General features: G+C 38.5%; 242 protein-coding genes, 6 tRNA genes and 11 pseudogenes (2 of these 259 only partly in view). 86 read left to right on the top strand and 173 right to left on the bottom strand.

The annotated features are described in order from the left end of the window. The 5 genes from fliR to rpsB form a co-directional block, all read right to left on the bottom strand. Positions 1 to 350: the 5' end (the start) of a flagellar biosynthetic protein FliR gene (fliR, locus tag MLC44_RS02320; protein ID WP_151901068.1), read on the bottom strand. The gene continues 415 nt to the left of window position 1, outside the view; the window shows 350 of its 765 coding nt (coding positions 1–350); it begins with the start codon at positions 348 to 350; its stop codon lies off the left edge, out of view. A 10-nt stretch (positions 351 to 360) separates the two neighbouring features. Next, the gene (locus MLC44_RS02315; protein WP_346389303.1) at positions 361 to 1,005 is read right to left on the bottom strand and encodes an ABC transporter ATP-binding protein; all 645 of its coding nucleotides are present in this window, start codon (positions 1,003 to 1,005) and stop codon (positions 361 to 363) included. Positions 1,006 to 1,034: 29 nt separating this feature from the next. Continuing rightward, positions 1,035 to 2,240, bottom strand: a complete 1,206-nt coding sequence (locus MLC44_RS02310; protein WP_151901070.1) for an NAD(P)/FAD-dependent oxidoreductase — start codon at positions 2,238 to 2,240, stop codon at positions 1,035 to 1,037. A gap of 85 nt (positions 2,241 to 2,325) precedes the next feature. Then, the gene (gene tsf, locus MLC44_RS02305; protein WP_151901071.1) at positions 2,326 to 3,378 is read right to left on the bottom strand and encodes a translation elongation factor Ts; all 1,053 of its coding nucleotides are present in this window, start codon (positions 3,376 to 3,378) and stop codon (positions 2,326 to 2,328) included. 2 nt (positions 3,379 to 3,380) lie between these two features. Continuing rightward, a complete protein-coding gene (rpsB, locus tag MLC44_RS02300) occupies positions 3,381 to 4,160 on the bottom strand; it encodes a 30S ribosomal protein S2 (RefSeq protein ID WP_151901072.1) in 780 nt (259 codons plus the stop codon). 263 nt (positions 4,161 to 4,423) lie between these two features. Here rpsB and MLC44_RS02295 point away from each other — a divergent pair. Further along, positions 4,424 to 6,036 (top strand): annotated as a pseudogene (locus MLC44_RS02295) (DUF3373 family protein). Here MLC44_RS02295 and MLC44_RS02290 read toward each other — a convergent pair. From MLC44_RS02290 to MLC44_RS02210, 17 genes and pseudogenes are all read right to left on the bottom strand, one after another. Then, positions 6,020 to 7,969 (bottom strand): EAL domain-containing protein, encoded by a 1,950-nt coding sequence (locus tag MLC44_RS02290; protein ID WP_434658304.1) that lies wholly within the window; start codon positions 7,967 to 7,969, stop codon positions 6,020 to 6,022. The pseudogene MLC44_RS02295 and the gene MLC44_RS02290 sit on opposite strands and share 17 nt — an antisense overlap. Before the next feature lie 44 nt (positions 7,970 to 8,013). Next, on the bottom strand, positions 8,014 to 8,559 hold the full coding sequence (locus tag MLC44_RS02285) for a hypothetical protein (protein ID WP_151901075.1): 546 nt from the start codon (positions 8,557 to 8,559) through the stop codon (positions 8,014 to 8,016). Continuing rightward, the gene (locus MLC44_RS02280) at positions 8,560 to 10,605 is read right to left on the bottom strand and encodes a TonB-dependent receptor (RefSeq protein WP_434658302.1); all 2,046 of its coding nucleotides are present in this window, start codon (positions 10,603 to 10,605) and stop codon (positions 8,560 to 8,562) included. Next, the gene (locus tag MLC44_RS02275) at positions 10,602 to 11,093 is read right to left on the bottom strand and encodes a GNAT family N-acyltransferase (protein ID WP_434658904.1); all 492 of its coding nucleotides are present in this window, start codon (positions 11,091 to 11,093) and stop codon (positions 10,602 to 10,604) included. Before MLC44_RS02275 ends, MLC44_RS02280 begins: the two co-directional genes overlap by 4 nt. A 107-nt stretch (positions 11,094 to 11,200) precedes the next feature. Beyond that, complete coding sequence (bcp, locus tag MLC44_RS02270; RefSeq protein ID WP_151901077.1) at positions 11,201 to 11,671, bottom strand: thioredoxin-dependent thiol peroxidase; 471 nt, start codon at positions 11,669 to 11,671, stop codon at positions 11,201 to 11,203. A gap of 330 nt (positions 11,672 to 12,001) precedes the next feature. Beyond that, positions 12,002 to 12,241: a hypothetical protein gene (locus tag MLC44_RS02265; protein ID WP_434658903.1), complete on the bottom strand. Its 240-nt coding sequence runs from the start codon at positions 12,239 to 12,241 to the stop codon at positions 12,002 to 12,004. A gap of 289 nt (positions 12,242 to 12,530) precedes the next feature. Next, a complete protein-coding gene (locus MLC44_RS02260) occupies positions 12,531 to 12,920 on the bottom strand; it encodes a DedA family protein (RefSeq protein WP_434658300.1) in 390 nt (129 codons plus the stop codon). A 64-nt stretch (positions 12,921 to 12,984) separates the two neighbouring features. Continuing rightward, complete coding sequence (locus MLC44_RS02255) at positions 12,985 to 13,398, bottom strand: glycosyltransferase (RefSeq protein ID WP_434658902.1); 414 nt, start codon at positions 13,396 to 13,398, stop codon at positions 12,985 to 12,987. Further along, on the bottom strand, positions 13,293 to 14,006 hold the full coding sequence (locus MLC44_RS02250) for a glycosyltransferase (protein ID WP_434658298.1): 714 nt from the start codon (positions 14,004 to 14,006) through the stop codon (positions 13,293 to 13,295). Before MLC44_RS02250 ends, MLC44_RS02255 begins: the two co-directional genes overlap by 106 nt. 12 nt (positions 14,007 to 14,018) lie before the next feature. Further along, a complete protein-coding gene (locus MLC44_RS02245; RefSeq protein ID WP_151901081.1) occupies positions 14,019 to 15,185 on the bottom strand; it encodes an FtsW/RodA/SpoVE family cell cycle protein in 1,167 nt (388 codons plus the stop codon). Between the two features lie 7 nt (positions 15,186 to 15,192). Next, positions 15,193 to 15,717 carry a hypothetical protein gene (locus MLC44_RS02240; RefSeq protein ID WP_151901082.1) on the bottom strand — a complete coding sequence of 175 codons (525 nt, stop codon included), beginning with the start codon at positions 15,715 to 15,717 and terminating at the stop codon, positions 15,193 to 15,195. After that, on the bottom strand, positions 15,714 to 16,238 hold the full coding sequence (locus MLC44_RS02235; protein ID WP_151901083.1) for a hypothetical protein: 525 nt from the start codon (positions 16,236 to 16,238) through the stop codon (positions 15,714 to 15,716). The genes MLC44_RS02240 and MLC44_RS02235 overlap by 4 nt, the downstream gene beginning before the upstream one ends. After that, positions 16,235 to 17,090 (bottom strand): annotated as a pseudogene (gene mqnP, locus MLC44_RS02230) (menaquinone biosynthesis prenyltransferase MqnP). Before mqnP ends, MLC44_RS02235 begins: the two are co-directional and overlap by 4 nt. Positions 17,091 to 17,143: 53 nt before the next feature. After that, positions 17,144 to 17,818 carry a response regulator gene (locus MLC44_RS02225; protein ID WP_434658295.1) on the bottom strand — a complete coding sequence of 225 codons (675 nt, stop codon included), beginning with the start codon at positions 17,816 to 17,818 and terminating at the stop codon, positions 17,144 to 17,146. A 5-nt stretch (positions 17,819 to 17,823) separates the two neighbouring features. Beyond that, positions 17,824 to 19,167: a PAS domain-containing sensor histidine kinase gene (locus tag MLC44_RS02220; protein WP_434658293.1), complete on the bottom strand. Its 1,344-nt coding sequence runs from the start codon at positions 19,165 to 19,167 to the stop codon at positions 17,824 to 17,826. Between the two features lie 47 nt (positions 19,168 to 19,214). Then, positions 19,215 to 19,748, bottom strand: a complete 534-nt coding sequence (locus tag MLC44_RS02215) for an FIST C-terminal domain-containing protein (protein ID WP_434658290.1) — start codon at positions 19,746 to 19,748, stop codon at positions 19,215 to 19,217. Beyond that, the gene (locus tag MLC44_RS02210; protein ID WP_434658288.1) at positions 19,646 to 20,254 is read right to left on the bottom strand and encodes an FIST N-terminal domain-containing protein; all 609 of its coding nucleotides are present in this window, start codon (positions 20,252 to 20,254) and stop codon (positions 19,646 to 19,648) included. Before MLC44_RS02210 ends, MLC44_RS02215 begins: the two co-directional genes overlap by 103 nt. A gap of 102 nt (positions 20,255 to 20,356) precedes the next feature. Between MLC44_RS02210 and MLC44_RS02205 the strand changes: the two genes are divergently transcribed. Then, on the top strand, positions 20,357 to 21,028 hold the full coding sequence (locus tag MLC44_RS02205; protein ID WP_434658286.1) for a hypothetical protein: 672 nt from the start codon (positions 20,357 to 20,359) through the stop codon (positions 21,026 to 21,028). After that, positions 21,025 to 21,921 (top strand): tRNA (adenosine(37)-N6)-dimethylallyltransferase MiaA, encoded by an 897-nt coding sequence (gene miaA / locus MLC44_RS02200; protein ID WP_434658284.1) that lies wholly within the window; start codon positions 21,025 to 21,027, stop codon positions 21,919 to 21,921. Before MLC44_RS02205 ends, miaA begins: the two co-directional genes overlap by 4 nt. Here miaA and aguB read toward each other — a convergent pair. Both aguB and MLC44_RS02190 read right to left on the bottom strand, forming a co-directional pair. Then, positions 21,902 to 22,759: an N-carbamoylputrescine amidase gene (gene aguB / locus MLC44_RS02195; RefSeq protein WP_434658282.1), complete on the bottom strand. Its 858-nt coding sequence runs from the start codon at positions 22,757 to 22,759 to the stop codon at positions 21,902 to 21,904. The two genes, miaA and aguB, sit on opposite strands and share 20 nt — an antisense overlap. A gap of 3 nt (positions 22,760 to 22,762) precedes the next feature. After that, positions 22,763 to 23,041, bottom strand: a complete 279-nt coding sequence (locus MLC44_RS02190) for a peptidylprolyl isomerase (protein WP_434658279.1) — start codon at positions 23,039 to 23,041, stop codon at positions 22,763 to 22,765. Positions 23,042 to 23,289: 248 nt separating this feature from the next. Here MLC44_RS02190 and MLC44_RS02185 point away from each other — a divergent pair, with 248 nt between their 5' ends. Further along, positions 23,290 to 23,859 (top strand): hypothetical protein, encoded by a 570-nt coding sequence (locus tag MLC44_RS02185; protein ID WP_151901090.1) that lies wholly within the window; start codon positions 23,290 to 23,292, stop codon positions 23,857 to 23,859. On the opposite strand, the gene MLC44_RS02180 is transcribed toward MLC44_RS02185, so the two are convergent. The 12 genes and pseudogenes from MLC44_RS02180 to MLC44_RS02125 form a co-directional block, all read right to left on the bottom strand. Further along, positions 23,849 to 24,601, bottom strand: a complete 753-nt coding sequence (locus tag MLC44_RS02180; protein WP_434658276.1) for a TIGR01458 family HAD-type hydrolase — start codon at positions 24,599 to 24,601, stop codon at positions 23,849 to 23,851. The genes MLC44_RS02185 and MLC44_RS02180 overlap by 11 nt on opposite strands. 11 nt (positions 24,602 to 24,612) lie before the next feature. Then, a pseudogene (locus MLC44_RS02175) lies at positions 24,613 to 25,535 on the bottom strand (glutaminase). Between the two features lie 135 nt (positions 25,536 to 25,670). Next, complete coding sequence (locus tag MLC44_RS02170) at positions 25,671 to 25,940, bottom strand: ATP-binding domain-containing protein (protein WP_434658274.1); 270 nt, start codon at positions 25,938 to 25,940, stop codon at positions 25,671 to 25,673. Next, the gene (locus MLC44_RS02165; protein WP_434658271.1) at positions 25,940 to 27,904 is read right to left on the bottom strand and encodes an AAA family ATPase; all 1,965 of its coding nucleotides are present in this window, start codon (positions 27,902 to 27,904) and stop codon (positions 25,940 to 25,942) included. Before MLC44_RS02165 ends, MLC44_RS02170 begins: the two co-directional genes overlap by 1 nt. A 4-nt stretch (positions 27,905 to 27,908) precedes the next feature. Then, positions 27,909 to 29,147, bottom strand: a complete 1,239-nt coding sequence (locus MLC44_RS02160) for a M16 family metallopeptidase (protein WP_434581617.1) — start codon at positions 29,145 to 29,147, stop codon at positions 27,909 to 27,911. 41 nt (positions 29,148 to 29,188) lie between these two features. Then, a complete protein-coding gene (locus tag MLC44_RS02155) occupies positions 29,189 to 30,238 on the bottom strand; it encodes a dehypoxanthine futalosine cyclase (RefSeq protein WP_434658269.1) in 1,050 nt (349 codons plus the stop codon). Continuing rightward, on the bottom strand, positions 30,235 to 30,669 hold the full coding sequence (locus MLC44_RS02150; RefSeq protein WP_151901094.1) for a DUF302 domain-containing protein: 435 nt from the start codon (positions 30,667 to 30,669) through the stop codon (positions 30,235 to 30,237). The genes MLC44_RS02155 and MLC44_RS02150 overlap by 4 nt, the downstream gene beginning before the upstream one ends. Continuing rightward, positions 30,669 to 33,098, bottom strand: coding sequence for a multiheme c-type cytochrome (locus tag MLC44_RS02145; protein ID WP_434658266.1), 2,430 nt, complete (start codon positions 33,096 to 33,098; stop codon positions 30,669 to 30,671). The genes MLC44_RS02150 and MLC44_RS02145 overlap by 1 nt, the downstream gene beginning before the upstream one ends. Positions 33,099 to 33,104: 6 nt before the next feature. Further along, the gene (gene nusB / locus MLC44_RS02140) at positions 33,105 to 33,509 is read right to left on the bottom strand and encodes a transcription antitermination factor NusB (RefSeq protein ID WP_418640994.1); all 405 of its coding nucleotides are present in this window, start codon (positions 33,507 to 33,509) and stop codon (positions 33,105 to 33,107) included. After that, positions 33,509 to 33,973: a 6,7-dimethyl-8-ribityllumazine synthase gene (gene ribH / locus MLC44_RS02135; RefSeq protein ID WP_434658264.1), complete on the bottom strand. Its 465-nt coding sequence runs from the start codon at positions 33,971 to 33,973 to the stop codon at positions 33,509 to 33,511. The genes nusB and ribH overlap by 1 nt, the downstream gene beginning before the upstream one ends. Before the next feature lie 20 nt (positions 33,974 to 33,993). Beyond that, positions 33,994 to 34,788 carry a 3-deoxy-8-phosphooctulonate synthase gene (kdsA, locus tag MLC44_RS02130; protein WP_151901098.1) on the bottom strand — a complete coding sequence of 265 codons (795 nt, stop codon included), beginning with the start codon at positions 34,786 to 34,788 and terminating at the stop codon, positions 33,994 to 33,996. A gap of 53 nt (positions 34,789 to 34,841) precedes the next feature. Further along, positions 34,842 to 35,747 (bottom strand): DMT family transporter, encoded by a 906-nt coding sequence (locus MLC44_RS02125; RefSeq protein ID WP_151901099.1) that lies wholly within the window; start codon positions 35,745 to 35,747, stop codon positions 34,842 to 34,844. Positions 35,748 to 35,790: 43 nt separating this feature from the next. Here MLC44_RS02125 and MLC44_RS02120 point away from each other — a divergent pair, with 43 nt between their 5' ends. After that, complete coding sequence (locus MLC44_RS02120) at positions 35,791 to 36,546, top strand: TerB family tellurite resistance protein (RefSeq protein WP_151901100.1); 756 nt, start codon at positions 35,791 to 35,793, stop codon at positions 36,544 to 36,546. A 3-nt stretch (positions 36,547 to 36,549) separates the two neighbouring features. After that, the gene (locus MLC44_RS02115; RefSeq protein WP_230973267.1) at positions 36,550 to 36,906 is read left to right on the top strand and encodes a c-type cytochrome; all 357 of its coding nucleotides are present in this window, start codon (positions 36,550 to 36,552) and stop codon (positions 36,904 to 36,906) included. 175 nt (positions 36,907 to 37,081) lie between these two features. Here MLC44_RS02115 and MLC44_RS02110 read toward each other — a convergent pair whose 3' ends face one another. Further along, a complete protein-coding gene (locus tag MLC44_RS02110; RefSeq protein WP_434658262.1) occupies positions 37,082 to 37,474 on the bottom strand; it encodes a phosphoribosyltransferase in 393 nt (130 codons plus the stop codon). A 72-nt stretch (positions 37,475 to 37,546) separates the two neighbouring features. On the opposite strand from MLC44_RS02110, the gene MLC44_RS02105 reads away from it, so the two are divergent. Together MLC44_RS02105 and der are read left to right on the top strand one after the other, a co-directional pair. Then, on the top strand, positions 37,547 to 38,149 hold the full coding sequence (locus tag MLC44_RS02105; RefSeq protein ID WP_434658259.1) for an LPP20 family lipoprotein: 603 nt from the start codon (positions 37,547 to 37,549) through the stop codon (positions 38,147 to 38,149). 118 nt (positions 38,150 to 38,267) lie between these two features. Next, on the top strand, positions 38,268 to 39,746 hold the full coding sequence (gene der / locus MLC44_RS02100) for a ribosome biogenesis GTPase Der (protein WP_151901103.1): 1,479 nt from the start codon (positions 38,268 to 38,270) through the stop codon (positions 39,744 to 39,746). Positions 39,747 to 39,877: 131 nt separating this feature from the next. Here der and MLC44_RS02095 read toward each other — a convergent pair whose 3' ends face one another. From MLC44_RS02095 to hpf, 3 genes are read right to left on the bottom strand one after another with little or no spacing between them, the layout of a single operon-like run. After that, positions 39,878 to 40,300, bottom strand: a complete 423-nt coding sequence (locus tag MLC44_RS02095) for a CopD family protein (RefSeq protein WP_151901104.1) — start codon at positions 40,298 to 40,300, stop codon at positions 39,878 to 39,880. Between the two features lie 9 nt (positions 40,301 to 40,309). Then, positions 40,310 to 40,909, bottom strand: coding sequence for a hypothetical protein (locus MLC44_RS02090; RefSeq protein WP_151901105.1), 600 nt, complete (start codon positions 40,907 to 40,909; stop codon positions 40,310 to 40,312). 9 nt (positions 40,910 to 40,918) lie between these two features. Then, positions 40,919 to 41,248, bottom strand: a complete 330-nt coding sequence (gene hpf / locus MLC44_RS02085) for a ribosome hibernation-promoting factor, HPF/YfiA family (protein WP_151901106.1) — start codon at positions 41,246 to 41,248, stop codon at positions 40,919 to 40,921. A gap of 108 nt (positions 41,249 to 41,356) precedes the next feature. Here hpf and trpS point away from each other — a divergent pair, with 108 nt between their 5' ends. Beyond that, positions 41,357 to 42,322, top strand: a complete 966-nt coding sequence (trpS, locus tag MLC44_RS02080) for a tryptophan--tRNA ligase (RefSeq protein ID WP_151901107.1) — start codon at positions 41,357 to 41,359, stop codon at positions 42,320 to 42,322. A gap of 12 nt (positions 42,323 to 42,334) precedes the next feature. Here the strand turns inward: trpS and MLC44_RS02075 are convergent, their stop codons facing one another. The 5 genes from MLC44_RS02075 to hemB are packed head-to-tail and all read right to left on the bottom strand — an operon-like array spanning position 42,335 to position 47,164. Beyond that, entirely contained in the window at positions 42,335 to 43,522 is a 1,188-nt protein-coding gene (locus MLC44_RS02075; RefSeq protein ID WP_434658256.1) for a multiheme c-type cytochrome, read from the bottom strand. A 20-nt stretch (positions 43,523 to 43,542) separates the two neighbouring features. Further along, positions 43,543 to 44,058, bottom strand: coding sequence for a 5-(carboxyamino)imidazole ribonucleotide mutase (gene purE, locus MLC44_RS02070; RefSeq protein ID WP_434637541.1), 516 nt, complete (start codon positions 44,056 to 44,058; stop codon positions 43,543 to 43,545). Further along, a complete protein-coding gene (locus tag MLC44_RS02065; protein WP_151901110.1) occupies positions 44,055 to 45,206 on the bottom strand; it encodes a 5-(carboxyamino)imidazole ribonucleotide synthase in 1,152 nt (383 codons plus the stop codon). The genes purE and MLC44_RS02065 overlap by 4 nt, the downstream gene beginning before the upstream one ends. A gap of 10 nt (positions 45,207 to 45,216) precedes the next feature. Then, on the bottom strand, positions 45,217 to 46,137 hold the full coding sequence (argF, locus tag MLC44_RS02060) for an ornithine carbamoyltransferase (RefSeq protein WP_151901111.1): 921 nt from the start codon (positions 46,135 to 46,137) through the stop codon (positions 45,217 to 45,219). 52 nt (positions 46,138 to 46,189) lie between these two features. Continuing rightward, on the bottom strand, positions 46,190 to 47,164 hold the full coding sequence (gene hemB / locus MLC44_RS02055) for a porphobilinogen synthase (protein WP_434637539.1): 975 nt from the start codon (positions 47,162 to 47,164) through the stop codon (positions 46,190 to 46,192). A 121-nt stretch (positions 47,165 to 47,285) separates the two neighbouring features. Here hemB and ribA point away from each other — a divergent pair, with 121 nt between their 5' ends. The 5 genes from ribA to MLC44_RS02030 all read left to right on the top strand — a co-directional run bounded on the left by ribA (position 47,286) and on the right by MLC44_RS02030 (position 51,607). Beyond that, a complete protein-coding gene (ribA, locus tag MLC44_RS02050; RefSeq protein ID WP_193151133.1) occupies positions 47,286 to 47,849 on the top strand; it encodes a GTP cyclohydrolase II in 564 nt (187 codons plus the stop codon). Positions 47,850 to 48,024: 175 nt separating this feature from the next. Further along, on the top strand, positions 48,025 to 49,173 hold the full coding sequence (locus MLC44_RS02045) for a tyrosine-type recombinase/integrase (RefSeq protein WP_434658253.1): 1,149 nt from the start codon (positions 48,025 to 48,027) through the stop codon (positions 49,171 to 49,173). A 374-nt stretch (positions 49,174 to 49,547) separates the two neighbouring features. Further along, positions 49,548 to 50,369, top strand: coding sequence for a DUF932 domain-containing protein (locus MLC44_RS02040; RefSeq protein ID WP_434658251.1), 822 nt, complete (start codon positions 49,548 to 49,550; stop codon positions 50,367 to 50,369). A gap of 11 nt (positions 50,370 to 50,380) precedes the next feature. Continuing rightward, positions 50,381 to 50,968 (top strand): hypothetical protein, encoded by a 588-nt coding sequence (locus tag MLC44_RS02035; RefSeq protein ID WP_434658248.1) that lies wholly within the window; start codon positions 50,381 to 50,383, stop codon positions 50,966 to 50,968. Between the two features lie 9 nt (positions 50,969 to 50,977). Further along, entirely contained in the window at positions 50,978 to 51,607 is a 630-nt protein-coding gene (locus MLC44_RS02030) for a hypothetical protein (protein ID WP_434658245.1), read from the top strand. 78 nt (positions 51,608 to 51,685) lie between these two features. Here MLC44_RS02030 and MLC44_RS02025 read toward each other — a convergent pair whose 3' ends face one another. Genes MLC44_RS02025 through MLC44_RS02005 form a run of 5 tightly spaced genes read right to left on the bottom strand, consistent with a single transcriptional unit; the run spans position 51,686 to position 60,012 of the window. Beyond that, positions 51,686 to 52,858 (bottom strand): GIY-YIG nuclease family protein, encoded by a 1,173-nt coding sequence (locus MLC44_RS02025; protein WP_434658242.1) that lies wholly within the window; start codon positions 52,856 to 52,858, stop codon positions 51,686 to 51,688. Next, positions 52,848 to 54,770, bottom strand: coding sequence for a DEAD/DEAH box helicase (locus tag MLC44_RS02020; protein ID WP_434658239.1), 1,923 nt, complete (start codon positions 54,768 to 54,770; stop codon positions 52,848 to 52,850). The genes MLC44_RS02025 and MLC44_RS02020 overlap by 11 nt, the downstream gene beginning before the upstream one ends. After that, complete coding sequence (locus MLC44_RS02015) at positions 54,763 to 55,725, bottom strand: Fic family protein (RefSeq protein ID WP_434658237.1); 963 nt, start codon at positions 55,723 to 55,725, stop codon at positions 54,763 to 54,765. Before MLC44_RS02015 ends, MLC44_RS02020 begins: the two co-directional genes overlap by 8 nt. Before the next feature lie 2 nt (positions 55,726 to 55,727). Further along, on the bottom strand, positions 55,728 to 57,323 hold the full coding sequence (locus tag MLC44_RS02010; RefSeq protein ID WP_434658234.1) for a hypothetical protein: 1,596 nt from the start codon (positions 57,321 to 57,323) through the stop codon (positions 55,728 to 55,730). Then, the gene (locus tag MLC44_RS02005; RefSeq protein ID WP_434658232.1) at positions 57,316 to 60,012 is read right to left on the bottom strand and encodes a class I SAM-dependent DNA methyltransferase; all 2,697 of its coding nucleotides are present in this window, start codon (positions 60,010 to 60,012) and stop codon (positions 57,316 to 57,318) included. Before MLC44_RS02005 ends, MLC44_RS02010 begins: the two co-directional genes overlap by 8 nt. A 66-nt stretch (positions 60,013 to 60,078) precedes the next feature. Here MLC44_RS02005 and MLC44_RS02000 point away from each other — a divergent pair, with 66 nt between their 5' ends. The 4 genes from MLC44_RS02000 (at position 60,079) to MLC44_RS01985 (ending at position 63,413) form a co-directional block, all read left to right on the top strand. Further along, complete coding sequence (locus MLC44_RS02000; RefSeq protein ID WP_434658231.1) at positions 60,079 to 60,978, top strand: hypothetical protein; 900 nt, start codon at positions 60,079 to 60,081, stop codon at positions 60,976 to 60,978. A 130-nt stretch (positions 60,979 to 61,108) separates the two neighbouring features. Further along, positions 61,109 to 61,336 (top strand): hypothetical protein, encoded by a 228-nt coding sequence (locus tag MLC44_RS01995; RefSeq protein WP_434658228.1) that lies wholly within the window; start codon positions 61,109 to 61,111, stop codon positions 61,334 to 61,336. A 377-nt stretch (positions 61,337 to 61,713) separates the two neighbouring features. Further along, positions 61,714 to 62,985 (top strand): hypothetical protein, encoded by a 1,272-nt coding sequence (locus MLC44_RS01990; protein ID WP_434658226.1) that lies wholly within the window; start codon positions 61,714 to 61,716, stop codon positions 62,983 to 62,985. After that, a complete protein-coding gene (locus MLC44_RS01985; RefSeq protein WP_434658224.1) occupies positions 62,985 to 63,413 on the top strand; it encodes a hypothetical protein in 429 nt (142 codons plus the stop codon). Before MLC44_RS01990 ends, MLC44_RS01985 begins: the two co-directional genes overlap by 1 nt. Positions 63,414 to 63,526: 113 nt before the next feature. Here the strand turns inward: MLC44_RS01985 and MLC44_RS01980 are convergent, their stop codons facing one another. Then, positions 63,527 to 63,970 carry a CZB domain-containing protein gene (locus tag MLC44_RS01980; RefSeq protein ID WP_151901114.1) on the bottom strand — a complete coding sequence of 148 codons (444 nt, stop codon included), beginning with the start codon at positions 63,968 to 63,970 and terminating at the stop codon, positions 63,527 to 63,529. Positions 63,971 to 64,081: 111 nt separating this feature from the next. On the opposite strand from MLC44_RS01980, the gene MLC44_RS01975 reads away from it, so the two are divergent. From MLC44_RS01975 to MLC44_RS01960, 4 genes are all read left to right on the top strand, one after another. Further along, a complete protein-coding gene (locus MLC44_RS01975; RefSeq protein ID WP_346389273.1) occupies positions 64,082 to 64,645 on the top strand; it encodes a PAS domain-containing protein in 564 nt (187 codons plus the stop codon). A gap of 75 nt (positions 64,646 to 64,720) precedes the next feature. After that, positions 64,721 to 65,308 carry a 16S rRNA (guanine(527)-N(7))-methyltransferase RsmG gene (gene rsmG, locus MLC44_RS01970; protein ID WP_151901116.1) on the top strand — a complete coding sequence of 196 codons (588 nt, stop codon included), beginning with the start codon at positions 64,721 to 64,723 and terminating at the stop codon, positions 65,306 to 65,308. Further along, positions 65,305 to 65,541 (top strand): PP0621 family protein, encoded by a 237-nt coding sequence (locus MLC44_RS01965; protein ID WP_434581014.1) that lies wholly within the window; start codon positions 65,305 to 65,307, stop codon positions 65,539 to 65,541. The genes rsmG and MLC44_RS01965 overlap by 4 nt, the downstream gene beginning before the upstream one ends. Beyond that, positions 65,541 to 65,930 (top strand): hypothetical protein, encoded by a 390-nt coding sequence (locus MLC44_RS01960; RefSeq protein ID WP_346389271.1) that lies wholly within the window; start codon positions 65,541 to 65,543, stop codon positions 65,928 to 65,930. Before MLC44_RS01965 ends, MLC44_RS01960 begins: the two co-directional genes overlap by 1 nt. Positions 65,931 to 65,938: 8 nt before the next feature. Here the strand turns inward: MLC44_RS01960 and MLC44_RS01955 are convergent, their stop codons facing one another. Beyond that, positions 65,939 to 66,967, bottom strand: coding sequence for an alanine racemase (locus MLC44_RS01955; protein ID WP_346389270.1), 1,029 nt, complete (start codon positions 66,965 to 66,967; stop codon positions 65,939 to 65,941). Positions 66,968 to 66,983: 16 nt separating this feature from the next. Here MLC44_RS01955 and MLC44_RS01950 point away from each other — a divergent pair, with 16 nt between their 5' ends. The 8 genes from MLC44_RS01950 to MLC44_RS01915 all read left to right on the top strand — a co-directional run bounded on the left by MLC44_RS01950 (position 66,984) and on the right by MLC44_RS01915 (position 76,348). Further along, positions 66,984 to 68,039 carry an agmatine deiminase family protein gene (locus MLC44_RS01950; protein WP_434658220.1) on the top strand — a complete coding sequence of 352 codons (1,056 nt, stop codon included), beginning with the start codon at positions 66,984 to 66,986 and terminating at the stop codon, positions 68,037 to 68,039. 276 nt (positions 68,040 to 68,315) lie between these two features. Next, a complete protein-coding gene (locus tag MLC44_RS01945; protein WP_434658219.1) occupies positions 68,316 to 70,316 on the top strand; it encodes a TonB-dependent receptor domain-containing protein in 2,001 nt (666 codons plus the stop codon). A gap of 82 nt (positions 70,317 to 70,398) precedes the next feature. After that, positions 70,399 to 71,727: a DUF2202 domain-containing protein gene (locus MLC44_RS01940; protein ID WP_434658217.1), complete on the top strand. Its 1,329-nt coding sequence runs from the start codon at positions 70,399 to 70,401 to the stop codon at positions 71,725 to 71,727. Between the two features lie 47 nt (positions 71,728 to 71,774). Next, positions 71,775 to 72,833: a flavodoxin-dependent (E)-4-hydroxy-3-methylbut-2-enyl-diphosphate synthase gene (gene ispG / locus MLC44_RS01935; RefSeq protein ID WP_346389266.1), complete on the top strand. Its 1,059-nt coding sequence runs from the start codon at positions 71,775 to 71,777 to the stop codon at positions 72,831 to 72,833. Positions 72,834 to 72,887: 54 nt separating this feature from the next. Next, complete coding sequence (locus MLC44_RS01930) at positions 72,888 to 73,175, top strand: nucleotidyltransferase family protein (protein WP_346389265.1); 288 nt, start codon at positions 72,888 to 72,890, stop codon at positions 73,173 to 73,175. After that, a complete protein-coding gene (locus tag MLC44_RS01925) occupies positions 73,168 to 73,629 on the top strand; it encodes a HepT-like ribonuclease domain-containing protein (protein ID WP_151901125.1) in 462 nt (153 codons plus the stop codon). Before MLC44_RS01930 ends, MLC44_RS01925 begins: the two co-directional genes overlap by 8 nt. Continuing rightward, positions 73,619 to 75,064 carry a replicative DNA helicase gene (locus tag MLC44_RS01920; RefSeq protein WP_346389264.1) on the top strand — a complete coding sequence of 482 codons (1,446 nt, stop codon included), beginning with the start codon at positions 73,619 to 73,621 and terminating at the stop codon, positions 75,062 to 75,064. Before MLC44_RS01925 ends, MLC44_RS01920 begins: the two co-directional genes overlap by 11 nt. Beyond that, on the top strand, positions 75,065 to 76,348 hold the full coding sequence (locus MLC44_RS01915) for a ComEC/Rec2 family competence protein (RefSeq protein WP_346389263.1): 1,284 nt from the start codon (positions 75,065 to 75,067) through the stop codon (positions 76,346 to 76,348). Here MLC44_RS01915 and MLC44_RS01910 read toward each other — a convergent pair. The 3 genes and pseudogenes from MLC44_RS01910 to MLC44_RS01900 all read right to left on the bottom strand — a co-directional run bounded on the left by MLC44_RS01910 (position 76,295) and on the right by MLC44_RS01900 (position 79,311). Continuing rightward, a complete protein-coding gene (locus tag MLC44_RS01910) occupies positions 76,295 to 77,119 on the bottom strand; it encodes a YihY family inner membrane protein (protein ID WP_346389262.1) in 825 nt (274 codons plus the stop codon). The genes MLC44_RS01915 and MLC44_RS01910 overlap by 54 nt on opposite strands. A gap of 6 nt (positions 77,120 to 77,125) precedes the next feature. Further along, positions 77,126 to 78,512, bottom strand: a pseudogene (locus MLC44_RS01905) (FAD-linked oxidase C-terminal domain-containing protein). Continuing rightward, on the bottom strand, positions 78,502 to 79,311 hold the full coding sequence (locus tag MLC44_RS01900) for a plasminogen-binding N-terminal domain-containing protein (protein WP_434658215.1): 810 nt from the start codon (positions 79,309 to 79,311) through the stop codon (positions 78,502 to 78,504). Before MLC44_RS01900 ends, MLC44_RS01905 begins: the two are co-directional and overlap by 11 nt. A 100-nt stretch (positions 79,312 to 79,411) precedes the next feature. Here MLC44_RS01900 and MLC44_RS01895 point away from each other — a divergent pair, with 100 nt between their 5' ends. After that, a complete protein-coding gene (locus tag MLC44_RS01895; protein ID WP_346389259.1) occupies positions 79,412 to 80,602 on the top strand; it encodes a peptidoglycan DD-metalloendopeptidase family protein in 1,191 nt (396 codons plus the stop codon). Beyond that, the gene (locus tag MLC44_RS01890) at positions 80,595 to 81,185 is read left to right on the top strand and encodes an NUDIX domain-containing protein (RefSeq protein ID WP_434658212.1); all 591 of its coding nucleotides are present in this window, start codon (positions 80,595 to 80,597) and stop codon (positions 81,183 to 81,185) included. The genes MLC44_RS01895 and MLC44_RS01890 overlap by 8 nt, the downstream gene beginning before the upstream one ends. A 294-nt stretch (positions 81,186 to 81,479) precedes the next feature. Here the strand turns inward: MLC44_RS01890 and MLC44_RS01885 are convergent, their stop codons facing one another. From MLC44_RS01885 to MLC44_RS01870, 4 genes are all read right to left on the bottom strand, one after another. Next, a complete protein-coding gene (locus MLC44_RS01885) occupies positions 81,480 to 83,390 on the bottom strand; it encodes a primosomal protein N' (RefSeq protein WP_434658901.1) in 1,911 nt (636 codons plus the stop codon). Between the two features lie 370 nt (positions 83,391 to 83,760). Then, positions 83,761 to 84,246, bottom strand: coding sequence for a type II secretion system protein (locus MLC44_RS01880; protein WP_434637510.1), 486 nt, complete (start codon positions 84,244 to 84,246; stop codon positions 83,761 to 83,763). 17 nt (positions 84,247 to 84,263) lie between these two features. Next, positions 84,264 to 84,728, bottom strand: coding sequence for a type II secretion system protein (locus tag MLC44_RS01875; protein ID WP_346389255.1), 465 nt, complete (start codon positions 84,726 to 84,728; stop codon positions 84,264 to 84,266). A 143-nt stretch (positions 84,729 to 84,871) separates the two neighbouring features. After that, the gene (locus MLC44_RS01870; protein ID WP_346389254.1) at positions 84,872 to 85,312 is read right to left on the bottom strand and encodes a type II secretion system protein; all 441 of its coding nucleotides are present in this window, start codon (positions 85,310 to 85,312) and stop codon (positions 84,872 to 84,874) included. 241 nt (positions 85,313 to 85,553) lie between these two features. Between MLC44_RS01870 and flgB the strand changes: the two genes are divergently transcribed. From flgB to MLC44_RS01850, 4 genes and pseudogenes are all read left to right on the top strand, one after another. Continuing rightward, positions 85,554 to 85,985 carry a flagellar basal body rod protein FlgB gene (flgB, locus tag MLC44_RS01865; RefSeq protein WP_346389570.1) on the top strand — a complete coding sequence of 144 codons (432 nt, stop codon included), beginning with the start codon at positions 85,554 to 85,556 and terminating at the stop codon, positions 85,983 to 85,985. 12 nt (positions 85,986 to 85,997) lie between these two features. Further along, complete coding sequence (flgC, locus tag MLC44_RS01860) at positions 85,998 to 86,492, top strand: flagellar basal body rod protein FlgC (protein WP_193151109.1); 495 nt, start codon at positions 85,998 to 86,000, stop codon at positions 86,490 to 86,492. An 18-nt stretch (positions 86,493 to 86,510) separates the two neighbouring features. After that, positions 86,511 to 86,810, top strand: coding sequence for a flagellar hook-basal body complex protein FliE (gene fliE, locus MLC44_RS01855; RefSeq protein ID WP_151901138.1), 300 nt, complete (start codon positions 86,511 to 86,513; stop codon positions 86,808 to 86,810). 24 nt (positions 86,811 to 86,834) lie between these two features. After that, positions 86,835 to 88,594: pseudogene (locus tag MLC44_RS01850) on the top strand (peptidoglycan D,D-transpeptidase FtsI family protein). Here the strand turns inward: MLC44_RS01850 and panC are convergent. After that, entirely contained in the window at positions 88,571 to 89,392 is an 822-nt protein-coding gene (gene panC / locus MLC44_RS01845; protein WP_151901140.1) for a pantoate--beta-alanine ligase, read from the bottom strand. The pseudogene MLC44_RS01850 and the gene panC overlap by 24 nt on opposite strands. Positions 89,393 to 89,454: 62 nt before the next feature. Between panC and prfB the strand changes: the two genes are divergently transcribed. Then, a complete protein-coding gene (gene prfB, locus MLC44_RS01840) occupies positions 89,455 to 90,552 on the top strand; it encodes a peptide chain release factor 2 (RefSeq protein ID WP_434658209.1) in 1,098 nt (365 codons plus the stop codon). On the opposite strand, the gene MLC44_RS01835 is transcribed toward prfB, so the two are convergent. Continuing rightward, complete coding sequence (locus MLC44_RS01835) at positions 90,549 to 90,818, bottom strand: hypothetical protein (RefSeq protein WP_434658206.1); 270 nt, start codon at positions 90,816 to 90,818, stop codon at positions 90,549 to 90,551. The genes prfB and MLC44_RS01835 overlap by 4 nt on opposite strands. Before the next feature lie 107 nt (positions 90,819 to 90,925). On the opposite strand from MLC44_RS01835, the gene MLC44_RS01830 reads away from it, so the two are divergent. After that, positions 90,926 to 91,639: an arginyltransferase gene (locus MLC44_RS01830; RefSeq protein ID WP_434658204.1), complete on the top strand. Its 714-nt coding sequence runs from the start codon at positions 90,926 to 90,928 to the stop codon at positions 91,637 to 91,639. Here MLC44_RS01830 and MLC44_RS01825 read toward each other — a convergent pair. The 20 genes from MLC44_RS01825 to MLC44_RS01730 all read right to left on the bottom strand — a co-directional run bounded on the left by MLC44_RS01825 (position 91,626) and on the right by MLC44_RS01730 (position 110,990). Continuing rightward, positions 91,626 to 92,294 (bottom strand): hypothetical protein, encoded by a 669-nt coding sequence (locus tag MLC44_RS01825; RefSeq protein ID WP_151901144.1) that lies wholly within the window; start codon positions 92,292 to 92,294, stop codon positions 91,626 to 91,628. The genes MLC44_RS01830 and MLC44_RS01825 overlap by 14 nt on opposite strands. A gap of 109 nt (positions 92,295 to 92,403) precedes the next feature. Next, a complete protein-coding gene (fusA, locus tag MLC44_RS01820; RefSeq protein WP_346389248.1) occupies positions 92,404 to 94,494 on the bottom strand; it encodes an elongation factor G in 2,091 nt (696 codons plus the stop codon). An 11-nt stretch (positions 94,495 to 94,505) separates the two neighbouring features. Continuing rightward, positions 94,506 to 94,973, bottom strand: a complete 468-nt coding sequence (gene rpsG, locus MLC44_RS01815) for a 30S ribosomal protein S7 (protein ID WP_226067598.1) — start codon at positions 94,971 to 94,973, stop codon at positions 94,506 to 94,508. A gap of 108 nt (positions 94,974 to 95,081) precedes the next feature. After that, a complete protein-coding gene (gene rpsL, locus MLC44_RS01810) occupies positions 95,082 to 95,456 on the bottom strand; it encodes a 30S ribosomal protein S12 (protein ID WP_151901147.1) in 375 nt (124 codons plus the stop codon). A gap of 254 nt (positions 95,457 to 95,710) precedes the next feature. After that, positions 95,711 to 100,231, bottom strand: a complete 4,521-nt coding sequence (gene rpoC / locus MLC44_RS01805) for a DNA-directed RNA polymerase subunit beta' (protein ID WP_151901148.1) — start codon at positions 100,229 to 100,231, stop codon at positions 95,711 to 95,713. Continuing rightward, entirely contained in the window at positions 100,224 to 104,369 is a 4,146-nt protein-coding gene (rpoB, locus tag MLC44_RS01800; RefSeq protein WP_346389247.1) for a DNA-directed RNA polymerase subunit beta, read from the bottom strand. Before rpoB ends, rpoC begins: the two co-directional genes overlap by 8 nt. Positions 104,370 to 104,581: 212 nt before the next feature. Then, positions 104,582 to 104,953, bottom strand: coding sequence for a 50S ribosomal protein L7/L12 (gene rplL / locus MLC44_RS01795; protein WP_151901150.1), 372 nt, complete (start codon positions 104,951 to 104,953; stop codon positions 104,582 to 104,584). Positions 104,954 to 105,133: 180 nt separating this feature from the next. Next, positions 105,134 to 105,619, bottom strand: a complete 486-nt coding sequence (gene rplJ / locus MLC44_RS01790) for a 50S ribosomal protein L10 (RefSeq protein ID WP_151901151.1) — start codon at positions 105,617 to 105,619, stop codon at positions 105,134 to 105,136. A gap of 218 nt (positions 105,620 to 105,837) precedes the next feature. Beyond that, positions 105,838 to 106,530 (bottom strand): 50S ribosomal protein L1, encoded by a 693-nt coding sequence (rplA, locus tag MLC44_RS01785; protein WP_418640973.1) that lies wholly within the window; start codon positions 106,528 to 106,530, stop codon positions 105,838 to 105,840. Positions 106,531 to 106,594: 64 nt separating this feature from the next. After that, a complete protein-coding gene (rplK, locus tag MLC44_RS01780; protein WP_151901153.1) occupies positions 106,595 to 107,020 on the bottom strand; it encodes a 50S ribosomal protein L11 in 426 nt (141 codons plus the stop codon). A 112-nt stretch (positions 107,021 to 107,132) separates the two neighbouring features. Next, positions 107,133 to 107,660 (bottom strand): transcription termination/antitermination protein NusG, encoded by a 528-nt coding sequence (gene nusG, locus MLC44_RS01775; protein ID WP_418640972.1) that lies wholly within the window; start codon positions 107,658 to 107,660, stop codon positions 107,133 to 107,135. 10 nt (positions 107,661 to 107,670) lie between these two features. Further along, positions 107,671 to 107,850, bottom strand: coding sequence for a preprotein translocase subunit SecE (gene secE / locus MLC44_RS01770; RefSeq protein ID WP_226067579.1), 180 nt, complete (start codon positions 107,848 to 107,850; stop codon positions 107,671 to 107,673). Positions 107,851 to 107,921: 71 nt separating this feature from the next. Next, a tRNA-Trp gene (locus tag MLC44_RS01765) sits at positions 107,922 to 107,997 on the bottom strand. A gap of 143 nt (positions 107,998 to 108,140) precedes the next feature. Continuing rightward, entirely contained in the window at positions 108,141 to 108,293 is a 153-nt protein-coding gene (gene rpmG, locus MLC44_RS01760; RefSeq protein ID WP_151901156.1) for a 50S ribosomal protein L33, read from the bottom strand. Positions 108,294 to 108,338: 45 nt separating this feature from the next. Next, positions 108,339 to 109,538: an elongation factor Tu gene (tuf, locus tag MLC44_RS01755; protein WP_151901157.1), complete on the bottom strand. Its 1,200-nt coding sequence runs from the start codon at positions 109,536 to 109,538 to the stop codon at positions 108,339 to 108,341. 90 nt (positions 109,539 to 109,628) lie between these two features. Then, positions 109,629 to 109,703, bottom strand: a tRNA-Thr gene (locus MLC44_RS01750). Positions 109,704 to 109,856: 153 nt separating this feature from the next. Further along, positions 109,857 to 109,932: transfer RNA gene (locus tag MLC44_RS01745), tRNA-Gly, on the bottom strand. A 7-nt stretch (positions 109,933 to 109,939) separates the two neighbouring features. Next, positions 109,940 to 110,024, bottom strand: a tRNA-Tyr gene (locus MLC44_RS01740). A 60-nt stretch (positions 110,025 to 110,084) separates the two neighbouring features. Further along, positions 110,085 to 110,161 (bottom strand) — tRNA-Thr (locus MLC44_RS01735). A 55-nt stretch (positions 110,162 to 110,216) separates the two neighbouring features. Beyond that, positions 110,217 to 110,990 carry an MBL fold metallo-hydrolase gene (locus MLC44_RS01730; protein ID WP_434658200.1) on the bottom strand — a complete coding sequence of 258 codons (774 nt, stop codon included), beginning with the start codon at positions 110,988 to 110,990 and terminating at the stop codon, positions 110,217 to 110,219. Positions 110,991 to 111,076: 86 nt separating this feature from the next. Between MLC44_RS01730 and MLC44_RS01725 the strand changes: the two genes are divergently transcribed. Together MLC44_RS01725 and MLC44_RS01720 are read left to right on the top strand one after the other, a co-directional pair. Further along, positions 111,077 to 111,805 (top strand): YaaA family protein, encoded by a 729-nt coding sequence (locus MLC44_RS01725; RefSeq protein WP_434658198.1) that lies wholly within the window; start codon positions 111,077 to 111,079, stop codon positions 111,803 to 111,805. A 12-nt stretch (positions 111,806 to 111,817) separates the two neighbouring features. Then, positions 111,818 to 112,566 (top strand): annotated as a pseudogene (locus MLC44_RS01720) (TrmH family RNA methyltransferase). Here MLC44_RS01720 and MLC44_RS01715 read toward each other — a convergent pair. The 13 genes and pseudogenes from MLC44_RS01715 to MLC44_RS01655 all read right to left on the bottom strand — a co-directional run. Beyond that, positions 112,556 to 113,350: pseudogene (locus MLC44_RS01715) on the bottom strand (methyl-accepting chemotaxis protein); the annotation flags it as partial. The pseudogenes MLC44_RS01720 and MLC44_RS01715 sit on opposite strands and share 11 nt — an antisense overlap. 637 nt (positions 113,351 to 113,987) lie before the next feature. Beyond that, positions 113,988 to 114,497 (bottom strand): PAS domain-containing protein, encoded by a 510-nt coding sequence (locus tag MLC44_RS01710; protein ID WP_434658195.1) that lies wholly within the window; start codon positions 114,495 to 114,497, stop codon positions 113,988 to 113,990. A 91-nt stretch (positions 114,498 to 114,588) separates the two neighbouring features. Next, on the bottom strand, positions 114,589 to 114,909 hold the full coding sequence (locus tag MLC44_RS01705; RefSeq protein ID WP_151901163.1) for a thioredoxin family protein: 321 nt from the start codon (positions 114,907 to 114,909) through the stop codon (positions 114,589 to 114,591). A gap of 4 nt (positions 114,910 to 114,913) precedes the next feature. Then, the gene (locus tag MLC44_RS01700) at positions 114,914 to 116,107 is read right to left on the bottom strand and encodes an O-antigen ligase family protein (RefSeq protein ID WP_151901164.1); all 1,194 of its coding nucleotides are present in this window, start codon (positions 116,105 to 116,107) and stop codon (positions 114,914 to 114,916) included. Next, positions 116,104 to 117,396: an exopolysaccharide biosynthesis polyprenyl glycosylphosphotransferase gene (locus tag MLC44_RS01695; protein WP_346389242.1), complete on the bottom strand. Its 1,293-nt coding sequence runs from the start codon at positions 117,394 to 117,396 to the stop codon at positions 116,104 to 116,106. The genes MLC44_RS01700 and MLC44_RS01695 overlap by 4 nt, the downstream gene beginning before the upstream one ends. Further along, positions 117,393 to 118,484 (bottom strand): glycosyltransferase, encoded by a 1,092-nt coding sequence (locus tag MLC44_RS01690; protein WP_346389241.1) that lies wholly within the window; start codon positions 118,482 to 118,484, stop codon positions 117,393 to 117,395. The genes MLC44_RS01695 and MLC44_RS01690 overlap by 4 nt, the downstream gene beginning before the upstream one ends. A gap of 153 nt (positions 118,485 to 118,637) precedes the next feature. Continuing rightward, positions 118,638 to 119,516, bottom strand: coding sequence for an NAD-dependent epimerase/dehydratase family protein (locus MLC44_RS01685; protein ID WP_346389240.1), 879 nt, complete (start codon positions 119,514 to 119,516; stop codon positions 118,638 to 118,640). A gap of 3 nt (positions 119,517 to 119,519) precedes the next feature. Continuing rightward, on the bottom strand, positions 119,520 to 120,557 hold the full coding sequence (gene gmd / locus MLC44_RS01680) for a GDP-mannose 4,6-dehydratase (RefSeq protein WP_434658189.1): 1,038 nt from the start codon (positions 120,555 to 120,557) through the stop codon (positions 119,520 to 119,522). A 2-nt stretch (positions 120,558 to 120,559) separates the two neighbouring features. After that, on the bottom strand, positions 120,560 to 121,849 hold the full coding sequence (locus tag MLC44_RS01675) for a TolC family protein (protein WP_151901169.1): 1,290 nt from the start codon (positions 121,847 to 121,849) through the stop codon (positions 120,560 to 120,562). Further along, positions 121,839 to 123,134 carry an HlyD family type I secretion periplasmic adaptor subunit gene (locus MLC44_RS01670; RefSeq protein ID WP_346389239.1) on the bottom strand — a complete coding sequence of 432 codons (1,296 nt, stop codon included), beginning with the start codon at positions 123,132 to 123,134 and terminating at the stop codon, positions 121,839 to 121,841. Before MLC44_RS01670 ends, MLC44_RS01675 begins: the two co-directional genes overlap by 11 nt. 14 nt (positions 123,135 to 123,148) lie before the next feature. Further along, positions 123,149 to 124,948, bottom strand: coding sequence for a type I secretion system permease/ATPase (locus tag MLC44_RS01665; protein ID WP_151901171.1), 1,800 nt, complete (start codon positions 124,946 to 124,948; stop codon positions 123,149 to 123,151). A gap of 17 nt (positions 124,949 to 124,965) precedes the next feature. After that, positions 124,966 to 126,357, bottom strand: a complete 1,392-nt coding sequence (locus MLC44_RS01660; RefSeq protein ID WP_346389238.1) for a SapC family protein — start codon at positions 126,355 to 126,357, stop codon at positions 124,966 to 124,968. Positions 126,358 to 126,466: 109 nt separating this feature from the next. After that, on the bottom strand, positions 126,467 to 126,922 hold the full coding sequence (locus tag MLC44_RS01655) for a hypothetical protein (RefSeq protein ID WP_346389237.1): 456 nt from the start codon (positions 126,920 to 126,922) through the stop codon (positions 126,467 to 126,469). Between the two features lie 79 nt (positions 126,923 to 127,001). Between MLC44_RS01655 and MLC44_RS01650 the strand changes: the two genes are divergently transcribed. Further along, a tRNA-Thr gene (locus MLC44_RS01650) sits at positions 127,002 to 127,078 on the top strand. A 2-nt stretch (positions 127,079 to 127,080) separates the two neighbouring features. Here the strand turns inward: MLC44_RS01650 and MLC44_RS01645 are convergent. The 3 genes from MLC44_RS01645 to MLC44_RS01635 are packed head-to-tail and all read right to left on the bottom strand — an operon-like array spanning position 127,081 to position 131,238. Further along, a complete protein-coding gene (locus MLC44_RS01645) occupies positions 127,081 to 128,511 on the bottom strand; it encodes a DUF4214 domain-containing protein (protein ID WP_346389236.1) in 1,431 nt (476 codons plus the stop codon). Between the two features lie 27 nt (positions 128,512 to 128,538). After that, positions 128,539 to 130,059, bottom strand: coding sequence for a FecR family protein (locus tag MLC44_RS01640; protein ID WP_434658184.1), 1,521 nt, complete (start codon positions 130,057 to 130,059; stop codon positions 128,539 to 128,541). Between the two features lie 12 nt (positions 130,060 to 130,071). Beyond that, complete coding sequence (locus MLC44_RS01635) at positions 130,072 to 131,238, bottom strand: tetratricopeptide repeat protein (RefSeq protein ID WP_151901176.1); 1,167 nt, start codon at positions 131,236 to 131,238, stop codon at positions 130,072 to 130,074. A 71-nt stretch (positions 131,239 to 131,309) separates the two neighbouring features. Here MLC44_RS01635 and MLC44_RS01630 point away from each other — a divergent pair, with 71 nt between their 5' ends. Together MLC44_RS01630 and MLC44_RS01625 are read left to right on the top strand one after the other, a co-directional pair. Next, positions 131,310 to 133,472 carry a CHASE2 domain-containing protein gene (locus MLC44_RS01630; protein WP_346389233.1) on the top strand — a complete coding sequence of 721 codons (2,163 nt, stop codon included), beginning with the start codon at positions 131,310 to 131,312 and terminating at the stop codon, positions 133,470 to 133,472. 15 nt (positions 133,473 to 133,487) lie between these two features. Next, positions 133,488 to 135,839, top strand: a complete 2,352-nt coding sequence (locus tag MLC44_RS01625) for an HD domain-containing phosphohydrolase (protein ID WP_151901178.1) — start codon at positions 133,488 to 133,490, stop codon at positions 135,837 to 135,839. On the opposite strand, the gene MLC44_RS01620 is transcribed toward MLC44_RS01625, so the two are convergent. Beyond that, positions 135,834 to 137,084 carry a DUF4214 domain-containing protein gene (locus tag MLC44_RS01620; protein WP_434658181.1) on the bottom strand — a complete coding sequence of 417 codons (1,251 nt, stop codon included), beginning with the start codon at positions 137,082 to 137,084 and terminating at the stop codon, positions 135,834 to 135,836. The two genes, MLC44_RS01625 and MLC44_RS01620, sit on opposite strands and share 6 nt — an antisense overlap. Before the next feature lie 248 nt (positions 137,085 to 137,332). On the opposite strand from MLC44_RS01620, the gene mntA reads away from it, so the two are divergent. After that, positions 137,333 to 137,695, top strand: a complete 363-nt coding sequence (gene mntA, locus MLC44_RS01615; protein ID WP_346389231.1) for a type VII toxin-antitoxin system MntA family adenylyltransferase antitoxin — start codon at positions 137,333 to 137,335, stop codon at positions 137,693 to 137,695. After that, on the top strand, positions 137,685 to 138,089 hold the full coding sequence (hepT, locus tag MLC44_RS01610) for a type VII toxin-antitoxin system HepT family RNase toxin (protein ID WP_151901180.1): 405 nt from the start codon (positions 137,685 to 137,687) through the stop codon (positions 138,087 to 138,089). The genes mntA and hepT (MLC44_RS01610) overlap by 11 nt, the downstream gene beginning before the upstream one ends. 58 nt (positions 138,090 to 138,147) lie before the next feature. Here the strand turns inward: hepT (MLC44_RS01610) and MLC44_RS01605 are convergent, their stop codons facing one another. After that, positions 138,148 to 138,408 (bottom strand): Txe/YoeB family addiction module toxin, encoded by a 261-nt coding sequence (locus MLC44_RS01605; protein ID WP_151901181.1) that lies wholly within the window; start codon positions 138,406 to 138,408, stop codon positions 138,148 to 138,150. Between the two features lie 2 nt (positions 138,409 to 138,410). Beyond that, positions 138,411 to 138,656 carry a type II toxin-antitoxin system Phd/YefM family antitoxin gene (locus MLC44_RS01600; protein WP_151901182.1) on the bottom strand — a complete coding sequence of 82 codons (246 nt, stop codon included), beginning with the start codon at positions 138,654 to 138,656 and terminating at the stop codon, positions 138,411 to 138,413. Between the two features lie 51 nt (positions 138,657 to 138,707). On the opposite strand from MLC44_RS01600, the gene MLC44_RS01595 reads away from it, so the two are divergent. After that, positions 138,708 to 138,977 carry a hypothetical protein gene (locus MLC44_RS01595; protein WP_434658177.1) on the top strand — a complete coding sequence of 90 codons (270 nt, stop codon included), beginning with the start codon at positions 138,708 to 138,710 and terminating at the stop codon, positions 138,975 to 138,977. Next, positions 138,967 to 139,371 (top strand): type VII toxin-antitoxin system HepT family RNase toxin, encoded by a 405-nt coding sequence (gene hepT / locus MLC44_RS01590; RefSeq protein WP_151901180.1) that lies wholly within the window; start codon positions 138,967 to 138,969, stop codon positions 139,369 to 139,371. The genes MLC44_RS01595 and hepT (MLC44_RS01590) overlap by 11 nt, the downstream gene beginning before the upstream one ends. A 45-nt stretch (positions 139,372 to 139,416) precedes the next feature. On the opposite strand, the gene MLC44_RS01585 is transcribed toward hepT (MLC44_RS01590), so the two are convergent. Together MLC44_RS01585 and MLC44_RS01580 are read right to left on the bottom strand one after the other, a co-directional pair. Next, entirely contained in the window at positions 139,417 to 139,677 is a 261-nt protein-coding gene (locus MLC44_RS01585; RefSeq protein ID WP_151901181.1) for a Txe/YoeB family addiction module toxin, read from the bottom strand. Positions 139,678 to 139,679: 2 nt separating this feature from the next. Next, entirely contained in the window at positions 139,680 to 139,925 is a 246-nt protein-coding gene (locus tag MLC44_RS01580) for a type II toxin-antitoxin system Phd/YefM family antitoxin (RefSeq protein ID WP_434658174.1), read from the bottom strand. A gap of 51 nt (positions 139,926 to 139,976) precedes the next feature. On the opposite strand from MLC44_RS01580, the gene MLC44_RS01575 reads away from it, so the two are divergent. After that, positions 139,977 to 140,105: a hypothetical protein gene (locus MLC44_RS01575; protein ID WP_434658171.1), complete on the top strand. Its 129-nt coding sequence runs from the start codon at positions 139,977 to 139,979 to the stop codon at positions 140,103 to 140,105. A gap of 126 nt (positions 140,106 to 140,231) precedes the next feature. Next, complete coding sequence (gene hepT, locus MLC44_RS01570) at positions 140,232 to 140,636, top strand: type VII toxin-antitoxin system HepT family RNase toxin (protein WP_151901180.1); 405 nt, start codon at positions 140,232 to 140,234, stop codon at positions 140,634 to 140,636. A gap of 236 nt (positions 140,637 to 140,872) precedes the next feature. On the opposite strand, the gene MLC44_RS01565 is transcribed toward hepT (MLC44_RS01570), so the two are convergent. Then, positions 140,873 to 146,038, bottom strand: a complete 5,166-nt coding sequence (locus tag MLC44_RS01565) for a DUF4214 domain-containing protein (protein ID WP_434658168.1) — start codon at positions 146,036 to 146,038, stop codon at positions 140,873 to 140,875. A 259-nt stretch (positions 146,039 to 146,297) separates the two neighbouring features. Between MLC44_RS01565 and MLC44_RS01560 the strand changes: the two genes are divergently transcribed. Both MLC44_RS01560 and MLC44_RS01555 read left to right on the top strand, forming a co-directional pair. Continuing rightward, on the top strand, positions 146,298 to 146,426 hold the full coding sequence (locus MLC44_RS01560; protein WP_434658167.1) for a hypothetical protein: 129 nt from the start codon (positions 146,298 to 146,300) through the stop codon (positions 146,424 to 146,426). Between the two features lie 189 nt (positions 146,427 to 146,615). Beyond that, complete coding sequence (locus tag MLC44_RS01555) at positions 146,616 to 146,870, top strand: hypothetical protein (protein ID WP_434658165.1); 255 nt, start codon at positions 146,616 to 146,618, stop codon at positions 146,868 to 146,870. 34 nt (positions 146,871 to 146,904) lie between these two features. Here MLC44_RS01555 and MLC44_RS01550 read toward each other — a convergent pair whose 3' ends face one another. From MLC44_RS01550 to MLC44_RS01525, 6 genes are all read right to left on the bottom strand, one after another. After that, complete coding sequence (locus MLC44_RS01550; RefSeq protein ID WP_434658163.1) at positions 146,905 to 147,648, bottom strand: transposase; 744 nt, start codon at positions 147,646 to 147,648, stop codon at positions 146,905 to 146,907. A 332-nt stretch (positions 147,649 to 147,980) separates the two neighbouring features. Further along, on the bottom strand, positions 147,981 to 148,232 hold the full coding sequence (locus MLC44_RS01545) for a hypothetical protein (protein ID WP_151901194.1): 252 nt from the start codon (positions 148,230 to 148,232) through the stop codon (positions 147,981 to 147,983). 246 nt (positions 148,233 to 148,478) lie between these two features. Next, positions 148,479 to 148,679: a hypothetical protein gene (locus MLC44_RS01540; RefSeq protein ID WP_434658161.1), complete on the bottom strand. Its 201-nt coding sequence runs from the start codon at positions 148,677 to 148,679 to the stop codon at positions 148,479 to 148,481. 226 nt (positions 148,680 to 148,905) lie between these two features. Beyond that, entirely contained in the window at positions 148,906 to 149,136 is a 231-nt protein-coding gene (locus MLC44_RS01535) for a hypothetical protein (RefSeq protein WP_346389223.1), read from the bottom strand. 606 nt (positions 149,137 to 149,742) lie between these two features. Further along, positions 149,743 to 152,901 (bottom strand): DUF4214 domain-containing protein, encoded by a 3,159-nt coding sequence (locus MLC44_RS01530; RefSeq protein WP_434658158.1) that lies wholly within the window; start codon positions 152,899 to 152,901, stop codon positions 149,743 to 149,745. A 166-nt stretch (positions 152,902 to 153,067) separates the two neighbouring features. Next, positions 153,068 to 154,828, bottom strand: a complete 1,761-nt coding sequence (locus tag MLC44_RS01525) for a nidogen-like domain-containing protein (protein WP_434658156.1) — start codon at positions 154,826 to 154,828, stop codon at positions 153,068 to 153,070. An 81-nt stretch (positions 154,829 to 154,909) separates the two neighbouring features. Between MLC44_RS01525 and MLC44_RS01520 the strand changes: the two genes are divergently transcribed. The 3 genes from MLC44_RS01520 to MLC44_RS01510 all read left to right on the top strand — a co-directional run bounded on the left by MLC44_RS01520 (position 154,910) and on the right by MLC44_RS01510 (position 157,264). Continuing rightward, on the top strand, positions 154,910 to 156,148 hold the full coding sequence (locus MLC44_RS01520) for an MBOAT family O-acyltransferase (protein WP_434658154.1): 1,239 nt from the start codon (positions 154,910 to 154,912) through the stop codon (positions 156,146 to 156,148). Beyond that, a complete protein-coding gene (locus MLC44_RS01515) occupies positions 156,132 to 156,281 on the top strand; it encodes a hypothetical protein (protein ID WP_434658152.1) in 150 nt (49 codons plus the stop codon). Before MLC44_RS01520 ends, MLC44_RS01515 begins: the two co-directional genes overlap by 17 nt. 101 nt (positions 156,282 to 156,382) lie before the next feature. After that, a complete protein-coding gene (locus tag MLC44_RS01510; RefSeq protein ID WP_346389219.1) occupies positions 156,383 to 157,264 on the top strand; it encodes a hypothetical protein in 882 nt (293 codons plus the stop codon). Here MLC44_RS01510 and MLC44_RS01505 read toward each other — a convergent pair. From MLC44_RS01505 to MLC44_RS01465, 9 genes are all read right to left on the bottom strand, one after another. Beyond that, positions 157,232 to 158,233, bottom strand: a complete 1,002-nt coding sequence (locus tag MLC44_RS01505) for a hypothetical protein (protein WP_434658149.1) — start codon at positions 158,231 to 158,233, stop codon at positions 157,232 to 157,234. The genes MLC44_RS01510 and MLC44_RS01505 overlap by 33 nt on opposite strands. Then, on the bottom strand, positions 158,128 to 160,827 hold the full coding sequence (locus tag MLC44_RS01500) for a glycosyltransferase (RefSeq protein ID WP_434658147.1): 2,700 nt from the start codon (positions 160,825 to 160,827) through the stop codon (positions 158,128 to 158,130). Before MLC44_RS01500 ends, MLC44_RS01505 begins: the two co-directional genes overlap by 106 nt. After that, a complete protein-coding gene (locus MLC44_RS01495) occupies positions 160,827 to 162,053 on the bottom strand; it encodes a class I SAM-dependent methyltransferase (protein ID WP_434658144.1) in 1,227 nt (408 codons plus the stop codon). Before MLC44_RS01495 ends, MLC44_RS01500 begins: the two co-directional genes overlap by 1 nt. After that, entirely contained in the window at positions 162,043 to 162,927 is an 885-nt protein-coding gene (locus MLC44_RS01490) for an ABC transporter ATP-binding protein (protein ID WP_434658142.1), read from the bottom strand. The genes MLC44_RS01495 and MLC44_RS01490 overlap by 11 nt, the downstream gene beginning before the upstream one ends. Next, positions 162,882 to 163,268: an ATP-binding cassette domain-containing protein gene (locus MLC44_RS01485; RefSeq protein WP_434658140.1), complete on the bottom strand. Its 387-nt coding sequence runs from the start codon at positions 163,266 to 163,268 to the stop codon at positions 162,882 to 162,884. Before MLC44_RS01485 ends, MLC44_RS01490 begins: the two co-directional genes overlap by 46 nt. After that, positions 163,265 to 163,822, bottom strand: coding sequence for an ABC transporter permease (locus tag MLC44_RS01480; protein ID WP_434658137.1), 558 nt, complete (start codon positions 163,820 to 163,822; stop codon positions 163,265 to 163,267). The genes MLC44_RS01485 and MLC44_RS01480 overlap by 4 nt, the downstream gene beginning before the upstream one ends. Beyond that, entirely contained in the window at positions 163,756 to 164,058 is a 303-nt protein-coding gene (locus MLC44_RS01475; RefSeq protein WP_434658134.1) for an ABC transporter permease, read from the bottom strand. Before MLC44_RS01475 ends, MLC44_RS01480 begins: the two co-directional genes overlap by 67 nt. Next, positions 164,059 to 165,435, bottom strand: a complete 1,377-nt coding sequence (locus MLC44_RS01470; protein ID WP_346389214.1) for a mannose-1-phosphate guanylyltransferase/mannose-6-phosphate isomerase — start codon at positions 165,433 to 165,435, stop codon at positions 164,059 to 164,061. It lies immediately after the preceding gene. A 74-nt stretch (positions 165,436 to 165,509) separates the two neighbouring features. Next, entirely contained in the window at positions 165,510 to 166,673 is a 1,164-nt protein-coding gene (locus tag MLC44_RS01465) for a glycosyltransferase family 4 protein (RefSeq protein WP_346389213.1), read from the bottom strand. Positions 166,674 to 166,715: 42 nt separating this feature from the next. On the opposite strand from MLC44_RS01465, the gene MLC44_RS01460 reads away from it, so the two are divergent. From MLC44_RS01460 to MLC44_RS01425, 8 genes and pseudogenes are all read left to right on the top strand, one after another. Then, positions 166,716 to 167,453, top strand: coding sequence for an AEC family transporter (locus tag MLC44_RS01460; protein ID WP_434658130.1), 738 nt, complete (start codon positions 166,716 to 166,718; stop codon positions 167,451 to 167,453). Continuing rightward, positions 167,381 to 167,668: a hypothetical protein gene (locus MLC44_RS01455; RefSeq protein ID WP_434658128.1), complete on the top strand. Its 288-nt coding sequence runs from the start codon at positions 167,381 to 167,383 to the stop codon at positions 167,666 to 167,668. The genes MLC44_RS01460 and MLC44_RS01455 overlap by 73 nt, the downstream gene beginning before the upstream one ends. A gap of 48 nt (positions 167,669 to 167,716) precedes the next feature. After that, positions 167,717 to 169,264, top strand: coding sequence for a SagB family peptide dehydrogenase (locus MLC44_RS01450; protein WP_434658125.1), 1,548 nt, complete (start codon positions 167,717 to 167,719; stop codon positions 169,262 to 169,264). Between the two features lie 97 nt (positions 169,265 to 169,361). Then, on the top strand, positions 169,362 to 171,257 hold the full coding sequence (locus MLC44_RS01445; protein WP_434658122.1) for a TonB-dependent receptor plug domain-containing protein: 1,896 nt from the start codon (positions 169,362 to 169,364) through the stop codon (positions 171,255 to 171,257). Between the two features lies 1 nt (position 171,258). Then, positions 171,259 to 171,681 carry a hypothetical protein gene (locus tag MLC44_RS01440; RefSeq protein ID WP_434658119.1) on the top strand — a complete coding sequence of 141 codons (423 nt, stop codon included), beginning with the start codon at positions 171,259 to 171,261 and terminating at the stop codon, positions 171,679 to 171,681. Then, a pseudogene (locus MLC44_RS01435) lies at positions 171,681 to 173,572 on the top strand (putative bifunctional diguanylate cyclase/phosphodiesterase). Before MLC44_RS01440 ends, MLC44_RS01435 begins: the two are co-directional and overlap by 1 nt. A 72-nt stretch (positions 173,573 to 173,644) precedes the next feature. Next, positions 173,645 to 173,803 carry a hypothetical protein gene (locus MLC44_RS01430; RefSeq protein WP_434658118.1) on the top strand — a complete coding sequence of 53 codons (159 nt, stop codon included), beginning with the start codon at positions 173,645 to 173,647 and terminating at the stop codon, positions 173,801 to 173,803. Between the two features lie 340 nt (positions 173,804 to 174,143). After that, positions 174,144 to 174,647: pseudogene (locus MLC44_RS01425) on the top strand (GGDEF domain-containing protein); the annotation flags it as partial. A gap of 107 nt (positions 174,648 to 174,754) precedes the next feature. On the opposite strand, the pseudogene tkt reads toward MLC44_RS01425, so the two are convergent. The 16 genes and pseudogenes from tkt to rpmJ form a co-directional block, all read right to left on the bottom strand. Beyond that, positions 174,755 to 176,676: pseudogene (gene tkt / locus MLC44_RS01420) on the bottom strand (transketolase). Between the two features lie 2 nt (positions 176,677 to 176,678). Beyond that, a complete protein-coding gene (locus tag MLC44_RS01415) occupies positions 176,679 to 177,527 on the bottom strand; it encodes a polyprenyl synthetase family protein (RefSeq protein ID WP_346389205.1) in 849 nt (282 codons plus the stop codon). Between the two features lie 19 nt (positions 177,528 to 177,546). Continuing rightward, positions 177,547 to 178,527 carry a DUF7488 domain-containing protein gene (locus tag MLC44_RS01410; RefSeq protein ID WP_434658115.1) on the bottom strand — a complete coding sequence of 327 codons (981 nt, stop codon included), beginning with the start codon at positions 178,525 to 178,527 and terminating at the stop codon, positions 177,547 to 177,549. Beyond that, on the bottom strand, positions 178,528 to 178,821 hold the full coding sequence (locus MLC44_RS01405; RefSeq protein WP_346389203.1) for a YbaB/EbfC family nucleoid-associated protein: 294 nt from the start codon (positions 178,819 to 178,821) through the stop codon (positions 178,528 to 178,530). A 21-nt stretch (positions 178,822 to 178,842) separates the two neighbouring features. Continuing rightward, the gene (gene panD / locus MLC44_RS01400; RefSeq protein ID WP_151901213.1) at positions 178,843 to 179,208 is read right to left on the bottom strand and encodes an aspartate 1-decarboxylase; all 366 of its coding nucleotides are present in this window, start codon (positions 179,206 to 179,208) and stop codon (positions 178,843 to 178,845) included. Between the two features lie 10 nt (positions 179,209 to 179,218). Then, a complete protein-coding gene (locus tag MLC44_RS01395; RefSeq protein ID WP_151901214.1) occupies positions 179,219 to 179,593 on the bottom strand; it encodes a (2Fe-2S) ferredoxin domain-containing protein in 375 nt (124 codons plus the stop codon). Between the two features lie 100 nt (positions 179,594 to 179,693). Next, a complete protein-coding gene (locus tag MLC44_RS01390) occupies positions 179,694 to 180,989 on the bottom strand; it encodes a UDP-N-acetylmuramoyl-L-alanyl-D-glutamate--2,6-diaminopimelate ligase (RefSeq protein WP_346389202.1) in 1,296 nt (431 codons plus the stop codon). Continuing rightward, positions 180,979 to 181,572 (bottom strand): hypothetical protein, encoded by a 594-nt coding sequence (locus MLC44_RS01385; protein ID WP_151901216.1) that lies wholly within the window; start codon positions 181,570 to 181,572, stop codon positions 180,979 to 180,981. The genes MLC44_RS01390 and MLC44_RS01385 overlap by 11 nt, the downstream gene beginning before the upstream one ends. Positions 181,573 to 181,581: 9 nt before the next feature. After that, entirely contained in the window at positions 181,582 to 181,857 is a 276-nt protein-coding gene (locus MLC44_RS01380) for a NifU family protein (protein ID WP_151901217.1), read from the bottom strand. Positions 181,858 to 181,912: 55 nt separating this feature from the next. Continuing rightward, on the bottom strand, positions 181,913 to 183,157 hold the full coding sequence (locus tag MLC44_RS01375) for an aldo/keto reductase (protein ID WP_346389201.1): 1,245 nt from the start codon (positions 183,155 to 183,157) through the stop codon (positions 181,913 to 181,915). Positions 183,158 to 183,273: 116 nt separating this feature from the next. Continuing rightward, on the bottom strand, positions 183,274 to 183,624 hold the full coding sequence (gene rplQ / locus MLC44_RS01370; RefSeq protein ID WP_151901219.1) for a 50S ribosomal protein L17: 351 nt from the start codon (positions 183,622 to 183,624) through the stop codon (positions 183,274 to 183,276). Positions 183,625 to 183,635: 11 nt separating this feature from the next. Beyond that, entirely contained in the window at positions 183,636 to 184,640 is a 1,005-nt protein-coding gene (locus MLC44_RS01365; protein WP_346389200.1) for a DNA-directed RNA polymerase subunit alpha, read from the bottom strand. A 27-nt stretch (positions 184,641 to 184,667) separates the two neighbouring features. Then, positions 184,668 to 185,294 carry a 30S ribosomal protein S4 gene (gene rpsD / locus MLC44_RS01360; RefSeq protein WP_151901221.1) on the bottom strand — a complete coding sequence of 209 codons (627 nt, stop codon included), beginning with the start codon at positions 185,292 to 185,294 and terminating at the stop codon, positions 184,668 to 184,670. 11 nt (positions 185,295 to 185,305) lie between these two features. Continuing rightward, positions 185,306 to 185,698, bottom strand: a complete 393-nt coding sequence (gene rpsK / locus MLC44_RS01355; protein WP_151901222.1) for a 30S ribosomal protein S11 — start codon at positions 185,696 to 185,698, stop codon at positions 185,306 to 185,308. A gap of 11 nt (positions 185,699 to 185,709) precedes the next feature. Then, entirely contained in the window at positions 185,710 to 186,072 is a 363-nt protein-coding gene (gene rpsM / locus MLC44_RS01350; RefSeq protein WP_151901223.1) for a 30S ribosomal protein S13, read from the bottom strand. A 2-nt stretch (positions 186,073 to 186,074) separates the two neighbouring features. After that, on the bottom strand, positions 186,075 to 186,188 hold the full coding sequence (gene rpmJ / locus MLC44_RS01345) for a 50S ribosomal protein L36 (protein ID WP_041675103.1): 114 nt from the start codon (positions 186,186 to 186,188) through the stop codon (positions 186,075 to 186,077). A gap of 275 nt (positions 186,189 to 186,463) precedes the next feature. On the opposite strand from rpmJ, the gene MLC44_RS01340 reads away from it, so the two are divergent. The 4 genes from MLC44_RS01340 to MLC44_RS01325 all read left to right on the top strand — a co-directional run bounded on the left by MLC44_RS01340 (position 186,464) and on the right by MLC44_RS01325 (position 189,648). Continuing rightward, complete coding sequence (locus MLC44_RS01340; RefSeq protein ID WP_151901224.1) at positions 186,464 to 188,572, top strand: ribonucleoside triphosphate reductase; 2,109 nt, start codon at positions 186,464 to 186,466, stop codon at positions 188,570 to 188,572. Further along, a complete protein-coding gene (gene nrdD / locus MLC44_RS01335) occupies positions 188,572 to 188,721 on the top strand; it encodes an anaerobic ribonucleoside-triphosphate reductase (RefSeq protein ID WP_151901559.1) in 150 nt (49 codons plus the stop codon). The genes MLC44_RS01340 and nrdD overlap by 1 nt, the downstream gene beginning before the upstream one ends. Beyond that, complete coding sequence (locus MLC44_RS01330; RefSeq protein WP_346389199.1) at positions 188,687 to 189,388, top strand: anaerobic ribonucleoside-triphosphate reductase activating protein; 702 nt, start codon at positions 188,687 to 188,689, stop codon at positions 189,386 to 189,388. The genes nrdD and MLC44_RS01330 overlap by 35 nt, the downstream gene beginning before the upstream one ends. 131 nt (positions 189,389 to 189,519) lie before the next feature. Next, complete coding sequence (locus tag MLC44_RS01325; RefSeq protein WP_255613235.1) at positions 189,520 to 189,648, top strand: hypothetical protein; 129 nt, start codon at positions 189,520 to 189,522, stop codon at positions 189,646 to 189,648. Between the two features lie 7 nt (positions 189,649 to 189,655). Here the strand turns inward: MLC44_RS01325 and MLC44_RS01320 are convergent, their stop codons facing one another. Genes MLC44_RS01320 through MLC44_RS01310 form a run of 3 tightly spaced genes read right to left on the bottom strand, consistent with a single transcriptional unit; the run spans position 189,656 to position 191,933 of the window. Then, the gene (locus MLC44_RS01320; protein WP_346389198.1) at positions 189,656 to 190,339 is read right to left on the bottom strand and encodes a response regulator transcription factor; all 684 of its coding nucleotides are present in this window, start codon (positions 190,337 to 190,339) and stop codon (positions 189,656 to 189,658) included. Next, a complete protein-coding gene (locus MLC44_RS01315) occupies positions 190,339 to 191,553 on the bottom strand; it encodes a PAS domain-containing sensor histidine kinase (protein ID WP_434658109.1) in 1,215 nt (404 codons plus the stop codon). The genes MLC44_RS01320 and MLC44_RS01315 overlap by 1 nt, the downstream gene beginning before the upstream one ends. A 32-nt stretch (positions 191,554 to 191,585) precedes the next feature. Next, positions 191,586 to 191,933 (bottom strand): hypothetical protein, encoded by a 348-nt coding sequence (locus tag MLC44_RS01310; protein WP_434658106.1) that lies wholly within the window; start codon positions 191,931 to 191,933, stop codon positions 191,586 to 191,588. Positions 191,934 to 192,023: 90 nt separating this feature from the next. Here MLC44_RS01310 and MLC44_RS01305 point away from each other — a divergent pair, with 90 nt between their 5' ends. Beyond that, the gene (locus MLC44_RS01305) at positions 192,024 to 192,653 is read left to right on the top strand and encodes an NAD(P)H-dependent oxidoreductase (protein ID WP_434658104.1); all 630 of its coding nucleotides are present in this window, start codon (positions 192,024 to 192,026) and stop codon (positions 192,651 to 192,653) included. Here MLC44_RS01305 and MLC44_RS01300 read toward each other — a convergent pair. Further along, on the bottom strand, positions 192,643 to 193,086 hold the full coding sequence (locus MLC44_RS01300) for an HAD family hydrolase (protein WP_434658102.1): 444 nt from the start codon (positions 193,084 to 193,086) through the stop codon (positions 192,643 to 192,645). The genes MLC44_RS01305 and MLC44_RS01300 overlap by 11 nt on opposite strands. 422 nt (positions 193,087 to 193,508) lie before the next feature. On the opposite strand from MLC44_RS01300, the gene selD reads away from it, so the two are divergent. Genes selD through MLC44_RS01260 form a run of 8 tightly spaced genes read left to right on the top strand, consistent with a single transcriptional unit; the run spans position 193,509 to position 200,298 of the window. Beyond that, a complete protein-coding gene (gene selD / locus MLC44_RS01295; RefSeq protein ID WP_434658900.1) occupies positions 193,509 to 194,543 on the top strand; it encodes a selenide, water dikinase SelD in 1,035 nt (344 codons plus the stop codon). A 2-nt stretch (positions 194,544 to 194,545) separates the two neighbouring features. Continuing rightward, on the top strand, positions 194,546 to 195,646 hold the full coding sequence (gene mnmH, locus MLC44_RS01290) for a tRNA 2-selenouridine(34) synthase MnmH (RefSeq protein WP_434658099.1): 1,101 nt from the start codon (positions 194,546 to 194,548) through the stop codon (positions 195,644 to 195,646). Positions 195,647 to 195,666: 20 nt separating this feature from the next. Continuing rightward, on the top strand, positions 195,667 to 196,350 hold the full coding sequence (locus tag MLC44_RS01285) for a Crp/Fnr family transcriptional regulator (RefSeq protein ID WP_151901232.1): 684 nt from the start codon (positions 195,667 to 195,669) through the stop codon (positions 196,348 to 196,350). Between the two features lie 58 nt (positions 196,351 to 196,408). Beyond that, complete coding sequence (locus MLC44_RS01280; RefSeq protein WP_434580883.1) at positions 196,409 to 196,852, top strand: Hsp20/alpha crystallin family protein; 444 nt, start codon at positions 196,409 to 196,411, stop codon at positions 196,850 to 196,852. A gap of 11 nt (positions 196,853 to 196,863) precedes the next feature. Continuing rightward, a complete protein-coding gene (locus MLC44_RS01275) occupies positions 196,864 to 197,289 on the top strand; it encodes an Hsp20/alpha crystallin family protein (RefSeq protein WP_151901234.1) in 426 nt (141 codons plus the stop codon). A gap of 28 nt (positions 197,290 to 197,317) precedes the next feature. Next, positions 197,318 to 197,812, top strand: a complete 495-nt coding sequence (locus MLC44_RS01270; RefSeq protein ID WP_434637454.1) for an Hsp20/alpha crystallin family protein — start codon at positions 197,318 to 197,320, stop codon at positions 197,810 to 197,812. A 26-nt stretch (positions 197,813 to 197,838) separates the two neighbouring features. Then, positions 197,839 to 199,119, top strand: coding sequence for a radical SAM protein (locus MLC44_RS01265; protein ID WP_434637452.1), 1,281 nt, complete (start codon positions 197,839 to 197,841; stop codon positions 199,117 to 199,119). Positions 199,120 to 199,131: 12 nt separating this feature from the next. Next, positions 199,132 to 200,298, top strand: coding sequence for an NnrS family protein (locus MLC44_RS01260; protein ID WP_434637450.1), 1,167 nt, complete (start codon positions 199,132 to 199,134; stop codon positions 200,296 to 200,298). A gap of 205 nt (positions 200,299 to 200,503) precedes the next feature. Here the strand turns inward: MLC44_RS01260 and MLC44_RS01255 are convergent, their stop codons facing one another. Next, a complete protein-coding gene (locus tag MLC44_RS01255) occupies positions 200,504 to 200,701 on the bottom strand; it encodes a hypothetical protein (protein WP_151901267.1) in 198 nt (65 codons plus the stop codon). Between the two features lie 543 nt (positions 200,702 to 201,244). On the opposite strand from MLC44_RS01255, the gene MLC44_RS01250 reads away from it, so the two are divergent. From MLC44_RS01250 to MLC44_RS01240, 3 genes are all read left to right on the top strand, one after another. Further along, complete coding sequence (locus MLC44_RS01250; protein ID WP_434658097.1) at positions 201,245 to 202,102, top strand: CvfB family protein; 858 nt, start codon at positions 201,245 to 201,247, stop codon at positions 202,100 to 202,102. Further along, positions 202,102 to 202,305 carry a hypothetical protein gene (locus MLC44_RS01245; protein ID WP_434658094.1) on the top strand — a complete coding sequence of 68 codons (204 nt, stop codon included), beginning with the start codon at positions 202,102 to 202,104 and terminating at the stop codon, positions 202,303 to 202,305. Before MLC44_RS01250 ends, MLC44_RS01245 begins: the two co-directional genes overlap by 1 nt. 126 nt (positions 202,306 to 202,431) lie before the next feature. Beyond that, a complete protein-coding gene (locus MLC44_RS01240) occupies positions 202,432 to 202,725 on the top strand; it encodes a chorismate mutase (protein WP_151901264.1) in 294 nt (97 codons plus the stop codon). Between the two features lie 29 nt (positions 202,726 to 202,754). Here MLC44_RS01240 and infA read toward each other — a convergent pair whose 3' ends face one another. The 23 genes from infA to rpsJ form a co-directional block, all read right to left on the bottom strand. Further along, entirely contained in the window at positions 202,755 to 202,973 is a 219-nt protein-coding gene (gene infA, locus MLC44_RS01235) for a translation initiation factor IF-1 (RefSeq protein WP_151901263.1), read from the bottom strand. A 36-nt stretch (positions 202,974 to 203,009) separates the two neighbouring features. After that, positions 203,010 to 203,768 carry a type I methionyl aminopeptidase gene (map, locus tag MLC44_RS01230; RefSeq protein ID WP_151901262.1) on the bottom strand — a complete coding sequence of 253 codons (759 nt, stop codon included), beginning with the start codon at positions 203,766 to 203,768 and terminating at the stop codon, positions 203,010 to 203,012. 2 nt (positions 203,769 to 203,770) lie between these two features. Beyond that, a complete protein-coding gene (gene secY / locus MLC44_RS01225) occupies positions 203,771 to 205,033 on the bottom strand; it encodes a preprotein translocase subunit SecY (protein WP_418640939.1) in 1,263 nt (420 codons plus the stop codon). Between the two features lie 2 nt (positions 205,034 to 205,035). Next, complete coding sequence (rplO, locus tag MLC44_RS01220; RefSeq protein WP_151901260.1) at positions 205,036 to 205,434, bottom strand: 50S ribosomal protein L15; 399 nt, start codon at positions 205,432 to 205,434, stop codon at positions 205,036 to 205,038. Between the two features lie 4 nt (positions 205,435 to 205,438). After that, complete coding sequence (rpsE, locus tag MLC44_RS01215) at positions 205,439 to 205,879, bottom strand: 30S ribosomal protein S5 (RefSeq protein ID WP_151901259.1); 441 nt, start codon at positions 205,877 to 205,879, stop codon at positions 205,439 to 205,441. 8 nt (positions 205,880 to 205,887) lie between these two features. Beyond that, positions 205,888 to 206,244, bottom strand: a complete 357-nt coding sequence (gene rplR, locus MLC44_RS01210; protein WP_151901258.1) for a 50S ribosomal protein L18 — start codon at positions 206,242 to 206,244, stop codon at positions 205,888 to 205,890. Between the two features lie 13 nt (positions 206,245 to 206,257). After that, a complete protein-coding gene (rplF, locus tag MLC44_RS01205) occupies positions 206,258 to 206,794 on the bottom strand; it encodes a 50S ribosomal protein L6 (RefSeq protein ID WP_346389189.1) in 537 nt (178 codons plus the stop codon). Between the two features lie 9 nt (positions 206,795 to 206,803). Next, positions 206,804 to 207,202, bottom strand: coding sequence for a 30S ribosomal protein S8 (gene rpsH / locus MLC44_RS01200; RefSeq protein ID WP_151901256.1), 399 nt, complete (start codon positions 207,200 to 207,202; stop codon positions 206,804 to 206,806). 72 nt (positions 207,203 to 207,274) lie between these two features. Next, on the bottom strand, positions 207,275 to 207,460 hold the full coding sequence (locus MLC44_RS01195) for a type Z 30S ribosomal protein S14 (protein WP_151901255.1): 186 nt from the start codon (positions 207,458 to 207,460) through the stop codon (positions 207,275 to 207,277). Further along, entirely contained in the window at positions 207,460 to 208,005 is a 546-nt protein-coding gene (rplE, locus tag MLC44_RS01190; RefSeq protein ID WP_151901254.1) for a 50S ribosomal protein L5, read from the bottom strand. The genes MLC44_RS01195 and rplE overlap by 1 nt, the downstream gene beginning before the upstream one ends. 3 nt (positions 208,006 to 208,008) lie before the next feature. Next, complete coding sequence (gene rplX / locus MLC44_RS01185; protein ID WP_151901253.1) at positions 208,009 to 208,239, bottom strand: 50S ribosomal protein L24; 231 nt, start codon at positions 208,237 to 208,239, stop codon at positions 208,009 to 208,011. Then, entirely contained in the window at positions 208,239 to 208,607 is a 369-nt protein-coding gene (gene rplN / locus MLC44_RS01180; protein ID WP_013326030.1) for a 50S ribosomal protein L14, read from the bottom strand. The genes rplX and rplN overlap by 1 nt, the downstream gene beginning before the upstream one ends. Before the next feature lie 4 nt (positions 208,608 to 208,611). Beyond that, entirely contained in the window at positions 208,612 to 208,857 is a 246-nt protein-coding gene (gene rpsQ, locus MLC44_RS01175; protein WP_151901252.1) for a 30S ribosomal protein S17, read from the bottom strand. A 9-nt stretch (positions 208,858 to 208,866) separates the two neighbouring features. Next, a complete protein-coding gene (gene rpmC / locus MLC44_RS01170; protein WP_151901251.1) occupies positions 208,867 to 209,055 on the bottom strand; it encodes a 50S ribosomal protein L29 in 189 nt (62 codons plus the stop codon). Then, positions 209,042 to 209,467: a 50S ribosomal protein L16 gene (gene rplP, locus MLC44_RS01165; protein ID WP_151901250.1), complete on the bottom strand. Its 426-nt coding sequence runs from the start codon at positions 209,465 to 209,467 to the stop codon at positions 209,042 to 209,044. The genes rpmC and rplP overlap by 14 nt, the downstream gene beginning before the upstream one ends. 2 nt (positions 209,468 to 209,469) lie before the next feature. Then, positions 209,470 to 210,186, bottom strand: a complete 717-nt coding sequence (rpsC, locus tag MLC44_RS01160) for a 30S ribosomal protein S3 (RefSeq protein ID WP_151901249.1) — start codon at positions 210,184 to 210,186, stop codon at positions 209,470 to 209,472. Between the two features lies 1 nt (position 210,187). Then, positions 210,188 to 210,505: a 50S ribosomal protein L22 gene (gene rplV / locus MLC44_RS01155; protein WP_013326025.1), complete on the bottom strand. Its 318-nt coding sequence runs from the start codon at positions 210,503 to 210,505 to the stop codon at positions 210,188 to 210,190. 2 nt (positions 210,506 to 210,507) lie between these two features. Next, complete coding sequence (rpsS, locus tag MLC44_RS01150) at positions 210,508 to 210,783, bottom strand: 30S ribosomal protein S19 (protein ID WP_151901248.1); 276 nt, start codon at positions 210,781 to 210,783, stop codon at positions 210,508 to 210,510. Between the two features lie 2 nt (positions 210,784 to 210,785). After that, positions 210,786 to 211,631, bottom strand: a complete 846-nt coding sequence (rplB, locus tag MLC44_RS01145) for a 50S ribosomal protein L2 (protein WP_151901247.1) — start codon at positions 211,629 to 211,631, stop codon at positions 210,786 to 210,788. Position 211,632: 1 nt separating this feature from the next. After that, entirely contained in the window at positions 211,633 to 211,914 is a 282-nt protein-coding gene (locus MLC44_RS01140) for a 50S ribosomal protein L23 (protein ID WP_151901246.1), read from the bottom strand. Beyond that, on the bottom strand, positions 211,914 to 212,528 hold the full coding sequence (gene rplD, locus MLC44_RS01135) for a 50S ribosomal protein L4 (protein ID WP_188109991.1): 615 nt from the start codon (positions 212,526 to 212,528) through the stop codon (positions 211,914 to 211,916). The genes MLC44_RS01140 and rplD overlap by 1 nt, the downstream gene beginning before the upstream one ends. Beyond that, a complete protein-coding gene (gene rplC / locus MLC44_RS01130; protein WP_151901244.1) occupies positions 212,528 to 213,103 on the bottom strand; it encodes a 50S ribosomal protein L3 in 576 nt (191 codons plus the stop codon). The genes rplD and rplC overlap by 1 nt, the downstream gene beginning before the upstream one ends. Positions 213,104 to 213,111: 8 nt before the next feature. Continuing rightward, entirely contained in the window at positions 213,112 to 213,423 is a 312-nt protein-coding gene (rpsJ, locus tag MLC44_RS01125) for a 30S ribosomal protein S10 (RefSeq protein WP_013326019.1), read from the bottom strand. Positions 213,424 to 213,600: 177 nt separating this feature from the next. Here rpsJ and MLC44_RS01120 point away from each other — a divergent pair, with 177 nt between their 5' ends. The 7 genes from MLC44_RS01120 (at position 213,601) to MLC44_RS01090 (ending at position 218,851) form a co-directional block, all read left to right on the top strand. Then, positions 213,601 to 214,665: an ATP-binding protein gene (locus tag MLC44_RS01120; protein ID WP_418640938.1), complete on the top strand. Its 1,065-nt coding sequence runs from the start codon at positions 213,601 to 213,603 to the stop codon at positions 214,663 to 214,665. Positions 214,666 to 214,933: 268 nt separating this feature from the next. After that, positions 214,934 to 215,413: a hypothetical protein gene (locus tag MLC44_RS01115; RefSeq protein ID WP_418640937.1), complete on the top strand. Its 480-nt coding sequence runs from the start codon at positions 214,934 to 214,936 to the stop codon at positions 215,411 to 215,413. After that, positions 215,413 to 215,967: a ribonuclease HII gene (locus MLC44_RS01110; RefSeq protein ID WP_434658091.1), complete on the top strand. Its 555-nt coding sequence runs from the start codon at positions 215,413 to 215,415 to the stop codon at positions 215,965 to 215,967. The genes MLC44_RS01115 and MLC44_RS01110 overlap by 1 nt, the downstream gene beginning before the upstream one ends. Before the next feature lie 320 nt (positions 215,968 to 216,287). Then, positions 216,288 to 216,419 carry a twin-arginine translocation signal domain-containing protein gene (locus tag MLC44_RS01105; RefSeq protein ID WP_434658088.1) on the top strand — a complete coding sequence of 44 codons (132 nt, stop codon included), beginning with the start codon at positions 216,288 to 216,290 and terminating at the stop codon, positions 216,417 to 216,419. 2 nt (positions 216,420 to 216,421) lie between these two features. Further along, positions 216,422 to 217,657: an FAD-dependent oxidoreductase gene (locus tag MLC44_RS01100; protein ID WP_434658085.1), complete on the top strand. Its 1,236-nt coding sequence runs from the start codon at positions 216,422 to 216,424 to the stop codon at positions 217,655 to 217,657. Positions 217,658 to 217,670: 13 nt separating this feature from the next. Then, positions 217,671 to 218,417, top strand: a complete 747-nt coding sequence (locus MLC44_RS01095; protein WP_434658083.1) for a Rieske 2Fe-2S domain-containing protein — start codon at positions 217,671 to 217,673, stop codon at positions 218,415 to 218,417. Between the two features lie 11 nt (positions 218,418 to 218,428). Continuing rightward, positions 218,429 to 218,851: a hypothetical protein gene (locus tag MLC44_RS01090; RefSeq protein ID WP_418640933.1), complete on the top strand. Its 423-nt coding sequence runs from the start codon at positions 218,429 to 218,431 to the stop codon at positions 218,849 to 218,851. Between the two features lie 122 nt (positions 218,852 to 218,973). Here MLC44_RS01090 and MLC44_RS01085 read toward each other — a convergent pair whose 3' ends face one another. The 4 genes from MLC44_RS01085 to MLC44_RS01070 are packed head-to-tail and all read right to left on the bottom strand — an operon-like array spanning position 218,974 to position 221,413. Next, on the bottom strand, positions 218,974 to 219,519 hold the full coding sequence (locus MLC44_RS01085) for a hypothetical protein (RefSeq protein ID WP_418640932.1): 546 nt from the start codon (positions 219,517 to 219,519) through the stop codon (positions 218,974 to 218,976). Continuing rightward, positions 219,519 to 220,745, bottom strand: coding sequence for a molybdopterin molybdotransferase MoeA (locus MLC44_RS01080; protein ID WP_151901269.1), 1,227 nt, complete (start codon positions 220,743 to 220,745; stop codon positions 219,519 to 219,521). Before MLC44_RS01080 ends, MLC44_RS01085 begins: the two co-directional genes overlap by 1 nt. Further along, a complete protein-coding gene (locus tag MLC44_RS01075) occupies positions 220,742 to 221,188 on the bottom strand; it encodes a molybdopterin synthase catalytic subunit (RefSeq protein ID WP_434580862.1) in 447 nt (148 codons plus the stop codon). Before MLC44_RS01075 ends, MLC44_RS01080 begins: the two co-directional genes overlap by 4 nt. 3 nt (positions 221,189 to 221,191) lie before the next feature. Further along, positions 221,192 to 221,413 (bottom strand): MoaD/ThiS family protein, encoded by a 222-nt coding sequence (locus MLC44_RS01070; RefSeq protein ID WP_151901271.1) that lies wholly within the window; start codon positions 221,411 to 221,413, stop codon positions 221,192 to 221,194. Between the two features lie 66 nt (positions 221,414 to 221,479). Here MLC44_RS01070 and MLC44_RS01065 point away from each other — a divergent pair, with 66 nt between their 5' ends. Further along, entirely contained in the window at positions 221,480 to 222,121 is a 642-nt protein-coding gene (locus tag MLC44_RS01065) for an MqnA/MqnD/SBP family protein (RefSeq protein WP_418640931.1), read from the top strand. Positions 222,122 to 222,158: 37 nt separating this feature from the next. On the opposite strand, the gene MLC44_RS01060 is transcribed toward MLC44_RS01065, so the two are convergent. The 7 genes and pseudogenes from MLC44_RS01060 to MLC44_RS01030 all read right to left on the bottom strand — a co-directional run. After that, on the bottom strand, positions 222,159 to 223,463 hold the full coding sequence (locus MLC44_RS01060; RefSeq protein ID WP_346389178.1) for a malic enzyme-like NAD(P)-binding protein: 1,305 nt from the start codon (positions 223,461 to 223,463) through the stop codon (positions 222,159 to 222,161). Positions 223,464 to 223,579: 116 nt separating this feature from the next. Further along, positions 223,580 to 224,815, bottom strand: coding sequence for a PP2C family protein-serine/threonine phosphatase (locus tag MLC44_RS01055; protein ID WP_151901274.1), 1,236 nt, complete (start codon positions 224,813 to 224,815; stop codon positions 223,580 to 223,582). A gap of 8 nt (positions 224,816 to 224,823) precedes the next feature. Beyond that, entirely contained in the window at positions 224,824 to 225,687 is an 864-nt protein-coding gene (locus MLC44_RS01050) for a methyl-accepting chemotaxis protein (protein ID WP_418641422.1), read from the bottom strand. A 261-nt stretch (positions 225,688 to 225,948) separates the two neighbouring features. Continuing rightward, a pseudogene (locus MLC44_RS01045) lies at positions 225,949 to 226,668 on the bottom strand (nitrate- and nitrite sensing domain-containing protein); the annotation flags it as partial. Between the two features lie 135 nt (positions 226,669 to 226,803). Beyond that, complete coding sequence (locus tag MLC44_RS01040) at positions 226,804 to 227,091, bottom strand: hypothetical protein (protein ID WP_434658079.1); 288 nt, start codon at positions 227,089 to 227,091, stop codon at positions 226,804 to 226,806. A 40-nt stretch (positions 227,092 to 227,131) separates the two neighbouring features. Next, on the bottom strand, positions 227,132 to 228,316 hold the full coding sequence (locus tag MLC44_RS01035; RefSeq protein WP_434658076.1) for a replication-associated recombination protein A: 1,185 nt from the start codon (positions 228,314 to 228,316) through the stop codon (positions 227,132 to 227,134). Between the two features lie 3 nt (positions 228,317 to 228,319). Next, positions 228,320 to 228,464 carry the final stretch of a pseudouridine synthase gene (locus MLC44_RS01030; protein ID WP_188109992.1) on the bottom strand. Its footprint extends 653 nt past the window's final position, so only the last 145 of its 798 coding nucleotides appear in the window; its start codon lies beyond the right edge, outside the window; its stop codon occupies positions 228,320 to 228,322.

The raw sequence follows: 228,464 nt of genomic DNA, 5'->3' as shown, positions 1-228,464 counted from the left end.
GACTGCGGATCAATAGCACTTGCCATCGAAAAGCCCATCATAAAAGATATTTGACCGCCTGCAAAAGTAATGACATTATAGGCAAGCTGCAATACAACGCCCACTGACAGACCCAGCAAAAGTTCACCCAGTATAGCAATGACAACAGTAGGCACATCAATACTTATATGCAGGGGAGGCATAGAAGAGTAAAAAACGACTGTAAAGAAAAAAGCCATGGTCGCTTTAATGTTCATTGGGATATTTTGATGATTGAAAATAGGCACAGCAATAAACAATCCGGCAAAACGAAAAAAAAGCAAAAGAAAGGCTACTACATTCGTTTCGTTAAGTATCTGTGTCCATCCCACTTTTCTAACCTTATTTAATTGGTTTCAATGCTTTGTCTTCAAGTTTATAGACTCGTTTACACATGTTGGCCAGACTATTGTCATGCGTTACAAGTATCATACCGGCATCATTCTCCTGACAATAATCAAAAAAAAGTTTCATTACTTCCGCAGCCGTTTTATTGTCAAGATTTCCTGTCGGCTCATCGGCAAATATTATTGAAGGTTTTTTTGTCAAAACCCTTGCAATAGAGACACGCTGTTGCTGTCCGCCTGAGAGTTCCGTGACTTTTTGGTGCATGCACTGCTCGATTTCCAAATCTTTGATTAAACTGTTGTCTATCTCTTTTTGTGAAAGAATTTGGGCAACTTCAAGATTTTCATAGGCGGTAAAGCCTTTAAAAAGATAATGGGATTGAAAAACTATACCGAGTTTGTTTCGTTTTATAAGCGTCAGCTCTTTTTTACTCATAGAGGCTGTCTCTTTTCCAAAAAGCGCAACAGTCCCCTTCTTTGGTTTCAAAAGAGTAGATAAAAGATGCAGCAACGTAGACTTTCCGCTCCCGCTCATACCGATAATAGCAATACTTTCATTACTTTCAAGAGAGAGGGAAACGTCAGAAAAAAGCTCATATTCAAATGAGTGTGATAAATTTTTGGCAGATAATAGATTCATAGGGCTATTATATTCTACTCTTGCTTATTTTAAGCATTAAAAATTTTATCACAGCCTTTTTTTGAACGTCTGTCCAGTTTTATAAAATAGACTTTTTCAATAAATTTTTTCATAACAAATGCCACAAATCCGCTGATGTATATATTGGAAATTTTTCCTGCTGCATACCTGCGTCCCAGGGCAATCAACATACCACGTGAACGGATATCATGCGCTTTGAGATTTTTGTTTGTGCCGATACGCATAATATTTTCACTGCACAACTCTGCCATCTGCTCAGCAACATCTGCCGTAGGTGCTATTAATTCACCTTTATTATACAAAGTGGCACAGTCACCTATGGCAAAAACCTCTTTTTTTGAACCTGCCTGCAGATACTCATTGATATTTAAAAAACCCCTTTCATTTTTCGGCAAGTCAAGTTTATAGATAAGTCCGTTTGGCTCAATCCCTCCGGCAAAAATCATAAAATCCATAGGTATGGTCTCTCCGTTGCTCAGTGTAACACTCTCTTGTGTTAAAGAGACCACTCTTGCCTCTGATTTTATAACGACTTCGAGATCCAGCAATCTTTTGTGAGACTTTTCGACTAAAAAATCATCCAAACCTTTGAGTATCTGCTTTGATGAACTGACAAGGACTATATTTAATTTTCTGCATAAAAAATTATTTTCACAATAAAACTCTTTTGCATATGATGCCATCTGTGCCGCTATTTCAACACCGCTCAGTCCTGCACCGGCAACCACAATACTCAAAGCCTTACATGTAACACCGCTCTCCTGTACTTTTTTAAAAAGTGACATTTCAAACTTTTGTTTAAAATACATCGCACGATGCAATGCCTTGACTCCATGAGCATACTCTTTGAGACCCTCAATACTGTTGACAAATTTTGTCCGTGCACCCACAGCTATAATAAGATAATCATAAGAAAACCGTTGTGTATCAGTAATAACTTTTTTATTTTCAAAGTCAATATTTTCGACTTCCTGTTTGTAAAAACTGACATTTCCCTCAAAACCGCTGCAGTAGGTAAAAAGATCGACACTCACTTTTGCAAAATCTTTTTCATTGGCAATAAGCTCATACACATCTGTCTGCATAAAATGATAGGCATTTTTATCAAAAAGTGTAATTTGATTGTTTTTGTCTTTGGCAAGATTTTCTACAGCCCTGAGACCGCCGTAACCGCCGCCGATAACAATAATTTTATTATAATTATTTATACTCATGCAAAAAGTATAGCATAAAATTCAGGAAAACGGAGTTTTTAAAAAAGGGAGGGGTTTGTAGTAAGAAATGAGTCAAGCCAAAGGCTTAGCTCATTTGTGCTGCAACTTCTGCTGCGAAGTCGTCTTCTTTTTTCTCGATTCCTTCACCTACTTCAAGGCGAATAAATTCAGTAATCTCGGCAGTACCGCCACATGCTTTTGCTGCTTTTTCAACTGCCTGAGCTACAGTTAATTTGTCATCTAAAACATATTGCTGGTCTAAAAGTGCCTGTTCCTGATCAAGAAGTGTGTTGTCTAAAATAAAACGGGCAATTTTCCCCGGAATAATTTTGTCTAAAATTTTCTCAGGTTTTCCCTCTGCAAGCAATTCTGCTTTGATGTCAGCTTCAGCCTGCTTCATCACTTCATCAGTGAGTTGCATCATAGAGATGTATTTAGGTACATTTTTCAAAGGTTTTCCGAGTCTTTGCAACTCTTCATTCTCTTTTTTCAGTGCCTCAATACGACCCTGTGTTTCACTTGCAACATACTCAGGATCAAAATCTTTATAGCTGAGTGTTGTCGGTTTCATAGCCGATGCATGCATAGCAATCTGTTTCAATGTATCTTTCATGCACTCCGCAGTCTTTTCACTGTCACATTTTGCTTTTACAATAACGGCTATACGGCTGTTTGAGTGGATATATCCGTTTAATGCCTCATCCGGAGCAGCTGTAAGCGTACCAAAACGGCGTACTTCGATTTTTTCACCGATTTTCGTTACAGTTTCTGTAAACTTGGCACCGAATTCACTTGCCATAAGCGCATCAACATCAGCAGGCTGATTGTTGTATACCTCTTCTGCCGTATCTTTTACAAGATTTTGGAAGCCTTCGTTTTGTGCAACGAAATCTGTTTCAGAATTTACTTCAACCACAGAAGCTTTCGAGTTGTCATCAGCCATTTTCAGTCCAACAAGACCTTCAGCCGCAACACGGTCAGCTTTTTTGGCTGCTTTGGCGATGCCGCGCTCTTTTAAAAGCTCTTTCGCTTTTTCCATATCTCCGTCAGCTTCAACTAAAACTTTTTTACAATCCATCATCGGTGCATCAGTTGCCTGACGCAACTCTTTTACCATTGCTGCTGTAACTGCTGCCATAATTATGCTTCCTCTGTAGTTTTTTCTTCAGTTGCAGGAGCTTCTGTAGCTGCTGTTTCTTCACTTACAGCTTCTTCTGTTTGCTCTTGCTCTGCCGGTGCATCGCGAAGTGCTTTTCCTTCATTGATAGCTGCTGTCATTTCACGACAAAAAAGCTGAATAGAACGGATAGCATCGTCATTACCAGGAATAGGATATGTGATAAGATCCGGATCACAGTTTGTGTCAAGCGGTGCTACAATTGGAATATCTAAACATCTTGCTTCCAAAACTGCAATATGCTCTTTTACCGCATCAACAACAAAAAGCATATCAGGAAGTTTTTTCATATCTTTGATACCACCGAAATACTGCTCAAGTTTGTCTTTTTTGCGAGAAAGCATTAATGCTTCTTTTTTCGTCAAAAGATCTATCTGTCCGTTTTCCTGCATTTGTGTAATCACATCAAGTTTACGAATAGACTTTTGAATAGTCGGGAAGTTTGTAAGCATTCCACCCAACCATCTGTTGTCTACATACGGCATACCACAAGCGATAGCTGCTTCTCTTACAGAATTACGTGCCTGCTTTTTTGTACCGACGAAAAGAATAGTCTTGCCCTCAGCTGCCGCATCCATAACAATAGTATATGTGTTACGGAAATAACGCAAAGTTTTTTGTAAATCTATAATATAGATATTTTTACGAACACCAAAAATGTATTTTTTCATTTTCGGGTTCCAACGACGTGTCTGGTGTCCGAAGTGTACACCGCATTCTAAAAGGTCTTTCATAGTTACCATAGGGTATCCTTAAAGGTTTTGTTTCAAACCAGAAATTTGTCAGTTGGCTTTGGTAATGTCGAACAATTATCCGTTAAAAAACGGGTTGCACTGACTTTTGACACATACCTGTTAATATTTTCTCTTACATGTAAAAGAAAAATCCGCGAATTATACTAAAACTTTATTTAAAGCCAGCTTTTTTAAAAATATGCAATTTTGCATTTGCATAACAAATATTTATATATATCTGCACTTGTTTAAAAGTAAATTTATCTTAAACAATGTATAGTATCACAGAAACAACACAAAAAAGGGATGAAATGAAGAAACCTCTACTGCTTTCTTTAGCAACTATTGCTATTTTAGGAACAACAAATGTAAATGCCGAATCAATGTATGACAGATTTCAAGCGATGGAACTTGAAATGAAAAAGATGAAAAAAGAGCTGGATGCCCTTAAAGCAAAAGAACAGGCATCTATGATGCAAGAAGAAGATGCTGATGAGGAAGAATCGGCTGATGATACCGAGGCAACAGCTTCATCAGATGAAGAAGATGACGAAGATGATGATGAAATGACGGTAGAGGAGCAGCTCGCAGAGATTCAGGATTCCATTTCTAATCTCAACAGAAACACCAACGGAAATCACATAAAATTCAATGTTGACTACAGATTTGCCGTTGATAATCTTCAGTACAAAATGGCAGACGGCAGCACACAAAAGAACAATGCTTTTATGACAAACAGACTCTGGTTAAATATGAACTGGGCGGCTACAAAACACCTGAGTTTTACAGGACAACTTGCATACAACAAAGCATTCGGTGCCAGAAGCGGTGCTTCCAATCCTGCAAATGCCTCTTTTGAAACATTTGACTGGATAGCTAATGAAAATGCCTATAACGATACCTTAAGAGTACGTTCTGCATACTTTTTCTACAAAAACGACACCTTTATGGGCAGTGATATTCCCTGGACATTCAGTGTAGGACGCCGTCCTTCAACAAACGGACATCTTGTCAACCTGAGAGATGATGACCATGCAGCTTCTCCGATGGGGCATACAATCAATGTTGAATTTGACGGATTGAGTTCTAAATTTAATTTAGAAAACGTAACCGGTATTGACGGGATGTATGTCAAATTCTGTGCCGGCCGCGGCATGAGCAATGCAGCCCAAGATTTAATACAGCCCCTTATGCAGATACAACTTCAAATGCATCTATAGACCTGGTTGGACTGATCTTTACTCCTTGGAGCGACGGACAGTATTCTGTGAATTCCCAGTACTATTATGCAGGAAACCTGATTGATGTTGTCAATCCCGCAAACCAGACACAAGGTTTTCAGACTGTCGGCAACATACACTCATTTACAGCCAACTTTGTGGCAAACGGTATAGGAGACGGAATCAATGACTTTTTAGACGATACACTCTTTTTTGTCAGTGGCGCTGTAAGTATTACAGACCCGGACAAAGGACAGAGCATGCTTGGCAGCGCGGTTGATGAAAGTGTGAAAGGGTATTCTTACTGGATTGGACTGCAGGTACCTTCACTTGTGACAGAAGAGGGAAGATGGGGAATGGAATTTAATCACGGTTCAAAATACTGGAGAAGTATTACCTACGGTGAAGATACGAACATCGGTTCAAAACTCGCAGCTCGCGGTAATGCATACGAGGCATATTTTACAGAACCTTTGATAGAAGATATTTTATCTTTTCAGATTCGCTATACATATATAGACTATAAATATGCCGGAAGCAACGGCTTTTTCGGAAGTACTTCAGGAAATGCAATGAGCATTGACCAGGCAATTGCAGCCGGTTTAGGTTCCCAGGTCATAGATACAGCCCAGGATATCCGTTTCTATCTCAGATACAGATACTAGTTTTGGGTATCTCTTTATCTGGCTCAGCCAGATAAAAGCCCTGTACCCGTTCAATATCAAGCGATTTTACTATTTCAAACACCGCTTGATTATGAACGAACTCCGCTACAATCACCAGGTTTAATTTCTTGGCAAAATCTACAATTGTTTCAACTACTATGCGTGCATTGTTATCTGTTTCAAGATTTTTAATAAGACTGCCGTCAATTTTAATGTAATCAACATCAAGCTTGAGCATATGCTCAAAATTGGAATACCCCGCACCAAAATCATCTATAGAAATTTTACAGCCCAATGTTTTCATCTTGCGTATAAAAACTGAAACCTCTTCATAATTTTCAATCCCTTCCGTCTCAAGAATCTCAAAAACTATTTTTTTGCTGACACCGTATTTTTTAACGGTTTTTTGAATATACTGCACCATCTCTGCATCAAGTATATCATCAATAGAAAGGTTGACCGAAAACGATGTGTCTCTGTGCTCAAAATACTGACAGCTTTTACTCAGCATAATCTTTGTTAACTGCGGATAGAGTTTACTTTTTTGGGCAATATCTAAAAACCTGTAAGGACTGACAACTGAGCCGTCTGTCTCTATCAGGCGAATAAGGCATTCATAACTCACCGCTTTTTTCGTTCGGGTATCAAAAATAGGCTGGAAAAAAGGCACTATTCTCTCTTCTTTTATGGCAGCTTTCAGTTTTTTCACCCACTCCATATTTTCTTGATATTTTCTCTCTATTTCAAGTTTTTCATCATACAGCAGAAAATACTTTTTCTGCTCTTTGGCAACTTTAAGGGCAATATCTGCTTTTTCCAACATCTCATTGGGCTGCAATGTTCCACCCATTGTCACACGGATATAAATCTCGTTTTCTTCATAATGAAATACCATCTGTTCAATCTCTTTTGACAGACTGTTGACAATTCGCATAAAAGTCCTGTGAGAAGGCCTTGCTCTAAAGCACAAGGCAAATTCATCTCCTGAAAGTCGTGTGACACTGATGTTTTGCTCCTCTTCAACAAAAGCCTGCAGTTTTTTTGCAAATTCTCTGAGGACATAATCCCCTGCAATCTGTCCGTAGAAATCATTTATCTCTTTAAAATCATCTATATTTAAAATCAGCAATGCCCCGTCATTATTCAAATTTTCTATATTGTAAAAAAGTTTTTTTCTGTTGGGCAACTGTGTCAGATCATCTATAAAAAGCTGTCTTTTCAACTCTACTGTTTTCTTCTCGACTTCTCTTGCCAGATAGGCGTTGATATCTTTTTGTTTTCTTGCATAATCAAATACTTTCTCCTGCATCTCATTTAATGCAGAGACTATAAGCGCGATCTCATTATTCTCTTGTATCGGTTCTATCTTTAATTTTTTCTCCGGTGTAAAACCTTTTAGTATATTGGCAATTTTTCGCAAAGGCTTGAGCAAATTATCTATATAGGCACCAAGAAATATAAATATCAGGAAAAGAATCACAAGCATTTTGAGAAGCAAATGTGTATACTGTTGTATAAGCTGTTCATAATTGTGATTTGAGTAGCTTAAAACAATTGTTCCTATTTTCTTCCTGGAATTTGGCTGAAGAATATCCCATTTGATGGTAAAAAGACTCTGATAACTGTTTTTAGATCTTGTTTCATAAATCAACCTGTCCTTTTCAAAAACCTTCACAGAGAGAATTTCTTTATTTTGCATTAACTGCTTCAGTTTTACATCGATTTGGTTTTTTAGTCCCAGATACATATCTACCGCTATCAAAGGTTCTATTGTTTTTAAGATGAGGGTTGCTTTTTGAAATTCCATATTGTAAAAGGCGTGTTTGTTTATTTTTTCAAATGCAAAAAAAATTCCCCCAATTGTAATAAATGAGGTGATTACGATGGAGCTCATAATCCTGAATGAGAGCGATTTGAATTTTTTTTCTTTCATGCAGCAAGCCTGTTTTTTGCATATATTTTAGCATAAATGTTATGTCAAAAACTATCTTTGTCCAAAAACTTTACCATTTGATATAAAAAAGAGACAAAATCAACATCATCTCTCAGGTTCTCTTTATTAAGATAAATCATGGTTGATTTTTCTATCAGCAAGGAGAGCAGCAGTCCCTCTTTTAGATTTTCTATATCATAAGAAAAGGTGATGATTCCTTTTTCTCTGGCAATTTTTGCAACCCTGGCAATATTCTCCTTGGAAGATTTCAGAACATAAAATGCTGACGCAGGTGTTTTCATATCAAGATGTGCGAAATCAACTATCTTCACTTCATAAGGGTATTTATCAAAATGCCCTTTAAATTTATTTTCTATATACTGCTTTACATGTAGGGCTGTATCATAATCACTTTCATCACACACAATGGTATATACAAGTCTGTTTTTTATAAGTTTTTTTTCTATTTTTTTATCAAGTAACATGATTTTTGGAAAAATTGATGCCTGTGCTTTGAGTAACAACTCATCATAACTGTATCCAAAAAGCAGAGGAACAAACAAGAAATGTAAAAGTAGTAAACGCATCATCTAAAACCTCTTTTTAAAGGTAAGTAAAAATGTTCTGCGTTCCTGCGCATAATCATTTACATAGGTATTTGGTGAAGAGGGGTATCGCACATCTGTATCAAAAAGGTTTTTCACACTGACATTCAACGTATAACCATACTGAATATTTTTATAATTCACTGCAGTATCGAGTGTCATATAGGCTTTTAGCTTTGGACGCAGATCTGTTTCTACCCTCTCTTTTGAACTGACATACTTTGCTGTTGCACTCAAAGCCAAAGCAGGATTTATATTATAAATATAAAATCCTTTTACCAGATGATGGGATACATTCGGCAGGTTATTACTGTCGCTGCTGCCATCCATCCTGTAGCTGCCATCTGTGTAGGTATAATTTGCATATACTTTGTCATTAGGCAGGATATGCCCCCTGAACTCAAGTTCTATTCCGTAAATATCTGTCTTGGCACTGTTTTTATACACAGGATCCGTAACAGAATTGTATATCTGATCTTTGTTGGCAAGATAAAAAAGATTCGCCTGCAAATAGGCATCATTGGAAAAATTTCTGATGTATGCCAGTTCATACGATGTTACTTTCTCCGGCTTTAAATCTGTACTGCCTACTCTTGCACTGTTGTTTTTTGTAAACATCTCCTGCCAAGAGGGATTTCTATGGGAGTTACTGTATATGGCTTTAAATATGTTTTTGAAATCTTTATGATAAACAAAAGAAACTCTTGGTTCAAACCCTGCATCTTCATAAGAAGTCTGTTCATAATTTATACCGTATAAGATGCTTAGTTTAGCATTAACATTGTATTCATCCCCCAAAAAGAACGTATAAACATCCCGTGAAGCATCTTTATCAAAAAACGGCCGTGTCAGCGTATAATCTACCAAAGTTGCATCACCCGTAGCAAGATTGGAGAGTTTCGAACTCATCTGGATCGTTCTCTCCTGTCTTGCTTTGTAGCCTATTGTAATGGTATGTTTTGCAACTCCGCTGTATTTCACATACGTCGACTGATACAAAACTCTCTGCTTGGCATAATGCTCTCCGTAAATACCATCAGGAAATACTACACTGCCTAAAACCAAGTTATCAGGTGCCAGTTTTGCTTTTGAATCAAAAGCATCGTATTTTACTCCTGCTTTTATGTCCAGTTTAAAAGAGTGTATCTTTTTCATATATCCCAGTTCAGCATAGTAACTCGGCAGTTTCATTCTGTCACTCTTTTGAGGCAGGGCAAGGTTGATCCCGTAGGCGCTTCCCTGTTTATGTTGCAGCATACGGGCTTTGAGTCTAAAGTCTTTGTACCTTACATCCAGTCCGAGAGAATATTCATCAAGCCACAGGGGAGCTTCACCGGACTGAGACAAAGCTATGTTTGCCGGACCTAACGCACCTTGAGAGAGTCCGTCCGGACCGGAAGATATGTTTTTATTGTCTTTTTGGTAATAAAAATCTATATGTGTCTTAAACTCTTTGCTTTTAAAGTTTTTTACAAAACCGCCCATTGTGTAATCATACGACCCGTATTTAAATACAACTTTGTCATTTGATTCAAATTCTTCAAAATCTTCTGCATAAGTAACAACATTAATAGATCCGGCATAGGCATTAATCCCGTCTACTTTACTCCCTGGTCCTCTGATAACCTCTATGCGTTTTATCATCTCTATCGGCATGGAAAGATACTCGGAATAAGAATCAAAGAAAAGATTGTTTACTAAAACACCGTCTATAAGCAGTTTGGACTGTCCATAGGCAAAAGGGTTGGAACCTCTGAAAATCGGTGTCTGGTTATTGAAATTATCAGTAGCCATATCTACACCCGGAACAAGCAACAATGCCTCTTTAAGTGTCGACACACCCAACTTTTCCAACTCTTTTGCTTCAAAGACAGAGATAATATAGGGTTGGTAATGTTCATTTTGTTTTGTTTGTGTAGCAATTTCATTAAACTGCTTCATATCTGTCATAATGGAAGAGAGCAAATCTTCTGCCTGCAGTTGCAGTACTGCCAGACAGACAAGTAAAAAAAGTCGTATGCTGCGCTTCACTCCATTGTCCCCCATAATTTTACTAATTCGGGATTTGCACACCCAAGTTCTTTCGTATATAAAACACAAGGATAACGCCATCCAAAATCTTGATGCTGCTGAAGCTTTCCTACCTGTTTATATGGCATTTTGTATATTTTCAACAGCCGTAAAAAGTTTTTTTCAAGATTTCCATATGTATATTCTATTCCCTCTTCTAGCATTTTACCATACATATAATGTTTTACCGCTTCTATAATAACTTTTGTCGTCTTCATACTTCTGTATTTTTTATCAACAAAGATTCGTGACATCTCGCCAAGTTTGTTTTTTTCAAACATACTGTTGTCAAACCTTGCACTGTTTTGTGTCGGATATCCAATGGGAGAATTATAAATCAGGCGTACTGTTGCACAGACATTCTCTTCTTCATCCAATGCCGCAAAATGTACCGAATATGCGTCATATTTGTCATACTCTTTTTCATCTTTAAGAGCACTTTTTTCCAGATATTCCGGATATATTTCCCTCAGTATTTTATACCTAAAAGCAAAAACTTTGTCCAGGTTTTTTTATCGCTTACCTCTAAAAATGTAAAATTCATCATCTTCCGGTTTTATGACTGCTGCAGTTCTTTGAGTTTTTCTTTGACAGCTTCTACATGTCCTTTGACACGCACTTTTTCCCATTTCGCACGCACAATGCCCTCAGGGTCTATAATGAATGTGGAACGGACAATGCCCATATACTCTTTGCCATAGTTTTTCTTCAACTGCCACACACCGTACTTCTGCATCATCTCGGTACTTTCATCACTCAAAAGCGTAATGCCTAAATTGTGTTTTTCTATGAAGTTCCTGTGCTTTTTCGTACTGTCTGCACTCACCCCAAGAATCACCGCATCCAATGATGAAAAATCCGGAGCAGCCTCCGTAAACTCACAGGCTTCTGTTGTACATCCCGGGGTATTGTCTCTCGGGTAAAAATACAACACTATCCATTTTCCTTTTAAATCCCGCAGACACATCTCAACATCATCCTGATTCGGCAGGCAAAAATCCGGTGCCTTCTCTCCAACTTCTATCATTTTCTTTCCTCCTAAAAATAAATTTAACATGCAAACTTCAAAGCCGCCCTCAGCCCGCACTAAAGTACGGGTTCCAGTAAACCGCCTTCGAAGCCACTCTCAAGTCCGCACTGACGTACTAATTCCGAAAAAATATCAATATGTACTTCGGAACCGGTACTTTTAACGCTAAAGCGTAACTTAGAAAAAAACTAAATTTTTTTCTGCAGTGCCGGCTAATTGCTTTAAAAGCGCTATTGCTAGTAAACAAACAACAGCAAATATACCCAAATACCGCTAAATGAAGTAAAAACTATACCCAAAAAAGTTTTCAAAGCCAATAATTTATGCTCATTGGACTTTAACCCAGGAAGCACTCCTTTTAGCCTGATAATTTGCTTTTGCTATTGTACGACTCCAGTATACCAATGTAAGTACGGCTATGATTACATGTAAGCCCAGTACAAGAGAAGCGTAAGTATGTGAAACACCGCTTCCTTCCATAAAAGCATCAAATCCTCCGCCCATACGGACACCGTATTCAAAGTATCCGACAACAATGACCGATACTGCAAAAATGGTATTTTGAATAATTCCGTGCGCCTGTAAAGCTTTTTTCTTGCCAAAGATATTGCTCCATATACCAATAATGGCAAAACTGCTACAATAAGTGTCACAACATCCATAAACAAAGGGGCTCTTGTTCCCAAAAACCCCTGCGTAAACATATAATCCATATCTTATGCCTTTCTTTTTTGATAAGTGTAGTATATCCAGACTAATATTACCAACAAAACAAAAACTATTATAGTTATCTCTTTTAAGTATTCTTGTATAAGCGTCTCATTTTCTCCTATAAAATAGCCCAAAAGTGTCAAAATCAGCGCCCAGATTCCGGCTCCCAGCGTGGTAAAAAAGAAAACTCAACGATATTCATGCGGGCAAGTCCTGCCGGAATCGAAATAAGCTGTCGAATTCCCGGAATAAGCCTGCCTGTAAAAGTAGAGATATGCCCGTGGCTTTGAAAATAATTTTCCATTTTATCAAGTGTCTCTGGAAAAATAAAAAAATATTTCCCGAATTTCAAAAGAAATTTCCGTCCCAGTGTCAGTGCCAGATAGTAATTCACAAAAGCTCCAACCAAAGAACCGCCCAAAGCACTTCCCATAATGTAAGCTATGCTCATATCTCCTTTTGCTGCCAGATATCCGGCAGGAACCAAAACAATTTCACTCGGAAAAGGAATAAAAGAAGATTCAATCGCCATCATAATAAAAATACCGGATATCCCCAGTCAAATATCAAATCTACCAAATCCTGCGCCAGTTCCTGTATCATTTCATCTTCTTTTGTACATCTTGAATCATCTGCTGTGCGACATTCCCGTTTGTGTAGTGCAGAAGCTTTTCACTCTTTTTTTTGAGTTGCGGATTTTTAAGTACCTTGATTAGTTTTGGTTTCAAATTTTTCCCTTCACGTTCGCACCATGCCACATTGTCTTTGACAAGAAACTGCGCATTATAATACTGATGATCACCTGCAGCATGCGGATAGGGAACAAAAAACGCAGGACACCCGTTTGCTGTGAGTTCCCAAAGTGTTGAAGCGCCTGCACGCGAAACAGCCAAATCGGCACGTGTAATCAACTCCGGCAGTTTTTTTGTAAATCCATAAAGCTCAACTGAAACACCAAGTCTGTCATACTCCTGCCTGACCCTTTCATAATCAGCCTCTCCGGCCTGGTGTATGATGGCAATATCCATCTTTTGCAACTTATAGCTACATGTAAAGCCAAATCATTAATTGCCTTTGCCCCATGAGAACCGCCTAAAAATATAATGGTTTTCAGTTTGTCTCTGCACCTGGCATTTTTATAAAAAAACTCTTTGACAGGATACCCCTTTACAGGAGAATTTTTGTCATAAGCAGAAATGAAACTTTTGGCATATTTTTTTAAAAGCCTGTTGAGTCTGCCCTCAACCGAATTTTGCTCATGAATAAAAAGCGGTATAAAAAGGCTCAAAGAAGCAAAAGATGCCGGTGCCGCAGAAAATCCGCCAACACTGTAAACTGCTTGTATTTTATGTTTTTTCAGAATCTTTCTTGCCTCCAAGAAGGCTTGAAAAACCTTATAGAGTGCGTTTATCTTTGCAATACCCTTTTTGTTCACAACACCCGTTGTTTCTAAAAAATAGACATTTGAAAAATTACTGTATTTTTGAAAATATTTTCTGTCCTGTCCCGAGGTCGAACCGACAAAAATCACCTCATATCCATCAGCTACAGCAGCCTCTGACAAAGCTTCGGCAATCATCAAATGCCCGCCTGTTCCGCCGCCTGTAATACATAGTTTCATACCCGCTTTTCCTTAATTCATTTTTGCTTTTTTCGATGCCATCAACACCATACCAACACCAAAAGCAGCACCAAGCATTGCCGAACCGCCATAAGAGAGAAAAGGAACAGAAATCCCTTTAATAGGTGTTATACCGCTTATTCCATAGGCATTTACCAAGAAAGAAAAGGAGAGGATCAGTCCGATGCCGATACTAAAGAGATATATACTTGTATCTTTGGTTCTGTTGGCTATTTTAAATATACGCTGAATCATCCACAAAAAGATGAAAACAACACATAAAACACCAAAAAATCCAAACTCTTCCGCAAGTCCTGCCAAAACAAAGTCTGTATGTACCTCGCTTAAAAAACCGAGTTTAAATGTTCCGTTTGCAAGGCCTGTACCAAAAAGACCGCCATTGTGTATAGCATTGAGAGAGTGCCCTATCTGATATGGTTCAACTTCAACAGGCACCCGAAGTTTATCGGCAATCGCATCAGGCAAAAGATCAAGCACAGAGTTTTGTGCCAAAGCCCACCATGATTTGATCCTGAGTATTCTGTGCTGTGCCGTTACAATAAAGAGGATAACTGCTCCAAAAATCACACCCAGGATAGAAAAGAAAAACCGAAAACTGCTCCCTGCAAAAATCAGCATAAAAAGCAAAGTAGCTCCGAGAACAACAACCTGACCCAAATCTTTTTGCAAAAAGGCTATAATAAACATTGCCCCTAAGAAAATAACAGCATAGGGCATAAATCTTTTAAACTCGCCACTCAGTCCCATACCGTCATGATGCCCGAGTTTTCGAGAGAAGCTCCAGGCCAGAAAATAGATAAAGCCCACTTTGAAAAACTCAACAGGAGCAAGCGAAAAGCCGGCTATTTTAATCCATCGTTTTGCTCCGCCGACTTCAGAAACAATACTTTCAGGCAAAAAAGGCATGGCTATCATTAAAATCAGAGAACCAAAAAAGAGAGTGAAACCTATGGGTTTGAGCCATCTGTCCGGATCAAGCTGTGAAAGCATAAAAATTATGATCAGACTCATGAGCCCAAAAACAGTCTGTCTTATGGCAAAATGAAATTCATTCACGCCAAACAAGAGTGTAGTATACGGCGTCAGCGTATACGAAAGTACTATACTGATACCAATCAAAAGTGACACGAGGGTAAAAAGCTTTCTGTCTGCGTTCACGCTTGCTCTACTTTATCTTGTTTATTTTTAAAACAAATTCCACTTCGGGTTTGGAGAGATGCAGTTCTTTGGAAATCGTTTCTATGGGAACACCCTGTTTAAACAGCGATATGATTTTTTCATCATCATTCCCGTGAATAGATGCAGGAATAGAGATCTGCTTGACACCGCTTTCAAGCTGCAGTATTTTGTTTTGTATTTCATGCTCAATGATATTGATATTGTTTTGCAGCTGCTTTATCGCCAAAGAGAGCGGATGCACCATATCATATACACTGCGTTCTATTTCCTGATAAATCTCCTCATCAGTCATTCTTTGTGAATTGTCTTTTATACTGCTTTGTGTCTGGTCAAGTTTTTTTTTCAGATAATAAAACTCTCTGTTTAAATCTTCAACCACAGAAGCAACTGAGCGAATGTTTTTTGAATACTCGGCATCTTTTGTATAGACATAATAGAGCAGATAGAGAATAATCGCACCGAGTATGACAATAAGATATTCTATATTGAAACTGAATTGATCCAAATTCACTGTTTTTTCTCTTTGGATTCACGGATTAATATACGTTCACGTGCAGTCAGGTAAGCAGCCCACTCTTTTTCATCACGCTCATGCATTCTGACAATCTGTGCCAAATTTGGAGAAAGTGCCTTAAAAAACACACCGATATCACGTTTGGGATGTACCGGCATACTAATGCGTCCATAATACTCTTTGCCTTCTTGCAGCATAGGTTCTTCGAGTTCAAAATGTTCAAATCCGATAGCACGAATATGCGCTTCATTTGTCAAAGAGAGCCTTTTTGGTGTTTCATTTTTTAAAAACATCTCCAAAGCGTCTATTTTTCGGTGAAGTTCCACCATAAGGTTCAGCAAAACAGGATCGCTTTCTGCTGTTTCACCTCGGGCTTTTGCAAGCTTGAGCCACTGTGAAATCGGATCATCATCACTTTCACTGAGTTGCTGATACTCTCTTTCATATGCGTCTTTGTTTAAATCGGCTTCTGAAAAAACTATAGCAATCGGTGCGGGAACTAAACGGGGTTTATTCATGAGAGTGTCCTGTCAATAATAATTAAAATTAAAAAGGCAATGCCCAGATAGCCGTTGACGGTAAAAAAAGCACGGTCTATTTTTGTAAAATCTTTTCGTACAAGCATTTGCTCATAATAAAGTACAAAACCACTGCCCAAAGCCGCTGCGTACGCAAACATGCCAAGATCTGCCGCCCATACAAAAAGCAGCCAGAACAAAACGGCCAAGGCATGAAAAAGAGCAGAATGAAGAGTGTGCATCTGCTCCGTAACGCGACGGTATAGAGTAGAGGTCATTGTCTTTGTCAAAATCTATATCCTGTAAAGAATAGAGCAGGTCAAATCCTGCCACCCAAAAAATGACACCCAAGAAAGCAGGACAGACCATAAAGGTATAGCCGCATTGACCGCAACCACTCCGGCAATCGGGGCCAGTCCGAGCGCTATACCCAAAACCACATGTGCCAAAGACGAAAAACGCTTAAAATAAGAGTATGCAGCCAGAACAAATAAAATAGGAAAACTCAAAGCAAAGGCAAGAGAATTTATCATATAGGCTACGGCAATAAAAATAAGCGCATTTACAATGACAAATATAAGTATGCTTCCCTGTCAAGCTGCCGTCTACATTCGGACGGCTGCTTGTTCTTGGGTTTTTTGCATCAATATCACGATCGGCATAACGGTTTACACCCATTGCAAAGTTTCTCGCACTGAGTGCCGCCAAAACACCAAGAACCAAAAGCCATAAACCGAACCAACCATCCGCTGCCACTATCATCGCTATAAAAATGAATGGCAGGGAAAAGACGGAATGTTCAAACATCACAAGTTCATTAAAATCTTTTGCTTTTTGTAGTATCCGCTGCAAATCAAACCTCATCTTCACTCTTTTTTATATTCTATCTAAATGTGATTTAAATTTTAATGATATTGTGCAACTCCTGTTTCAAATGCTTCAATATATTCATAAAGCACTTCTGTTTTGTTTTTGTGTTGCAAAGCATTTTCTTCCAAGGCACTCTTTTCTGTCTCTTGCATGAGGGTGTAGAGTTCCTCAAGAAAAAGTGCCCCTGCCGCACCTTTTATTTTGTGTGCCGTCTCATATATTTTTTTGTTGTCTTCTCGAACAAAGGCATCTTCAAGAAGAGGCACAAGCTCATGCAGACTCTCTAAAAACAACCTCAAAAGTTTTAATCCGACCTCTTTGCTGACACCTACTTTTTTATTTACCTGCAGTAAGATTTTTTCTATATCTATCTGTATGACATCTCTGTGTTGTCTTGAGTATTTTGACAAAATCGTTTCCAGTTCCTCACTGTCTATCGGCTTGCTCAGATACTCATTCATACCGCAGGCAAGAAATTTTTCCCGGTCTCCTTTGATGGCATTTGCCGTCAGTGCCACAATGGCAACATCAGACTGCAGTTCTTTGCGTATAAGTTTTGTCGCTTCAAGACCATTCATCACCGGCATATTTATATCCATAAAAACCAGATCATACTCGTTTTGTGCCACTTTATCCACGGCCTCTTTCCCGTTATGTGCAAATTCGAGGGTTATATTTGTATACTTCCTGAAAATTGACTCTATCAGCATTCTGTTTATTTCATAATCTTCTGCGACAAGTACATGTAAAGAGAGCTTGTCACATACCCCCTCTTGCTGACACTCTCCATATATATTGTCTTCTGGAGCGTTTCTTCATCCGCATCACACAGATCAAAATCCAGATAAAAGAAAAATTCACTGCCTTTGTCTTCAACAGACTCTACCCGCAGTTCACTGCCAAATACATGAAGCAGATCGGCACTGATGCTCAAACCGAGTCCTGTTCCTCCGAATCTTCTCGTTATCGATGTCTCCGCCTGGGCAAAAGGCTTGAATATCTCTTCGAGTTTGTCCTGTGCAATGCCAATGCCACTGTCTTTGATACTAAAATGGAGTCTTTGCTGTGTCGCAGTTTCCCTGACCAAAGATATACTCAACTTCACAGTACCGCATTCGGGAGTAAATTTAATGGCATTTGAGAGTAGATTTATCATGACCTGTCGCAGGCGGGTAGCATCACTGTACAAACATGCAGAGATAGCATTGTCAATTTCAAGTGTATAGTGCAGGCCTTTTTCGTCTGCTACGGATTTGAGCAGTTCATAGGTTGTTGCAAATTCCACAAAAGGATTCAACGGCACCTTTTCAAGTGAGATTTTATTGTTGGTTATTTTTGAAGAGTCTAAAATATCATTGACAATATTGAGCAGCGTTTTTGTCGAAGAGCTGATAACATTGAGATATTTTTCCTGTGTCGCATCCAGCCGTGTTTTACTCAGCAACTCCGTAAAACCCAAAATTCCGTTCATCGGAGTTCTGATTTCATGACTCATATTTGCCAAAAACATTGCCTGTGCTGTTTCGGCTGCTTCAGCCTTTTTTCTGCTCTCCACCAAAGAGGTTACATCTTCACGAATTGCCATATATTCTATAATCTCATTATTTTCATCATGAATGGGAATAATAGAGCTTTTGACATAGTAACTGCTGCCGTCTTTTGCTCTGTTGGCAAACTCTCCCTGCCAGATATTTCCTTTTTTTATTTCTCTCCACATCTCGGCAAAGACCTCGTCAGGCACATCCGGATCACGGACAATACTGTGCGACTGACCGATAAGTTCTTCTTTTTTATACCCGCTCACCTCTTCAAAACGTTCATTCACATAGGTAATGTTTCCCAGAGTATCTGTTCTTGAAATAATAACAACACTGTCAAGTGCTTTTAAAAACTCGTCAAGTTTAAACTTTGACGCTTTAAAGTGCTTCTCTTTTTCCTTCAACTCGGTTGTCACATAGTCAATCAGATTAAAAAGGGCACTGTCTGTTTTGGAACTGTTTTTCAGTTTTCTTTTTTCATTGAGCGTATGCTTGCGTGTTTGGGTCCCTTTTTCACGCAAAAATAAAATTGTTGTCGTGATATTGAGCAGTCTTGCTTTTTTTTCATTTAAGAAAAACTCTCCAAAGGTAAAAAAACCGCTGGTTGGTGCAATATTTCAAGCAATCGAAATATTTTTTCCAGCTCTTTGTCCAAAAACTGTTTTCTTGCAATACAGGAGTATATAAAGCAGGCCTGCAAAGAGTCTGTATCCGTTATGCCTTCTTTGAGAGTATACTGGTTCACAAGAGTTCTGCTGCCTATGCCAAAACGCACCTCTTCTCCCTCCGCCAAATTACCGCCGTACAATAAACTTCCGTCATCAAACACACTGAGCATGGATCTTGCAACAGGCATATCTTTTTCCTGGCAGATAAGCGGAAATTCTATCGTTGAAGCCGGCATATTGTCCACGGCGAAATCACCAAGCACTTCGGCATACACATCTTTGATTGGGCGGTGATCGATTTCATATACTCTTGCACCTTCGGATTTTGTAATCATAAAAGTCGGGCCGACAGCTCTCCAACCCAGGTTATAATCCTGAAACACTTCCAGTGCCTCCCCTTGCAGGGTAACACATACAGCACCGCCGTCAAACACTTTGTCTTCAAAACTGTGTAGGTCTGTTGAAAATGAAGCATATCTGCAGCCATCCCTCCGGCAATGACCGCATGATTGAAATTACAGGAGGCAAGCCCTTCAAGATACTCCTCTCCGTTATGCTGCAGACCGTCCAAAAAGGTAATGACACATTTTGTATCTTTGCCAAAAATCTTTTTTGACAAAGTGTGCCCGAGTCTATAAGAGTCCTCTCCTCTTTCATAATATGCATGCAGCGTTGTTTTTTCAAAAAGTGTTATGCTGACAACCGTACTGCTGTCGAGCATCTCTCCGTTTGCAATTTCTCCTGCCGCAGAAGCACCGATGAGCAGGGCATCTGTAAAAGTCGCATATATCTCTGCAGCGGTTTTTTGCAGTGCCTCTTTTGATTCCAAAGAGCTGAACAGTTGAATTAAAATATTTTTTTGATTTACATCAATGGCTGCCTCTTGCAAAAAGCTGTGAAAAGCATCCAAATCTGTATATATATGATTGTACTGTTTCATAATAAATCTTTTTGTTTGAGTTTACACCATAAGGCTTTACAAAGTTATTAAGTTTGGTATAATTACTCTTCAAATCAACAAAACAATAAGGTTTATTCAATTATGAAATTTACTATTTTTCTTTTTCTGCTCCTCTTTTTCAGTGCCTGCAATCTTACTGAATCCAAAGAAGAGCTTGCAGCAAAACAGCTTGCACAAAAAAAAGCTTTTGAAGAAAAAGTTGCCGACACAAAAGAGATACAACTCAAACAAATTGATGCACAAAAAGAGCAGGAGCTGGCAAAGATAAATGCACAGACTACTCTGGCGAAAATGGAAAAAGCACAACTGCTGGAAAAAATAAAACTTGAAGCAGCAGCACAGAAAGAAAAAATGCTTTTGGCCCAGGCAAAAGAGAAAGAGGCTTTTGAAGCAAAACTGCGTGATTTGGAGCGTCAGGATGCTATGGAGTTAAAGCGTTACCTCCTGTTGATACTCTTTTTTGTACTGGTTATTACTACGTATTTTATCTACCTCTATTTCAAGCGCAGACACGATGATAAACTCAGAGCCTACCAGGACAACCTGGACAAATATTTTCATCAGCAGGAAAACATGACAAAAATGCGTATAGCCGAAAAAATTATCGACACTGTCGCCAGCGGCAAGCTGGGAAAAGAACAGGAGAGTGAGCTTATAAAAGCACTCAGCGGCAATATTTCACCTGCAGATGAACCTAAACTGCTCAGTGATGAAACAACGCAAGACGCGCAAATAATCGATCAAGACAAATGAGTTTCAAACAGATTGCCATTATAGGACCAACGGCCTCGGGAAAAAGTGACTTGGCCATCAGCGTTGCACAACAGACAAATGCCTGCATTCTCTCCATAGATTCACTGAGCATCTATAAAGAAATTGACATCGTCTCGGCAAAGCCTTCTTCTGAAGAACTCACACAAATCAAACATTACGGTATCAATGAACTTTTTGTCAATGAACATTTCAGTGTTGATATTTTTATAGATTTGTATAAAAAAGTACGCCTTACATGTAAAGAAGAAAACAAAAATCTCGTCATCGTCGGCGGCACCTCTTTTTACCTCAAATCTTTGCTTGAAGGGCTCTCGACACTTCCCGATATTACACAGGAACACAGTTTACATGTAACGAAGAAACTGCAAAATCTGGATGCCTGTTATGCATTTTTGGTACAAACAGATCCAGAATATATGCAAAAAATCGCCTCCAGTGACAGATACCGTATAGAAAAAGCGCTCCTGATTTATGAAGCATCGGGTATCTCTGCGAGTGAATGGTTCCGACAAAATCCGCCAAAGCCCATTATCGAGGACATAGATATTTACAATATTGACGTCCAAAGAGATCTTTTACGCCAACGCATCCAAAAAAGAACACAGAAAATGTATGAACAAGGACTGATTGACGAGGTTTGTTTTTTGGAACAAAAATATACAAGAACACCCCATGCCATGGGCGCCATCGGCATAATGGAAGTGCTTGATTTTTTAGACGGCAAAATAAAACAAGAGGAAATGCTCTCTCTTATCTCTACACACACCGCACAGCTTGCAAAAAGACAACAGACTTTTAACCGCACGCAGTTTAGGAATGTCACAAATGCAAAGCTTGAAGATTTGGAAGAACTTATTTTGAGCAGATTTTAGCATACATCTCAGGACGTCTGTCTCTTAGCAGTCCCCAGTATTCTCTTTGTTTGGCATTCTCAGCCAGGTCAAATTCAGCGTAAATAACCTCTTCTCTCCAACGGGAAGCCTCTGCAATTTTTGCCCCTGTATAGTCTGTAATAAAAGAAGAACCGTAAAAAGTAAGCCTGCAGCTCTCCCCTTTTTCTTCTCCTGTACGGTTTGCAACAACCACCGGTACCGTATTTGTCGCGGCATGCCCCATCTGGACTCTTTGCCAGTGCTCTTTTGAATCCAAATGAATCTCCGGTTCACTGCCGATAGCCGTCGGATAAAAAATAATCTCCGCACCCATTAAGGTAAGTGCCCGTGCCGTTTCGCAAAACCATTGATCCCAGCAGATGCCTACCCCGATTTTTCCGTACGCTGTTTCATAGACCTTAAAGCCCGTATTTCCCGGTTTGAAGTAAAATTTCTCTTCATACCCCGGACCGTCAGGAATGTGCGTTTTACGATAGTTGTCCAGCACCGCTCCGTCCGCATTGACAACGACAAGTGAATTAAAGTACCCTTCATCCGCTTTTTCAAAATAACTCACTAAGACAACTACATGCAACTCTTTTGCCAAAGCCGCAAAATGTTGTATCAGTGCGTTATTTTTCAAAGGCTGTGCCCATGCAAAGTATTTTTCGTCCATATCTTTGCAAAAATAGAGCCCTTCAAAAAGTTCCGGTAAAAGTATGATATTTGCTCCGTTTACAGCAGCTTCACGGACAAACTGCCCAGCTTTTAAAACATTGGCGTTTTTGTTTTCGCTCATACTCATCTGAATTGCAGCTGCTTTTACCGGTTTATTCATAACCTATCCTCTGCCTGTTACTTCTAAAAGATGGTAGCCAAACTGTGTCTGAATCGGTCCATACACAACACCGACATCTCCGCTAAATACAGCCTCATCAAATTCAGGCACCATTTGTCCCGGTCCGAATTTCCCCAAATCTCCGCCGTTTGCCGAAGAAGGACATGTGGAATTTGCTTTTGCCACTTCACCGAAATCCGCTCCATTTTCGATCTCTGTTTTTAATTCATTACACTTTTCTTCACTCTCTACAAGTATATGTCTTGCTGTTGCCCATGCCATCTTTTAATTCCTTAATTTTGTTTTACAAAATGAAGGAAACCGTCTATTGATTTTATCACGAGTATGAAAGTAATTTCATTCTCTACGTTAACACTAGGTTTCCTTCGGCAGGAAGCCCGTCGCACCAGTACGACTTTATTCCACATTTTGTTTATAAAATTTTACTCTATTTTTACTTATAGTTACACTTTAGGACTTTTGTATTAACTACTTTTACCTATAATACTGAAAAAATACGGAGAAGATATATGAAAAATATAATTATTGGACTTTTGGCAACTTTTTTGCTGCTGGGCTGCAGCTCAAAAAGTGATGAGAACAAAAATGTAGAACCAAAACTCGTTGTCTCAAAAAGTCTGGCAGATCTAAAACTAAAAGACCAGTTTGAAAAGCCGCATACACTCAATGCAGACACATACAAAGTGATTTTTGCTTTTGACAAAGAGCCTGCACATACATGTAACGACTTTTTTAACACACAAAAACCGAACTACCTGCAAGAGCATCATGTGCAGTTTGTAGCCGATGTGAGTGCGGCACCTTCCATTATCAGAAGCCTTTTTATTCTTCCTGGACTCAAAGATTTCAAACATGTTGTTCTGCTTTTGGATGACAAAAAAGTTGCCGCCCCGTACAGAAAAGGGATTGATACAACAAAAATAGTTGTTGTGACACTCTTAAACAAAAAAATTACCGACATCAAAACAATCTCTACAACCGAGCAGTTGAAAAAAGCGGTTGAAGATAAGTCTGCTATGTCTTACATCGCCCCTGTTATCAACAAAGTTATGGACAGTGTAGACAACGCTACAAAATAGAAGCAACTGAATCAAAAAGATAATCAGGCTTGATACCCAAAGACAAATCTTTTTTTGAAAACTTGCCTGTTTTGACAAGAGCCGCTTTTATACCGGCGTCTTGTGCTCCTTTTATATCACTCTCTATATCATCGCCTATCATGACGCACTTCTCTGGCTTTACATGTAAACTCGCACAGGCCAAATGGTAAAACTCTTTGCTCGGTTTGCCTATAAGCGAAGCACTCTGTCCGCTGGCATACTCCAAGGCACTCACAAAACAGCCGGCATCCATACTCAGTTCGTTGTCCGCATCTTTAAAGTACCTGTTTTTTGCAATGGCAAGCAGCGAAGCCCCCTCCATCAGCTTTCTGAATGCACGGTTGAGATTTTTGTAATTGAAATTTTCTTGGGCATCTCCGACAACGACATACTTTTTGTCATAATATTTCAGCTCGTTAAAAAAAGAAAGCGCATCATCCGTCAGTAAAAACTCCGCAGAACTTTTCTCTTTTGCTAAAAACATTTTTGTCACGTCAAGCGCCGTAATAATTTCCTCACTCTCAATGTCAAAGCCCATTTTTTGCAGTTTTTTGACAACCTGTGCAGAGGTTTTTTGGGTGGTATTTGTCAAAAAACGTATGGGGTAGTGCTTTTTTATCTCTCTTATTGCCGCAACCGCGCCTTTTATAGGCTCCTCGCCTACATACAACACACCACCGATGTCACACAACACCGCCTTTACAGATTCATCAAACATCATTCTCTCCTCCTTTAAAAAATCGAAAGCCCCGTTTTTGTCGTCAAAAGCTCCAGTGCCTTTGTACCTATGAGTGAGTTTCCCTGTTCATTCAGTGCAGGTGACCAGACACAGATTCCCATTTTTTGAGGAATGACGGCTACAATTCCCCCACCAACGCCGCTTTTTCCCGGAACGCCTACCTTAAAAGCAAAATCCCCGACGCATCATAATGTCCACAGGTCAGCATCACGGCATTTATCCGCTTTGCCTGCGCTTTGGTTACATAGATTTTTTTGTTTATGGGGTCTATACCGTGGTTGGCAAGGTAGAGCATAGAGCGTGAAAGCATTTTTGTATTCATCTCCAGGGCACAGTGATTAAAATAGGTCTGCACCAGTGTTATCGCTTCATTGTCGATATTGCCAAAACTTTTCATCAGGTTTGTCAGTGCCAGATTCCTGTAGGCATGCTGCATTTCTGAACTTGCTACGACTGAATCCATACTTATACTTGTATCATCGGCAATAGAGCGTATAAAATCCACTATGGCATCAAAGGCGAGCGTATCTTTTTTATAATGGCTTATAAGCGTGTCTGTTATAACAATGGCACCCGCATTGATAAAAGGATTTCTTGGAATCCCGTTTTCATATTCGAGTTGCACAAGAGAATTAAAAGGGTTTCCCGAAGGTTCACGTCCTACGCGCCTGTAAAGCTCTGCACCGAAATATTTTAACGCCATCGTAAAGGTAAAAACTTTGGAGATACTCTGTATGGAAAAAAGTGTCTCTGAAGCACCCACATGGTAAGAACTTCCGTCAAAAAAGGTAATACTCATCGCAAACTGTTTTGCATCAGCCTCTGCAAGTGCGGGAATATAATCCGCTACTTTTCCTTTTCCAAAAAGCGGCTGTATTTCAATCTCAATATCTTGCAGAATTTGTTGGTAGTCCATCGGTTTATCCTTTTAAACCACAAAGCCCGCACTGCAGAAAAAAATTTAGTTTTTTTCTAAGTTACGCTTTAGCGTTAAAAGTACGGGTTCCGAAAAAGTCACTCTAAGATATTTTAACACAATTCAGCAGAAAAGTTATTGTAATTCCAGCAGTACCGTATCTCTTCTTGTCACATCAACCCGTCTGCAGGCATTTTCAAAGGCTCCGCCCTCGCCTATGACTATACATTTGTGTTTGGCACGCGTAATGGCGGTATATATCAGCTTGGTATTGTGCATAATATAGTGTGTAAAACTCATAGGAATCACCACAATATCATACTCCATGCCCTGTACTTTGTGAATGGTAAGGGCATAAGAGAGCATCAAATGTGATTTCAGCTCTTCATACTCATAACGAACCACTACATCTTCATTGGGGTAAAAAACAAAACCTGCTCTTCTTCTTCATCAATTTTAAAAAGGAGTCCGCTCATGCCGTTAAAAATTCTCCGCTCATTCGCTTCCTCCCCCTCTTTAAAGCCCTCGCCACTCCAAGAAACCATATTTTCATTTTTTGTATGCACGACCTTGTCCATCAGACGAAATTCAAGTTCTCCCCGCTTGACACACTTTTTCGGATTGGGATTAAAATACTCCTGCAAAACTTTGTTGAGATTATTCGAGCCTAATATTCCGCCTTTCATAGGCGTAATAACCTGAAAATAGTTCAGATACTCTTTAATCTGTTTGTTGCTCAGCCGGTATCTTGCTTTTTCTATAGACTCGACAACCCGGTGAATAATCTCCGCAATAATCTGTTGTGAGTTGTCCTCTCTGAGGTTTTTCAGCTCCTCCTGTGAGAGTTGGTTCTTCAAGGCATAGTAGTTTTGGATACTGACATCGACAAACTCGAAATCTTCATATTTTTGCCGATACTCGGGAATCTCTGCCTGACGAATTTGGTTGGCGATGAGGGTAATCGCCTGTTCTTCACTCTGTCTGTAAATCTGCGTCAGTTTCACAGTAGGCGCGAGTGCGAGTGTCAGCACATCACTCAAAACATTTCCCGCTCCGATAGGAGGCAACTGCGCATCATCTCCGACAATAATGACAATGGCCTTTTTAGAAATTTTGTGCATCACCCGTGCAAATAAAGAGGAGTTTATCATCGAAGCTTCATCAATCAATACGACAGAATAGGGAAATTTGTCACTTCCCTCATGTTTGACCAGCAGTGACTGTATGGTGGCGGACTCAAAACCTGTCGTGTCGCTGATACGCTGGGAAGCTATGCCGCTCAAAGCACAGGTAATTATCTCTTTTTTATCATATCGGGTGTTGAGCAGTTCTAAAATTGTTTTGCTTGTCGTACTCTTTCCTGTTCCGGCATAGCCGACTAAAAAAAGTAAAGAAGCGCCCTTATTTATCATCTCCACGGCAGTTTTTTGCTGTTCGCCGAGCTTGAGAGAACTCTCAGACAAAAAAGCATCAAGGTCTTTGACAAATCCGCCGCTGTCAAGTTTTGCTCGCGTTGTAAAATCATCATACAAAAACTTCTCTGCATCATACAGACGTGCAGGAGAAACCCGATCGTTTTTCATAATCACTATGCTTTGTTCAGCCACCCGCTCCACCAAAGCCGCCTCATACAGATTTTCTTTGTTGACAAACCCGAGCAGTTCGTCCAGACCGCCAAAAAGCACCTCTTTTGCTATGCAGCTGTTTCCCTGTGCCTCACAGTAGTTTAAGAGCACATAATCCATCGCCGAACTGATACGCTGTTCATTCTCAGGAGTCACGCCCATTTTCAGTGCCAGTTCATCTGCACGTTTGAAACCTATGGAGTTGATATTTGTCAGAATGTAGGGATTTTCTTTGATTTTTGTGCACGGCTCGTCCACATCTTTCATCGCGGTGGCAATCGTTGTCAACAGTGCCGGTGTTACATCATAAGGGCTTAAAAACTCCCCCAGCCGACGCATAGAACGAAACTGTTTCCAGGAAGCCTGGATTTTTTTGAGCCGTTTTTCTTTAATGCCTTTGAACTCCAGGAGTTTTTCTATGTCATTGTCCAAAATTTCTACAAGTTCTTCCGTGCCGAAATGTTCTATCAGATCCGCAGAGAGTTTTTTTGTAAAGCCTTTAATGATTTTATTTAAAAAGAAAAAGAGTTCATTCTGGTTGACTTTGAGTGTCTCAAATTTAAAAGTCCTGCCATACTTTTTATGCTCAACCCACTCTCCCTCAAGCGTAATAGCAGACCCTTTAATACTCTCGACATCACTTTCAAAATAGGTCCCGCTGATTTTTTCACCGCTTTTTAAAACAGCAATGAAAAAGCCCTCGGATTCAAAAAGAATTCTGTCGATTTGCCCTATGAGTGTCACGAAACTACTTCGTTACTATCGCAAAGCTCTGCTCTAGGATCTCTGTATGCTTTTTGATAAAATCATTCAAATCTTTGAGCTTTAATTTTTTAATTTTTTTGAGTTCTGTTTCTGAATGATTCAGAGGAAAACCTTTGTAGTAGTCCATAAAGGTGCGTTGCAGTCTTTGGCTCATGGTTTCTACCCGTAACGGTTCACTGCCGAGAAGAAATTTCTTTGTCTGTTCAAGCTCTTCTTTGCTTACACCTTTGTGAACAAATTCCGAAATCACATTTATGACTGTTTTTTTCGCCTCATCCATTGAGTCAAGTTTTGTCTGCAGATATCCGTCCATATACGAAACAGATTTGTTTACATGTACCCGAGCATAGGCGGAGTAGGCAAGTCCGCGTTTGACACGAATCTCTTCCATCAGACGACTGCCAAAACCGCCTGTTCCGAGTATAAAGGTTGCCACTCTGGCTTTGTAATACTCTTCATCATTTACAGCCATATTATACGGTGAGCCGAAATAGATGTATGCCTGTTCTGTTTCTCTTTTTAAAATACTCTCTTTTGGCTTGTCACTCGCTTGAAAATGCGGCAGAGGTTCGCTTTTGCCTTTTGGCAGTGTATTTAAAATTTTGGCCATATTCTCTTTGACTTCTTTTATATCAAGATCACCTCCGATGACAATGATAGCTCTAGCCACAACCAAATGCTGCTTCACAAACTCTTTTACATCCTTTAGTTCTATGCTTTTTACGCTCTCTACAGTGCCCGATGCAGGCTGTGCCAGCGGTGTGTTTGGGAAAAGAAGCTTTTTGAGTTCGTTTGATGCAACATAATCGTAGTCATTCTCTTTGCGGCTAAGTGAACCAAGCGTCATTGTCTTGACTTTGGAAAGCGCTGCTTCACTGTAGTTTGGATCTTTCAGCAAAGTATTTAAAAACTTTGTGGCATTTTCAAACTCATCTTTAAGCGAACTCATTTCAATTACAAAGGTCTCACTGCCTGTATTTGCAGATATGTGAATCGCCCGAGACTCAAGTTCTTCAGAAAAGCCGTTTGAACCCAGTTTTTTTGTTCCCTCATTGAGAAGTTTTGAAGAAAATTTTGCCAATCCCGGTATTTTTGTATCTGTTATCGTTCCGCTGTTTGTAAACACAATCTGTGTGTTGACAAGGGGAAGTCTTTTATCCTGCTCAAAAATAAGCGGGACTTTGATTCCCTTTACTTCTATATAGTCTATTTGTGCTGCCATGATTATCTGTCCTATTGCTAATATTATAAAAAAAAGTTTCATTATTGAAATATCTCTAAAGTCTCATATGCCGTATTTCTTACAGCCGGGATTTCACCCAGGTCTTTGATGAGATGTACCATCTCCTCTTTTGCCATGTGGTAGGCCGCACCGGCTGAACTGACGACATTTTCTTCCATCATCGTGCTTCCCAAATCATTTGCACCGAATTTGAGTGCCATCTGACCGATATAGGGACCCTGCGTAACCCAGGAACTTTGAATATTTGGCACATTGTCAAGATACAGACGGGCAACAGCCAACAAACGCAAGTATCTGTTAGAAGAGGGTTTTTCCATGTCAGGAATCAGACGCAGCAGTTCCGTGTTTTTGCCCTGAAAACTCCACATAATGAAAGCACGGAATCCTCCCGTTTCATCCTGCAGATTTCGCACCATATCCAAATGCGCTATGATATCTTCATCACTCTCAACTGTTCCGTACATCATTGTCGCCGTACTCATTATACCGAGTTTATGCGACTGTCTGTGAACATCCACCCAGACTTCAGCGTCTATCTTTTTGGGTGCAATAATGTCACGCACTTTGTCTGAAAGTATCTCAGCCCCCGCACCCGGAATAGAAGCCAGTCCTTTTGCTTTTAAACGTGCCAAAACTTCCTGAATACTGATACGCGAAACTTTGGCGATGAAGTCCAACTCGATGGAACTGAATCCGTGAATCGTAATCGTCGGGTATTTTTGATGAATGTGTTCCACCAAATCTTCATACCACTCTATTTTGAGTTTTGGATGCACACCGCCTTGAAAAAGTATCTGTGTCCCGCCGATTTCCAAGAGTTCGTCTATTTTTGCATCTATCTCGTCAAAGCTCAGCACATAGGCATCCGCATCTTTTTCATGTCTGTAAAAGGCACAGAACTTGCAGTCTACCCAACAGATGTTTGTATAGTTAATGTTTCTGTCAATGACAAAGGTCGTGATTCCTTTTGGATGCAACTCTTTTTTTCTGTTCGTCGCCATCTTTCCTAACTCTTTTAAATCCGCATTGCGGATTAAATCCAGTGCTTCTTCTTTTGTCAGTCTACTCATTGTATCGCTTTGTTTGTAATTTTATCAAGTGCATTATCTATTTTTTGCACCAGTTTATCTGAGAGCAACGGGTGTTCTTCTTTGAGCCAACTTCCGTTTCTGTAGGCAACTTTCACCTTTTTGTCTCTGTCTTGGTAGACAAGAATTTTCATAGGCAAATCAACACCTGTTACAATATCCTGCTGCATCAGTTGTGTGCCTGTTTCAGGATTGCCAAAAATTATCAGTTTACTGCTTCGCATTTGCATCCCGATGTGTTTTGCATTTGCCTGATGGTCAACTACAGTAAAAACACGCAAACCCTTTTTTGTCACAATGTCTTTTATCTTTTGTATTGTTGTATCAACACTCTTTGTACTCTCTTTTATAATGATATCATTTGCAAAAAGAGTAACATTTAAAAGTGTTACCAACAGTAAAAAATATTTCATTATTTCCATCCTCTGTTTCGTGAACTGATAGACTTCTTTTTAATAAAAAGCCTGTAAAAAATGTACATTGCAAGCATACCAATAAATACACCCAGAATTACCTGAAGCCATGCAGCTAAATTTAAAACTTTATGTAAAATATCGGCATGTTCTTTGTTGTCTATATTTATATTTGCCATCTCTGCAATATGTGCCATTGCGGAAACTGCCAGATTTCCTTCCGGTATACTTTGGTGACAGGCCACACAGGCTCCTGCTCTGTCTGTTTTATCAATCTGTGCCTGACTCAGAGGCTGTGAAAGTTTCCAGTGATGCCCGACAGTCTGCAGTTGCGTTCCGTTTTCATCTAAAAATTTTGAGTAGTCAAAATGAAGATTCGGTATGGCAGGAATTTGTTCATCTACAATCGTCGGCATTATTTTTCCATCAGCACTCATGATATCGACTATAGTATCCACAGAAGGATCAAATGTTGTTTGCGAACCTGTTATACCATACCCGAGTGCTTTTTTCATTGCATGACAGCTTTCACAGCTTCTTGGTTCTTTTTGAATGGTATGAGGCTGAATCGGTGCCATATCAATGGCATTTTGACCTTCAGCTCCTGCACCTTCGACATTTGGTATTTTAAAAATGTGATTTTGCAAAAGCGCCTTACCGTCTTTCCCGATAACGGTAATCGTTGTCTGGCATCCCGGAACAGTCGGGCTTATACGTCCTTCTCCGTTTTGGGACAGAGCCGGATCTTCCCAGCGTAAAAAACTTCTTGTTTCGGTAACCTGTCCGTCAACCAGATATTTTTTCAATGATTTTCGCATAATACCTGTTTGTCCGTGTATATCATGATCATGAGAAGACTGCAGATAATCAGGGTTTTGTTTTCCGCCGCTGTAGTCAATTTTCACATGACAACCGTAGCACTGCGGTGCCCAGGTTGCATGACAGGTGTAACACTCAAGTCTGTCATTGTGTGCTGTAATCTTGTCCATTGCCAGCAGTCCGGCTTTTGAGAGTTTTTCCTCTTTTTTAAGCAGTTTGAGCGGTTTGAGCACCACATCTTTTCCGCTTGCCAAATGCATTATAACTTCATTGCCTTTTTTGGTTGCATGTATCAAAGGATTTCCCCGTGCCGAAAGCAGATAACCCTCATCCGGTTTATTGACACTTCCCTGTTTTAGATACTCTGCCATCGTCTTTGTAACGCCTCTGGCTTCTCCTGTCTGTGGAGATGTCTTAAACTCATCACTGTAACCCAATGGCAGTTCCCAGGGATATTTTTTTGTTGTTCCGTGGCAGTCCTGACACTCTATCTCTACAGCACCGGCATTGGCTCCGCTTAAAAAACCGTCTCCGTGCATATCATTGGATGTGTGGCAATCCTGACACAGCATTCCTTTTTTGAAATGCACATCTCCCTGCATATGAATGTATCGTTTGGTATGAAGTTTGGGCTGGGGGTTTCCGTCTTTGTCAAAAGTTGCCTTGTAAGCAGTTTCCATCAGTCCCTGATATGAAACCCCGATACGCTTTCCGCGATTATGGCATGTTGAACATGTCTCTGTCGGAATGCCCGAATAACTCTGTTTATGCACCGTAACTTTTGTTTCGCGTGATGACTGTATCTGATGCACAAGCAAATGGCCCCGTTCTTTATGCGATATACTTTTGTCGCCACCCTCATAATAGCCTTCGTTTGAATAGGGGATATGACAGGCTGCACAGCCTATACCTCGGTAATCACCTCTTTTTTGACGCCCTTTGCTTCCTGTATGGCAACGCAGACACTCTTGGCGCAAATAGGTATACACAGCCAAAGAAGGGTCTTTTTCAATCTCTTGTGCTGTTGGAGCGGGAGGCAACTGGGTCATCTCTTTAGGAAATGCCTGCGGTTCCATTTTTGAGAGTTTTTGCATATACTCCTGATACTTTTTTGTACCGAGTCTGGCATGAATGTCTGTCGGATTTTTTGTTTGATATGTGCCTACTGTATGGTTATATCCCTCTTTGCCGCCAAAACTCCAAAGTGCTCCCTGGATTTTTCCCTGTTCTGTCATCATCAGAGAATTCATTTGTGCTGCGACTTCTTCTTTGTGACACATTCCACAGGTATTTTTGTTGACCCAGGTACTTCCCGGTGCCGGATAAAACTCTTTGGGGCCTTCATGCGACAAAAAGTATTTCAGACTTCCTTTATGGGCTTTGCTTTTATGTTTTGTTGCCGGATTGCCTCCGTGACAGACAATACAGCTGTTTTTCGGATACCCTGCTTTGGCTGCTTTTTTTGCAATCGCTTTTGCCATGCCGGATTCAGGCGCCCGTATATGCTCAATCTCTCCGTGACATTTCAAACAGTTGTTTGTTTGTTTGTAATTGACTGCTGCAGATAAAAATGTTGCAAATAAAACACCGAACCAGAGTATCTTTCTCATCTCTGTTTATGCCTTTTTGTCTTTGGCTATTGCATCTAAAACACCATTGATAAACTTTGGAGACTGTTCTGTTCCAAACGATTTTGTAATTTCAACTGCTTCATTGATAACTACGGCAGAATCAAGCCCGCTAAAAAGAATTTCATACGTAGCCAGTCGCAATGTTGCACGTTCAATGGCACCTAGACGTTCAAAATCCCACTCTTTGAGATGTTCTACAATAGCTTTGTCAATTGCCTCAATATACTCCATTACACCTTCATAGAGTCCAAGAGCAAAATCTTTTTGCTTGTTTCTGATTTTTTTCTCTTCAAGAATTTCATTAGAGTGTTCGGAAGTATTGCCATTTCCAAGATCGTATGCGTACAAAAGACTGACTACAGCCATACGCGCCTGTTGACGAGTAGCCATTACAGCACCTCATACAAATCTAGCATTTCAATCACAACCGTCATTGCTTCAAAACCTTTGTTTCCGGCTTTTGTTCCGGCTCGCTCTATCGCCTGTTCAATCGTGTCAGTTGTCAAAAGACCGAATGAAACCGGTTTTTGGTATTTTAGACTCATGCTTGCAATTCCTTTTGTCGCTTCAGCCGCAACATAGTCAAAATGCGGTGTTGAACCGCGTATTACGGCTCCCAATGCACAAATTGCATCATATTTTCCACTTGCAAGGAGTTGATCGACGATCATCGGCAACTCAAACGCACCCGGAATCAATACATGTGTCAAATCTTCTTCATTCCCGCCGTGACGGTAAAAGGCATCTTTTGCTCCCTCTACGAGTCTGTCCACTATAAAGTGGTTCCATCGTGTGCTTACTATGGCAATTTTTTTGCCGTTTACTACTTTTAATTTACCTTCAATTAACTGCATACTTCTTCCTTGTGAGTTATTTATATTACTGCTTGTATTTTTTTGATTTTCTCTATCAGTTTTTCCAATTCGTCTAATTTTAGCATATTTGGACCGTCACTCAAAGCACAACTTGGATCAAAATGTGTTTCAAAGAAAAATCCGTCCACGCCGATGGCTGCTGCTGCTTTTGCAAGATGCGGCACCATAGAGCTGTCACCGCCTGTTTTTCCGCCTAAAGCACCCGGCATCTGTACAGAGTGTGTGGCATCGAAAATCACCGGTGCGAATTCTTTCATAATCACCAAAGAACGCATATCCACAACAATGTTGCCATATCCGAAAGAACTGCCTCTCTCTGTCAGATAGACCCCGTGCTTTTGGGAATTTTCATAACTCACTTCATCACATCCGCGGGTTTTAAGCACTTTCATAACAGAGTATTTCATATCAGGCGGGTTAATAAACTGTCCCTTTTTGATATTTACCTCTTTGTCTGTTTTTGCACAGGCGACGAGCAAATCTGTCTGCCGACATAAAAATGCAGGAATCTGCAACATATCTACCACATTTGCAACAGGCTCAACCTGAATCGTTTCATGCACATCCGTCACTATTTTATAGCCAAAATCATCTTTGACTTTTTGGAGTATGCGAAGACCTTCACCCATACCCAAACCACGAAAACTCTCCAAAGATGTTCGGTTGGCTTTGTCAAAACTCGCTTTAAAATAAAAATCTATTGTCTCGTCATTATGATATTTTTCCAATGCTTTTGCTATTGTAAAAATATTTTCTTCACTCTCAATAACACAGGGGCCCGCTAAAAGTTTCATAATATATCTGCCTTTCAAAAATATAGCTTATTATAGCTAAACGATTTTAATCCCTACTTATCGCGTGCAACCATAATACCCGCAACCACTATCAGTACAATTCCAAAACTCGTTACCAGTGACGGAAAAGCATCTCCCAAAAACAGACCGACCAGTATCGAAAAAAGTATATTTGTATAACTTACAGCACCGACAATTCCCGCTTTTGTCTCTCCGTAGGCTTTTGTCATCAGCAATTGTGCAATTGTAGCAAAAATTCCCATCGCAAAGAGATAGAACCAGACAATACCATGCGGCATTACAAATTTTGCAAGCATAAAATCAAGTTCAGGAAAGTTCAGATAAGGAGAAACAACAAACAAAATGACCGGACCGAGTGTTCCTGTAATCATAAAAGAAAGCACAATGGCACGGGTGTCATAGTAGGCTTTTAATTCCCGTACAGAGGTATAGGCAAGTGCTGCACCCACCCCGCTGAAAATTCCGAGCAGATCATATTTTGAAAATCCGATTCCGCTCGGCTGTGTTATAAAAAGTATACCGATAAAGCCTGTAAAAACGGCAATCCATCCCCTGTAAGAGAGTTTTTCATTTAAAAAAAGCCAGGCAAATATTGCCGTAAAAATCGGAGATGTTTTTGAGTAGGTCATTGCATCGCCCAGAGGAATATGTGCGATATTGTAAAAAAATGCCAGCAGAGCGACAAAGCCCATGAAACCCCGAAAAAAGAGCAACAGAGGCTTTCCTCCCTTGTGCTGCATAGGCTTTTTCAATACTGCGATACCGACTAACAGTACCCCTGCAATATTTCTAAAAAAAACAACTTCAAGTGAACTCATGTTTTGACTGGCAAGTTTGGCAAAAGCACCCATAACAGCAAATGCCAGGCTGGCAATAAGCATATACTGTACGCCTTTGTTTAAATTTTTGATTCTATTCATAAATGCAATTATATCCATTTACTTCAGCATTGTATAATCTCATAAAAATATAGGAAAAAATATGGGTAATTTATTTTTATTTCTGCTTTTAGGGGCAGTCTTTTATTATATATTTAAAAGTTACGGCAGATACACAGCCGAGTATTCGCAAGAAGCATTTAAAAATTTTTCTGTTTCGTATGAATCACTCAAAAACAGTGAGCTGGGACTTTTTGTCGCCCTTGTTGCCAAAGTTGCCAAGGCAGACGGTCATGTCGATGCCCTTGAAGCACAGCTTGTAGGTATCATGTTTGATGACATTTCCAAGGTCTTTCCGGAACCTGCAAAAACAAAAGATATTTTAAAACAAATCTTCAACGAAGAAAAAGAACGCCGTGACAATACAGAGCAGATTGCCCATGCTTTAGCAGAGGCACTCAGACGTAATAAAGCCCAACAAGAACAGTTTATGGGATTTCTCATTCAGCTCGCTTTTGCAGACGGTGAAGTGACCCAAAGTGAAGAAGAAGTACTCACCACAATTGCCGAGGCTTTTGCATTTGATCCGCAAAAATATCACGCTCTGTTTGACCAGTTTGAAGCGATGATGAAAAACATCCATCCGCAGGCTACGCTGGATGATGCCTACAAAATTTTGGGTGTCAGCAAAAATGATGATATGAGCAGCATCAAAAAAGCCTACAGAAAGCTTGTGCGTCAGTATCATCCTGATATCATCAAGTCTCAGGGAAAAAGCGAAGAGTATATCAAAGAAGCAACTGCCAAAACGCAGGAGATAAATCAGGCCTATGAGATGATAAAAAAAGCCAGAGGATAGCGTGTGAAATCTCTTTTTATACTGCTTTGCTTCCTTGGCACTCTTTTGCAGGCATCACAAAACAGTGCCCTGCTTTTTCACGGCAACTGCACAACCTGTCATTTTGAAACGAAATCTGTCTCGGCCCCGGCAATGATGGAAGTGCGTACAAGATATTTGAATGCATTTCCCAATAAAAAAGATTTTGTCAGACAGATGGCAGAGTGGGTACAAAAACCGAGCGAAACAACTTCAATTATGCAAGATGCCATTGACAAATACGAACTCATGCCCAATCTTGCCTTTGAAAAAGATGTTTTACAAGATATAGCTGCATATATTTACGAAACAGATTTTACCAGGCAACACAGTCCGCACTGAAGTACGGATTCCGGGAATATGTCACAACCCATCCTTTAAGGAAGTGAGAGTGGCAAAAAAGTCACACCAGTCGGTACTTTAGTGCCGACTCTCAGGATTGAAAAGCATAAAACCGTTTAACCCGCTGGGCTGAAATCTTTCTCCCAAAAAAATTCTATCCATGCATCTGCTTCATTTATCCAAAAATCCGGTTCGTATATTGATGTTTTTTTATAAAAAAGTGTCGAAGATTTAAATGCCGCTTCAGGAAAGTTTTTTTGCAAATGCTGCATGACATACGCAAGTGTTCACCGCTGTCGGCTATATCATCCACAACAAGCACTCTTTTCACATCTGCCAAACTGCATATTCCAAAAAGAGACAGCGCTTCGCGTTTACATGTAGCATCATACAGCTCTGTTCTTATACTCTGCACATCTCGAATATCAAGCCCTTCTGCCAGACAATGCGCCAGGACAAGCCCGCCTCTTGCAACAGCAACTATTGTTTCAGGTTTAAATGTTTTCACATTATCTCTAAGTTTACATGTATCATTTCTGAAATTTTCATAAGAATAGTACTGTTTCAATATGTTTTCCTTAGTTATGGTAAAGATTTATGGTAGTATACTACATGTAATGTTAATAAAAAGGTACTGTTAATGAATAAAATAATGAAAAATATAATTGCAACAACACTGATTGCAGCAGCGATTACAGGCTGTAGCAGCAAAAAAGCCGAACCAAAAAAGCAGGAAGTCTACACACCCACCTTTACATGTAAACAAGAGGGAGTAGCCGCTCCCAGATGGACCTGTATACCGGAAGTACCCGGTTACTATGCAGGTGTGGGTGTTGCAGAGAAAAGTGCAGCAGGTATTGCCCATATGCGTCGTGTTGCCCTCATGAACGGCCGTTCTGATTTGGCACAACAGATTGAGAGCAAAATCAAAGACAAGATGGAAGGTTTTACGAGAGCCACAGGAAACGGTTCTGCCGAAACAGTGGACAAAGTCACAACGGCTGTCACAAAACAGGTGGCAAAAGTGGATTTAAAAGGCTCCAAAGCTATAGATATGTGGACGGCGCCATCCGGTGCAATTTATATGCTTGTAACTGTTCCCGAGTCAAGCGTTAACCAAGAGGTCAAAAAAGCCTACAAAAAAACTGTTGCTTCAAGTTTTCAAAATGACAATGCCCTTTGGCAGCAGTTTCAGTCAAAACAGGCACTGGAAAATTTAGACAAAGAATTTCCGACTGAATAACAGCACTCCCTACTGCCTGTAAAACAGGCAGTTTTTGCTTCTCTCCCCATTTAAACCATAATTTAGATATAATTTCAAAAATATTTTATAATTCTTCGCAAGTTTACAAGGTTCACTCATGAAAAAAATCGCAATTATAGGCCGTCCAAATGTTGGAAAAAGCTCACTTTTTAATCGTTTGGTAAAAAAACGTGATGCCATAACATCTGATTTGGCAGGAACAACACGGGATGTCAAACGAAAAACAGCCGTAATTATTGACAAAGAAGCAGAACTGTTAGATACGGGTGGACTTGATAAAGGGTGCGAACTTTTCGACAAAATAAAAGAAATGTCATTAAAAGCTGCCTACAAAGCAGATATTATTTTGTATATGGTCGACGGCAAAGGTTTGCCTGAGGATGAAGACAAAAAACTTTTTTATGAACTCCAAAATATGGGTAAAGAGATTGCTCTTGTTGTCAACAAAATAGACAATGACAAAATGAAAGAGAAGCTCTGGGAGTTTTATGAGTTTGGCACAGATGCCATCTTCGGTATCTCTGTAGCACACAACAGAAATACTGTTGAACTGCTTGATTGGATCTATGACAAACTGCCACAAAGTGATATTCTCAAAGAAGACGAAACAGAAGAAGTACAAATCATCACAGAGGAGAAAGAAGAACTCAGTGATGAAGAATTTTTTTCACAATATGCCCAGGATGAAGAAGATGACAGTTTCATCTACTGGGACGAGGAAGAGGTAGAAGATGACTCAATATTTGCTCAGAATGATCGTATCAAAGAGTTTGATGAAAATGACATAAACCATATAAAAATAGCTATTATCGGACGTACCAATGTCGGAAAAAGTTCACTGCTTAATGCTCTTTTGGGCGAAGAACGTTCTGTTGTGAGTTCTGTTGCCGGTACAACAATCGACCCGATTGATGAGACCATAGTCTATAAAGACAAACAGCTTACCTTTGTTGACACAGCAGGGCTTCGCCGTCGTGGAAAAATTGTCGGTATTGAAAAATATGCTTTAATGCGCACAAAAGAGATGCTGGAAAATGCAAATATGGCACTTGTTGTTTTGGATGCGAGTGAGCCGTTCTTGGATTTGGATGAAAAAATTGCGGGACTTGTTGATCAAAACAGGCTTGCCTGTATTATCATTCTTAACAAATGGGATATTGCCAAAAGAGAAGAGCATGACAAAATCATCAAAGAGGTGCGTGACAGATTTAAGTTTTTAGCCTATGCCCCTATTTTAACCCTTTCGGCAAAAAGCCATCAAAGAGTAGACAAACTTCATGATATGATTTTAGAAATAAACGAAAACTATTCACAAAGAATTCCGACATCCCGGCTCAATGAAGTTTTGGAGCGGGCACTGCGCCGTCACACCCTGCCAAGTATGCACGGACAGGTGATTCGAATCTATTATGCAACACAGTATGAAACACGACCGCCAAAAATTGCCATTGTTATGAATAAGCCCAAAGGTCTGCATTTTACCTACAGACGCTATCTTACTAACAAACTGCGCGAAGCCTTTAATTTCAGTGGAACCCCGCTTCTTTTTAAAGCAAAAAAGAGAGGAGACAAATAAGCATGAGTTATGCACTTGCATTTACATTTTTATTTGGCGGAATCGGGCTGACAGCCTTGAGTGTTTATTTTTACAAAAAGATGAAAGAGGAAGAAAGAAAAAACAGTCGGCACTAAAGTACCGATTCCGATTTAAAAGGGTTTGAGTACAACCATCGCTACAATAACAAGCATCAAAAGTGTCGGTACTTCATTATACATTCTGAAAAACTTTCCGCTTTTTGTGCATCTGTCTTCTAAAAGCTGTTTTCTGTACACATTCATTGAGTAAAAGTCTATAATTAAAAAAAGTACAAACAGAAGCTTTACATGTAACCACGGAGCACTCATCCATCCGCCAAGATAAATAAGTGCCGCACCGCTAAGGAGTGTAGCCCACATAGCAGGCACACCTATATATTTAAAAAGCTTCATTTCCTGAATTTTAACTACCTCTACAAAACCTTTGTTATTACTGTTTTCAACATGATAGACAAAAAGCCTAGGCAGATAAAACAATACTGCAAACCAGGAGATAAAAGAGATGACATGAAACCATAAAAGCCAGTTATACATATAAGACACCTAAAAGTTTTTTTCTATATACACAGATTCATAGTTTGAACCACCGTGTCTTACATTGTTAATCAAACCAAAAATCCCTGACCGGTGTTTTAACAAAACACCAATATATGTTTCATCTAATGGCTTATACTTCACAAGTTTTCCCAAATCAAAATCCAGGCTTATATCCAAATAATTTAAAAAGTGTGAATTGTTGTCATTATGATTTTGAGCATCTATGCGTTCTATCTCCAAAACACGGCTTACATAAGAAGCCCCCTCTCCAAAACCAAAACGCACTCTGTTATTCCAAAAATCAATATTGTAATATGCTTTTATATAAATATCAGCACCATATACATCTTTTTGTGCCGTTTCATCATAAAATGTCAATCCGCCTTTAAGATACAAATCTAATGGTAAAGTAAATAAATCTTTTGCTAAAAGATACCCTCCATCTAAATTATACGCTTTTAAATCATCTCTGTAAGCTCCAAACTTTCCAAGCGCTATATCAGCTGCCGAATAGAATGTAGGTTTTCCAACCGCCACTCTAAGAGAATAGTTACTTTGTGATGCCCAAAGATTTACTGTGAAAATCAAAAATAATAATAATTTCATATAGCTGCTTTATACATCTGTAAGTTCTAATTCTTTAATAGAAGGCCCTTTATGATCAGTTACTTTGTCATGTAAGCGGCGTAAAGCTTTATTTGCACGGTCAACAGCCACATCAATGGCAGCATCCAGGTCTTTGTGGTGTTCACTGATGACAATAGGAGCAGAGTGTGCTACATGTATTTCAAACTCTACCAAGACACCTGCTCTTTCAGCAGAAACTATACAGTTTACTCTTGTAATATCTAAAGAAAACTTTTTAAATTTTTCAATGCCCTGTTCTATATGTGCTTTCTTTTCGTCTGTTAAAGTTATATCTTTTGCACGAATTTGTACTATCATCATAAATCCTTTAATTTTAAGCCATAGGGCTTAATTATATTTAACTATATAATAGCAAAATAAAGCTGAGATGGGTATAATACGCCTTAAAAAATCAGGAATTGTATAATGAGAGTTTTAACCGGTATTCAACCCTCAGGTGATTTGCATATAGGAAACTACTTTGGTTCTATCAAACAGATGGTCGATGCACAAAAAGAGAATGACACTTTTGCATTTATAGCAAACTACCATGCACAGACAAGCGTAAAAGACGGCAAAAGACTGGCAGAGCTGACTATGCAGTCGGCAACAGATTTTTTGGCACTCGGCATAGACCCGCAAAAATCAACTTTTTGGGTACAGTCTGATGTAAAAGAAGTCTTGGAACTCTACTGGGTGCTCTCTTCTTTTACACCTATGGGGCTGCTCGAACGTGCTCACAGCTATAAAGACAAAACTGCCAAAGGCATAGCCGCCAACCATTCGCTCTTTTCCTATCCTGTTTTAATGGCTGCCGATATTTTACTCTATCAGCCTGATATTATACCGGTGGGAAAAGATCAGATCCAGCATGTTGAGATTGCACGCGACATTGCCATAAAATTCAACAACGAATATGGTGATATATTTAAACTTCCGGAATATAAAATAGAAGCGAATGTTGCCACAGTTCCAGGAACTGACGGACAGAAAATGTCTAAAAGCTATAACAATACTGTCAATATATTTGGTGAAGAGAAAAAACAGCTCAAAACAATCAAAAAAATTGTTACCGAAGCAGTACCGATGGAAGAACCAAAAGAGTATGAAAACTGTAATGTGTACAATATGGCAAAACTCTTTTTAAATGAAAATGAATGCAAAGAACTCCAGGAACGTTACAAAAAAGGCGGGGAAGGACACGGGCATTTTAAACTCTATCTACATGATGTGATTTGGGAATATTTCAGACCCTACAGAGAAAAAAGAGAATATTTTGCAGCGCATCAAGACGAAGTGAGAGAAATACTCCTCCAGGGTGCGCACAAAGCAAAAGAGATTGTAGCGCCGACTATAGACAAAGTCAGAACAGTAACAGGGATAAAATACTAAAAAAGTATTTTATCAAAGTCGCAAAGAACTTTTTACTATAAAGTTCTTTTTCGACCAGATCGGCTCTTTCAGATCCAGCAAATTGCGAACCTCATCGTTTACCAGACGATAATACAATGTCACTTCAACACTGTCCGCCCCAACTGCCAACGGTACACTTAATGTTTTTTCGCCATGTGCCTTTATGCTTGTATCTTTACTTTGCTTCAGCGCAAGATGCGCAATACCGACTTTTTTATGTCTTCTTATATAATGGCGTGAAAGAGAAACAGTTTTTTCACTGATGACTGCAGTCCCTTTCTTATAGACAATTTCAACAAGAAGTTCTCTTGAACCAAAACCGCTTGGTATATTGTGCGGTTGCGGATTTTTAACTTTTATGAGCAGTCTGTTTTTTTGTTTTTTCAGTTGCAAACGCAAAGCGCCTTTCCATAAACCGGGTGTATGTGCACCAATAAATCCGTGTTTTCTCACCATTCGCATTTTTGCTTTACCATTGTACATTTTATATGTTGCGGCAACACCCTTTTGTTTGGGACCCATATGACACGAGACACAGGTCTGCTTACCGACATACTCACTCTCCATATCTGTAAAAACCACGCCTTTTACACTTCTGTCATTTGCATGGCATACAAAACAGAGTTTATTTGGATTTGAACGCATAAACTCATGTGAGACTACCTTGTGATAAGGCGATTTGGCATCTTTGAAAGGTCCCGTCATAACACCCGACGGAGTCCACTCCACTCTGTTGATTCCTCGTTTTGATTTGTCATATTCATCATGTATTTTATCTATATTGTGACATACAACACAATTAATTCCTTCACTGATAACCTTTGAATTTACTGCTTTGTTCACAGGATCATCTTCATCTGCCAATCCCATAACAGCAGCAATTTCATAATCTTCATCTGTTTTTGTTACACTGATTCGAGGGTTATGACAGGTAGCACACTGAATTTTTACAGCATTTAAACTTTTTCTTGTTTTACGGCTGACATATTTAAGACTTTTCTTAAAATATTCATCTTTTTCAAAATGACTTTTTGCATGCCATGAAGCACTCCACTCTTCTACGATACGCCTGTGACAGACTTTACAGTTTTCGGAACTTTCAAACCGTTTGCCGACTTCGACTGCTTTTGCTCCAAAAAGAGAAGTAAAAAAAATGAGTAAAAAAAGAAAAAATTTCATCTCAATCAAATCCTTGTCTGTTATTGGTTCAAGTACTTTTTGTACTTCATTTTTGCAAGTTTTTCTGACTTTTTGTCTACCTCATCCTTCATTGCAGTTTTATACTCGGCAATCTTTTTCTGCAGGGCTTCATCCCCTGTCCCAATAATTTGCGCTGCAAGAATTCCTGCATTTTTGGCACCGTTAATAGCTACTGTTGCCACAGGAACACCTCCCGGCATTTGCACGATAGAGAGCAGAGAATCCATTCCGTCAAGTGCAGAACTTCTCACCGGCACTCCAATAACAGGCAAGACACTCAGCGCAGCAATCATACCCGGCAGATGTGCAGCTCCGCCGGCTCCTGCGATGATGACGCGCAAGCCTCTTGCTTGTGCTGTTTGTGCATACTCTACAAGTTTTTGCGGTGTACGGTGTGCGGAGACAATATCTACTTCACAGGCAACACCAAACTCTTCACATATCTCAATAGCCCCACTCATAACCGGTAAATCCGAGTCACTCCCCATAATAATTCCAACCAACGCTTTACTCATATCTTTTTGCTTCCTTTAATTTTTAGAATATCTTTTGCTTTCATTGCCTTTTTTAATGCCTCGTCAATATCATCATCAAGGATTGTTACATGCCCCATTTTTCTAAATGGTTTCGTAAAGGTTTTTCCGTAAAAATGAAAAGACAGCTCCGGAATCTCCAATGCATCATGAATTCCTTCTATAAAAGGTTCTCCCTCATATCCTTCTTCTCCGAGCAAATTAATCATAACTGCAGGAGAAATAAGCTTGGTAGATCCCAAAGGCAGATTTGTTACCGCCCGGATAATCTGTTCAAACTGTGATGTTGCACAGGCTTCAACTGTATAATGTCCAGAATTATGAGGACGCGGTGCTATTTCATTAACCAAAATCTTGCCTTTTTTTGTTAAAAACAATTCAACAGCAAAAATTCCAACACCGTCCAAGGCTTTGATGGCTTCAATTGAAATTTCTCTTGATTTGTCCGCAATTTCTTTTGAAATTTTTGCAGGAGCCATTACAATGTCACAAATATTCACTCTCTCATCAAAAAGCATTTCAACCACAGGGTAGCATTTGATCTGGCCTTCAATATTCCTCGCAACGATTACGGCCAGTTCCTTGTCTATATCCACAAGCTCTTCGATAAATGATTCGGTCTGGAGTGCATTTTTTACATCTGCTTCGGATTTTAGCATTTGCACGCCTTTTCCGTCATAACCACCCATCTTTGCTTTTTGAATAACAGGAAATCCGAAGGCAGCCAAATCTTCCTCTTTCTTCACATCTTTATAGGCAGGAACAGGAACACCTTTTTTGTCAAGAAGTTTTTTTTGCTCATATTTATTTTGAATGAGTTCGATAATATAAGGAGAGGGATGAATGATATGCCCATGATCAAACAGCTCTTTGAGTATGGAAGTGTCTACATGTTCCAATTCAAAAGTTGTCACATCTGTCTCTTGCACTAACTGTTCAAGCTTCTCTTTATCATAAAACCCGCCAAGGATATGCTTGTCTGAAACCTGTGCGGCAGGACAGTTAAATGTGGGGTCAAGTATTGTTACATGAAATCCCATCTTTTTTGCTTTGTGTGACATAATTCTGCCGAGTTGCCCGCCTCCGATAATGCCGAGTTTCAAATTTGAATAGTTGAAATTTTTATCCATTTGTCAACAGTTACCTTTGTCTGTCAAGCCAGACCATAAGCCCTTTTTGTGCATGCAGTCTGTTCTCAGCCTCTGCAAACACTATATCCGCATTGTCTTCAAGCAACTCTTCGCTTACTTCCTGTCCCCGATACGCAGGCAGACAATGTAAAAATTTTGCATTTTTTTGTGCAAGACACATCATCAGTCCGTCAACCATAAAGCCTTTGAAATCTTTGATTCTCTGCTCTTTTTCATCTTCTTGCCCCATTGAAGCCCATGTATCTGTTGTGACAATTGTAGCCCCGCGTACTGCCTCTTTGGGATCATTCATTACCCTGATAATCGCACCGCTCTCTTTTGCTGTATCCAAAGCATCTCGAAGAACCTTACTGTCAACTTCATATCCCTTTGGTGTTGCAATACGTAATTCAAAGCCCAGTTTTGCAGCAAGCATCAACCATGAATTTGTCATGTTGTTTCCGTCACCGACGTAGGCAACAATTGCATTTTTTGCAACTCCAAATTCAATCATCGTCATATAATCAGCCAAAAGCTGCACGGGATGATAGGTATCAGTGAGTCCGTTAATAACAGGTACCTGAGAATACGATGCAAACTCTTCTATCATGGAATGTTCATAGGTGCGTATCATTACCATATCACACATGCTCGAAATAACTCTTGCCGTATCTTTTACAGGTTCTCCCCGTCCCAAATGAATATCACGGCTAGAGAGAAAAAGCGCATGCCCCCCAAGCTGAAACATTCCTGTTTCAAAACTTACACGCGTTCTTGTTGAACTCTTTTCAAAGATCATAGCAAGTGTCTGCATCTCTAATTCTTTATTGTAAATGCCCGCTTTGAGCTCTTTTTTTATTTTCAGACCGATATCTATAATTTCTAAAATCTCTTCTTTGGTAAAATCTTTGAGTGTTAAAAAATGTCTCACAGTTTCTTCCTCTTTTTTGTTTATCAGCTATTTTAATATACTTTTCTTTAAATTAGCGATTTTTGAGCATTTGTGCTACTTCTTTTGCATGATATGAGATAATTATGTCAGCGCCTGCACGTTTAAATGCTATCATCGTCTCCATCACCACGCGTTCATAGTCTATCAAATTATTCAGACCGGCAAATTTCAGCATAGCATACTCACCGCTTACATTATAAACAGCCATCGGAAGCGAAGTGTTGTCTTTAATCTCACGCACAATGTCCAAATAAGCCAAAGCAGGCTTTACCATCAAAATATCAGCCCCCTGCTCTTCATCACTTTTACTCTCAGCAATCGCTTCACGGCGGTTTGCAGGATCCATCTGGTACGAGGAGCGGTCACCAAAACTAGGAGTTGATTCAGCCACATCACGAAACGGTCCGTAATATCCACTTGCAAATTTTGTAGAGTATGCCATAATCGGCAACTCTTTATACCCTGCTCTGTCCAGGTATGTTCGCAAAGTTTCTATAATACCGTCCATCATACCCGAAGGTGCTATCATATCTGCACCTGCTTTAGCATGTATAATTGCCTGCTGTCCGGAAATCTCCAAAGTGGCATCATTATCAACTGTCTCACGATCATCATCAATTATGCCGCAATGCCCGTGATCGGTATATTCACAAAAACACAAATCTGTGACGACAAACATATCAGGGTGTGCTTTTTTTATCTCCCGTACTGCTGAAGCGATAATCCCGTGTTCACACAAAGCATCACTGCCTATGGAATCTTTGACATCGGGAATTCCAAAAAGAATAATCGAATACAATCCTAATTTTTTAAGCACCGCACACTCTTTTACAGCCTCATCAATACTCATCTGATAAACACCCGGCATGGATGCCACTTCGGTTTTAATACCTCCACCGCTACGGATAAAAAGCGGATATATAAAATCATCTACAGTTACATGTGTTTCTCTTACAAGCGCACGGAGATGCTTGTTTAGTCTGGTTCTGCGAAATCTTTGAAACATTTTTGACCCTTTATATTTTAAAGAGGCTATTTTACCCTTTTAAAGATTAAATTTATTCATATAATATAATTCTAATCATAATCTAACTATAATGCCTGCAAAATTGTACAGGACAGCATATATGCAAATAAAAATATCTGATGTGGCAGATTTGCCCTCAAGATTCGGTGATTTCAATGTACAGGCTTTTAAACAAGGGCAAAAAGAGCATCTTGTTATTTGTGCAAAAGAGTTGGCTGAAGTGCCGATAGTACGTGTTCACTCGGAGTGTCTTACCGGAGATGCCATAGGCAGTTTAAAATGCGACTGCCGTGACCAGCTTGAGTATGGTTTGCAAATGGCTGATGAAACCGGCGGAATGGTAATCTATCTTCGGCAGGAGGGAAGAAACATAGGACTTTTAAACAAAATCAACGCCTATGCCCTGCAGGACAAAGGGCTCAATACCATAGAGGCCAACCATCAACTCGGTTTTGCTGCAGATGAGCGTACCTATGAAGTCGTCACTTTTATTTTGCATCATTACAATATCAAAAAAATAAAACTGCTGACCAACAATCCTGACAAAGTAAACTCGATCAGCGGTGTTGAAATTGTTGAGAGGATTCCCATTATTATGAAACCGAACAAGCATAATGAAGGATACCTTGATGTCAAGCGCGACGGAATGGGACATCTGCTATAAGCTACTTTCTATCACTCCCTAAACTAGGAACTAAACCCTTTAATATAGGGTTTCAACACATTTCAGACTTTCACTTATAACCAATCCTAACCACATAAATACTATCCTAAGTCTATACACTATACAATACATACTATATACACTTTATTATTAGTGTATACACTAGGAGTATATGATGGCTAGAAAAAACGATTTTAAGAAAACTAAGTATACGAATGTATTTTCTCTCGAAAAGCCTAATGGGAAAAAAGACTACTATGTAAACTTCATGCTCAATGGAATCACTTACCAAAAGAAAAATTTAACCAAGCTTTTCGATTCAACTACTGCTAAACAAGCAAGTGAAAAGTTAGAAGAAATCAAATCTGAACTTCGAAATGGAAAAGATCCTTTTGCATCTAGCCGTGGTGATACGGTAAAAGAAATTATTCTTGCAGATATTGCAAAGAAAAAACCAACAACCAAGAGCAAAGACAACAGTCACTATAAACGCAGTCTAGAACTATTCTACAATAACTATATTCATCCAGTTGTAGGACATCTTAGATTAGACAGAGTAACAAGAGCCCATGCTCTAAAAATTCTAGGAAGCATTGAAGACAATACAAAGAGCTTTAAGCTTACACTCAATGTCATTATGTTCAAGATATTTGAAAAAGAGTTTCGAGATGGCAATATCAAATCCAATCCTTTTTATGAATTAGATTATGGTTCTCACAAACAAAAAGCGAGCTTTGACATCCGCTTTAACGAGCCTATGGAAAGTGTCGCTCGTAAACTTTACTCTACAGCTTTACATTATAGAGCTTCTCACAGACTCCTTCTACTCATGAATATTATGACTGTTAGAAGAATTGGAGAACTGCACCAATTGAAATTTTCACATATTAACTGCTATGCTGATGGAAGCTGGTATATCATTGCTACTGAAGACATAACTAAAACAGGTATTGAAGAGAAGTATCCATTACCCTTCGAAGTTGTAGAACTATTACCTGAACATGTATTAGACCCAGAGTTTGAAGATGAACAGCTTTTTAGCTTTGCCTACAGTGGTATGTTTAAACATGCTGCAAATTTAGTATCCCAAGCAGAAGTGCAACTCAATACAGGACATAAATTCACTCCTCATGATAATAGGTATCTTTTTTTATCCATACTTGCATCACTAGGGGTTGATACTGATTTAGCAGATAGATGCTTATCTCATAACCACAAAAAAGAGATAAAACAAATATATTTAGATATTCCATACTCAAAGAGAAAAATTATATTTGAAAAATGGTGGGACTTTCTTAGAAGTGACAATGAGACTTCTAAATAGTAAAACTTCGCAAAAATAGGGTATATATAGATAGGGAAGATATAGCTTCAAGTTCTCGTTAAATACCACCTCCATGTTTACACCTCGATATTACCATCTCTTCTGTCGTGTGAATATTTTAGGATTTCTCATGTTCTACTTCAATCTTCTTCAATCACCACAACCATACAGTTTTTATCATCTGATATTTAGCCCTGTCAATAACATTGACTACTATCCAAAAGGAATAGCATAATGCCACCAATCCCTCAACTTATTGCAATAGCCATTACAGTTCTTACTGTAGTTGCTGAAATACTTTCATCTAAGAAGTAGTCCCTCTGTTCTAATCAACACTCAATCTCAATACAACTCATATTTCAAAGGATACACTCATGTCAAAATTACCTCTAACAAATGAACAACTCAGAACACTTGCGCCCAGCATATTTACAACCGAGCCTTATCATGCTGTAAGTGATCGCTACACATATATCTCTACAGAAAAGATTCTCAATATTATGCGTGAGCATGGCTGGCTACCTGTAGATGCATTTGAAAACAAAGTCCGTTTAGAAGATAAACAAAACTACCAAAAGCATCTTATTGTGCTGCAAAATTTCAGCTCATTTTTGATGGAAGAAGAGAATATTCCTCAGCTCATATTGTCATCATCGCATGATACTTCAGCATGCATGGAACTTAGATTGGGCATATTTAGACTAATCTGTAAAAATGGAATTATTTTAGCAGATTCATTGATGCAAGCCCACAAAATTAAGCACATTGGTTTTTGTGAAACTGATGTATTTACTGCAATAAAAGAGACTGTAAGCTATCTTCCTCTACTAGATGAGCGTATCAATACATACAAAAATATTCAGCTTTCATCTGTTGAAGAATTAGCCTTTGCTAAAGTAGCCGCATCCGTACGGTTTGATGTTGACACCTTAGATATTGACCATAACTCTATGCTCGAAGTTCGTAGAGATGGTGATATTGGAAACGATTTATGGCGAGTTTTTAATCGTATAGAGGAATCTTGCCAAAGAGGTGGTATCAAAGGAAAAAACCGCATTACTAATCGTAACTTCACAAGCAAAGCTATACAGAGTATTGACTCCAACTTACACATAGGGGAAAAGCTTTTTTCTCTTGCAGACAAGATAGCTAACATTAAAGCTCAAACTCAACAGCCATTAATGATGGCAGCATAAAAGGAATTAACATGCAATTGCAAACAACATCATCCACTCTTGAACAGTCTATAGTTGGCTTACACACAGATAGCCCCGCATCCAAAGAATGGTTTTACGATAGTGTTATTGCCATACTTACTAACGACAAATTATCATTCTACAAAAAGAGTGATATTATTGCTGAAATTTTTCTTGAAATTAATTCAAGAGTAGCATATATAAAAGAACAGCAACAGCATCTTGCTTCAATGAAAAAGCAGTTGGAATCTGCTAAAACTATAGGGAAATTCCAAGTTGCAAAAGCACTTCAAAGTCTAGGTGTTGAAAAGCTTGAGGGTCTATCTGTAAGTAGCATAAGTGTCACAAAAGAATCAACAAGCACAACAGCAACCTTAAAGGTACTAGATGAACAAGCATTAATTCATGCTGGTTTTTTTACTGTTGTGCTAGACAAAGAAGCAGTTCAGCAAGCTCTCATTTCAGCAGACCAACGACACGAAGTACAAGATTTCTGCGACATGAAAATCACCACAAAAACTAAACCAATCACACTTCGTATCAACAAACGAAAGTCGCTCACTTCTGATGACTCAATTCAACATATTCAAGCTGCATAGGAGGATATTATGCAAAATCAACAACACCCATTACAACTAGCCGTACAAGAGTTGCAAAAAATGCCAACCATAGACATCAAAGGAAAATCATACACTCAAGTTTCAATTAGACTTGCGGTATTTAGAAAATTCTTCCCAGATGCGTCTATTTCAACCGTTATAATACATGATGATGAACAGCGTGTAGTCATACAAGCCAAAATCAAAATTGGCGACCAAATAATATCTACAGGGTTTGCTGAAGAGTACCGAGGGGATGGCTGGATAAATGCCACATCTGCACTTGAAAATGCAGAAACAAGTTCTATTGGTCGTGCCTTGGCGGGACTCTCACTTAGTGGAAACGAGTATGCATCTTCCTTTGAAGTGTCAAATGCTATCGCACAACAAAATCACACTCAAGCTCCATCCAACCAGCAATCTCAGAACACAAACACTCCACCCTCTCAGCAAGGAAATCTTGAGCAATCCATTTATGCTCTTGGTCTTGGGATTGAACAACTTCCAGATGGGACACTTAGTATTACGGGGAATAGCTATCCACATTCATCAAAACTCAAACAGCTAAAGTGCAAATGGCGACCACAATTAAGGAGCTGGATTCTTCCTTATCAGCAAATGCAAGAAAAGGCAGCGTAATGAAAAAGCTAATCATGACCCATCAAACCAAAATTAGTATTGCCTTCTATATTTGCATCGGCTTACTCGTAGCCTAAACTATTTCTCTACTATCTTCTCTAATTCCGCATCATATTTATAGTTAACAATATCTCCAGATATAATAAGCTCAATAGCACTTTCAATCACATCAATCGGAGCTATAAACCACTCTCTTGGTCTATGAACTTGTCCATCATTCCCCTGTATATCAATATTCAAACATGAGTTCCCAAAAAACTTATGTAGTAGTTGTTCTAACTTGTGGGGATTCATATTGTAAGTCTCATAAGCACTTACAAGTGACACAGGAGCCATTAGATATGTTGGTTCATTCTCTGCATTTTTGATTCTCTCTTGTATTGCAGTAGATGAAAAACCTATCTTGTAGAGGTTTGCTTTGGACTTGATTTTGTCATTCTCACTTTTAGACTTCAGTACATAAATATATCCAGTAGATTCATCATCTACTGATATTTGGTTTAGACTTGCAAGCTCTTCTCCATCTTTAGATGTAACCATCTTTCCATTATCTTTGAGCCTTTTTCCCAGAGATCGTAGCAACATTCTCGATTGTGTTCCATTCTCAAACACAAGAAGAGTTCTTCTATTTAGCTTGTTACTATTTCCTCTTTGTGCATGTTTGATCTCTGCAATGTAAAGGAGAACTCCATCTAGAATACAAAAAGTTCCTACATGTAGCTGTCTCTCTATAGAAGGAACTAATCTTCGTCTCTCTTCTCTTAGATCTGCTTGACACTTAACAAATAACTGTTCATACTTCTCAAACTCTTCACACTTCTCTCGTGTAGCTACAAAATCAGGTGCTGCTTTGTTTGCATCATATTTTTCTACATGAGTAAGTGTAAAAATATCTTCCTCATCTTCCAACAATCCAAAATCATCCCCACTAAAAATATCATCAATAGAGTTAATTTCTATCTCTTCTTCTCGTTCAAAAAGATTATGTCTGTCATGGGTTTTCAGCTCTTGTATCTTATCTTCTTGTTCTCTTAACCCTTTGAGTCTTGAGAACAGCTTTGCTTCATGCATATCTGACATATTTCTAAGAGGTTCTTTACCATGCTCGTCTATAAACACATTTATCTCTTCAAATGTGGAAACCAATCTTTGGTCTTCGTTTTGAGCTGGTGCCACTTTTGCTTTAGTATCTAGTATACCCTCTATATCACTCGCAAAAATTTCATCGAGTATACTCTCTTTATCCATCATTTCGTTTTCTCTTCTCTTCTTTTAGATACACTATACACTCAGCCATTCGTAACTCTTGCGGATCATTAGAACTTAGACTTGGCTCTTTGCCATGCTCTTTCTTGAACTTTAAGATTTTTGGCCACAGTATCTTTGCTTCCTCAAAATCCATCGTTATTCTAGTTGCAGCAATTGACTCTTGAATCAGGTGCAGAACCTTTGTCGTAACAGACTTAGACAGAATTTCAAAGGCTCTTTGAAATGGGTTTATGCTATCTATTAGGTCAATATTCAACTCATCAATATTGACAAACTTCCCAGCCATAGATATAAACTGCTTCCCACCACTCTTTTTAATCTCCCCATTTTTAACAACAGAGTCAACGACAACATGCTGTCTTATTTCTTCAACTTCTTCATCACTCAAATCAGGATACTTCACTTGAATAATCTTTGGAATAAGTACCTTATTCATAACTTCAGGGTCAATGTTCCCTGGCATTGCTTTGAGCATTTTATCGTCTTGCAGGATAGCTGCTTTAAGGTCATTCAAATCAGACTCTATTATCTGCTCCACTCTCTTTGTACTTGGCTTTTTAAAGCCTCGTATCTTCATCTCCCCAGGCTTAGCTTTCTCATTATCATTATCAAACCGTGGTTTGAACTTGAAATTTGGAGCTAGGACTTGTTCCATTAGAAGTGATGCAGTTATAGCTTTTAGCATATTATTAACTGATGTCTTCACTTCACTATCATATGCATCAGGCTGAGCTATAAGGTTTGTAAACTGAGCATGTGTTTTGTTCTCGCTATCACGAGTTGCACGACCAATTATCTGTATAATTTCAGTCAGTGAACTTCTATATCCAACAGTAAGTGCATGTTCGCAGTACGGCCAGTCAAAGCCCTCTTTAGCCATTCCCAAAGCAATAATCAAATCCATATCATCTTCACTATCAATATTTCTTAGATAGGCAACTATTTTCTCTCTGTCATTTGGATCATCATTCACTAAGTCTGCCACTTTAATTATTTTACCATCACTATGTCGCTTCACATAGATAACTTTATTTTCGTCCTCTTTGACAACTTCACCAGTACTATCAATGATAAAATCAACTTCCTTATGCTTGTCTTTTGTAGATTCACCAGAGTTCACATTTGGGATATGCAGTATAGTTTTTTTATCAGTATCGAGTATCTCTCCTATAGCTGAAGTATAACGACCTTGGTAGAAGTGATAACCAATGCCAAGAGACTTGAGGTATTCGTATCCATTGAGTTGTTCATAGTAGTTGTAAGTAACTTTGGAAAACTTAGCTTCATCTTCTGGAAGAAGAATAGGCACACTATCTCCCCTAAAGAAAGAACCCGTCATTGCAACAATATTTACAGATGACTTTTGCATTACAAGTCGTATTAACTCGCCTAAACGATTCTCTCCATCAGCAGATACATGGTGAAACTCATCTATTGCTAGCAGTGTGTTGTCAAACTTCTTCTCATCTAACTTCTCAAATGCAAAACGAAGTGTAGCATGAGTACAGATAAGTATCTTCTCATCACTCTCTAAGAAGTTAATAAATGCCTGAACTTTACTCTTATCTGCACCTGGAGTACAAAGATTATATCTATCATCTACTTCCCAATCAGCATAAAAACCAAACTCACTAAGCTTAGTAGTAGCAAATGAACCACCAATCGAGCGTTCAGGAACAGCAACTATGACTTTTTTGAGACCTTGATTTATGAGTTTATCTAAAGCTATAAACATCAAAGCTCTTGATTTACCAGAAGCAGGAGGTGCTTTTAGTAGTAAGTATTGAGAGTTACGAGCCTCATAGGCTTTTGCTTGCATATCTCTCATTCCATATTCATTAATAGACTTGCTATCTCCTGTTTGTGCATAAGCTACTTCTACTATATTAGTCATTTTTTTCCTTCACTTCCCAATGTCCACGAGTACCACCTACTCGTTCTATTATGCCTAACTTTTTTAGTTTAGCCACATTCTCTTCTATCTTTCTCACCGAAATCCCCACTTCCTCTGCAAGTAGTTTTGCACTTACTTTTGAGTTGACTTTCATCATTTCAACTATCATCATTTGATTTTCTGTAAGATTACCGACCTTATTACCGACTTCTTTACCGACCTTTACTATTGCCTCTAGTATCATCTTTAGCATAAACTCTATAAAAGGTGTGCTTTCTCCCAGTTCAGTTGCATCTTCTAGGGCTTTGTAATACTCTTGTTGATGATCTCTTACAATACTTTCCGTAGGTAGACTTGAAAAAAGTGGATTATAGTTATGCAACATCACACTCTGCCAGAGTCTTCCCATACGACCATTACCATCTGAAAAAGGGTGTATAAATTCAAACTCATAGTGAAAGATACAAGATTTAAGTAGCATATGTTCATCGCTCTCATTGAGCCAATCAAAAAGCTGTGTCATCAGTTCTGGAACGAAGTGAGCTTGCGGTGCAATATGTTCACCTACTCTTACATTTGAACTTCTAAAGGATCCAGCAGTTGTTAATATCTCACTCATCAGTATTTTATGAGCATTAAGTAAATCGTTAATATCATCATAACTATAGTTCTCTAACTCTTGGTATGCCCGTATGGCTCCCTCAACTTCTGCTATCTCAGGTATGGTTCCAAGAACTCTTTTACCATCCAGTAGGGCTGTAATTTTCTCTTCGCCTAAGAAGTTACCTTCAATCTCCAGAGTTCCTGCTAGTGTTTTTATACGGTTCTTTTTTCTTAACATAAGAGTAAGGTTTTGGTTAGAGCTGTGTTTGAGTTCTGACATACTCTCTGCAATTTTACTTGTGAGGTCTAGTATCTTTGATGTTATTGTGTAAGGTGGTTTATAATTAGACATCATTATCTCCTTGTATGCCGTTTAACAGCAACTATTGTTTGCCATATCAAAATGGAATACCAAATATAAAATAATAAGCTAATAAATTCCATTCCCTCAGTTAACATCTTCTTAAAAGGCATTATAGATAGAGCAAACATATTGGCATATTTACTTACAACAGTGGCTATTTCTGATACCTCTGGATCTATACTGTAGATCCATCTAAGTTCATATCCAAGATACAGCACGAAATATACCACTGCACTATACAAAAATATTCGTAATGGTCTCCAGTAATCCTGTCCAAAATCAGAGATTATCTCATTAAACCAAAATAATATTTTCTCTTGCTTTCGGCTATTTGGAGCCTCTAATTCTTGCTTATACTTTTTCATCTCAAGGGCAAAGTATTTATTTGCATCTAAGTAGTTTCCTATACTATCAAAAGAGTGTTTTATGCTTCTAAATGTTTCTCTGCTTGTATAGGTACTATCTATCTCTGCATTTAGAAACTTCGGCTCTTTTGTGAAGTTAGCATGCTGTATGTCCAATCCATCATAAAACTTAGTATTTCTGAAGTTAACTTCACTCTTAAATGTAACATACTCAAAATCTGTCCGTAGGCTCTTGTCTGCAAGCACATCTTTTTTACCAAATTGACACCCTTCAAAGACACAAAAATCTTCGTAGATACCTTTAACTGTCTTGAAATTCTCAAAGCTAGATCTATAATAGTCAGCAATATCCACATAGTTACAGTTATCGCTTATAAACTCTTTTGTACAGTTCTCTCGAAATTCAAACTTACTCTTAAAGACAGAACTTTGAAAACTTACAGTCTCTATACAATACTGATTAATTGCAAATCTTTCATCTACAACACAGTGATACACCTTTAAAAAATCTGCTTGTCCATGAAAATTATCTCCATTGTTAAACAGTGGTGCTTTTACATCTACATACTCTAAGACAAGCTCTTTCCCAAAATGACAATCTGAGAATTGACTGTTTGTTAAGGATAGTCTTTCTTCTTGTACTTCTCTTCCAGCTGCACTTGCACCCTTATGAAATATGCACATCTGATAGATAACACTACTCTGGTTTGGTAGTAAAGCATAGTCATGTATATACCAACTAGCAAAAAATTCACAATCCTGAAAGAAACATTGAGTCTCTTTTAAGTCTAACCATGACAAATAGAACTTACAGTAGTTGAAATGTATTCGTCCAAGTTTGTTTAGAATAGGCTCGTAGTCTTCAGTATCTCCATCTTTACAAGTAGGAAAAGCAATATGGTTAAAGACTATCGTACTCTCTTTGAGCTTCTTTTCAACAAGCTTAGTTTTAGAAGAGTCAGCTTTTCTTATACTTGAACTAACACCAAAGTATCTGTATATATCCTCATGCTCTAGTTCATCTTGTCTGCTTTTAACTACAATATTGGCTATGTACTCAATAAGCTTTCTCTTAAATGCATCCAAGTCATCGCTTGCCATATGGTAGTCTTTTGCAGCTTCCTCTTTTGAGCAATGTAAAATGCACTCATCATACTCTTTATGTTTAGGCAACTTACAACCTTTATATCCAGTAATTGAGCAAATATTACTATCAGGCATTAGCCACCATCTCTTCATACAGTCCAAACAGATACTCAAGTCGTTCTTCATCGCTGGTGAAGGGTTTCTTTCTGTAGCATTGTTCTATGGCTAGGTCTAGTTGGTGGTGGGCTTCTCGTAATCCATCTGGCATTTTGTCTGGATCGTAGAGTTGGGCTAGAGTTTTTTGTGAGTGCTTTTCTCTCTCATCTAAGATATTGAAGACATGCTCACTTAGTTGTTCTTGTTGTTTTTCACTTATGTTTGGAAAAGGGAAAGTGTTATATGCAAGATTAACAGAATATCGTATTCTTGATTCTAGTTTACCGGTAACGGCATGCACCCAAGACAAATGCATTTTAGAAGAAAGAACACCCATAATATAAGGATTATTACCATATATCACTAAAATTCCATTACTTGTTATAACTTCTTCACCTACAAAGCCTACAGGTAAATATTCTCTATTCTCTGACGATGTCATTGGTAAAATTACAGATGGTAACTTCTTGTATTTTCTATAAAAAAACCTATATGGAACTGATGCTCCTTTTTTTGCATCTCTTCCTGCATTAATTCTATAGTTATAACATTGGTCAATCCTATCTTTGATTTCAGGTATATTACTTGCAATAGCAATTTGTTCATCATCTATCCATACACAGTATCTTTTTATGTCGTTAAGAAAATCATTACCTCCTATGTACTGCTTTAGAAATTTGTGTGTGTGTATGTTTTTACTAAACTCTTCATATTCTTTTGCATTTAGTATTAAGTGCCCCCCATCAATAGGGCTACTTCCTAATATCATTTCAGGTAAACGAGATATAGACTTCTTTGTTTGAGCAATTATTAATGAAGAACCTTCAACAAGATAAGGACTAATACTTTTTACATTTTTAGATATATTATCTATATACAAGTGTTTATGTGATTTATCCATATTTTGAATACCAATTATGACAACAGTAACTCCAGCATTACTTCTTGCATTATTTTTCCATTTAAAGGATTGATGTGCAAATCTGATCTCCTGATTACTTGAAAAAATATATGGCCACAATAGACTAACTTGTTCTCCTTGAGATATGGAATTAGTTGATACAAAGGCATACTTTGCAGCAATACCATTTATATAGTCTGATGCCAGTTTAAACCAACAACCTATGTAATCTAAGCGTTTTACATTACCTACACCATCAAATACAAAATCCATATCAGATTTTTGTTCTTTATTCCGTTCACTATAACCTAGGTAAGGAGGATTCCCAAGTATATATATCTCATCTCCATCCTCTTTAGGACAAACTTCTTCCCAGTCTAATCTAGTAGCATTTCCATGAACTATATGCCCACCTTCAGGAAGTGGAAGTGGTGGAGCAGTTTGACCAAACTCTTTGAAAAAAGCTACATTCATCTGATGCTCCGTAAGCCAGAGTGAGAGTATGGCTACCTCATGTGCGAAGTCATCTAGCTCTATGCCATAAAACTGTGTAAGCTCAATGTTAGAAGAGAGTGACATGAAACTCATCTGCTCTTTCTTTCTCTTGTTATCAAACAAAGCGCCTTGTTTCATACTTGAGACTTTGTCTATCTGCTTGAGTATCTTTATCTCTAAGGCTCGAAGCTCTTTGTAGGCGATGATAAGAAAGTTTCCACTCCCACAAGCCGGATCAAATATTTTGAGGTTTGCTAGTCTCTCTTGAAGTTTTTGAAGTTTTGACTTACTCATCTTAGCTGTCTCAAACTCCTCATAGAGCGAGTCAAGAAAAAGTGGCTCTATCACTTTCATGATGTTAGGAACAGAGGTGTAGTGCATCCCCATTCCCCCACGATGCTCATCGGTGATGACAGCTTGTATCATCGAGCCAAAGATGTCAGGGTTGATGTCAGACCAGTCTAGTGTCCCGACTTCTATCATGATACGGCGAGATTTACTGGTAAACTTTGGCACCTTACAGCGAGTTCTAAAAAGTCCACCGTTAACATAAGGAAAGGCTTTGAGGTGTTCATTCAAGTCACTTGGTCGTTTTTCAGTATCTAGTAGCTCAAAAAGACGGATGATGTAGGTATCTAAGTCTGAGCCATCATCTTGTGTATGTTGCTCTATGGCATTTGTAAATTGGTTGTCAGCAAAGATGTTGCTATCTTCTGCGAAATAACAAAAGAGCAGGCGAATGAGAAAGACATTGAGAGAGTGGACTTCTTCTTCACTCTTAATTTCATTTTCCTTAGTTATCTCATCATAGAGTTTCGCCATCTTCTCGGCGGCTTTTACATCCGCTGGATTTTCATTGACTATCACGGCTTTTTCCATTCCTGCGAGAGGCAAGAAAAACTCATAATGCTTGGTAAGGTCACTTATTTTTACATCCAAAGTATCATCTGTTTTTGTGTCAACTGCAAGAAGTGTAGTGTAGTCAGTAACAATAGCAAAACGAGGAGGTTTCTTTTCAGCTTTATACTTAGAAACAAGTTCATCTATCACAGCATGCAAATCAGAGCTAGCTGAAACTTTGAAAAATAGCTTGAGTGTAGCAGCATCCAACTCGCCAATACTCTCAAGCTTGTTTCTATCTCCAGTTCGTAATCTTTTTATACGAGAATCAGCAACATCATAAGCAGATAGAAGATCAAAGATAAACTCATCAGGGGAGAACTTGTCAATAACCTTCTTAACATTTTTTTCTATCTGCGATGATGTTGGCATATATGAATCCTTGAAATTATATGGTTAATTATATCTTATAAAAGTTATATGAAAGTAATGTATAATATGAAAGACAAAAATTCTATAGAGGGTACCGGACAAATGGGTAAAGAAGCTAAACTAGCAGCTGCAAATTTTATTATGAGAAATAGTGGTATTAGCAAGTACAAAGGCTTTCATTTGCTCATTGATGATGTTGATACTCAAGAGTTAGAAAGAGATGCTGCCTTTAACCCAAACCATATGGCACTATATAATAGTGCCATAGACTTTAACACTCCATTAAAATATGATTCTCCCTTCTACTTCTTAGAACTTATTCCGGATAAGAAAGCAAACGGAACTACATCTTTAACTGCTACAATTTATTTATTAGGGTTTTTGAACTGGGCTGTCTATTACTACAAAAAGTTAACTGAAGAGTACAGCCAGAAAAAGCGTCGTAAGACCGATGATGATGTCAAATCTTCTTATGAAACAGCTAAATCTATGGCAATACTAATTGAGAGTGTGACTGGGAAGGAGTATAGACTTAAGGACATACAAGATGCTGCAACAGCTAGAGACTCAAAGAAAGACTTTGAGCTTCCTCCCAAAACATTTATTATCCTCTGTCAACTCTTTGCTCGGGGATGGTATGATCAACACTTTTTTGCAGATAAACATAAGAAAGGTACTATTGAGTTTGCCCATTATGTAAGCGCTTGCATTGAGCGAAACATGTCTATATACAATGATATTAACTCAAATATAGATTCTAATCTTAAAGCACTATTTGCCAAGGATGAAAACAAAATATTAGACTACAGGCTTTATGGTTTCCATATCCTCGTAAAGCAAGAAGAATACAACTCAAAGACAGAGAAGTATTCATACTCTATAAGTATTAGCCAATCTGGATGTAAACATACATTTTACCGCTATTCACAACTTCATAATGAAAGACACACAAAAGCTATTTACTAGAAAAATCACTCTCATATTCTTCATAATATAACAATTTTCATTTTTTACCCCACTATAGACATACTCCCTAAACAATGGTCTAATCTCGTATTGAATACAATTACTTTGTAACAAATACGAAGGAGCAATTGTGACAAATTCACAAGAGTTAGAATCAGAGAAATCTGAATATATTGATGTTCAAGATACAACTAAAGAGTATAGATTTAAGTCTGGTTTACAGTCAAAGTTTAGAGCCGATGGTATTCTTGAATATTATGTAATTCCTGGTACTAAGAAAATTTTATATAAACGAAAAGATATAGAAGCATTTTTGGAATCAGGTAGAGTCGCATCAAAAGGTGCAGAAGTTATTTAATTTATCATTTCTTCGGAAGTGAAACGGAAGTTAAGAGATAGAGCGATGAGGCTCCATCATTAAAGTGTTGGACTGTAATGATACCTCATTTCTCTCTTTTATTCAAGACTAACAGTAGAACAAAAGGCTACCCCGCTGTAATAGCATGATGCAAAAATGCATGTATGTCCGTTCTTGTAGATAGAGGAGAATTTAGAAATATATCTTGTAACTTAACAAAAGCTGAAAGTCTGAAAATTGACTGATAGGGGAACTCTACTCAAAATTCTGGACACTATCTTAGTGTTCACGAGATAAGGGGTGGAGGTCGGACAGCTAGTCTGAATAGTTAGGACTAGGATAGGTACAGGTGGCAACTCCACAAAAGGATAAGTATCATGGGCAAAACAAAACGACAGCCACCGCAGTGGTGGTCAGAATATAAAAAACAAATCTTGACTGAGAGTCGTCAGGCTAGTTTAGAGAAGCAACAAAAGTATGAGCAAAAATCTGCTGAGCTTCAGAAACCTAGAGATAGCTGGGATAGTTATCAAAAGAAACAAATGAACATAGAGCTTGCTCGCTTATTCCAGAACACTCGTTCTGCATCTCAGCTTATGCGTCGCAACCAAGATAGAACAGAGATGATTCTAACTTTCACAATTTCTCAACCATTCAGGGTTGCAGATACAGACAAGAGTTTCGATACCGTTATGCAAAGAATAATGACTCAAGCCAACTCACTGATTTATCATATGCGAACACTTAGTAAATCTACTGTCCTTACAAGTGATGAGTTGAAAGAGTGTGCATACAAAAAACGCTTTCATTACCACTGGGCGATGGAGCTACAAACGAGTGGAGATGTTCATATGCATACTGTTGTTTCTATCTATGATGATATTGAAGAGTTAGCAAGACTAATTGAGCTTGTTCATAAAACGAGAAATACTTACTTGGATGTACATTTTTCCAAACGAGATTGCAAGCATGGAGTTGAGATACTTCCTCTCGGTAGAACACATTTTGCATTGAGTGCTCACTTGAAAGATGGATTGATGAAACACTACCGAGCGAAAGGTATTTATGTTCAGGTTATGCAAGATAAGGAAAACTCTAAGCGACTGAACTACTTCCTTCCATCACTTTCTCCACAAATTGATGTTTATTCTGGTAAGGCGACACTACTTGAGTTTAACGATAACAAGACAATGGCAAAGAAGTATGATAGCATCAGAAAGTACATCCTAAGTATGACTCGTGCCAAGTTTAAACTTCGTACAGCTCAAACTGCTATTTCTAATGCCCAAAGAGTACATAATCTTAAAGGGAAGTTTGAAGGAGACGAAACAAAAGCAGCAGAAGATATAGCAGTATTTGAGTACCTTGGCATAAAACTTCACTCTTCTTCGCAAATGTTGTTCTCAAAAGACTTTTACCAAAAGATTCGTAAGCAGCTCATGGAGTACAAGAGTCGGTACAAGAGCTTAGCTGAAGTTACTATTGACTGGTGCAAGGGTGATCTTGTTGTCGAAGGAAAGTCTCCTAACCGTATTGTTTATTCAAGAGGTGAAGCTATAGCTATTGAACCAAAAGAAAAGAAAGTAGCTTTTGATAATAGTTGTATGGAAGAACGAAATGAGTATGCAGTTGCAAAAGGAGGAATGTAATGCATAGTAATATAGTAAAGTCAGAGTTAGTTGATAGTAAAGTTGTAGAACAATTAGAACCTATTGTAGTTCAGGCATGTATTCAAATAGTTGTGCCTACAGAGAAAGAATTGTTTTGTATTATCATCGAGAAGATACAGCAACTAGATAAGAGTATAGTTGGGACAAAAGAGGATATGGTCAAGCTAACGGCTTCCCTCCTAAACATCAAAGAGCAATTACCAAGTGAAAATATTCTAGATAAAAAACTAATCAGTGTCAAGGAGTTTGAAGCCACCTATTCAATAGCAGAAGAGTCTCAAAGAAAATTAAGAGGTCGTCTAAAAGATCCTCTGCCATTTGTACAACTACAAGAAAGAGGGAATATATTGTATAATGTCAAAACAATTGATAGCTGGATGGAAAATTATATACAAAAGCGTGCATAATTGAAACACACATCTATACACTTTTATATACACTTTTTATTTCAGGCTCTCAAAAGCCCTTATTTAAGGTGTTTATAAAAAGACTAAATTAGATGGGACATCTTTTATAAAGATCAGGAAAACTTTGATGCGCTCAGGGCCTGCACTCTTCTTTTGCTTGTCTCAAGAAGTCTCAGCAGATCTTTTGTAATCTCTTCAAGATCTTTATAATATACTTTTGCCTTTTCGAGTTCCAAATCATCTACCTTATGTGTTTTAAACAGTTTGGAAAAAAAACCCTCCTCTTTTGCACCCGTAAAAATAGCATGGATTTTGGCATACTGTATATGCCACTCTTCATGTATCCTGTCTAGACTCTCATAAAACTGAACACCTAAAACACTTTTTATTTCTTGGGTATCATCATAAAACCACTTCCCAAATTCACACTTCATTTTCGACACAGGTGTTAAATTGTCAATATTTTTGCCTTCAATCAAAAACTTTATTTTTGTCATCTGCTCTATATGTGCCTCACGGGCATGTTCCATCGCATCTATTGTTTTTTCTTTCGTCATATTGTTTCACCTTATAAAGTACCTGTATTATTACATAAAATTTCTAAATTTATTCATCTATTTAAGAAAAATCATTATATAATTTGTCAAAACTTAAGAAAGGAATGTAACTTGAAACACCCAGAACCAATTAATAACCAAATCAAATTAAATCCAAAAAAATATATAGTTTCCAAAACAGATCCAAAAGGAATCATCGAATACGGCAATGATTATTTTGTAGAAATCTCCGGATACAGTGAATCAGAACTTATCGGAAAACCTCACAGTATCATACGACATCCTGATATGCCAAAAGTTGTATTTAAAATGATGTGGGACAGAATCAATGAGGCAAAAAACATCATCGCTGTTGTGAAAAATCTTGCCAAAGACGGAAGTTACTACTGGGTTGTCACAGAATTTGAGCCAAAAATAGATCCTATTACAAACAAAATCATCTCTCATACGGCATACAGAAAAGCCGCTCCGCAAAAAGCAGTTGATACAATGGAACCGATTTATGCAAAACTGCTTGAGATCGAGCAGGAAGGCGGGATGGAAGCAAGTGAAAAATACTTAAGAGGATTTTTTGAAGAAAAACAAATCACTTATGACGAGTTTATCAATGACCTTGTTGGAAACAAAGGTCTGTTCAAAATTTTCTTTACAGCTATGAAAAAAATATTTTCATAATAAATTCTGAATTCCTGCAATTTACATTCTATTAAATAATATTCAGATAAAATATCCTTTTTAAAGGATATTCTATTGGATTTAAAAACAACACTGGCTCATGACAAAATAGAGTTACCAAATAATTTTTTTCAAAACATACAAAAATACAAAGAGCATCTCTTTAAATGGAATAAAATTCATAATCTTACAGGTGCAAAAAGTGAACGGACTATCAATGAGTTCATTTATGATGCGGTTTTTCCTGTCAGTTTTTTACCAAAAGTAGACTCCCTCCTCGACATAGGCACCGGTGCCGGATTTCCGGGAATGATTTTGGCATTTGCACTGCCGCACACAGAGGTAACACTTGTAGAGCCTTTAACAAAACGGGCAAGTTTTTTGCAGTTTGTCAAGGCTGATTTGGGACTTGACAATGTAAAAGTCGTAAAAAAACGGGTTGAAGAGATGCAGCCGAAAGTATTTGATCTTATCACATCACGTGCCGTCACAGACACAAAAATGCTTTTATCTCTCAGTAAAAATTTTCGGGATGCTCATTCAAAGCTGCTTTTTTACAAAGGTGAAAAAGTTTTTGATGAAATTGAAGCTGATATTGATATAAAACATAAAATAATTGAAACAAAAAACAGACACTATTTACTTCTAGGAGAAGAATTATGATACTGAAAATACTTATAATCGGAGCAGTTATTGCTGCGGTTTACTTTCTGTTTTTCAAGACAAAACCAGAAGCAAAAGTTACAAAAAAGAACACGAAAAAAGACTCCGCAAAGCCTGATGCCGATGAAATGGTGGAGTGTGCAAGCTGTGGTGTTTATGCGGAAATACAAGAGTGTATTCTCAGTAACGGAAAATACTACTGCTCTCGCGAATGTTTACAAAAGGGGAAATAATGCTTTTATTTGGTCATAGATTTATAAAGAGTGAAAAATTTTATCATGTGTCTGATATAGACGCAATTGTTCAGACACCACCTGCGTCAATAATTTACCTCGAATTTGAAGAGAAAAATCTTGATATTATTGAATACCTCAATCAAAATTCTATAAAATTCGCACTCAAAGTTCAAGATGTCACAGAGCTCATTTATGCTTCTGCCCTGGGTGCAAGCTATATCCATGTAGAGCAAAAACTGGCAAAAACTGCCCAGAAAATTGCTGAAAACTATTTGTTTGATGCAAAAATATTAGTACATATAGAGAAGGAAGAAGAGATAGAAGAGATGGCACTGTTGGGAATAGACGGTGCTGTATTTACAGAGGCGATTGTCAAGATAGCTTAAGGATACCTCTAAATTGTTCTTCGCAGGTGTGCTTTTAAAGAGGTAAGAATTTCATAGCTTATTGTGCCCGCATACTTGGCAACTTCGCGTGCATCGTTAAAAATCAGGAGTTCTTCTTTGTCTGTCAAAAAAGAACTGTTGTCCATAGAAATTCTACCCGCTATTTTAATGCCCTCAGGCGTTATAAAATTGTGCGAACAGCTTCTTAAAAAACCATCACCATACCCAAAATCATAATTTGTCACGCTACAAGAGGCCTTTGCCTCAAAAGCTGCTCCATAACCGACACAGTCTCCTTTTTGAAGCTTTCTTGAAGAGATCTTTTTTGCATATACAGACAAAACAGGTGCCAATTCGTTTACATGTAAGCCTTTTACATGTAAAGCATTCGGCAATTCCAGACAACCATAGGCTGCGATGCCTACACGCGCCATATCTTCATCAAAATCATTTGTGCGAAAGAGTGCGGCAGAATTACACGAATGAAACTCTAAAGGAGCAAAATCATACTTTTTTGCCAACACCTTTGCTTCTTTTTTCACCTGTTGAAAATTTTTGTTTTGCAAATCAAAATATTCATTCTCTTCATCAGCGCAAGAGTGGTGTGTAAAGACAGCTTCAAGTCTGAGTCCTTGTTTTGCACATAACACAAAGGCTTCTTCGAGTTCATCCATCAAAATACCGTTACGACACATTCCCGTATCTACTTTAAGTTGTACTTTTGTGTTTTTTGCAAATTTGTGAATTGCCTGCAAATCATTAATCGTATATCTTATTTTTTCATTTGACTCCTGTGCAAAATCTGCCAAAACCAAAATATACTCAAAAAAGCTCTCAATCTGTTTTGCTTCTTCAAAGGTGCGTACCACTGCTTTTGTTATGCCGTACTCTTTTGCCATCCGTGCGATTTGCAAAAGTCCGTGCCCGTAGGCATTATCTTTCAAAACCAGCGCTGTTTTATCTTTTGTTTTAGTTAGTTTGGTAATAATATCAAGATTGTTAAAAAAATGATTTTTATCTAATGCGATGTAAGCCATAGGAGAATTATACACAATGAAAGAGAAAAAAAGGCTAATTGCCGAATTTGAAGAACAAAGTTTTACCCAAATTATATTTCCCCATGCAGATACAGACTGGACAGACTACCTTGAAGATGCACAAAACACCTTTGTCAGCATCATCAATGCCATCAGAAAATATCAAAAATGCCTTGTTGTCGCCTATGACACAGATGCGGTAAAAAAATATTTTTCAGATACAGACAATCTTGAATTTGTACACTGTGTTACAGATGACACCTGGGCAAGAGACTGTTCTGCTTTATCTGTTAAAACAGCCAATAAAACCGCTTTGCTTGATTTTTCTTTTAACGGCTGGGGCAACAAATTTGATGCCAAAAAGGACAATCTGATGACGCAAAAAATTGCGCACAAATACCTGCCATGCAAGGTTGAAAAAATTGATTTTGTTCTTGAAGGCGGTGCAGTTGAGAGCAATGGTGCAGGTATCCTTTTAACAACCGCTGCATGTATGCTTAACAAAAACCGCAATCCTCATCTTAATGCCGCACAAATTACACAAAAATTAAAAGAGTTCTTTGATGCAGAACATATTTTATACCTAAACTCCGGCTATTTGGCGGGGGATGATACCGATTCCCACATAGATACCCTTGCAAGATTTACAGATGAAAACACCATTATGTATGTTACATGTAAAGATACAAACGATGAACATTACAAGGTACTCAAACGGATGGAAGAAGAGTTGCAGATAATAGCCAAAGAGCATAATTTCCGACTTATTGCCCTGCCGATGTGTGATGCTGTTTATTTTGAGGGCGAACGACTCCCTGCCACCTATGCCAATTTTCTTTTTGTCAACGGTGCCGTTTTAGTACCGGTTTACGGTGTTTCACAAGATAAGGAAGCACTTGCAATTTTTAAAAAAACGTTTCCAGACAGAGACGTTGTAGCCATAGACTGCTCTGTTCTAATCCGTCAGCACGGCTCACTGCACTGCGTAACAATGAACTTTTGCGTATCAGTTCAGCTTTTTAAAAACCCAAACACTTTAGTCGGCACTGAAGTACCGATTCCGATTAAATAGCGTTACGGAACCCGTACTTTGCAGTGCGGGCTGTGTGTCATACAAGCCATCTCTGCAAGACAAAGCCTTTACTGCAGCATCGCCATCCCGCTCATAATCAAATAGGTCGCCAGACCAAACCCCGCTGCTATTAAAATCGTCCGTTTTATTTTTTCTTTTGTACTCATAGTGCAATTTTAGCAAAAAATTAACACTTTTGTAACACTTCTTTTTGTATCATAAATTAAATAATTTCTTAAAATTATTCTTTAAATATATATTTAAAAAGGGTACACCATGAAAAGAACAATTACACTCTCTTTATTAGTCTTCTCCTCTTTGTATGCATCAGAAATTGAACTTGCACCAATCAGCGTAGAATCCACAACACTCACAGACGTCGCACAAAATGCGCAGGTTTCTGCTGATGTCGCACAAGCGCTCGCTGATTCAGTTCCAAGTATAGACATGAGTCGCAGAAGCGGTATTGCCAATGACATCTTCATCCGCGGTCAAAAACGCGACAATATTTCCGTAGAAGTTGACGGTACAAAAATCTATGGAGCCTGCCCAAACAGAATGGATCCGCCGGTTTCACACATTGTAGCCAACCAGATTGATTCTATCGAAATAATCACAGGACCATATGATGTAACAACATACGGCAATTTAAGCGGTGGCGTGAAGATAAAAACAAAACAACCTACAAAAGATTTCAAAGCATCTGTTAATCTTGGTTTTGGTTCATGGAACTATAAAAAATTTGGTGCAAGTGCAAGCGGTGGCAATGATTTTATCCGTATGACTGCAACAGTTTCAACTGAATCCTCTGATCAGTATCATGACGGAAACGGTGACTCTTTAGCACAGCAGATTGACAAATACCAAGCAGCAAATTCTGCAACACTGGTTGGGTCCAAAGACCCAAGACTCCAACCTGCTTATTATGATATGCCTGCATACACAAAAAAAAGTGCCATGGCCAAAGCCTTTATCACAACTGCAAAAGATCAAGAACTTCGTTTAAGTGTCACAGCAAACAGAAGTGAGAATGTATTGTATGCAAACTCCAAAATGGATGCACTCTATGATGACTCAAATATATACTCAGTGGAATATAATATTGACAATGTAGCCAAAGGGTACAAAAATATCAATTTGCAATATTACCACTCTGATGTTGACCATCCAATGGGAACAAATTACAGAAACTCTTCTCTTGCAACAGGAAATATTAAAAACTGGCTGACAACAAATCTTGACGGTATCAAACTAAAAAACAGTTTTGACATCAACTCCTACAAACTTCTTATCGGTCTTGATGCTAGTAACAGAAAATGGAATGGACATTATGAGAAAAATGATTCAGCAGCACTCATAGGGTACAAGAAAAGTATCGACAATGCAGTAACAAAAAACACAGCACTCTTTGCAAAACTTGACAAAAATTTTGGTGCATTCAACCTTTCTCTTGGAACCAGAGTTGATGACACTATCATAACAAACGACAGCTATCAAGACAACGATTATCACTCGGTAGGTGCAAATATTCTTGGAACATATAATCTCAATCAAGAGAATAAAATCTTCTTTGGTATCGGACAGGCTTATCGTGTACCAGATGCCAGAGAACTTTACTTCTTCAGTTCTATGGGTAATCTTGTCGGAACCCCTGACCTTAAAAATGTCAGAAATCAAGAAGTTGATTTAGGATACGAAATCAATAATGACAGTTTCGAGTTTAAAATCAAAACTTTTTACTCAAAACTTAAAGATTATATCTACATCCAAAAAGGTGTAGCCGTAAATGCATTTCAAAATATTGACGCATATATTTATGGCGGAGAAGCCAGCGCATCTGTTTATCTGAGTGATGACATCTCCTTAGATATGAGTGCAGCCTATAAACGCGGGAAAAAAGATGCTCCCCTTGCAGGACAAACAAACACAAACCTGGCGGATATAGCACCGCTTGAGGGGGAAATTGCTCTTAACTATGAATATGCAAACCGTTCTATGGCAACAATTGACACTATGATGCGTAAACGCTGGACACAGATAGATGATGAAAACGGTGAACAGGTTCTAGCCGGCTGGGCAATACTCAATGCAAAAATAAAACATGCTGTCAGTAAAAAATTCGACTTCACTGTAGGGATGAATAATATACTCAACAAAACCTATGCAAGAAGCAATACATATGCAGACTTGGTACTTATTTCAGGTGGTACAACTGATGTTATGCTTATGAATGAACCGGGGCGTTACTTCTACACAAATTTGGATTTTAAATTTTAGGTACCTCATCCTGAGGTACTAACACTGCGCTAACACTTTTGTATTATACTTTTGAAAACTAAGGACAAAAGGATTCTACTCTATGCAAACAAAATATTTAAAAACACTTCTTAGCATATCTACTGTTGCAGCGACACTTCTTTTAAGTGGCTGCGGTTCATCATCTGACAGTACTGCTACAGCCACATCTCTCACTACAAGCGGGCAGCTTGTTGACAGTTTTGTCGCTGATGTCAACTATACATGTAGTGACGGTACAACAGGTGTGACCGATGAAAACGGCTCATTTACATGTACTGCACTTCCAGTAACGTTCAGTGTTGAAACACTTGAACTTGGAACAATTTACACACTTCCACAGGATGCTATGGTTTTTCCGCAAGATTTGACAGATGTAAACAGAACAGATCTCAATAACAGTGAAGTCATCGCAATTGCAGAATTTTTGCAGTCATGCGACGACAACAACAACACAAATGATGGTATTCGTATTCAGGCACAGGTACGCGAACAGCTTCGTCAAAGAGCACATGAAAAACTAACAGCAGAAAATCTTGATGCAATTGCTGCAGATTTAAACCTTACACTTGTCGACCAAGAAACAGCAATCCAACACCTTACCCAAACAACAGATTATGTCCAAAGTGTCATTTCGGCTCATGGATATTCAAGAAACTCAGCCGCACATCAGGGTAATGGAATTTCAGATACCGCTACTATGCAGACACAAACAACATCAGCAGTAACACAGGCACTGCTTTCACCTGCTTCTACTCTTACGCAAGAGGCAAAAGATACTCTGGCATATATGGGAAATGAAGAGCGTTTGGCACATGATATCTATATGACACTCTATAATTACCACCTTGAGAGCGGAATCGAAATTAAAACACTCTACAATATCGCAACAAATTCTGAGACAGTCCATACAACAGATATGCAACTTTTGATTAAAAAATATATCACTTCTTTAGATGAGTTTACCAATGTAGATGCAGCTCAAAATCTTCCGGATGCGAATTTAAGCTATTTAGATATGAGTGTAAGTGAATTACCGGCAGGACAATACAACATTCAGGCTATCCAAAATCTTTATGACACACTCGTAGCAAAAGGAAAACAGTCTCAACAAGATGCACTTGAAGTCGGATGTATGGTAGAGGTGACAGATATCAACGATCTTGATGAGGATATCGCCATTGCACAGGATTCAAATGCAAGCGATGTTGTCACCGTATTTAACTTTTTAAGAGACGGTAGTTATACACATTACTGGGCATTTGATACGGCACTCAAAAATATAGGTGTAACACAGGGATGTGCAGTCATTGGTGAAGAATACAATCATCCGGAGTACCCACAAGACACAGCATCTGCAACAGGAAACGGTCATCAATACGGACGACAGTAAAAAACTTCCTAAGCCCTTTTTTACCTAAAAAGGGCTAAAATCCAACCATGATAAAAAGATACCCAACTAAAAAAATATTTGTCGGTGATGTACCCGTCGGTGGTGATGCTCCTGTCTCCGTGCAGTCTATGACCTACTCGGACACACACAATGTTGCAGCAACGGTTGAGCAGATAAACCGCCTGCACTTTGCAGGAGCGGACATTGTCCGCGTTGCCGTTCCTGATATGGAAGACGCCCTTGCACTCAAAGCCATCAAAGCACAGATTTCACTCCCGCTTGTTGCAGATATTCACTTCAATTACAAACTTGCACTCATTGCAGCCGAATCTGTTGACTGCATCCGTTTCAACCCCGGAAATATCAGCGATAAAAGCAAAATAAGAGAGATAGTAAAAGCCTGTCAGGAACGAAATCTTCCTATTCGCATCGGTGTCAATGCCGGCAGCTTGGAAAAAGAGTTTGATGACAAATACGGTCCGACGGCAGAAGCAATGGTCGCTTCGGCAGAGTACAACATAAAGTACCTTGAAGACTTGGGTTTTGATGACATTAAAATATCGCTCAAAGCAAGCGATGTGCAAAGAACGGTTGAAGCCTACAGAATGCTGCGTCCAAAGAACCACTATCCGTTTCATTTGGGTGTAACAGAGGCGGGAACTATTTTTCATGCAACCGTTAAAAGTGCCATAGGCTTGGGAACACTTTTGCTTGAAGGTATCGGTGACACTATGCGCATAAGCATTACCGGCGAACTCGAAGAAGAGATCAAAGTCGGCCGTGCCATATTAAAAGACAGCGGCGTTGCAAAAGAGGGCTTAAATATCATCTCCTGCCCGACCTGCGGACGCATTGAAGCCGATTTGGTCTCAGCAGTAGCCGAAATAGAAAAAAGAACAGCCCACATAAAAGCACCGCTGGATGTAAGTGTCATGGGCTGTGTCGTCAATGCCATAGGCGAAGCAAAACATGCCGATGTTGCCATAGCCTACGGAAAAGGCAAAGGACTTGTCATGGTAAAAGGCGAAGTGGTTGCCAATTTGGATGAAAAAGAACTTGTCGACAGGTTTGTCAGCGAAGTGGAAGATATGGCTAAAAAATCATAAACCTTTGATATAAATTATGCTAAAATATGTCTAATACACAAAGGATGTTGCGTTATGACAAAAGAGTATATTTTAAACTTTTTAAAGAACAATAAACAACTTTTAAAAGAGAAATATAATGTCACTAAAATCGGACTGTTTGGAAGCTATGCACGTGATGAGGCAGAAGAAGAAAGTGACATCGACTTAGCTATTGAAACATCTAAAAAAGATTTTTTTATCAAATCTGATTTACAATATTTTTTAGAAGATACTTTCGGCACAAAAATAGATATAGGCTATTTAGACAGTATGAGAGAGTTTTATAGACGCCGTGTTGAAAAAGAGATACTTTATGTCTAAAAAAAGAGATGTTGAACTCTTTGTACTCGATATATTTATTGCTATATTTAAAATAAAAGCATATTCTTCCAACTTTTCATCAGCACAAGAATTATTACATGATTCTCTGCATTGGGATGCTACTATAAGACAATTAGAAATTATTGGTGAAGCCATTAAAAACCTACTTCAAACAAAACAGTTCCATCAATCTTCACCAAAATATTTTAGACAAATCATAGATTTTAGGAATATAGTTGCTCATGGTTATTTTGGTATTGATGAAGAAGAAGTTTGGAACGTTTTACAAGACAAAATTACTCCACTTCATGATGACCTAAAACAAATAACTATAAATATTTATAATTTAGGTGAAGCTTTCGACACTACTATTAACTATGATCTGAAAAATAGAGATGAAAAACTAAAAACATATTTAAAAAATTTACAAAAAGAATTAAACAATGCAAGATAACCTCTACAACCTCGCTTTTGAACGTTCCGTCTTAAGTTCCATAGTCTTTGAGCCGAGTCAGTTTGATGAACTGAGTGTCATACTGAAAAAAGATGATTTTTACCTGCCTGCTCATCAGGATATTTTTGCTGCAATGCTTACACTTTTGCAAAAAGACCAGCCAATCGATGAAGAGTTTATAAAAAAAGAGCTCATGAAGGCAAAAAAATTTGATGAACAGGTTTTGCTTGAAATTCTCTCTGCCAACCCTATTTCAAATACCAAAGCCTATGTTGATGAGATCAAAGACAAATCACTCAAACGCCATCTGCTGACACTCACGACCGAGATAAAAAGAGTGACTGTAGAAGAAGAACTGCCATCGGCCGAAGTGGTTGACATCGTAGAGAAAAAACTCTATGAAATCACCCAGGACAACCAGACAAGCGATTTTAAAGACTCTCCAAAAATGACCTTTGATACTATGGAATACATCAAAGAGATGAAAGCACGAGGAAACTCCGTACTCGTCGGTGTCGATACAGGCTTTAAAGAACTGAACAAAATGACAACAGGATTTGGCAAGGGAGACCTGGTTATCATCGCCGCTAGGCCGGCGATGGGCAAAACTTCTTTTATACTCAACACCGTTAACTCTCTTATACTCCAGGGTAAAGGTGTTGCCTTTTTCTCGCTTGAAATGCCGGCTGAACAGTTGATGCTGCGTCTGCTTTCTATTCAGACCTCCATTCCTTTGCAGAAGCTTCGTGTAGGGGACATGAATGATGACCAGTGGTCCAATCTTAACGGTGCCATAGACAGAATGAATGACGCAAAACTCTTTGTCGATGACCAGGGAAGTTTAAATATCAACCAGCTCCGCTCAAAACTCAGAAAACTCAAAAATCAGCATCCCGAAATTGAGATAGCCGTGATTGACTACCTGCAGATTATGCAGGGAATAGGCTCGCAGGACAGACACCTGCAGGTCTCAGAAATTTCGCGTGGACTCAAAATGCTCGCGCGTGAGCTTGAAATGCCGATAGTTGCACTCTCTCAGCTCAACCGTGGGCTTGAGAGCCGTAACGACAAGCGTCCGATGCTCAGCGATATTCGTGAATCTGGTTCAATAGAGCAGGATGCCGACATTATTTTATTTGTTTATCGTGATGATGTCTATCTCTACAAAGAAGAAAAAGAGCGTGAAAAAGCCGCAAAGGCCGAGGGCAAAGAGTTTACCTCAACCTATGTGGAAAAAGAGGAAGAGGATGCCGAAATCATCATCGGCAAACAAAGAAACGGTCCGACAGGGCATGTCAAACTCATCTTTCAAAAAAAGCTTACCCGTTTTGTGGACGCACCGGGTTATGCACAGGGGGTTGAGACCGTCTATGAAAATGTAGATACAAAATCGGCCAATATCGAGATGCCACAGGTAGAGATGCCCTCTATCTAAATGCAAATAATTGAGAAAGTAACACTTTTTAGTGCAAAAAGAGATTACTTTCTCTTTGTGGGACTTATGCTCACGCTTCTTAGTTTTTCCTTCTCTTATGAGTACTACAAATACAAACAGCTCACAAAATTTGATTCCCAACTTTCTGACGTCACAGTTGTAAAAGCCTACAATAAAACAAAGTTGACAAAAAATGGAAAGATAAAAAGCTATAAAATTTTAAAACTCAGGAGTGATGACGGATTTGTTTTTTATACAACCGCAAAGAAAAATCTTCACAACCTTCAAAACAAACGCTTACATGTAGAACTGTGGGCGGGGAACATCAGCTTCAAAGAGTATCTCAAAGGTTTTTTTGCCTTTAGCAAAATACTCAAAATTTATAAAAAGCCTACTTTCAAACAAAAAACGGCCTCGTTTATAGATGCACAGCACGCAAGCAGTGAAATTGCCAAACTCTACAAGGCACTGTTTTTGGCGCTTCCCCTCCCAACATCTATACAGACACAGTTTTCCAACCTCGGTATTTCACACCTCATCGCCATCAGCGGTTTTCATTTGGGTGTTTTAGCTACTCTTTTGTTTTTTCTGTTTAAGTACCCTTATAAATTTTTGCAAAACAGATACTTTCCCTACAGAAGCTACAAAAGAGACAGTTTTTTCTTTATCAGCCTGGTTTTGCTTGGCTATTTGCTCTTTTTGGATTCGCCGCCCTCACTGCTGAGAGCCTATGTAATGCTTGTCGTCGGTTTTGTATTGTATGACAGAGGCATGCAAATCATCTCGATGCAGACACTCCTGCTTACCGTGCTTTTGATTCTTGCACTTTTTCCAAAACTTCTGCTCAGTATAGGTTTTTGGCTTTCGGTAAGTGGCGTTTTTTACATCTTTTTATTTCTGCTGCATTGTAAGGAGTGCAGTAAGCTTACACAGTTTCTGCTCCTGCCGTTTTGGGTTTACTTGATGATGCTTCCTTTTTCTATGGCAATATTTGGCAACTTCAGCCTGTATCATCCCCTTTCAATTCTCTGGACAACACTTTTTACGCTCTTTTACCCCTTGGCAATTGCATTACATATAATGGGCCTGGGAAATCTTTTAGATGCACCTCTAAGTTATCTCTTACATGTAAACGCACATGCCCTGCAACACACACTTGCAAAAGTTTATCTTATTGCAGAAATTGTGCTTTCACTCGCAGCCGTATTTAGCAAAAAAGCACTCTATGCCTTACTCGGCTATACGCTGCTTCTTTTTGTATATTTCATCTATAATGTGGCATAGTTTCAAACCATACAAAAAGATAATCCACGAAACATAAATCCACAAAAACAAAAACATCAAAATAGCAAAGGAACCGTACATTGTTGTGTAGGATTTGTTTAAAAAGACATAGTAGATAAAAGCATTTTTACTGACACTGAAAATTACAGAGACAATAAAAGAACTGATAAGTGAAGCTTTTGGATTTATTTTTGCATTGGCGGCAATTTGAAATATCAAAAAGAAAAGTCCCCAAATGATGATGTAGGGAACCAGAGGCAAAATATTAAGCCCTGAAGTCAAAGAATTTGAAGCCATAAGGGTGGCAATGTAGCCTGTAATATAAAAAGAGATGCCAAGTGCAACAGGCGTGAGTGTCAGCAGTGTCCAGTAGGTCGTAATGCTCTCCCACAAAGTTCTTGGTTTTGCATGAAAAATTCTGTTGGCAATGTATTCAAAATTTTTAAAAAACAAAAGAGAAGAGACTAAGATTGCCACAAATCCTATGGCTCCCATTTTAGAAGCGTTTTGTAAAAATCCGTTTATCTGAAACATAACCGTGTCCGAATTCACAGGCATCAAATTGGAAAATATAAAGCCCTGAATTTTTTCATAATAATCGGCAAAAGAGGGCAAGGCAGTCAAAATAGCCATCACAATCAACAAAAGAGGAATAATGGTAAAGATCGTATAAAAGCTCAAACTTGCCGCAAAAAGTGTGAGCTCTTTATCAATAAAAGAGCTGACAAACAGTTGAACAGGCTTAAAGTATTTTGTCAGCTTTTCATTCATGACCTATTAGTCAAGCCCCATTTTTGCAGGATTTAAAATATTGTTCGGATCAAATGCTTTTTTGATGGATTTAAAAAGTGCCATCTCCGCATCTGTAAACGCCATTTTCATGTACGGTGCTTTTGCAAGCCCTATTCCATGCTCACCAGAGAGTGTTCCGCCCAAATCAATTGTTGCCTGAAACACCTCTTCTATGGCTTTATAGGCAATTTTTACCTGCTCAGGGTCGCTGCCGTCAACCATGACATTTGTATGCACATTTCCGTCACCCGTATGTCCGAAACACGGGATTTTGACATTGTATTTGTCCGCTATTGCATAAAATCTCTCTAGCAGTTCCGGCAGTGCCGAACGGGGCACTGTTACATCTTCATTGAGTTTTTTACTGCCGTAAATGCTGAGTGACGGCGAAGCATTTCGACGGGCAAACCAGATGTCTGCCGCCTCTTTGTCATCTTTTGCCACTTTAAAGTCACTGCATCCGTTTTCACGGAATACTTTTTCAATCTGTGCAAGTTGAAAATCCAGATCATCTTCAAGATTGCCGTCAACATCCGTAACAAGCAAAGCGCCCGCATCAACCGGCAGACCTTTATGAAAGGTCTCCTCCACGGCTCGAATCGTCAAATTGTCCAAAAACTCCATGGCAACCGGAGTAATACCGCTTGCCATTGTTTTGTAAACTGCTTCCATTGCCTCATTGACAGTCGGAAAGATTCCCATTGCCGTTTTTCGTCATTTTCGGCTTTGGTATCAGCTTGAGCGTGATTTCTGTAAGCACTGCCAAGGTGCCTTCACTCGCGATCAATATCCCGCTTATGTTATATCCTGCCACATCTTTAATGGTTCTTTTTCCTGCTTTTATCACATCACCGTTTGGCAAAACAGCCCGTGTTGCCATGACATAGTCTTTTGTAATACCGTACTTTGCAGCACGCATCCCGCCGGCATTTTCACTCACATTTCCACCGATGGTAGAGTAATCCTGACTCGCAGGATCAGGCGGATAAAACAGCCCCACCTCTTCTACTCTCTTTTGCAGGTCCATATTGATCACACCGGGCTGAACAATGGCGACCATATTTTTCATATCTATTTCAAGAATTTTATTCATATGTTTTTCCATTGCCAGGACGATTCCGCCTTTGCTTGGAAGTGCTCCGCCCGTAAAACCGGAACCGGCACCGCGCGGTACTATAATAATCTGATGTTCATTACAGTATTTGAGTATTTCACTGACATCCTCTTCATTTCGCGGAAAAACAACCGCATCGGGTTCAAAATGTTCCCGTGTCGCATCATACGAATAGGCAAGCAGATGTGCCTTGTCACTGTAAATATTCTCTTCACCTACAATATTTGTAAAGTGTTGTAAATGTTTTTTATCTATCATCTTGTTTTCCTGTTTCAAATTCATCAAGTAAGTAATGCAAAGAAGCATCACCGTTTTTTATAATATTATAAAGCTCTTTGTTCGTTTTGTTGTTTGCAACCAACAGTTCATAATAGTGTGGCGCATAACTTTTGAGTCTCGAACTCCCCGCTCCCCACCATGCAGCATCAATGTTGTTGACACGCGTATAAAAAGGCAGATGTACTTTGTCCTGCTTGAGTTTTGCATCACTGATACTCAGGATTTTAAAACTTTTGATGTCGAGCGTATATACTTTTTGGTTGAGATATATAAAAAGCAATCCCACACTGCCGGCATCTGCCATCGCTTCAAAGTCCTCTTTTAAAGGTGTCGGATGTCCCCGGAAAGAAAGAACCGTTGCAAAAAGATCCGGATGAATCCATTGTGTCTGCACACTCTTGGCAATTCTATAATAAATCTCTTCATTGGGAGCGATAAGCAGTGAACGGGAGTAGCCAAATGCCAACTCGACCGTATCACCCACTTGCACTTGCCATTTTCCGTGAGGCAGTGCACTGTTTTGCAGAGCAGTAAATGCACTCATTTTGATTGTTGCCGTCTTTGTTTGTGCATTAAAACTCTGCACAACAGCATTTTTAACAATGGCACTGTGTTCAGGGCTAATGTGATGTACAACAAAACCGCTGACACCGACATCTATCTTGTCTGTTTTTATTGTTGCAGTTTCATTTTGATTATCAACTGAGACTACAGGTGATTTTATAACAGCGCCAAAAACTTCCAACGCAAGTATCGTGAATAAAAGTATATATTTCATGTTTCTTCTTTGATTTTTTGTTTATGATTATATCAAACAAACCTCAGACTAAGCCAAAATTTGATAATCTTTGCAAATTATTTATTCTAGGCTTATATTTATGATACGATTTTTCATATTTTTTTTACTGATTACCTCCTCTTTTGCTGCCCATGTGGACAGATACCGGTGGAGTAACGGAGAAACTTATCTGGATTTTTTACAAAATCACAATCTTCCGTTGCGACCGCTCTACTACAATCTTGACAAGGATGACCAAAGACTCACAGAGGAGATGCGTGCAGGCATTCATTATCAGATTTTAAAAGATAACAAAGAAGAGATAGAACAGATTTTACTGCCTTTGAATGATGAACTGCAAATCCATATATACAAAGATGACAAAAGCTACAAATTTGAAGCCATTCCCATTATAAGCACAACAAAAACAGAAGCTTTTTACACAACAATAACAAGTTCACCGATGTACAATATTTTAAAAGAAACAGGTTCAAAAAAACTGGCACAAATTTTTGTTGCCAGTTTCAAACACTCATTAAACTTTAAAAACGACATTCGCAAAGGTGATGAACTTGTCATGATTTATGAACAAAAATATCGTCTGGGAGAGCCTTTTTCCATGCCTGCTTTAAAAGTCGCCATGATAGAGATGCACCATAAAAAACACTTTATCTACCTCAACAGTGACGGACGTTATTATGATGAAAAAGCCCATGAGGTCGAAGGATTTTTACTGGCCCGTCCGGTAAGGGGAGCCAGAATATCTTCTTATTTTACAAAAAGGAGATGGCACCCTGTACTGCATAAATGGAAGGCACATTTGGGCGTTGACTATGCTGCAAGACGCGGAACACCGGTTATTGCAGCGGGCAGAGGTGTCATTGTATGGGCTTCAAGAATGGGAAGCTATGGAAATTTGATAAAAATACGCCATGCTGACGGCTATGAAACACGCTATGCCCACTTAAAATCATTCCGCAGGGGTATTCACAGGGGCAAACGTGTAAAAAAAGGGCAGACTATAGGCTATGTCGGCTCTACAGGCCGCTCTACCGGACCACATCTGCATTTTGAACTCAGGAAAAGAGGACGTGCAATCAACCCGCTCAGAGTTGTACAGGTAACGACCAAAAAGCTCAAAGGCAAAGCAAAAAAAGCATTTTTACGATTAAAGAAAAACTATGATGAAAGTGTCAATCTTCACCTCAACAACAAAACAGCCTATAAAAAACGCCCGCCTTTTGAAAACATGTCCTATATTCATCTTTTAAAGGAAAAAAGCAATGGGTAAAATAACTTCCATAAAAGAGCTCAAAGAACCAAATTTTGTCAAACCGGTGGAGATAAACTACACACAAAACGGCAAAGAAAAAAGATGGGAAGCCGTACTTTCGCATGACAGTGTTGCCATACTCCTCTACCATAGACAAAAAGATGCCTTTGTGCTTGTCAAACAGCTTCGCGCTACCGTGCTTAACAAAAATCAAAACAACGGTTACATGTATGAACTCTGTGCCGGCATTGTTGACAAAGAGTGTTCCATAGAGCAAATAGCCAAAGAGGAAATTTTGGAAGAGTGCGGATATGATCTGCCTGTGCAAAATCTGGAAAAAATCAGTGCTTTTTACACCAGTGTCGGCATATCGGGGACCTATCAGACACTCTACTATGCCGAAATTGACGAACATATGAAAATAAATGAAGGCGGTGGTCTTGAAGAGGAAGAAATCGAGGTCATTTACATCCCCGTATCTGAAGCAAAAAAGTTTATGTTTGATGAACGCTATCAAAAAACAACCGGTGTTTCTTTGGCTTTTTACTGGTTTTTTGATACAAAAAAAGTCGGCACTAAAGTATGTCTTAGAAAAAACTAAATTTTTTTCTGCAGTGCGGGCTTTGCGGCATGAAAGTTCAAAAGATGAAGCAAAGACATCAGTCGGCACTGAAGTACCGATTCCTGGATCATCCCCCCTCTCGGCATCCAGACTTTAGTCTCAATGCCATTAAGTTAAGCGGCTTTTTCGGAACCCGTACTTCAGTACGGGCTTTGTGTCTTTCAAGACTAAGGCCTAGGTTCCAAAAGAATATCGAACTTTTTTCTTAACTTAATGGTATTGAGACTTTAGTCTTGGCTTTGAGGCATTACAGCCAAAAATCCCTCATATGAACTACCCAAACTCTATGGGGTCCATATCTATTTCTGCCAAAGCCACTTTAGCTTTTTTTACTGCTTTTATGATATCGGTGCTTTTATCAGCCCGCAAAAGTATCTCAAATCTGTACTTGTTCGCCACTTTTTCTATGGCACATTTTTTTGCACCGACAATTTCCACACCTTTACATGTAAGCAGATTTTCATGCATTTTTCGCATCTGTTCTTGTGCTTTTGCTCCGTTTTTATGGGCAAACAAAATACGACACAGTTTTTTATAAGGCGGGTAAAGTTCTTTTCTGAAAACCTTTTCTTCTTCCAAAAAGTCTTCATATTTTTCTATATATGCTTTGAAAAAATCTTCATTGAAAGTCTGCACAATGACCTTTGCATCTTTTGCCCGTCCGCTTCGTCCGGCTACCTGAATCAAAGAAGCAAGCGCTTTTTCCCGCGCACGGTAATCACCCATGTTCAGCATGTTGTCCATACCCAAAACCACAGCCAAAGTGACTCCGTGATAATCATGCCCTTTTGAGAGCATTTGAGTGCCGACAAGAATATCACTCTCTTTGTCATTAAAACGCTTTAATGCTTTTTTGAGTTTATTCGCGGTTGTGATGACATCTCTGTCAAACTGTTCTATTTTTGTTTCTGGAAAAATTTCACTTAAAATTTTTGCCGCTTCTGCCGTTCCAAGTCTAGAACTGGACAAATTCTGACTGTGACACTCCGGACAGACTTGCGGTATAGCCTGCGTAAAATTACAATAGTGGCATTTAAGTGCGCGTGAATGCTGATGTACGCTCATACCGACACTGCAAAAGGCACATTTTATAGTATGCCCGCAGTCTTGACACTGCAAATATTTAAAATTGGCACGTGTGGGCAAAAAGACAATGGACTGCTCTTTTTTTTCAATAACTTCTTGCAAATTTTTCAGAATCAAAGGCGAAAGAGTTTCCGCACTTTTTTCATATATAAATTTTTTATCTGCACTGAAATGTCCCCCTTTGAGCCTGAAATGAGGAAATTTCACATATGAGTTCAGTGAGGGTGTCGCACTGCCAAGCACTACGGGAACAGCATATAATTTTCCCATATATATGGCCAGATCTCTTGCATTGTATCGCGGTCTTGAAGATGACTTATAACTCTCATCATGCTCCTCATCTACAACAATGAGTCCCAGATTTTTGACAGGCAAAAAAAGAGCTGAACGGGCACCTGCAATGATTTTTGCTTCACCTGCATATATTTTTTCCAGTGCTTTTTTCTTTGCCAATGGGGTGAGTTTTGAATGCCACATCACAAAATCTTCACCAAAATGTTCTTTGAGACGTTTGGACATCTGCGGTGTCAGAGAGATTTCAGGCATTAAAAAGATGGATGTTTTTTCTTCTTGAATCATCTGTTCAAAGTATTTCATATAGACTTCTGTTTTTCCGCTGCCTGTATCGCCGAAAAGAAGGGAGACTTTGTGTTGTTTTAAGAAGGTGAGTGCTTTTTCCTGTTTTGATGAAAGTATAATTTTTGAGGTACTTTTTATGTCCTTATGACGTGCAGCCCAGACTGAAGTCTGGGTTCCGAGGGCTGCGGCCTCAGTTTCATTTGCATCCGGAACCGGTACTTCAGTGCCGGCTGATTTATGCGGCAATATTAAAGCCAAAGCATCTCCGAGTGAGCAGATATAATAAGAGGCTATAAACTTTGCCAAAATGAGCTGTTTGTCTGAAAAACAAAATGCACTCACTTCTAAAATTTCATGTGTTTTAAAATCAGGCTGTTTACATGTAGCAATAACAACGCCGTTTACTACTCTGTTTCTTACATGTACAGTGACACGGGTGCCGATTTCTATCTCTTGTTCTGAGTGATAGGTAAACTCACCAAGTGGTGAACCTATGAGTGCTATATTGTAGTAATTTATACGCAAATTTAAAAAGATTTATTTACACTATATGATACAGTACTAACTATCAATTTCGATTATTTGTTTTGTTCCGTATATTATTGTAGCTGCAAAAAGAACTGCTACTGCTACAATTGCAATTGTTGCCAAATCCATTTTATAAATCCTTTAATCTTTTTATATTCGAATGAATACTCCGTGATATTATAATAAATAAAGTCAAAAGAGAATTGTTATATTATTGGAAACATACAACCTTGATACACCTGTACCCAGTGTTAATATAATAGCGACTAGAATATTCAAATAACTCTTCAGTGCGCCAATATGCTCTTTTATCTCATCTATTTTAGCCATACTTAATTATACTCGAATTTCGATTAATTATTTAGTCTACAAGTTTATCGCAAATTGTATCTTGACCGGTATTTAAATCAAATCTACCTGTTGTAGGGCTATAGGTAAAGGCACAGTTTTTACCGCCCACTTTATATACATAATGTAAATAAGGTGCAGTATTGTCTGTTGTGCTCCAATGTCCGTCAGTTGTTGCTGCAGTCACTCCATACATCAAAAGTTCTCTGCCTACTGTTCCGTTTCCGTCAAAAAGAGTTGTACTGTTTTGACTCAAACCCGATATATAATCCGGATCGCCTTGAATAATATGTGCCTGTCTGTCTGTAATTATAGCAGAGCGTATAGAGGCAATATCTGCACGTCCTTTGCTTATCTGGGCATCTGTTCTTGTTGCAGCAAACTTGGGAATGGCAATACTTGCCAAGATACCCAACACAACAATGACAAAGACAAGCTCTATCATTGTAAAAGCGTTTTGCAACGAGTGCCCTTGGGCTGCCTGTTTTGATTTTTTCATAAACATATAACCTTTTTTCAATAAGTAACAGATGTTCCGCGGAGTTTCATAGGGTATTGCGTGGCATCTATTGCACTTTGCAGTGCTGTACAGAGTGTATCACTGCCGGCATTACCAAAAGAGAGTGTTAAATTATCATCATTTGGACCTGTCTGTATCTGTATTGTAGCACAATCATTTACAGAACCCACTTTAAAAACTGCTTTCTTATCTGCTGTAGAAATAGCCGCTTCTCCTGTGTTTTCCAAGGAAGATATGGCATTGGACATTACAGACAAATTGTTTTCAGTTTTTGCTTTACTCATTGCATACGAAGCAATTTCAGATGCCCCTGTCATTATATTCATTGCTATTTTAGAAACTTGTGCATCGCCTCTTGTTGCAGAGAGTTTTGGAAGTGCTACAGCTGCCAAGATACCTAAAATAACAATGACAAATATGAGTTCTATCATTGTAAATGCTCTGTGAAAACCTGTATGCATAAAAACCCTTTATATTTTTTTAAATTTAATAGTATCGTTTTTATTATAAGAGTAACTTTAAGGTTTTAAAAAAGAATAGAAGACACGGAAGTTTTAAAAAGAAGTCATTTGTTGCATCTCATTTAAAGATGCAACAAAGTATTTTAGTAAGCTACGTTTGAGCCACCAAAGTTATATGTTTTTTGTAAATCTGCAGTCGCTTCTTTTACAGCTGTACAAACTGTTCCACTAGCATTATCTGCACTTACTGTTATGTTTCCATCATCAACATTGTTAAATTTAATTTCTAAACACGTATTATTATTATCATCGCCCAAAACAATTGTATCATTATTTTGAAGATCATTATCAGCTGTTTTAAGTGATATATTTGTAATATCTGCAGTATCTTTACCTTTAAAAGTACCTTGTGCTGTATAAAAAGTGCCTAACTCACTTACAAGTGTTGCTGCTTCTGTAGAAATTTTTGAAACTTGTGCATCCGTACGCGTCGCTGCAAGTTTTGGAATGGCAACTGCTGCCAAAATACCTAAAATAACGATAACGAAGATCAATTCGATCATTGTAAAACCAGCTCTTTTCATAAGAACTCCTTATATTTTTAAAAATTGGATTACACTGGTAATCTTAGAAAACATTATGGACCTATTTTCATTAAAGTTTGCTTAATCTGATTGTTTTCAATTTAAAAGACACATGGTCCGCACTAAAGTACGGATTCCGGGAGGGAATGATTTAGGAACCGGTATTGTAATGCCGGCTGATAAAATATTTGGAATAAAAGTTGCTTATTATCTGTTATTACATGTAAACAAGGAGTCATTGATGAGCATTGAAATTTCCAAAACCCATTCTCTTTTAACGAAAGCGATGGACTATCGTGTTGCACGTCAGGATATGATAGCATCAAATATTGCCAATGCGGACACGCCTTATTACAAACCGAGAGATATCAGCTTTGAAGATGCTTTGATTGCACAAAAAAATGCCCTTTATCAGGATAATACACATCAGTTGAAAATGGCTCGTACCAATGCCAATCATTTGGCGCCAAAAGAAGAGACAAGCGATCTCAAACCCACACTCTTTTTCAGAGACGGACATATGGCTCGCAATGACGGTAACTCTGTCGATATAGATGTCGAAACAACCGAAATGAGCAAGAACTCCATTATGTTTAATGCCATTGTCATGGCAGCCAAAAAAGATGCAGGCATTTTCAAAAGTGTCATAGATGCTTCTGCAAAAGTAAATTAAGGATAGACAACCATGAGTAACTTTCTCAACAGTTTTGATATCAGCGGATACGGACTCTCAGCCCAAAGAGTCCGTGTCAATGTCATTTCAAGCAATATAGCCAATGCCCAGACAACAAGAACAGAAGAAGGCGGACCCTATCGTCGCAAAGAGGTTGTTTTTAAAGCAGTAAACTTTAATGATGTATACAACAAAGCTCTGGGTGAGACTGCACAAAGTGCCAAATATCAAGACCCTTTGAATGAAGGACAATTTGGACAAAAGGTAAATCCTGCTATAATGAGTGTAGTAGTTGACAAAATTGTAAGAGACGACAGCAAACCTCTTATGAAATTTGAGCCAAACAACCCGGATGCAGATGCAAACGGATATGTGGCATATCCAAATATTAATCCTGTTGTGGAAATGTCCGATTTGGTAGAGGCAACACGCTCCTACCAGGCAAATGTTGCGGCATTTCAAAGTGCAAAGGATATGGCAAACGCTGCCATATCACTGTTACAGTAAAAAAGGAAGTGAAAGATTATGAACAACATTAATAATATTTCCGGTGCTTCAACAGCAGACCTTTTAAAACAAAAAGGCAGTACTGAAAAAACCGGTGGCGAAGCTTTTGCTCAGCAGTTAAAATCAGCCCTCAATGAGGTTAATGAGATTCAAAAAGAGAGCGAAGAAGCTATAGCCGATTTGGCAACAGGCCAGGTAAAAGATCTCCATCAGGCAGCTCTTGCAATCGGCAAAGCAGAAACAAGTATGAAACTTATGTTAGAGATTCGAAACAAAGCATTAAATGCCTACAAAGAGATTGGCAGAACACAATTATAATCTGCCTCTGCACATAATAACTTCATGCTAAACCGTAACAAAAGTAAAAAAATATTCCTTCTTTATGTCCTTATTTCTCTTGCTTTTGCGGTTTTTTTAAGCGTTATGCTTCTCACTGCCACAAAATCACGCCGTATGCCCTCTTTGTATGCAACAGAAAGCTCAAAAGCACAACGTGGCAGTATCATCAGTGCAGACGGTTTTCACATAGCTACAACAAAAAAACTCTATAAAGCAGTTGTCAATACCAGATACATCGACCCTGATAAAAAAGAGTTGTTTGTAAAGCTTTTCAGTATTTACTCAGGTATGACACCAAAGGCCATTGAAAAAAGACTCTCCAAACGCAAAGGTGTTGTCGTTTTGAGTTATAATGTGCCACAAATAAAAGCACATTATCTCAAAACACTCGCGAGAGAACTGCGACGCTTTAAAGTATTTTTAGAGTTAAAAAACCCGGCAACAGGACTTCGTTCTGTGCATGGGCTCAGCATACTTGAGAGCGGGGAAAGCCGGGAGTATCCTTATGGAACCCTGCTTACCCCTGTTATAGGCTATCCGCATAAAATAGAAGAAGACGGATATACCTCCATCAAAGGAGTCAAAGGACTTGAAAAAAGATTTGACAACGAACTCTCACCCAGACAGGACGGCTACAGCAGAGGCAAACGTGATGTAAACAGCTACATTATTTTAAATAAAGAGAGCTTTACCAAACCAAAAATAAACGGGCTTGACATTAAACTGACCATTCCGGTTTCTTTTCAAATACGCATAGAAAAGATGCTTGACAGTATGAAAAAAGAACTCCGTGCAAAAGAGGTTATGATTGCTATTATGGACTCCAAAACAGGTGATGTCTATGCTATAGCCAGTTCCAACAGATATTTGCCAAAAAAGATTAGACGCAGGGACTATCCCTCTCTCAACAGTTCTATGATAGAGTACAGTTTTGAGCCGGGAAGTGTTCTGAAACCTATCACTTTTGCCCTGCTCCTGGAACACAAACTTGTGAATCCCTATGATTTGGTAAACGGACATAACGGACGCTTTAAAATAGGGAGAAAGGTTATTACTGACGAGCACAGATTTGACTGGCTTTCGGCTGAGAATGTTATAGTCTACTCTTCAAATATCGGTATAGCCCAACTGGCACAAAGACTCTCCGGGTATGACTTTTATCAAGGGCTGAAAAAATTTGGCTTTGCAAGCAAATCCACACCTGATTTGATTTATGAAAGAAAAGGTTCTGTTCCAAGTGCCAAACGGCTTGAAAATGAAATATACAAAGCTACCTGTGCCTATGGTTACGGCATCCGTGCAAATCTTATGCAACTGCTCCGTGCCTACAGTGCTTTTAACAATAACGGGCGCATGGTAAAACCTAAACTTGTCAAAAGTTTTATAGATGAACACGGCACTGTAAAAGAACTCGGTTATGAGGAGAGTGTGCAGGTTATAAAAAGTGCAACTGCCAAAAGAATGAATAAAATTTTACTCAAAACCGTGAATGAAGGCACCGGAAAAAAGCCATCACAAAAGGATTGCAAATCGGTGGAAAAACAGGAACTGCGCACATTGTTGAAAAAGGACAGTATGTAAGGAAATACAACACCGCTTTTATGGGATTCGCCAATGACAAAAAGCACAAATACACTATAGGTGTCATTGTTATACAGCCTAAAAAAAGCCAGTTTGCAGCCCAAACTGCTGTTCCTGTCTTTAAAAAAGCGGTTGATATTATGATAGAAGAGGGTTATTTAGAGCCAAATATTGTCAAGTAGCCTTGTTTCACCTACAATCGCCTCCACAAGAATAACAGTATTGCCGATTTGTACTTTCTTTATTACTTCAAAGTCACGATTAAGTACTTCTACATATTTTACTTCCAAAGGAGACAAGATAGCGTGCATCTCCTCTTTAATTTTTACTGTATCCAAAATATTTTTACTGATTAGCTTTGAAGCTGCATATAATGACTTTGGAATTTTTAAGGCTTCTTCCCTTTGTGCTTTTGAAAGATATACATTTCTGCTGCTGAGTGCCAGTCCATCATTATCGCGAACGATATCTACAGGAACAATTTCAACATCCATGAAAAACTGTTTTACCATAAGACTGATGAGATTAAGTTGTTGTGCATCTTTTTTTCCAAAGTAGGCTCTTGTCGGGGAGACAATATTGAGCAGTTTCATAACAACTCTCAAAACACCGCTGAAATGCCCCGGTCTTGTTGCCCCTTCTAAAACATATCCACGTACATTAGGCGCACAGATTTTCACTTCATCCTTACTGTATATATCTGAAGCAGTTGGGAAAAAAAGGATATCTACGCCTGCCAATTCACATATTTTCTTATCGGCATCATCTTTTTTCGGATATTTGTCTAAATCTTCACCTGCCAAAAACTGTGCAGGATTGACAAAGACAGAAACTACCACTGTTTCATTCTCTTGTCTTGCGCGTTTTATCAAAGCAATATGCCCTTCATGCAAAGCACCCATGGTAGGCACAAAACCTACGGTTTTATTTTCATCTTTTAAGTATTGTTTTAATGCCAAAGGATTTGATATAATCTTCATTTTAAGCCCTGATATAATATAATCGCAATTATAACAAATTTAATGCCCCTAAGTGATGGAATATGGATAACTACGAATACACAGAACTTTTAAAAAATATTGATGCAAAAATGAAAAACATTACCGAGGTTGTCGAACCGGAAAAAATCCACAAGAGACTCAAAGAGATTGAGACTATGGAAAATGACCAGGATTTTTGGAACGATGCTGCTTATGCCGCCAAAATACAAAAAGAAAAAACTCAGCTTCAAAGAAAACTTGACAAATACAATACTGCCAAAAATGCTGTTGATGACGCAAAAGAACTTTATGAAATGGCTAAAGAAGAGAATGATACAGAATCACTCGAAGCACTTTACGAAGATGCGCCAAATTTGGAAAAACAGATTCGTGATATGGAAATTGAAGTCCTGCTAAGCGGTGAAACCGATGCCAATAATGCCATTCTTTCTATTCATCCCGGTGCAGGAGGAACAGAGTCCCAGGACTGGGCAGAGATGCTGCTTCGAATGTATAAACGCTGGGCAGAGCGGCGCGGCTTCAAAGTAGAGGTTTTGGATTACCAGGCAGGAGATGAAGCAGGCATCAAAGATGTTTCCATACTTATAAAGGGAGAGAATGCCTATGGGTATCTCAAGGTTGAAAACGGTATTCACAGACTTGTAAGAATTTCACCGTTTGATTCCAATGCCAAACGTCATACCTCTTTTGCCTCTGTTATGGTCTCTCCCGAAATTGATGATGATATAGACATTACCATAGAAGACAAAGACATACGCATTGACACCTACCGCTCAAGCGGTGCGGGCGGACAGCATGTTAACAAAACCGAATCTGCCATACGCCTAACCCATATCGCCACAGGTGTTGTCGTACAGTGCCAAAATGACAGAAGCCAGCACAAAAACAAAGCAACAGCGATGAAAATGCTCAAATCCCGCCTCTATGAATTAGAACTTGAAGAACAAAAAGCAAAAGAAGTAGGTATCGCCAAAAGTGAAATAGGCTGGGGGCATCAGATACGCTCCTATGTTATGCAGCCTTACCAGCAAATCAAAGACACAAGAAGCAATGAAGCCTACTCTAATGTCTCTGGTATCCTTGACGGAGATATTGATACAATGATTGAGGGTGTTTTAATAGCTATGAACCGTACTTAGTCTTGCTCTTTTTTTATAAAACTGTAGCCTAGAAACAATACTCCAAGCAGCATTGCAAAAATCGTAAGATACTTTTTTTGCTGTTGCTGTGCACTTACTAAAGACTCCCTGAAAGTGGCTATGTCCGGTTTAGCTTTTTTTACACCTGGCACATGCCCTGAAACACTGGCTTCAATTCTTGCAACATTGGCTGCCGCTACCTCATTTGCACTCATTGCGATTTTGGGTGTCGTCCAAAAATGTACTGCAAAACTGATAAGAAACATGAATATGCCAACTGACCTTAAAATAACAATCTTATGTTTTAAAAAAAATTCCATCTTCTCTCTTTTTCTTTTGCTGTTTCTAAAGCAAATTATGTCAAAATCCCGGTATGAATCTACTTAAAGAATTTTTACTTGATGATACGTGCTCCTATCTGAGCGGCAAAAAACAAACTACACACTATAAAGTGATCAACAACTGTGACTCCAAATCTTGTGAAGCCCTGATTGAACGAGGATACCGTCGTTTTGGAAAAATGTACTTTAGACCCATATGCACTGCATGTACAGAATGCCAGAGTATTAAAATTGATGTAGAAAACTATGCATTCAGCAAATCTGCAAAAAGAGTTATCAAAAAATCCAAAGATATTACTTCTTACATACAGATACCGAGTGTAACCCAGGAGCACCTTGAACTGTTTGAAAAGTACCATCTTTATATGCATGATAAAAAAGGGTGGGACTACTCTGCGACAACTGCACAGCACTACTATAACTCTTTTGTCACAGGCCATGCTGACTTTGGCTATGAAGTACTGTATTATGATCAGGAAAAGCTTATTGCAGTAGATTTGATAGATATTCTTGAAAACGGAATATCATCAATCTATTTTTATTATGATCCTGATTATGCCCAATACTCCTTAGGTAAACTCTCCCTGTATAATCAGATAAAATATGCTAAAAATACAAACAAAAAATGGATATATTTGGGGTACTATGTAGAAGGATGCCCTTCTCTTTCTTATAAAGCCCAGTATACTCCTTACCTCACGCTTCAAGGCAGACCGCACGAACACGAAAAATTTATATGGTCTTAGAGAGCTCTTTTTTTTGTTCTTCTCTAATTTGTAACTTTTTCTTTTGTACTTCTTTGTTAAGTTGCTCTTCCAGTTTTTGCTGTTCGAGTTTGTCTTTTTTTCTGATTCTTTGAATTTTTTCCAATTCTCGTTCTTTTTTTCGTTGCAGCAGGCTTTTTTTACGCTCTTTTTTTGCCTGTAGTTTTTTATCTTCATCCAAATATTTTTGTATTATTCCTGTTGTATTGACATCATCAGAATGTGCAAAATAGTAATCGAGTATCTTGCTTTTACTTCTTTTTTCATCAATCAGTCCGCTGTTTGCCAGTTTTGTAAAAAGTTTTGAATTTTCATTTTCGATTGCCAAATCCAAATTTCTTTTGACAGAGCGTACAAAAAAATCATTTGTTCGTGAAAGTTCTCTTAATCTGTTTAGATAGCGCATCTTGTCTTTAACCGCTCCCTCATCCAATGAAAAACCCTCTTTTTTCAACTTTTTGACAGCAGTAGCATACTCTTGTATTTTCTTTTCGTACGGTGCGTACTCATCTATATTTGCAAGCTTCTGAATTTTATCTACATTATTGTAAACAATATCACCAAGCGCAGAAAAAGCTTTTGGATTTTGTGCCGCAAGCAGTGTAACGAGTATAAGTAAAAGTAGTATTTTATGCATTCAAATCAGCCTGAAAAATTTTTACCATTATAACAGAATTTTATTTTTAAAAGAAGAAAGACTCCTCTCTCGTTAAAGAGAGAAGAAAGGAGAGTTTGTGACGAAAATACTATCCGTTACGTTTTTTCTGAATCTCTTCAGCTATATTTCTTGGAACTTCTTCATAATGATCAAATTCCATTGCATATGTTGCACGTCCCTGAGTTGCAGAACGAAGGTCGGTTGAGTAACCGAACATTTCGGCAAGTGGAACAAAAGCATCAATAATTTTGTTACCGGCACGGTCACTCATATTGTTTACCTGTCCGCGTCTACGGTTCAAGTCACCGATAACATCACCCATATACTCTTCAGGAACTTCAACTTCAACTTTCATCATCGGCTCAAGTATAGCAGCATCTGCTTTACGACAGGCTTCTTTAAATCCCATTGAAGCAGCGAGTTTAAACGCCATTTCATTTGAATCCACATCATGGTAAGAACCGTCATACAGTGTAACATCAATATCTTCCATAGGATAACCCGCAAGAACACCTGCCTGCATCGCTTCTTCACAACCTTTTTCAACAGCAGGAATATATTCTCTTGGAACAGTTCCCCCTTTGATTTCGTTGTGAAATACAAAACCAGAATCAGGCTCACCCGGCTTCACTTTCAAGAACACATGACCAAACTGACCACGACCGCCAGACTGTTTTGCATACTTGTATTCCTGGTTGACTTCTTTCTTGATTGTTTCACGGTAAGAAACCTGCGGAGCACCGACTTCTGCTTCAACTTTGAATTCACGTTTCATTCTGTCAACAAGAATTTCAAGGTGTAACTCACCCATTCCTGAAATAATAGTCTGACCTGTTTCATCATCAGTGTGTACTCTGAAAGACGGATCTTCAGCAGCAAGTTTACCAAGGGCTATACCCATTTTTTCCTGGTCAGCTTTTGTTTTTGGCTCAACCGCAACAGAGATAACCGGCTCAGGGAAGTCCATTCTTTCCAGTACAACTTTCTCAGCAGGATCACATAAAGTATCACCGGTAGTTGTTGATTTTAATCCGACAACGGCACCGATTTCACCGGCATATATCTCTTTGATCTCTTCACGCTTGATAGCATGCATTTTCAAGATACGGCCGATACGCTCTTTTTTGTCTTTTGTCGTGTTGTGTACGTACGAGCCTGATTCTAAAGAACCGCGGTATACACGGATAAATGTAAGAACACCCACAAACGGGTCAGTCATAATTTTGAAAGCAAGTGAAGCAAAAGGACCGTCATCAGTTGATTCAACAACAACTTCTTTCTCTTCATCATCCATCATAGTACCCATGATTGGCGGTGCTTCAACCGGTGAAGGAAGATAGTCAACAACAGCGTCAAGCAGAGTTTGAACACCTTTGTTTTTAAATGCAGTACCCGGAGTCATCGGAACAACAGCCATGCCGATTGTTGCAGATTTGATAGCCGCTTTGATTTCTTCTTCAGAAATTTCTTCGCCTTCGAGGAATTTTTCAGCAAAATCATCATTGCCTTCAACTTCAGCTAAAGTCTCAAGCATTTTTTCTCTGTATTCGTCTGCAATTTCCTGTAACTCAGGACGAATATCCTGTACATGGTAATTTGAACCCATCGCAGCATCTTCATCCCAGACAATCTCTTTCATTTTAACTAAATCAACAACACCTTCAAACTTGTCTTCAGCACCGATAGGTAACTGAAAAGGCATAGGATTCCCTTTAAGACGCTCACGAATCTGACGCTCAACTTCATAGAAATCTGCACCAGTTCTGTCCATTTTGTTAACAAAAACAATAGATGGAACTTTATAACGATTACGTTGTCTCCAAACTGTTTCTGATTGTGGTTGTACCCCACCAACAGCACAGAATACTGAAACAGCACCGTCAAGTACACGCATAGAACGCTCAACTTCAATAGTAAAGTCAACGTGGCCCGGAGTATCGATAATATTTATCTGTTTTCCGTTCCACTCACAGGTAGTCGCAGCAGAAGTAATCGTAATACCACGCTCCTGCTCTTGTTCCATCCAGTCCATAGTAGCAGCCCCGTCATGGACCTCACCGATTTTATGCTCAACACCAGTATAGAAAAGAATTCTTTCTGTTGTTGTCGTTTTACCCGCATCAATATGTGCAGCAATACCGATGTTTCTTACATCTTCTAATTTATGACTTCTTGGCATATGTTATCCTGTTACCATCTGTAATGAGCAAATGCTTTATTAGCTTCTGCCATTTTATATGTATCTTCTTTTTTCTTAAATGCTGAACCTTTGTCTGATGCAGCATCCATGAATTCATTTGCCAATCTCTCAGCCATTGTTCTTTCATTACGTTTACGAGCTGCATCAACCAACCATCTGATTGCAAGAGACTGCTGACGCACCGGGCGTACTTCTACTGGAACTTGATAAGTAGCACCACCGACACGGCGACTTTTAACCTCTATAATAGGTTTGATATTCTCAATAGCTTCATTAAATGTGTCTATTCCTGATTTTTCTCCACGAGAGCTAATGATGTCCATTGCACTGTAGATGATTTTTTCAGCTGTAGATTTTTTACCATCTAACATGATTTTGTTAATAAATTTCGTTAAAATTTTGCTTCCATAAACAGGATCTGGCATAATTTCACGAACGGGAGCTTTTCTTCTTCTCATTTGTAATTTTCCTTACTTCAATTTGTATTCTTCAAATTTACTCAAAATTAATCACTAAAGATTAATCCTGTAGCTATTGAATTTATATATTAAAAAAATAATCTCAGATTATTTTTTCGGTTTCTTAGTTCCGTATTTAGAACGGGCAACCATACGGTTAGCAACACCGGCAGTATCAAGTGCACCACGAACGATGTGATACTTCACACCAGGTAAATCTTTAATACGACCACCACGTACAAGTACGATAGAGTGTTCTTGAAGATTGTGACCTTCACCACCGATATATGAGATAACTTCAAAACCGGAAGTCAGTCTGACTTTCGCAACTTTTCTTAAAGCCGAGTTAGGTTTTTTAGGTGTAGTTGTGTAAACACGTGTACATACACCACGACGCTGTGGACATGAGTCAAGAGCAGGTGATTTTGATTTTTTAATCACACGTTTACGCTCTTTACGAATCAATTGATTGATTGTAGGCATACAATTCCTTTTTTCTTAAATTTTCCAGTAGAATAAAACTCACTAAAAATTTTAGAGAGTTATAGACACGAAATAATACAAAAATTGTAATTAAAGTTAGCTTATTTTAAGGAATTATTAAAGTGGATCTTAGATTAGTGTGCACATATTACTAATGTAAAAAACTCTGGCTCTCGTAAAGAGACTAGCTTTAGTGCCGAACGCAGTGATCAGAATATGGGCTTTGCTCATATTCTGAATATAAAAAGAAACCTCTACTCTTCTTCAATCTCAAATTCTATATTTTGATCTTTGTAGATACCGGTTCCAACAGGAATAGTACGGCCGATAATAACATTTTCTTTCAGGTTTTCAAGATTGTCAACTTTTGCCGAAACTGCCGCTTCTGTCAATACTTTCGTAGTATCCTGGAATGATGCCGCTGAAATAATAGAGTCAGCTGAAACTGCCGCACGAGTAATACCGACCAGGAACGGTTCAGCAATCGCAGGACGACCGCCAAGACGCATAATCTTTTCATTTTCCTGAGTAAATTTCACCTTGGAAACCAAATCACCTTCTATGAATTTTGTATCGCCAGATTTTACAATTTTTACCTGACGCAACATTTGGGTAAAGATGACTTCAATGTGTTTGTCGGCAATGTTAACCCCTTGAGAACGATATACCTGCTGTACTTCAGACACAAGATAGTTATACAGTGCTTTGACACCCATGATACGTAAAAGTTCATGAGAAGATAAAATACCCGTAGTCAATCGCTCACCGGCATGCACAAAGTCGCCAGGGTTTACAACCGGTTCATGTGATTTGTCAACAAAATACTCTTTTACAATTCCGTTGTCTGCATTGCTGACAATAATTCTTACTTTTCCGCGAAGCGGTTTTCCAAAGCTGACCACACCGTCAATTTCAGAAATCAGTGCGGTTGCTTTAGGACGACGACCTTCAAAAAGTTCAGATACACGTGGAAGACCCCCGGTAATATCTGATGATTTTTGCAATGCTTTTGGCGTTTTTGCCAATATGTCAGCCACTTTCACTTCAGCACCGTCAGCAACATACACAGATGATTTTGGCTCAATTGCATAACGCAAAAGTTCTCCGTCTTCTGTTGCCAGTACTATTGCAGGCTTATACTCTGAAGAGATGTGGTCATTAATCATCAAACGCGTTTTACCGGTCAACTCATCAAGCTGCTCACTCGCAGTTGTTCCGACAATGATATCTTCATATTTCACAACACCGTTAGCTTCTGAAATAATCGGGTTAGAGTACGGATCCCATTCGGCGATCACAACTGATTCATCAGAGGAAGGTTTCGCAATAACTGTATCTCTGTCTACACTTTCATTGTCATCTGTTACAATAACTGAACCGCGTGCAATATAATGACGAATCGCTTCACGGTTGTTTGTATCAATTACAGCGGCAAAAAGACCTTTTTCTACAACTTCATATCCTGACTTCAGTCCTTCAAATCTCTCAAGGTAGTCCCCTTTGAGCAAGAAGTACTTCACAGTACCCTCTTCTTTTGCAAGAATCTTTTTCGTAACAGGTGCACCGTCATCAACTAAAAGTTCTGATGCATACGGAATACGGCTAGGTACGTTCCATCCGTCTTTGATTGTTTCAACAATAGAATCCAGTGCCTCGACTTTTTCCCCGTTTTTATGAGGGAAATAGTATTTTCCTTCAATCTGTCCGCTTACTCCCGCAAGTTCATTCGGCTTCGCTATTTCAAGCTTACGCAGTGAATAACGAACAGTTTCATCTTCGGATTTTACACTGATAATGACTTCATCATGAATCGTCTGAATCTCAACAGTTCCCGCAAACGGTGCTTTGATTTTTGGTTCAACCAGTAAAACACCCGCATTACGGCGATTGGCAACAATATTTTTACCCTCTTTGTTTTTATACGTTTTAAGGTTGTAATAACGTATAAAACCTTCTTTTTCTGCAACAACCTGACGTTCCTGTGCAGTAGAAGATGCCGTTCCACCAACGTGGAATGTACGCAGTGTCAACTGTGTACCAGGCTCACCGATAGACTGTGCCGCAATAATACCTATCGCTTCACCAGGACGAACAATATATCCGGTTGCAAGGTTCACACCATAACACAGGGCACATACACCTTCTTCGCTTTTACATGTAGTCGGTGTTCTGATTACTGCTGTTTTGATACCTGACTCAGCAATAACTTTTGCAGAAACTTCATCTAAAAGTGTTCCCTCAGCATAAAGAATTTCATTGGAGATAGGGTCAATAACATCATCCGCAAGAACACGACCGTTGAGTCTGTCTTCCAATGATTCTATCAATGTATTTTGATCAGATATATCAGAAATCTCTATCCCTTCGTGCGTATGGCAGTCATGCTCAACAATTTTAACATTCTGTGCAACATCAACAAGTTTACGAGTCAAATACCCTGCATTGGCAGTTTTAAGTGCCGTATCTGCAAGACCTTTACGCGCACCGTGTGTTGAAATAAAGTATTCAATAACATTAAGACCCTCTTTAAAGTTAGAAATAATCGGTGTCTCGATGATCTCTCCAGAAGGCTTAGCCATCAGACCACGCATACCGGCAAGCTGGCGAATCTGCGCTGCAGAACCACGAGCACCGGAATCTGCCATCATATGAATAGAGTTAAAACCGTCTTTGTCCGTCTGTACAAGCTGCATCATTTCTGCTGCAAGTGTATTGTTTGTATCTGTCCAAACATCAATGATCTTATTGTAACGTTCCTGCTCAGTCAACAGTCCCGCTTCAAACTGTTTTTGAATCTCAATGACTCTTGCTTTAGACTCTGCAATTTTTGCAGGTTTCATATCAGGCACACGAATATCATCCGCTGAAATTGACACACCGGCTTCTGTCGCATGCTTGAAACCCAAATCTTTCAAACGGTCAAGGAAAGATGCAGTAATGCCGATTCCCCCGTGTTTTTGTACATAATCAACAATCTCATTAATAGCTTTTTTCTTCATTACTTTGTTCCAAAGCTCAGCCGGAACAAAATCAGGAAGAATTGCCTTAATCAAAAGACGACCTGCAGTTGTGTGAATAATACGTCCGTCAACACGTGTTCTAACCTTAGCGTGCAAGTCAAGTGCGTCATGTTCTAAAGCAATTCGGATCTCATCAACATTTGCAAAAAGTTTGTTAGAACCCTTCACACCGTTTTTCTCAAGTGAAAGATAGTAAATACCAAGTACCATATCCTGAGAAGGTGTAGCAATAGCCTTTCCGGATGCAGGAAGCAAAATGTTCATAGAAGCCAGCATCAACACTTTACATTCAGCTATGGCAGCAGAAGAAAGCGGTACGTGTACAGCCATCTGATCCCCGTCAAAGTCGGCATTAAATGCCGCACAAACCAATGGGTGAAGCTGAATTGCTTTTCCGTCTATCAGTTTAGGGTGAAACGCCTGAATAGAAAGTTTATGCAGTGTCGGTGCACGGTTGAGCATAATCGGATACCCGTCAACAATCTCTGCAAGACACTCCCAAACTTCATTTGTTTTTTCTTCTATCATTTTTTTGGCAGCTTTTACCGTTGTTGCGTAACCTTTGTCTTCAAGTTTTGCAATCAAATGCGGCTTAAAGAGTTCGAGTGCCATTTTTTTCGGCAGTCCGCACTCATCCATTCGCAAAGACGGTCCGACTACAATGACAGAACGTCCGGAAAAGTCAACACGCTTTCCAAGAAGATTCTGACGGAAACGCCCCTGCTTTCCTTTAATGATTTCACTTAAAGATTTCAAAGGACGTTTGTTTGCGCCTTTTACCGCATTTGCACGACGACCGTTGTCAAAAAGTGCATCTACAGACTCCTGTAACATACGCTTTTCGTTTCTGACAATAATTTCAGGTGCTTCAAGTTCTACAAGACGTTTTAAACGCTGGTTACGGTTAATAACACGACGATATAAATCATTTACATCAGATACGGCAAACTTACCGCCGTCAAGTGATACCAACGGACGTAAATCCGGTGGGAGAACCGGCAGCACAGTCAGCATCATCCAGGCAGGGTTGTTGCCTGAATTTAAAAATGACTCAATAACTTTCAGACGTTTGTTAATCGTTTTTTTCTTTGCCTCAGATTTTGTTTCGCCAATCGCTTCTTTTAAGTTAGTAAAAAGGTCAACCAAATCAATAGAATCCAATAAATCACGAATCACTTCACCACCCATACGGGCTTTGAAACCAAGCTCACCAAATCTCTGCACAAGTGTACGGTACTGCTCTTCATTTAAAACATCATATTTTAAAACCGGAGTTTTAGCCTCTGCATCATAATAGGACTCTCCGCCCTCTTCGACGATATACGCTTCATAATAGAGTACACGCTCTAAATCTTTCATTTTGATACCAAGCAGCGTACCGATACGAGAAGGCAGTGAACTTACATACCATATATGTGCAACCGGAGTCACCAATTCAATATGTCCCATACGTGTACGACGTACTTTTGTAGATGTTACTTCAACACCACATTTTTCACATACCACACCTTTATAGCGCATCTTTTTATACTTGCCGCAAAGACACTCATAGTCCCTTACAGGTCCAAAGATTTTTGCACAAAACAAACCGTCACGCTCAGGTTTTAAAGTACGATAATTAATAGTTTCTGGCTTTTTAACCTCTCCGTGACTCCATGACATTACCTTTTCAGGGGATGCCAAACGGAACTGGAGCTGTTTTATATCTTTTGGTCTGCTGTCTTCTGTTACTTCTACCGGTACTAATTTACTCATCGTCTTCTACCTCGTCCATAATATCTACATCAAGAGCCAATGCCTGCAGCTCTTTTGTTAATACAAATAGTGTTTCAGGAATACCAGATTCTGGTACCAATTCACCTTTTGTAAGTGCTTTGTAAGCACGTACACGACCATCAACATCATCTGATTTGATAGTCAACATCTCTTTTAGAACTGCTGAAGCACCATATGCTTCAAGTGCCCAGACTTCCATCTCACCGAATCTTTGACCACCAAAGAGTGCTTTACCACCAACCGGTTGTTGTGTAACAAGCGAGTATGGTCCGGTTGAACGGGCATGGATCTTTTCGTCTACCAGGTGATGCAGTTTTAAGATGTACATGTAACCGACATTGACACGCTCTTTCATCTTCTCACCGGTTTTTCCGTCATAAAGTACACGTTTGCCGTCAGCATCCATATTTGCCAGTTTGTAGAGTTTTTCAAACTCTTCAGCATTTGTCCCTTCAAAAATAGGTGCAGCAAATTTAACACCCTTGGCCCAGTCTCTTGCATGGATCAGAAACTCTTCATCACTCATATTTCCGATTACTTCAGAAGCTTTCATCATTCCTGCAACATCAGCTATTTCGATCATTTTTGCACGAAGATTTTGTATATAGTCTTTTTGTTTTGAGTCAAACTCTGCCTGTATCTGATCGCCGAGTTCACGACCTGCCATACCGAGGTGCATTTCCAAAATCTGACCGATATTCATACGAGAAGGTACACCAAGCGGATTCAAACAGACATCAACAGAACGTCCGTCTTCCATATACGGCATATCTACCTCAGGAACTATAATAGAAACAATACCTTTGTTTCCGTGACGTCCGGCCATCTTGTCACCGACTTTGAGATGACGTTTTGTTGCTATATAGATTTTTACATACTTCACAACACCGTTTGGTAAAATGTCGTCTTTTTCCAATATAGTGAGTTTCTCTTCATGTTCATCTCTGAAAACTCTTTTTTGCTTCTGGAAATGACTTTTCGTTTTGTTGTACTCATCCTGAATCTCTTGTGAAAAAGATTTGACGATTGCATTCATAGCAAAACGGTTTACTTCTTTTAAATCATCTCCGTTGATTTTTTCTCCGGCCTTATACTCGGTATCACCTATTTTGATGTCACTCTGTAACGGTTCACGGGTGAGAAGTTTTGTCACACGAAGCATCTCTTCTTTATCTATCATAATAAGTCTGTCATAATGCTCGCGTTCAAGGTAGTCTCTCTCCTCTTTTTCAAGTTCCAATGCACGGGGATCTTTGTCATAACCTTTTTTTGTAAATACTTTAATATCTACAACCACCCCTTCCATTGACGGCGGACAGTAGAGTGATTTATTGACGACATGACCGGCTTTTTCGCCAAAAATTGCGCGTAAAAGACGCTCTTCCGGTGTTGGTTTCACTTCCCCTTTTGGAGAAACTTTTCCGACAAGAATCATACCGCCTTTTACATTTGTACCGATTTTGACAATACCTGATTCATCGAGATGTGCCAGTTCATCATCACGAACATTCGGGATATCACGGGTAATCTCTTCGACACCGTGTTTCAATTCACGGGCTTCTACCTCTTTTTCATAAATATGCACTGAAGTAAAAGCGTCTTGACGGATTAAACGTTCTGAGATGACTATAGCATCCTCAAAGTTATACCCGTTCCACGGCATGAAAGCAACCATTGCATTGACACCAAGCGCCAGTTCCCCTTTGTCCATATTTGGACCATCGGCAATGATCTGGTTTTTCTTTACCATTTCACCGACTTTTACAATCGGTTTTTGTGTAAAAGAGGTGTTTTGGTTGGTTCGAAGATTTTTTTGTAACGGATAATAGTCAATAAAGATTTCGCCGTCTTCTTCACCCATCACATAAATGTGTTTACCGTCAACTTTTTCAATTTTACCGGCACGTTTTGCTTTGACACATTCCCATGCATCACGGGCAACCAGTTTTTCAACGCCCGTTCCGACCATTGGTGCATTTGCACGTAAAAGAGGCACTGCCTGACGTTGCATGTTTGATCCCATAAGTGCACGGTTGGCATCATCATGCTCCAAGAACGGAATCAGTGAAGCGGCTACACCGACAACCATCTGTGAAGAGAGATCTGCATATTCACACTCTTTGGGATCACGTAAAAGGATTTCCCCGTCCTGTCTTACAGCAATCAGGTCTTCAATAAACTGGCCGTTTTCATCCAGTTTGTTAGAAGCTGCGGCAATTTTTTTACCCTCTTCCTGTGTTGCCGTCAGATAAACTATTTCATGAGTAACTTTTCCGTCTTTCATTACTTTGTAAGGAGCTTCAATAAATCCATGCTCGTTTACTTTTGCATACATTGCAAGTGTATTGATAAGACCGATATTTTGTCCCTCCGGCGTTTCAACAGGACAGATTCTGCCATAATGTGTAGGATGGACATCACGCACTTCAAATCCGGCACGTTCTTTGACAAGACCGCCTTCACCAAGAGCCGAAAGACGACGTTTGTGTGTCACTTCAGAGAGTGGATTTGTCTGGTCCATAAACTGAGAAAGCTGACCGCCTGAAAAGAATTCCATGATTGTAGAGGTAATCATTTTTGAGTTAATCAAATCATGAGGCATAAGCTCATTCATCGGTCCGCTCATAGTAGAGAGCTTGTCACGAATTGCTTTTTGCATTTTCACAAGACCGTTGTGTAATTCATTTCCTAATAATTCACCGATGGAACGAATACGACGATTACCCAAGTGGTCTCTGTCATCCAGGTGACCCTGTCCGTTTTTTACTTTAATAACATATTTTACAGATTCTATAATATCTTCGTGTGTTAAAACAGTCACATACTCAGGAATATTCATTCCAAGTTTGTGATTCATTTTCATACGACCAACCTGAGTCAAATCATATCTCTCAGGATCAAAGAAAAGCTGGTTTACAAATATTTTTGCAGCCTCTTTGGTTACAGGCTCGCCCGGACGCATCACTTTGTAGATACGAATCGCAGCCAAATCATTCTCATCTTCAATATCTTCTGTCTGTTTTAAAAGCTTCAGAGAATCTGTATCGGCATTGAATGCGTTGATAATAGAACTGTCAACACCTTCGGCAATATCATTGGCAATTTTGAATTCTGTTACGCCAATTTCAGCCATTTTCTTTAATTTGGTCTCATCTATATGTGTCATTGTATCAAATAACACTTCCCCTGTTTCCGGGTCAATGATAGGCTCAGCCAAATATCTGTCCAAGAGTATTTCCAAAGGATACTGAACTTCTTTCACACCGTCATCTAAAAGTTTTTGTACTTTTTTGCTTGAAAGTCTTTTGCCTGCAGCAACAAGCACTTTACCGTTCATATCAACCAAATCATAAGAGATACGTGTTGCATAATCTTTAGGATTAAAATCCATAGAAAAAGTATTGTCATTGATTTTTATTGTCTGAATCGGGTAAAAGAGTTTTAAAATATCCTGTTTGGAATATCCCAAAGCACGGAACATGATTGTTACAGGTACTTTACGACGTTTATTGATTCTCATATAGAGAATATCTTTAGGATCATACTCAAAATAGAGCCATGAACCGCGGTCAGGAATAATCTGTCCGGTATAAATTAATTTGTTTCCTGCAGTAGTTGACTCTTCTTCTTTAAAGATAACACCAGGTGATCGGTGTAACTGGTTGACTACAACGCGTTCAACACCGTTGATAATAAAAGAAGTTCTATCGGTCATAAGCGGAATATCACGAACAAATATACTCTGCTCTTTTATATCTTTTACACCAAGTTTTTCTTTTGTGTTTTCATCTCTGTCCCACAAAATAAGGCGTGTTTTCATTCTAAGGCTTACTGCATAGGTAAGTCCTCTTTCCATACATTCACGAACGGTATATTTTGGGTTCGTGACTTCAGAACCGATATATTCAACAGTTAATCTGTTTTGTGCATCATGAATAGGAAAAACAGATTGAAAAACTTTTTCAATACCGCTTGTTGCTCTGTCTTTTGCATTTAACATTAAAAATGTATCATATGAGCTTTGTTGCAGTTGGAGTAAATTTGGTACTTCAATTTCTTGAGGAGTTTTAGAGAAGTCTATACGAAGACGGTTTCCGGAATATAAAGTGTTTAACATAGGCTACCTCGATAAGTTGTTAATTAGGGACTTGATAAGTTCAAGCATATCGTATCCAGTCGTCACCAGATAGATTGTTTTACTCTTAGGTATTAAGAGATTTTTTATAGTGCTTATAAACGACATAAGGGCACTTTAGCCAAGAGAGTCCGTTCTCTTCGCTAAAGCGCCCAAAAAAGAGGGACAAAACCCTCTTTGTTTTTAAGTTAAGACTACTTAACTTCTACTGTAGCACCAGCTTCTTCTAAAGCAGCTTTTGCCTCTTCAGCAGTTTCTTTATCTACACCCTCTTTGATTGTAGACGGTAAACTTTCACATGCTTCTTTTGCTTCTTTGAGTCCAAGACCAGTTAATGCACGAACCGCTTTAATAACACCGATTTTTTTCGCACCGACATCAGTTAAAACAACATTGAATTCAGTCTGCTCAGCAGCAGCAGCGCCAGCATCACCGGCAACACCGGCAACAGCAACAGGTTGTGCAGAAACACCAAATTTTTCTTCAAACTCTTTAACAAGTTCAGATAATTCTAAAACAGAAAGTCCAGAAATAAACTCTAATACATCTTCTTTAGTAACAGCCATATTAAGCTCCTTTATTTTTTTCAAAAATTAAGGAAACCTTTTACTTGTTAATGACGACAGGAGAAGTAATTCTCCTATCTGCGTTAACACTAGGTTTCCCTCAGCGGGAGGCTCATCGTGCCAGCACGATTTTCCCATTAACGATTTTAAATCGTAACCTCATTTCATAAAAGTGAAAGACTATGCTTCCTCTTCTTCTTTCTTTTTGCGTAAAGCATCGATTCCAATTGCCATATTTGTAATTGGAGCCATCCAGGTAGCAGCAAGCATACCGAGAAGTTCATCACGACCAGGAAGTTTGGCGAATGCTTCGATTTTAGCTACGTCTGCAGGTTCTTTATCTAAATAACCGGCTTTAATCACGAACTTGTCATGATCTTTGGCGAAATCAGCCGCGATTTTAGCAGCATTGATAACATCATCAGACCAAATAAAAATATTTGTATCTTTGATTTCAACACCACTCATCTCAGCATTATTCAGTGCAATTGTTGCTAAAGTATTTTTAACAACCTGAACACTTGTGTCTTTTGCACGAGCAGATTTACGCAACTCTTCAAGTTCACTTACAGTTAAACCTTTGTAGTCACATATAACAACTGCCGTAGTATTGGCAAATGAAGTAGTTAACTGCTCAATTACTTCAGCTTTTTTTGACTTAAGCATATATAGTTCTCCTTTCCAGACATAACTTCAAGCGGGGCGAAAGGGTACGATTAAGTTCACTGCCGACACGGCAGATACCCCCAACTATCTTTAGTCCAAGTAATTCAGATTTCCAAAATGAAAATCTTTATTGTAATATATATTTTATACTACAATAAAAACTTTTATTTCAGCATAGGAAAAAATTTGGTTTTTTCCTATGAGGGGCTTTAGCCCGTTTATTTGATATCTGCCAACTCTACAACATCAAGTTTAACTGCAGGACTCATAGTTAGACTCAATGCTGCATTTTTAATATAACGCCCTTTTGCAGAGGCAGGTTTTTGTTTATTGATTGCAGAAAGAAATGTTGTTAAATTCTCTGCTATTTGAGAAGCTTCAAAACTTGCTTTCCCTATACCGGCATGGATATTACCTTTTTTGTCAACTCTAAAGTTAACCTGGCCGCCTTTGACATTTTTCACAGCTGTTGCAACATCAGGTGTTACAGTTCCAGTTTTAGGATTTGGCATCAATCCTTTTGGCCCAAGAATACGACCAATTTGACCTACAAGACCCATACAGTCAGGTGCTGCAACAACAACATCAAAGTTAAATATACCTTCTTTGATTTGTGCAACCAAATCATCAGTTCCAACGATGTCTGCACCTGCAGCTTTTGCTTCATCAGCTTTGGCACCTTTGGCAAATACAGCAACACGAACTGTTTTACCGGTTCCATGAGGAAGAACGATAGCACCACGAACCATTTGGTCTGCGTGACGAGGATCTACATTCAAGTTCATTGCAATTTCAACTGTTTCGTCGAACTTTGCACTTTTTAAATCTTTTACTGTTGCAGAAGCTTCTTCTACACTGTATGATTTTGTTTTGTCAATTTTTTCTAATAATTGTTTATATCTTTTGCTCATTACAAATCTCCATATTAATTCTGCCACATAATTTTGAAATCACTGTGGTCGATGATTGTTTTTACTAGTCTTTGATTTCTATACCGATTGAACGGGCAGAACCAGCCAAAGTATTTGCAGCCATCTCTTTATCGTCAGTATTTAAATCTTCGATTTTAGCTTCTACAACTTCCATAAGCTGTGCACGAGTTAATGACCCTACTTTGTTTTTAAGAGGATTGTCACTTCCTTTTTTCAGTCCGGCTGCTTTCATTAAAAGTTCAGAAGCAGGTGGTTGTTTTGTAACAAAAGAAAAACTTCTGTCATTGTAAACTGTAATAATAACAGGAACTTTGAATCCCATTTTATCTTTTGTTTTTTCATTGAATGCCTTACAGAATTCCATGATATTAACACCACGTTGTCCTAATGCAGGTCCTACTGGTGGAGCCGGGTTAGCTTTACCAGCTTCTATTTGTAGCTTGATATAATCCATGACTTTTTTTGCCATTTTTTGTCCTTTTTCATTATTTAATTACGTAATCCAAACGAGGTCCAGTTTACTACGCTAAGGTTAAGTTTCAAAAAATTAAAACCTAGCCTTAGCGTAGCAGGGTTCTTGATTAGATTATTTTTTCTACCTGTGTGTAAGAAATATCTACAGGAGTAGCTCTGCCAAAGATTGAAACATTCAGCTTAAGAGTGCCGTGTTCAAGGTCATACTCATCAACTGTTCCCGTAAAGTTGGCAAAAGGTCCGTCAATAATACGTACCGTTTCACCATTATCAAAAAATACTTTTGGTTTTGGTGCGGCACGATTGTTCACACGATCCAAAATAACATTAATATCATGTTCGCTCAAAGGTGTAGGCGTGTTTCCCTCCCCGATAAAACCTGATACTTTCGGTATTGACTGAATCATATGCTGAATTTCTGTATTTAAATCTATGCGGGCGAACACATAACCGGAATACAAAGATCTCTCACTCACCTTCTTCTTTCCGTCTTTTACTTCAATAACATCTTCTGTAGGAACTATTACATCGGTAATATGGTCCTGCAGACCATGTTCTTCTATCATATTAAAGATTGCATCTCTCACTGTTCTGTCACTGCCATAGGTCTGTATAGAGTACCATTGATGTGCCATTTTTTACTCCTTAACCTAAAATTGCAGACATAATAGATGACATAAGCAAATCAACCAATGCAAGAAATGCTGCTATTGCAGAAACTACAATAACAACTGCTATATATGCCTGTTTTACCTGACTTTTGGTAGGAAAGATAACTTTGCTCAGTTCCAGTCTTGCGTTACTTATTACTTTACTTAAATTCATCTATCTTTTCCATATATTGAAATGTCATTTGTTATAAATAAAGCAGATCTGCTCTACTTATAATAAATGTGTGGCAGGCGTAGAGAGACTCGAACTCCCAACACCCGGATTTGGAATCCGGTGCTCTACCATTGGAGCTATACGCCTAAATTTTTACAAAATTTAGGCACCAATTATTTAATAGTGACGACATCGGAACAAGTCCCGATATCTACGCTAACGCTGAGTTTCCTTCGGCAGGAAGCCCGCGGCACTAGTGCCTTCATTTGTTACAAAAAAATGAACTGTTATTACAGTTTCATCTCTTTGTGTATTGTGTGCTCTTTACACCATTTACAGTATTTACGTACTGAAAATTTCTCAGTGTGAGTCTTTTTGTTTTTTGTTGTGTGATAATTACGTCTTGTACATTTCTCACAACCCAAGTGTATTGCTTCTCTCATATTAAGGAACCTTTTAAAGGATTTTGCATATTAGCCAAAGGCTAATTATGCAAGAATCTCTGCAACAACACCGGCACCAACTGTACGTCCACCCTCACGGATAGCGAACTTAGTACCTTTTTCCATTGCAATTGGGTGAATTAACTCAGCAGTAATACTTACGTTATCACCTGGCATAACCATCTCAGTACCTTCTGGTAAAGTGATTGCTCCGGTAACGTCTGTAGTACGTACATAGAACTGTGGACGGTAACCATTGAAGAATGGAGTATGACGACCACCTTCATCTTTACTCAGAACATAGATTTCTGCAGTAAATTTAGTGTGAGGTGTAATTGTACCCGGCTTACAAAGTACTTGACCACGCTCAACTTCATCTTTCGCAATACCACGAACAAGAATACCACAGTTGTCACCCGCTTCACCTTGCTCCATTTCTTTACGGAACATTTCAACACCGGTTACAGTAGTTTTTTGTGTATCACGGATACCAACGATTTCTACTTCTTCACCAACTTTAATAACACCACGCTCGATACGTCCAGTAACAACTGTACCACGACCAGAGATTGAGAAAACATCTTCAACAGGCATTAAGAAATCTTTATCAGTTTCACGTTCTGGTTCAGGAATATACTCATCAACAGTTTTCATAAGCTCAACAATCTTCTCAGACCATTCACCCAAAGTACCTGCTTTTGCTTCTTCAAGAGCTTTTAATGCTGAACCTGCAGTGATTGGAGTGTCATCACCCGGGAATTCATACATATCAAGCAGTTCACGAATTTCCATTTCAACCAACTCTAACAACTCTTCATCATCAACCATATCTTCTTTGTTCATGAAAACAACGATGTACGGAACACCAACTTGTTTTGAAAGAAGGATATGCTCACGAGTTTGTGGCATTGGGCCATCCGCTGCAGAAACAACAAGAATAGCACCGTCCATTTGTGCAGCACCTGTAATCATGTTTTTAACATAATCCGCGTGACCAGGACAGTCAACGTGCGCATAGTGACGGTTGTCTGTTTCATACTCTACGTGTGAAGTAGCGATAGTAATACCACGCTCTCTTTCTTCAGGTGCATTATCGATTGCATCATAATCCATAAATTTTGCATCATTTTTAACTGCAAGTACTGCAGTAATAGCTGCTGTTAATGTTGTTTTACCGTGGTCAACGTGACCAATTGTACCGATGTTAACATGGGGTTTGTTACGTTCAAACTTTTCTTTTGCCATAATGTTCTCCGACTTTAATTTTGAATTGAAATGGAATTATACCCAAAAATCATTCAATTATTGCTTAATTAAAACATAATTTTACTTAAATGGAGCTCACGAGCGGATTTGAACCGCCGACCTCTTCCTTACCAAGGAAGTGCTCTACCCCTGAGCCACGAGAGCAAACGAGATTATATTAAGCAATAATTGAATAATTCTTTTATTTTGATATTAGTTTTTTTGTGATTAGAATATTCTATATAAATATATATTTTACAAATATACAGATTGTATGAAGTAAGATAGAAATTATACTTCAGCTTCCAGAATCTCAGATGGAGCGGGTGAAGGGATTCGAACCCTCGACAGCCTGCTTGGAAGGCAGGAACTCTAGCCACTGAGTTACACCCGCATATGAGTGGTGGTGGGAAGAGGAGTCGAACCTCTGAACCCATAGGGAGCAGATTTACAGTCTGCCGTCGTTGGCCACTTGACTATCCCACCACGTGTACATTTATAAAATGTTTTTCTGGTCTAACACTGTTTCTAATATTCAAAATTCAATGGTGCCGACACGAGGATTTGAACCCCGGGCCTGCTGATTACAAATCAGCTGCTCTAGCCAACTGAGCTATGTCGGCATCGAATTTGAGCCAGAATTATAGTGCAAAACAAATTCAATGTCAAGGGTTTTTCTCAGAAATTTATAAAATCACCGTCTTTTAGTATAATTGGCCTAAAATTTCTCCCAAATTCTTCTATTTCTTCAGTAATCTCTTTTAAATATGACGGTTTGATATGGTTAATATAGAGTCTTATATCATCTCTTTGTAATTTCTGCAATGCTTTAAAAAGCAGTTTTGGTGTCAGGTGTTTGCTTACTCTTGCTAGTTTTTCCATACTTGAAGGAAAAGAGCATTCAATAACAAGCGACTTTATTTCTCTGTCATTGTTCAGTCTGTTTATAATATTTTCAAGAGAGAGTGTATCTGCCGTTATAAGTACACCTTTGTTGTTTACTTTATAAATATAGCCGCAACTCGGAACCGTATGGTCCGTTTCAATTGGCATAATAGTTGTTTTGTTATTGAGTGTATATCTCTCGTTACAATGTACATCTCTGTATCTGATGCTCATTTCTTCTGAGCCTTCCAAAGGAATTTTGGAAAAATCCGGCCATATTATGTCATTAAAAAAATGTTTTTTTAATGCCTGTATTGTTTGGGGCAAGCCTATGATATGCAAAGTTTTTCTTCTTTGTAAAAAATAGTTGTCTACAATATAAGCTATATGATCAAGGTGAGAATGTGTTAAATAAATATACTCTACATGTAAAGAGTTCTCGGCCAAAGCATTTAAAAGATTTCCGGCATCAATCACAGTTGCGGCATCCAACATAAAGGATGTTGTTCCAAAACCTTTGGCTTTAGTTCCATAGGCACCTAAAATTTTTATGCTGTTTTCATACATTTTATACACTTTTTGCTGTTTTGGAAATATTATAGCATTTATGTAGATATAATTGCATTAACAGTTTTTACAAAGGTATATAAATAATGTTAAAAATATTATTTTCTCCATCAGAAGGGAAAAAGAGCGGCGGAAACGAAAAAGCAAAAGACCTTTTTGGTGCATTAAATGCAAGGAAAGAAATTTTGGACGCTTATAATACTATAGTATTAAGTGCTAATGAAGAAAAAATAAAACAACTTTTTGGTTTTAAAAAATTCAGTGAATGCCGGCCTTACATAAACGACATATACAATTCTGCTTTGATGTGTGCGATAGAACGCTATCAGGGTGTAGCCTATGACTACCTGAAATATGATGAACTCAATGAAAGTGCGCAAGAGCATCTCAAAAACAATACTCTTATATTTTCAAATCTTTACGGTCCTGTACTCGGTGGTGATGTGATTGCAAACTATAAAGTCAAACAGGGAAACAGTATCGGTGATATTGCACCGGATAAATTTTACAAAGAACGTTTTTCCTACCAGCTTGATTTATATCTTGGAGGCAATGATATTTTAGATTTACGGGCAGGCTATTATAATAAATTTTACAAACTCACGCAACCGCATACAACACTGAAATTTTTAAAAAACGGAAAAACAGTTTCACACTGGGCAAAAGCCTATCGGGGAATTGTTTTGCGTGAAATTGCAAAAGCCGGTGTAAACTCTCTGAATGATTTTATGAAACTTGAGATAGAAAATTTACAGGTTCACGAGATTACAGAGCAAAAACTAAAAAAAGAAATTGTATACAATATAATAGAATAGGAGAAACACAATATGAAAGACTCTCAAGAGTATAAAGAAAAAAAAGCTTTTTTTGAAAAAATCATTACCTTGTACGGAAGAAATGTCGTTGTAGAAATACTCCAAGACAGTTCTATTGAAATTCACAAACTGCATCTGGCAGATTCAAACAAACCTGACGGAGCAATAAAAAAGATTCTTTTACTTGCAAAAGAGCGTAATATCGAAACAGTGAAACATAACAAAGCCGCTCTTTCACGCATAAGCAAAAATGCGAAACAGGATCAGGGAGTAGCCATTGATATAGTTTCTAAAACATATTTACATGTAAACAAAATAAAAGAACTGCAGCAATACAGACTCATTGCACTTGACGGTATACAAAATCCGCAAAATTTAGGAATGATTATACGTTCGTGTGCTGCAGGAAATATTGACGGTATCATTCTGCCAAAGAAGAACTCGGCAAAAATTTCTCCTCTTGTTGTCAAAGCAAGTGCCGGCACGCTTTTTAAACTGCCTGTCTACTTTTGTAATACACTTGAAGAGATATTGCCGCAACTTCAAGAAGCAAAAATCTATTCGCTCTCCTCCCATGCAAAAACTGTTCTCAACGATATCAGAGAAGATAAAAAAACCGTCTATGTTTTGGGAATGAAAACGAAGGCGTCAGTGATGCAGTGGAAAAACTCTGCAATAATTCTGTCTCTATTCCCATGAACAGAGGTGTAGAATCACTCAATGTTGCTGTTACGGCATCATTGATTGCCTTTAAAGCGTAACCTTGGGGTTACCTTCTCTTACCATTGCTCTAAAGAGATCAAACATCTTAAAACTCGCTTCTTCCATATCTTTAAATCCGCTTATAACATTATCCTGGTTTTCTTTCGTAATACAGGTATGTTCAGGGACACAGCGCATTACTTCAAATATTTTATCATGGACTCTCTTATGGACATTTCCCAGCTCTTTATAGGCTTTTGTATGTCCAAACTTCTGTTTTGCATCGGTATTGTACCATTGTCCCATTCTGCATTTATTGTGATCAACAAACTCTTTTGCCATTGCTTCATTTTCATCTAAAAGCGCCTTGTAGGCTTTGTGCTTGAGTATAATATGGTCTACTTTTGCCAGACTGGTATAGAGTGAGTCATACATAAATACAGCTTCATATGCTGATTCATTTGCTTTGTTTGCAAAGCTGTTGAGTGTATTGTTAAATTTTGAAACATCTTCTTGGGAACGCATTGCAAGATCAGTAATCTGCATAGAGTTGTTTTGGATATCATCTGCTTCCTGCTTGAGTGTATTGGTTGTAATAGAGATTTCCTGGGTTGCTTTTTGCGTTCTTTCTGCCAGTTTTCTTACCTCATCGGCTACTACAGCAAACCCTCGCCCGTGCTCTCCGGCACGCGCTGCTTCAATAGCAGCATTGAGTGCCAGCAGATTTGTCTGGTCTGCAATATCTTTAATCAAATCAACAATAGTATTGATTTCACCTGTCTGCTCATTCAAAGCACGAATGACTTCATCTGAATTTGTAATAAGTGTGATAAGTTCTTCCAGCCTGTTTGTAATATTATTCACCACAACTTTGGACTCTGTTGCTTCCGCTGCCGTCTCTTGTGTACTGTGTGCAATTCTTTGCAATATGTCCAGATTATCAGATATATCTTCTTGAATAATATTCAGTCCACGTGTCACACCCCCATTACTGTTGACATCAAAAACTTCTCCAAGATTTGTTTTTTGTGCAGCTTTGTGAGATACTCCTATAGACGTAATGGCATGGTTGAGCGCAGGAATGGATGCAAGAAATTCTCCTCTGTATCCGTTTTCATAGATTATTCTGTTGTTATATCCCGCATTTGCATTTTCAATCGAAGCAATCACATCACGGATATACTGTTCTGTCTGATCAAGCAAATCATTGATTCCCCATGCAACTCCCTGCATTATATGGGTATCGGGTATGTTTGTAATTCTATAAGAAAGCTCTCCTTTGCCAGCCTTGAGAAGCACATCTCTGATCTGTCGAACCAACTCATCCTGGAAGATTTTATCGCAGATATCACCTGATGCGAGTGATAAAAGCAATGTTGAGATAAGTCCGGCAAATACTGCTCCTGCAAATATATACTGTCCTGTAACCAATGTGTAAATCAATATGGCACCTAAAAGCATATAGAGAGAAAGTGTTTGCTTAGTGCTGTAAATGGAAGATAAAATCATCATACCCTGTCCTTTTTTCATGGAGTAGTGCGTCAAGCATTTGTTTTGAGCCAGCCATTCCTGACCTTTTTTCTTCCTGCAGCAACTGTGCATAAAGCTCCGGAATGACCGCCATTGCCCTGGCAGAGGGTTTACGCCTTACAGAATGGTAATCAATAACATCTCCGTTTTTTCCCATAGTGACTGTGACATTTGCCAATACCCAGTAATAGGAACCGTCTTTGGAGAGATTTTTCACATAGGCAAATATCTCTTTTTTCGCTTTGAGTCTCTCCCAAAGCAGTTTAAAGATAATCTTAGGCATATCAGGATGTCTCAGTATTGAGTGGGGCTGGCCAAGCAACTCTTTTTCTTCATAACCGGAAATCTTTATAAAAATTTTATTCCCGTAAAGAATTTTTCCTTTTGTATCAGTTTTAGAAACTATAAACTCATCTTCTGTGAGTGTTATTTCGTTATTTCTCGGAACAATTTTATTCACTGCTTATCCTTTCAAAAGATAATTATATGTTAAAAAGGTTACAAGAAGCTTACAAACATTGTATTATTTTATATAATATTACAAAAGGATATTAAGAGATCATAATTTCATAAGGACGGCGTATCTCCCGAATAACCTCATCCACACTCATATGACGGGATTTTCGCAAAAATTCCCTGCCGTCCAAAAAAACGAGTATCGTAGGAATTGCAAAAACACTAAAATGTGCCGCTATTTCCTGCTCAACTGAAATATCAACAGTTACAATGGTAAATTCTTTGAAATTTCTATCTATCGCTTCGAGCAGTTTTGGTTTGAGCGCATGGCATACGTTACATGCAGGCGCAGAGAAGTAGAGCATTACTGCCGGATTTTCTTGTATTGTTTTTTCTATGTTTTCTATTGTGTTCATAAATTTATCCTTTCTGATGATTTTCTATTCTTGATATTCCTAAAAAAAGACCGCTGAACAAAGCAAAAAAGACCATGGGATTCATTAGATGCAATGTGTTATGTGTCATTGAAAAAATGATAAAACTCAATACAAACATAGTATTGAGTATAAAGTATTGTTGTGTTGCAAATTTAAGTCTCAACAGGGCATACAGCATAAAAAGAACAAGCAACAGACCAATACTGCCAAGTTCTACTGCTTCATTGAGAAACATATTGTGATAATCAGCAAATTCGTTCATGTTTCTATGCTTAAAGCCGTGCTGGGAAGCCACCAAATTTGCCTCTTTCATTGCATTGCCTATTCCCGTTCCTGTTACTGGATGCTGCATAAACAGGTCTGCCCCGACTATCCACAAGGCAGCCCGCATACCTCCCTGGTCTGTATAGTCATCGTTATTAAATATTTTTGTCACTCCCTTTTTAAACTGATCTATCCGTACAGTAAAATTATCGGAGTATGTATAGGCAAGAAAAAAACTTGTAAATATAATAGAAAAAGCCAAAACAGCCGCTTTTATTTTATGCTTTATCAATAAAAAAGGCAACAGTGCCATCAAAGCCATAAAAGCAATCTGTCCTGTTCTTCCGCCGTTGATAAATAAATTTACAGTGACCGTAATAAAAAAGAGTATATTAAAAAATTTGTATTTATACTCTTTTGCTGTAAATACATTTGTAAGCAGAATTGTACCTGTGAACGCCAAAATCACACTGTAGGTAATATGGTGCATAAACGGTGTCGGGAACTGAGCTGTTGCCCCTTTATAGGTAAAAAGATGAAAAAAAATGCCATAGGACATCAGTTCACTCACAAACACACTGAGTACAAAAGCTGAAAAAACATAAGGAATGTATCTCTTTTGCAATGCAGTATATACCACAGGTATCAATAAAAAATGATGGTATTTTCCGATATATTGCAATGCGAATTCGGTATCTGACGCCCACATAACAGACAGCAGACTGTAAAGCAGAAACAGTCCCAACACTCTGATAAAGAGACTCGACTGTAAAAGTCTCAGTTTTTCTTTCCAGTTTCCCTCGTATATCCACAAAAGCAGTATGACTGCTTCTAAAATGTTCACAGCTGCTTTTGATACCGGAAAACTGAATGCATAAAGAATAATTAAATAATTGATATACCTGTTTGTCATTTAGCACCAACTTTTGCTAAAACAACTTTTACCGTTTTGACCAAAATTACAAGATCAGCCCACAGAGACCAGTTTTTGATATACCAGACTTCCAGTTCGCTTCTTTGTCTGAATGTCAAATTATTCCTGCCGCTTACCTGCCATAACCCGGTAATGCCGGGTTTTACTTTTAAAATAAGTTCTCGCAGTTTTCCAAGTTTTTCTGCTTCACTGAGCATATACGGTCTGGGTCCGACAAAGCTCATCTCCCCTTGCAACACATTCAAAACCTGAGGCAGTTCATCAAGAGAACTGCTTCGTAAAAATTTCCCTACTTTTGTTATACGCGGATCATTTTTATATTTATGATATTTTTCATAGTAGGCAATCTCTTCGGGATGTTCTGTAAGATACTGTTGCAACAGTGCATCAGAGTTTTCATACATTGTTCTGTACTTGTAGCATTTAAAAATTTTGTTATTTTTCCCTAACCGCTCCTGTTTAAAAAAGATTTTTCCTTTCGATTCCAATAAAACAGCCAAAGCGACAAAAAAATGCACAGACAGAAATATCGGCAATACTGCAAATGCCAGGAGATAATCAAAAATATACTTTATATATACATTTTGCTTTAAAAGCAGTTTGTTCTCTATACGAATGGTATTTACCCGAACATTGGTATAATCCATAATCACGGAATTTGCGAAATCAATACTTGTCACATAGGGAACAACATAAACAGCACTTTTTTCATTGAGATATTTGGTGATGGTGTTGTCCATCTCCTGGGGGTTCATACCCTTTGAAGGAATAATCACAATATCATAAAATCTCTTATTTGTTTTCATTCCCAAATACCAGTTTTTTTGAAACTCTTTTTTTAGTGTTCTGATTTGTACCGTATTCCCCAGCAGCAAAACATTTTTTTTAAAGCAGTCAAACGAATAAAGAACTCTTTTTTCCAGCCGTTTTACCACCGGCAGTAAAAAAAGACCCAAAAAAAAGTAGGTAGTAATAAATATTTTTGAATACGCAAAAGAAGTTTTTAAAAGTGCCAATATCGCCATCACCAGAAAAAATGCCAAAACAAGGGACTTTAAAATTTTATAGGTTTCCTGCCAAAAATCATAATGGAGCGTATAAATTTTTTCATATACAAATAAAATAAAAATAATAAACATAATAAACAAAAAATCCCCCAAAGCAATTTCTTCGGAGTGAGGAAAGAAAAAAGCAGTGATGTAAAACAGCACTGTCAAAGCAAGCAAATCAATACTAATAATTATCATATTGGAGATGTAAGTTTTCATTTTGCCAGCTTTTTTTCTACAAAAGTTTGAAATTCTGTTTTAAATCTTTTTTTATTAAAAATCTGTGCATGTTTGGATATAAGCTTTGCATCAAAGCCCATATTTTCAAAACGCTCTACTGCTTCAATTATATCCAAAACTGTTTGTTTTTTAAAATGGATGCCGGTAATACCCTCACAAACTGTTTCATGCGTACCACCCTCATCTAAAGCAATCACAGGCGTTCCGCATGCCTGTGCCTCTACAGGAACAATGCCAAAGTCCTCTACCGCCGCATATACAAAAGCTTTTGCTTTTTGCATGTACTCTTTTAGTATCGGTTTTTCCTGGTAGCCAAGAAGTATTATATTGGGTTTTGCGATTTTTTTTATGGCACTGTACTCTTCCCCCTCACCTATCACAACAAGTTTTTTGTCAGGCATGGCATTGAATGCCTCTACTATCAGTTTTGTTTTTTTATACGGTACCAGTCTTGAAGCACTCAAATAAAAATTCTCTTTGTTTTGACACAAAGTAAAAGTCTCTACATCTACCGGAGGGTATATTACAACAGAATCTCTGCTATAAATTCTTTTGATTCTCTGCTGTACAAATTTTGAATCGGCTATAAAGTAATCGACTCGATTCAGTGTTTTGAGATCCCACCTGCGAATGTATTGCAAAACTGCCTGCACCAAAAACTTTTTTGGCTGTTTCAAGCTTCCTGTATATTCATCATATAAATCCCAGGCATACCGAACAGGCGTATAGCAATAGGAGATATGCATTTGGTTTTTACTCTTTTTGATGCCTTTGGCAACTGCCCAGGAACTACTGATGACAAGATCATACTTTTGCAGATCAAAACTTTCAATTGCGGCCGGAAAAAGTGGCAAATAGTTACGAAAATGTTTTTTTGCAAAGGGAAATTTTTGTATAAAAGAAGTGTACGCATATTTGCCGTGTAACACATTTTTTCTCTCCTTTTCATCCAAAAAATCCACCAGACTAAAAATATCGGCATCTGGATATATCTCCAAAACAGCTTGCAAAACTTTCTCTGCACCGGCATCTGTTACCAGCCAGTCATGTACTATTGCTGTTTTCACTGCTTTAGTACCTCTTTGAAAACTGACAGATGCTCTTTTGCCGATTTTTCCCATGTAAACTGTTTTACTCTTTGCAAACCTTTGTCAATAAGCATTTTTTAATCCCCTAAAATTTCTAACGGAGAAAGCAATGCAACAGCGTCAACTAATATTTTAGGATTCAAACATATCTCGCAAAGTATCTTCAAACTCTTTTTGTTGTACTGTACCAACAACAGAAAAAAGTTTTTCTGCAGAACCTGTTAAAGATTCGATTTCATTTTTTCTGACGAAAGCAGGGTTTATTCTGACTTCAATTTCATATCCGGCAATTTTATTCATCATTGCTATAGCATCCAAAAGCTTTATTCCTCTTCCGGAACATATATTGAGTATTTCGGATTTTTTTTCGGATTCCAAAAGCCTTTTGTATACTTCACACACAAAACTGACATCGTTAAATTCACGCCTTACATGTAAGTTGCCGAGTTCTATACTCTTTTTGCCCGCTTTAAAGTGACTGACTATTTTTGGTATTAAAAAATTTTCTGCCTGCCCTGTTCCTGTATAGTTAAAAGGACGGGTTATGATAAGGGGTAATTTTTCAAAATAGTTTTGTGCCAGACACTCCATAGCGTATTTGCTCGCACCGTAATGGTTTACAGGCTTTGGACATAAAGACTCGTCCAAAACGCCAATACCCTGATTGCCATAGACTGTTGCACTGCCTGCCAGTATTACTTTTTCAGGTTTTGTATCAAGTTGACATAAGGCTTCTAAAATATTTGTTGTTCCGACAGTATTTACTTTATAAAAATCTTCACTGTTGCCGTGTGCACTAAAAGAGATACCCGAAAGATGAATCAAATACTCAGGCTGCACAGCCTGCAAAACTTTTTCAATGGCATTTTTGTCGGTTATGTCACACTGAAACTGTTTTTCATTCTCGTGAAAGAGAGAAGTTCCATAAACATCATACCCATGTTTCTCAAGATAGTGTGCCAAATGTTTTCCTGTAAAACTGTCACTGCCTGTTATTAAAACTTTTTTCATTCTTTAAAACTTGAAACCTGTTTTATTGCGTTTTAAATCCTCTGCAACCATCATCATGCAAAGCTCTTCGAGTGTTGTTTTTGGTTCCCATCCAAGTATGTTTTTTGCTTTTTGAGGATCACCTATGAGCAAATCCACCTCAGCCGGTCTGTAAAATTTCGGATTTACACGAACAACAGTTTTACCTGTTGCTTTGTCAATTGCCACCTCATTTTCTCCATCTCCCTGAAACTCAAGCTCAATATCTGCTGCTTTGAATGCCATGGTAACAAAATCTCTGACTGTTTCTGTTCTGTTTGTTGCCAGCACAAAAGTATCCGGCTGCTCTGCCTGCAGCATCAGGTACATTCCCTCGACATAATCTTTCGCATACCCCCAATCCCGTTTTGCATCCATATTTCCAAGCTCCAGGCACTCCAGTTTTGCAAGTTTTATTTTTGCAACTGCATCTGTGATTTTTCTTGTTACAAATTCAAGTCCTCTTAAAGGAGATTCATGATTAAACAAAATGCCACAACTGCCAAAGATATTATAGGATTCTCTATAGTTGACTGTCATCCAGTGCGCATACTGTTTTGCCACACCGTAAGGGCTTCTTGGATGCAATGGTGTCGTTTCTGTCTGTGGAATCTCCTGAACTTCTCCAAACATTTCAGAAGTACTCGCCTGATAAAATTTTATACTTTTATCTACGATACGAATTGCCTCAAGCAGATGCACACACCCAAGTCCTGTGATATGTGCAGTTGCAAGAGGCTGCTCAAAAGAAACACCTACAAAACTCTGTGCCGCAAGATTGTAGATTTCGTCCGGCTTAATCTCAGCTACCATTCGGATACTGTTTGCCTGATCTGTCAAATCATATTCAATCAAATGCAGATTCGGATGATTCTCGATTCCCAAATCTTCTATTCTCCAAAAGTTGACAGACGATACACGTCTGTATGTTCCATACACTTCATAGCCCTTTTGGAGTAGCAACTCTGCCAAATAAGCGCCGTCCTGCCCTGTAATTCCTGTTACAATTGCTTTTTTCTTCAAAATCAGTCCTTTAAAAATCTATCCAGTATTTCAATGTTTTTCATATTATTTGTATCAGCCAAAATCTTTATATAGGATTGTAGCATATCATACAAGTTATTGATATATTTATAGCGTATATTATAGAGTTTTTGTTTTGCTTTGTTATACTCAATAATACTGCTCAAACCTCTGTCATATTTTATCTTTACCGCATCAATGTACTGCTGTGCAGACTTCAGTGCTTCGGCATACAGACTCACAGAGTCCATAGAAGAGTAAAAAAGAGAACGCGCATTTTCATACTTCATATTGACCTCTTTTTTTGTATTTTGCAAGTCTTCATAAGCTGCCTGTTTTATCAGTTTTGCCACTTCAACAGCAGCGGAATTGTATCCACCGTCATACAATGGCATACTTAAACTCACTACTGCATACTCTGTTTTCACAAAAGGATCTTGAATTGTCAGAGAATTCATATCAGATTTAGAATAGACTACATCCAGGTCTATTTTGGGATAATACCCTGCTTTTGCCTGTTTAATTTCATACTCTTTCATTTTAAGCACTATATTTGATTGTTTTACATCCACAGATTCTACCTGACCGCTCGCAGCTCTTTGCATATCGTACAAAAGGGGCTGCATATCTTTGTGTAACTTTATTTGTGGTATTTCAATACTCTTTTTCCCTGTGTATTCTTGCAGTTTTTGCACATACGTTTTATATGTTTTTTTTTCTTTATCCAGCTCTATTTTTGCCGAATTATATTCTACCTGCATCTCTAACAAATCTACTTTGTCTGAAAGTCTCATCACAAACTGTTTTTGTATTTTTGTCTGCATAGAACGGGTGTATGCTATCTGGGACTCTAAAAGTTTTATTTTTGCATCAGAACGCATGGCATCAAGATATGCTTGCATTGTATCCTGTGTCAATGCTATTTTTTTCTGTTTTACATCAATATCAGCATATTTTTCACGCTGCTTTTGAAGATTGATTCTCGCATAAGTTCCTGCATTATATATACTTTGCTTTAAAGAGAGTGCATAGTTTGCTACCGTCTGTTTGCTGACATCCGTAGCATAGTATCTCGCCTTTTTATATGATGCAGAAAGATTCAAATGCGGATAAAGAGCAGATTTTTCCTCTTTTAGCTTTTGTATTTCTGACTGATACATGTAACTTGATGACTTGACTGCATGTGAATTTTCCAAAGCCAGATTGTAGGCCCTCGAAAAGGTCAGCACTTCTGCATTTAGGGAACCTGCAACAATAAAAAGCAATATACCTGCATATATTTTATTCTTCATTGAAACTTCTCCCGAGCATATCTCTAAAAGGCTTGACAATATAACTTAAAAAAGTTCTTTGTCCTATATTTATCATTGCTTCAGCAGGCATCCCCGGTAAAAGTACTATTGATTTACTTTCCAACTCTTTTTTCCCCGCATCTGTAACTTCTATTTTCACAATATAGTAGGATGTGCCATTTCTTTTTTCCGTAAAACTGTCTGCCGAAACATAAATAACTTTCCCTTTTACTATGTCAAGCTGTGCGACATTAAATGCCGGAAACTTCAATGTTGCTTCAAGCCCTCTATGTACTTTGTCGATATCTTTTGTCTGAATCTGTGCTTCTACAATCAGGTGTTCATTTTGAGGCACAATACTTAAAATTTCTTCTCCCGGTTTTATAACACCGCCTACTGTATGTATATTCAGACCAACCACTGTTCCACTGATGGGTGCATTGATATTTGTTTTGCGCAGCTTATCCTCATAAGCAATGATTTGAGACCGCAAATCTGCTTCATCCGATTTGGCTTTTGCATATTTTTCCAATATTTCCTGCTGAAACTTTTTTTCTCTTAACAACTGCTGATTTTTTGCTTCGACTATCTGTTCTTTCAGTTTTGCCATATCAAAAGAGTTACTGAGAATTTCACCCTGTAAACTGTTGTATGTTTTTTGCAGTTTTCGTATTTGTTCATTGCTTACAAGCCGTTCTTTAAAAAGTTCTTTTTGTTCTTTTATTTCTTCGGCAACAGCCTCCAGGTTTTGTTTTTTACTTGCTACCATTGAAGAGAGACTGCTCATCTGATTTTCAAGTTCAGTTATTCTGTTTTTGGTAATTTCTCTCTCTTTGTTGTTGCTTTTATGCGTTACATTAAATATTTTCAGTTGAGTACTTCGTGCATTTTGATTTTGCAGCTCTTTTGGAAAATCTATCTTTTCTCTTGCCTCTTTCTGTGCTTCGAGTCGAGCTACAAGCGCAATGGTTTCTTGATATTTCGCTTTTGCGATAGCAAGTTTTGACTTTATTTCCACATCATCCAGTTTGATAAGAAGATCACCTTTTTGTACCTTGTCACCATTATTTATATAAATCTTTTTTATTGTACCGCCATACTGATTTTGAACAGTTTTTTTATAAACTCCCGCAGAAACTTTTCCCGGAGCAACCACAGATGTTTCAAGCGGATTAAATGCTGCCCATACCAGCAACGCAACCATTAACAGCAGTATAAACAGGCCATACTTGATTACTTTTGCTGTATCGTGTGGTGGTAACTCATGTTCTTGATTTTTTTGCATACTCTTATCCTTCATTACTTTTGCGGTTTGCTTAACGAAACTTTTGGCATAGCTGTCTGTTTGCCTGCTGCTTGTGTTTTTGTCTGTGCCTGCTGTTTTGCCTGTTGTGCTTTTGCTGCTGCCTGTTCATTAAGTTTTGCCAAAACATCATTTGTCGGACCATACATCTGCAGTGTACCTCCGCCGAAAAGTGCTACTCTGTCAGTTACCTTTAAAATATCCATCTTATGGGAGATAACCAGGACTGTTGAGCCTATACTTTTTAGGTGTAAAATGGTGTTATTCAACGCCATCTCTCCTTCGGCATCAAGATTTGAGTTTGGCTCATCCAGTACTACAAGTACCGGGTTGTTGTATACAGCACGTGCCAGTGCTATTCTTTGTTTTTGTCCGCCTGAAAGTCCGACGCCGCCATTGCCTATTGGAGTATCATAGCCATTTGGAAGTTTCAGTATCATTTCATGAACACCGGCCATTTGCGCGGCTGCAACAACTTTTTTATCATCTACTTCGCCAAGTCTGGCTATATTTTCCGCAATTGTTCCCTCAAAAAGTTCTATATCCTGTGGTAAATAGCCTATATATTTTCCAAGTTTCTGACTGTCCCACTGATGAATATCAGCTCCGTCAATTCTTGCTACACCGCTTTGGATAGGCCAGACACCCAAGATGGCTTTTGCAAATGTCGTTTTTCCACTGCCGCTTGCCCCTATGATACCTACGGTAATGCCCTGCGGTATATCAATATTAATTCCCTTGAGCACCGGAAGTTTTGCCATCGGAGGAATAACAATAATATTTTCTGTTGTAATATGCCCTTTAGGTGCAGGCAGTTCAGTAGTTTCTTTTTCTTCCTGGTAATCTTTGAGCAGGGCATCAAGTCTTTTATAGGCAATTTTTGCATCCGCAAAACCTTTCCATGAACCTATAAGCAAATCAAGCGGTGCCAAAGCACGCCCAAGCAACACAGCCCCCGCAATAATTGTACCGGCAGAAATATCTCCGTTAATAGCCAGATAAGCACCGATACCGTAAGTTAATGACTGAAACAACTGTCGCAGTGTTTTACTCAGATTGGACCATTTTCCCGCATTGTCACTTGCTCGTGACTGTGTATGCAAAAATTTTATATGCTGTCTGTACCATCTTTTTTTAATATCTTCCTGCATCCCCATGGCATGAATAATTTCTGCATTTTGTATATTTTTGTTGATATAAAAATTTGCCTTGTTTGAGAGTTTGTTGGCTTCTTCAAGATCTTTTTTTGTACTTCTTTCATTTATGATGGTAATTATAACAATAACCAAAGCAGCAAAAATTGTAAATCCTGCAAGAAAAGGACTAAACAGATACATTACAAAAAGATAAAAAGGAAACCATGGCACATCAAAAAGGGCAAAAATCCCCTGTCCCGTCAAATACTGTCTCAATTTTGTCAGATCACTCATCGGCAAAGAAGAAACCTGTCCGGGTTTTAACCGTGCTGTTTCAAAAATAGTGTCAAAAAGTTTTGTATTCATATCCAGATCTATTTTATTCCCCACCCGAACAAGTATTCGTGAACGAATCATTTGCAGTGCGCCAAGAACAAAAAACAATCCTGTCACTAAAACAGTCAGCAAAATCAGCGTATCCATGCTTCGGCTCACCATAACTTTATCATATACCAGCAACATATATATTGACGGTAAAAGCATCAACAGGTTTATAAACATGCTGAAAAGACCCGCATGCACAAAAGCATTTTTAGACTTTTTAAGTATTTCAGCCAACGATAATGCTGCTTCACTGTTTTTTGATTGTTTTTTATTCATTGTTTCTCATCCGATTATTAGGCTATATTTTGTTTTTGCATTGTAAGTTTAAAAAGCGTTTCTATGTGTTTGAGTGATTCCAAATGTGCATCTATCAAAGTAATAATACCTTTTCTTACCCAGTCTGCCAATATGTCATCACTCAGTGCATTGAGTTTTTCTCGGTCGACCACTTTAAATCCGTTCACAAGAACTTTTTTCTCATCACCTTCACCTACAGAAATTTCTCTCTCTTCAAGAATACCGCTTTGACTAATCACTTTGGCAACATTGGCTGTAATCACTGCCTGGTTTTCATGATTTGTCAAAAATTCTATGGCATGTGTCAACAGTTCTGACTGCTCACCGCTTTTTTTAAAAAGCTGTTTGCCTTTTGATTTTGAAACAAGCGGTGATTCTTCATCTATGAGAATGACCTTTTGCTCCGGATTTTCTTTCGTACTTGCCAAAGCAAACGGATATTTTCTCAAAAACGACGGAACATACTGTGTAATCCATTTTCCTTCTTCATTAATTGCCAAAGAGTCACCGCCAAGTGATACAAGCGCAATAAGTGAAGGATTTTCATCCGCACTGAAAACTACAGGAAAATTCGAGCCTACTGTTGCCACTTCACTGGCTAAAACAGGAATAAAAGCACTCTGTTTTGCAAAGTTTAAATTTTCCATTGCCGCTATTTTAAGGTCTTTGTGTTTTTCTTTGTCTAAGACTACTAAATTTTTATACATGGTTTTCCTTTTTTCTTTGGTTTGTTTTTTTGGACGACCTCGACTTTTTGAAGCCAGTGTCATTCCGACAAGTGATTCTAATTCTTTTATAAATTCAGGAGTTGCTGTTATACTTTGTTTTTCCAGAGAATGTTTGATAAAAGAAATCTTTTTTTCATCTTTTTGTTCATTAAAAAGTTTTGCATACGCTTCAACCCTTTTTTCATCTGTATAGCCCAATTCTTTATACATTGGATGATAACTTACAATACTGTCTTCTCTACTGTAAAGGTTTTTACCTATACTGCTAAAAGAATGATTTTTCCCAGCCAATTGTTCAATGTATATCATGACATCAAATAAAAAAGATTTGTCCTCTACAAGAGAAGCTTTATATCTTCCTTCCCACAGTGTGCCACTGCGCTGGTATTTTTTATTATAGTAACCGACATATCTTCGTCCCAAACTCTGCATAAACTTTGGCAAAGTATCAGGTGCTGCCGGAGTAGCCAAAAATTCAAAACACTGACTAAGCAAGCTGTAGGCATGAATATGCAGTAAATTATCTGCTGAGAGCTCTTTTACTATGTTCATAAATACCGTATAATCATCACTGTCCTTAAAAAGCACCATATCATTGATACTCTTTAAAAGTACATGCTGTGATAAATTCTCTACAAAAACTCTGGTTTTCCGTGCCAAGCAAATTCCTTGATTTATTCTCAGAATGCATTGTAGTAGAATAAAACTTTATTGTTTATTAAATCACTCCGACACTGTTTTTATTTTAAATAATTGGTGCCATAGTGATTTAAAAATTTTCTGCAATTCCCCAGTTAATATTTGGTATCGCACTTTTTAAAACATGAAATATCTCCTGCATAACAAAAGCATCTACAACTGCTGTTGCAAGAATATTTTGAGATGCCAATGATATTTTTATCTCATTTTTTGTCTGTAAGGTAAAGTTTACTTCCATAAGCAACTCTTCTTTTGTTCTATAAAGCTCAAGATTGACTCCGTCAGTTTCTGTCCGTGCTGATACAGCAGAATTTTTATTTTCCTCTATTGTCCGGATCGGAGTATCAAGAGAAAAATGTTTTTCAAGAAACTCTTGGGCAGTCGGAATCAGATCTAAAATAAAATTTCTTGTAATCATAAAATCTATTCGGTTGTGTATGTCTTCATAATTAATGACAAAGCGTATCCGGTCTTCTACCACATCATAAATTGGTGTAAATGTTTGTGCAGTTACTGTTTTTTTCATAACGCAAATTATATCTTTTTTTCACTGGTTTTAGCTTTGCTCAAGGTTTTTTAGATATTATTCTGCTTCTACAATATTTGCCGACATAGCTCAGTTGGCTAGAGCAGCTGATTTGTAATCAGCAGGCCCGGGGTTCAAATCCTCGTGTCGGCACCATTTTATATCACGACCATAGTATTATCCTGAAAATAAATACCTGTCAAATCAATAAACTCCTGCGAATTTGAAAACCCTACAACCACATCAGCCTGTGTAAATCCCTTGTTCATTGCTTCTTCCCAATAGAGTAAACCGTCGGTATCTGCGCTTCGAAACAAAACATTTTCATACAGAGAATTTATAAATTCTGCATTTGTCTGTGAAACACCGTACAAAGAGCTAAACTCAGCAGAAAGTACAAAAGAGTTTGCAATATCGTTAATACTCTGTCCGTTGTTAAGGTTATTTACCCAGTAGTTTAAACCGGCGCTGTCTGCAACCCTGTCCAAAACAGCAAGGTAAAGTCTTCCTATAGCCGCTTCACTGCTTTGAGTATAAAAAACAGTACTTCTTTGGTAGGCAGTAAGGTTTACTGCAACGCTGTCAATATAAAGTGCTTCTACGTTTGTAAGCACATCAAAACCGGTATCTACTCCCGCTACTACAATAGTATTGTTAAAATAATCCACTCTCGGCACCCAGGTAATACCTTCTTCATACACAGTATCATACCCATTCCCTGCATCTACGTTGTTATTGAGAGAATTGAGAACAATTGTATCAGAAGATTGACTTCCGACAATATTTTCTATATAAGTATCTTCAGTTAATGCCAGATAGTGTTTCACCTGACCATTTGTAATGATACTTTGTGCACCCGGATTTATATCAATATATTCATTCCCTGATGCACTGAGAGATTCAAGTGAAATTGTATCATTCCCTCCAAAATCATAAATAGTTGCGATATTCCCTGTTGTCTGAAAGTTACCATATATCTTCTGGCTGTAAAGCAACGCATTTAAATCATACAAGGTATCGCCTGTATCCTCTTTCACACCATATATAGTCTGTAATGCCTTAATATCTGCTGCCTGATAGGAAGTAAAAGTATTGATGCCGTTATAAGGATTATAGGACATATCGGTATCATGTATATCTACACCTGGGTAAAAACCGTCTCCAAAAGGATGGCTTAGTCCGAGAGCATGCCCTATTTCATGCATCAATGCAGAATAACCAAGCCCTCCATAGCTAAAATCCTCATCATTAAAAGCTGCAGAAATATAAATATCTCCAGAAGGGCTTTTCACATTAGAATAAGGAGTGTAGGCATATCCGAGAGTTGTCGAATCTGACATATTTTTTTCAGATATGACTATATCTCCTACTCCGCTTGCATCATATATAAAATCTAGATTTATAAGAGTAGCAATATAATCAAATATTTTAAAAGCAGCATTTTTGAGTGCTTCTGATACTGTGACACTGCCTTCATAATCTGCAGCAAGTTCATAACTGAGTCTTGAACTCTTAAAGGAGAAAGAAACCGTTGTTTTGTCCCATTTGTCACCATATATTAAACCATCAACCAATTCTTGTGTAGTCATAACAGTATTATACCGGCTTTATACTAACTAATACGAAATTTCCTGATCGCCGGTACCGCTCCCTGGGCCAGTGTCGGGACCAGGATTGGAAGCAGCGGCAGCAGCGGCAGCTCTTGCAGCAGCGGCAGCATCTGCTTCCTCTTTTGCCTGCGTCGCCGCATCCTCGGCTGTACTTTGTGCATTCTGCACCTGAGTAAGTTTGGCAGCGGCATCACTTTCTATCTGCACTGCCTGCTCTTTATATAGTTGCACATTAAGATTTGCAGCAACAGCTTTATCACTCGCTGTCTGAGCATCTTCAGAGAGCGATACAGCCAGATCTGAGTGTTCTTTTGCTGCATCTTTTAAAATATTAATTTGACTGAGACTGTTTTCTGTTTGTGCACTTTGAGCGTTCAAACTTGTCTGTGTCGCTTCCAAGAGAGTCTCATTTGATTTTTGTGTTGCTATATCTGCCTGATTTCTGGCAGTATTTAACTCTTCAGATGCCAAAGTTTCTATATTTGTCACATCCTGTGTCAGCTGATGTATATCATTTGCTGTATTCTGTGCGCTCTCTGACTGTGCTTGTGCTGTTGCGGCCGCTGTTGCAGCCGCTGATTCTCTTGCAGCATCCGCTGCCGCCTGTGCAGCTGCATCCGCTGCTGCCTGTGCAGCCTCATACGCACTGATTTCATAAGCTGTAACATTCTCTTTTGCTTCTACAATTCTGCTAAAGGCTTCGTTGGCACTGTTTGCAGCTTCTGTTGCTGCCTGTGCCGCCTGCAATGCATTTTCTTTTGCCTGAAGAGCAGTCTGTTCATATTCCAGTGCCAGACTTTTTGCTGTATCTATTTGTGTTTCAACTTCATTCGTCACTGCAGTTGCAACAGAATTTTGGTTAAAATTACCGGTTTGCTGTATTGCACTCTCTGTATTTGCACTTACAGCTGTATTGACACTTTTGCTTACTTTTACCTCTTGTGTTGTAACAGACACACTTTTTTTCTGTTCTTTTGCTGTTTTTGGTTCCTGCGGTGCTTCTCCGACAGGAACAAAAGTATACTCTCCTGCCTGTACATCCTGGCAGCTTCCTGAAGCACACACAACAATTGCATGCTCAATACACTGTATGAAATCTCCGTTTTCCCCTGTTGTTCCTTCAAAAACTGTTCCTCTGATACCGATTGTGGCATTTCTTGTTTTGAGATGAAAACGTTCCTGTGCTATTTTTCCTATTTTTCCCGTTATAACCCTGAAAAATCCTCTGCTGACTTTAAAGTCTGCTTTTGATTCCTGCGCAGTATCAAAAAAATATTCCTCTGTTTTAAAAATTGTTTTTTCACCAAGAGTAATAACTGTGTCATCTTTAAAAACAATTTTTGCCAAAGAATTTTTAGCCGTGCTTATTATATCTTTACGCTCTATTGGAAGAGATTCAAAGGCTTTAACAGATCTGTTGTCTCGCAAAATATGGACATCTCCTTTGAGCAGAGCAAAAGAACCTATACTCCCATGTACCCCAACCGTACATGTCAAAATTAACAAAACTATTTTAAAAATCTTCATAATGATTCCTTTTTAAAAATACCGGGACAACATGAGGCTCAGTGTATTCTTTTTATAGGCAAAAGCACTGATTGTTGACTCGTTTTTTATATAATTGTATTTCAAAGAAAGATTATATACTTTGTAAAAACTTCTTGAGACTGTTGTCCCATACGTTTTTCTTCTGTCTTCTCTTTCTCCCAAACTGACATCATGATCGATAAAATGTCTCTTTTCATATTTTGCATCTACAGCAAAAGCATATTTTTTTATAAATGTTCTGCTGTAGCCTGTTTCAAATATATATTCATCTCGACTGATATCTGTTCTGTTTCCGAATTCTTTTCTTATTTTTTGGTATGCCACAGTACATTTTACAGCAGTCTGTGTTGTGAGATTATACATTGCAAAGAGTTTATACAAAGCTATATTGTCATTTTTTGTTTTATCTTCATCATGAACAAATTTATCTTTTTTAAAGGCAATATCCATTTTCGTCCGCAAACGTTGAAAAAACACTTTTGAAAGTTTCACGCCCAGACCATATGTGTACATATAATGCCGTGCGGCATAATTTAAATCATTTAGAAGTATCTGCGGGCTAAGAGTATATCCATTTTTATGTACAGCAGGTCCACTCGCAAGAGAAGTATACAACATATTTTGATCAGAGTATTTTAAACCATTCCTGTGAAAAAGCAAAACACTGTCTTCCCATGTTGTAAACGGGTAGTCCGGCATTGTATAAGTATGGGAGAAATAAACAAGTTTGTCTATAAAGATATCACTTACAGCATTTGTGTCATTGCTTAAAATAATCGAGTTATAACTTGTAACAGGTTCATAGGTATTGTTTCTGATGTTGCTGTCATATGTTGTCCCTGCAGACAAAAGGACAAAATATTTATGCAGTCGTTTTGTTCGATCGATTTGTTTAAGATAATATTGTGCCTCTTTTTTAAATTCGGCTTTTTTTAAAATCAAAAAAAGTTTTTTGGCGTCTTGAAGTTCTCCCAGATTGTATAAAGATTTTGCCAGATAGAGTATTACTTTTTCATTTTCAGGTTCCTTTACATGTAATATATAAAATTTTTCATATGCCTGCACAAAATTCTCTTCTTTATACAGGGTCACTGCATCTGAAAACACAGAAGCAAAAAGCTGAACAGTTGCAAATAATAAAATATATATAAATCGCATGTTTTAATTCCTTTTTTTAAAGTATAGTATACTTTAAATTGATTTTCCTTAAAATATGTTATCATTCATGTATGAACAAATATAAAAAAATATTGATGCAGCTTTTCATTTTTGTCAATATTACACTTATATCCATGTTTGCCTATTTAAAATACCCTTCCTTCTTTTCGCTGTTTGAAAATAAACTCAATGATGTAATGTTTCTTGCAAGAGGAGACAAAACAGCAGATGATCGTATAGTTATTGTTGATATTGATGAAAAAAGTCTTCAACAACTCGGACAGTGGCCATGGAGCAGAAACAAAATTGCTACGATTTTAGAGCATCTGACACAATACGGTGCAGGTATTATCGGTTTGGATATTGTGTTTGCAGAAAAAGACAACAGTTCTCCAAAACTTGTGCTGCAGAAGCTTGGTTTGAAAAACATAGCAGCAGAAGATTATGATAAAATTTTGGCAGAAACAATTGCTGCATCACCTACTGTTACGGGCTATGTTTTTGCACTAAAAAATGATACCCTGGAAAAAAGAGAAACCCTTCCAAAAACAACTGCAATTATTATAGAAAAAAACAAACCGGAAAAATCTTCTCTGATTAAACCTTACAGGGCCATTGTAAATATCCCTGTCATTAAAAATGCCGCTTATTCCAGTGGATATTTTAATACCATACCGGATGAAGACGGTGTGGTGAGAAGTATTCCTATGATTATGGAGTATCGTGGTCTGCTCTACCCCTCTTTAAGCCTGGAGCTTACAAGATTGGCACTTGGGGAGAGAAAAGTTGTTATCAATTATTATAAAAAAGGAGTAGAATCCATTCGTATAGGTAAAATCACTATTCCTACCGACAGATTTGGAAGAATGATAATCAATTACAGAGGAAGACAGCACAAATACAAATATATCTCTGCCTGTGATATTTATGCAAATAAAATTGATCCAAAAGAGATAGCCGGAAAAATTGTACTTGTCGGAACAACAGCAGCCGGACTGCTTGACCTCAGAAGCACGCCTTTTGACAGTGTTTACCCTGGTGTTGAAGTCCATGCAACAGCAATTGACAACATACTCAACCAGGAATTTCTTGCCCGTCCCTCATGGATTATCGGTTTTGACATAGTTGATATATTTCTCTCTTTGAGCATAGCATTCGGGCTGCTGCTTATCCCGAATGCTATGCTCAGTTTTACATTTTTAACTCTTTTCATCACAGGACTGCTCTTTATGCACTACTATACCATGACTGAAAAGGGACTGCTTATCAATACTCTGTTTCCTTTGGTAGGCATCAGTTTTTTGTTTGTTATTGGAGAAGCTGTCAACTACTTCCTTGAATCCAGACAGAAAGAGAGAATCAAACAAAAATTCGCCACAAAAGTTTCTCCAGCCGTTGTTGAAGAACTCATTGCAAATGCAGACTCGGATACTTTTGATGTCAAAGAAAAAGAGATAACCATACTTTTCAGTGATATAAGAGACTTTACCTCTATATCTGAAAAAATGGATTCTGCAAAAAGTCTTATAAACCTCCTAAACGAATATATGACCCCTATGGTGGATATTATCACAAAATATAAAGGTACTGTCGACAAATTTATAGGTGATGCCATCATGGCATACTGGAATGCACCCACAGATGTGCAAGATCATCCGGATAAAGCCCTGCAGTCTGCAATAGAACAGATTCTACGGCTTGAGACATTAAATATAAAACTCAGCAAAGAAAAAAAACCAAATATAAATATAGGTATAGGCATCAATACAGGTGTCAGTGTTGTCGGAGAAATGGGTTCCATAGGAAGAAGTGATTACACCTGTATAGGAGATTCTGTCAACCTGGCATCGCGGGCAGAGGGATTGTGCAAAGTCTATGCAAGTAAAATCATACTGAGTGAATATACAAAAAAAATGCTCAAGAAAGACAACTACTTCTTGAGAGAACTTGATACCGTTCGGGTAAAAGGCAAAAACAAACCGGTTACAATCTATGAATGTATGGGATACAAAGAAAAACACTGGGTGAATTTTAATGAAAATGATACTAGAATCTATACAGAAGCTTTAAAATTGTACAAAAACAGTCATTTTAAAGAGGCAAAAAAGTTGTTTACCCGGCTTAACAATGCAAACGTCCAAAAACTTTATACCATATATATAGAAAGGTGTGAATATTATATACACAACAGACCAAAAGATTTTGACGGTGTTTTTACATTTACAAACAAATAAAAAGGAGCTTTTGCAATGCAAGGCATAAAATTTTTAGGTGCTGGCGGCAGTGTCAGTAATGATTCTTATACTACCTGTATACAGTTGGGCAATCACACACTCATAGATGCCGGAAATATCATGCACTCTTTAAATGAAAAAGCCAAAGAGATTCATACTGTATTTCTTTCACATTCCCATTTGGATCATATAGTGGACATTGCCTTTTTACTTGACAGTTTTTTTGAAACCCGCAAAGAAACATTAACACTCTACGGACATCCGACAAGCCTGCAGATAGTGCATAAAAATATTTTCAACAATGACATCTGGCCTGATTTTACAAAAATCAATATCCCCGGGACAAACAAACCTTCCCTTGCCTTTGTAGCCATCGAAGAAAATAAAAAATATACAATTGAGAACAATATCAGCCTCACTCCTTTTGCTTCTGTACACTCGATTCCCTGTTATGGTTATATCATCGAACAGGGAGAAGATGCACTTTTTTACTCTGCAGATACATTTAAAAATGAAAAACTTTGGAAATACATTAATAAGCATCCCAACATACACGCGCTTATCATTGATGTCTCTTTTCCAAATGCACTTTCAAAGGTTGCACAGGAGAGTAAACATCTTACAAGTCAGTTTTTGCATGATGATATGCAGTATTTGCAGCGCAAGGACATCAAAATATATATTAACCACATAAAACCGATGTATAAAGATCTCATAGAAAAAGAACTCCATGCTATAGGCATAGGGAAAAAAGATATCATTCATGACGGAGATATCATTACTTACAAAAAAGGCATAAAACGAAGATCTCTTGATTCTGCGGAACATAAAATAGAAAAACTGAATAAAATAGGCATAGCACTCTCTTATGAACAAAACATTAACAAACTTTTAGAGAATATTGTCAAATATACCAGAGAGATAACAGAGGCCGACGGAGGAACGCTTTATCTGCTAAAAAATGACAAACTCCATTTTACTGTAGCACAGACAGACTCTCTCGGCATAAAAATGGGAGGGGAGAGTGCTGCCATCACATGGCCCCCTCTGCCTATGCATCTTGAAGACGGCAGTCCAAATAAAAAAATGGTTGCGGTTATGTGTGCACTTGAGGGCAAAGTCATCAACATCCAAGATGTCTACGAAGCGGAAGGTTTTTCTTTTGAGGGAACAAAAGCCTTTGACAAATCAACCGGTTACCGTTCCAAATCTATGCTTGTTATTCCTTTGCGTGACCATGAAAACAAAATAATCGGAGTCTTACAGCTTATCAACAAACTCGATTTGTTCAATGACACAGTTGTTTCTTTTAACAAACATGATGAACAGATTACACTCTCACTCGCATCACAGGCTGCCGTTGCCATCACAAAAGTAAAACTCATAGCAGGGCTTGAAAATCTGCTTGAAGCTTTTTTAAAGAGCATTATTTATGCTGTAGGAAAAAAATCCCCCTACACTGCCGGACATATAAAACGGATGGTACAGCTTTCCTTAATGCTTGCAAATGCCGTAAACAAAGAGAATCAAATCTTTCAAAACAAAACCTACACAAAAGAACAGCTACAAGAGATAAATTTTGCAGCACTGATGCATGACATAGGCAAACTTGCCACACCTGAACAGATTGTGGACAAAGCCACAAAACTTGAAACAATTTATGACAGAGTTTATATGATAGAAGCACGTATAGCCTTGATAAAAAAAGAGTATGAAATTGCCTGTCTTAAAAAAGAAATAGATAAAAAAACCTTTGAAGACACTGTAAAAGAGCTAGAAAACTATTTTGATAAAATACAAGAGAGTAACAAGGCTGCCGGATTTACCTCAGATGAGGATGTGGCACTTTTCACAATGTTGGCGGACAAAGTGTATCAGATTAACAATAAAGCATACAAGGTGCTGACAAAAGATGAAGCCTATAACCTGAGTATACGCAAAGGAACATTGACAAAAGAAGAAAGACAGATTATAAATGACCATGCAAAAATCAGCCTTGAAATCTTAAAAAAACTGCCTTTTCCTCAAAAATATAAAAACATACCCGAAATTGCCGGCAGTCATCATGAAAAACTTAATGGTAAAGGCTACCCCAGAGGGCTCAAAGGAGATGAAATATCTTTTGAAGCCCGCATCCTTGCCATTGCCGATATTTTTGAAGCACTTACAGCAAGTGACCGGCCATACAAAAAAGCCAATCCTCTCTCCCTTGCGATGAAAATTTTATACTTTATGGCAAAAGAGAATGAACTCGACAAAAATCTTGTCAAATACTTTTACACCTCGGGACTTTACAAAGAATATGCCAAAAAATTTTTACCAAAAAGCAGTATAGATGAAGTAGAACTGGATTTTAGTGATTTATAATGTAGCTGTGGCATCTATCTCCTGTGTATCAGAAACAACACCATTTAATTCTGCCTCTGCAACTGCTGCGGTTGCTTCTTCCAAAGCAGAATACGCCATACCGGCATATTCCTCTACATTTGCCTGATCAAGAACAAAGTAAGAGTAGTCATGCCAGCCAGTTGCTTCATAACTTTGTGACAGAGTTCGCTCAAGTGTATCATTCCATGCCAGAGCCAATGCTTCCATATTTCCGTTTGCATCTGTAAAGACATGAGTCGCTTTGACATAGTTTGTCATATTCTCATTTGCATCATAAAATTCAATTATACCCCCATCATCAATAGTATAATCCGCCTGAAAGGAACCATCAGTCAAAGAAAGAGAACTGTCTGTAAATGCCAAGATATATTCTTCTGCTATTATATTGAAACTTCCAGGTGAACCATCTGCATATGCATCTTCATTATAAAGAGTTTTCCCGTTAAGCCAGTCTGTGGTAAATTCAAAAGCTGCTGCGACAGGCTCTCCTGGTAGCACTTCATCTGTTATAGTTGTCACTTCTTCTATATCTTCTACTGTCTCTGGAGTGTCGTATTCGGCATACATTATTTGTGTTGCTGCAATAACATCTGCATCCTGGTGTAAAAAATTCAAATCAATCACATCTGGTCCAATTTCTGCATAATGATTTTCAAACGTGCTAAAAGCAGCATCATCTTTCCACTGCGCAATACTATCCGCATCTGTAGTTGCAATACTGTCTTTGTTTGCATTATAATAATCAATCAGTGCCAAAGCTTCTGCTTTACTTTGAGGATCAGCGCTTATACCATCAAGAACACTTGAAGCCAGATCAATATCGTCACCTACCTTTTTCATATAATCATACCCAACGATTTTCATGTTTTCAAGTCTCAGAGCATCATCCCCTGTTGCACCGTTATTGACAGCTTCGATAAAACGGTCTTGCGAGAATGCCCCACCATCAAGCTGTTCTACCCAGTAGTCTAATCCCGCTGTATCAGCAGGACGACCCAGAACATTTTCATACACAGCAGAAACAAATGCTGTTGTATCCAAACCGTCATATTTGGCTTGTACTTCAGGTTGATCAAAAAAGCTTTGTCCAACTTCTGCAACACTCATATTTCCATTCATTACCTGATCCGTCCAGTATGCAACACCCGCACTGTCTGCCGCTCTGCCTATTGTCGTCAAGTACAATCCGCTTATTTCATCTTCAACCTGAGTTCTGTTTAACATTTGTTTTCCTTTGTTTTTTTTAATTATCAATTATAATTCTAACATACTTTTATGCAACTATTCCTTAAACATCACAAAAACAGAACCTGGCATGCCGGCAAATTCTGTTTTTGTCAATGATATTATAATAAAAAAGTGTTAGCAAATTGTTAGCAGTTCGTTTGACAGTTGCACAATAGTGCCTGGCACCTTTTTTTCATTTAAATATCATTTTATGCTATAATAAAGCCAAAAAAAGGAATATAAAGTTGGATATATTGGACGAGGTGACAGAAGAGTTGGCTTCAATGGATAGTGTCGTTTTTGCTTATTTGTTTGGTTCTTATAGTACAGATGAACAAACAGATGAGAGTGATGTTGATATAGCACTTTATTTGCAAGATACTTCGTTTGACACACAGCTTGATATTACTTATAAACTCTCCAAACGCCTCAATAAAAATGTAGATATAGTTATTTTAAACAGGGTGAAAAATATTTTTTTATTGGAAAATATACTCAAAGACGGCATTATTCTCAAAGACTCCCAACAAAGATTTGATTTTGAACTCAAAAAACAACATCAAATATTGGATTTTAAAGCTTTTAAAAGGTACATAAATGCAGCATAAAATTGATGCAAAGATTGCAAAGCTTAAGTACTATATAGGACTTTTACAAAGTTATAAAACAGATTGCAAAGAGAGATTTTTAAAAGATGCTATGTTTGAGGGTGCTGTTTTGCATTATTTGTATTTAGTGAGTGACGGTTCTATCTCACTTGCAGAAATGGTTATAAAAAGTAAATCTTTACCTAATCCTCAAAGCTATTACCAAGCTATAGATATACTTGGAGAACATGGAATTATCCCGAGAGAATTTGCATACAATTTTGCAAAAATCGCTTCTTTTAGAAATTTTTTAGCACATGATTATGAAAAGATAGACTATGCTTTTATATGCGATGAAATATTAAATAAATTAGATGATATTGAACAATATATTTCTTATATTGAAAATATTTGATGCACACAATGGTGCCTGGCACCTTTTTTAAGCACCTTTTTTATGGCATCTTTTCTTTTTAGTAGTGATACCTACACTGTGCTATTACAATAAGTCCATTGATGATTTTATAAACCAGTCTATGTTCAGATGTGATTCTTCTTGAAAAATAGCCTTGATAATTTTCCTTCAGTCTCTCGGGTTTTCCAAGCCCGTTTGAATCATCAGGATTTCTTTTGATATCTTCAAGGAGTGTATTGATTCTTTTTAATACTTTTTTATCATTTTGTACCCAGTACTGATAATCTTCCCAGCCTTTATCAGCAAACCCTATAAGCATATTTAAATCTCTTTTGTAATGAATTTACTGCTTTCAATCTGCTCAATAGCATCGTTTAGTCTATCTCTATTGTTTTTTGAACCCAATAGATACAGAGTTTCTTTCAGGGAACTATATTCATCATAAGACATGATGACAGCAGACTTGTTGTTTTTTGTAGTAATTATGTACTCATCAAAGTCATCACAGACCTTATCTATAATACTTCTGAGATTATTTCTTGCTTGTGAATAAAATACAGCTTGCATGAAAAACTCCTTTTGTCAATATGTTGTCATTATAGCTAAAGGATATATGATATGTCAATGTTTCTCATGCACAAAATGGTGCCTGGCACCTTAAATCGGTTTGACACACAGCTTGATATTACTTATAAACTCTCCAAACGCCTCAATAAAAATGTAGATATAGTTATTTTAAACAGGGTGAAAAATATTTTTTTATTGGAAAATATACTCAAAGACGGCATTATTCTCAAAGACTCCCAACAAAGATTTGATTTTGAACTCAAAAAACAACATCAAATATTGGATTTTAAAGCTTTTAAAAGGTACATAAATGCAGCATAAAATTGATGCAAAGATTGCAAAGCTTAAGTACTATATAGGACTTTTACAAAGTTATAAAACAGATTGCAAAGAGAGATTTTTAAAAGATGCTATGTTTGAAGGTGCTGTTTTGCATTATTTGTATTTAGTGAGTGACGGTTCTATCTCACTTGCAGAAATGGTTATAAAAAGTAAATCTTTACCTAATCCTCAAAGCTATTACCAAGCTATAGATATACTTGGAGAACATGGAATTATCCCGAGAGAATTTGCATACAATTTTGCAAAAATCGCTTCTTTTAGAAATTTTTTAGCACATGATTATGAAAAGATAGACTATGCTTTTATATGCGATGAAATATTAAATAAATTAGATGATATTGAACAATATATTTCTTATATTGAAAATATTTGATGCACACAATGGTGCCTGGCACCTTTTTTATGGCATCTTTTCTTTTTAGTAGTGATACCTGCACTGTGCTATTACAATAAGTCCATTGATGATTTTATAAACCAGTCTATGTTCAGATGTGATTCTTCTTGAAAAATAGCCTTGATAATTTTCCTTCAGTCTCTCGGGTTTTCCAAGCCCGTTTGAATCATCAGGATTTCTCTTGATATCTTCAAGAAGTGTATTGATTCTTTTTAATACTTTTTTATCATTTTGTACCCAGTACTGATAATCTTCCCAGCCTTTATCAGCAAACCCTATAAGCATATTTAAATTTCTTTTGTAATGAATTTACTGCTTTCAATCTGCTCAACAGCATCGTTTAGTCTATCTCTATTGTTTTTTGAACCCAATAGATACAGAGTTTCTTTCAGGGAACTATATTCATCATATGACATGATGACAGCAGACTTGTTATTTTTTGTAGTAATTATGTACTCATCAAAGTCATCACAGACCTTATCTATAATACTTCTGAGATTATTTCTTGCTTGTGAATAAAATACAGCTTGCATGAAAAACTCCTTTTGTCAATATGTTGTCATTATAGCTAAAGGATATATGATATGTCAATGTTTCTCATGCACAAAATGGTGCCTGGCACCTTAAATCGGTTTGACACACAGCTTGATATTACTTATAAACTCTCCAAACGCCTCAATAAAAATGTAGATATAGTTATTTTAACAGGGTGAAAAATTTTTTTTATTGGAAAATATACTCAAAGACGGCATTATTCTCAAGACTCCCAACAAAGATTTGATTTTGAACTCAAAAAACAACATCAAATATTGGATTTTAAAGCTTTAAAAGGTACATAAATGCAGCATAAAATTGATGCAAAGATTGCAAAGCTTAAGTACTATATAGGACTTTTACAAAGTTATAAAACAGATTGCAAAGAGAGATTTTTAAAAGATGCTATGTTTGAAGGTGCTGTTTTGCATTATTTGTATTTAGTGAGTGACGGTTCTATCTCACTTGCAGAAATGGTTATAAAAAGTAAATCTTTACCTAATCCTCAAAGCTATTACCAAGCTATAGATATACTTGGAGAACATGGAATTATCCCGAGAGAATTTGCATACAATTTTGCAAAAATCGCTTCTTTTAGAAATTTTTTAGCACATGATTATGAAAAGATAGACTATGCTTTTATATGCGATGAAATATTAAATAAATTAGATGATATTGAACAATATATTTCTTATATTGAAAATATTTGATGCACACAATGGTGCCACAAAATGGTGCCAGGCACCATTTTAGAGGGATTAATCACCCCTCTGGCTACTATGCCTTCTTATCGTACAATATCCAACACCTTTTTAAACTGACCCACCATTTACCCACTCTTTAAGCTAAATATAACCAAACTTTAAGAATAAAGAAATTTAGAAAATGTGTAGATAAGTTACATGTAGAGGAAGGGCGAGAACCCTTAGGGGTTCTCGTTAGGTTGTTAAATAGCTAAATCTCCAGCAACAGTAGTAGAATCAATTGTGCCTACCAAAGTCAATGTATCATTAGCAGCTCCATCACTACCAGCATCACCAGTCCACTCATAGATAGCTGAAGAATTATCATCAGATATTAAAATCCAAGCAGTATTTGCTGTATCAGTGATTGTAGCAGCAGCATCCATTGCTGTGATTGCAGCAGCAGCACTATCTGCTGCACCAGCAGCTTGTCCAACCAATGTATAAACAACACCATTTGTGATTGTAATATTACCAGTTAAAGCAACAGTTGCACCTGCAGTTTCAAATGCAGCAACATTTAATTTATCAGTACCAGATGTAAACGAACTAATAGTATCAGAACCATTAGCAGTTGCAGTAGCACCAAACACTACAGTATCCGCACCAGCCCCAAGCGTAATAGTATCATCACCTGCACCACCTGTGATAGTGTCGCCATTTGCACCAGCAGTAATTTGTTCAACACCTACACCACCTTTGATTGTTGCAGATGCTCCACCTGTATTGTTTAATACTACAGTACCGTTGTTAGTATATCCTGCTAATCCTGTCATATCTAATGTATTACCATTCGCTGATGTAAGATTTGCAATAGCACTTGCATCTACTGTTAAAGTATCTGCTGCAGCAAGATTTATTAATGTATCTGTTCCAGCATCCACAGTTACATTATCCGCACCAGCCCCAAGCGTAATAGTATCATCACCTGCACCACCTGTGATAGTGTCGCCATTTGCACCAGCAGTAATTTGTTCAACACCTACACCACCTTTGATTGTTGCAGATGCTCCACCTGTATTGTTTAATACTACAGTACCGTTGTTAGTATATCCTGCTAATCCTGTCATATCTAATGTATTACCATTCGCTGATGTAAGATTTGCAATAGCACTTGCATCTACTGTTAAAGTATCTGCTGCAGCAAGATTTATTAATGTATCTGTTCCAGCATCCACAGTTACATTATCTGCACCAGTACCAAGTGTGATTACATCATCACCTGCACCACCTGTGATAGTGTCGCCATTTGCACCAGCAGTAATTTGTTCAACACCTACACCACCTTTGATTGTTGCAGATGCTCCACCTGTATTGTTTAATACTACAGTACCGTTGTTAGTATATCCTGCTAATCCTGTCATATCTAATGTATTACCATTCGCTGATGTAAGATTTGCAATAGCACTTGCATCTACTGTTAAAGTATCTGCTGCAGCAAGATTTATTAATGTATCTGTTCCAGCATCCACAGTTACATTATCTGCACCAGTACCAAGTGTGATTACATCATCACCTGCACCACCTGTGATAGTGTCGCCACCAGTACCACCTGTAAATATGTCATTACCAGCACCAAGATTAACAGTATTTACACCATTTCTTGTAGCAGCTGTAATATTGTCATTTAAACTACCAGCAACAACAGTTGAGCCTGCAGCTAAATCATATGCAACAGTTGAAGATCCAAGTTGAACACTTGTTGTCATATCAGTAGCAGTGTTTCCAGTTAATGTAGTTTTGAAGTTTGCATCAAAACTATAAACATCAGAAGCCACACTTACACTAGAAAGATCTAATGATGTACCAGCTGCAGCACCTGTAAGAACTAATTTGTCTGTACCAACAACAAAATCAGAAATATTAACTTCATCAGTTCCATCATCTTTTGCAGCAGCACTACCAAGTATAACAGTATCTGCACCAGTTCCAAGAGTTACTGTATTAACATTTTGATTTGCAGAAAATATAAGTGTATCATCACCACCTTCACCTGAAATAGTATCTGCACCAGCACCTGCAACGATGTAGTCTGTACCTTGACTACCTTTAATAGTTACACCACTTGTTATAGAGTTTCCTGTAGTTGCATCAACACCAGCTAAGACATGAATGCTAAATCCTGCAACTTCACTTTGTACAGAAAAGTCATAAGTATCTGTAGCATCTGCACCTATATCTGTTACATTGATAACTTCAATATTTTGTAAATCAGCATCTGTTAATTCTGTACTAATTGCATTTACTGGTACCTCAAAAACAACGATATCGCCAAAATCTTGATCATACGGACTAATTGCACCCGTATCAGCACCACCATCTATAACATCATTTTCATCTGCATAAATTCTATCAGTTTGTGCACCACCTTTAATATTATCTGCATATTGACTACCAATGATTAAAAATGAACCATCAGTCTCTGCACTACCATCCCATGTAAGACCAGTTGCAGTGGTGTTATCTATTAAGACTGCATTTACAGTAAGCATCGCTCCAGCTGCAACTAAGTTGTCTGTTGCTACAACAGATGCACCACTGTCTAAAAATGAGACAATCTCAACATTTGTTACATTGTCTAAATCATCTGTAGCACCATTAGTATCATCATAAACCAATACATCACCTGTTGGAATAGTTGAGCTTGGTGGGATTGTGCTACTGTCAGTTCCGCCATCTATGGTAACACTGCTATCCATATTTTGTACAAATATAATGTCATCACCATCATCACTATTTATAGTTGTAGCTGTTACACCAGCTGCACTTAAATCAGCAGCATATACTACAGAGTTTTCACCTGTAGCATCTGTATATGTTACAGTACCATTTGTTGTATTGACAACAGGAATAACATCACTGGCTTTGATAGTATAGGTTGTGTAAGAGTTCCCTGTTTCAAAAAGATCTAAATTAAAACGAATGGTAGCTCCAAATGTAGGAGCATTTGTTGCATCGGTAGCACTCATAGCAGGTGAGAAGTATGTTAAAAATGCAAGTCCCATCTCTGGATCGATTACATCATAAGGGGTGCCACCTACTGTTACTGTATCACTACCTTCGATCGTAATTACTGAATCGGTATCTAACAAATCAAGTGTTACAGCACCATTAGTTGCTAATGTTTGAAGCTGTGCATCTCTTATAGTAAGTGTTGAGTGCGTGTTAATAGTTTGGATGTTAGAAACAGTTGCTCCTGTAATATCAGCATTTCCCCAAATTTCTATAGTATTTGTTCCCGTTCCACCATCATAAGTCTCACCAGTTCCATCTGTGCCACTATCGCTTGTTGCTACTCCAGCATCTATGACATCAGCCAAGCCTAAAGCTGCTGCACCAGTTCCTGCTGTAACATCAGAAGCTGCATAATCACCTGCACCAATAGCACCAAGAATTACAAATGTATCATCACCTTCACCCCCATTAATAGTATCAACTCCAGCACCGCCACGAATAATGTCATTGCCCGTACCGCCATTGATGGTATCTGCTTCATCACCGCCAATGATTTTATCATCACCATCATTCCCATTAATGGTGACCGCTGAAGATGTAAATATAATTCCACGGACATCTATTGTGTCTGCTGTAGATGTACCATCTGTAGTACCGTTAACAATAACTGCATTTGTAATTGTAACCGTTCCACCTGTAGCTCCTTGGATTGCAGCTAAGTCTGCTGCAGAGATTGGAGTGTTGTTTGCATCAGTTAATGTTATATTTTCATTACCGTTTAATGTGATTTGACCATTTCCGGCAGCAGTTAAAACTGTACCTATATCCGCTGCTGTTCCTGTTAAAGTTGTAATTGCACTCGCATCAACTGTACCTGTTGTGGCAGCATCTATTGTATTTAAATCTGCTGCTGCTACTGAACCTGCATCAGTAACAGTAGCATTAACAGCACCTGTCAAGTATCCACCTGTATTTGTAGCAAGATTTGCCGCAGTATCGGTAATGGCTGTATATGTCAGTGTACCACTTGTAGCAGCATCAATAGTTGTAAGCTGTGCGATTGTTGCTGCATCGGTAAGAGTAACATTAATATTTCCTGTAATATAAGTACCAGTTGACGCATCAGCAGCAGCATTTGCTGCAGTATCTAAAACAGCATATGTTGTTGGAGTTGGAGTTGCAGCAGTTAACTCAGCTATAGTATACCATATTGAATTATTTGTAACAGTTGCGAGTGTTTGGTCTATAGCTGCATTGCCTGAAGCATCCTTAATGGAGTTTGCTGTACCGTTTGCAGCAGTGTAAACCACATTAGTAACTGTTGAAGAGGCTAGAATTTTTGTCGGCATCGTCAATGTTACCGTGTTTGCACTTACTGTTGCTGCAGTAGGTGTTGTTGGGGTGCCATCTATGCTTACCGCATAATCCCCCGCTTCCACAGTCGAACTTGCCACACTTTCACTGTAGGTTATCACTACATCTCCATCACTGTTTACAACGGCAGAGAGCATAGTCGGCGGCGTTGTATCTGCCGGCGGTGGTGGCGGTGGAGTTGGTGTCGGTGTCGGATTGTTGGCATCTTCTATAGTGGTTGTTGCCTCGGTTACCACACTGTCCGGATTTTCTACCAGACTTGTTGCCAAAGTGTCCGGATTTTCAACAAATGTAGGGTCAACTGATGCGGCTTCTACCGTTGTTGCCGTTGCTGCCAAAACAGATGCCACATCTGTAACTGTTCCTGCAACTACTGCTTCTTCTGTTTTTTGCAACAAAGTCTCTAAATTTGCCAATGTATTGTCAAGTGTAGTTGCCTGCGTTGTGTCAGTCAGCATTGTATGCACCGTGTCGAGCGTTGTAATAGCACCGCTTAAGTCCGCAGCATCCTCTCCTCCTGCCTGTTCCACTTCTTTTGCAGCAATACTGATAACACTTTTTGCTATAGAAACTGTTTCTGGTTTATGATTCACCGCGAGAACCACTTTTTTAGCCAGATCAATGTTGTTAATGCCGGCATTTGCCAAGGTTAAACCGGCATCCGTTCTGTTTGTCAATGTTAAAGCATCTGTCAGACTCCCCGTCGGTGCACTCGCACCCGCTACAACTGCCTGTACCAAATTTCCGGTATTTAATGTACCGCTTGAAAGTTCTGAAGACCAGTATGCCAAGCCATCAGCATCAGGTGCACGCCCTAAAACATGTTCATAGACCTTAGCCACAAACTCATCATTTGTCAGATTGTCACCATATAAATCAGTAAACTCCTGTTGCTCGGTAGACCAGTTCTGTGCAATGGCATCATAATCCATTCCCGTATTTTGCATTTGATCCAACCAATATGTCAGACCGTCCGCATCTGGTGCACGGTTAAAATATGCAATGTATAATTGTGTTAATTGTTCTTTTATAGTTGCCATAATATACTCCTCATTTTTTAAATCTTAAGATAACTTAATACCCACATAAGAAAAGTATACTACTATGAAACTAAATGTTTTATTAAGTTTAGCGTGATATATAAGTTAGATGTAGCAATAAAATATCACTTTACTTGTTTGAGTTTTTGTATTGACATTTTAAAAAAGTCTCAAAATAGTGCCTTTTGCCTTTTCTTAGATTTCTTTTATTGGAATAAATATTGCTTTTATTTTTTAAAATTTTAGAGGGATGACGAGCATGAGTATTAACAACAATCTCCTTGCATCAAGCACGGGTATACAGACAACTTCTACAAAAGCAGATAAACCTCAAAAGAGTGATACAACATTTCAAAAAGCTTTAGAAAATTTTTACGAAATTCATTAACGCTCACAAATAACAGGTGTTTCAACATTTGAGTACAATAATGCATTAAAAGATTTAGGTCTACAAAAGGATGATACTCTAAAAGCAATCCATCTGCTACAAAGTAATGGCTATACCACTGGAGCTCCATCTATAGATGCTATACTCAAATATGGTGACACTGCTCAAACAACAGGCAATCACAGCTATATGAAAATTGCAGAAAATATAGAAAAAAATATAGAAAAACCAGCAAACTACTTCGATGCAGCACAAAAAATATCTGCCATAATTCCACAAGAAGAGACAAAACTAACACTCGGTGAAGTTTTAAAAAAAGAGATGCCAACAGGCAACGAGGAAGAAACCTCTACTTCCGATTTATTAGACTTGACCCAAAGGTTTTTAAATATAAAATACAGCAGTATTGAGAGCAGCCCTCTGTTAACATTGTTGCAGATATAACATTTGGATGTATTCTTGACAGCTTCATCCTTTTTTATACAAGTATTCTGTGAACTGAAGAATGGCTTAGCGACAAAAACTTTGCAATTTCACTTTTAGTGTACCCATAATCAAAAGCTTTTTTTATATTTTCATTTCTGTTTGCATCAGTGTCAAAATTGAAAAAAGTTTCTAACCTTTTAGTTAACATTTTCAGTTTTCCATTGACTGTTGTCAGTTTTGGAGCCTTATATACTATGTCTATAGCATCAATGTCCTGTTCGCTTTGTATATAGTTTTCATATTCACTGAGTGTCATGTCATATATTTTTGAATTTTCCAAAAGAGTTAAATATATATAGTTGTATTTCCATTGAAAAAAAGATTGAAATTTATAGTTTTTTAGCTCTGCAATCATTTTTGCTTTTATGTGGTTTCTCTCTATATATTTTGCGACGATCCAAAAGTGTGCATCATCAAACAAAGGGTAAGATTTAAATCTTCCTTGCCAGAAATGTCCGACTCTTGTGTACTTTTTGTTATAATATTTTGCATATTTATCATTGATAAACTGCATAACTTTGGACAAATTGTGTTCGTGCGTTTCTAAAAGAAGATGATAATGGTTTGTCATCAGACAAAATGCATGATGTGTAATGGTATAATCTTTTTTTGCTTTTGTTAATAAAAACAAAAAGTAGTCATAATCTTCCGGCTCTAAAAAAATGTCACGTCTTTCTGTTCCACGATTGATTATATGATATATTCCGGGTTCTGCGTATCTTTCTTTTCTTGGCATGAAAGATTATAGCACAAAATGGTGCCTGGCACCTTTTTTTTATAAATCCTTCAGTGATTTAATTTTTACTAGAATAAATCTAAACAATATAAGAATATTTATTGTAATTATACAAATAAGGAATAAAACAACAATGCTTTTCATATTAATTACTGTATGATTAAATAACCATGCAACTAAAGATGAGTCAATAGCAATCAATACTAAAGCAAAATGGTGCCTGGCACCTTTTTTTTTAAACCCAGTCTGCAATTTTCCAATGCTTTTTAACAGCTAAAAAACCTATAATAGCAGCAAATATAAAACCTAGTGGTATTATTAAGATTCCTATTTCATTCATCAGATATCCTTTCAAGTTTTTTAGTTGATAAATTCATTTTTATATAAGTAACAAAAATTGCTATTGATACAAATATAAAAATAACAGCAAATACATATCCAACCATATTTGAATCTGCTATATATTTTAGCGCATATGTACCAAACGCTCCATCAATTGCTAATAATATAATCAATTTTTTATAAAGAGAATCAATTAGTTTAGCAATAATATCAACTTTATCTTTCCGTTCCTGTAATGTCATAAGATTATTATACAATAAAAAAGATAAAGAATGATTGGAGTAACATAATGCTTATTCTTGTAGAAAGGTTAGTTTAAGCACAAAATGGTGCCTGGCACCCTATTGCTGGCACCCTATTGGTATTGGCACCCTTTTTTTGGCACCTTTTTTTTAGTGACTTGGTTTATGCGGCTTATATATAAGTTTTAAACCTACAACCAAAGCTATAGTTCCTATAACTGCTATTGCTATTGCTAGTTCCATAATTCATTCCTCATTAGCTTTTTTGATAAGTATATAACCAATTAAATATAAATTTACTATACCATAAACTGATAATAAAACAACACCGATACTGTAATTATCTTTTTGCATATAAGTATTGAAAAGAAATAATACTAATAATAAGTTGGCAAGTGTCATAAATGTTTCACCAAGCTTTTCTTTTGCTTTATCTATTTTAGCCATAAACAATTATACAATAAAAAAGATAAAAAATGATTGGAGTAACATAATGCTTATTCTTGTAGAAAGGTTAGTTTAAGAAAATGCACAAAATGGTGCCCAAAATGGTGCCTGACACCCTTTTTGGGCACCTTTTTTTTTCACCCTTCAGACAGTTTACTGACTCCGTAAAACATAACACCAATTGTTCCTAGTGCAATTAATAATATTGCTATTGTTGCTATATCCATTATAATTCCTTTATTTCTTTAGTTTTATTAGAAATTTTTTTAATTATTAAATAAATAGAAATAAGTAATAAAAAAGTAAAACCTACACCAATCCAAAAAATATCATCAATTTTATTAGCATCATATCTCTTGATAATGCTACCAATAACAATTACTAAGATACCAAATGCTATACTCATAGCAATTCTTAAGGTATTTAATATCTCTTTTATCTCATCTATTTTAGCCATAAACAATTATACAATAAAAAAGATAAAAAATAATTGGAGTAACACAAAATAGTGCCTGACACCCTTTTTTTTTGGTTTTGCCTGTGTGTTTATTCTGAAGCTAGTTTGTATGTTCCAAAAATAAATACTGCTGCCATTAACAAAGCTCCTACTATAAAAACAATACTTGCATCCATTACAAATCCTTTATTTCTTTTGTTTTGTTTGATATTTTAATGATAATTAATAATAACACAAATATCAATATAAAGAATAAAAAAGATCCAGCATAAAACACCCAATCAATTTTATCAATGTCATATCGTTTAACTAGGCCACTCACAATTACCACTATAAGACCTATTGTTAAACTCAACCATATTCTTAAGGTATTTAATATCTATTTTATCTCATCTATTTTAGCCATAAGATATTATACAATAAAAATGTAAAATTGCTAGTTGGTTAACATAGTGTTACATTCTTGTAGAAAGGTTAGTTTAAGAAAATGCACAAAATAGTGCCTGACACCCTTTTTTTTTTTTTAATTTGGAGAGTAGAGGGTGAGAACCCGTGAGGGTTCTCGGTTGAAGTTTTTTAGGCTTCTAACAAGTTGAAAATTACTTATTAAGCAATATCAGCAACTGCTAGAGTACTATCTACTTGCCCAATTAATGAAATGTCTGCGGTAGTAATTCCGTCAGTATTTCCATTAACTAGATATAGATATGTTTCATTCGTATTAACTGTATCTTCGAGTGCTACTACATAAGTTTCACCTGTAGTTGAGCCAAGTACATTGTTAATATAAGCAGTTACATCATCAACTACTGAAGTAGTGTTGATTGTTACTGTTTCGTTATTTACTTGAGTACCCAATACAGTGAAATCTACTGTATCATTGTTCACAGAAGAATTGTTTAGAATATAAACAGTACCATCTACAGCATCGTTAATATGAGTTGTTGGAGCGGCAGCAGTGGCAGCAGTGATACCTGTTATGGATCCAAAGCTTAATTGATCAGCTCCCGTTGTAAAGTTGCTAATAGTGTCAAATCCACCATTATCTATAAAATTAACAGTTACATCATCATCGGCTGTTGCGTCTGCTACATCAATATAATCATCAAATTTACCACCAGTAACAGATATTGCTTCGTTAGCTGTTGCATTACTGTTACCAGCTACAAATGCAGTCGAACTATCACCCAACTGAACTATAGAAGTTAAATCAGTTTCTGTATGATCTGTCAATGTAAAGTCAGTTACAGAATTACCATCTAAGTCATAAGCACCACTTGTTGGCGTAACAGAAGTTAAATCAACACTTCCAGCAGCTGCTCCAGCGAATACTATCTTGTCTGTTCCAGTTGTAAAGTCTTTTACAGTAGCACCTGCTCCTGATCCTAGTCCAACAGTATCAGAGCCTGCACCAGTTGTGATAGTAGCAGCACCTGTTACAACGATGGTATCATCTTTTGCACCAGCTACAATTGTTTGAGTTGTTCCTGTTACATTAAGCTGTATGCTATCAGAAAGATCACTTGCAGTTATTCCCGTAAGTGTTAAGTCATCATTTGCTCCATCACCATCTGTATCATACTGAGATGAAGTCTGAGACATATTTGTTAAATCTAAATTACCTGCCAATGCTCCTGTTAATGTAACAGTATCTGTACCAGTTGTAAAGTCTGTAACTGTTGCAGTATTTGTAGCTGCAGTCGTAACAGTATCCGCACCAGCACCAGTTGTGATAGAAGCTCCACCATTTGCAGTTACTTTGTCATCACCAGTACCAAGGTCAACAGTATCACCATTGCCTGAAGTCAATACACTATCATTACCAGCATCAGTAAAGATTGTTGAAGCTACACTACCTGCAGATACATCAACAGTGTCATCACCAGCGCCTGCATGGATTTCTAATGCTGCCCCTGCCGTTATACTTGTAAATGAATCATTTCCTGAACCACCGTACACTTTTGCATCATTTGTAAAATCACCAATTGTCAATGCGCCAGTCATTCCTGTAGCAGTTACAACATCAGCAGCTGTATTTGTAAGAGTGTTGATAGTTAAAGCATTTGCACCGCTTACAACTGTTGTAACATTTGTAGCAATTGCAGCACCTGCAGTAACATCTAGCTCAGTTAATGTCACAGTCTGAGTATTACCATTTGCATCATCAGCCAATGCACCAGCATTTATAAGAACAGTATCTACATGTGCACCTGTTGCAATTGCGCTTGTTAGATTGTTTTGTGTTGCATCAATATTTAAAAGTAATGTACCCGTTGTTCCATTCGTTGCAAAATCACCATTTGCGTTATCTATATCAACCGTAGTTGTTGCAGCAGCACCCTGTGTTGCAGTTAAATCAGCAACAGTACCTTCGTTTACTGTTATAGTACTTCCTGAAATGTCAGCAGCAACATCAACAGTAGTTACAACTGCTGCATTTAATGCCATAGCACCAATTGTAGCTGTACTTGCTATTTTAATAGTAGAACTAGCAGCACTAGAAGTAACAGCAAGTCCACTTACTGCTGCTGTATTTGCAGTTACATCTAAAGTAATCGCATTTCCAGCTAATGTCAGTGTTTTAGCCATAAGAGTAGCATCACCTTCAGTTACTGTAATAGCATCAGCAGAATTATTGTTGATAGTTACTGCAAGATTTGTAGCAGCAGCAGCAGGAGTGTTTATTCCACTATCATCAAGTGTAAAGTCACCCGCTGCATTAACAGTTACTGCATCACCAGCACTGTCCATAGTTGCAAGTGTTAAAGTTTTACCAGCAGCTATACTTACATCATACTTATCTGCACCAGCTGCTACACCAGTTAAGTTTACATTTGCACTTCCTGAATCTACAGTTACTGTATCTCTAGTACCAGAAGCCAAAGAAGTAATATTAAGAGTATTAATATTTGAACCTGCTACAATTTTTTCAGCATTGATAGAGTTTGCTCCAGTAACTGTTGCCGTACCACCTTGAAGATCAGTATCTAGTGTTAAAGTTTTTGTACCTGTAGTGTTAGAAAGATTAAAACCAGTTGTTACATACTTACCAGTGATTTCTACATCTTCAACATTTTGAAGTCTTGCGTTGATACCGCTTGAAGTAACAGTAGCTTTAAGAAGGTCATTGTCAGTAGTTGTGCTATCAAGAATAACATCGTTATTGTTAAGTGTTCCAGCTGTTGTTGCATCAAAAAAGTCAGTTGCATCTGTTCCAACAATTGAATCATCAGCTGTTGTCAACAATAAAGGGTTCTGCTCTGCAGCAACTTGATCCACAGTAGCCTCAGCCGCCGTAACAGTAGCAGGATCAGCAGTAACACCAGCCAATACAGTTTTAGCTGCATCTACATCATTAAGACCCATATCTGCAAAGTAAAGACCTACTGTTGCCTTGTTGTTCATTACTGCAGCATCTGTAGCACTTCCTGTGTCTGCTTCTGCACCGTTTATAAGAGCGATGATCAGTTGGTTAACAGGGATTGTCCCACCGTCTCCGCTTACCCAGTATGCAAGCTCGTCTGCTGCTGCTGTTCTATTAAAAAGATTGTTGTACATTGCCTGTACTGTAGCTTCTCTGTCAAGTCCGCTGTAAAGTGCCTGATACTCTGGGCTCTCTGTCATAGCAGCTGCTAAGTCTGTTAAGTCCGTCAGACTTGTTGTGTTCGGCGTTCCGTCACTTATCCAGTAAGCAAGTCCGTCCGCATCTGCAGCTCTGTTAAAAGTTGCAACATATAATTTAGCTATTTGTTCTCTAGTAGCCATTTTTTCTCCTTAATATTAAGTCTGACCTAGGTATCTAGCCTCGCTAGATGTTAGCTTAGAAATTGAATTTTAACACTCTAGACTTTGAGACTAGATTGTAAAGCATGCATTCCTAGGTGAAACGTTGTGTATTGTAACATTGTAAAACTTAAAAGAAATATAAATCTTATATAACCAGTGTATCTGTATTTAACGAACTTAAATCGACATTGTTCAGAAAATTCTCTACATTTGCCTGCTGTGCCGCTTCATACTCACTGCTGTTTGAAAAACTCACTATCATTCCTGTTCTGTCCCCGCTGCTGTTTATTTCGGACATCCAGTAGTCATAGCCCGCCTGGTCGGCATCTCTGCTTAATATATTATTGTAAAGCTGATTTATAAAATCTGCATCAGATTGGGCACCAAAACGGGCCAGATATTCATCGCTTCCTGCAAAACCTCCTGAAATGTTCTGTATGGTACTGCCGTTTGTGTTCATATCATTGAGCCAGTAGGTGAGTCCGTTGTTATCCGGATTTCTTCCAAGTACTGCACTGTAGAGTCGTGCTATCTGCTGTTCCTGTTCCACTATAACTGCCAACAGTTCCACTGCCAGAGTAACATCTGCAAAAACGGCATCTTCGATTTCCTGCAGAGTATCTGTGGACGTTGCAGCATCATCTGTTATTATATATCTGTCTGTCTGCGGTGTAAAACTGTATTTGTTTAAGTTATCTGTGTAGACGACTTTGTCTATGCCGGCACCGCCTATGACGGTGTCATTTCCTGTTCCTGTAAAAAAGACATCGTTTCCGTCTCCGCCGTCCAAAATATCATCGCCTTCTCCGCCGTCTATGCTGTCATCACCCAGTCCTCCGCGTAAAATGTCATTTCCGCTTCTTCCGGAGAGAATATCAGAGGTAGCTGTCCCCTCCAGTTCATCATCACTGTTTTCAAGCCCTATTCCCTGAATGCTTCCGTTTGCAGCAGACAACTTCCAGATTCCTGTGTCTCCTGTTCCTGCAACTGCATAGGTATCGAGTCCCAACATCCCTGATTCACTTCCTGAAAAAGGCAGTTCATAGTAGTGTTCACCGTCTCCTGCACTGTAACCCGCTCTTGCGACTGTACCGCCAAGACCGTTTACACCGTCACTCGCATCCCCTGTTGTCCAGTTAATATCTTCATAGATATAGGAGATGTCAAAATTACCGTCTCCCACATTTTTTAACTGCAGCTGAAAGGCATTTGTTTTGTCCATATGTTCATTATAGTACCCCACATCATCCCAGGTAACGGTAATGGTTTGTGTGTCGGGGTCCAGATCGTACCAGACAAGGTTGGAACCTGTAGAATTACCTGCTGTATTATAATTGGAGTCTCCTGTTTGTGCTGCGATATCTGCAGCTGCCTGCACCAAAAATGTATAAAGGCTCTCTGATGCAGTGAGTGCTTCAGGGTTTGTCGCTGTGTCCCATCCTGTTGTCGCTTTTACATCTTCATCAAAAGCCTGTAAGCTTGAAAGATCCCAGGCGGATATATTGTAATTCAATACTGCGGAGGTATAGTCAATACTGTCATAATAGAGTGTATCATTATTTATAAATGTTCTGTAGGCACCCAAACTCGTATCGACCGTTGCTGTGCTTCCGTTGTTTGCAGCAACCGTACCGCTTCTTGTATCAACATCAGCCCAAAATGCTGCAAATATCGGACTGCTCCCGGCATCAATACTGCCGGGAGTATAACTGTAGAGTCCACCGTCAAATGTAATGTTTCCGTTTGTGTTGACATACATACTTGTATATCTGTTTGTAAAAAGATTGATTCCGTTTGGAAAAACTGATGTGATGTCTATAGCATCAGAATACCCGTCATCGTTTCTTGTAAGTACATTTTCCCCAAAACCGGAGTCTCCACCTAAACCGTTAATTAATGCTGCCATATTGTTTCCTTGTTAAAAATTTATAATGTTACCATTAGTTACTTTAATCATGGCTTTAATGAAAAAACACTACAATGATGTATGCTGTTTAACTCCTATGATTTTATCTTTTTGTTTTTACTGCCGGCTCTTTTTGGATTTTGGGTTCTCAAACTTCACAGGGCAGGTGTATGGTTTCTCATTGTTGCCTCTGTTGTCTTTTATGCACAGTGGAATCTGCAGCATCTTTTTATACTGCTTGGTTCTCTTGTTGTCAATTATCTTTTCGCGCTGTCTATAGAGAGGCATCCCGGATATGCAAAAGTTTTACTGAGTATAATTTTGGTTTTAAACCTGATGCCTTTGGTTTATTACAAATACAGCTACTTTTTAAACATGACAGATACGCCTTTGATTTTGCCGCTTGCCATCTCTTTTTTCACCTTTCAGCAAATAGCTTTTCAGGTTGATTTGTATTATAAGAAAATAGAATTCTTTTCTTTTAAAGAGTATATGTTCTTTATACTTTTTTTTCCGCAGCTTGTTGCCGGTCCCATAGTCCATTACAGGCAGGTTATACCGCAGGTGCTGCATCCGAAATGGAAACATTTCAATCCGACATATTTTTCAGCGGGAGTCTTTCTTTTTTGTGTCGGACTTTTCAAGAAGGTGGTTCTGGCTGACAGTTTTGCGGTCTATGCAAACAGTGCTTTTTCACACATACAAGAGGGGTTGAGTGTTTTTGAGGCATGGATTGGTCTTTTTGCATACAGTTTTGAAATTTATTTTGACTTTAGCGGCTACAGTGACATGGCTATAGGACTGGGGCTGTTGTTTGGTATTCGCCTGCCGATAAACTTTTACTCACCCTACAAAAGTCGTAATATCATTGAGTTTTGGAGAAACTGGAACATCACCCTGTCAAATTTTCTGCGTGACTATATTTACATCCCGCTCGGAGGCAACAGAGTCAAAATCTCACGCCAGGCTGTCAACCTCCTGCTGACTATGACCATCGGTGGCATCTGGCACGGTGCGGGATGGACTTTTATACTCTGGGGGTTTTTGCACGGGCTTTTGTTGGGTTTTGTGCATTTGTTCAGATCTCATAAAAGTGCCAGATCTTATGAAAGTGCCAGATTAAGCTCTGGCACTTTGCTTACTTTTCTTACAGTTACTTTGCTGTGGGTTTTGTTTCGTGCTGATGATTTTTCAAGTGCCATGCACTACTACAGCACTCTTTTTAATTTTAAAGCATTCCATTTGCAAGCTATAGACAAACACAATTTTTCTGTTTGCCACAGCTTTTGTTCTTGTCTGGTTTATGAAAAACTCCTCTGAAATGATAGCCTATCACACCAAACACATCCGTGTCAGAAACTGGCATGGTGCTGTAGCCGGCATCGCTTTTTTTACAGCACTCAAATATATGGCTGTCACACCGGCGCAGACATTTGTTTATTTCAACTTTTAAGGTTCAGTATGCGGTTTTTTCTCTGGTTTTCCTTCTCTTTGCTTCTGAGTTGCAGCCTGTGGTGTGCCCTGGTATATTTCCAAACAGGTAAAGCTACAAAAATGTCACAGTGGATTTTTGAGGTTTACCGGCAAAAAGAGTCACTGGTAAAGAAGACTTACACTCGAAAAACAGTCCTTGTTGCCGGTTCCAATGCACTTTTTGGCATCGACAGCCGTATGCTTGCCAAAGCCTTCGAAATGCCGGTACTCAATGACGGTGTCAATGCAGGAATTGAACTGCCCTGCATACTGCATGAAGCAAAAAAAGTCATTCGCGAAGGAGACATTGTCATCATGCCTTTGGAGTATCCTATGTACTCCTATGACGGTACTCCAGGTATGCAAATGATAGACTATATACTCTCAAGAGAACCGGAATGCTTTTTACAGCTTACACTCAAAGAACAGTTTTACATTCTGTGGCATGTGCGTTTTCAAAGACTTTGGGATGGGTATTTTCACAGCGACAGCCAGATGCCCACAACAGGGCTCTATGGCGTCCAACACATAAATGCCTATGGAGATCAGACCCATACTTCCCGCAAAGAGAGAACGGCTGCTTTTTACAAAGAGGTTCTTGGGTATGCAAAGCATCCGCAAAAGTATGGAGCAGCGTTTGACACGCAGGCACTCGGATGGAAATATTTAACTCAATTTGTCCAATGGTGCAGACAAAAAAAAGTCACAGTCGTTTTTATGCCAAGTACCTTAATGTACAACAGCACTTACCGTCAAAATCCTCAGGAACGATGGTTTTATGAACATATCGCTTCAGAGATTCGCAAACGCGGCTGGACTTTTGTGGGGAATCCTTATGATTACATGTATCCTCAGGAGATGTATTTCAATACGAATTTTCATCTCATCGACGCTGCAAGAAAAAAAAGAACTCTGCAGATGATCAAAGATTTACGCGATTGTAAGTGCCTGAATAATATTTGAAAGTCTCTCTCCCAAGTGTGAGTAGCGATGCTCTGTCCGCCATCGTTGTGCCTCCTGTTGTTTTTGCTGTATTTTCGGAGCATTTGTTTTGATTTGCTGCATCAAATGCTGTATACCTGTTGCTATCTCCTGCGGAGATGTTCCCTGCAATGTAAAAACTACATCTTTAACATCATCAAATATTTCTAAAGGTGTAACCGCTATGGGTTTTTGTGCTGCAAGACCATAACGGACAGCAGCACTTGAGGACTCTCCCGTTTCCTGATAGGCAAAAAGCAGTAAATCTGCTTTGTTGAGTTCGATCAGACTCTCTTCATCACTGAGATAGTCTGTAGTGAGTGTGATATGCTTTTGCAGATTCAGTGCAACTATTTTTTCTTCTGCTTTTTGTACCATATCATCAGATACCGGGTCAGGATATTTTGCATTAAACATCTTGAGATGGACTGCTGTACCTTGAGAACGTAAAATTTCTACAGCATCAATGAGTTCCAAAAGCCCCTTGTGCGGAAGAAAAAAGCCATACGATGCAAGTGTGAAAACGCTGTTTTTTGTAACTTTTTTCGGAGGTGTAAAATCTAAAACACCATGAGGGAACAAGGCAACATTTTCAACCAGTCCATAGGCTTTTAAGCGATTCAAATCTTTGTAGGAGTGCACAAGAATTCTTGCACACTTTTTAAAGCCCGGTACAAGCTGTGAAAGTTTTTTATGCGGGGTAATCGCAGCATCCTGTGTGGCATGCAGCATCATTATAATCTTTATGCCCTGCTGTGTCTGTTCTTCTATAAAACTGTTTAGGCTGCTAAAATTAAAAAAACTGTAGTTAAACTGTATAACAATCGCATCGGGCTTCATTTCATTTACTTTTGCTGAAAGGGTTTGCAGTGTTTGCTCCTCTCCCAATGCAAAACATCTCTGTACATTTGGTTTGTCTTGTGAAAGTGTTGTCTGTACATAGTTACACAACACCTCCACCTCTGCATTTTGCATATTTTCAATAAGGTGTTGGAATATGTCGCTATACCGCATTTTGTATTGTAAGAACTTATCCATGCTATTTTCAATTTTTTTTCTTCTTTGTCTGTTTGTGTTGCCAGTGCCATATCAACCAAACGCTCTGTTACATGTAACCATGTAGCATTGTTTAACAAAAACTCTTTTGCTTTGCCTGTTTTTTGCAACCTTTTTTGAAGGGGTGTCTCATAAACTTCTTGCATCAATTGTGCCAAATGTGCCTGTGACGGCTCTGCCCATACGGAATCAAAAAGTTTAAAGTGTGTTTTTGCAGGAGCAAATGCGTACTCTATGAGCCAAGCGGTCTCATGCGAACAAAAATCAAGCTGTCCTCCCCACTCTGTTGTAATCACTGCCAGATCCAAAAGCATCGCTTCTGCTAGAGGAACACCGAAACCTTCTGCTCTGCTTGGCGCAACCAATACATCACACTGTTTATAAAGTGCTTTGAGCCGTTCTTCACTCAGGTCCTCTTCAATAATGAGAATATCGGGATATGCACTGTTTTGTTCTTTTGCCTCTTGGAGCCACTTATGAACTTCATTGTGCGGATTTGGAAATGTTTTAATAATAAGTAAAACATCCTCTTTGTCTGTAAAAGCATCTCCGTATGCTTTTAATAAAACATCAACTCCTTTTCTGGGAAAACAGGACGATACATGTAAGAAACGAAAACTGTGTTTGTCATCTAAAACATAACCTGTATCTGTCCCTACTCGCAACCAGTGGTCAACCCCGCAGCCGGAAGTGATAAGCGGTACTTTTACGCCGTTGTCAATCATAATTTTTTCAACATGTTTTGAAAGACAGGTCATACTGTGAAGATGCGTGTTAAACTCTTTGACCCACTCCTGTGGGAATGCTGACTCTTCCCATGCATAGTGATGGAGCATGTTTTTTTTTGCCTGCATATCTGCCACTCTTGGCGGGTAGAGATTACGGCTTACGACATCGACTGACTGCACCCCAAAGTGCGATTCTCTTTCGTACATCTCTTTAATATCCTGGTTTTCTCTTAAGAAATTTTCATCCGGTAAAAAATCACCGGGACCTTCTGTAGAGTGAAGTATAACGGTATGTCCGAGCTCATCCAAAGCTCGTGCTGTTTCACGGTTGAGCAGTGCCAAACTGTAGCTACTGTCAAAAGGACCTTCTACCCGCCATTTTAAAGGTTGTGAAAAATCTGCATATACCTGGAGTCTCTGAATAGTCTTTTCGTTATTTGCTATGATGTTTGCAATATGTACCAAATCATTTTCTGTGAGTTTTTCTGTTTTTTGCAGCAGTGCTGTTTTTTGTATCAGTTTGTCTGTATTTGCTTTAAAATTTTGTGTCTCTTTTTGTGCAACTGCTCTGTCCTGTAAAGCCTGGAGTGTTGCCTTTGCACTCTTTTTCCATGTGAATTTTTTTGCATGCACCTTTGCATGTTTTTTCAAAGAATGCCAAAAATCTTTTTCAGTGATGACTTCTTCTATTTTGCTGGCAATACTTTTTGCATTGTAGGGATCAAAAAGAGCATCGTCTCTGCCTATCACTTCAGGAATACTTGTCGTGTCAGAACCGATAGTTGCCGCACCGCAGGACATAGCTTCAAGCGCCGGCAAACCAAAACCTTCATGAAAAGAGGGAAATACAAACAAAGTACATGAAGAGTAGAGATGTATCAACTCCTCATCCGGTATGTAATCCGTTAAAATACATTCTTCGGGTTGCAGACGAAATTTTTTTATGGCAGATACAAGCTGATTTTTCTTTTCCTCGTTGAGTTTACATACCAAAACAAGCTGTAACTTTTCTCTTATGTCCGGTTTGAGCAGAGAAAAGGCTTCTATAAGTCCTTCAAAGTTTTTTCTCTGCTCATAGGCACTTGTATAAAGCAGAAACTCTTTTGTAATGTTGAATTTTTTTCTGAGATTTTTCTGCTCTTTTTGTGCTTGAAACAGCTCTGCATCGACTGCTGAGGAGATGTTTATAATTTTGTCTGCGTCAATTTGTAAATATTGCACTGCCTCTTGTTTTGCAGACTCAGAAATGGCAAGCAGCAGATCTGCTTGTTTCAGAGACTCTATCTTATTGTAATACCACTCTTTTAAGGGTGCAAAAGAGAGATATTTTTCTTTGAGTATATGAGGTATCAAATCATACAGAACTACCGCAGTGGGAATATGGCAAAACTGACCTACAGAAGTAACAGAGTTGTCCATCGCCCCTTCAAAAAGACTTGTAAGCAGTAGAAAATCCGGGTTTAAATCTGCAATGAGTTTTTCTCTGCACAGCTGAGAAACTGCAACACCTAAAGCGTTTTCTTCTGAGAGGGCATGCCCTTTGTATGCATCAAAAACAACAAAATGATGTTTAGGCAATAAATTTTCAAACTGCTTAATAACCGGTTCAACAGTTTCCAAAAAGAGTCCGTTAAGCAGCAAAAAAATTTCATCTTCACTGTTTTCTTTCAGTATTGCCTCTGTAAGAGCACTCACATATCTCCCGATGCCTCTTGAAGCACTCAGGTTTTGCATTCCTTGAATATCTATGACAATACGCATCAGTTTATACCTTCATTCTTTTTTATACTCTCTTGCAATTGTTTATATATCTGTTTGGCACGGGGAGAGTTGAGTTGTCTGTTCTCCTGCAGATCTGTTTTTGTTTGTTTGGTTTGCGGCATTATGAGTCTTAGAATCAACATATTCAGTTTTGGATACTTTGTTAAAATATATACACTAATTTTTTTCAGTTTTGGCTGTGATGCTATTTTATATTTCAGACTGAGCAAAACTTTTTTGACTACTCTTCTTGGACGACTTGTCGGAGAAAATGTTACCCAATGGCGTACACCTGTAAGAAACCAACGTATAAAACTGGTCACTTCTCGCAATGGTTTTGTAATTTTCCATGATTTGCTGTTAAGTATGGCGTAGTAATTTTGTTCCGCCTGTGTCGCTTTCGCCTCCGCCTGTGTCGCTTTCGCCTCCGCCTGTGTCGCTTTCGCCTCCGCCTGTGTCGCTTTCGCCTCAATCTTTTCTAAACGGTGTTCAAATTTTGCTGAAAGTACACTTAAAGGCAGTCCGTATTCCTGCGTAAACAGGGCATGAAACCTTTCCAACAGTTCCGGTTTTGCGAATTTTTGCGCTATAACTGCATAATCAGGGCTGACTCCTTCCAAAACATCTGACAAGGTTATATTTTCTTTTTTTGCCAATTGCGAAGCTTCTTGAAGTCTGAGAATTTTCACTCTTTCATACTTGTAAAATTTTGCTGAAAATGCAAGCAGATTTGCCGGAATGGGTTTTGTATGTGTCGGATCAAGATAAAAATTTTCTGTTGCTACTTTTATATTTTCCGGATTTGGTGTTTCCAAGATAAGCAATCCGGCCGGCTTAAGTACTCTTTTGGCCTCTTTTATAAAAGTTTGCAAATCTTCAAATGATATATGTTCTACAACATGAAAAGCACTTACAAGCATCAAACTCTCATCTTGTTGTTTTTTAAGCAGCTCTATACCGTCTGCACACTCTACATGTAACGAACGCCGGGAACATTCATGAAGCATCCCCTCATCAAGGTCAACCCCTTTTGCGATTACATCATTTTCCCTAAGAAGCTCCAGCCATTCACCTCTGCCACAGCCTATATCAAGAACTGTTGCATTTGGATACATCTCTTTTAGTTTTGTTACAAAAGGCAAATAAACACTTACTCTCTTTTTTATCAGTTCTCTTGAACCTCTGTGCGCATCTTCAAATGCTTTATAAAAATTGTTACTCGACATGAAAAACCTCTACTTTTGGATCAAGCCAGGATGAACCGATAAACTCTTCTTTTGATGCATTAAGAACATGAAAAATAACGGCTTGATCTTTCCATTGGTAATTTTTTACAACATGTGTGTTGTCGGCATGCAGTGCTATGGCAACTGAATAGGAACCCACTCCAAGATTCATATTAAAAATAAAAGAGACAAGGTAGTGTTCCCCTTTGTGTGGTTTTTTTATCTCTTTTTTATAATGATGGGTATTTGTTCCAAAAATCGGCTGCCCCAGTCTGTCTTTTATCATAAAACCGACTGTCATTTCTTCTATGTCAACCAAAGTTTCACATGCAATTTCAAGCGTCACTGCTTCACCGACACTAATGTACTCCACCGGCTCTTTTTTTGTGTTGAAAAAACCTGCACTTATAAGTTTTGCTTCACCTGTTCCGGAAGTTGTTTCCACTCTTCCATCTTCTCTTTTAATCTGCTTGAGCATACTGTTTTCTTTTTCTGCGATAAGCGCATTGTAGTAATCCATCACTTCTTCAGGATTTCCGCTCTTTACAATGCTTCCTTTTTCAAGTAAAACAGCCTTATCACAAATAGCCTGCACAGTTCCCTTGTCATGTGAAACCAAAAGCAGGGTTGTACCTTCTTGCCGGAACTGCCGTATGCGTGAAAAACTTTTATGCTGAAAATAGGCATCTCCGACAGAAAGAGCTTCATCAACAATCAAAATTTCCGGACGGTACATTGTTGCCACGCTAAAAGCCAGACGCATTTGCATACCGCTTGAATAGGTTCGCACAGGCTGGTCAAAATATACCCCGATTTCTGCAAAAGCTTCTATCTCATGCATAACTGCATTGATTTGTTGGCGTGTAAAGCCCATGAGTCCTGCTGAATGATAACATTTTGACGACCTGTCAAATCGGGCTGAAATCCCATTCCAAGCTCTAAAATTGCTGATATGCGTCCATGTATATGAACAGTTCCTTCTGTCTGTTTCAGAGTTCCTGTGATAATCTTGAGAAGTGTACTTTTTCCTGCACCGTTTTGCCCGACTATTGCTACTGCCTCTCCATGCCCGACAGTGAATGAAACATCATGCAAAACTGTTCTCTCATGTGCCGGCTTATAATGTACGCCAAACCATGAAGCAATACGATGCAACTCCGAACTGTACTCTTTGAAAGATTTTGAGATATTGCATATTTCCAGTAAACTACTCATAACACATCCGTCATCTCTTCTCTTGCTCTGTAAAAAAGAAGCATTGCCAAAAAGAGGCTGCAAAGTGCAAAAACTGCAGGATAGAACAAATGTCCGAAATTTGGCGCCTTGTCATACAAAAGGATATTTTGGAATCCCTCCACTATGCCTGTCATCGGATTGAGCATGAAAAGGGTATGGTATTTTTGCGGCACAATAGATGTCATATAAACAATAGGTGTCAGCCAAAACCAAAACTGCATCACGACCTCCATAATCTGCCCTATATCTCTGATAAAGACATTCAAAACTCCAAGAAACAATCCTATCCCTGTTGCCAATACAAGCGTGATTCCTATAAGCAGGGGCAACCAGTAGAGTGCATGATACGGCAAATGTCCTAAAAAAGCAAAAACTACAAACATCACAAGCATAAAAAGTATAAAGTTTATCAATGCTATACCAATGGCAATCAGAACCAAAGAAAGTTTAGGAAAGGCCATCTTTTTCAACAGATTTGCATTGTTAATAAAACATTCAAAGAGCGTGTCAAAATATCTGAAAAAAGTGTCCATGCCAATATACCTGAAAGAATATAAATAGGATATGCATACTGTGTTTGGACTTCGGGCAGTTTTGCTTTCATGATTTGAGAAAGGATCAAAGCATATACCAATACCTGTGCCAAAGGATGAATAACCATCCAGAAGCCTCCTATTTTACTTCTGGCAAAACGGGTTTTGAACTCTGTTTTTATGGAAGAGACAATAAAAAACCTATATGCCCACAGGGCAAGCAGCATTTGCTTCATTTACACTCTTTTGTAATCATCTTCAATACGGATAATATCATCCTCACCCGTATACTCACCTACCTGTGCCTCTATAATGACAACATCAACCTTTCCTCTGTTTTCCAGACGATGAATCTCTCCCATTTTAATATAGGTACTTTCATTTGCACGTATCTCTTCTACCTTTTGCCCGACAGTGACCGTTGCAATCCCGCTCAAAACTATCCAGTGTTCACTTCGGTGAAGATGTTTTTGCAGACTCAGCCTTTTACCGGGCTTAACAACTATTGTCTTTATTTTATATCCTTCTGCCTGTTCCAGAACTGTATATGTTCCCCATGGTCTGTGCGTTGTAACATGTGTATGTGGAAGTTCACTCTCACGTACATGTAACTCTTTGACAATAGTTTTAATCTTTTCTGAGTTGCCTCTTTTTGTAATAAGAAGTGCGTCTGCCGTATCTACAACAATGAGATCTTGCACATCTACCAAAGAGATCAGTCTCGAAGCTGTATGAACAAAGTTGTTTTGGGCATGAAGTGTCAGAAGGTTTTCTGTTTTTGTATTCCCCTGTTCATCTTTTTCAAACTCTTCAGCCAAAGCATCAAAACTTCCCAAATCTGACCAGTCTATATCGGATTTGACTACTTTTACTTTTGTGCTTTTTTCCATAACCGCATAATCAATACTCTCTTCAGGTATGCTCTGCATATCTTCAAGTTTGATTTTATTTGTAGTGTTTTGTATTATTCTGTTTTGAAAAGCTTTTTGTGCAGTCTCGTATATCTGCGGGGCATATTTTTTCAACTCTTCCAAAAAGAGACCGGCTTTAAAACAAAACATTCCGCTGTTCCAGTAAAAACATCCCTGCCTGAGATACTCTTTTGCTCGTTGTGCATCTGGTTTCTCATGAAATGCTTTGACATTGTCTCCGTCTGCTTCTATGTAGCCGTAACCTGTCTCAGCAAATTTTGCTTCTATACCAAACGTAACTAAAAAATCCTGTTCTGCGAGATTTTTTGCCTGGTGCAATACACGCAAATACTCTTCCTGATTTTTAATAAGATGGTCAGAAGGTGTTACAAGAACAATTTCATCGGCATCCAGTCCAAAACAGGAAAGTGCTATGGCGGGAGCGGTATTTTTGCCAACAGATTCAAGAATATATTCATTTTCTCTTTCGTATGCAATCTCTTCAAGCTGATCGAGCGCCAGAAAATATTGATCTTGGTTTGACACAACAATGCGTCTCTCGCAAAGTGATGAATTTCGTTTGACCGTCAGTTGGAAAAGTGATTTTTTATGAAAAAGTTTTACAAACTGTTTTGGTAAAAGAGATCGGCTCAGGGGCCAGAGTCTTGTTCCGTTTCCGCCACATAAGATGATGTTTATCAATAGCTTTCCTTCTTTCTAGCATAAATGTTTCATATTTTATCGCATAAAGTATAAAAAGATGATTTAGTAATGCCTTATTTATATGCAAGAAATGTTTTATATAAAGCATTATAAAAAGATTTCCATGTTTTTTGTTTAAAATTATGTTGTATATATTCTTTTCTTTTTCTGTAATCCTCTGTGTTTTCACAATAATGTGAAAGAACAAGACCTAACTCTTCTCTGTTCTCATACAGTATATAGTCGGCAAACTCTCGTCCAACCTCAACCATTGAACTGTTTTTTGAAACAATTGTAATGTTTCCGTAATGCAGGGACTCAACAACAGGAAGCCCATAACCTTCATATTTGGAAAGATATGTTACCAAAAAAGCATTCCTGTAAAAATGTTTCAATGTTCCATCGTCAATATTTTGCAACCAGAAAAATCGTTTATTTTTCAAGGGGTGCTGTTGTATTTTTTCTACCAAATCCTCTACTTTCCAGCCCTCTTTTCCGACAAATACAAGGAAAAGCTCTTTGTATGTCTGTGCGAGAGAGGTAAAAACATCCAAAACTTCTTCATGGTTTTTCCTCGGTTCAAGTGTTCCGACAAAAAGTATATATTTTGACTGTAGCAGCGTTTTATATTTTTTCGGTGTGACAGACAAAGGTTTCTTGCAAAAATCAGAGCCTAAAGAAACAACCTGCACAGGTATATCTCTGTAAAATCTTTCTTTTTGTTTGAATTGCAAAAAATCTTCTTTTGCACTTGTTGAGTCACAAAAAACATAATCACTGTAGCGAAAAACTGCAGATAAATAAGGAAAGAAGTTTTTTTTTGTCTCTTCGTAAGCATATTGTGGAAAGAGAATTGGCGTCAAATCATAAATAAAATTAAAAATTAAAAAATTCTTCTCCTTAAGTTTTTTGTAAAGGCTCTCTCTTTTAACAGGCATATTCCAGGCAGAATCTATATCAAAAAAGATTTTTTTGTTTGCTTGATCATAGTCAAATATATCATACAGCACTGCTCTTTGAAAGATATAGTTTTTTGTATTTTCCAAAAAATGTTTCACTTCATCATTATCCAGAAGTATTACACTTTGTTCTCTCTCTTTCCACAAAAAAATTTTAATTTTTATCTTGTTCTGTCCCAATACACCTTTTAAAAATTCTTTAAGGGTTCTTTGTATTCCTGTGCTGGCTCTTGTCTGTTCAAACTGTGTTATATCAACATATAAAGTAATTCTTTGCATGTGAAACTTTACACTAAATACCTTTAAAGTGTATAATATACAATGCAAACAGTTATCTACTCCATTTTGTCTGTTTATGTTTTCATCGTGATGGGATACATCGCCAAACGCAGCTTTAAAGAACAGATAGACGAAAGAACCATTACACTGTTAAATGTCTATTTTCTCCAGGTTTTTTTGACTTTTTGGGGGCTTTTACTGCATCCTGTAGATATTACCCTGCTCTATGCCCCTGCTGTCTATCTTGTCATTGTTGTGCTTGTGCTTGTGTTGTCTGCTCTATTTGCCGTAAAACTGTTTGCAGACAAAAAAGAGTACTCCATTGCCATGGTTGCTTCCGTCATAGGCAACACAGGCAATCTCGGCATCCCTTTAAACATAGCTGTTTTCGGGGAAGCTTCCATTCCCTACACAACGGTTGTCAACCTTGTGAATGTTTTTGTTGTCTACACTGTAGGGGTTTATTTTTATTCGCGCGGGAATTTTGATGCCAAAACATCCCTGAAAAACATCTTCAAACTCCCTATTCTCTGGGCAGCAATCATTGCCATTGTACTCAGTGTCAATCATTATACACCCTCGGATGCCGTTATGAATATGCTGATGATGGGTGCCTATGCTTCCATGACCATGCAGCTGTTTTTGTTTGGCATCTACTGTATGACATTAAAATACGCTCAATCAACAAAAAACTCATTGGCTGGGTTATGTCACTCAAATTTGTCCTGCTGCCGCTTGTCGCTTTTGTCATTTTATACAATATCGATTTGGCACCGATGATAAAAGGCATTATATTTATAGAACTGCTGATGCCGCTCGCCGTTGCCAATGTCAACCTGGCTTCACTCTATGATTGTCAACCCAAACTTGTGACGGCTTTGGTGTTTTCTCTTCTGTTTTATTTTTGGGGGTTGTCTTTTTTGGTGTTTCCATACTCAAATATCTTTAACGATGAGTGCGTTGATTGCATTAAAAAAATCTACTTAAAAAATTAATTTTTAAAACGCTGGAAACTTTTAAGCAAAAAATATTACACTCCGGGCATGAATAAAGAACTCCAGACACTGTTTCACTACCATGAAACAACCAAACACTCCCAAAAAAGATATGCAAAATCTTTAGGCTATATGGACTGGGCGACACAGCCTGATCCTTTTCGTATGTATCAGGGGACAAAGAGCATAGCACTTGCATTGAGTTTTGACAATCCCACGCCGCCCTATTCTCTTTTGGATGAGAAATTACCCTCTGCACCACTGATGTTAGAGTCCCTGTCTCAACTCTTGCAGTTTTCTATGGGCATTGCCGCATGGAAAAGTTCCGGCGGCAGTTCCTGGGCTGTACGGTGTAATGCCTCAAGCGGAAACCTGCATCCCACAGAGGCCTATCTTGTATTGCCTCCGATATCGGAAAATACAAAAAGCACCGTAGCCCATTATGCGCCAAAAAACCATTCTTTGGAAATTCTGACTGAGTTTGAGAGTGATTTTTTTGACACCCTCCCCAAAGAGAGTTTTGTCGTTGCACTTTCAAGCATTGCCTGGCGTGAAGCATGGAAGTACGGAGAGCGTGCCTTTCGTTATGTCCAACTCGATGCGGGACATGCCTGGCAGGCACTTGCAGTATCTGCAAAAATGCTTGGCTGGAAGATTACAAGAGTTGAGAGTGTCAGTGATGCGCAAATAGCGAAAATCATCGGGCTTGACCAAAAAAACAGATTTTTTGAAGAGGAAAAGCCTGATATGCTTTTGATTGTTTCCAAAGAAGAGATTTCCCCAGGCCTGGATGTTGCACCGCTGACAGACGCGCTTCCAAACAAATATGAAGGCACAGCAAACAAGCTCAGCCCTTCAGTATATGAGTGGACAATTATAGATGAAGTTGAAAAAGCAACTTCAGTGATGCAGATTCCACAGACACAGACAGACAGATGCAAGGTTGCAAGAGAGCCGAGCCGTGAGTCAAAAGAGGTTGTACTGGGCAGAAGAAGTGTCCATGTAATGGATAAAGAAAAATCCAAAATTTCCAAAAAACAGTTTCATACACTTCTAAAGTCGGTAGACTGCTCACTTGACGGCAAAGCCAATGCCGCCCACCTGGCAATATTTGTTCACCGGGTAGAAGAGTATGCCCAGGGACTCTACTTACATGTAAGAAACCAAAAAGATTTAGAACATTTCAAAAAAGAGTTTCATGATACATTTCTTTGGGAAAAAACAGACTTTGAAAACCTCTATCTATTGGAAACAGCTGATTTTACCAAAGCTTCCAAAATCATAAGCTGCAACCAGGATATAGCCAGTGACGGGGCTTTCTCTCTGGGGATGATATGCAGATACTCCGAAGAACTGCTTGCCTTTAATGCCCACAGATACAAAGAACTCTACTGGGAGTGCGGAATGATAGGACAGCAGCTCTATCTTGAAGCCACATCACTCGGACTCTCCGGCACAGGCATCGGCTGCTTTTTGGATGATCTGATGAATGTCAATGTGCTGGGTCTCAAAAACAATCTCTACCAGAGTCTCTACCATTTTACGGTAGGCCGCGGTTATGTTGACTCCAGAATAGAGACGACACCGGCGTATTAAAATCCGACTGTATTTTGTTTTAATATGTTTTAAGTGGATCTTCCCTATAATTGCTTTTTTTAATGGTAAACGGTAAAACGATGAGGAGAGCGGGAAAATGAAATTTTTATTTGTGATAGGTTTTTGTACAGCACTTTTTTCCCAGGAGCTCCATTCTCTGCTTGATGCCTACAAAAAAGAGTCTGATCTCTCAAAAGTAACAAAAAGAGACACCTCGGGATTTCTTGAGATATATACAAGAGAAGACCTTGAAAGAATGCAGGCACATAACCTTCTGGATGTTTTAAAAACAGTACCGGGTCTCTATCTCAAGAGAGGGGCAAACAACCTGACACTTTTTACAACGGCCTCTGCCCAGAGTACACCTGTCACTTTTTCAAGAATTTACATCAATGACCATGATATGACATCCAGCTCTTTTGGAAGCGGGTTTTTAATCTGGGGTGAGATGTCTATAGAGTATATTGACCACATAGAAATTTACAAAGCAACCTCTTCCATGGAGTTCGGAAATGAAAATGCTTCAATCATTGTCAAACTCTACACAAAAGATGCGGCGCGTGACAACGGTTCAAAAGTAAGGATAATAGGCGATTCGCGAGGAGGTTATGATGCCAACATCTATACAACCGACATCACAAAAAACGGTATAAGCTATTTTGCTTATGCCAACAGTGACAATATACGCAGAAAAACGTATCATAACACCTATAACAACAAAACATATGATTTTAAAAGTGATAAAAAAGGGTACAATCTTTACGGCTCTCTCGGCTATAAAGATTATAAACTGGAATTTGGAAAATATTATAAAAAAAATGACAGTTTTATAGGGATAGGAACACACAAAACACCCGAGGGAGGAGGACTTGATGCCCAACAGTTATACATACATCTTACAAAAAAATTTCCCAAGAGACTCAAACTGCAAATCTCCTACGACAACCTTGAATACAACAGACAATACAATGATGAAAACGGCATACGCATTGCCAATGCCCCTCTCATCAATAGCTACAATATAAAATTTAATGATGACATCTTTTCTGTCATTTTGGAAAAAAAGTTTCAAAACGATGCCAATACTCTTTTTATAGGATCTTTTTACAAATATAAAGCTTTTACGGCCAAAGGCGACTATTATGACACCGCTTTGACATACAGACACCAAAACCAACTTTCAAACAGCCTGAATCTGGTTTCTCTCTATGCAGAAGACACCTATGCAGTCAACGATACCACGCATATTTTGGCTTCTGTGAAAGGAGATTTTTTTCGTTATCAAAAAGATGTAAAATCGCAGAATGAATACCTTGCAAAAATCGGTTTTGTCAAAGCCGCAGGAAGGGCCCGATTTAAATTTTCATACAGTAAAACATACATTCCCCTTGCTTTTTATCAACTCTACAATCCCCAAAATATTCCATACAGGGCAAATCCTCAACTTAATGCGCCAAAAATGGATCTCTTTACAACAGGAGTCTATTATCAGGATCACTCCAAAAAGCATAAATTCTCCCTGGAATTTGTTCATGCCACGCTCAAAGATACACTTGTTTATGATCCGAGCACGGTATATGGCTGGGTAAACAGCAAGGAGGACATATACAAAGAGCTCCTGGAAATGGGTTACAGATATAAGTTTGATCTTGACAATAAAATTGTATGCAATATTGACTTTGGGCGAAACAGTAAAGATACAAACTTTTCACCTGCTTTTGAAACAACAATCCGTGCTTACAACAGGTACAAAAAATTTGATTTTTACAATGAACTGATTTATCGGAGTTCTTATACACTTTACAATATATATACAAAAGCCAGTCTTGACTTTACCTCTGCTGTAAAATACAACTACTCAAACGATTTTTCTGTAGGCCTCCGGGGTGAAAACATATTAAACCGCGGCTTTGCTTTGCCATACAGAGGGGTATCATACGCGATTCCTGTGACTGACCAGAAATTTTTTCTGAATATGGAGTATACTTTCTAATATGAAAAAATGCCTTTTGCTTTTCCTGTTTTTAACAGAACTTTTATCAGCTTCGCAAATTGAATATGAATTGAAGATATATCAGACAATTTTTCAGGCGCTTTTTCCGGGCAAAAATGTTGTACATGTATGGAGTGACTCACAGACAACAAACAGAATTTTTACAAAAACAAGAGATATACAACTGGTCACAGCACCTGCGCAGGCAGATATATTACTGTTAGGTACAGGTGAAAATGCCAGCAACCTGAATGGTTTGAAATTTGCCACAAACTATAAAACATTCAAAAAATACAAAAAGAGTCTTATCGGTGGTTTTTATTGGCAAAAAGGGCGTCCGAACATTATTTTTATAAAACGAAATTTGGAAAAATATCATATAACGCTTCCAAAATCAATGTCTGAATATATTGAGGACTATTGATGAAAAATTTAGCAAAAATATATTTTTTTATTTTTATTTTAATCGCTGTTGGTATCGGATATCTCTATTTTTCGCTGCAGCATACGACACAAAAATTATCTGCAAACGTCAACAGACTCTTTATACAGCAGGCAAACGAATTTGCAAAAAACATATCCCGTGAGATAACACAGCAGCTGCCGCAAGATGAAAATTTTTTTGATGCACTTTTTGAGGGAGAGTATCTCAGAGAAGAGTTGGAACGGGAAATAAGCCTGATTGCAACAGATACTTACAAATATGTTTTTGTGCTCTACAGAGATGAAACGGGAACCTACAGATATCTCCTCGACGGCAGCAAAAAGGACAAAGGCGAATTTGGAGAGAAGCTGCATGTAAACAAAGAGATATGGGATCAGGTCTGGAAAAATGCCCGCAGTCATGTTTTTTATCACAAACAAGTGGAAACTCTTTGGGTTACCTATCTTTATCCTGTTGTAATACACGGAAAAACGCAAGCGATAATTGCCATAGATTTTTCAAACAATATAGAAAAACAGATACATGAAGCACTGTTACCGCTGAAGACAATCCTTTTTTCAATTTTTGCCGCTATTTTTTTCATGTTTATTGTCATACTGCTGCAACTCTATTTTACTTATAAAACAAAAAAAGAAAATCTTACAGATCCGCTTACCGGAGCATACAACAGAAACTATTTACGGGAATTTTTAAACAATGTACAGATAGAAAACTATAAAATACTGATGGTGGATATAGATCACTTTAAGCAGGTCAATGATACATACGGGCACCAGACAGGGGATAAAATACTTCAGGAAGTCTCCAAAATTATAAAAAATACAATCCGCGATGAAGACAGGCTCATCCGTTTTGGCGGTGAAGAGTTTATCATATTTATCAAAAAAAGCAGAGGTCTGGCTTCTGAATGCAAGGTTGCACAGAGAATCAGAGAAAATATTGCTGCTACAAATTTTCATTATAACAACCAGGATCTTCGCATCACTGTTTCCATAGGCGTTACATGTAGACCGCAAACATTTAAAACGGTAAGTGATGCCATCAAACATGCAGACGAAATGCTCTATGTCGCCAAAAGAGACGGGCGTAACCAAGTTGTATTAGATGCTGTAAATAGGCAAAAAGAAGCAGGAAAACAGAAACTCCTTCCGGTGTATGAGGTACAAGAAGCAATAGAAGAGGGAAGAGTTGTTTGCTATTATCAACCTATTTTCCATATAAAAAGCAGAAAAATTCATAAATACGAAGCACTTGTGAGAATTCAAAACAGAGACGGCAGTATTACTCCCCCGATGGAATTTTTGCCGGTTGTCATGCATACGAACATATACAATTTACTGACAAAAACTATCTTAGGCATTGTTTTTGAAAAAATCAAAGAAAACAGAGTTTCTATAAGTATCAATCTAAACTTTTCGGATATTATTGACAAAAATATATTTTCACTGATTCTCAATGAATTGGAACAAAACAAAGAATATGCCCACTGGCTTATTATAGAGTTACTGGAGTATGAACCACTCGATAATTCAAGTGAAATATTTATAAAAAACCTGCAAAAATTAAAGCCTGCGGTGTAAAAATAGCTATAGATGATTTTGGAAGCGGATTTGCCAACTATACACTGTTTCAGTCACTGCCGATAGACATTGTCAAAATAGATGCCTCTATTATCAAAAATATAGATACATCAAACATCTCTAAATCAATTACAGAGTCTATTCTCACTCTGACAAACGCACTCAACATTGAAACTGTGGCTGAATTTGTCCATTCGCAAAGTGTTTTAAAAACCCTTGAAGATATGAATATTGATTATGCGCAGGGATATTATCTGGGCAAGCCCGAAGCGACAATCAGTATTTTATAAATTTTCAGTTCAAATTAAAATTTTTTCTCCCCCGATATAAAAAAGATGTGATGATTGTGATATAATTATTACATGAATAAAATATTAGATTTTTTTATCCTGGAAAAAGAGAGTGATTTTTGCAACAGACGTTCTGTTGTTATAAAATTTGCCTTGATTGCCACTATTGTTCTCTTTTCACTTTTTGCCTGTATCAACCTTTCATTGGGCAGTACTGGGCAGCGATTATAGACTCCGTCTCTGCCGTAGTCAGTATACTCTCTTATATTTATATGCAAAAAACAGGCAATATTCTTCTGTCTGTCCGTATAGTGACTTTCAATGTTGTTGTTTTTTTTCTTGTTTTTGCATATATTTCACAGGCCTCCATTTCTCTTTAATCTGGACTATTTTTGTTCCTGTTTTTGCCATTATCAGTAACGGCAAAAAATCCGGGTTGTATTTTTCACTCCTGTTTTATACCTTTCTTTTTGCTCTTTCCTACCATTACATCAATGTATGGAATGGAGGAGAGTGGCACTTTACAGACTGGGTACGACTGGTCCTTGCTTCTACAATTCTCACGCTTTGTATGTATATTTATGAAGCCCTTTTGGATGCGGCACAACAGGACTTACAGCTTGCAAGAGCCAAAGAGCGCCAAAGAAGCGAAGAGTTGCATCAGCAGTCTGTTACCGATCAGCTCACCGGTTTGTACAACAGAAGATATTATGACAATATGATCAACAAACTCTCTTTTTTGGCAAAACGCCAGGATCTTTATATCACTTTTTTTATTTTGGATATTGATTATTTTAAATACTACAATGATTATTACGGGCATATAAAAGGTGATGAAACGCTCATACAGGTAGCAAATGTACTCCAGGAACACATACAAAGAGGCGATGATTTTGTTTTCAGGCTCGGAGGGGAAGAGTTTGCGGGTATCATTCTTTCAAACGAAAAAGAAAAAACACATCAGTGGGTATCTCAACTCACTGCAATTATAGAAAATCTGAAAATAGAGCACAAAGCCTCTAAAATATCAGATTTTTTGACTGTAAGTATAGGAATCGCTACCCTTGAGCATCTTGATGGTGAAAAAATATTGATTTACTCTATAAATATGCCGACAAGGCTCTGTATGCCGCCAAATACAGCGGCCGCAACAGAAGCCTGGTCAGTCAGGATTCGTAAAGTCTATTTGATTTTTTCCAGTATGGCATCTACTGTAAAACCAAATTTCTCAAACAGTTCTTTTGCCGGTGCTGATGCGCCAAAAGTATCCATGCCGATGACTTCATCCGCCAAACGGTACCATTCCAGTCCGCGCGCCGCTTCAATGGCTACTTTTTTTGTATCCGGAAGAATAATTTCATCGATATAGTCCTGATCCTGTTCTATAAACAAATCATAGCACGGAACAGAAACAACATTGGCAAAAAGACCTTTTTCATTCAGTGCCTCTTTTGTTTTGAGTGCCAGTTCCACTTCGCTTCCTGAAGCAATAAGCGTCAGCGAAGCATTGTCATCACTTACCAGCAGATACCCTCCGCGGCTTATTTCCCTTTTACCGGAGCAGGGACAATAGCGAGACCCTGGCGGGAACATACAAAAGCAGACGGAGATTTTTTCATTGTCAGTGCTGTTTTCCATGCTGCAACATTTTCAGCACCGTCAGCCGGACGCCACACATAAAAGTTCGGCAGGGCACGGAACTGTGAAAGATGTTCGATCGGTTCATGTGTCGGGCCGTCTTCTCCAACACCGATACTGTCGTGCGTCCATACAAAGAACTGCTGAATGCCTGTCAGTGCCGCAATTCTTGCAGCAGGCTTGAGGTAGTCCGAAAATACAAAGAACGTTGAAGTAAACGGCATGAGCGGACCATACAATGCCATTGCATTGGCAATAGCCGCCATCGCATGCTCGCGAATACCAAAATAGATATTTTTTCCTTTTGGAAAAACACCCATATCATTCAAATATGTTTTGTTTGAAGGACTTAAATCCGCCGAACCGCCGATAAAGCCGGGAATCGCTTTGGCTATGGCATTGAGAATTTTTCCGTTTGTATTTCTTGTTGCATCGGCTTTTTCAAAAACCGGCCATTGTATTCTTGAAAAATCATGATTCAGGAGTGCTTCGAGTGCTTCATTCTGTTCCATTAAAGGAGCAGTTTTAAGCGAATGGATCCACTCGCGTTCTGCCAGATCACCCGCTTCAACGGCACATCGAAAACGTACCATCACATCCTCAGGCACAAAGAATTTTTTCTCAGGATCAAATCCTGCACCTCTTTTGGCATCTGCAATCACATCTTCACCAAGCGGTGCCCCGTGGGCATGATGAGAACCTTCAAGAGGACCTGCTCCCTTGGCTATAATAGTATTTGCAATGATAAGTACCGGTCTGTCTGCTTTTTTTGCCTGAGCAATTGTTGCGTCTATCTCATCATAGTCATGTCCGTTACACTCAAGTACTTCCCAGCACTGCGATTCAAAACGTGCTCGGATATCTTCACTGATACTTAAGTCAGTATTGCCCTCGATGGTAATACGGTTTGAGTCATAAATAAGAATAAGATTGTCCAGTTTGTTGTGTCCCGCAAGAGAGCATGCCTCATAAGAGATACCCTCTTCCAGGTCACCGTCTCCGCACAGACAGTAGACAGTGTGATCAATCAGTTTCGCTGTATCCGAATTCACCTGTGCACCGACATATTTTGATGCCATAGAAAAACCTACCGCATTGGCGATTCCCTGCCCCAGCGGACCGGTTGTGATTTCTATGCCTTCAGTGTGTCCGTATTCAGGATGTCCCGGTGTTTTTGAATCAAGCTGACGAAACTGCTTTAAATCATCAAGCGTCAAGCCATATCCCCAAAGATAATAGAGGGAGTAGATAAGCCCTGTTGCATGCCCGCCTGAAAAGACAAGTCTGTCACGGTTCAGCCATGAAGGATTTTTAGGGTTATGCTTGAGATGTTCACTCAAAACCACTGCAATATCGGCCAATCCCATAGGCGCGCCCGGATGACCCGAATTTGCCTTTTGTACCATATCTGCTGCTAAAAATCTTATCGTATTCGCCATCTTTTGACGCATTGCATTTTCATTCATTTTTATTCCTTGTGCCTGTTTATGTATTTTGTTAATAAAGGTGACAACTCGCCTGACAAGCTCTCATCAAAATTACACATTTCACTGTTGAGCTCATCTGCCAAAGCATCTGCCTCTCTTACTGCCGTTTGCAGTCCAAGTATCGTTACAAAACTGTTTTTCTCTTCATCATTGTTTGTCAGTTTTCCTGCTTCGTCTGAACTTTGTGTGACATCCAGAATATCATCCTGAATTTGAAACAGCAATCCGAGTTTAATCCCAAAATCATACAACTTTTCTGCCATATCATCACGCCCGACAATAACAGCGCCCATTTTCAAAGAGGCGGCAATGAGTTTTGCTGTTTTGTTGGTATGCAAAATCTTAATCTCTTCTATCTTCAAAGGCTTGTTTTCAAAATAACAGTCTATAGCCTGTCCCAGCACCATGCCGCCCAGTCCTCCGTTGCTTGCAAGCTCACGAATCAGTTTTACCCGTATTTCATCAGAAAAAGGAGCATTGGACAAAAACTCGAAGGCATAGGTGTTTAAAGCATCTCCTGCCAATATTGCCGTTACTTCATCGAAGCTTACATGTAAGGTCGGATGTCCGCGGCGCAGTGGAGAATTATCCATAGCCGGCAGATCATCATGAATAAGCGAATAAGTATGTAAAAATTCTATAGCCAGGGCTGCATGGTTTGCAGATTCAAGCATGAGAGGGTTGTAGGCTTTGACAACACCCAGCAGCAATGCAGGACGAAATCTTTTTCCGCCTGCTTTGAGCATATCTTGCAAAGCACGCTCATATGTAGGATGAATACTTTGTGATGTCGGTAAGTTGTCTAATAAAAATTGTTCGAAGTTTTGCATGTGAAATTGTATTGTTTTTCTACTTAATCTTTACAAAAAACTGAAAGTTATTGCGTTCAAATAACAAAGAAGAGCAGTCTTTAAAGTTTTCTATATATTTTCGCAGTTCTTCCTGGTTCTTTACAGTGATGCCGTTCACCTGTATGAGTCTGTCTCCACTCTTGAGTCCATAGTTTTTAAAGGCTTTTTTTAACCGGCTTACATGTAAACCCTCATCAAAATAGATCCCTTTTTGTTCCAAGAAGGTATCACTCAAAAAACCGCCGCCGTATCTTTGCCTGCTCTGCACTTCAAAAGTCAGCAACGTTCCTCCACGCTTTATCTGCACCGTGTGTTTAACTCCCAAAGAGCCAAAAAGAACTTTTTTCATAAATGATGCGGCATTTTTCACTTTTTTGTTGTCGTAATACAGGATACAGTCACCTTTTTTAAAAGGATTGTCCGGCATATAGGGATCACTTGCAATGACGACTACTGACCTGTTTGCATCATTTACACGAACACCGATGTCAGCATAACGGACCTTTTTTGTTTTGAGAAAATACTGCAGATACTCTTTTTCTATCACCCCTTTTTTACTGACAACAGCTTCCAAAGAGCAGCAGCTGCTGCTGATGATAGCCGGCAAAGAAAGTTTTTGACTGTATTTTCCAAAAAAGTCGAGTCCTACCTGATGTACCAGCATACTTCCTTCTTTGGCTTCCTCGGCATTGACTATAGCAGTTCCAAGCTGTAAACGCATATTCAGATCATACGGATAGGCAAAAGAGGTTTTCTCTTCGATAAGATACAGAGACAAAAAGGGGTCATGTTTTAAAATTTTTGATTGGGGTTTTTGTCGGGAAAAGACAATACGGTGATTTTTTTCGACAGGAATAAAAAGTGCCCTGTCATGTATGATTTTTGCATCTTTTGCTTTTTTGACACAAAAATCATACCCCCCTTTACAGGCATAAACATTGAAAAAGAATAAATGCAGTATGAGAAACAGGCGAAGCACCTATTTGAGCCCGCCAAACATACTCAAAGCACTGTTTTGTTGATTTTGTTGTACCATTTTATTTGCATCATTGATGGCGCCTATAAGTAAAATTTGCAGGGAGTCTTTGTCGCTTAAGAGCTCTTCATCAATATTAAGATCAATGACTTCGCCGTTGCCGTTGAGGGTGAGTTCAATCATCCCTCCACCGCTTTTGACACTAAAAGTTTTATTTGCCAGCTCTTCTTGAAGTTTTGCAGCATTTTCCTGCATTCCTTCAAGGAGTTTGCCCATATCGCCAAGATTACCAAACACTATGACATCTCACATTCATCATTAAATCTCATCGTGAATAGCGTCGATGTTATTGTCATCATCCAAAATAACAACTTTTGGTTTGTAGCTTTCAAGTTCTTTTTCGTCATAAGTACCGTAGGCTACAATGATAACCTTGTCGCCTTTGTGTACTTTTCTTGCTGCTGCACCATTTAAGCAAATGTCACGTTTTCCTCTTTCGCCTAGAATGATGTAGGTAGAAAATCGCTCACCATTGTTAATATTAAGGATTTCTACCTTTTGTCCGACTCTCATCTTGGCAGCTTCTAAAAGTTCTTCATCTATGGTAATCGAGCCAACATAGTTCAAATTAGCATCAGTTACAGTGGCACGGTGTATTTTGCTGTACAACATTTCCATTAACATGACTGTTTTCCTACATTCCCATCTGTTTTTTTGCATCAGCAGGAGATATAGGCTCATCCCACATTTCAGAATCAATTACATATTCTTCAACAACTTTTCCGCCGATTATATGTTCTTCTATAATACGGTCAATTTTTTCCTTGTTTAGGCCTACATACATAGTATGTCCCGGCTCTACTAACATAACAGGACCTGCCGAACAACGGTTAAGACATGAAGTACGCACGATTGGTGCTGTCATCATAATCCCTTCTTTCATCAGTTTTTGGGCCGTGTATTGAAACAGGTCCTGCGTCTCTGGTGTAACACATGATGGTTTTGGCATACCCGGAGGAGCAGACTGCTCACACTTGAAGATATAAAATGCCGGTTGTGGAATTCCCATTGAAATAATCCTTAATTTTTTCGCAATTATATCGAAAATTTGCATCTGTTTTCTAATAAAGTGAAATAAGTTTAGATTTTTAAGCTATTTTCTACTATTTTCACTCTAAATTTAAAAGTTCTTTTACAACTTCTCTGTCATCAAAAGGAAATTTTTCATCATAAATAATTTGGTCTGTTTCATCGCCTTTTCCGAGAATAACAACAACGTCATCTTCTCCTTGCAACTCAAGTGCCATCTGTATTGCTTTTTTTCTGTTAAGCTCAACCATAATATTTGATTTTTCCTGTATGCCTTCTAAAATATCCTCTACAATTGTCTGCGGATCTTCATAACGCGGATTATCACTCGTAACAATGACCTTTTTGGCAAGACTTGCCGCTACCCTGCCCATAAGCGGTCGTTTTTTTCTGTCTCTGTCACCGCCTGCTCCAAAAACGACAATCAGTTCTTTTTCTTTCAAAGCATTGAGTACCTGAGCCATACCGTCAGGTGTGTGTGCAAAATCCACTATGACATTCGGAGCAGCACAGACCTGTTCCATTCTTCCGCTCACCCCTGCAAAATTATCCACCACATCTGCAATCTCTTCAAGACTTTTGTCTGTTATGAGATGCGTTGCCGATATGGCAGCCATCAAATTATACAGATTAAAAAAACCGTGAAGTGAAGCGGTAAAAGGGACAATCTCTTGAAAATGTTGGATAATACCACTTGAGCCGTCATTGAGAGAATATGCCATAAGTCTGTATGTTGCAGGATTTTCTATACCGTATGTGTAGGCATTTTTAAAATTAAATGCAGCTTTGGATTCATCTTTGTTTATAAGTTTTTTGCTCTCATCCTGAAAAAAACTGTTTTTTACATGTATATATTCTTCTAAAGTTTTATGATAGTCCAGATGATCCTGAGTGATATTTGTCAAAATTTTCAGCGCAAAACTGAGGCCTTCAATACGTTTTTGCACGATTGCATGGGAACTGACTTCCATTACAAAGTACTCACATCCCGCTCTCACTGCCTGGTAAATATGCCTGTAGGTATTGAGTACGGATGGGGTGGTAAGCGTTTTTCCCTCACATGCCTCATCATTCATAAACAACCCGCGGGTTCCCTGCATTGCAGCCTTGTAGCCAAGATCGAGTAAAAATGAATAGATTGCACTTGCCGTTGTAGTTTTGCCGTTTGTACCGGTAATACCGATTATTTTAATCTGGTCAACACCAAAGAACTCTGCAATGTCTTCGATTCTGACAATAGAGTGGGCATTATTCCTCTTTGCATCTTCTATGTAGCCGCTGTTTTGGTGCGTCAGAACAAACGCCGTCTCGGCATCACACTCTTTTGAGTTTTCAGTGATATATTTATACGCTTGATTTGGCAGTTCAATTTTCAATATTTTTGCCCTGTGCCAGTTTTTTTAACAGTTTTCGCAAGAGTTTATCACCGGGATATACACTCAGAGCATTTTCAAGATAGGTTAATGCCATTTGTGCAAAATCATGTTCTATCAGTTTGTCTAAAAAATCTAAAAAATCTTCTTTGTTTGTTATAATTACTCGGGTAGAAAACATAATATTTTCAAAGGTTTCTACAAAATCTCCGCCTTCATCCAAAATTTTTTGAAAATCACTGTAGAGAATCCCCTCTTCAAACTCCAATCTGTTACGCAAAGGTTCGGCAAATACTTCACTGAGTTTTTCCAAGGTACCGTCCATGCTTTCAAGTATTTCACTCATAATAGCATCAGCTTCTTCTTTGTCTTCTTCTCTTAATATTTCATAATAATCAAACAGTGCTTCGGCACCCTCTTCTCCGCTCATAGCCATTTCCGAAAGTATAACCCCGTTAAAAGCCTCTTTTGAATCCGGATCATTTTGCAAAACCTGTGCAAATTTATCTAAGGCATTTTTATATTCCGCCCGCGAAAAATTCTCTTTTGCCTGTGATAATATTTTATATTTACTTATTGTTCCCATATGCTTCTTTTATAAATTATCTATATCGTTTTCCATGCCCATCGGGACATTGACAACAGTTATTTCAGGATGGATATCCATTCTCAACTGTCTCTCGACACCGTACTTTAATGTACTTCCACTGCTCGCACACCCTATGCATGCACCTTTGAGTTGCACATAGACACTTCCGTTTTTCACGGTAATAAAATCTATGTCTCCCCCGTCAAGCGCCAAAGAGGGGCGCACCTTGTCTATAACACGCCGAACCGGTTCCAATAATTCTTCATCTGTAAATGGAATCATACTTATCCTTTTTATATTATAACTCTTCTATTATCATAAAATATGACAAAATCGCTTAACAAGTCATAAAATTATTATTTAACTCATCTTTTAAAGCCATAACCTCTTGTACGTAAGAGGGCTTTCGCATACCGACGAGTATATAATCAATTACATCCTGTTTATATAAAAATTCCAAAGCACACACCTGGGTTTTTTTATGACACCCCTGAAATTCTTCTTTAAGTTCACTTCTCACACGTTTTGAACACTCGTATGCAACCATTGTTCTGTACTCTTGTAAAAAAAGATCTACAAATCTGAGTAATTCATCCAAAGAATCCGGTTCTAAATTCTTCAATGCTTCTCTTATGTGAGGAATAATCTGTGAATGCAAAAAAGTGTCATACTCACCAATCCATCCGAACTTGTGCTTATTTTCATCCATTTGTTCAATCAAATTATACAACGGTTTGAGTAAATCATTGTCACAGGCCTGAAGCAATTCATTCAGATAGGTATAGTATTCTCTGCTTTCATCATAATCGGCCAGTCTGTGCATCAGTTTGTTTTTTTGTGCATTTAACGGACGGTTGGCAAGGACTCTCAGCCCATTTTTTTTCGCCCAGCCCGCACATTTGAGACCTTCTTTTTCAACTTTGTTTATTGGCAGTTGCACTGTGGTAAAACTGTGTTGTCTGTTTCCCGCTTCATCTGCGGCATTTTGGGCAAGTGTCAGTAAACTTTCATAGGGCAAAAACTCCAAATCGTCCTCTGCCTTTGCAAAGCTGTTGGAACTGATACCATAGGAGCTGATACGTCCCTCTTTAACCTCTTCTTCCAAGCCCACAAATGCTTCATAGATTCTTTGGTACATTTCATCCAAAACTTCATCTCTGTTTTTGCCCTTATTGAGAGCATCAAGCAAAAAATACTCAGGATTGTGAATTAAATAACAATCAAGTTTACTCATTTGCAGTCTTTGGAGTGAAGCATCAAGCTGTTTTTTTAGAAACGATTTTGCAATTGAGTGGTAACAGTGTTCACTGAACTCTACAACATCTTCAAAAGGCATTTCTTTGTGTGCGAGCAAATTTGAACCCTGGATATATCCGTATTTGCTTACAATTTTAATTTTATCTCTGATTTCATCAGGAACACTGCGCAGCACTTTGCCGATTGCTCTTTCGGCACCGCCGTCTGTATAATTTGTAGAGGTGTCAATCAGTTCTATCCCGGCGTATACAGCCTCTTTCAATGCTTCTATATGCAAAGGATTCTCATCTGTGACTCTGTAAGTTCCGAATGCGAAAGTACTCATAATGCGTCCTGTATTGTAAAGTATTTTAGAATTCGTAAATTCTCTCTGTCTAATGGGGAAAGTTTAAAAAGAAGTTACAATAACAGACACAGGGTCTGGTATTGTAAATATAATAACTATACTAATTCGATAAATGCCATTGGTGTAGCATCACCACGACGAATACGAGTTCTCACTATTCTAGTATATCCACCTGTACGATCAACATACTTCGGTGCGAGTTCATTTACTAAAGTTTTCGTTGCTTCTTTGTTTTGAAGCGCAGCAAATACTGCTCTGTGTGCATTTGAGTCATTTTTACCAGCAGTTGTGATAAGTTTCTCAATATAAGAGCGTAGCTCTTTTGCTTTTACAGCAGTTGTTTCTATTTTACCATGTTCTATTAACGAAATACTAAGGTTCGCTAAAAGTGCTTTACGGTGTGCACTTGTACGACCTAGCTTACGATATCCATGACGGTGTCTCATATCTCATTCCTCTATTGTGCCTGTACGGCTTCTATTTTCTTTTTTAGTGCAGTAACTACATCATCAGCTAAATCAGCACCAACTTCAAAACCAAACTCTTGAACTTTTTCTACGATTTCATCGTAAGATTTTTTTCCAAGATTTTTCACATTTTTCAAATCGTTTGTACTCATAAGTACAATCTCACCAATAAGTTTAATGTTTGAGCGATCAAGACAATTAAAGCTACGCGCACTTAATCCTAAACTGTCAATGTTTGTTGTTAGTTTTTTCAAATCAGGTGACTCTTCAACTCTTTCAATGGTAGCAGGCGCTTTAATACTGATTTCTGAATTAAATACAGCCAACTGTGCATACATTACTTCCAAAGAGTTTCTAAATGCATCGATTGGTGAAATTTGTCCATCAGTTCTGATATTCATAATAACTCTTTCAAAGTTAGGATTATCTTCTACCAGTACATTGTCAATTTTATATGTAGCACTTCTTACCGGAGTAAAATATGCATCCAATGCGATATATTCATCATCATCAACTTCCGCAGCAGTATCTTCACTCGCAACATAGCCGATACCCTGTGCAATTTTAAGCGTAAAATTCAGTGTAGAATCTTCATTTAAAGTTGCAAGCGGAGCATCCGGTGTTACCACCTCTACTTCATCATTGCTGAGATCGCCGCCTTTAATGGCACACGGTCCCGCAAAACTGTAGTTAATCTCAGCTTCTGTTGCATCATTGTTCAGTTTAAAGCGTATCTCTTTCAAATTTAAAATAAAATCTGAAATATCTTCAAGCATACCGCGAACCGAGTCAAACTCATGTTTGGCACCTTCGATTTTAATTGCGATTGGTGCATAACCAACCGAACTGCTTAATAAAAAACGGCGAAGTGGATGAGCCAACGATATAGCGTACCCTACTTCAAAAGGGTATGCCATAATGTTTGCTTCATTGTCACTTATTTGTTCTACCTCAAACTCTTGTGGAGCAAGTGGAGTAGTTTTAATTTTTTTCATATCTTTTACGCCTTTTGTATTAAATTATTATTTCGAGTAAAGTTCAACGATTAAACGTTCTTCAACTGGAATAACAACTTCTTCACGCTCCGGAAGACGAGTAAAGATACCATACACTTTTTCAGCATCAATGTCTACCCAAGGAGCAAGACCAGTTTGGTTTGTAAGCTCAATAGCACGAACAATCTGATTGTTCTTTTTGCTCGCTTCTTTTACTTCAATCTTTTGTCCCGGTTTAACACGGTAAGAAGGAATATCAAGTTTTTTGCCATCTACCAAAATATGACCGTGTGTTACAAGTTGACGTGCAAATCTGCGAGTAGATGCGAATCCCATTCTGTACACAACATTGTCTAATCTCTGCTCGATTAATGTAATAAGGTTTGTACCTGTATTTCCATCACGACGCTTAGCTTCAACGAATAAAGCACGGAATTGCTTTTCAGAAATACCATACATAAATTTCGCTTTTTGCTTTTCATTAAGCTGTAAACCATACTCAGAAACTTTTTTACGACGCTGACCATGTTGGCCTGGACCGTAAGGACGCTTCTCTAAAGCAGATTTTCCTGCCAAACGACGCTCACCTTTTAGGTTAAGGCTTACTCCGAATCTTCTCTCGATTTTTTCTACTGGACCTCTATATCTTGCCATCAGTAATCTCCTTAAACTCTACGACGCTTAGGCGCGCGACAACCGTTGTGTGGTAATGGTGTAACATCTTTCATAAATGTAACACGGATTCCTTCGATAGCTCCGACAGCTTTTACTGCAGTTTCACGACCAGAACCGGGACCTTGAACTTTAATACCAAGCTCTTTTATACCATGTACCTGTGCTTTTGCAACTGCATCTTCAACAGCAGCCTGTGCAGCAAACGGAGTTGATTTTTTAGAACCTTTAAATCCTAAAGAACCGGCAGAACTCCAAGCAATCATATTACCCATTTCATCTGTAATAGTCACAAGAGTATTATTAAATGATGCCGCAATATGAATGATACCACGTGATATATTCTTTTTTATTACTTTTTTTCTAACAGCTTTTCTTTTTGCCATACTATAATTCCTTACGCTGCGCCGACAGTTTTACGTTTACCCTTACGAGTACGCGCATTTGTCTTAGTTTTTTGACCACGGCATGGAAGACCACGACGGTGACGAAGCCCTCTGTATGAACCTAAATCCATAAGTGCTTTAATATCCATAGCAACTTTTTTACGCAAATCACCCTCAACCATATGGTTTTCACGGATCTCTTTTGTTATAGCTGCTACATCTTCTTCGTTTAATTCGAAAACTCTTTTATTGTAGTCAATTCCTGTCGCGTCTAATATTTGACGGGCAGTATGAAGACCAATTCCATAGACGTATGTTAATGCATACTCTATTCTTTTTTTCTTAGGTAAATCAACACCAGCAATACGAGCCATGATTATCCTTGTCTCTGTTTATGTTTAGGGTTCTTGCAGATTACTCTTACAATACCTCTTCTTTTGATAACTTTACAGTCATCACACATCTTCTTTACTGAAGCACGTACTTTCATTGAAAGTCTCCTGTGGTAACATCTTTACTGCCTTTAGGCAAGCGCATAACACTTGTAATAACGTTGCTTGCCAATACTTTTATCTACATGTAATCATATAGATAGAAATACTCTTTGCTTTGTTAAAACAGTAAAGTGGATGGGAATTATATCCAAAACAATGTAAAAGTATTATTAAGACCATAGGAAGTGACACAAAAGTGACAAATTTTATTAGTGATTTTTAACGCCGGTTTTTATAAACTGTCGATATCACTTAAGAAGGAAAACAACAGATGGTAGAGTATATTTTAAAGCGAGACGGTTCCTACAAACAATTTTTCTCTTATAAAATAGAAGATGCCATCAAAAAAGCCTTTTTAAGTGAAAATGTAGATTTTGACGAAGCGGTATACATCAAAGTCATTCAAAGACTTGAAGCTAAACGGATTGTTGCTGTTGAAGATATACAGGACATTATAGAAAAAGAGCTGTACAAAGCAAAATATTTTGATGTTATGCGCTCTTTTATACTCTACAGACATCTTCATAAACTTCAAAGAGAAAAAGCCATTGAAGATGATACTACCTATATCCATTCGACACAGACTATAGAAGAGTATATCAGCGGAAGTGACTGGAGAATAAAAGCAAACTCAAATACAGGCTACTCCAGCGCCGGTCTTGTTAACAATACAGCAGGCAAAGTGATTGCCAACTACTGGCTTGACAAAATTTACTCAAAAGAAGAGGGGTATGCACATAGAAACGGGGACTATCACATACACGATTTGGACTGTTTGACCGGATACTGTGCCGGCTGGAGTCTGAGGGTTCTTCTGGATGAAGGATTTAACGGAGTAAGGGGAAGAGTAGAGAGTGATGCACCAAAGCATTTCAGAGAAGCTCTCGGACAAATGGCGAACTTTTTGGGAATTTTGCAAAGTGAATGGGCCGGCGCCCAGGCCTTTTCATCTTTTGACACCTATCTGGCGCCTTATCTTTTTAAAGATCAACTTTCATACAAGGAGGTAAAAAAAAGTATTCGCAGTTTCATATATAACCTAAACGTACCCGCTCGATGGGGACAATCACCTTTTACAAATATTACTATAGACTGGAACGTTCCTGATGATTTGAAGGATCAGATTCCAACATGTAAGCAGGAGCATCTTTTTAAAAATATTTCAGATACCGGGTTAAGATTCAAAGCACTGCAGAGGGGTGTTTCATCCCTCACAGAGATGACCTATAAACATTTTCAAAAAGAGATGCACATCATCAACAAAGCTTACTATGAGGTTATGACAGAGGGAGACAAAACCGGTCAGCCTTTTACATTTCCTATACCTACCGTCAATATTACAGAAGATTTTGACTGGTACGGTGAAAATACGGATTTGCTGTTTGAAAACACCGCTAAAATTGGCTCCTCCTACTTCCAAAATTTCATAGGGAGCCAATACAAACGGGACAAAAACGGGGAAATCATCGCAAACGAAGAGGCCTACAAACCCGGACATGTCAGAAGTATGTGCTGCAGACTACAGCTTGATTTAAGAGAATTGCTTAAACGAGGCGGTGGTCTTTTCGGCAGTGCGGAAATGACAGGCAGCATAGGGGTTGTCACTATTAATATGGCAAGGCTGGGCTTTTTGCACAAAGGCAATATGGAATCTCTGCTTGAACGCCTTGACGAACTGATGGAGTATGCAAAGTCTACACTGGAGAAAAAACGTGTTTTTATTCAAGAGATGTACGACAGAGGACTTTTCCCTTATACAAAAAGATATCTGCCCGGGTTTAGAAACCACTTTTCTACCATCGGGGTCAACGGGATGAATGAAATGATTTTGAATTTTACCGGAGGAGCCTATGACATCAGTTCCACACAGGGCATTGACTTTGCCACTGAGATATTAGACCACATAAGAAAAAGAATGGTCGAGTTTCAGGAGGAAACAGGCAATCTTTACAACCTTGAAGCCACACCGGCGGAGGGAACAACCTACCGGTTTGCCAAAGAGGACAAAAAAAGATACGGTGACAAAATCATACAGGCCGGTATGGATGAAAACATCTACTATACCAACTCTTCACAGATTCCTGTGGGTCTGACAGATGACCCTTTTGAAGCACTCACTCTGCAGGATGAACTGCAGACAAAATACACCGGTGGCACTGTTTTGCACCTTTACATGCAGGAGCGTCTCAGCTCAACCGAAGCCTGCCGCAGACTGGTCAAAAATGTCATCACAAATTTCAGACTGCCTTATATTACGGTAACACCGCTCTTTTCAGTTTGTCCAAAACACGGCTATCTCTCAGGAGAACACGAATACTGCCCAAAATGTGACGAAGCACTGATACAAGAATATGAAAACAACAAAAAGGAAGCATCATGATAAATAAAAATAAAATCTTAGAAGAACTTAAAGAACAGAGACAAAAATGTATAGTATACACACGCGTCATGGGATATCATCGTCCTGTTGAAAGCTTCAACCTGGGAAAAACCGGTGAACACAGACAACGCAAACAGTTCAAAGAGTAAAAAATGCATTTATGATATCACAAAATTTACCCATTTGGACTACCCTGATCATCTAGCCTGCATCATATGGTTCAGCGGGTGCAATATGCGCTGTGATTTTTGCTACAACAAAGAGATAGTCTTTGCAAAAGAAGGCAGTTACAGTATGGAAGATGTGCTGAAGTTTTTGCGAACAAGAGTCTCTTTGCTTGATGCTGTCGTTCTCTCAGGCGGAGAAGCCTCTTCCTATGCCCTCACTGACTTTTGCAAGGCAATCAAAAAGCTCGGATTTTTAATCAAACTTGATACCAACGGCACAAACCCTTTACATGTAAAGGAACTCCTTGGTCTGGACCTGCTTGATTATGTCGCGCTGGATTATAAAGCCCCCCAGTATAAATTCACACCTGTAACACACTCCGGCAAATTTCATGAATTCAGCCAAACACTTGACCTGCTTATCCGCAGTGGTATTGATTTTGAAGTACGCACCACACTCCATAGCGACTTGCTCAATGTAGATGACATCAACTGCATTCTGTCAGATTTAAAAGAGAGAGGCTATAAGAATACCTATTATATTCAGGAGTTTATCGAAGCAAAAAGTACTGTAGGCGGATTGCAAAAACCTTCAAAACCTTTCAACAAATCCCTCTTAAGAAGTAATTTTCCTGTTATTTGGAGATAAATTCCTTTTTCTTGACGTAAATCAATTTTTTACTGCCGTTTATAAGTTATCATTCTGTGAAATTTAAATCAGACAAAATTTGTCTTATTTAAAAAAACTGAGTATTTGTATACTCTTCACAAGGAAATATCATGACAAAAGTTATACTGACATTTACATTGGCAATGGTTGCACTACAGGCACAGGACACAGTACACTACGACAAAAAAGAAGTGAAAAAACCGGCTATTGCAAGACCATACCATCCGGGTCAGAATTAATCCGAGGCTATTGATTAAACGCTATCTGATAACCAAGTCCTTTTACATTTATAAGGAACTCTTTGGAGGTTTTTTCTCTAAAGCGCCTTATAAATGTTCTCAATCTTTCATCACTTACATCTTCCTTCCAAATCATATTTTTGATTGTTGCATACTCCAAAATACCTCGGTTCTCCTCATAGTTTTTGACTAACGCCTGCAAAAACAGAAGTTCCTTTTTTGAAAGTGCGATATATCTGTTGTTTTTGTATAGACTGTTGGTGGTTTTATTAAATACAAATCCGTCCAAAAAATTTAAAAGCTTTTTACCAATGCTTGCTTCGAGTGAGAGAATATACTGTAAAACCTCATCCGGATCAAAAGGTTTTATAAAGTACTTAACAACTCCGGTATCTATTGCACCCAACAATTTTTCCACATCGCTAAAAGCACTCAGTATTATAATTTTGCTCTGTGGATTTATACGTTTGATCTCCTGAGCCATCTCCAGTCCGCTTTTGTTTGGCATCATAATATCGGTAATCACAATGTCCGGAAAAACCTTCTTGTATATGTGTAAGCCCTCATCTCCGTCTTTTGCCAGTAAAAAACTGTGAAAATGGTCTCCGATAGCATTTTTCAGCAACAGTGAAAGTTTTTCTTCATCTTCAACAAACAAAACTTTCAGACTTTTTAAAAATTTATTTCTCATTATCTTTTCTCTCTGTTTTGCAGCGGAATTTTTATACTGAAAGTTGTAGAACCGTTTTTGGATTTTACATCTATGGAACCGTTCAAGCCCTGTTCACAAATCATTCTCGACATAAACAGCCCAAGTCCTGTACCCGAAGAGGAGTGCTTTGTCGTAAAATAGGGTTCAAAGATTTTATAAATCTCTTTTTCTTTGATACCGCCGGCATTGTCACTAAACTCTATAAGTGCAAAATCTTTTTCTTTTTTTACACGTATATGTATCTCTTTTATCAAAACAGACGACTGTAAAAAAGCATCTTTTGAATTTTGGATAAGATTGATAATCACCTGTGTCAACTCATTTGAAATGCCTAAAATTTCCACATCTTCAAACTCCGTATGCACACTGATCATCTCTTTGATTATAATTTTTTCTAAAATGTTTAATGATTCATTGATACTGTCTGCTATTTTGAAATAGTTTTTCTGCTTTGTCGGTTTAAAAAAGTTGGTAAAATCATCAATCGTCGTCGACATATTCTGTATAATTGCCTTGCTCTCATCATACAGACTCTGCACTTCCTCTTCTTCGTTGTTAAGCGCTGCTTTTTTTAAACTAAAGAGTGTCAGACTGAGTTCTGTGAGCGGTTGTCTCCACTGATGGGCTATGTTTGCAAGCATCTCGCCCAGACTTGCAAGCCGTGACTGCCAAAACATCACTTTTTGCTTTTGTTCATTTTTGGCTATCTCTTCTTGCACCCGAAGCTCAAGCGTTTCATTGAGTTCTTTAAGCTCCTGTGTCTTCTCCTGCACCCTTTTTTCAAGATTTTCATTGAGTTCCTGCAGCTCTTTTTCTTTTTGTTCCAGACTCTTTTTGTAAAACACCTCTTTTGTAACATCATAACGAATCGCCACAAACTCTTCAATGTTGTTTTGTTTGTCAAGGATGGGAATGACGGTGGTATTGACATAAAAAGTTCTCCCGTCTTTTGCTCTGTTTTTTACGGTGGTCTTGTATGTTTTTTTTGCCTTGATTGTCTCCCACAATTTCTTAAACACGGAGGTTGCGACATCAGGATGTCTGACAATATTGTGGTTTTTCCCGAGCAGTTCCTCTTTTGAATAGCCCGAAATTTTGCAAAACTCCTCATTGACAAAGGTAATGATGCCGTTGACATCGGTTTTTGAGATAATATTGCTTTTTTCAATCGCTTCTTTATACTGTTCTAACATAAGTATCTCTCCATAACTAAATTTTAGCCAAACTAATCCCAAAGTACACTTACGCCATACTCTTCATTCAAAATGATATTTTTTGTATAATAAATCTTTTTGCCGTATTTTTTACTGAGCAGTTCCACTTCGAGTTCCCCCTCACTTAAAAGTTCTCTGACCTCCTTGTAACCCAGCCATTTACCGTATTTTGCCAAAGAGTTCTGCCAGATTCTGAAGCTGCATGTAGATTCCGGCGTCACTTCAAACATCTCTCCGTCTTCTGTCTGCCAGTGGGCGTTTGAACAGACATAGAGTTTTACTTTTTTTCCTCGCACCTCTTTGTCACGTACTTCAATTGCACCGTCATCGCAATATGGGCATTTTCCTAAAATCATCATCTCACTCCTGATTTTTATGCTATTATTATAAGGCTTTTCAACCACTGCTTCGCAATTTATTGCAATTTGACATATTATAAGGATACAACAATGCAAAACAAATTTATGGATGCGATGAACTTTCGCCATGCCTGTAAAATATTTGATGAAACCAAAAAGATAAGTGATGAAGATATGCACTTTATTCTTGAATGTGGCAGAAAATCACCCTCCTCTTTCGGTATGGAAGCCTGGAAATTTTTGGTCATTACAAACGAAGACCTCAAAGCCGAGCTGAGACCGGCATGCTGGAACCAGGTACAAATCACTTCCTGTTCGCATCTCGTTGTTATTCTTGCCGGAATAGAGAGTCTCAAACCGGAGTCAGGAGAAGTCAAAAAAAGATTTTCAAGGCGTAATATGCCGCAGGAATCACTTGATATGTATATGGACCTCTATGCCAAACATTTGGAAAAAACACTTAGCAGCGATGAAAATATTTACTGCTGGAGTGCAAGACAGACCTATATAGCTGCTGCCAACATGATGACCGGTGCTGCCTATACAGGAATAGATTCCTGTCCTATAGAAGGATTTGAAAAAGAAAAAGTCGAAGATATTTTAGGTCTTGATACTAAAAAATTTCAAGTCGCAATGGTGCTTCCTTTTGGCTACAGACTCAATCCGCAACCAAAACAGATCAGACTGCCCTTTGATGACGTGGTGGAGTTTATACTCTGAGTGTGGCAGTCAACCGTTTAGGATAAATGAAAAGTTCGAGTGCTTCGGTGACAGACTTGCAGACTATATCCGAAACGAGCAGACTTTTTGTGCTGCAGCCCTCATCACCAAGTACACAAATGCCTATGTGCGCTTTTTGCAGCATTTTCACATCATTGTTTCCGTTGCCCACAGCCGCACACTCACTTGCATTTAATGCAATAATATATGCCTCTTTTTCCAAAGTATGGTTTGCACTCTCCAATACCTTTACATGTAAAGCATACTCTTTTAGCTCATTTTTGACACTGCCAAAGGTGTCTGCCGTGATTACATGTAAAGTATATTCTTTGGCCAGAAGCGGCAGCAGTCTCTTTGCCTCTTCCAGTAAAATACCGTCTTTTGCAAGCGTACCGTTATAATCCAAAATAATATGTTTTATATTTCTCTGCATTTTTTTCCTTCTTGTTTTATATAGTTTTCAAGCCTGAAGCCCGCACTGAAGTACGGGTTCCGAGAAAATCACTTAACTTTGAAATATCGTCTTTTACTACAGTACTGTTATAATCAAGAACAAATTGTTTTGTGTAATTTTCAAGCCTAAAGTCGGCACTAAAGTACCGATTCCGAGGGATAGTACAGTTTTTCACAACCCGTATTTCAGTGTCAATGCCATTAAGTTAAGCATCTTTTTCGGAACCGGTACTTTAGTGCCGGCTTTGTTTTTTTGAAGACTAAAGCCTGGGTTCCAGGAAAATCTCAGTTTTTGTCTTAACTTAATGGCATTGATGCTTCAGTACAGATTCCGGCATACTTCTTAATCTCTCTTTTAGTCAAAGAAGACTAGTATGTGAAACTTTATTTAGGATATTATACATCATGAAAGATATAAAACTCACACAATACAGTCACGGGGCGGGTTGCGGCTGTAAAATTTCTCCAAAACTGCTTGATACTATTTTAACAACCACGAGAGAAACGATTGCTTACCCTGATTTGCTTGTCGGCAATTCTTCAAAAGATGATGCCGCGGCTTTTGATTTGGGCAACGGGACGTCTGTTTTAAGCACGACTGACTTTTTTATGCCCATAGTCGATGACCCGTTTACTTTTGGGCGCATAGCTGCCACCAATGCCATCAGCGATATTTACGCTATGGGCGGTAAACCGCTTATGGCCATTTCCATTTTTGGCTGGCCGATTGACAAGCTTGATGCGGATGTGGCACGCGAAGTTATTGACGGCGGCCGCTCAGTCTGTGAAGAAGCAGGTATTCCACTGGCAGGCGGGCACAGTATAGATTCTCCCGAACCTATATTTGGACTTGCAGTTACAGGCATAGCACAAAATGAACATCTTAAACGCAATGATACTGCCGAAATCGACTGCGAACTCTACCTCACAAAACCACTGGGGATAGGCATACTGACAACGGCACAAAAACAGGGAAAAATTGCCGAGGGTGACATAGATATTGCCGTAGAAGCCATGTGTACCCTGAACAAAATCGGTGCAGAAATCTCCGCATTAAAAGGCGTGACCGCACTTACCGATGTGACAGGTTTCGGACTGCTTGGACACTTAAGCGAAATATGTGAGGGAAGCAGTATCAGCGCTGTTGTAGAGTTTGACAAAGTACCGACACTCAAAAATGTCAAAAAGTATCTGAAGATGGGCTGTGTTCCGGGAGGCACACGCAGAAACTTTGAGAGTTACGGAAATAAAATTTCTCCGATGTCCCAAGAACAGCAGGACATTTTATGTGACGCACAAACCTCCGGCGGACTGCTGTGTGTGGTGAAAAAAGATACAAAAGAAACCTTTTTGGCACTTACAAAAAATGCAGGGCTTTGCCTGGAACCAATCGGATTTACATGTAAAGCAAGCAAATATCTTGTAGAGGTAGTCTGACTTTGCCCAATAATATTACAAATGTAACAGATGATTTTTTATCTATTGTCCTCAATGAAACACCTCTGCTTGATGTCCGCGCCCCTGTTGAGTTTGAAAAAGGAAAGTTTATCAATGCAACAAACCTGCCTATACTTGATGATGAAGAACGCAGACTTGTCGGCATACGGTACAAAGAGGCCGGAAATGACGCAGCCATAAAGCTGGCCGAATCTCTTATTCAAAATGAGGGAAAAGAGAAAAGAGTCCGCCTCTGGCAGGACTACCTCAAAAAAAATCCCGAGGCAAAGCTTTACTGTTTTAGAGGAGGACAACGCTCAGGGATTGCGCAGGAGTGGCTCAAAGAGAGCAATATTGATATTACCCGACTCAAAGGCGGATACAAGGCTTTTCGCAATTTTTTGATGCAACAGAGTGAAGACATCAGTACGCAGACACCCACACTTATTTTAGGTGGCAGAACAGGCTCGGGAAAAACCATTCTTTTAAATAAACTGCCAAATGCCATTGACCTTGAAGCCGTTGCCAATCATCGCGGCTCTTCATTTGGAAGTTTTGTCAACGCACAGCCCTCGCAGATTGATTTTGAAAACAATCTTGCCTACAAACTCATACAGTTTCATCATAAAAATTTTACCCATCTTGTTTTGGAACATGAAAGCCATAATATCGGCAGAACATTTATTCCAAAACCCGTATATGACAATTTTATGCAGGGACAGCTTGTATTGCTGCAGACTCCGATTGAAGTTCGCGCACTCATAACGTATGAGGAGTATGTTCTTGGCGCACTCAAAGAGTATACATTACACTACGGGGAAGAAGGTCCGCAAATATGGGCACACAATGTACAATCAGGGCTCAAAAGAATCCAAAAACGTCTGGGTGACCAGCTTTACAGACAACTTGCACAACTCTTTGACGAAGCCTGCTCCCAAGATACCCAGGCAGAGGCAAAAACATTCTACTTGGAGTGGATTACCCTTTTGTTACAAAGATACTACGATCCGATGTATGATTACCAGATTAAAAAGAGTCCCATACCTGTTGTTTTTGAGGGAAATGCTTCTGATGTGTTGCACTTTTTACAACACCAGTTATGAAAATATGATACAATTTCCTCATGCAAAACAATTCAACACAATTAGAGCTTTTAAACAATACAAACAAAACTTTTGAAGAAGAGTTTTTCCGATATGCCAAACCTTTTGAGTATGAAAAAGGGTCTTCGCCATTTTATCCGGATGATCTGCTCAAATATTTTTATATAGTCGTTAACGGCAGAGTCAAAACATATCAGATAAACTTTCAGACAAACAAAGAACAGACTCTCTTCATCTATAAGCGCGGAGATATGTTTGATGTCATCTCCCTGCTTGACGGCAAACCGCATGAGGTTATTTATGAGGTTATCGAAGATGCAAATATTTTACGCCTGCCGATTGAAAGAGTCCGCTACTGGCTTGAAAATGATGCTACTTTTAACAAAAAGTTCTTTCCCTACCTTGCTGCGCACATGCGCTATACGGAAGAACTTGCTACCGAACTTGCCCTGTATGATACAAAAGAGCGTTTTTTAAATCTTTTAGTACAGAATTTAAACCCCAATCACAGATTCCGCTACCAACTCCTGCAAAATCTCTCCAACAGCGAAATAGCAAAACTGCTCGGAACGGTCCGTCATGTTATAGAAAGAAGCATCAAACAGCTCAAAGCCGACGACATTATAGAAACCAGCAGACGCAACATAAAAGTAAAGAATCTTCAAAAACTTTTAGACAAAACCTCCCAAATGCTACTTAAGTAGCAAAATACTTTTTCAAAACAGACTATCATTTCTTAAATAAAAATTTAAGGAGTGAGACATGTTAGTGACAAGACATAGAAATCCGATACAAAATACAAGAAGATTTGATTTGATTAACGAATTTTTTAATGCACTGGAAACACAAAGCAGCGAAGAGCCAAGAGAGGTTTTTGACTTTGTACCGGCTGTCAATACGAGAGAAGGGGACGATGCCTACTATATTGAGCTTGATCTGCCGGGTATAAAAAAAGAGGATGTAGAGATCAGTGTTGACAAAAACATCCTTACTATCAAAGGCAAAAGAGAAGTCAAAAAAGAAGAAGAGAAAGAGGACTACTACAGAATAGAGAGTGCCTATGGTACTTTTTCAAGAAGTTTTACGCTCCCTGAAAAAGTAGACAGTGAAAATATCCGTGCAACCGGAGAAAACGGGGTGGTCGAGATTACCATACCAAAACTGAAAGTCGAAAAAGATACAACGAAAAAAATTGAAATCGAGTAAGGAGGATTATCATGGATATCGTACAAACATCAAAAGAGTTAGTGGAAAAAGCGGAAGAAAAAGTTGAAAAAGGTTTGGAAGTTGTCAAAGATACATTTCACAATGTAGCATCACATCTTCCTCTGGCAAACTTGGCAAAACATCGTAATGACACCTTCACAATCGAAGTTGATTTACCGGGTGTTAAAAAAGAAGATATAGAATTAAAAGTCGAAGATGACTATCTGACTGTTACAGCGGTCAGAAAATTTAAAAACGAGGTCAAAGAGGATGATTACTATCTCTGTGAATCAAATTTTGGCGTCATCTCAAGAAGTTTTATCCTGCCTGACAATATAGACAGAGATAAAATTCAGGCGAAATTTGAAGACGGAAGACTGTATCTGACTCTTGAAAAACTCGAATCCAAAAAGACAAAAAACATCAGCATCCAATAACAAAGGGTGCTGACACAAGGAGTTAGCTATGAAAAAACTAGTAAGCAGTCTGTTGCTTTCATCTTTGCTGACCGGATCTGCATTCGCGAGTATGGATGCAATGAACCCCTATGATGCTGATTTTGCAAGAATGAACCAGTATTTCAATTCTTTGATAGAGTCGCACTTAAGCAGTTCGGCGTTAAACAATTTCAGTTATCCGAGAACGGACATTCAGGATGCAAAAGACAAAATAGTATTAAAGTTTGATTTGGCGGGAGTTGACAAAAAAAATATTAAACTTTCCATTGATGACAATAAAATTTTGACTGTAAAAGGTGAGAAAAAAGAGTCCAAAGAAGAAAAATCCAAAGATTTTGTCAAAAAAGAGATTTTTTACGGTGAGTTTCAAAAATCAATTCAACTGCCTGAAAATATTGATGAAAGCAAACTCGCAACAAAATTTGAAAACGGTATTTTAACCGTCACGATTCCTAAAAAAGAAGTTAAAAAACCAAAAGCAAGACTTATCCCTATAAAATAATTAATTTTTTCTGCTAGAATTCCTCTATGAATTCATACGCAGAAAAATTTACCAACGCTATAGAAAACAGTTTTTTTAATAAACTTCCCAAACATGAACAGGAGTTTATCAAAGAGAAATCCTTTGAGTACAAATTTTCCTATCAGGAAATCAAACAGATAATCAATTTCGCGCGAGATCTGGGGATGTGGGATGAGAAAAGAATCACTGCAATATTTCCCGAACATCCCCAAAGAAAAGTTGTTTTCTCCAGGCTTAAAAAAGCCTATGAAAATATACGCAACAAACCAAATTCCTATAAAAACTTTACCCTCAAAAATATCCCCCAAGAACAAAAATATACCTTTAAAACAGTACCAAAAGAAGGTTTTGGCCTTGGACTCTGCCCTGTGGCAAGTGAAAAGACACGCTGCTGCAATCTGCTCACGCTTGATGCGGTTGAGAGCTGCGGGTTTGACTGTTCCTACTGTTCCATTCAGAGTTTTTACAATCAAAATACCATTACCTTTGACAGCAGTTTTGCAGACAAACTCTTAAATCTGCAACTTGATCCAAACAAGACCTACCACATAGGTACCGGTCAGGCATCGGACTCACTGATGTTTGGCAACCGGGAGGGTGTTTTGGATGCTCTTTTTGCCTTTGCAAGAAAAAATCCCAATGTCATTTTAGAATTTAAAACAAAATCAGACAATATAAAATATCTGCTTGAAAATGAAGTGCCGAAAAATATACTCTGTACCTGGAGTCTCAATACCCAGACTATCATTGACAATGAAGAACATCTCACCGCTTCGCTTGCAAAACGTATAGCAGCCGCTCGAAAAATGGCGGACAAAGGTGTTAAAGTCGGCTTTCATTTTCATCCCATTGTAGAATACGAAGGCTATCTTGACGAATATCAAGAAGTATATGAAGAACTTATACTAAAATTCTCTCCACAAGAGGTTGCGCTTGTCAGTTTTGGGACACTTACCTTTATAAAGCCTGTCATAAAACAGTTGCGTGAGCGTGAATTCAGAAGCAAAATTACACAAATCCCGCATGAAGATGCAAGCGGAAAGACATCGTATCCTGATGCGACAAAAGTTGAAATGTTCAAACATGCCTATGAAAGTTTTGCTCCATGGCACCCCAAGGGCACTTCCTCCGGGGTGACAAAAGAGCAGGTCTTTTTTTATCTTTGTATGGAAGAGCATCACATGTGGGCCAAAACATTTGGATATCAATACTCTACAAACAATGACTTTGAACGCGCTATGCTTGGAGCATACTGCAAAAAACTCGGTCAGGAATTTTTATTATAGGACGGTAGCGTTATGCAGACAAAAGAAAACTATTTTTTATCACAACCCCATCAACCCTTTTTTCTTCTTGGAATACTCAATGCAATCGTTATGATGCTCATTTTTGCATTACAGTACAAAGGCATATTCTCCTTACATGTAACGCTCTTGCTCTTTCACAGCTATTCTTTGATATTTCTGGTTTTTACAAATTTTTTTACAGGGTTCTTATTTACAACTTTTCCGCGTTTTAATCAGACACAGGTGATAGCAAAAAAATACTATTCCAATATTTTTTATGCAAACACGCTTGCATCATTGCTTTTTCTTATCGGTGTTTTCAGCTCTGAAACCCTTTTACTCGGGGCAATGGTTATAAATCTGACAACTCAGGTTTTTATAGTATTGAAACTAAAAAACATCTATGAAACAGGAATGGCAGCGGACAAATCAGACTCATTTTGGATACTCAATGCAAACTACTTTGGGCTCTTTGGCAATCTTCTTTTTATACTCTCTTTGTTCATACCGGAAATTTTACCAGTTGCCATCAGTATCTCTTTTTACATGTACCTGATTTTTCTTGCTTTTAGTGTCGGACAGAGAATGATTCCTTTCTTCTCCCATTCATTTGCGCCAAAAAATGAAAATTTTGTCAAAATTGTTTTTGTTTTGTTTCTATTCAAGAGTATCTTTGTTTCTGCAGATATAAAAAGCTTGCAGATAGTTACAGATTTACTGCTTGCCGCTTATATGTTTTTTGAGTTTAAACGCTGGGATTTACACCCTTTGCAGTCCCCTCCTATTTTATGGGTACTGCATCTTGCACTTTTTTGGCTGCCTTTGTCTTTCTTTCTTTCGGCGCTCAGTTTGGGTGCGGAGATATTTTTAGATACCTCTTTTTTCTTTTTAAATATTCATCTTCTGGCAATAGGTTTTTTAACAACACTCCTTATAGGCTTTGGAACACGTGTGACACTCGGTCACTCGGGACAACCGCCGCAGGCAGATACATTGGCAACAAAGATATTTTTGTTTATACAGCTTGTTGTGTTGTTCCGTGCGCTTTACAGTATCAATATAGCTTTTGGATGGGGGCTTGGATTTTTGTTTGACATCTCTTTTACTGCCTGGCTCTTGCTCTTTTTGATTTGGGGAGGGAGATATTTTCAAGTGTTGGTTTTTGGAAAAAAATTGTAGCATTGTTTTGCAAAAAGCAAAATTTTCAGATCGGGCTGGCACTTCAATGCTAATGCCATTCAATCAAGCGGTTTTTTCGGAACCCGTACTTCAGTGCGGGCTTTGCATCTTTTAAGACCTGGTCCTGGGTTACAGAAAATATTTAATTTTCTCACAAGTCGCGCTTTGGCATCTGAAAACCCGGGTTCCGATAAATACGTGACTTTTACTGCATTTTGATTATAAAAGTATTGTCAGCTTCTTCAACTTTAAACTTGTGTTTGCCGCAGAATTCATCATTCATATGGTTGACCATCTCCAATGACTTCATCAACGCCTCATCTTTTGACGCTATTTCCGTACTACTTTGAAGATTACTTCTTTTAAAACAGCCACATTCTCTCTCTACTATTATTTTAAACATATTCTCATCCTTGTTAAGTTTTTATGCAATAATATCACGTACAACTTGTTCTACTCTTATTCATATATACAATGCAATTTTTACATTTTCATCTAAGATATGCTGCTCCTTGGTTGGGATTGGTATTATAATACTTTGAAACTTTTTCTATAGCCTGGGTTTTAATTTCCAAGACACACAGCCCGCACTGAAGTACGGGTTCCGGTAAAACAGTTGATTGTATGGCATTGGCACTGAAACATAAATTTTAAAGGAAATAACTTCAGAACCGGTCAGTGCCATTAAGTTAAGCGGCTTTTTTAAAACCACTCCTTCATACAATTTAGACTTTTGCACCCTAACAGTCGACACTAAAGTACCGATTCCGATTTAGCGGCTTTTCGGAACCCGTACTTCAGTGCGGGCTTTGTGTTTTGTCAGGTTACACTATAGCGTTCAAACCCAAGTTCTTTGGAAACATCAAGTTTTTTCTTAACCGGATTATTTAAAGAAGAGGGAAGAATTAATGCTATAATGTCACCATATTAACACAACGGAATTACCATGAAAAAAGAGACAAGCCCTTACCTGGAACTGGGCAAAATGAATACCCTACGTGTCGACAGAGACACAACACCCGGCCTGTATCTTATGGCTGAGGACGGCAATGATGTCCTTCTTCCCGGACAGTATGTCACAGATGATATGTGCGAAAATGCTCTTGTAGATGTTTTTTTATATACAGATTCAGAAGACAGGCTGGTAGCCACCACCGACAGACCCCTTGCAATGCTGGATGATTTTGCACTCTTGGAAGTCGTGGATGTGGCTCCTTTCGGTGCTTTTATGAACTGGGGACTGCCAAAAGATTTACTTGTCCCTAAGATGTTTCAAAAAACACCTTTTGAAATCGGCGAAAAAAGATTTATTCGCATAATATATGACGAACGGACACACAGACTCGTCGGCACAGAAAAACTCGGTGATTTTTTTGATCGCAAAGTCAAAGACCTTGCACAAAACAAAGAGGCAGAAATATTAGTCATTTCCAAAACGCCGCTTGGCTTTAAATGTATTGTCAACGGTAAATATGAAGGACTGATATATCACAATGAAATATTTGAAGAGATAAATCTGGGAGACAAAAAGACTGCCTATGTCAAAACAGTGCGCAAAGACGGCAATATCGACCTTACACTCCGGCGTCCCGGCAGTAAAAAAGGCGGCTCCTCTGCCCAAAAAGTTCTCAATCTGTTAGAACAGAACAAGGGTATTATGCCTTATAACTACAAAAGTGATGCCGAGCTGATTAAAAATGTATTTGGTCTGAGTAAAAAAGAGTTCAAACGCTCCTTGACACAACTTCAGGATGACGGAAAAATTACGGTCAAAGATACCGGTATATATCTCAAGGCAAAGTAATGGCAAAAAAGAAACAAACACATGATTTAAGTAAAAAAAATGTAGAATATATACAGGACAATATCTTTTACAAAGTTTTACGTTTTAACCCTTCAAATATGACAGTGAATGTAATAAAGATAGAAAAGAATGAAAAAACAAATACTGAAATGCCTTTTGCACATTTGCCCAAAGCAGTAAAAAAGAGTATAAAGCCCAATTAATCCTGGGCTCTATGGACGCATATCCATAATGAATCATGTTAAAGATATACAAGGAGAATCGCAAGTAAGATTATATACTTAAATTGTTACAATAGTGTTAACAAAACTTGAAAAAGGAGTAAAAATATGAAAAAATGCAATACACTGCAGGAAGTAAGAGACGAGGTGGATATTATTGACAAAAAACTTGTTGAACTGATATCTGAGCGCAGCCATTTAATTCGTCAGGCAGCCGGTTTCAAAGAAAGTGTCGCAGAGGTAAAAGCCCAGGATAGGATTGATGATATTATGCAGAAAGTAAGAAAAAAGGCGATTGAGCTCAATGTCAATCCGAATATGATCTCTGAACTCTTTAAGATAATGATTGATGAAATGGTTGAAACGGAAATAAGTGAGTTAAGAAACGCCGGGAATTTTTAAAATTAAAAAGAGGCCGAGACCTCTTTTGCCTATTTGTATCTGTAGGTGATACGCCCTTTGTCCAAAGAGTATGGTGTCAACTCAAGTTTCACTTTGTCTCCTGGAAGTATTTTAATATAGTGCATACGCATTTTACCTGCGATATGACACAGTATAACATGTCCGTTTTCTAATTCAACACGAAAAGTTGCGTTCGGCAAAGCCTCTATAATCTTGCCGTCAACTTCAATAACATCTGCTTTAGCCATTTTAGTCCTTTATAAAGAAATTTCTTACTTTAACTCTCACGCAAGAGATAAAATTTCAGCTTTACCGTCAACAACTGCGACAGTGTGCTCATAGTGAGAACCGCGTAAACCGTCGGTACTGACAACATCCCACCCGTTATCCAAGATAACAGGTTTTGGCTCTTTTTGACATATCATAGGTTCCAGACAAAAAACCATTCCGTTTTTTATTTTCGGTCCGGATTTTGCATTTCCGCCCGCCAAATAATTAGGAATTTCAGGTTCTTCATGAGGTTTTCTTCCTATTCCGTGCCCACAAAAATTACGTAAAGGAACAAAACCGCGCTCCAATATGAACTGTTCCATTAAATAGGAAAGTTCTTTAAAGCGCATTCCTTCTTTGATATTTTCAATAGCATAATACAAAGTATCTTTTGCACAGGCTATTAAATCTTCATCTTCTTTGCTGATTTCTCCGACACCCATGCTTATTGCAGCATCACCGAACCAGCCATCAAGTTCTGTTCCAATGTCATACCCTATAACATCTCCTTCCTGGAGTTTGTAGTCACTTGGAATGCCATGAATAATAACTTCATTGAGTGAGGTGCATACCGCATTTGGGAAGCCGTACAATCCTTTAAAAGAGGGTTTTGCACCATGAGAGCGAATATAATCCTCTGCCATGGCATCCATCTCTTTTAAACTCATACCGACTTTGGTATTTTTACGAAGAAGGTCTAATGTGCCGCCGACAATTTTGTTGGCGGCACGAAGTTTTTCAATTTCTTGAGGTTTTCTAAGCGCAATAGCCATTGCTACAGACCAACTGCACTGAGAGTTTCATATTTACTCATGTATATCTGAGCTTCTATCTTTCTCATTGTGTCAAGAGCAACCTGCACAACGATCAGCACGGCAGTACCGCCAAAGAAGAACGGTACCCCCATCCCTTTTATAATCATAAAAGGCAGAGTCGCAACGAGTCCAAGATAGAGTGCTCCGGTAAATGTCAATCTGCTTGCCGTTTCATTCAAGAACTCTCTCGTAGCATCACCGGTACGAATACCGGGAATAAACCCGCCTTGACGTTTGAGATTATCCGCAATGTCTTTTGCGTTGAATGTGATTGAGGCATAAAAGAATGCAAAAAACACAACAAACACAAAGGTCAAAAAGTTAAAAAAGTAACTGTTTGGATTCAGATAATCCGCAATAGCCTGCATAGCCGGATTTGTACTGCTTGAAAGCACGGTCATCGGAAACATTAAAATTGCCGAGGCAAAGATAACCGGGATAACACCCGCCAGATTCACTTTAATAGGAATATAGTTCATTACACGTTTGTTTTGGTTTTGCATCATCGTCTTTTTCGCATAGGTTATAGGCACACGACGCTCACCAAGCTCAACATAAATGATAATTCCTACCGTTGTCAGAATCAAAGCAAGAATTGCTATGACAGTAATAAAACTCATTGCACCGGTATTTACCATTTCGATTGTTTGACCAATTGCTCTTGGAATTGCCGAAACAATACCTGCGAAGATAATAAGAGAGATACCATTACCGATTCCGCTTTGTGTAATCTGCTCACCAATCCACATTAAAAGCATTGTACCTGCAAGCATTGAAACAGCAGAAAGCATGATAAATGTAGTGTGATCGGCAAGAATTGCAGAGTTGCCCGTAGGTCCGGTTAAGCTTTGCAGTCCTACACTGACACCGACAGCCTGAATTAATGTTATAACGATAGTCGCATAACGAATAATCTGCATATATTTCACCATACCGTCACGCTCTTTTTTCATTTGACCAAGTGTCGGAAATGTTGCAGCTAAAAGCTCCATAATAATTGAGGCGGTGATATAAGGCATAATGCCGAGTGAAATAATAGAGAGTCTCTGTACAGCATTTCCGCTGAACATGTTAAACAATCCCAATGCGTCTGATTGATGTGAGTCGAAGAAAGAAGCAATAACAGCTGTATCTACGCCAGGAACCGGCACATAGGCCAGTAGGCGGTAGATAAATAAAAAACCGATAGTAATAAGTATCTTATTTACTAGATTTTTATTCACAACTAGTTACCTGTTGTTGTAACGTTTTCGTCTTTAATTTTCGATGCCAAATCTTTTGCTTTGGCACCTACTAGTTTAATTTTAGTCACTGAAGAAGCAACCTTGTGAACTGAACGGATTGATTCCATTGTAATTTCACCAAGTTCTGCTACAGCTTTGATTTTTTCAACGTTTATCACATACGGTTTGATCACTTTCGAGTGAAAACCGATTTTTGGCAAACGTTTTGCAAGTGGCTGTTGCCCACCTTCAAAGTTTCTTTTTCTTTTGTAACCTGAACGAGATTTCTGACCTTTTTGACCACGAGCGGCAGTCTTACCAGTACCAGAACCTTGACCACGTCCAACACGTTTGCGAGAATGTGTTGAACCCGGAGCAGGTTGTAAATTTTCAATACCCATTTTCCTATCCTTTTATACGAGAAAGTGCTTCAATTGTAGCACGTACCAGTGTGTTTGGATTGTTTGAACCGATTGACTTTGTAAGGATATCTTTAATCCCTGCAAGTTCAAGAACAGGTCTCGCTGCTCCACCGGCAATAACACCGGTACCTTCTGATGCCGGCTTTAATAAAACACGACTGGCATTGTACTTGTGCTCAATGTCATGTGCTATTGTAGAACCTTTTATCTTAACAGTTGTTAAATTTTTAAAAGCATTGTCTACAGCTTTGCGTATAGCATCAGGAACCTCTTTTGCTTTACCAACACCATAACCTACAGTACCGTTTTTGTCACCAACAACGATAAGTGCAGTAAAACGAAAACGTCTACCACCCTTAACAACTTTTGTTACACGACCAATATTTACTATTGATTCTTCAAAATCATCTCTATTGATTTCCATCTGTGCTCCTAGAACTTGATTTCGTTTGCACGAATTGCGTCACCAAATGCAGCAATTACGCCGTGATATTGGTAACCATTACGGTCAAATACAATCTCAGAGATGTTTGCTTCTTTGAGTTTGGCAGCAAATGCCTCACCAAGTGCAGCAGCACCTTCTTTATTAGCTTTGTGACCAGTAGCCTTTGAGTGTAGTGAACAAATTGTTGTTGCAGTTGCATCATCAATTGCCTGTACACTTAAGTAACGGTTTGATTTAAATACAGAAACACGAGGAAGTTCAGCACTACCAGATATTTTTGCACGGATACGACGCTTACGTTTTAAACGATTCGCAATTTTGCTTTTTAATACTTTAGCATTCATCTATCTTCCTCCCTTATTTCTTAGCAGTTTTACCGGCTTTACGCACGATATGCTCATCTATGTATTTAACACCTTTACCTTTGTAAGGCTCTGGTGGACGGAATGATCTAATCTCTGCAGCTGCCTGACCCAACATTTGTTTGTCATGGCTTCTAAGAGTTATCACATTCTTTTCAACGCTTGCTTCCAAACCTTCAGGTAACTCATAATTGATATCATGAGAAAAACCAAGCTGAAGATTTAAAACTTTTCCTTTAACGGCTGCTCTGTAACCAACACCGTTAATTTCAAGTTTTTTCTCATAACCGGTAGTCAAACCTGTTACGATATTTTGGGCCAATGCTCTGAAAGTTCCCCAGAAAGCTCTATGCTCACGAGAGTCTGAAAGATTTTTAAAAGTTAAAGTGTTTCCTTCTACTTCGAAAGTCACATAACCTTTAGTATCTAAATCAACACTGTTTTTGCCTTTAGCAAAAGTTATAACATTTCCATTTGTAGTAACAGTAATGTCACTGGCAAATTCTACAGGATTTTTTCCAATTCTTGACATGCTATACTCCTACCATACCGTACACATAACTTCACCACCAATGCCAAGCTCATATGCTTTGTCATTTGGTAGTACGCCATGTGATGTACTTACAATAATAGTTCCGTAACCATTTTTGAAACGTTTAATATCTTCTTTACCTTTATAAACACGACGTCCAGGCTTTGAAACTCTTTTCATTTCATTGATTACAGATTTTCCATCTTCACCGTACTTCAGTACAACTTTGATAGTTTTTTTCACACCGTCTTCGATTACATTACAAGACTCAATGTAACCTTTGTCTACTAAGATATTTGCTACTGCTTCTACACTTTTAGAGTGTACCAAAGTAGTAACCGGTAATCTTCTCATACCGGCATTACGAATACGTGTTAACGCATCTGATACTAAATCATTAATTGCCATTTATATTTTCCTTGTTTGTAGTTATTTTGTTTTTGCAAAATAACTGCTGACTGCTAGCAGTTTCCTCTTGGCTTACCAAGAAGACTTTCTAACACCTGGTATTAAACCTTCATTTGCCATTTTTCTAAAACAGATACGACAAATTCCAAAATCTCTCAGTACAGAGTGTGGACGACCACAAATCTGACAACGTGTATAACCACGTACCTTAAATTTTGGAGTACGTTTTGCTTTAGCTATCATTGACTTCTTAGCCATTAGTTGCTCCCTTTACTAAAAGGCATTCCCATTTTCTCTAAAAGAGTAAATGCCGCCTTGTCTGAATCTGCAGATGTTACTATTGTAATATTCATACCATGAATCTGCATGATTGAATCATAGCTGATTTCAGGGAAAATAAGTTGTTCCTGAAGACCGAAGTTATAGTTACCGCGACCGTCAAAACCATTTCTCGGAACACCACGGAAATCTTTCACACGAGGAAGTGCGATAGAAACAAGGCGATCGAAGAAGTTATACATATTTTCACCACGAAGTGTTACACGAACACCTACAGGCATACCTTCACGTACTTTAAAACCTGCAACAGATTTCTTCGCAATCACAGTAGAAGCTTTTTGACCGGCTATAGTAGTGATAGTATCTTCAATATTTTTAATGAGTTTGTTATCTTTCATAGCAAAACCTGCACCGACAGAGATAACAATTTTGTCAAATTCAGGAATCTGCATTACATTTTTAATATCTAAAGCTGCTTGAATTTCCGGCTTAAGCGCTAAATATTTTTCTTTTAAACGAGCCATCTATTATGCCTCCACTTTGCGTACGTTTGAAACATCGATTGGCATCTCTTTTTTGATATGCCCGCCTTTTGTATTCTCTTCAGTTGGTTTAACAGCTTTTTTCGCTATTTTACAACCCTCAACGATTACTTTGTTTTTCTTAGGAAATACCGCAAGTACAGCTGCTTTTGTACCTTTGTCATCTCCAGCGATAATTTCTACAATATCGCCTTTTTTAAACTTAAATTTTGCCATTACACAACCTCCGGAGCAAGAGATACAATTTTCATGAATCCTGCGTAACGTACTTCACGACCGATTGGTCCAAAGATACGAGTACCGATTGGTTCTCTCTTGTCATCAAGTATAACTGCCGCATTGTCATCAAAACGGATTAAAGAACCGTTTTCACGTTGGACTTCTTTATGCGTTCTAACAACAACAGCTTTTACAACTTTACCTTTTTTAACTTTGGCAGTCGGGATCGCTTTTTTTACAGAAGCAACGATAACGTCACCCACTGATGCATAACGACGCTTGGAACCGCCAAGTACCTTAATACACATAATCTCTTTAGCACCTGTATTATCAGCTACATTTAAACGAGTAAAACCTTGTATCATACTACTACGCTCCTTTTACAACTGATTTAAGTCTAAAAGATTTAGTCTTAGAAAGCGGACGACACTCGATTGCAATAATCTCGTCTCCGACTTTTACTTCATTACGCTCATCATGTACCAGGTACTTTTTGAAACGTTTTACAACTTTATGATAACGAGGATGCATTACACGACGTTCAACAAGTACAGTGACTGTTTTATCGCCTGCAATTTTAATTACGTTACCTTGAATTTCACGCTTATTAGCCATCGCCCGCCCCTACTTTGCTACTGCAGCAAGTGCAGTATTGATTCTAGCAATATCTTTTTTAGCAACACGAAGTTCGCTAGTATTTTGTAATTGCATCATTTTTTGTTTAATTTTTAAAGTAAACAGTTCTGTCTTTTTCTCTTTGAGCATCGCCTGAAGCTCTGCTGCATTTTTATCTGCTAAATCAGAATATTTCATTGTTCATCTCCGCAGTAACAATTTTACATTTGAATGGAAGTTTGTGCATAGCAAGAGTTAATGCTTCGCGAGCAAGCTCTTCCGGTACACCACCCATTTCAAAGATTATACGACCTGGTTTAATGTTCATTACCCACTGATCAACAGCACCCTTACCTTTACCCATACGAGTTTCAAGAGGTTTTGCAGTTAACGGCTTGGCAGGGAACACACGAATCCAAATCTTACCTTGTCTTTTAATGTGACGTGTTGCAGAAATACGAGCCGACTCAATCTGACGAGAGTTAATACGACCGGCTTCTACCGCTTTGAATGCGATGTCACCAAAAGATAATTTATAACCAGAACGAGCGTAACCGCGGTTACGTCCTTTCATCACTTTACGATATTTTGTTCTTTTTGGCATTAACATGATTATTCAGCCTTTTCACTATTTTCACGTCTGGCTGGTTTTCTGCCACGACGCTCTTTTTTCTCTTCTTTCGCTTCTGCAGGAATACCTTTAGTCAGTACTTCCCCTTTGAAGATCCATACTTTAACACCGATAATACCGTATGTTGTATGTGCCTCGGCAAAACCGTAATCAATTTTTGCACGAAGAGTATGAAGAGGAACACGTCCTTCCAAATACCATTCAGTTCTTGCCATTTCAGCACCGCCTAAACGACCTGCAACTGCAACTTTGATACCTTTTGCACCAGAACGCTGCGCACCCTGCATAACTTTTTTCATAGCTCTACGAAATGCAACACGACGTTCTAACTGAGTCGCAACATTTTCAGCAACCAATTGTGCCGAAGTCTGTGCTTTTTTCTCTTCTTTGATATTGATAGAGATTGACTTACCAACTAACTTTTGAACAGCAGTTTTAAGTTTTTCGATATCAGCACCTTTCTTCCCGATAATGATACCAGGACGAGCAGCAACGATAGTTACACGAAGTCTTTTCACTGTTCTTTCAATGATGATGTTGGAAACACCAGCATAGTAAAGCTCTTTTTTCAAATATGTTCTTATCTTGTGATCTTCACCCAAAGCAGCAGGAGCTGTTTTAAAGTTAGGAAACCATCTTGATTCCCAGTTACGGTTGATTCCAAGACGTAAACCAATAGGATTAACTTTTTGACCCATACTATTTACCCTCTACTTCTACTAAGATATGTGCTGTTGGTTTACGAATACCAGACGCCATACCACGAGCACGTGGACGGAAACGTTTAAGTACTGGACCATTGTCAACACGACATGATGTAATTACACAATCTTCAGCTTCACTACCGCTGTTCGCAACTGCAGACGCAATTACTTTAGAGATAATTTTTGCCGCCTTGTTTGGAGTGAATTCTAAAGCTGCCATTGCCTCTTCAGCATTCATACCCTGCACTTCACGTGCAATAAGACGAGATTTGATAGGTGATACACGGATAAATTTTAGTAATGCTCTAGCCATGACTACCCCTTCTTCTGAACAGAGCCCTTGTGGCCCTTGAATGTACGAGTTGGTGCAAATTCACCAAGTTTATAACCAATATGGTTCTCTGTAACATATACAGGAACGAACTGGCGACCATTGTGAACATTTATTGTCAAACCAACCATGTCAGGAAGAATCATAGATCTTCTTGACCATGTCTTAATAGGTTTTTTCTTCGCTTCGGCTTTCATAGCCTCCACTTTTTTCATTAAATGATCATCTACGAATGGACCTTTTTTTACTGAACGAGCCATTATTAACCTACCCTTTTAGCATTTGGTTTACGGCGAGTAATAATTAACTTATCACTAGCTTTCTTACGACGAGTTTTAGCACCCTTCGTTGGTTTACCCCAAGGAGTAACCGGATGACGACCTGAGTTCGTTTTACCTTCACCACCACCATGCGGGTGATCAATCGGGTTCATCGCAGAACCACGAGTCTGTGGACGAATACCAAGGTGACGCTGACGACCGGCTTTTGCTATAACAATGTTAGCAAATTCTTCATTTCCAACAATTCCTACAGTAGCTAAACACTCACCAAGCACTAAACGCATTTCTGATGAAGGCATACGTAAAGATACATATTTGCCGTCACGACCCATAATCTGAGCTGAAGTTCCGGCTGAACGAACCATTTGTCCGCCTTTGCCAACTTTTAACTCAACATTATGAACAAGTGTACCGACAGGAATGTTTTTGAGTTTCATCGTGTTACCCGGTTTAACATCCAAACCAGACTCTGCAGCTTCAACTGTATCGCCAACATTTAAACCTTTTGGTTGCAAGATGTATCTTTTTTCACCGTCTGCATATGTAATTAATGCGATACGACAGTTACGGTACGGATCATACTCAATAGTAGAGACTGTACCCGGTACACCAAACTTGTTTCTTTTAAAATCAATAATACGGTAAAGCTTTTTCGCCCCAGCCTGTTTGTGACGAGAAGTGATACGACCATTGTTGTTACGACCGGCAGTTGTCGGAAGTTTTACAAGTAATGAACGGACACTCGCTTTAGCAGTGATATCTGAACTGTCTACATTCGTATAAAAACGACGAGACGGAGTTATCGGTCTATAAGTTTTAATTGCCATCTTATACCGCCAAACTTTCTATTTGTGCACCTTCAGGGAGAGTAACATAGAACTTTTTAAAGTCATTTTGTTTCCCCTGTACACCACGGAAACGTTTTACTTTTCCGCTTTGATTCAGAGAGTTGATTTTTGTTGGAATTATTCCGAAATACTCTCTAAACACCTCTTTAAGACCTGTTTTAGTCATACGTGGTGATGTTTGAACAACTATAACACCATCTTCTTGTAAACCCAAAGTCTTTTCTGTATATAAAATAGATTTAATATCTGTAATATCAGCCATTACTTAGCCTCACTTGTCAAAGTTTCCCATACAGCTTTTTCTATCACAATTGAGCGATAGTTGGCAGCTAAGTATGCGTTTAACTCATTAGATTCGATAACATATGTCTGGTGCAGATTTTCAAACGCCAAATATGTTTTTTCATCTAATAAAGATTTAACAAAAAGTGTATCTCTTTGACCTAAAGCTTTGAACATTGCTGCCGCATCTTTAGTTTTACCAGACTCAACAGAGATGCTGTCAACGATAAAAAGAGTACCATTTTGTGCATGCTCATTCAAAGCAAAGTTTAAAGCAAGTTTTTTCTGCTTTTTGTTTACTTTTAAATCGTAGTTGCGGTTGTTTTGAGAACCAAAAGCTTTACCACCGCCTACGAATATAGGAGAACGACGAGAACCCGCACGGGCACGACCGCCACCTTTTTGAGCCCATGGTTTTTTACCACCACCGCGTACTTCACTTCTACCCTTAGTTGTCGCTGTGTTTGCACGTTGTGCAGCCTGAGCAGACTTTACATAAAGGTAAAGGTTATGAGGGTTAATTCCAGAGAAAGACTCTGGCAATGCTAACTCAGATGCTTTTTCCATTTTTTCATTTAAAACGATTGCGCTCATTATTTAGCTACCTTTACACGACCTAAAGAACCGTTAGCACCTGAAACTGAACCTAAAACCGCAATGATTTTGTTTTCAGCATCGAAAGAAACGATTTCATTTTTCACACTGTTTTGTGTATTTCCGTATTGTCCAGGCATTTTTTTACCCTTCATTACACGACCTGGCCATTCAGCATTACCGATAGAACCTGTTCTACGACCAAATCTGTGACCGTGAGATGCAGGACCACCACCGAAATTCCAACGCTTCATCGCACCTGAAAAACCACGACCTTTTGTGTTGAAAGTAGTTTTAAGTACACTTGCCTCTGCAAGCGGAGCTAAATCCAAATCACCGGCTTCGGTATTTGTTACTTCTAATGTAACAAAACGGTTAAATTCAGTCGGAAGGTTGTATTTCTTCTGTTGACCTTCTATTGCTTTATTCATTTTTTTACCACTGTTATACGCGACAATAGCAGTACCTTCATTCACTTCACATACTTTCGCATCTAAAACTCTTAACAGAGTAACTGGTTTAGACGGAACTGTGATAGTACGGCTCATACCGATTTTTTCAACAATATATTCCACGATTACTCCTATTTGTCCATAGAGCGAACTTCAACGTCCACTTCCGGTGCAAGATCTAGTTTCATTAATGAATCCACTGTTTCCGGTGTTGCAGAAACGATGTCGATCATTCTTGCGTGCATACGAATCTCAAACTGCTCACGCGCTTTTTTGTTAACGTGAACTGATTTCAATACTGTATATTTACGAATTTTTGTTGGTAAAGGTATTGGACCACGAATTACGGCACCTGTACGCTTTACAGCCTCTACGATTGACGCTACTGATCTATCTAACACACGATGATCGTAAGCTTTCAATTTTAAACGAATTTTTTCCATGTTTTTCCTTCTAAAGAACTCGTTGGATCCTAGCCCAACTATTTTAAGGGAACGGAATTATACTCAAAGAGCTCTGAATATTCAAGGATTTAGGGTCCAAAAATCGTTTTTCTTTATAATTTATTTCCTTTTAATAAGGAAATGATACAATTGGATAGTTTAAAAATTGGAAATTTTATGGAAATACTACTCGAAGAATTTTATAAAACCGACTTACATGTAGAAAAATATATACAAAGAAAAGTTTTTATAGATGACAGATCATACCAAATCAGCGGTATCACCAAAAGCGGAAAAACCCGTTTGGTCAAAAACTATCTTTTATCTTTAAAAAAGAGCTCCTATCTTTATATCAACTGCAATGATGTACGTATAGAGAGCGAAAAACTCAATGCCGCGCTCCCCTCTTTTTGCAATATCAACAAAATTGACACACTTGTTTTGGATAACTACAATCCAACCATCAAATTCGTGAATGTTTCGCAGTTGGTCATTACAAGTGAAATTCCCTACAATTTTGACTTTTTGGAGCCTTTGACACTTTATCCGCTTGATTATGAAGAATTTTTGGCATATGAGCACAAATATGACTCAAGTGCGCTCAACCACTTTTTCCAACTCGGAGGACTTGCATCTATGCATACTGTAGCACCGGATGAGCGAGTAATTTATTTGCAAAATATTTTACAGTTCGCCCTGAGCGAAATTGAATTTGACATATTGTGTTTATGTGCAAAATTCATGTCGCAGAAGCTCTCTGCCTATACATTATATGAAAGGCTTAAAAGTACGCGTAAAATTTCTAAAGACAGATTGTATGCATCTTTTGCTCTTTTGGCAGAAAAAAAGTATATTCATTTACTGGCAAAATATCAGCATACACGTGCAACAAAAAAAGTCTATCTGTGTGATACTTCTTTAAAAAGTGCCTTAAGCATTGAAAAAAACTTTGCAAAACTTTTTGAAAACATGGTCTATCTTGAACTGCTTAAATCATCTGCCGAATGTTATTATGAAGAAGGTATTGATTTTTATCTTCCCACAAACGATGAAATTATTCTTTGCAAACCTTTTGTGGATGAACGCAGACTCTTTAAGAAACTTGAAAGTATTGAAGCTTTTATATTCAGCTACGGAATTACAAAAATCACGGTCATAACCATGAACAAAGAGGGAAATATCGCGCATCCGCTCAGCAGTGTGGATATCATCCCTTTTGATATCTGGGCACTGGGAGATTAAAAAGTTGCAACAGCCGGTACTGAAGTACCGGTTCCGGGGAGATTTCCGGCTTTTTCGGAACGGGGAATGCAGTCCGGGCTGAGAATGGCAGAGTGTGCAACAGCCGGCACTGAAGTACCGGTTCCAGGGAGATTTCCGGATTTTTTGGAACCCGTACTTCAGTGCGGGCCGGGAGTGGCTGGCGAATTGGCTGACTTTTGTTGGCAAAGCTGTACTTTATTAACTTCTTTCATTATAATACGTTATATAAAACAAACAGGAAAAGTTTATGCAATTACCTCAAGACGAATATGAAAAAGCAATGCTGGAGGCTTTTGTGAACAAACCGGAAAAAACATTCTGGTACCAACAGGCGTTTTCCAAATTTGATGTCAACGGGATTGACACGATGAAATGGGTTTGGAGCTGGTGGGCTTTTTTTGGCGGATGGGCCTTTTTGCTTTACAGAAAACAGTATATCCCTGCACTTGTGCTCTTTGTGCTTTCCATATTGGCCACTGCCATACCCTTTGGCGGATTGCTTGTTGCCATACTTGCGGGCGGTTTTTCTACCTATTTTGTATACAAAGGCTATAAACAGAAAAAAGCCGAGATAGAAAATGCTATTGCGGATCCGCAAAAACGTATTGAGACAATGAAAGAAATTGGCGGGTACAATCAATGGGTTGTATGGGTCTATGTTCTCTTTGTTTGCCTCTTTTTCTTATATATTGTTTCTGTAATGTTTACCATGGCGAGCATGAACTGATGCATTTGCTCTGTGGTATAGACGAGGCCGGGCGCGGACCTCTGGCGGGAGATTTGGTAATGGCCGGCTGTATTTTGCACAATACCATTGTCGGACTGCATGATTCAAAAAAACTGACAGCCAAAAAGCGTGAAGCTCTTTATACCTTGATTGTCAAAAATGCAAGTTACCATATCGTCAAATTTTCTGCACAGGATATAGACAACAATGGAATATCTGCATGTTTAAAAAAAGGGCTTCTTGAAATTATGAAAAATCTGCAGGCGGATGAGTATCTGTTTGACGGCAACCAAAGCTATGGAGTACAAAACCTGACAACTATGATCAAGGCTGACGGTAAAGTCCCCGAAGTAAGTGCAGCATCCATCCTGGCTAAAGTTACACATGACAGAGATATTTTGGAACAGGCAAAAAAATACCCCCAGTATCAGTTTGAAAAGCACAAAGGCTACGGCACCAAGTTACATGTAGCCATGATAAAAAAGTATGGCTACTGCGAAATTCATCGCAGAAGTTACAAAATAAAGGCACTGGAATCTACACTCTTCGATTAAAAATAGACTTTTAATATTTCTTATATGTTACTTTTATACACATCATTAAAATATTTTAGCTATATTACATTTTTGTGATAAAATTATTTTAAATAAACTCAAACTGTTTCAAAAGCCCTGCTGTATGAAACTTTCATTTTCACACACGGTCAAGAACAGCACAATAATAATTTATAATTATAATTATTAAAAGATTAATACTTTAATATTATAAATTAATTTTATATTTTAAGATTGCTTAAGACGAGCAGTAATACTATTTTCCTGATTGAAAACAAGTTTTTGTTTTTAAAGTATATTTAACTTTACAGGAGAATGGAATGAATATGAATCGTAGAGATGCCCTGAGACTTGGTGCTATCAGTGTAGCTGCAGCTGCTACAACTTTGACCGGGTGCGCTTATGGTGAAGCAAAACCCTCAAAAAACAAAACAAAACAAACAGCAGTGTAGGTATGGGCACACCCGCCCCTCTTCCTCCGGCAACTGGCAAAAGAGTAGTGATTGTAGGCGGCGGCTGGAGCGGTTTGTCTATCGCAAAATACACAAAGAAATTCGCACCCAATGCGGATGTTGTTTTAGTGGAACAAAGAACAGAGTTTATATCCTGTCCTATAAGCAACCTGTATCTTGTGGGTGAAGTGGATTTGGAGTTCTTAACACATGATTATTTACAGGCAGCCCGCGAAAACAAATATACATACTTTAATGCTACGGCTATCGGTATAGACAAAGCAAACAAAATCATTAAAACAAGCAACGGAGACATCAAATATGACTATCTGGTACTGGCTCCCGGTATAGACTATGACTACAGTGCATGGAATGTCGATACAGTTACAGAACAGAGGCTTCGCACCGAGTATCCTGCCGCCTTTATTCCCGGAAGCGAGCACATGACACTCAAAGCAAAACTGGAAGATTTTGAGGGCGGTAATTTTATACTGACGGTTCCCGGCGGAAACTACAGATGTCTGCCTGCTCCTTATGAAAGAGCCTGTCTGATAGCAGATTATTTTAAGAAAAACGAGATTGAGGGCAAGGTGATCCTTCTTGATGAAAATCCGGATATAACGATCAAAAAAGAGGGATTCCAGTCTTCTTTTGACGAAATGTACAAAGACTATATCGAGTACCATCCAAACTCTAAAATAATGAGCATAGATTTAGATAAAAAAGTCGTTGTCGCGGGTGAATTTGATGATGAGTATTCCTTTGAAGATGCTGCATTTTATCCGCATGTCAGAGGCGGAAAGCTCTTGGAGGTCTGCGGCGTTGCAAAAGACAATGTATTTAACAAGAAAGTAGGAAATATTGACCCGTTTACCTATGAGGTTATAGGCGAAAAAGATATTTTTGTCTCCGGTGATGCACGTCCGATGGGTTACTCCAAATCAGGCAATACATCAAATTCTGAAGGTCACTATATCGGGAAACTTATAGCACAAAGAGTCAACGGCAAAAAAGACATTCCTTGGAAGTCTCCGCTGACAGTCTGTTATTCTGCTGTTTCAGCCGGACCGATACATGCGATTTCCGTCAGGGCAGAGTATGAGTTTGAGGGCAAAAAACTCAAAGGATTTACAAATGTCGATCTTTCACAGCAATGGCGCGGCAAAACAGGCCTAAACAACGGAAAAGCTCTGAATGAATGGGCAAAAGGTATGTTTAGAGATATGTTTAACGCGTAACAGGGAGTTTTGCATGCAAAGAAGAGACTTTTTAAAAGTAGTCGGAGGTGTTGGCGTTGTCGCTGTAGCACCTTCTTTGATAGAGGGCAGACTCTATGCCGAGGATGGTACACTCTATACATCGTACAAGAAAGTACAGCTGAGTGATGCCGAGGGCAAGCCTTTGTTGGCATCACAGCTGGACAAAGAGGTTAATTATGTTTTTAACTATCCGTATGCGGGAACAAGCTGTATGTTGATTGCCCTGCCTCATCCTACAGAGAAAAATGTCAAACTGACAAGTGAAGACGGTGTCCAATATATATGGAAAGGCGGAGTCGGCAAAGAAAGAAACATTGTTGCTTTCTCATCCATCTGCCCGCACCAGCTTACACATATCAACAAAAGTGACACATTTATATCGTACCTCAAAACAGGGGGCAAAACTATGGGCTGCACCAAAAGTATGCCCTGTCATGACAAAGGAGAGGTAATAGTATGCGGTTCTCATTTATCGGTGTATGATCCCAAAAAAGGAGCGAAAGTACTTGGCGGCCCTGCGCCTCAGCCTTTGGCTTCGATTGTATTGGAGCATCATGATGATGATACCTTATGGGCTGTCGGTGTTTTGGGCCCGGATAAATTTCATGAGTTTTTCAGAGCATTTAAACCAGAACTCAAAGAGCAGTATGGCGGAAAAAGAAAAGCAAAAAAACTTGTAAAAGACAAAGCCCCGACTGTAACTCTTGCAGAGTTTACAAAAGATATTATAAGATACTAAAGGATAGCAAAGTGAAGTCACTACTCATCATGACAGCAATTTTCATCTTCTCTTCGTCTCTTCAGGCAGCCGATACGCTCAAACAGTCAGAACTTGCTTCAGATATGCGCAAAATGTTACAGGCAGTCAATCAGATTCAAACGGCAGGGTTTTACTACAACAAAGAGGGCATGACAGAGGGCGTCAACAAACTAAAGAGTGCAATTGGTTCACTGACAACAACAGATGCAAGAAGTTACCTTCCTGCAAATGAAGCCTATGCGGACAAGTTCGCTCAAAAAAGAGCCAAAATGATTACAATGTATGCGGATGATATGATCGTATCTCTCAACAATGAAAACATAGACGATGCCATAGAAGATTATTCCCAGATTATCAGACAGTGTACATCATGCCACTCCCGAATAAGAGCAAATGCCTGGAAATTAAAATAAGAAGGAATCGGAGTGAAATGACCTTGGAACCGGTACTTCAGTGCCGGCTGGTGTTAGCACTGCATTGACAATCTGTCATGCCACAGGGTCCGCACTAAAGTACGGATTCCGAAAACAGTGGGTTATGCTGCGACATTCATGGCAAGCTGTGCCATTTTTTGCATATATTCTGCAACATTGTTTTTCGCTGCAACCGCTTTTTTCAATTCATTGATAAAATACTCTTTTGTTCTCTCGTCGGCAATATTAAATGTATAAAGCACCCATTCGGTGTTGAGCGCAATTTTTTCGCCGTTTTTTTCCACCGTGAATGTTTTGTAGAGATTTATGTCTGTATCGGCCAGCACATCCAGTACTTCTGTGTAAAATGCATTTACCTCGGGATTGATTAAAGAATGCAGTTCCTCTTTTGCAATTTTGGCATCCACATCGTCAAAACCGTCTCTGCCCAAGATCAGGGCATCCCCCAAAAGAAGCTGTTCTCCTATGAAATAGGGTTTTTTCTTTTCACTCAGGGCATTTGCATCTGTATATATTACATGTTCTTTCAGACCTGCCAGTTCGTCAATTAAAATTGAACTGAAAAAAGTATATACGGTATTTGCAGCCATGGTAATATCAATCTCTTCAACCGCCAGTGTCTGATTGTCTATACTCAGCGCTTTCATTAAAAAGTATCCAGTAAAATAACATTCACAGATGTTCCCGCTTCCAGGAACTTGTCATCTTCGCCTGTAATCATTAATGCACTCTCATGAAGCATATTTGTCAAAATGGCAGAACTTCCTACTTTCTTTCCTTTGAAATTCACAAAATACTCACCGTCCTCTACCACAATATTGCATGCGGTAAACTCTGTAAACCGGCTTCGTTTTGTAAAGTCTTCCTGCAGTTTTGCAGCAACAGTTTTATACGGAACTTTTTTGCCAAGCATTTTTGCAATCAGCGGCAGTGCATACAAAATCGCAGTAACTGTTGAAGAGTAGGCAAATCCCGGCAACGCCAGAATAAACTTGTGCCCGCGCTGCGCAACCATAATATGGCGCCCTGGCTTGATACCGACACCTTTATAGACCACTTCTGCACCCAAACGGGGAATTATGTCTTTTACAAAGTCATAATCACCGACACTCACTCCGCCGGTACTCACCAAAATATCTGCAGACTCCAAAGCATTCTCAAACGTTTTCATAATAGTATCTCTGTCATCGGGAGCAGTTCCAAGCTGTATAACCTCTGCACCGGCCGACTCAAAAAGTGCTGCAAGCGTATAATTGTTTGAACTTCTTATCTGGGCAGGGTTATCCGAATTTTCGCCCAGATCAAGTATCTCACTTCCGGTTGCGATAACTGCGACACGGGGGCGAAGGGCTACTTTTACCATCACCTGATTGAGTCCGGCCATTACGCCGATTTGGGCAAAACCTATTTTTGTGCCTTTTTGAATAAGCACATCCCCTGCTCCGTATCCTTCACCGACCGGACGCACAGCATTGCCTTTTTCAACCGGTTCATTGATAATTATCTTGCCGTCACTGTAGCTGACATTCTCTATCTGAATCAGCGTATCACTTCCCTGCGGCATCATCGAACCTGTAAATGTTTTAATAGATTCCCCTGCAGACAGTACCCGTATCTCATCATGTCCCGCAGGGTTGTCACCGAGAACAGCCAGCATGCCGTTTTGCAAATCTTCATGACGCACCGCATACCCGTCCATGGAAGCGGTAGGAAACTGCGGATCATTAAATTCGGCCACAATGTCCTCTGCCAACACACGGCCTAACGCATCGCTTAAAGGCACTCTTTCATACCTGTGGTTGTTTACCTGTAAAAGCTCCAGCATATTTTGGCTTGTCTCAAAAGAGATAAAATCAGTTCCTGTTATACTCATTGTTTTGCTCCTAAAATTCCGCTGCCTTTTATTGCAGTTGAACGGTCTTTTGCATAGACTCTCTGCCCGTCTTTCAAATCATATTTCCATATCGGTGCTGATGCTTTGAAATCTTCTACAAATTCATCTATAAGTTCCAGGGCCACCCGTCTTTTTGGTGAAAAGACTGCGGCAATATATGAAGATTCATGCAGCATTACATCTCCGCGGGAGTGCGCCATTTTGACCACAGCACCTTTTTCCTCTGCTTTTTTCTGCCAGTTTTTAAACCATGCTTCCAAAATCGGTTCATAGATATCAAAACTCAGTCCTTCAATGCCGTCTTCGCTGCGTACCGTTCCGACAAAAGGGATATATGCGCCATAATTGCTTTTCGCCTCTTCTTCATACCATTCCTGCAGGATTTTCGGCACATCCAGTGAATTGTTATATAGTTGCAACAAATCTCAGCCTCCGCAAACAGGAGGAAGCAAAGAGATTTTATCTCCGTTTTTAAGCTCACACTCCAAAGAGGTCACAAGATTGTCGTTCACTGCCACCGCACAATTGTCAAGCCACTCTTTTACCTCTTCGTCTTTTTGCAAAATTGCTGCCAGTTCATTGAGATTGGCTATTTCTAATTCCAACGCCTCTTTTTGTATCGGTCCTAAAAATTCTACTCTTACCAAAACAACATCCTCATCTTAAATTACTCTAATTATATCTAAGATAAGTTAAGTGATGTATAATTACGCATGATTTTCGGAAAAATAGAATACCTCAATCTCTTGCCTTTTCATGTATTTATGAAGCGATTTACACGAAGCACACAGCAAAAGCTTCTGATGGAATACAAAAAAAATGTTCCGGCGAAAATAAACGATGCTTTTTTAAACAGGCGTGTTGATGCCGCATTTATCTCAAGTATTGCAGCAAAAAAGAGCAAACATGTAAACCTTGGAATCATTGCAAAAAAAGAGGTCAGAAGCGTTATTGTTATTCCCTCGGTACAGAATAAAACAGATATTGAATCTGCTTCATCCAACCTTTTGGCAGAGCTCTTACATGTAAAGGGCGAAGTACTCATAGGAGACAAAGCATTGCGTTATGCGCTTGTAAATAATGACTATATTGATTTGGCGCAACTGTGGAATGAAAAGTATCATCTGCCTTTTGTTTTTGCGCTTTTATGTTATCACAAAAACCAAAAGCAGTACAAAAAAATAGAAAAAGCATTCCTCAAAAGAGAGATAAAAATTCCGCAGTACCTCCTGCAAAAAGCATCAAAAAAGACAAATGTTGCCCCCGCTGATATACTTGAGTATCTGCAGCTTATCTCTTATAAACTTGACTGCAAGGCAAAAAAAGGTCTCAAGAAATTTTATAAATTACTGTAACAGCCCGCACTGAAGTACGGGTTCCGAAAACGGCTGCTTAAATTTTACCGTCTAAATGATCCGCTAATCTTTGCAGTTTTATTTTATACGCATCAGTATCAAAATCCTTTACACGGGCAACACCGTCTTGTATCGCTGCTTTGGCAACCGCGGAAGCGACATACACCAAAACCCGTCTGTCAAAAGGCGAGGGAATAATATACTCGTGCCCAAACTCCATATTTTCTCTGTGATGTATCTGTTTTACATGTTTTGGAACAGGCTCTTTTGCCAGAGCGGCCAAAGCATGTGAAGCTGCAAGTTTCATATTTTCAGTAATTTTTGTTGCTCTTACATCCAATGCACCGCGAAAAATCTGCGGAAAACCGAGTACATTGTTTACCTGATTGGGGTAATCACTTCTGCCGGTTCCAATAATCACATCCGGCCGCGCTTTTTTTGCATCCGCAGGGGTAATTTCGGGGTTTGGATTTGCACAGGCAAAAATAATGGGATTTGTCCGGGACATAGATTTTACCATTTGGGGTGTGATAAGGTCAGGTCGGGAGAGCCCAAGCACCATATCTGCGTTTTTCATTGCATCTGCCAAACTTCTGTCAGCTGTCTCAAATGCAAAAAGTTTTTTGTATTTGTTGAGATCGCTTCTGCCGCTGTGAATAACCCCTTTGGAGTCAAGCATGGTAATATTTTTCACGCCCAATGCCTTATACATTTTCCCGCAGGCAATTCCCGCTGCTCCGGCACCAATAATGACGACCTTGAGATCCTGTATATTTTTATTGCTCATTTGGGCAACATTCATCAGCCCTGCTGTTGTAATAACGGCTGTCCCATGCTGATCATCATGAAAAACAGGAACATTGCAAATCTCTTTGAGTCGTTCTTCTATTTCAAAACATCTTGGTGCTGAGATATCTTCCAGATTGATGCCGCCAAAACTGTCAGCCATCGATGCAACAATATTCACAATTTCGTCTGTATCTTTTGTGTTAAGTTCAATATCAACAGCATCAATATTTGCAAAAGATTTGAACAAAACACCTTTACCCTCCATAACCGGTTTTCCCGCCAAGTGACCGATGTCACCAAGCCCGAGGACCGCTGTGCCGTCACTTATCACTGCAACCAGATTTCCTTTGTTGGTATATTCATAGGCAAGGTCTGCATCTTTTTGTATCTCCAGACACGGATATGCGACACCGGGACTGTAGGCCATTGAGAGCTCTTCTTGTGTTGTGCACGGTTTTGTCAGCAGTGTTCCTGTTTTTCCGTTTGTGTCAAACTCGCTTTTGGCTTTGTGGTAATCCAGTGACGCCTGTTTAAATGATGGTTTCTCTGCCATAATTGTTATCCTTGTTGTTTATATTTCAAATCTGCTGCCAACACCAGCCGGCACTGAAGTACCGGTTCCAAGTGGAAGTATCCGTTGTGAAATTATTCCGCACTCTGCAGAGACTTTTAGACCTTTGTTAGAAAAAGGACACTGTTGCCTTTTGAGTTGTAGTATATGCCCATAGAGTTTTTACGGGAGACAAAAACTCCGCGACCATTGAATTTTTTTGAATTTCTAAAGATTGTCGCCAGTTGATTTGTGTCAAATCCCTCTCCCTCATCTGTGATTTGTGTCACTCTGTATTGGGCAGATGCAGTTTTGATATTATATATTTTTACGGTTATTTTTTTTGTACACTCTTTTTCAAGCGAAACCAGTGTCTCAAAATATTTATCCTGCTCAAGCAACTGATGTTTTATTTCAGAATCAATACCCAGATTTCCATGCTCGTATGCATTCATAAAAAGTTCATTAAAAGCAAGCCCGCTGCAATGATTCCGACAAATACCATCATACCAGTTATTTGCTTCTTCAACGGCATCCAGCGTTGTTTCAAAAACCTTTGCACTGACCAGTGTTGTTTCATTTAATTCTAATCTGTTGATAAATATAAAAGTAAAATCATCTTCCTGTATGGCAATTTTTTCCAATACATGTTTTTTCATCTCTTCTCGGGTAAAAGAGCCTATAAAATCATTTTCAATAAAACTGTTATATACGATTCCCTCTACAGTATTGTTTTCTACTATGCCGTCACTGTAAAAAAGAAATTTATGTATATTTTTTACAGAGCAATTGTCTATCTTGTATGTTTCGCTCCACTTGCTCATCGGCGGATTGTTTGATTTGATTTTTATCACATTGCCTGCATTGTCCTCAAGTAAAAAAGGCGGCATTGCAAATTTGGCATATTCCAATTCAAAAGAGTAGTTGTCAAATAAAATATAGTCTACAGACAGAGCTTCCTCATCAAGCAAGATAGGCTTCATAAAATCCATAGACTCTTGAATCAGTATATCAAGACTGAAATTCTCATACTCTATCATTTTGTCTATCAAATGATTGACAAAGACTGTCACAGCCATGGCACTGAGTGAAGCACTCAATCCTTTTCCCATCCCGTCAACAAGAAAGTAAAAAGTTTTGTCTTCATTGATTCTTCGAGCAGAATAGGCATCCCCGCTCAGTGTGTCAAGAGGCTGATAAAAAAAGTCTACCAGTGAAATATCTTTAGAATCAATCATCTTGTAATAAAAATCATTTCTCAGGATATTGAGCTCTTTTTGAAATGCCAGCTCTTCCTGGTAGGCGGCATAGGCATCTTTCTCCTGTAATGATTTATCTGTACTCTTTTCCTGCATTGTTTGGACTAAATTTTAAATTTACTGAGTTCATTTTTTAAAGCAGCGGCATCCTGAGAAAGTGTTGAGACAACAGCTTCTATCGTTGTGCGCAGCTCATTGTTTTTTGTAGAAACAACAACAATCTCATCCATCGTACTCACAAGCTCTTTTGTTTTTGTTGCTATGTATATGCTTTGGTGCATGACATCAGTGGAGCTCTCTTTTGTCTGCATCAGATTCTCTTTTGTATCATTGGATGCTACGATTAGTTCCTGCGCGGATTCTGCAATCTGATCCATACTTTGTGAGGTATGCTGTGTCTCTTCGGCGATTTCAACTACATTTTGGGTAATGAGATTTACATTTGCACTGATTTCGCTTAAGGATTTTTGTGTACGCTCGGCAAGTTTTCTCACTTCATCGGCAACTACGGCAAAACCTCGACCATGTTCCCCGGCACGGGCTGCTTCAATAGCGGCGTTGAGTGCAAGCAGATTTGTCTGATCTGCAATATCTGAAATAATCTCCAGCACATCTTTGATATTTTTTGCCTGTTCTGTCAACTCGCTGACTTTTTGAACAAGCTCCTGCTGTTGTGAACTGCCCTCTTCTATAGACTCTACCACTGTACTCAGTTTGCTTATAAACTCTTCTAAGAAATTCGATGTTGTCTGTAAATCTTCTGTCACTGTCACAGTAGATTCTTCTACCGTATCGAGTTTATTACCAATATCTACCGCCAGTTCATTGACCACACTGATTTTGCCGTCTTCCACTTCACTGTTTTCTTTTAAAGTAATCACGACATCCCGTAATCTCTCAGATTCATTTTGGTTTCTTCTTGAGACATCGGTAACACTCAGAACTGTCTCTTTAAAGGCACTGATCATTACATGTAAAGCTTTGGAAATTTGGGAAATTTCATCATTGCCTTCTACAATGATGTTACATGTAAGGTCAAGATCACTCGAAACGCATTTTATTTTTTCCAAAGAGCTTTGCACGCTTTTGTTTACGCCTCTGCTGATTGTCATAATGATGATAAAAATAATAATTGCAAAAGCAATATAACTTACAAGAGTAATGACTGTCCGTTTTTTATATTCTGATTCTATTTTTGCCAAAATTGCATCATTGTTTTTGGCAAGTTCATCATCTACATGTTTTAAAAGATTTATCTTTTTTGTAATGGTTTGAAACCAGACAACACTGTCAACCCCAAAATTACCTTCATTTGCTTTTGTTTGGGCAATTTCTCTCATTTTGTTTACTTTATCCACAGCAGGAGAGTTCATTGTGCTTCTGTAAAGTTGCTTTGCCCTGTCTGTCGCCATCGTTAAGAATGCATCTATATAAGCGTCCTGCTGCGCCACAAGTGTAATAAACTTGGCATACATTCCCGGAGCAAACCTGTCTGCAGAAAATGTAGCACTCAGTACCGCACGCTCTATCCCCGCTCTCTCTTTTGATTTTAAAAAGTTTGTATAGGCGTCCAAGGCTTTGACCAGTTCAGGAGTCGATGCCAGTTTTGCACTCAATCCGACAATATTTAAAATCTTCTTGTTCATCTTTGTATAATATGCAACTTCTTTTGCAACACTGATACTGAAACTGTCAACAAGATTTCTGATTTGACTAATTTTATTCATATATTCTTGCAGTCCACGAATCTGATCTTGAAGTTCTTTTGGAAAATCATTTAAATCCAATGTCTTGAGATACTCTTTGAACTCCTGGTTCCTTTTATCTGTCAGTTCTCTTTGTTTAGGAAGAATACCTGCAAATTTCTTCCCCTTCGAACCCAAATAACCGGCACTTGCCCCTCTCTCTTTTTGCGTCTCATGAATCAACAGACTCAGTTTTTGAGACATTACATTCAACATCTTTGACTGTTGTACAACAGTATCTTCTTTCAGCGCTGTGTTAATCGTCAATCCTATAATTACCAACGCAAAAGAGACAACAATTGCGGTAATAAGATTGAGTTTGCTTTTTATAGTCATTTTTTATACCTTTTTTACGTGAAATAAAGAGACAAGATTCAGATCTTCAAAAAGCTCCATAAGCTGTTCATCGCCTACTTCCACATGTAAGTCAATATTGTCCTTTAAAACAAGTTTGTTTAAATACCCGATCACAGAGGAGGTGATGGATATGGAATCTTTGATTATGAGAACAATATGCCTGTGTGTTGTTCTGAGCGTATCTATCGTCTCTTTAATCTGTTGATAGTCCTGTATCGATTTGATATTTCCGTTTATAGTTACAGTATTTGCAGACACTGAAATAGTCATATAATCTTCCTTGTTGAAAAGTATTTTTTCAAGTATATCATTATTTTGATGAGTGTTTTATAATTTTAATCCACTCTTTCATCTTTTTTTCATAGCCTATCTCTTTTAACTCCACAAAATGCATCGGTTTTGCAAGATAGTTTTGTTCGACATAGCCGCCAAAATCGTGGGGATACAAATAGTTTTCATTATTGTTTGTGATATTTTTCGGGATTTCTGCAATGTTACCCTCTTTCACACTCTTTAAAGCTTTGTTTATTGCCAAATATGCAGAATTGGATTTTGGAGAGGCACAGAGATAAATAACCGCCTGTGCCAGGATAATTCTTGCCTCCGGATAGCCTATCTTGCTTACACTTGTCAGGCAGGAGGTCGCCAATGTCAGAGCCGGCGGGTTTGCATTCCCGACATCTTCGCTTGCCAGGATTACAAGCCGTCTGGCGATAAAGTCGGCACTCTCTCCGCCTGCAATCAAACGTGCAAGGTAATAAATCGCTGCATCCGCATCACTGCCGCGAATAGACTTAATCAGCGCTGACGTCAGGTCATAATGTACACCGTCTTCACTGCTTCCGGCCTGCAGAGCATTGGGACGGAGCGACTGCAACAACTTCAGAGTCACTGTTTCATTGATGTTGGCGGCAAATTCCAACAGATTGAGCATCGCTCTGGCATCTCCGCCGCTTGAAGCTATGAGGTACTCTTTTGCATCCTCCTCAAGGACAATATTAGTTTTATTCAGTGCTCTCAGTAACAGTTTTTCCAAACCGGCATGGGAGATACTTTTGAGCTCAAAAAGCATAGAGCGTGAACGGATTGCAGAGGTAAGCGAATAAAAAGGGTTTTCAGTTGAAGCGCCTATGATGAGCACAGAATTGTTTTCCATCACCGGCAATAAAACCTCCTGCTGATTTTTTGAAAGCCTATGCACCTCATCTATAAATATAAGCGGCTTTTGCAGAGCATTTTTATACTGATCAAATATTTTACGAAGCTGTTCGATTTTCAGCGAAGTGGCATTAAACTCATAAAAAGGGAGCTGCATAGTTTTTGCTATGACTCTGGCAAGTGATGTCTTTCCGACACCGGCAGGTCCATAAAAAAAACTGTGACCAAGTACTTCTTTTTCACATAAAACACGCAAAGGCGCATCTTTTGCTGTTAAATGCTCCTGTCCTGTCATCTCATCAAAATTTGCAGGTCGCAGCAGATGTGTAAAATCCATCTCCTACTCTTTTTCTTCTTTTCTCTTTTTCTCTCTGGCTCTCTTTTTCTCTTCTTTTAAAAATTTATAGAGTGCAGAATATTCACTGCGCGTCAAATATCTTGTTTTGCCCGTTGGCAGGTTGTTTAGTTCGATTTCAGCAAAACTT

The sequence above is a fragment of the Sulfurimonas sp. NW9 genome (assembly GCF_051132275.1).
Classification (GTDB): domain Bacteria; phylum Campylobacterota; class Campylobacteria; order Campylobacterales; family Sulfurimonadaceae; genus Sulfurimonas; species Sulfurimonas hydrogeniphila.
This window is presented reverse-complemented; position numbering and strand designations above follow the sequence as displayed.

What these genes read in the sequence shown, in the direction of transcription:
- MLC44_RS02315 (WP_346389303.1), bottom strand. Translation starts at nt 1,005, where the DNA reads ATGAATCTATTATCTGCCAAAAATTTATCACACTCATTTGAATATGAG.
- MLC44_RS02310 (WP_151901070.1), bottom strand. Translation starts at nt 2,240, where the DNA reads ATGAGTATAAATAATTATAATAAAATTATTGTTATCGGCGGCGGTTAC.
- tsf (WP_151901071.1), bottom strand. Translation starts at nt 3,378, where the DNA reads ATGGCAGCAGTTACAGCAGCAATGGTAAAAGAGTTGCGTCAGGCAACT.
- rpsB (WP_151901072.1), bottom strand. Translation starts at nt 4,160, where the DNA reads ATGGTAACTATGAAAGACCTTTTAGAATGCGGTGTACACTTCGGACAC.
- MLC44_RS02290 (WP_434658304.1), bottom strand. Translation starts at nt 7,969, where the DNA reads ATGAAAGAAAAAAAATTCAAATCGCTCTCATTCAGGATTATGAGCTCC.
- MLC44_RS02285 (WP_151901075.1), bottom strand. Translation starts at nt 8,559, where the DNA reads ATGATGCGTTTACTACTTTTACATTTCTTGTTTGTTCCTCTGCTTTTT.
- bcp (WP_151901077.1), bottom strand. Translation starts at nt 11,671, where the DNA reads ATGATAGAAGTTGGAGAGAAGGCACCGGATTTTTGCCTGCCGAATCAG.
- MLC44_RS02260 (WP_434658300.1), bottom strand. Translation starts at nt 12,920, where the DNA reads ATGATGGCGATTGAATCTTCTTTTATTCCTTTTCCGAGTGAAATTGTT.
- MLC44_RS02250 (WP_434658298.1), bottom strand. Translation starts at nt 14,006, where the DNA reads ATGAAACTATGTATTACAGGCGGCGGAACAGGCGGGCATTTGATGATT.
- MLC44_RS02235 (WP_151901083.1), bottom strand. Translation starts at nt 16,238, where the DNA reads ATGAATAAACCCCGTTTAGTTCCCGCACCGATTGCTATAGTTTTTTCA.
- MLC44_RS02225 (WP_434658295.1), bottom strand. Translation starts at nt 17,818, where the DNA reads ATGCTGATAGAGTCAATTTTCAGGAAGTATACAAATATAACCCTCGAA.
- MLC44_RS02210 (WP_434658288.1), bottom strand. Translation starts at nt 20,254, where the DNA reads ATGAAACAGTACAATCATATATATACAGATTTGGATGCTTTTCACAGC.
- MLC44_RS02205 (WP_434658286.1), top strand. Translation starts at nt 20,357, where the DNA reads ATGAAATTTACTATTTTTCTTTTTCTGCTCCTCTTTTTCAGTGCCTGC.
- miaA (WP_434658284.1), top strand. Translation starts at nt 21,025, where the DNA reads ATGAGTTTCAAACAGATTGCCATTATAGGACCAACGGCCTCGGGAAAA.
- aguB (WP_434658282.1), bottom strand. Translation starts at nt 22,759, where the DNA reads ATGAATAAACCGGTAAAAGCAGCTGCAATTCAGATGAGTATGAGCGAA.
- MLC44_RS02190 (WP_434658279.1), bottom strand. Translation starts at nt 23,041, where the DNA reads ATGGCATGGGCAACAGCAAGACATATACTTGTAGAGAGTGAAGAAAAG.
- MLC44_RS02185 (WP_151901090.1), top strand. Translation starts at nt 23,290, where the DNA reads ATGAAAAATATAATTATTGGACTTTTGGCAACTTTTTTGCTGCTGGGC.
- MLC44_RS02180 (WP_434658276.1), bottom strand. Translation starts at nt 24,601, where the DNA reads ATGATGTTTGATGAATCTGTAAAGGCGGTGTTGTGTGACATCGGTGGT.
- MLC44_RS02160 (WP_434581617.1), bottom strand. Translation starts at nt 29,147, where the DNA reads ATGGCAGCACAAATAGACTATATAGAAGTAAAGGGAATCAAAGTCCCG.
- MLC44_RS02155 (WP_434658269.1), bottom strand. Translation starts at nt 30,238, where the DNA reads ATGAGTAGACTGACAAAAGAAGAAGCACTGGATTTAATCCGCAATGCG.
- MLC44_RS02150 (WP_151901094.1), bottom strand. Translation starts at nt 30,669, where the DNA reads ATGAAATATTTTTTACTGTTGGTAACACTTTTAAATGTTACTCTTTTT.
- MLC44_RS02145 (WP_434658266.1), bottom strand. Translation starts at nt 33,098, where the DNA reads ATGAGAAAGATACTCTGGTTCGGTGTTTTATTTGCAACATTTTTATCT.
- nusB (WP_418640994.1), bottom strand. Translation starts at nt 33,509, where the DNA reads ATGGCTACTCGTCAACAGGCGCGTATGGCTGTAGTCAGTCTTTTGTAC.
- ribH (WP_434658264.1), bottom strand. Translation starts at nt 33,973, where the DNA reads ATGCAGTTAATTGAAGGTAAATTAAAAGTAGTAAACGGCAAAAAAATT.
- kdsA (WP_151901098.1), bottom strand. Translation starts at nt 34,788, where the DNA reads ATGAAACTTTTAGCGGGCCCCTGTGTTATTGAGAGTGAAGAAAATATT.
- MLC44_RS02125 (WP_151901099.1), bottom strand. Translation starts at nt 35,747, where the DNA reads ATGGATATAATTGCATTTATGAATAGAATCAAAAATTTAAACAAAGGC.
- MLC44_RS02120 (WP_151901100.1), top strand. Translation starts at nt 35,791, where the DNA reads ATGGGTAATTTATTTTTATTTCTGCTTTTAGGGGCAGTCTTTTATTAT.
- MLC44_RS02105 (WP_434658259.1), top strand. Translation starts at nt 37,547, where the DNA reads ATGAATAAAATAATGAAAAATATAATTGCAACAACACTGATTGCAGCA.
- der (WP_151901103.1), top strand. Translation starts at nt 38,268, where the DNA reads ATGAAAAAAATCGCAATTATAGGCCGTCCAAATGTTGGAAAAAGCTCA.
- MLC44_RS02095 (WP_151901104.1), bottom strand. Translation starts at nt 40,300, where the DNA reads ATGTATAACTGGCTTTTATGGTTTCATGTCATCTCTTTTATCTCCTGG.
- MLC44_RS02090 (WP_151901105.1), bottom strand. Translation starts at nt 40,909, where the DNA reads ATGAAATTATTATTATTTTTGATTTTCACAGTAAATCTTTGGGCATCA.
- hpf (WP_151901106.1), bottom strand. Translation starts at nt 41,248, where the DNA reads ATGATAGTACAAATTCGTGCAAAAGATATAACTTTAACAGACGAAAAG.
- trpS (WP_151901107.1), top strand. Translation starts at nt 41,357, where the DNA reads ATGAGAGTTTTAACCGGTATTCAACCCTCAGGTGATTTGCATATAGGA.
- MLC44_RS02075 (WP_434658256.1), bottom strand. Translation starts at nt 43,522, where the DNA reads ATGAAATTTTTTCTTTTTTTACTCATTTTTTTTACTTCTCTTTTTGGA.
- purE (WP_434637541.1), bottom strand. Translation starts at nt 44,058, where the DNA reads ATGAGTAAAGCGTTGGTTGGAATTATTATGGGGAGTGACTCGGATTTA.
- MLC44_RS02065 (WP_151901110.1), bottom strand. Translation starts at nt 45,206, where the DNA reads ATGGATAAAAATTTCAACTATTCAAATTTGAAACTCGGCATTATCGGA.
- hemB (WP_434637539.1), bottom strand. Translation starts at nt 47,164, where the DNA reads ATGTTTCAAAGATTTCGCAGAACCAGACTAAACAAGCATCTCCGTGCG.
- ribA (WP_193151133.1), top strand. Translation starts at nt 47,286, where the DNA reads ATGCAAATAAAAATATCTGATGTGGCAGATTTGCCCTCAAGATTCGGT.
- MLC44_RS02045 (WP_434658253.1), top strand. Translation starts at nt 48,025, where the DNA reads ATGGCTAGAAAAAACGATTTTAAGAAAACTAAGTATACGAATGTATTT.
- MLC44_RS02040 (WP_434658251.1), top strand. Translation starts at nt 49,548, where the DNA reads ATGTCAAAATTACCTCTAACAAATGAACAACTCAGAACACTTGCGCCC.
- MLC44_RS02035 (WP_434658248.1), top strand. Translation starts at nt 50,381, where the DNA reads ATGCAATTGCAAACAACATCATCCACTCTTGAACAGTCTATAGTTGGC.
- MLC44_RS02030 (WP_434658245.1), top strand. Translation starts at nt 50,978, where the DNA reads ATGCAAAATCAACAACACCCATTACAACTAGCCGTACAAGAGTTGCAA.
- MLC44_RS02025 (WP_434658242.1), bottom strand. Translation starts at nt 52,858, where the DNA reads ATGATGGATAAAGAGAGTATACTCGATGAAATTTTTGCGAGTGATATA.
- MLC44_RS02020 (WP_434658239.1), bottom strand. Translation starts at nt 54,770, where the DNA reads ATGACTAATATAGTAGAAGTAGCTTATGCACAAACAGGAGATAGCAAG.
- MLC44_RS02015 (WP_434658237.1), bottom strand. Translation starts at nt 55,725, where the DNA reads ATGTCTAATTATAAACCACCTTACACAATAACATCAAAGATACTAGAC.
- MLC44_RS02010 (WP_434658234.1), bottom strand. Translation starts at nt 57,323, where the DNA reads ATGCCTGATAGTAATATTTGCTCAATTACTGGATATAAAGGTTGTAAG.
- MLC44_RS02005 (WP_434658232.1), bottom strand. Translation starts at nt 60,012, where the DNA reads ATGCCAACATCATCGCAGATAGAAAAAAATGTTAAGAAGGTTATTGAC.
- MLC44_RS02000 (WP_434658231.1), top strand. Translation starts at nt 60,079, where the DNA reads ATGAAAGACAAAAATTCTATAGAGGGTACCGGACAAATGGGTAAAGAA.
- MLC44_RS01990 (WP_434658226.1), top strand. Translation starts at nt 61,714, where the DNA reads ATGGGCAAAACAAAACGACAGCCACCGCAGTGGTGGTCAGAATATAAA.
- MLC44_RS01985 (WP_434658224.1), top strand. Translation starts at nt 62,985, where the DNA reads ATGCATAGTAATATAGTAAAGTCAGAGTTAGTTGATAGTAAAGTTGTA.
- MLC44_RS01980 (WP_151901114.1), bottom strand. Translation starts at nt 63,970, where the DNA reads ATGACGAAAGAAAAAACAATAGATGCGATGGAACATGCCCGTGAGGCA.
- MLC44_RS01965 (WP_434581014.1), top strand. Translation starts at nt 65,305, where the DNA reads ATGATACTGAAAATACTTATAATCGGAGCAGTTATTGCTGCGGTTTAC.
- MLC44_RS01960 (WP_346389271.1), top strand. Translation starts at nt 65,541, where the DNA reads ATGCTTTTATTTGGTCATAGATTTATAAAGAGTGAAAAATTTTATCAT.
- MLC44_RS01955 (WP_346389270.1), bottom strand. Translation starts at nt 66,967, where the DNA reads ATGGCTTACATCGCATTAGATAAAAATCATTTTTTTAACAATCTTGAT.
- MLC44_RS01950 (WP_434658220.1), top strand. Translation starts at nt 66,984, where the DNA reads ATGAAAGAGAAAAAAAGGCTAATTGCCGAATTTGAAGAACAAAGTTTT.
- MLC44_RS01945 (WP_434658219.1), top strand. Translation starts at nt 68,316, where the DNA reads ATGAAAAGAACAATTACACTCTCTTTATTAGTCTTCTCCTCTTTGTAT.
- MLC44_RS01940 (WP_434658217.1), top strand. Translation starts at nt 70,399, where the DNA reads ATGCAAACAAAATATTTAAAAACACTTCTTAGCATATCTACTGTTGCA.
- ispG (WP_346389266.1), top strand. Translation starts at nt 71,775, where the DNA reads ATGATAAAAAGATACCCAACTAAAAAAATATTTGTCGGTGATGTACCC.
- MLC44_RS01930 (WP_346389265.1), top strand. Translation starts at nt 72,888, where the DNA reads ATGACAAAAGAGTATATTTTAAACTTTTTAAAGAACAATAAACAACTT.
- MLC44_RS01925 (WP_151901125.1), top strand. Translation starts at nt 73,168, where the DNA reads ATGTCTAAAAAAAGAGATGTTGAACTCTTTGTACTCGATATATTTATT.
- MLC44_RS01920 (WP_346389264.1), top strand. Translation starts at nt 73,619, where the DNA reads ATGCAAGATAACCTCTACAACCTCGCTTTTGAACGTTCCGTCTTAAGT.
- MLC44_RS01915 (WP_346389263.1), top strand. Translation starts at nt 75,065, where the DNA reads ATGCAAATAATTGAGAAAGTAACACTTTTTAGTGCAAAAAGAGATTAC.
- MLC44_RS01910 (WP_346389262.1), bottom strand. Translation starts at nt 77,119, where the DNA reads ATGAATGAAAAGCTGACAAAATACTTTAAGCCTGTTCAACTGTTTGTC.
- MLC44_RS01900 (WP_434658215.1), bottom strand. Translation starts at nt 79,311, where the DNA reads ATGAAATATATACTTTTATTCACGATACTTGCGTTGGAAGTTTTTGGC.
- MLC44_RS01895 (WP_346389259.1), top strand. Translation starts at nt 79,412, where the DNA reads ATGATACGATTTTTCATATTTTTTTTACTGATTACCTCCTCTTTTGCT.
- MLC44_RS01890 (WP_434658212.1), top strand. Translation starts at nt 80,595, where the DNA reads ATGGGTAAAATAACTTCCATAAAAGAGCTCAAAGAACCAAATTTTGTC.
- MLC44_RS01880 (WP_434637510.1), bottom strand. Translation starts at nt 84,246, where the DNA reads ATGAAAAAATCAAAACAGGCAGCCCAAGGGCACTCGTTGCAAAACGCT.
- MLC44_RS01875 (WP_346389255.1), bottom strand. Translation starts at nt 84,728, where the DNA reads ATGCATACAGGTTTTCACAGAGCATTTACAATGATAGAACTCATATTT.
- MLC44_RS01870 (WP_346389254.1), bottom strand. Translation starts at nt 85,312, where the DNA reads ATGAAAAGAGCTGGTTTTACAATGATCGAATTGATCTTCGTTATCGTT.
- flgB (WP_346389570.1), top strand. Translation starts at nt 85,554, where the DNA reads ATGAGCATTGAAATTTCCAAAACCCATTCTCTTTTAACGAAAGCGATG.
- flgC (WP_193151109.1), top strand. Translation starts at nt 85,998, where the DNA reads ATGAGTAACTTTCTCAACAGTTTTGATATCAGCGGATACGGACTCTCA.
- fliE (WP_151901138.1), top strand. Translation starts at nt 86,511, where the DNA reads ATGAACAACATTAATAATATTTCCGGTGCTTCAACAGCAGACCTTTTA.
- panC (WP_151901140.1), bottom strand. Translation starts at nt 89,392, where the DNA reads ATGAAGATTATATCAAATCCTTTGGCATTAAAACAATACTTAAAAGAT.
- prfB (WP_434658209.1), top strand. Translation starts at nt 89,455, where the DNA reads ATGGATAACTACGAATACACAGAACTTTTAAAAAATATTGATGCAAAA.
- MLC44_RS01835 (WP_434658206.1), bottom strand. Translation starts at nt 90,818, where the DNA reads ATGTTTCTTATCAGTTTTGCAGTACATTTTTGGACGACACCCAAAATC.
- MLC44_RS01830 (WP_434658204.1), top strand. Translation starts at nt 90,926, where the DNA reads ATGAATCTACTTAAAGAATTTTTACTTGATGATACGTGCTCCTATCTG.
- MLC44_RS01825 (WP_151901144.1), bottom strand. Translation starts at nt 92,294, where the DNA reads ATGCATAAAATACTACTTTTACTTATACTCGTTACACTGCTTGCGGCA.
- fusA (WP_346389248.1), bottom strand. Translation starts at nt 94,494, where the DNA reads ATGCCAAGAAGTCATAAATTAGAAGATGTAAGAAACATCGGTATTGCT.
- rpsG (WP_226067598.1), bottom strand. Translation starts at nt 94,973, where the DNA reads ATGAGAAGAAGAAAAGCTCCCGTTCGTGAAATTATGCCAGATCCTGTT.
- rpsL (WP_151901147.1), bottom strand. Translation starts at nt 95,456, where the DNA reads ATGCCTACAATCAATCAATTGATTCGTAAAGAGCGTAAACGTGTGATT.
- rpoC (WP_151901148.1), bottom strand. Translation starts at nt 100,231, where the DNA reads ATGAGTAAATTAGTACCGGTAGAAGTAACAGAAGACAGCAGACCAAAA.
- rpoB (WP_346389247.1), bottom strand. Translation starts at nt 104,369, where the DNA reads ATGTTAAACACTTTATATTCCGGAAACCGTCTTCGTATAGACTTCTCT.
- rplL (WP_151901150.1), bottom strand. Translation starts at nt 104,953, where the DNA reads ATGGCTGTTACTAAAGAAGATGTATTAGAGTTTATTTCTGGACTTTCT.
- rplJ (WP_151901151.1), bottom strand. Translation starts at nt 105,619, where the DNA reads ATGCTTAAGTCAAAAAAAGCTGAAGTAATTGAGCAGTTAACTACTTCA.
- rplA (WP_418640973.1), bottom strand. Translation starts at nt 106,530, where the DNA reads ATGAGCAAAAGATATAAACAATTATTAGAAAAAATTGACAAAACAAAA.
- rplK (WP_151901153.1), bottom strand. Translation starts at nt 107,020, where the DNA reads ATGGCAAAAAAAGTCATGGATTATATCAAGCTACAAATAGAAGCTGGT.
- nusG (WP_418640972.1), bottom strand. Translation starts at nt 107,660, where the DNA reads ATGGCACATCAATGGTACTCTATACAGACCTATGGCAGTGACAGAACA.
- secE (WP_226067579.1), bottom strand. Translation starts at nt 107,850, where the DNA reads ATGAATTTAAGTAAAGTAATAAGTAACGCAAGACTGGAACTGAGCAAA.
- rpmG (WP_151901156.1), bottom strand. Translation starts at nt 108,293, where the DNA reads ATGAGAGAAGCAATACACTTGGGTTGTGAGAAATGTACAAGACGTAAT.
- tuf (WP_151901157.1), bottom strand. Translation starts at nt 109,538, where the DNA reads ATGGCAAAAGAAAAGTTTGAACGTAACAAACCCCATGTTAACATCGGT.
- MLC44_RS01730 (WP_434658200.1), bottom strand. Translation starts at nt 110,990, where the DNA reads ATGTATGAAAACAGCATAAAAATTTTAGGTGCCTATGGAACTAAAGCC.
- MLC44_RS01725 (WP_434658198.1), top strand. Translation starts at nt 111,077, where the DNA reads ATGTTAAAAATATTATTTTCTCCATCAGAAGGGAAAAAGAGCGGCGGA.
- MLC44_RS01705 (WP_151901163.1), bottom strand. Translation starts at nt 114,909, where the DNA reads ATGAACACAATAGAAAACATAGAAAAAACAATACAAGAAAATCCGGCA.
- MLC44_RS01700 (WP_151901164.1), bottom strand. Translation starts at nt 116,107, where the DNA reads ATGACAAACAGGTATATCAATTATTTAATTATTCTTTATGCATTCAGT.
- MLC44_RS01695 (WP_346389242.1), bottom strand. Translation starts at nt 117,396, where the DNA reads ATGAAAACTTACATCTCCAATATGATAATTATTAGTATTGATTTGCTT.
- MLC44_RS01685 (WP_346389240.1), bottom strand. Translation starts at nt 119,516, where the DNA reads ATGAAAAAAGTTTTAATAACAGGCAGTGACAGTTTTACAGGAAAACAT.
- MLC44_RS01675 (WP_151901169.1), bottom strand. Translation starts at nt 121,849, where the DNA reads ATGAAGAATAAAATATATGCAGGTATATTGCTTTTTATTGTTGCAGGT.
- MLC44_RS01670 (WP_346389239.1), bottom strand. Translation starts at nt 123,134, where the DNA reads ATGCAAAAAAATCAAGAACATGAGTTACCACCACACGATACAGCAAAA.
- MLC44_RS01665 (WP_151901171.1), bottom strand. Translation starts at nt 124,948, where the DNA reads ATGAATAAAAAACAATCAAAAAACAGTGAAGCAGCATTATCGTTGGCT.
- MLC44_RS01655 (WP_346389237.1), bottom strand. Translation starts at nt 126,922, where the DNA reads ATGAAAAAAACAGTAACTGCACAAACATTTACACCAATTTATGATGTG.
- MLC44_RS01645 (WP_346389236.1), bottom strand. Translation starts at nt 128,511, where the DNA reads ATGACTACACAAGAATTGGTTGATGGTTTAATATATGGTGACAAATGG.
- MLC44_RS01640 (WP_434658184.1), bottom strand. Translation starts at nt 130,059, where the DNA reads ATGAAGATTTTTAAAATAGTTTTGTTAATTTTGACATGTACGGTTGGG.
- MLC44_RS01635 (WP_151901176.1), bottom strand. Translation starts at nt 131,238, where the DNA reads ATGCGATTTATATATATTTTATTATTTGCAACTGTTCAGCTTTTTGCT.
- MLC44_RS01630 (WP_346389233.1), top strand. Translation starts at nt 131,310, where the DNA reads ATGAACAAATATAAAAAAATATTGATGCAGCTTTTCATTTTTGTCAAT.
- MLC44_RS01625 (WP_151901178.1), top strand. Translation starts at nt 133,488, where the DNA reads ATGCAAGGCATAAAATTTTTAGGTGCTGGCGGCAGTGTCAGTAATGAT.
- MLC44_RS01620 (WP_434658181.1), bottom strand. Translation starts at nt 137,084, where the DNA reads ATGTTAAACAGAACTCAGGTTGAAGATGAAATAAGCGGATTGTACTTG.
- hepT (WP_151901180.1), top strand. Translation starts at nt 137,685, where the DNA reads ATGCAGCATAAAATTGATGCAAAGATTGCAAAGCTTAAGTACTATATA.
- MLC44_RS01605 (WP_151901181.1), bottom strand. Translation starts at nt 138,408, where the DNA reads ATGCTTATAGGGTTTGCTGATAAAGGCTGGGAAGATTATCAGTACTGG.
- MLC44_RS01600 (WP_151901182.1), bottom strand. Translation starts at nt 138,656, where the DNA reads ATGCAAGCTGTATTTTATTCACAAGCAAGAAATAATCTCAGAAGTATT.
- MLC44_RS01595 (WP_434658177.1), top strand. Translation starts at nt 138,708, where the DNA reads ATGTCAATGTTTCTCATGCACAAAATGGTGCCTGGCACCTTAAATCGG.
- hepT (WP_151901180.1), top strand. Translation starts at nt 138,967, where the DNA reads ATGCAGCATAAAATTGATGCAAAGATTGCAAAGCTTAAGTACTATATA.
- MLC44_RS01585 (WP_151901181.1), bottom strand. Translation starts at nt 139,677, where the DNA reads ATGCTTATAGGGTTTGCTGATAAAGGCTGGGAAGATTATCAGTACTGG.
- MLC44_RS01580 (WP_434658174.1), bottom strand. Translation starts at nt 139,925, where the DNA reads ATGCAAGCTGTATTTTATTCACAAGCAAGAAATAATCTCAGAAGTATT.
- MLC44_RS01575 (WP_434658171.1), top strand. Translation starts at nt 139,977, where the DNA reads ATGTCAATGTTTCTCATGCACAAAATGGTGCCTGGCACCTTAAATCGG.
- hepT (WP_151901180.1), top strand. Translation starts at nt 140,232, where the DNA reads ATGCAGCATAAAATTGATGCAAAGATTGCAAAGCTTAAGTACTATATA.
- MLC44_RS01565 (WP_434658168.1), bottom strand. Translation starts at nt 146,038, where the DNA reads ATGGCAACTATAAAAGAACAATTAACACAATTATACATTGCATATTTT.
- MLC44_RS01560 (WP_434658167.1), top strand. Translation starts at nt 146,298, where the DNA reads ATGAGTATTAACAACAATCTCCTTGCATCAAGCACGGGTATACAGACA.
- MLC44_RS01555 (WP_434658165.1), top strand. Translation starts at nt 146,616, where the DNA reads ATGAAAATTGCAGAAAATATAGAAAAAAATATAGAAAAACCAGCAAAC.
- MLC44_RS01550 (WP_434658163.1), bottom strand. Translation starts at nt 147,648, where the DNA reads ATGCCAAGAAAAGAAAGATACGCAGAACCCGGAATATATCATATAATC.
- MLC44_RS01545 (WP_151901194.1), bottom strand. Translation starts at nt 148,232, where the DNA reads ATGACATTACAGGAACGGAAAGATAAAGTTGATATTATTGCTAAACTA.
- MLC44_RS01540 (WP_434658161.1), bottom strand. Translation starts at nt 148,679, where the DNA reads ATGGCTAAAATAGATAAAGCAAAAGAAAAGCTTGGTGAAACATTTATG.
- MLC44_RS01535 (WP_346389223.1), bottom strand. Translation starts at nt 149,136, where the DNA reads ATGGCTAAAATAGATGAGATAAAAGAGATATTAAATACCTTAAGAATT.
- MLC44_RS01530 (WP_434658158.1), bottom strand. Translation starts at nt 152,901, where the DNA reads ATGGCTACTAGAGAACAAATAGCTAAATTATATGTTGCAACTTTTAAC.
- MLC44_RS01525 (WP_434658156.1), bottom strand. Translation starts at nt 154,828, where the DNA reads ATGGCAGCATTAATTAACGGTTTAGGTGGAGACTCCGGTTTTGGGGAA.
- MLC44_RS01520 (WP_434658154.1), top strand. Translation starts at nt 154,910, where the DNA reads ATGCTGTTTAACTCCTATGATTTTATCTTTTTGTTTTTACTGCCGGCT.
- MLC44_RS01515 (WP_434658152.1), top strand. Translation starts at nt 156,132, where the DNA reads ATGAAAAACTCCTCTGAAATGATAGCCTATCACACCAAACACATCCGT.
- MLC44_RS01510 (WP_346389219.1), top strand. Translation starts at nt 156,383, where the DNA reads ATGTCACAGTGGATTTTTGAGGTTTACCGGCAAAAAGAGTCACTGGTA.
- MLC44_RS01500 (WP_434658147.1), bottom strand. Translation starts at nt 160,827, where the DNA reads ATGCGTATTGTCATAGATATTCAAGGAATGCAAAACCTGAGTGCTTCA.
- MLC44_RS01495 (WP_434658144.1), bottom strand. Translation starts at nt 162,053, where the DNA reads ATGTCGAGTAACAATTTTTATAAAGCATTTGAAGATGCGCACAGAGGT.
- MLC44_RS01490 (WP_434658142.1), bottom strand. Translation starts at nt 162,927, where the DNA reads ATGGGCTTTACACGCCAACAAATCAATGCAGTTATGCATGAGATAGAA.
- MLC44_RS01485 (WP_434658140.1), bottom strand. Translation starts at nt 163,268, where the DNA reads ATGAGTAGTTTACTGGAAATATGCAATATCTCAAAATCTTTCAAAGAG.
- MLC44_RS01480 (WP_434658137.1), bottom strand. Translation starts at nt 163,822, where the DNA reads ATGGACACTTTTTTCAGATATTTTGACACGCTCTTTGAATGTTTTATT.
- MLC44_RS01475 (WP_434658134.1), bottom strand. Translation starts at nt 164,058, where the DNA reads ATGAAGCAAATGCTGCTTGCCCTGTGGGCATATAGGTTTTTTATTGTC.
- MLC44_RS01465 (WP_346389213.1), bottom strand. Translation starts at nt 166,673, where the DNA reads ATGCAAAGAATTACTTTATATGTTGATATAACACAGTTTGAACAGACA.
- MLC44_RS01460 (WP_434658130.1), top strand. Translation starts at nt 166,716, where the DNA reads ATGCAAACAGTTATCTACTCCATTTTGTCTGTTTATGTTTTCATCGTG.
- MLC44_RS01455 (WP_434658128.1), top strand. Translation starts at nt 167,381, where the DNA reads ATGTCACTCAAATTTGTCCTGCTGCCGCTTGTCGCTTTTGTCATTTTA.
- MLC44_RS01450 (WP_434658125.1), top strand. Translation starts at nt 167,717, where the DNA reads ATGAATAAAGAACTCCAGACACTGTTTCACTACCATGAAACAACCAAA.
- MLC44_RS01445 (WP_434658122.1), top strand. Translation starts at nt 169,362, where the DNA reads ATGAAATTTTTATTTGTGATAGGTTTTTGTACAGCACTTTTTTCCCAG.
- MLC44_RS01440 (WP_434658119.1), top strand. Translation starts at nt 171,259, where the DNA reads ATGAAAAAATGCCTTTTGCTTTTCCTGTTTTTAACAGAACTTTTATCA.
- MLC44_RS01430 (WP_434658118.1), top strand. Translation starts at nt 173,645, where the DNA reads ATGAATAAAATATTAGATTTTTTTATCCTGGAAAAAGAGAGTGATTTT.
- MLC44_RS01415 (WP_346389205.1), bottom strand. Translation starts at nt 177,527, where the DNA reads ATGCAAAACTTCGAACAATTTTTATTAGACAACTTACCGACATCACAA.
- panD (WP_151901213.1), bottom strand. Translation starts at nt 179,208, where the DNA reads ATGTTAATGGAAATGTTGTACAGCAAAATACACCGTGCCACTGTAACT.
- MLC44_RS01395 (WP_151901214.1), bottom strand. Translation starts at nt 179,593, where the DNA reads ATGGGAATTCCACAACCGGCATTTTATATCTTCAAGTGTGAGCAGTCT.
- MLC44_RS01385 (WP_151901216.1), bottom strand. Translation starts at nt 181,572, where the DNA reads ATGGGAACAATAAGTAAATATAAAATATTATCACAGGCAAAAGAGAAT.
- MLC44_RS01380 (WP_151901217.1), bottom strand. Translation starts at nt 181,857, where the DNA reads ATGATTCCATTTACAGATGAAGAATTATTGGAACCGGTTCGGCGTGTT.
- MLC44_RS01375 (WP_346389201.1), bottom strand. Translation starts at nt 183,157, where the DNA reads ATGAGTACTTTCGCATTCGGAACTTACAGAGTCACAGATGAGAATCCT.
- rplQ (WP_151901219.1), bottom strand. Translation starts at nt 183,624, where the DNA reads ATGAGACACCGTCATGGATATCGTAAGCTAGGTCGTACAAGTGCACAC.
- MLC44_RS01365 (WP_346389200.1), bottom strand. Translation starts at nt 184,640, where the DNA reads ATGAAAAAAATTAAAACTACTCCACTTGCTCCACAAGAGTTTGAGGTA.
- rpsD (WP_151901221.1), bottom strand. Translation starts at nt 185,294, where the DNA reads ATGGCAAGATATAGAGGTCCAGTAGAAAAAATCGAGAGAAGATTCGGA.
- rpsK (WP_151901222.1), bottom strand. Translation starts at nt 185,698, where the DNA reads ATGGCAAAAAGAAAAGCTGTTAGAAAAAAAGTAATAAAAAAGAATATA.
- rpsM (WP_151901223.1), bottom strand. Translation starts at nt 186,072, where the DNA reads ATGGCTCGTATTGCTGGTGTTGATTTACCTAAGAAAAAAAGAATAGAG.
- rpmJ (WP_041675103.1), bottom strand. Translation starts at nt 186,188, where the DNA reads ATGAAAGTACGTGCTTCAGTAAAGAAGATGTGTGATGACTGTAAAGTT.
- MLC44_RS01340 (WP_151901224.1), top strand. Translation starts at nt 186,464, where the DNA reads ATGGTAGAGTATATTTTAAAGCGAGACGGTTCCTACAAACAATTTTTC.
- MLC44_RS01325 (WP_255613235.1), top strand. Translation starts at nt 189,520, where the DNA reads ATGACAAAAGTTATACTGACATTTACATTGGCAATGGTTGCACTACAG.
- MLC44_RS01320 (WP_346389198.1), bottom strand. Translation starts at nt 190,339, where the DNA reads ATGAGAAATAAATTTTTAAAAAGTCTGAAAGTTTTGTTTGTTGAAGAT.
- MLC44_RS01315 (WP_434658109.1), bottom strand. Translation starts at nt 191,553, where the DNA reads ATGTTAGAACAGTATAAAGAAGCGATTGAAAAAAGCAATATTATCTCA.
- MLC44_RS01310 (WP_434658106.1), bottom strand. Translation starts at nt 191,933, where the DNA reads ATGATGATTTTAGGAAAATGCCCATATTGCGATGACGGTGCAATTGAA.
- MLC44_RS01305 (WP_434658104.1), top strand. Translation starts at nt 192,024, where the DNA reads ATGCAAAACAAATTTATGGATGCGATGAACTTTCGCCATGCCTGTAAA.
- MLC44_RS01300 (WP_434658102.1), bottom strand. Translation starts at nt 193,086, where the DNA reads ATGCAGAGAAATATAAAACATATTATTTTGGATTATAACGGTACGCTT.
- MLC44_RS01285 (WP_151901232.1), top strand. Translation starts at nt 195,667, where the DNA reads ATGCAAAACAATTCAACACAATTAGAGCTTTTAAACAATACAAACAAA.
- MLC44_RS01280 (WP_434580883.1), top strand. Translation starts at nt 196,409, where the DNA reads ATGTTAGTGACAAGACATAGAAATCCGATACAAAATACAAGAAGATTT.
- MLC44_RS01275 (WP_151901234.1), top strand. Translation starts at nt 196,864, where the DNA reads ATGGATATCGTACAAACATCAAAAGAGTTAGTGGAAAAAGCGGAAGAA.
- MLC44_RS01270 (WP_434637454.1), top strand. Translation starts at nt 197,318, where the DNA reads ATGAAAAAACTAGTAAGCAGTCTGTTGCTTTCATCTTTGCTGACCGGA.
- MLC44_RS01265 (WP_434637452.1), top strand. Translation starts at nt 197,839, where the DNA reads ATGAATTCATACGCAGAAAAATTTACCAACGCTATAGAAAACAGTTTT.
- MLC44_RS01260 (WP_434637450.1), top strand. Translation starts at nt 199,132, where the DNA reads ATGCAGACAAAAGAAAACTATTTTTTATCACAACCCCATCAACCCTTT.
- MLC44_RS01255 (WP_151901267.1), bottom strand. Translation starts at nt 200,701, where the DNA reads ATGTTTAAAATAATAGTAGAGAGAGAATGTGGCTGTTTTAAAAGAAGT.
- MLC44_RS01250 (WP_434658097.1), top strand. Translation starts at nt 201,245, where the DNA reads ATGAAAAAAGAGACAAGCCCTTACCTGGAACTGGGCAAAATGAATACC.
- MLC44_RS01245 (WP_434658094.1), top strand. Translation starts at nt 202,102, where the DNA reads ATGGCAAAAAAGAAACAAACACATGATTTAAGTAAAAAAAATGTAGAA.
- MLC44_RS01240 (WP_151901264.1), top strand. Translation starts at nt 202,432, where the DNA reads ATGAAAAAATGCAATACACTGCAGGAAGTAAGAGACGAGGTGGATATT.
- infA (WP_151901263.1), bottom strand. Translation starts at nt 202,973, where the DNA reads ATGGCTAAAGCAGATGTTATTGAAGTTGACGGCAAGATTATAGAGGCT.
- map (WP_151901262.1), bottom strand. Translation starts at nt 203,768, where the DNA reads ATGGCTATTGCGCTTAGAAAACCTCAAGAAATTGAAAAACTTCGTGCC.
- rplO (WP_151901260.1), bottom strand. Translation starts at nt 205,434, where the DNA reads ATGGGTATTGAAAATTTACAACCTGCTCCGGGTTCAACACATTCTCGC.
- rpsE (WP_151901259.1), bottom strand. Translation starts at nt 205,879, where the DNA reads ATGGAAATCAATAGAGATGATTTTGAAGAATCAATAGTAAATATTGGT.
- rplR (WP_151901258.1), bottom strand. Translation starts at nt 206,244, where the DNA reads ATGAATGCTAAAGTATTAAAAAGCAAAATTGCGAATCGTTTAAAACGT.
- rplF (WP_346389189.1), bottom strand. Translation starts at nt 206,794, where the DNA reads ATGTCAAGAATTGGAAAAAATCCTGTAGAATTTGCCAGTGACATTACT.
- rpsH (WP_151901256.1), bottom strand. Translation starts at nt 207,202, where the DNA reads ATGGCAATTAATGATTTAGTATCAGATGCGTTAACACGTATTCGTAAT.
- MLC44_RS01195 (WP_151901255.1), bottom strand. Translation starts at nt 207,460, where the DNA reads ATGGCTAAGAAGTCAATGATAGCTAAAGCAAAACGTACTCCAAAATTT.
- rplE (WP_151901254.1), bottom strand. Translation starts at nt 208,005, where the DNA reads ATGGCTCGTTTAAAAGAAAAATATTTAGCGCTTAAGCCGGAAATTCAA.
- rplX (WP_151901253.1), bottom strand. Translation starts at nt 208,239, where the DNA reads ATGGCAAAATTTAAGTTTAAAAAAGGCGATATTGTAGAAATTATCGCT.
- rplN (WP_013326030.1), bottom strand. Translation starts at nt 208,607, where the DNA reads ATGATACAAGGTTTTACTCGTTTAAATGTAGCTGATAATACAGGTGCT.
- rpsQ (WP_151901252.1), bottom strand. Translation starts at nt 208,857, where the DNA reads ATGGCTAATAAGCGTGAAATTCAAGGTAACGTAATTAAAATTGCAGGC.
- rpmC (WP_151901251.1), bottom strand. Translation starts at nt 209,055, where the DNA reads ATGAAATATTCTGATTTAGCAGATAAAAATGCAGCAGAGCTTCAGGCG.
- rplP (WP_151901250.1), bottom strand. Translation starts at nt 209,467, where the DNA reads ATGTTAATGCCAAAAAGAACAAAATATCGTAAAGTGATGAAAGGACGT.
- rpsC (WP_151901249.1), bottom strand. Translation starts at nt 210,186, where the DNA reads ATGGGTCAAAAAGTTAATCCTATTGGTTTACGTCTTGGAATCAACCGT.
- rplV (WP_013326025.1), bottom strand. Translation starts at nt 210,505, where the DNA reads ATGGCTAGAGCATTACTAAAATTTATCCGTGTATCACCTATCAAATCT.
- rpsS (WP_151901248.1), bottom strand. Translation starts at nt 210,783, where the DNA reads ATGGCTCGTTCAGTAAAAAAAGGTCCATTCGTAGATGATCATTTAATG.
- rplB (WP_151901247.1), bottom strand. Translation starts at nt 211,631, where the DNA reads ATGGCAATTAAAACTTATAGACCGATAACTCCGTCTCGTCGTTTTTAT.
- MLC44_RS01140 (WP_151901246.1), bottom strand. Translation starts at nt 211,914, where the DNA reads ATGGCTGATATTACAGATATTAAATCTATTTTATATACAGAAAAGACT.
- rplD (WP_188109991.1), bottom strand. Translation starts at nt 212,528, where the DNA reads ATGAGCGCAATCGTTTTAAATGAAAAAATGGAAAAAGCATCTGAGTTA.
- rpsJ (WP_013326019.1), bottom strand. Translation starts at nt 213,423, where the DNA reads ATGGAAAAAATTCGTTTAAAATTGAAAGCTTACGATCATCGTGTGTTA.
- MLC44_RS01120 (WP_418640938.1), top strand. Translation starts at nt 213,601, where the DNA reads ATGGAAATACTACTCGAAGAATTTTATAAAACCGACTTACATGTAGAA.
- MLC44_RS01115 (WP_418640937.1), top strand. Translation starts at nt 214,934, where the DNA reads ATGCAATTACCTCAAGACGAATATGAAAAAGCAATGCTGGAGGCTTTT.
- MLC44_RS01110 (WP_434658091.1), top strand. Translation starts at nt 215,413, where the DNA reads ATGCATTTGCTCTGTGGTATAGACGAGGCCGGGCGCGGACCTCTGGCG.
- MLC44_RS01105 (WP_434658088.1), top strand. Translation starts at nt 216,288, where the DNA reads ATGAATATGAATCGTAGAGATGCCCTGAGACTTGGTGCTATCAGTGTA.
- MLC44_RS01100 (WP_434658085.1), top strand. Translation starts at nt 216,422, where the DNA reads ATGGGCACACCCGCCCCTCTTCCTCCGGCAACTGGCAAAAGAGTAGTG.
- MLC44_RS01095 (WP_434658083.1), top strand. Translation starts at nt 217,671, where the DNA reads ATGCAAAGAAGAGACTTTTTAAAAGTAGTCGGAGGTGTTGGCGTTGTC.
- MLC44_RS01085 (WP_418640932.1), bottom strand. Translation starts at nt 219,519, where the DNA reads ATGAAAGCGCTGAGTATAGACAATCAGACACTGGCGGTTGAAGAGATT.
- MLC44_RS01080 (WP_151901269.1), bottom strand. Translation starts at nt 220,745, where the DNA reads ATGAGTATAACAGGAACTGATTTTATCTCTTTTGAGACAAGCCAAAAT.
- MLC44_RS01065 (WP_418640931.1), top strand. Translation starts at nt 221,480, where the DNA reads ATGATTTTCGGAAAAATAGAATACCTCAATCTCTTGCCTTTTCATGTA.
- MLC44_RS01060 (WP_346389178.1), bottom strand. Translation starts at nt 223,463, where the DNA reads ATGGCAGAGAAACCATCATTTAAACAGGCGTCACTGGATTACCACAAA.
- MLC44_RS01055 (WP_151901274.1), bottom strand. Translation starts at nt 224,815, where the DNA reads ATGCAGGAAAAGAGTACAGATAAATCATTACAGGAGAAAGATGCCTAT.
- MLC44_RS01050 (WP_418641422.1), bottom strand. Translation starts at nt 225,687, where the DNA reads ATGATCAGTGCCTTTAAAGAGACAGTTCTGAGTGTTACCGATGTCTCA.
- MLC44_RS01040 (WP_434658079.1), bottom strand. Translation starts at nt 227,091, where the DNA reads ATGACTATTTCAGTGTCTGCAAATACTGTAACTATAAACGGAAATATC.
- MLC44_RS01035 (WP_434658076.1), bottom strand. Translation starts at nt 228,316, where the DNA reads ATGGATTTTACACATCTGCTGCGACCTGCAAATTTTGATGAGATGACA.